Origin of the sequence: Amycolatopsis sp. NBC_00348, assembly GCF_036114655.1 — a bacterium.
Lineage (GTDB): Bacteria > Actinomycetota > Actinomycetes > Mycobacteriales > Pseudonocardiaceae > Amycolatopsis.
This window is the reverse complement of record NZ_CP107994.1, coordinates 4,477,253-4,707,938: the sequence shown is the minus strand read 5'-3', so window position 1 is coordinate 4,707,938 and position 230,686 is coordinate 4,477,253. Positions and strand designations below refer to the sequence as shown.

The following is a 230,686-nucleotide window of genomic DNA, read 5'->3' as shown; positions in this document are numbered from 1 at the left end:
ACGACGACAGCGGTTCGCTGCCGCTGTAGGTGTAGAAGGAATCGGCCGCCGGAGCCGCGGAGGCCGCCGGCGCCACGGCGACGGTCAGCGTGAGGGCCGCGGCGACGGCCAGCAAGCGGGCAGGCTTGATCATGACTCCCCTTTGAATCATGAAGTGGATCACAATGGTGAATCGGTAACCTACCAGCCAGTAGCAATGGTGTACAGGGGCGTACACCATTTCCGCCGGTCGGGTGACCAGCGACTACGGGAAGCTCAGACCAGAGCGGTGCGCGCCGCGGGGAGTGTTGCTGTGTTCAAGAGCTGTCGAGCGTGCCTCACCTGGCAGTGGGGTTTCCTGTCCTCGTTGTTCCTTCATCGATCCGGGTGACTATGTTGCCCTTCGAGTCGGCGTCATGGGCCAATCTGGCGGCGAGGCAGTCGCTGGGGCCGATGTTGGCGTCCACCGCGCTCGGGAACGACGTGGCCTCCACGGCGATCCAGTAGTCCAGCAGAACCCGAAAGTGGCGTATTTTTCCGACTTCAACAACAGTGCTCGGGGATACGTCCTGCTCAACCGCTGGTAGTCGGTCCAGATGCCGGGTGGGCGTAGGCGATGCCCCCGGCGACGAGCCAGAGCCTCTCGGCCGACACCCTCGGGAACTCAGGAGTCGACCAGCGCTTCGACGGCGACGATGTCGGTGGTCCACGCCGGGGATAGCCGATATCGGCAGACAGGCTTTCACGCTGACCGCTTCGGTGCGACTGCTGCCGGCCGGTCGCGTTCAAGGTCACTCGTAAGAGTCGAGCTGGTGTGTGGTGCGTTCGGGTACGCCTCGGTGTGGCGGTGTTGCAACATGTGCTCGCCGAGGTAGACAAGGAAGTTCGAGGATTACGGGGAAGGGTTCTCGGATGACTGGTTCTGTCGTGTTGCCCGGGAGGCGGGCTGCTGCACGGGCGTCGCGGCGGATAGCTACGCGAGTCACGGCTGAGCGCCGCGGTGTCGCCTGCGCTTGTTGGCATAGTGGGGGAGTGTGACGTGCCTGTTGACAGAATCGATGGGACGCCTGATGTGCGAGTGTCCGATGCCTCTGACGGCCGGATCTGCTCGGTAGGTGAACTGGGCGCCCAACGCGGACCGCTGGTCAGTGGGACCGAGGCCGGTGCGGCGTGGACGATCCCTCGGCAATTGCCACCGATACCGGCGCATTTCACCAGTCGCGTAGGCGAGCTGGAAGCGCTGGACCGCATCGCCGCTGCAGTAGGTGACGAACTTGGTGCTGTGGCACCGATAGCAGTGATTGTCGGACCTGGTGGTGTGGGTAAGACGGCATTGGCGGTCACTTGGGCTGTACGCAACTCGGCGCGGTTTGCCGATGGGCAACTCTACGCCGACATGCGGGGCTTCTCCGCGGACTCGGCAGCGCTGCCGGAAGAGGTGATGGCCGCGTTCCTCCGGGCTATGGGCGTGACGCCCGAGCACGTGCCGGTGCAATTGGCGGAGCAGATGACATTGTTCAGGACGGTCACGGCCGGTCGGCGGCTGCTGATCGTGGTCGACAATGCGGCGTCGGTTGCGCAGGTGCGTCCGTTTGTGCCGGCGTCGGTGGGGTGCATGGTGGTGGTCACGAGCCGGCTGCGCCTGGATGGGTTGTATTCCGAAGGTGCGCGGTCCGTGGAGATGGATCCGTTGCCGCAGGCTCAGGCGGTCGAGTTGCTGGCCCGTGCGGTCGGTCGACCGCGAGTGTCCGATCAGCAGCGGGAGGTCGTCGAGCTGGCGAGGCTGTGCGGCCGGATGCCGATCGCGTTACGGGTCGCGGCCGCGCGGCTGGCGTCGCGACCTCGCTGGTCGGTGGCGCGGGTGGTTGCCGAACTGAGTGACGAACGGTCGCGGCTGAAACGGCTTACGGCCGACGGTGACACGGTGGTGACCGCAACGTTCGATTGGTCCTACGAAGCTCTACCCGAGCACGTGGCCAGACTGTATCGGCTGATGAGTGCGCATCCGGGGCCGGACTTCGGGTCCGGTGTTGTCGCTGCGGTCGGGCAGATGACCGTTGAGCAGGCAGCTGACGGTCTGCAGGTACTGGTGGACACGAGCTTGCTGGAGGAGCTCGACAGCGATCGGTATCGCTTTCACGACCTGGTCCGCCTGCATGGTCGCGCGCAGTGGGATCAGGAGTGTGATGAGGTCCTGGTGCGGGTTGGGCAGTGGTACTTGCGGGAAATGACGCGAGCGAACCTGGTGGTGATCCCGCTGCGCTGGCGAGTCAGCCCTGTCGCAGAGCAGCTCCAGCACGAGCCGGCTCGGTTCGCCTCGGATCGAGCAGCTTTGGAGTGGCTGGCTGCGGAGCTGCCGAACGTAGTGGTGGTGCTGGAGGACGCGGTCGCGGACCGGCACGACGAGCTGGCGTGGCAGCTGTGTGAGGCGTTGTGGGAGCTGATGCTTTACCGCAAATTATACCCGGAGTGGCTGCGCTCGCACGAACTGGGCATCACCGCGGCGCAGCGTTGCGGCAACCGGGTGGCGGAGTCGCGGCTGCGTCATCAGCTGGGCCGTGCCTACCTGGATCTGGGGCGCCTGGGGCGCGCTGAGCAGGAGACGCGACGGGCAGCTGAGCTGGCGCGGGAGGTAAACGATCTGCGCAACGAGTCGGCGGCGCTGCAGCAGCTGGGGATGGTGGCGCGGGATCGCGGTGAACTGGAGTCTGCGGTAAGGCTGTTCACCGAGAGCTTGCTGTTGGAGCAGGAGCTGGGCATCGATCGCGGGGTGGCGTTGCGGCACCGCCGGATCGGGGAGACGTTGCGGCAGGCAGGTCTGGACACCGAGGCTGCGCGGCATCTGGAGGCAGCCGCGCAGTTGTTCGCTGAGATCGGGGACGACAAGAGTGAGGCGCAGGTGGCGCTGGGGCTGGCCCGGATCGATGCGCGATCCGGGCGTCCCGAGGCGGCGTTGAGCCGGCTGCGTCAGGCGCGAGGGGTGCTGAGCAGGTCAGGGTCAGCTGTGTATGAGGCGGAGGTGCTGCTGGCGCTGGCTGAGGTCTCCGACGGCGATGACCAGCGTGGCAGGGCCAGGGGTTACCTGGCCGAAGCTGTCGAGCTGCTGAGTGATGTCGGTGGCACCGCACTTGACCGCGCAACCGCGGCCTTGCGCAGGCTCGATGAGGCTGATCGAGGCGAGGGTGTGCAGCCGGTGCCCGGTGATCAGCCACAGGAAGGCGCCGACGGCGGAGACCTCGGCGGGGCCGGCGGGGATGAGGGTGATATCTCCGGTGTGATCGCCGAGCAGTAGCACTGCGGTGCCGATCGGCACCGCGACCATGGTGAGGCCGGGAAGCCGGTCGAACACAGCGGCCAGGGTTGATCGGCCGTCTGCTCGGCACGGCTGTGGCGAGGTGATGACGACGTCGGCGAGTGTCTGGCGGTTGCGCTGGTTGTCGCGGTGGGCGGTGAGGAGCGTGCCGTGATGGCGGTCTCGGCTGTATCGCCAGTGGGTCAGGCCGCAGCCGGCAGCAGTGGCGCTGGTGGGGTGGACGGTGATGATCGGTGTGTAGGAGGTCATGTTCTCACCAGCTTGGGCAAAGGGACGGGGGAGACCGGCACTTCCCGGGCAGGTTCGGGCAGGTTGAGCAGCCGGTACATGGTGCGGCGCAGGATGCGTCCGGCCTGCCCGGGGCGTGAGGTGAGCAGTTCGCGGATGGACTGCGGGAATCCGGTGGTGTCGCGGGCCTGAGCGGCGGCGCGCAGCTGCGGCTCGAGCGGCTGGTCCAGCTGCCAGTGGGGAGCGTGCCGGGCGAGGAATTCGGTCGGAGTGGCGGGCAGCAGCGGCCGGTCGGAGGTGTCGGCGAGCAGAATCGACGCGCCAATAGCCGCGCCGTAGCCGGTGACGGATCCGTAGTCGCCGATGACGTGGTCGGCGGCGACCAGTGCGGCGCGCCAGCCCTCCTCGGGCGGGACGAGGACGAGGCCGGCACGGAGTGCGTCAGCGAGCCAGGACCGTAGTTGCCACGGACTGTGGTGGGACCAGATCTGCGGGTGCACGGCGGCGACGATGCGATAGCGGTCGTGGGGGAGTTCGGCGACGACGCGGTCGAACATGTCCGGGTGGCGGCCGAACGCCGATCGTGGTGACCAGGTGGAGGTGACCAGGACGACCTGCTGGTCGTCGGCGGCGCCGAGAGCACGCCTGTACTGATGGCGGTAGGGGAGGCTGGCAGCGAGGCGGTCGAAGGCGATGTCGCCGGCGACGACGGCGGCGGGAAGCGCCGCCGGGCAGACCTGAGCGAGCAGGGCGTGCTCGCGGTCGTGGACGAGGACGATCGCGTCGGCGCGGAGGCGGCCTTCGCGCATCAGCTGATCAGGGCCGAGGTTGGTGCGCAGCTGGGGTGGCTGAGTGAAGGTGGTGCCGGGCGGGCTTCCGTTGCGGTACTGGCCGAATCCGCCGCCGTGCGGGACGAGCAGGGCCGGCGCGGCGAGCTGGTCGAGTCCAGCGACGCTGCCGGCGAGAACGAGGTCGAGGCGGCTACGGCGGGCTTGGGCCCACGGCAGCACGGCGGCGCCGTGAGCGTGGAGGAAATCGCGGGTGGCTTCCCAGTTGTCGTCGTCGTGGGGGTCGCTGAAGACGACTTGGATGCGGTGATCGGCCTCCAGCAGCGGCATCAAATCCAGCAAACGGGTACCGGCGACGATATGCGGCACCAGCACGAGTACGGATTTCGTGCCGCGGCGGGTGAGCAGGTGCTGATCGGCGTGATCGATGGGACTGCGTACCCATGTGGTGGCGCTCATCGCATATGTCTCCCTCGCATCGTGGGCTTGAACCCAGGTTGCTGGGACAGCTTGTGAAACAGCTTTCAGTCTGTGCATCGGGTCATTGACAGTTGATCAACATTGATCGTCAGTGGAGGCTTTCCGGTGCTGTGAACGGCTGGTGCGGCGTGAGTCTGAGAGCGTCGCGGCGGACTCCGGATTCGTCGGCGCAGGGTCCCTTGTGTCCGGTAATGCGATCGCGGAATAATCGGACAACGTTGCGCATCTGTGACCGCCGCTGCTGGTAAGGCTTCAGAGACGGCAGGTTCTGTCGTCATGCTGTTGAATCGTGTTCGGTGTCCGAAAAATGTCATGGACCCGGATCGAGGGGCAGAAAAGTTGTGTCGGCCTGCTGGTTTGCCGACGTGTATTCGATCAGCGGTGATCATCATTTCAGGACACTTGTGGCGATGAACTGGCTGTCCGTCTGGACAAATGCGAAAATGTTGAGGGTGGAGAGGGCTGACGGTGGGTTCGCCATGGGGAGGGGTCTGGTGGAAATCGGGTTCGGAATTCTCGGGCAAACGGTCTTGCTGCTGCACGGGAATCTGGGCGTGAAGCCCGTGCGCGGGCGTCCCGGCAAGGTACTGGCCGCATTGCTGGCCCAACCGAACCAACGAGCGTCGGTGGACACCGTCGTGCAGTGGGCGTGGGACGAGCAGGAGAACCCGCCACAGGACGGCCTGGGAACGCTGCACCAGACAGGCGCCCGGCTGCGTCAGATCTTCCAGTCCGAAGGTGTTGATCCAGGTGTCGTCAGTATCGGCAAGGGCGGATGCCGCTTGGGTGTCGATGATCAGCAGATCGATTACCTTCAGTTTCGGGCGATGATGTCGCGTGCGCGCGAGTTCCACGACCGGGGGCAACACGATCGCGCGCACGTCGAGGCGCTGGCCGCGCTGCGGCTGCGACGCGACGAGCCACTGGCGGATTTGCGGGCCGACGCAGCTGATCAGTGGCGCATCCGCTGGCAGCGCAATGAGTGGGTGCCGGCCAACGCGTTCGTGGCCGCCCAGCAACTGCTGCTCGGGCAAACCGAGTTGGCCGTGGCACGTCTGGAAGAGCTGGATGCGGCTCATCCGATGGAGTTGGGCCTGGCGAAGCTGCGGATCCGGGCGTTGATGGCCGCGGGTCGAGGGCTGGAAGCGTCCGAGTACTTCCGGCGGATCCGCCGGGAATTGCAAGAGTCCGGCGACCTGCATGCCGCTGATGACCTGCTCGCGCTCTACAACGAGGTGATCAAGCCCGGCGCCGTTTCCTTCCCTGCATCGGTGAGGCCGGTTCCGCGAGTCATGGAGACGCCGGAGGTCGAGGAGCAGGTGCTCCCGGTGGTCTGGCACGTTTCGCCCGATGTCGGCGGCGTTGTCGGGCGCGACGAGGTGATCGCGGAGCTCGATGCGTTCACCACGGACTCGGCCGGCCTGCCGCGCGACGAGGTGGTCATGCTCACCGGGGCGCCGGGGGCGGGGAAGACGACGGTTGCTCTTCGGTGGGCGCACCGGGCTGCGGGGCGTTACCCGAACGGTGTGGTCATGCTCGACCTGCGCGGCGATGGCCAGACCGCAGGGCGTACGGCGGCGGATGTGGTCGAGCTGCTCCTGGAGCTGATGGATGTCCAGGTCGATCAGATCGTGTCTCCGGTCGCGCGAGCGGCACGGCTGACCCGGTTGCTGGCGCAACGCCGGATGCTGGTGATCTTGGACAACGTGGCCCGCTCGGACCAGGTCGAGCCGCTGCTGGGTGTCCTGGCGGGATGCACGGTCGTGGTGGTCACCCGACAGCGGTTGTCGGCGCTGCTGGCCGCACGAACGTGTCCCGTGGTCACGGTGGCGCCGCTGTCGGTGGAGGCGGCACGCGAGCTGTTGGAACGGCGGATCGGGTTGCGGGCCCGGCAGGATCCAGTCGGCACGGGCGGGCTGATCCGGCTGTGTCAGGGCAACGCACTCGCGTTGACCCTGGTGGCAGTGCGCGCGGCCGCGCGCGCGGGTATGCGGTTGACGACGCTGGCCGAGGCGCTGCGCGACGCGGACATGCTGCTGGACCTGGGTAACGACGGTGACGGGCCGGGGCGGAGCCTGCGGTCGGCCTTCACTCTGTCGTTTCAAGGTTTGGGATCTGCTGAGCAGCGCACCTTTTCGATGATCGGGCTCCATCCCGGGGTGGAGGTGGCCTCGGACGCGGTCGCCGCGGCGGACGGGCGGTCGGTGTCGAACGTGCGGCGATCACTGGACGTGCTGGTCGCGGCGCATTTGATCGAGCAGCCCGGCGACCTGGACCGCTACCGGGTGCACAACCTGCTGCAGCTGTACGCGGCGTCGCTGGCCCGGAAGCTTCCTGATATCGAGCAGGCGCGGCGCCGGCTGCTCGAGTACTACCTCCTTACCGCGTACGAAGCGCACCAGGTCGTTTACCCAGGCCGAGACCGGCCGGAGATGCCGCAGATCAGTGAGGATGTCGTCGCGGCGCAGTTCACGACACCGGCAGCAGCGCGACAGTGGTTCCTGCGCGAGCGCACGACCCTCACTACGTCGGTTCAGCTCGCGGCACAGGCGCAGTTGCACGAAATCGCCTTTACTCTGCCGTCGCTCACAGCAGACGTGTTCGACCGGCACGGTCACTTCGGTGACATCATCACCGGGTTCACGGTTGCGGCGTCGTCGGCCGCGGCTGTGGGCAACGCATACGCGGAGGCGTCGAGCTTAAACGACCTCGGGCACGTCTTGCTGCTGATGGGACAGGACTCGCGCGCGGAGCCGTACTTGGAAGCCGCGTTGCGTTTGGTCGACGAACACGGCATCGGGATCGGCCGGGTGACGGTGATGCTCAACATGGCACGGCGGCACCTGCACGCCGGTCGAGTCGAGCAAGCGGTGACCATGGCCCGGGAGACGCTGGCGTCGGCGAGGGCACTGGAAGAGCCGGAGCGATGTGGCGCGGCTCTTCACCGGCTCGCGGACGCGCTTCTGGAGCAGGGCGGTCACCAGGGCGAAGCTATCGAGCTGTACCGCGAGGCACTGGCGGTGCGTGAGCACATCGACGACGGCCCGGGTCGCATTCTGACTCATATCGCGTTGGGCGACCTGCTGACCCGGATGGGGCGCCAAGAGGCAGCCGATGAGCAATGCCGAAAGGCGTCGGCGCTGGTCAGCGTGAGCCAGCATCTGCCGGCGGCGATGAAGTTGAACACCGTTCTTGCACGTCTTCGTCATGCCGAAGGTCAGGACCGTGTCGCGTTGCAGCACGCTCACCGGGCGGTCGAGCTCGCAGATCGGTCTGGGCATGCGACGGGCAGGGGGAGGGCCCTGGACACGCTGGCTCAGATCTTGCGGGATCGGGGCAACCTCGACGACGCTCGTGCGTTGTGGCTGCGAGCAGCGCAGTTGTTCCGGGATCGCGAGCGGGTCGGGCAGGCGCGGCGGATCGAGGCATTGCTGGAGGAGCTGGATTTCGCGGTGATTCCACAGGCTCGTGACGGCGACACCGTCGCGATGCCGTCTCCGCAGCTGTTGCTGTCGGGGCGTGCCCAGAGAAGGTCAGCCGGTACCAAAGACCCGATGTAGAACCAGTACTCCGAGCCAGGTGTGGAGGGCCTGGCCCCATCGTGTCGACAGCGGCGCTCACTGGATGAGCGCCGCTGTCGTGTTTTCCGAGGAGGGACACACGGACGCGTGAATGATCCTCCTGAAGGCCCTCGCGAGTACGAAGCATGGATGTGACAATCTGCGCCTATATGTCAAATGCGGGCGCCCAGGTCGGGCCTCTTGCGTCGGGTTCGCGCCACGTCGAGTCGCGCGACCTGTTGGGCGTTGCCGACTGTTACTCGTTGTGACATGAACTCGAGCGCATAGTTGACTCGTTGTGGTCGAAGCGAGGTCTGGTGCGATGATCGAGGATTACGGAGCGAAGTAGAAATTATCCCCTGGTCGGGCAGTGTGTCGGCGAGTTAAGGTTGATGATCTTCGAAATTAGCGTTGAGTGTTGCTGACGGTAGCCTGATCAGTAGGGGAGGCCACTGTTGGGTGAACATTTGTCAGCCGGTAGTGTCTCGGCGTCCAGTAAATCGTGGCTGCTGATACGCGGCCACCGGGCCCTGAGGTGGACGAGTTGAAGCTGTTCTGGCCTTCGGTCGCGGTTGCGTCCAGCGTCGTATGGGTGCTCTCGGTGACGGCTGCGTCCGCCGAGGCGTCGACTTACGGCCCTGTCGGCACTGCGGTTTCGGAGCCGACGTACATCCCTGCCCTCGCGGCGCCGTATGGCGTGAAGGAAGAGCCGCAGGCCTCCACGCTTCACTGGCGCTACTACTGACGTGCGTGGGCGTCCGGCTAGGGCCGGGCGCCCGTCGGGCGGTGCGGTGAGTCGGCCCGGTCGCCGGGGTCAGTGAAGATGGTTCGAGAAAGTTGACGCCTTCCGCGGTCGGCCCCGGCCGCGGAGCTCGACACCTGCGTCGAGCAGCATGCGTTTGGTGATATCGCGGCCCAGTCCGAAAGTTTTCCCGGTCTCCACGATCGACTTGCCGCTGTGATAGGTCTCGACCATGCCCGGGGGTGCGGGCGGCATGATCGGCCGAGGCGGCCGGAATTCGACGCCTTGATCTTCCAGTACGGCACGTAAAGTTCGAAGACTGCCATCGAAGCCGTCCATGAGGACGCTCAATGTGTCACCGTCCAGATACCGACGTCGCAGCTCTTTGGCTTCCTTGAGAGGCACGTCGGCGGCAAGTCGCTGTGGTCGCCTGAACGGTTGTCGCGTCTTTCCGGCCTCGCTCATGAGATCACCGCCGCCCCAAGTAGCCGATCCGGCATCGCTGAAGCGCGTGCGCCATCGCCACATGCGATCTGAGGTGCTTATCCAGGCAAAGGCACGTGTGACCACGTGTGCACCGCCAGACGTGTTCTACTTGTTCGCTCGTGTGAGCGACATATGAGTTTGCCGCGGTCATCGCAGATTCACTCCCTGATCTGCGAGCGTGGTCCTGGCTATGTACCGGTCGGCGGGACAACTGACCAGTATCCGGGCGTTCGGACAGCATCAGTGATCCGTCCGGCGCGGCTGCCGCTTCCACACGGTTCAGGTGTGGACGGCCAGGCCTACATGACGGCATTGCGGCGGGCTCAGGTTCGCGGAGCCACTGAGCCGTCGCGATGCTGCTCGGCATGAGAACGGTCATTCCAGGTGGAAAGTGCATGCGGACGTGTGCTGTCGATGAAGGCGGACACTTCACTGTCCCGGTCACAGTCGTTGCCTCGGCCGTTGTTGTTACGGCCGGTCGCCGGTGCGGTTCGGGCGTGTATGGCTGTGCCGGGGCGTCGGCATCGAGGGTCACCTCGGTTGTTCCGGCGCCATTTCGTGTCGGATACCCGCGACGCTGCGGGGGCGATCAGACGTGCCGCCGGCGGGATGTGTTGCTCCGGCCGGCCGGAGCAACACCATGGCCGCGGCCTTGAGTCGAGTCCTGATGTGCAGGTGGCGTCGGCCCGGACGAAGGGCGGCGGGTTGGCCGTGGCCCGCGCAGAGCACGCTGCGGGTGGTATGGATGCCGATGGCCGGCTAGGGGGACGCAGGTCGGCATGGTTAGTGGGAGACCATGACAACGCCGTTTCGTGGTGAGGCGATGAGACCAGCTGGGCTCGGTTGCAGCCGAGCGCGCAACCGAGAGGGAAGGGTCGACGGAGCGAGTACGTCGCCGGTGAAGTGGGCGCGGCCCAGCGCCTCTGTCCCGTTACATGGTCGGGCTCCGGCCAGCGCGCACTAATCGGCGGGCAACCAGGAACAGCCGGCCAGCATGTGGGGAGTAGCCGGTCGAGCGCAGCGTCGTCGGGAACAATCTCGGTGACTACAGGTTCTCGTGGCGTCCGGGTCGGGTCGAAAATGTTCGCGGTTCTGGTGACGTGGCGGAGCTGAGGCCTCGCTGCTATGTGCGAAGGATGCGGACCAACTCGAGATGCTGCTGCAGGCCATTGAGTATCGGGACACGGGAGCACAGTGCATTGACGGCTGGATCGACTCGGCACGCAAGAGCCTGAAACCGAGGCCGCGCGACGCGTCGCTGAGGCAGCGATCGCTCTGTCGCCACTGGCATGGCGAGACCGCAGACGGCAGACGCAATCGTCGCGTTGCTGGCCGTCGCCGCTGCTCAACGTGCCTATTGTGCTGGTTTCCAAAGCCTCCGAGTGCACCAAATCCCTCGGTGACACGGTCGAAGAATCAGACGGAATCGCTACCCCAGCCCTCCGCAGAGGGTGGCGATCCATCTCGGCGGATATCAAAGCGGTCTGTGTGAACTGCTTGCCCTCACCTGTTCAGACCAGAGCGGTGCGCGCCGCGGGGAGGTCGTCGGTCCACTCGTCGGTGAAGCTGCTCCGCTTCACGGCCGGGACGGCGGCGCACACCCGGAGCCACGCCTTCATCCCCTGGCGGGCCAGGACGTTGTCCGAGGTGAACCGGTCGGCGAAGGAGCGTGACGTGTTCACGGCTTCGAAGCCGTACGCCAGCATCCGGCGTTCGTACTCGCCGACCGCGTCGGTCAGGCCGGCTTCGCCGCGGTGCACGGCCTTGAGCTGGTGGGCCAGCAGGGCCGCGTCCCGGAGGGCGGTGTTGGCGCCCAAGCCCATCACCGGGGTCATGTTGTGCACGGCGTCGCCGATGAGGGTCACCGGGCCGGTCGGCCAGGGTTCGACCTGGGTGGCGGACTTGAACGCGATCGCGTGCACGCCCGCCGGGTCGGAGTCGGTGACCATGCGGCGCAGGTCCGGGTGCCAGCCGCGGATGTGCTCGGCCACGACGTTCTGCAACGCGGGCCCGGGCAGCGACTCCACGTCGGCCGGATAGCCGGCGCGTTTCGCCGCGAACGCCCAGAGCACGTAGTCCTGGACGTCGTCGAGGAGATCGGTGCCGGTCAGGCCGGACGCCGTCAGGTCGATGCCATCGTCGACCGCTTCGGCGGTGCGGGTGCGGCCGTCGAAGACCGCGGTGAACAGGAAACTGCCGCCCGGCGGCAGCACGATGTTCATCCCGCCGCGGATCCGCGACGGCAGCCAGGCGCGAGTCTCGTCGGTCAGCGCCAGCCGGCCGGCCACGCCCACCGCGCCGGTCGGCACCCGGTGCGCGTGCGGCAGGAGCTGGGCGCGCACCCGGGAGTTGGCGCCGTCCGCGCCGATCAGCAGATCGCCGGTCGCCGTGGCGCCGTCGGCGAAGTGCGCCGTCACCGTGCCGTCCGGGTCGGTCTCGTAACGCTCGAACGTCCGTCCGAAGTGGACGTTCTCGCCGAGGCCGGCCAGCAGCAGCCGCCGCAACGAGATCCGGCTGACCGCGCGGTGGTCGCCGGTCCCGCCGGTCATCAGCTCTTCCTCCACGAAGAGCAGCTCGCGCAGGCGGTGGGTCTGGAAGCTCAGGCCCGCGCCCGGATCGCCCGCGGTGGCGGCGAAAGCGTCCCACAGCGGGCCCGGCAGGCAGCGGCGCAGGGCGCGGCAGCCGAACCGGTTGAGGTGGATGCGGTAGCCCTGCAGCCAGTCGGCCGCCTCGCTGTTGCGCTCGTGGACCTGGACGTCGACGCCGGCCGCGGTGAGGGACTGGGCCATCGCGAGCCCGCCGATGCCGCCGCCGATGATCAGTGCTCTCATGTCTGTTCTCCCCGGTTGGCCAGCAGATCCGTCAGTTTGTCCAGCACCCGGTCGTGCCAGGTCACCTCGGCTTCGAGGCGGATGAGCACGTGGTCGAACCCCAGCGGCTCCAGGCCGTCGAGGTAGGGCCCCGCGTGTTCCTGAAGGTGTTTCCAGGACGCGAGTTCCGCGACGAGCGCGGCCCGACGGTCCTCGACCAGCGCCCGCAACGTCACCTCGTCGAGGTCCTCGGTGTAGGCCAGCGCCAGGTCGACCGGATCCGGGCGCAGCTTGGTGGTGGTGAGGATGGTGTGGCGCAGCACGGAAAGCTCGCGCCGGCCCTCTTCGGTGATCGTGTAGACCGTCCGTTCGGGCATGTTCCCCACGCGTTCGGTGCGCAGCGCCTCGATGACGCCCTCGTCCGCCATCCGCCGCAGCGCGCCGTAGAGCGAGCCGGGTTTGACGTCCGCCCAGAGCTCGGTGCGGTCGACCTGCGCCGCCCGCCGGATCTGGTGCCCGTGCATCGGACCGCCCCGCGCCAGGGCGCCGAGGATGAACAACCGAACTGCTCCCATGTGAGTACTCAAACACGAGTACTAGGGTCTAGTCAAACGCGAGTAGTCCGTGAGGGGTTCAGAGCGCGCCGAGCAGCCGGGCGATCTCGTCCGCCGGATACGGCGTCTTCCGGTTATCGCCGTGCAGCGCGAAGTAGAAGTCGTTGACGACGGTGGCGAGCGGGGCGTACCGGCGCAGGAGCGCGGCCGCGTCCGGCGGCAGCTCCGGGACGTCCCGCCCCGCGGCGCAGTCGCGCACGAAGTCGTTGCGGACACGCGGGTGCGGCCACGCCCGCAACGGGCGGACGATCCGGTTGACCAGGTGGGCCAGGACGTAGGCCCGGTCGTGCGTGGTGTGCTCGGCGAGGAACTCCGCCTCGGCGTCCGACAGCTCGAACCGCGACGACAGCGTGAGGCCGAAGTCGGTGAGGCACAGCCGTCCGCCGTCGGTGACGATGTTGGCGAAGTGCGCGTCGAAGTGCTGGACGTCCTGCCCGGCGAGGAAGTCCGTGAGGCGCCGGAGTTCGTCGTCGACGAACCGGACCGGCGCGTCCGGCCACTCGGCGAGCGTCCGCGGCAGGTGTTCCAGGAACAGCACGAGATCCGTGCTCGACGCGTCGAGGGCTTCGAGCCGTCGCCTTACGCCCGGGTCGTCGTGCCAGAACGCGACGTCCCGCTCCAGCTCGGCCGGCGGCAGCGGCGCGCGCGGCAGGCCGGGGCGGACGCACCAGTGGTGCAGCAGCGGGAAGTTCTCGCACGCGCCGGTGCGGACCCACTCGCTCGCGTCGCGGTGGGCCGCCAGCTCCCGCCACGCGCCGCCGCCCGCGGAGCCGACGCCGTAGTGGTACCAAGGCGGCAGGCCGTAGTGGTCGGCGGTCGACCCCTCGTGGCGCAGCTCGACGTCGGTGAGCGCGATCCGCTTCACGAAGACGGGCTCGCCCGCCACCCGCGCGAGCCAGGTCGTGCCGCCGATCCCGCTGCCCAGCGGGGTCGCCGTCGCCAGGACGTCCAAAGTGGACAGTTCCGCCGCGATCCGCTCGTGGCGGGCGAGCCGGGTGCTCGTCACGCTCGCTCCGGGCGGGCGCCCACGAGGATCTGGTGGATCGCGGGGGCGACGGTCGCGACGAGCTGCTCGGTGTCGGCGGCGACGAGCACCGGCACGCCGATGATCTGCCTGCTCGTGACGATGCCGACCAGCATCGCCGCCGCGAGACCGGCCCGCAGCATCGCGTCGTCCCCGCCCCGCCCCCGGGTGCCGTGCAGCAACCGGGACTGGATGAAGTCGCGCAGCTGCGCGCTCGCGTGGTCGTTGGTGATCGCGCCGCGCAGCATCGCCATCAGGGGTTCCGACTCGCCGGCCGCGCCCTCCCAGGCGCCGAGGTACGCGCGGACCACCCGTTCGCCCAGGTGCTCGTCGGGACCCTCGAAGGCGGTGTCGAACCGGTCGAGCGCGGACCGGGGAACGGCCATCACGGCCGCGAACAGCTCGTCCTTCGAGCCGAAGAACTGCATCACCTGCGACGCGTCCACCCCGGCGTCGGCGGCGATGCGCCGGATCGTGGTCGTGGCGAAACCGTCACGGGCGAACCGCGCCCGGGCCGCGTCGAGCACCACCTGCCGCGTGCTGCCGCTGCCGGGCCGGCGGCCACGGCGCGTCCCCGCCGCGGGGTCTTCCTGCGTGGTCATGACCCGAATGTAGCGGTCGGCCCGCCGATCTCAACGGGTGTTGAGTTCTGAGCGGAACAGACGTACGGTCGGCGTCATGAGTGAAGACCAGAGGGTGTTCGTGCCGTCCCGGCCGCTGCCGGCCGCCAGGACCGGCGTGCTGACCGGGTTCGACCCCGGCACCCGGACGCTGGCGGCGGGGTTCCGGGTCGCGCCGCAGTTCCGGGCCCTGCCCGTCGACGTCGTGTTCGAGAAGGACGTGGCGGTCCGCCTGCGGGACGGGGTGACGATCCACGTCGACCTCTTCCGCCCGGCCGGTGCGGAGCCGGTGCCGGTGATCGTGGCGTGGAGCCCGTACGGCAAGGGGCAGGGGACCTCCGCCAGCGCGATGGGCGTCTTCGGGATGGTCGGTCTCGACAACGGGATCGTGTCCGGGCTGGAGAAGTTCGAAGGCCCGGACCCCGCGTACTGGTGCGCCCGGGGCTACGCGATCTGCAATCCGGACGTCCGCGGCGTGGTCGACTCCGAGGGCGACAGCGTGCTGTGGGACCGCCAGGAAGGCCGCGACTGCCACGACGTGATCGAGTGGCTGGCGCAGCAGGCCTGGTGCTCCGGCAAGGTCGGCATGAGCGGCACCTCCTACCTCGCGGTCTCCCAGTGGTTCACCGCCGCCGAGCAGCCCCCGCACCTGGCGGCGATCAACCCGTGGGAAGGCGTCAGCGACGTCTACCGCGACCTGGTGATGCGCGGCGGCATGCCCGACACCGGGTTCGCCCGGCAGCTCCAGGAGGGCAGCTTCTTCGGGAAGAACGGCAAGGAGGACATCCTCACCGAGGTCGAGCGCCACCCGCTGGTGAACGACCTGTGGGAGAACAAGATCCCCGACTTCGGCCGGATCACCGTGCCGGCCTACGTCGTGGCCAGCTACTCCAACACGCTGCACACGGCCGGGACGTTCCGCGCGTGGCGGCGGATCGCGTCGCCCGAGAAGTGGCTGCGCGTGCACAACAGCCAGGAGTGGCCCGACTACTACGACGAAGCGAACGTGGCCGACCTGCGCCGCTTCTTCGACCACTACCTGAAGGGCGAGGACAACGGCTGGGAGCGGACGCCCCGGGTGCGCTACGCGATCCTCGACCTCCAGGGCGGTGACCAGGTCGGCGTCGCCGGGGAGGAGTTTCCCCCGGCGGACGTCACGTCGACGAAGTACTACCTCGACGGCCGCTCGCGCGCGCTGACGACCACGGCCCCCGCCGACGAGACCGCCGTGACCTACGCGGTCGACGCGAACCCGGACGCGGTGTCCTTCGTCGTGCGGTTCGACCGCGACACCGTGCTGGCCGGTTACCCGAAAGCGCACCTGTGGCTCGAAGCGCGCGGCGCCGACGACATGGACGTCTTCGTGCTCGTGCAGAAGCTCGACGCCCACGGCACGCCGCTCCAGGCGTTCACCGTCCCCAACCGGGGCGCGATCGTCCACGACGTGACCGAGCACGGCGCGACGATCCTGCGGTACAAGGGTTCCGACGGACGCCTGCGCGTCTCGGCCCGCCACCTCGACGAGGCCCTTTCGACTCCCGACGTGCCGGCCCACAGCTTCGACCGCGTGGAGCGCCTCTCGGCCGGCGAGGTCGTCGACGTCGAGATCGAGCTGCTCCCGGTCGGGCTCGCGTTCCACGCCGGCGAGCAGCTGCGGTTCGTCGTCAGCTCGCGGAACCTGCTGGGCACCATGATGCCCGGCATCCGGGAGTACACCGGCGCCAACAGCGGGCAGCACGTCGTCCACACCGGCGGCGAACACGCCTCCTACCTGCAGCTTCCCGTCCGGCAAGCGACGGCCGAACCGGCACCCTGGGTGCGCTTGGCCGGCGACGACCACGACGGGCGCGTCGAGCGGTTCGAGGTGGTGGCCGCACGGCGGGCTTTGGCGCTGCTGAAGGGAAAGCTCGGCCGCGAGCGGCTGCTCGACCTCCTGCGGGACGAGATCGCGGCCGGGAGCGCCTTCCTGCGCGAACAGGTCACGCTCTCCGCCGGGGAGGAAACGACCGGCACGACGACGTTGCGTGCCCACGGCATCACCGCGGCACAGTTCACCGAATGGCTTTCGCGAGCCTTCGGCCGGGAGGACGTCCTGCTCGCGGGCCACCCGAAGCACTACTCGATCCACGCGGCCGGCGGCCGGGTGAACATCGTCGAGACGCTCGGCGAGCACGTCTGCTCGTTCTTCATGCGCGAGTGGGACGACTCCGCGACGCCGGGAGCGGAGCCGCCGCCCGGCGGTCGCCGGTCGCGCCTGGTGCTGGAGGACGGCACCGTCGTCGGTTCCATCGCCAACGCGTTCGCCGAGGAGGAGGGCGGGTTCACCGCCCGCCTCTCGGTGACGCTGCCGGTCACCTGTAGCCCGCAGGTGATCGAGCACCACCTGCAGCACTTCGCGGTCGAGTTCCGGAACTGGATCCTGGGCGCGGCCGCCGAGCAGCCTGGTCAGGCGTCGGCGCTCAAGGCCGGATGACGGTGAGCGCGAACCGCGCCTGCTCCTTCGCCGCGTGGCCGACGGCGTCGGCGATCTCGTCGAGGCCGAACTCCGTGACGGCGAACCCGCCCAGGTCCAGCAGACCCGCGCGGGCCAGCGCGATCAGACCGGTGTTCGCCTCGCGCGGGGCCAGCCACTGCCCGCGCACGGTGATGTTGTTGCGCATCAGCCACGGGTAGGGCAGCGCGAGGTCGTCGCCGCCGAGCATGCCGACGCCGCCCATCAGCACGACCCGGCCGTACTCGCGCACCGACATGGCCGCGGTCCGCGTGACGGCCGCCCCTGCCGACGGCGGCAACAGGTCGAGGACCACGTCGATCGGGCCGGGCGCCGTGCTGCGCATCCGCGCGGTGTCGTCGTCGCCGGTGAGCCGGACGGTCCGGACGCGCGCGCCGAACCGGCGTTCCAGGTCGGCCAGCGCGTCGGCGTTGCGGCCCGGGGCGACCACGCAGGCCGCGCCCATCGCGAGGGCGACGGCCACGCCCGCGCTGCCGAAGTTGCCGGTCGCGCCGCTGACCAGCACCGTTTCGCCCGGCTGGAGCTGGGCGGCGAGCAGGCCGCCGTAGGGCACGAGACAGAGGGAGAGCGCGGCCCACCGGCCGGCGTCGGCGGCGTCGATCGGGCCGAGCGGGACGGCGTTCTCCGTCGGGACCAGCACCTGCTCGGCGTAGGCGCCGTGGCCGAAGTGGCGTTGCAGGAACAGGCCGCCTTCGCCGCGTGCGCTCAGCCCCTGCAACGTGATGTCCGGCGTGCGGGCGTCGTCACGGGAGCGGATGGTCGGGTCGCACAACACCCAGTCGCCGGGCTTGAGCCGGGTCGCGTCCGGGCCGGTCGCGCGCACCCGCCCGACCGCGCCGGCGCCGGGCACGACCGGCAGTGTGAGCAGGTAGTTCCGCTCCCCGCGGAACACTTCCCCGGCGTAGGGCAGCACCGGTGCCGCGACGACGTCGACGAGCACCTCGCCGGTGCCCAGCACCGGATCGGGCCACTCGCGCACGGACGGCATCGTGCCGAATTCTTCGAGGACAGCAGCTTTCATAAGACCAGCCTTCGCGTTCCCGGACGACCTATCCAGGCCTGGTATCATCCTGGGACTGTTGCGTGCCACCCGGAGGTCGACGATGGCGGACGTGGCCCGCGCCGGGCTGGGGGAGTTCCTGCGGTCGCGGCGGGAACGGCTGAATCCGGTCGCGCTCGGGCTGCCGGACCGGCGCCGCCGCCGGACGCCCGGGCTGCGTCGCGAGGAGGTCGCCGAGCTGGCCGGCATCGGCGTCGACTGGTACATCCGGCTGGAGCAGGGCCGCACGGTGAGCCCGTCCACGGAGACGATCGAGGCCTTGGCCGGCGCCCTGCGGCTGGACGATGCGGAGCGCGCCCACCTGCGTGAACTGGCCCGCAACCCGGCGCGGACGGCGTTCGCCCGCGAGTCCGTCCCCGACGCGACGCGGGGGCTGATCGAGAACCTGACCCAGCCCGCGTACGTCACCGGCCGCCGCTGGGACGTGCTGGCCTGGAACCGCGCGGCCGTCTCGCTGTTCACCGACTTCGGCAAGCTGCCCGAGGCGGACCGGAACGTGCTGGTGTTCCTGCTGCTCGACGAGCGGGGGCGGCGGCTGTTCGGGCCCGGCTGGGCGGCGCAGGCCGAGCACACGGTGGCGCAGTTCCACGCCGCGCACGACCTGTGGGCGCCGGACCCGGCGTTCACCGCGCTGGCCGGCCGCCTGCGCGCGGGCTGCCCCGAGTTCGCGGGCTGGTGGGAGCGCCACGACGTCGTCCACAGTGGACCCGGCCGGAAGACGCTGTACCGCCCGGAGCCGGTGGAGTACGAGTACGCGACGTTCCAGGCGAACGAGGACCCGGCGCTGCGGTTGACGCTCTACGCGCCGGCGCGGCGCCCGCGGATCAGCGGCAGGTAGACCTCGTCGACGATCTCCACGAGGACGTCGTCGTCCACTGTGGTCAGTCCACGGGTGAGGTATTCGTTGCGCAGCAAGGTGAGCGCGACGGTCGCGACGCGCGGGTGCAGCGACTCGGGCGGGGCCTCGCCGCGGGCCACGGCGCGGTCGAGGAGCGTGAGCCACGCGGTGGTGCCGCCGTCGCCGGCCTGCTCGTGCAGCTGGGCCAGCAGGTCCGGGTCGTCGCTGACGCCGGCCAGCAGGCCGCGCAGGATCTGGGCGGCGGGGGAGGAGGCGCCGCAGTTGACGGCGCGCAGCAACGCGAGCGCGTCTTCGCGCAGGTCGCCGGTGTCGGGCGGACGCAGCGTGTCCTCGGCCAGGTGCCGGTAGGCGGCGACGCCGAGCGCGGCGCGGTTCGGCCAGCGGCGGTAGATCGTGTTTTTGTTGGTGCCGGCCCGCTGGGCGACGCCTTCCATGGTCAGGCCCGGGTAGCCGGCCTCGGCCAGTTCGTCCGCGGCGGCGCGCAGGATCGCGTCTTCCAGTTCGGCGCCGCGCCGCCGGGTCTTCGTTTCGGTCATCGGTACTCACCGTACCTTGTCGATAGGGTACGGTACGTACCGTACGCTATTTCTTCTGGAGGGCACCCCTTATGCGAGCCAAGGGCATCGGTTACGACACCGGAATGGCGGTCGGCGGCACCATCCGCCGCCCGTTCGCACCTGAGCTGGTCCGGCGTGAGCTGACGATCATCCGCGACGACCTGCACTGCACGGCCGTCCGGCTGTTCGGCACCGACCTGGACCGGATCGAGTTCGCCGCGCGGGAAGCGGCCGCCCTCGGGCTGGAGGTGTGGTTCTCGCCGTTCCCCTGGGACGCGCACCCGGAGCAGATTCTCGAACAGCTCGCCGACGGCGCCGAGCGGGCCGAACGCCTCCGCGTCGCGGGTGCCGAGGTCGTGTTCGTCACCGGCGCCGAGCTGAGCCTGTTCAACCACGGCTTCCTGCCGGGCGACAGCCTCCCGGAGCGCACGGCCGGGTTGTTCGAGCGGTCCCCGGAATCACTGCGAGCACTGGCCGAACTCCCCACCCGCGTCAACGACTTCCTGGCCCGCGCGGTCGAGGCGGTCCGCGCGCGGTTCGGCGGCCGGATCACCTACGCGTCGGTCCCGCTGGAGCGCGTCGACTGGACGCCGTTCGACATCGTCTCGGTCGACGCGCACCGCTCGAAGGAGGTCGAGCACGTCTACCAGGAGGGCATCCGCACGCTGGTCGCGGCGGGCAAGCCGGTGGCCATCACGGAGTTCGGCTGCACGACCTACCGCGGCGCGGCCGACCTCGGCGCCCGCAGCGGCGAGATCCTCGAGTACGACGGCGACATCCCGGTCCGGCTGAACGGCGACTACGTCCGCGACGAAGAGGAACAGGCGGGCTACCTCCGCGAGCTGCTGAAGGTGTTCACGGAGGAGGGCGTCGACGCGGCGTTCGCGTGCACCTTCATCTGCTACGGCCTGGTGCACCGAGCGTCGCCCCGCGAGGATCTCGACATGGCGAGCTGGGGCGTGGTGAAGGTCCTGGAGGAAGGCTCGGGGGAGACGTACCCGGGCCTGCCCTGGGAACCGAAAGCCGCGTTCGGCGCGCTCGCCGCCTGCTACGCCTGAGCCTCGCCCTTCATCAGCTCCTCGATCTTGGTGATGATCTCCCGATCGGTAGCCACGCTGAGAACGGTGATGCCCTGCGGGCCGGGCGCGCGATGCAGCAGTCCGAGCTTCACGGTCAACCACGCACGCAGGTCGGCAAGCTCCTGACGCGCGGCGTCGCGCTCCGCGCGCAGGGCGTCGATGGCGGCGGTGGGATCAGGCTCCGGGGGCATGTTCCGATCCTGCCGGATCACGGCACCGGGGACAGCAACTTCGTCCTCGCGGCCGCGAGTTCACGGCCGTCGTGGCCGGTGAAACGGGGCACGAGCCGAGCGTATCCGGCCCGGCGCGGTGGCCGCCGCACGGTGTCCGGGGTGACACTGGGGGCATGACAGCCGTCGACCGACAGCGGGCACGTCCGCTGCCGGCGACCTCCCGGTACGACGCCACGCCACCCCTGCGACGCGGTGCGCTGCTGGTCACGGCGTCGCTGGCCGCCCTGAGCGGGGCGGTGACCACGGCCGCCGCGGTGCCCGCGCTCTGGCGGCTCTGGCAGCTCTACGCGATGTTGTTCGGCGTCTTCGCGGCGGTCGAAATCGTCGCCGTGGCCGCCGTGCTCGGCTGGCCCACGCGCAAGACCGCCCACTTCGCGGCCCTGACCGCCGCCGTGGCGCTCGCACTGTGGGTCGTCAGCCGGCCGCTCGGGCTGCTGGCGCGGTTCGACCCGTGGCAGCCGGCGGACACAGTCGTCGGTTTCACCGACTACGTCGTCGCCGCGCTGCAGGTCCTCGCCCTGTTCGGGCTCCTGGTCGTCGCCCGGCGGCGGGCGCACCCGCGGCCGTCCACGCTGCGGCGCGTGTCGGCGTGGATCGTGCTGTTCCCCGTGCTCCTGCTGGTCCTGGCGACCGGCACGGCCGGGGCGGTCGCCGCGGGCGACGGTGTCACCGGCACCAACGCCTCGATGCTGCTCGACAGCACATCCAGCACCGTCGAGTACTGCCGCCCGGCGGGGATCCCCCTGGCCATGGACGTCTACCAGCCCCAGCCGTCCGCGACGCCCGCGCCGGTCGTGCTCTACCTGCACGACGGCGGCCTGTTCCTCGGCAACCGCAAACCCGCCGGTCCGGGCGCGCTGCTCGACGGCCCGCGGTTCACCGCCGTCCGCGACGCGCTGACGGCCCGCGGCGTGGCGGTCGCCTCGATCGACTACCGCCTCGCCCCCGCGGCGCCGTGGCCCGCCCCGCTCACCGACGCCAAGTGCGCGGTCCGCTTCCTCGCGGCCAACGCGACGGCGTTGCACCTCGACCTGGCCCGCATCGCGGCCTGGGGCACCGGCACGGGCGGCACGCTGGCAGCCCTCCTCGGCACCGCGCCGGGTTTCGACGCCGGCCAGTACGCCGGGGTGCCGAGCACGGTCCACGCGGTGGCAGCGGTCGCCGCCCCGGCGGATTTCACGGACTTCACCGGCCTCGACGCGGTCACCCGCGCCTCGATCCTGCTCGCCCTGGGCCGCGCGCCGGCGACCCTGCGCGAGGCGAGCCCGCTGACGTACGCGGGCCCGGGCGCCCCGCCGTTCCTGCTCGCCGGCGGCGGCCGGAAGTCGGCGGAGTACGCGAACCGCCTGCGCGCGGCGGGCGACCCGGTGACCACGGGCGACGGCGGCCCGGCCGAAGTGACGGACTTCCTGGTCACCGCCCTGCGCTGATAGCTTGACGGCGTGAGCAGCGGACGCGGACTCGTGGCACCGATCTTCGGTGACCACTCCTACCGCTGCGACTTCTACGGTTGACCGGCCCCGCTCCGGGCCCCTTCACCGCGTCACGCGGTTTCTTCGTCAACCGTAAGGAAAGTCATGACTCTGCCTGCCACCGGCTGGGCGCTCAAGCACATGCCGCTGACCGCCGCCGCCGTCGGGGACCACGAGGCGCTGCTCGCCGGGCGGCGGCTCGCGATGTGCCTGCACGTCGAGCCCAAGACCGCCGCGCTCGTCACGCTCCTGGCCCGCGCCGGGGTCGACGTCACCCTCACCGGCTCACCCGGCACGACCCACGACGACGTCGCCGACGACCTGCGCGCGCTCGGCGTGAAAGTGCACACGCGCCGCGCCGACGACGACGCCGACCACGCCCGCAACGTCGCGAAGGTCCTCGAAACCGAACCGGACCTCACGCTCGACAACGGCGCCGATCTCACCCTGTCGCTGCTCGAATCCGGGACGTCCTCGGGTTACCTCGGCGGCACCGAGGAGACGACAACCGGCGGCCTCCGGCTCCGGGAGCGGCCCGGCGGCGTCACGCACCCGGTCGTCGTGATCAACGACTCGCGGCTGAAACTCCTGGTGGAGAACGAGTTCGGCGTCGGCCAGAGCGTCGTGCAGGGCTTTCTCAACGCCACCAACCTGATGGTGCCGGGGATGCGCGCCACGGTGCTCGGCTACGGGCCGTGCGGCAAGGGCGTCGCCGACACCCTCGCGCGGCTCGGCGCGCGCGTCGCCGTGTGCGACACCGACCCCATGCGCGCACTTCAGGCCATTTTGGACGGTCACCGCGTCGGCGTCGCCGAAGAAGCGCTCGAAGACGCCCAAGCCGTCTTCACCGCGACCGGCGCCCCCGGTGTCGTCGGCGCGGCCGAGCTGGCCGCGCTGCCCGACGGCGCCGTGCTCGCCGGCGTCGGCCACTTCGCCTGGGAGATCGACGCCGAGGCGCTGCGGACGGCGACCGTGCGCACGATCGAGTACGGCGACCCCGGCCGCCGCACCGGGCACGTGCTGACCGGCGGCCGCGAGATCGTCGTCCTCGACCACGGCCGGATGCTCAACCTGACCGCCGCCAACGGGAACTCCATCCAGGCCATGGATCTCGGCCTGACGCTGCAGGTCCGCAGCCTCGCGGCGGTCTGCGCGGGCGGGTTGGCCCCGGTGGTCCAGCCGGTCCCGGCGGCCGTCGAGCGGCGGATCGCCACGGACCTGGTCGAACGGCTCCGCTGAAACCCGGGACTTGCCCTGGAGCGCGCTCCAGGTCCTAACGTGACGGGTACGCCGACCGCACGTCAGGAGAAAGTTTCATGGAGCTCGGTTTTCACCTTCCCATCTTCGACATCGAAGGCGGGACGACCGCCATCGCGGGCGAGCTCGCCCGCGTGGGCACCGCGGCGGAGGAGGCCGGTGCGACCTGGTTGTCCTTCATGGACCACTACTTCCAGATCGAGCCGACCGGCCTCCCCGCCGAGTCCAACATGCTCGAGGGCTACACGACCCTCGGCTTCCTCGCCGCCCACACGTCCCGGATCGAGCTCGGCCTGCTCGTCACCGGCGTGACCTACCGCCACCCCGGCCTGCTCGCGAAGATCGTCACCACCCTCGACGTCCTCTCGGGCGGCCGGGCCGCGCTCGGGATCGGGGCCGCGTGGTTCGAGCGCGAGCACCACGGCATGGGCGTGCCGTACCCGCCGGTCGCCGAGCGCTTCGAGCGGCTGGAGGAGACCCTGCGCATCACCGCGCAGATGTGGGACCCGGAGAACAACGGGCCGTTCGAGGGCAAGCACTACCAGCTGGCCGAGACGCTCTGCTCGCCGCAGCCGATCAACCGCCCGAAGGTGCTCATCGGCGGCAGCGGGGAGCGCAAGACCCTGCGGCTGGTGGCGCAGTACGGCGACGCCTGCAACCTGTTCGCGTCCTCGCCCGAGGACGTCGCGCACAAGCTGGACGTGCTGCGCGGGCACTGCGACGCAGTCGGCCGCGACTACGACGAGATCCGCACGACGATCCTCGCCAACAACCCGCGCCCGACGCCGGACACCCGCGACGAGTTCGTCCGCAGCATGGCCGACTACGCGAAGCTCGGCATCCGGACGGCCATCATCACCCCGACCACGGGGGCGCCGGCCGCCTGGATCGACGGCATGGCCCCGGCCGTGTCTCAGCTGGCGGAGTTCTAGCCCGCCACTCGCCGGTCCGCTTCGAGGATCCGGGCGGTCACCAGCCCGGGTCGCTGGAGTGAGAGGGCATGGATCGTGCGCGGCACGACTTCGACGTCGAGCAGCGGGTCGAGCACCTTGACCCGCTGCTCGACGTCGCGCGCGGGGTGGATCACGCTGCGTTCGGCCAGGATCAGCCGGGCCGGGACGCGGAGCGCGCGCAGCGCCGGTGTCGAAGCCCACCTGATCGGCCGCGGCATGACACACGACCTGGTCGTGGTCAACGACGCCGCCGGGCGATCGCCGTCCCGAACGCCCAGTGGGGCACCTTCGACCCCGAACACCCGGCCGGGCTCGGCCGGACCGGGGCCTCGCGAAGACCAAGGTCGTGCTGACGCGGGACCGGCGGGACTCCACGATCCGGTGACCGGCGGGAACTCCGGCCCGTCGCCGCCCGTTGATCGGGTGAAGCGCAGTAACGTGACGCGCGGAAATGACCGACGACTCCTACGACGAGGGTTCAGTGACCACCGATCCGGCGGCCGAGCACGCTTCTCTGAGCGAGGCGGCCGAAGAGCTCGCCGTCGCCGGGCAGCTCCCGCGTTTCCTGCTGATGTACAAGTTCGCCATCGAAGAGCTGATGACGAAACTGCGGATCCTCAGCGAGGAGTTCGACTTCGTCCACCGGCACGACCCGATCGAGCACATCACGAGCCGGGTCAAGCGGCCGGAGGCGATCAAGGAAAAGGTGCACCGCCGCGGCCTCGGCAGCGACTGGGTCTCCGCCGCCCGCGCGCTCGACGACATCGCCGGCATCCGCGTGGTCTGCCCGTTCGTCGACGACGTCTTCGCGGTGGCCCGCATGCTCACCGCCCAGGACGACGTCGAACTGCTGCGCACCAAGGACTACATCGCCCGCCCCAAGGCCAACGGCTACCGCAGCCTGCACCTGATCGTGCGCATCCCGGTGTTCCTGTCCGACCGGGTGGAGAAGGTCAAGGTGGAGGTCCAGCTCCGCACCATCGCGATGGACTTCTGGGCGGCGGTCGAGCACAAGCTGTCGTACAAGTACCGCGACAGCGTCCCCCCGGACTTCGCGGGCGAACTGTCCGCGGCCGCCGCCACGGCAGCGGACCTGGACGCCCGGATGGCCGCGTTGCACGAACGGATCCGCTAGGCGTTACTCCTCGCCCAGCGAAGGCCGCGGCCCGGTCGGTGACGAAGATCGCCACGACGGACACCGCCCCCGGCGCCGAGGCTTCGTCGGGCGCGGACTCGCAGCAAGCGTGATCAGCCGGTGGTCACTCCCGCGCGGTCACCGGTGCCAGCAACGCACCCAGTGCGATCAGCTCCGTCAGCGCCATCCCGCGTTCCACCAGCCCCAGCGGGATCAGCGTCCACCAGCGCCCGTCCTCGGCCGCCGCCACCACGACCGCGCCCAGGATCACCGCGAACCAGCCCAGTGACGCGATCGCCAGCACCCGCGCGAGCCAGCGACGGCCCGGCGACGCCGGGAACGCCGTGCGCGAGGCGATCAGCACCGCCAGCGGCAGCGCGACGAACGCCACCACGCTCGCGACGCGGTGCAGCGTGCCGCCGAAGTCCGAGCGGGAGACCGTCGCCCAGTCCGGCTTCGGGAACGCCACGATCACCAGCAGGCCGATCGTCCACAGTGCACCCAGGATCGTCGCGGCCACCGGCAGCCGGCGCTGGTTGACCAGCACCGCGAGCCCCGCGGCCGACCCGAACGCCACCAGGACCACCGCGATGTCGAACAGCCACTTGTGGTCGGACAGGCCGTACTCGCTGATCGTGCGGCGCGTCGCGCTGATCTCGTCGGTCGGCGGGATGACCTGCAGCAACAGCACCAGCGCGGCACCCACCACGAGCGCGGCGATACCCGCCAGCGACACCGCGACGGACGTCCGTCGCGCAGGGACCGTGACCATGAACCGACAGTAGCCGACCGGTGGTTGAACTCCCGGTGAAATGTCCTTTTGCGCGGCCGTCCGTGTGAAGAACGGGTGAAGGCAGTACGACTTACGGCGGTTACCCCGGCCGGTTTTCGTCCATTACGGTCACTCGCTACCGGTACGTCCTTGCTGTGCCGGCCTCGGTCAAGGAGGTCTCTACCCGTGGGGAATTCACCAAGACGGCTGGTGCTGCTGGCTTCGGCCATCGCGCTGGCCGGCACGTTCGCCGTGCTGCCGACCGGCACCGCCGGGGCGGCGCAGAACATCCTGCGCGCCGACAAGTCAGTACCCCGCTCGTGCTTCGCGAAGCTGCAGCCCAAGGGCACTTCGGGCACCGATCGCCGGGATCTCACGTCCACTGTGGATGGTCTGGTCCAGGCCCGCCTGAAGGCGACGTCGGGCACCGAGGGCGACTGGGACGTCGCCGTGTTCGACAAGGCGACCGGGGCGGTCGTCGCCGCTTCGACGGCGTTGCGCTCCCACGAACTGGCCGAAAGCTTCGTGAAGAAGGGCCAGCAGCTCGTCGTCCAAGGCTGCCGCTACGGCGGTTCGGCCGGCCAGGTCCAGCTCGGCGTCGACTTCCTGGCGCTGACCCCGCAGGGCACGCCGACCACCGCGCAGAAGGCTCAGCTGGTCCGCGTCCAGACCCCCACCCGCGCCGACAAGTCCAAGCTCACCGGCCTCGGCCTCGACGTCACCGAGAAGGGTGACGCGACCGGCGTCGAGGTCGTGCTGGCCGACGACGCCGACCGTCAGACGCTCAAGAACAGCGGGCTCAAGTCGACGGTGGTCCAGGCCGACCTGTCGGCCAAGTCCGTCGCCGACGCGAAGACCGATCGCGAATACGCGGCCAAGACCCCCAAGTCGGTGCTGCCCTCGGGCCGGACCAGCTACCGCCACCTCTACGACTACGAGTACGAGATGAAGGAGCTGGCCCGCGCCAACCCGAACCTCGTCTCGGCGTTCACCATGCCCGAGTCGACGTGGGAAGGCCGCGACGTCATGGGGCTGGAGATCGCCACCGACGTCAAGAACCTCACCGACGGCAAGCCGGTCGACTTCACCATGGGCGTGCACCACGCGCGGGAGTGGCCGGCGGGCGAGCACGTCATGGAGTGGGCGTACGAGCTGATCAACGGCTACGCCCACGACAGTCAGATCCGCGGCATGGTCGGCAAGACGCGCAACATCATCGTGCCGATCGTGAACCCGGACGGCTTCGACATCTCCCGCGAGGCCGAGCCCAAGGGCGACTTCTCCCGGTTCGACTACGAGATGAAGCGCAAGAACTGCAACGTCGGCGACTCGCCGCCGCAGTACGCCACCGGCGTCTGCAAGGCCAACCCCGCCGGCCGGATCCGCGGCACCGACCCGAACCGCAACTACGCCGGGTTCTGGGGCGGCAACGGGGCCGAAGTGGCCTGGAGCGGCGACACCTTCCGCGGCTCGGCGCCGTTCTCCGAGCCGGAGTCGCGCAACGTCCGCTCGATCGTCTCGTCGCGGCAGGTCACCAACCTGATCACCTGGCACACCAACGCGGCCCTGGTGCTGCGCCCGCCGGGCGTGGCCGACGTGCGGCCGCCGCTGGAGGAGCCGGCCTTCAAGGCGCTCGGCGACAAGCTGGCCTCGCGCAACGGCTACACCAGCGAGCCGAGCTGGGCGCTCTACGACACGACCGGCACCACCGAGGACTGGTCGTACTGGGCCACCGGCGGCTGGGGCTTCACCATCGAGGTCGGCGGCGCCGGCTTCCACGAGGCCTACGAGACCGCCGTCGTCGCCGAGTACGCCGGGCTGGCCCCGACGACCGGGGCGGGCAAGGGCGGCAACCGCGGTGCGCTGCTCGACATGCTGGCCAACACCGCCGACCCGCAGCAGCACTCGACGCTGATCGGTTCGGCGCCCAAGGGTTACCAGCTCAAGCTGCACAAGACGTTCCAGACGCCGACGTCGCCGGTGATCCAGGCCGACGGCACCACCAAGCCGCCGATCTACGTCACCGACGACCTGAACTCGAAGCTCACCACCACCGGCGGGCGGTTCGCGTGGTCGGTCAACCCGTCGACGCGCCCCTACGTCGCCGGCCGCTACGGGCGGGACCCGCAGGGCCCGGCTCAGCAGGGTTACGCGGTGACGAACCCGGCAGGCGTGCCGCCGATCAACCAGAACTACCCGGCCGACACCGCGGGTGACTCGTTCACCTTCCACGTCGACGGCCTGCCGAAGGTGGACAACGGGAAGTTCAGCGTCAACATCAACTGGGCCAGCACTTCGACCGACTGGGACCTGTTCATCTACGACGCGGCCGGCAACCTGGTCAGCTCGTCGGCGAACGGCGGCACGACGTCCGAGCACGCCGTGCTGTTCGACCCGCCGGCCGGCGACTACAAGGCCGTGGTGGTCAACTACGACCAGGCCGACCCGAACGCCGTCGACGACTGGACCGGCGACGTCTCGTTCTCCTCGCCCGTCCCGCCGACCTACGGCACGAAGGAGGCCTACCAGCTGACCTGCACGTCGCCGAAGGGCAAGCTCGTCGGTGTGGCGGACGTCTTCGCCGACCGCGGCCAGACGGTCGACGTCGGTGAGGTCTGCACCCGGTCCGCGCACGCGCAGAAGCAGCGCGCGTCGGGCGGCGTCCGGTAGTTCCCGAAGGTCCGTGAAGGCCTCCTTACCGGCTCTTACGGCCGGTAAGGAGGCCTTCACGGCGTTACGGCCAGCGCGACGCCGAGGATGACCAGGATCGTGCCCACGACGCGGTTCAGGGCCGGTTTCGCGTGTTCGTACCAGCGTTGGGTGGCCGGGGCCGAGAACAGCAGCGCCACGGACAGGTGCCAGACGGCGGACGCGGCGACGATCAGCGCGACCGCCGCGACCTTGATCCCCGCCGGTTCGCTCGGCGGGAGCGTCGCCGTCAGGACGCTGCCGAAGAACGCCGCGGCCTTCGGGTTGGTCAGGTTGCTGACGACGCCTTGGCGGAACGCGCCGCCATGAGCCGCCGGTGGGGCGGATTCGGGCGCGCGGGCGCGCAGCCACAGCCGGATCCCCAGCCACGCCAGGTAAGCGCCGCAGACGACGCGCAACGCCGTGGCCAGCCACGGCGTGCGTGCCAGCACGGCACCCAGCCCGAAGACGGCGACCGCGGCGAGCAGTCCGCCCGCGGCGACGACGCCGAGCGCGACCGACACGGCGGTGCGCCGGGTGCCGGCCGCCGCCGTGTGCGCGATGAGGACGAAGTTGGGGCCGGGGGAGACGGCCGCGGGGAGGTAGGCCAGCAGCACCGTGCCGAGGGTGGCGGCGGGGCTCACGCCGCCCGGCCGCCCCCGCCGACGACCTGGTCGCGCACGGCTCGCAGCGCGTCGTGGTCCACAGTGGACGGTTCGGCGGCGAGCCAGTCGCCGATCTCGTGCAGGAACGTCTCCGGCGTCATCGGCGGGGCGGCGACGTCGTCCGGGTCGGCCGTGGTCAGGTCGCCGCTGCGGCTCGGGTACACGATCATCGCGCCGCGCAGCGCGACGCCGGGCAGCAGGTCGCGGTAGGCGGCGAGGCTCTCGGCGAGCCGGCTGCCGCCGCCGCGGAACGGCCGCCCGTTGCGCAGCAGCCTGCCGTCCTCGGCGGTTTCGTAGTGCCCGGGCAGCCAGATCTTCGACTCGATGAGCACCAGGCGCTTCCCGCACAGCACGGCGTGGTCGACGTCGGCGAAGACCGAGCCCGGCCAGGCGAGCCCGTGGAAGATCCGGGCGCCGGGCAGCCGGGTCAGGTAGGTCTCCAGCAGCTCGGCGGTGAGCCGTTCGGCCAGCTCGTCGCGCTCGGTGCCGGGGGCGCCGAAGACGGTGCGGCCGCCGAACTCCTCCGCGAAGGCGTCCCGGGCGCGGGACGCGCGCAGGTAGCCGCGGGCCAGCCGCTGCACCAGCAGCGCGGTGCCGGCGGTGAGGATGAGCCAGACGATCAGCACCGGCGGCGAGAACTCGACCCCGCTGACCAGCGGCAGCAGCACCAGCACCATGCCGCCCACGGCTACGACGACCGGCGTGTGCCCGGGGCCGCGGCGGCGGCCGTGCCGCATCCGGGTGTCCTCGCCCGCGAAGTGCCACCAGGTCAGGTCTTCGGCGTCGAGATCGGGTAGGTCGGGGACGAAGCCGGGCTCGTCGCCGAAGCGCCGCCGGGGCCGCGGCCGCACCGGGACCACCGGCACGACGGTGGCGCCGCCCGCGTCGTAGCGGTCGCGGCTGACGGGGTCGCTCAGGACGTCGTAGGCCTCGCGGAGCAGCCGGAACGTGCCGACCGTGCCGCCGGCGTCCGGGTGCATCGTCTTGGCGAGCCTGCGGTAGGCCGTCTTGACGTCGGACGCCGTGGCGTCGCGGCGGACGCCGAGCACCTCGTAGTAGTCGACCTCGGGCACGCTGGCGTTCACCTCCGGATGGCTGCGCGAAGACTTTATGGGGTCGGGTCGCGGGGCCGGTCACCGCCTCCGCGGCACGGCAGGGTGATGGTCCCGGGGGCCAGGTCAGGGCGGTGTCCGGAGTTTTACCGCGCGCCGCCGGTGCGGTCACCGGGGTGCCCGGCGGGGGCCGCCGGGTGCGTGACGTGGTCCCCGTCCGGGGTGCGTGTCACGTTTCCGGTGCTCCATTAGTGTCCACTGAGGACTGTTTGTCGCTCGAAAGTGGTGTAACGGCGCGGTTTTGCCGGGGCGCGTTGACTTTGCGTAGCCGGAATCCACCTGAATGGACGCGAACAGGTGTTCGATTCTCGGGTAGGTTGGAGGCATGTCCCCGGCACCCCACGAACGTGACGGGCCCACCGCCACCCCACCTCGGCAGCGGGCCCGTCACCCCGTTCACCATCCGCGTCAGCGCTCACGTCACTGCTCGCGCAGCAGGAAACGCTGCAGCTTGCCACTGGCGTTGCGCGGCAGCGCGTCCACGAACCGCACCCGGCGCGGGTACTTGTACGGCGCCGCAACGGCTTTGGCGTGCTCCTGCAGCGCGTGTGCGAGATCCGGCCCCGGCTCGGCACCCGGCCGGAGCACGACGAAGGCCGTCACGACCGACCCGCGCTCCGGGTCGGGAGTGCCGACCACAGCGCATTCGGCGACGTCCGGGTGGGTCAGCAGCACCTCTTCCACCTCGGGGGCGGCGATGTTGTAGCCGGAGGACACGATCATGTCGTCGCTGCGGGCCACGAACCGGTAGTAGCCCTCGGCGTCGCGCACATAGGTGTCGCCGGTGAGGTTCCAGCCGTCGCGGACGTAGTCGGCCTGCCGGGGGTCGCCGAGGTAGCGGCAGCCGGTGGGCCCCTGCACGGCGAGCAGGCCCGGCGTGCCGTCGAGCACCGGGTGGCCGGTTTCGTCGAGCACAGTGGCGCGGAACCCGGGCACGACGGTGCCGGTCGAGCCGGGGCGGGCCGCGTCGTCGGCGGCGGAGATGAACACGTGCAGCATCTCCGTGCTGCCGATGCCGTCGATGAGCGGCCGCCCGACGACGTCGCGGTACTGCTCGGCCACGGCGGCCGGGAGGGCCTCGCCGGCGGACACGGCGCGGCGGACGCCGGCCAGCAGCGGGCCGTCGCCGGCACCGAGGATCGCGCGGTAGGCCGTCGGCGCGGTGAAGAGCACGGTCACCGCCTGCTCGGCGACGGTCGCGGCCAGCTCCTTCGGGGTGGCGCGTTCGAGCAGGAACACGGATGCGCCGGCGTGCAACGGGAACACGAGAAGGCCACCGAGGCCGAAGGTGAACGCGAGGGGAGGGGTGCCGCAGAACAGGTCGTCCGCGGCGGGCCGCAGGACGTGCCGGGAGAACGTGTCGGCGATGGCGAGCAGGTCGCGGTGGAAGTGCATGGTCGCTTTCGGCGACCCGGTGGTGCCGGAGGTGAAGGCGAGCAACGCGACGTCGTCGGCGGCCGTCGGCACGTCGTCGAAGGTCGCCGGGTGCCGTGCGCAGCGTCCGGCGAGTTCGGTGCCGTAGGAGACCACCGGCAGGCCGGGCGGCAGCTCGTCGAGCAGGCGCTCGTCGCAGAGGGCGACGCTGGGCGCCGCGCGCTCGACGATCTTGTCGAGCTCGCCGCGGCGCAGCATCGGCATGGTCGTGACGGCGACCGCCCCGGCCTTGAGCACGCCCAGCCAGCACGCCGCGAGCCACGGGGTGTTGGTCCCGCGCAGCAGCACGCGGTTGCCGGGCACGACACCGAGGTCGGCGGTGAGCACGTGCGCGATCCGGTTGGCGCGCACGAGCACGTCCCCGTAGGTCCACATCTCGTGCGGCGACCGCAGGCACGGCCGATCCGCCCCGAGGCGCGCGAGGGTGTGGTCGAGCAGCACGGTGGCGGCGTTGAGCCGATCGGGATACCGCAGCTCCGGCAGGTCGAACACCAGCCGAGGCCACTGCGCTTCGGGCGGCAGCCGATCGCGGCAGAACGAGTCGGTGTGAGCGCTGGCAGAAAGCGGCATCACGGCTCCTCGGGTCGGAACGACCTGCACCAGGAGAAAAGTAGCACCCGTTGCGACCGTCGAGAAGACGCAATGCCGCACCCCTGACGGCGATGCCAAGAAGGCGATGCCACTGCGTTCACCTGGGACAGCACACAGTGACGACGCCTCGCGAGAGTCGATGACCGGCTGCCGAGGGCGCTCCGAAGCGCGACAGGCGGGCCCCACAGTGCGCGATGGCTCCGGGGGCGATGGTCGCGGCGCCCGCCAGGCCGCACCGCCGCAGCGGGCCACGCACGCCGCGGCCACCCCTCGCGCGGGCACTCCGGTCACGCACGGCGGGACTGTCGTTCGCACGGGCGCCCTGGTTGCGCTCGCGCGCCGGGTTCGTGCTTGTGTCGTGGCCGTGGCCCGGCCGCCGTGACCGAGGTTCGTGCTTGTGTCGTGGCCGCGGCCAGGGTGAGCGCGGGCGCAAATGCCGGACCGAAGAGCGTCTGGCGGCCGCCCGGGGTCAGATTCCCGAGTCGCGTTCCGAGGCGTGGAAGAAGGCCGCCGGGTCGTTCGACAAATCCTCCAGCACTCCGTGCCGAACCCTCGCCGAGATGGCGGCGCTGATGACCGCCCACACCGCGATCACCGCCACCACCGCCGGCGCCGACAGCACGTGGCGTAGCAGTGCGAGGTTCACCGTGGCGGCCAGCGCCGCGATCTGGAGCACGTTCACGTACCACTTCCGCGGTTGCATCGAGAACACCCGCGTCCCGGTGAGGTAGGCCGTCAGGCCGGCCGTGATGAACCACGCGGCCGAGACCGGTGGGGACTCGTGCAGTGAAAGGTCCACCCCGGCCGCGATGAGCAGCAGGGAGAACGCCGGGATCAGGTGCCCGCCCGCGTACAGGAAGTAGGCCAGCGCGGGGTTGCCGCCGGAGAGGTCGAGCATGCGCTCGTAGATCTCCGCCGCCGACGTGAAGTACACCCACCACAGCGCGCCGGCGAGGACCAGGCCGCCGATCAGGGCGAGCCAGTAGCCGAGGTCGTCGGCCGGGCGGTCGAGCGCCGCGCCACCGACCGTGATCACCAGCTCGCCGAGCAGCAGGATCATGAAGAGCCCGAAACGCTCGGACAGGTGCCCCGGATCGACCGCCCGTCCCGGGTTGCTCGACGGCGCGAGCAGCGAGCGCATCTTCGCGGCCCGCGACGGCCGGGGAGCGTCGTGGCCGCCGCGTCGCCGGTCGCTCCCGCCGTCCAGCAGCAGGAAACCCGCCTCCTGGATCAGCGCGAACGCCCACAGCACGAACACCCACGGCCGCGGGGTGAACGCCGAGATCGTGAACAGCACCGCTGACGCCGTGTAGCCCCAGGCGATCCGGCGGACCTCGGCCTTGCTCCGGCCGGACCACCGGTGGGCCGCGGCCAGGATCAGGCGGACCCCGGCCAGCGCCGCCGCGAACCCCGCCGGGTGCCCCTCGAAGACGTGGTGCGCCTGGGTGGCCGCGATCGCGCACGGCACCGTGCCGGCCAGCACGAACAGCCGGTCGACGACGCGGGTGTCGTCGCCGACGCGGTTGTAGAGCAGCGCGAAGCCGATCCACGTCCACCAGAGCGTCGCGAACAGGCCGAGCGAGGCGCCGACGTGCACCCACTTCGGCTCGGCGACGATCGCGTGCGTCACCTGGCTGACGGCGAACACGAAGATCAGGTCGAAGTACAGCTCGACCCATCCGACGCGTCTGCCGTGCCCGGCGCTGTCCTGATCTTCGGTCACAGCCGAGATTGTGCCCTGCGGCTCGGATAGGGTGCGATCGGAGAGGGGGAGGGTGATCGTGAAGCCGCAGCTGCGTTCGGTGGTGCTGGCGCGGGCCTGGCAGCGGATCCCCGGCGTGGCCGTCCTGTCCGCGCCCGACGGCGGCCCGCTGACCCGCACGGTCAAGAAGATCATCGACCCCCTGGTCGTCCGCACCGCGGCCCGCCCCCGCCTGGGCCGCCCCCTCCTGGACGAGGCATCGGCCGCGGAGGTGACGCAGCTGCTGCTCGCCGACGCACCCCGCCTGCACGCGACGGCGGAGTGGTTCACCCACTTGAAGAAGCAGCGCCGAGCACTGCGCATCACGGCCGGCAACGTCCAGGACGTGTGCTTCCCGCTGGCCTACGAGCTGGCGACGGGCTTCGGCACCCCCGGCCCGGATGCGGCGGAGACGGCGGCGGCAGCACTGCGCGACCTGCACGGCGAGCGCGCGACCGGAGCCGACGACCTGGCGGGCTACCTGGCCGACCCGCGAGTGGCGGCCGACCTGACGGAAGAGCTGCACCGCCGCTGGCACGCGGCCACCCCGGCCGATGACCTGCTCTCCGCCGAGGGCATCGCGCAGCTCGCGGAGTTCGTCGAAACCCTCGCCGACTCCGCCTGGCGCGCGCTCGCCGAATCCGGCGCCGGGCACGCGCTCGGCCTGGCCCTTCGCGGGCCCGGCGGTTCGGCCGCCGTCGCCAAGGCCGTCCAGGAGATCTCCGGCACGACCGCCCCCGATCTCGGGCTGCAGCGCGGGGACCACACCGCCGTGCCGCCGCTGAGCCGGCGGGACGAAACCGGCGCCGAACTCCTCGAACGCAGCGTCGAACGGCGGGTTCGCGCCACCCTCCGGCGAACCCCCGCCGACGACCGGGCGCCCGTCGCCGACCTCGTCGACGAAGAACTCAGCCGGGTCGCCGTCGGCTTCGGGCTCGAAAGGCCCGCCCTCGCCGGCTGCTTCGCGCTCGGCGTGGTCGTCGCGCCCGCGCTGCGGCCGCTCGACGGCGCCGCGTCCACCGCCGTGCCCGAGTTCGCGCGGCGGCTCAACGCCCAGGTCGCGCGCGAGGGGTACGTCCTGCACGCCCGCCGCGCGCTGGCCGGCGGCACCCCGCTCACCCCGCGGCCCGACCCCGGACTCGTCCGCGAGCTGCGCGAGTTCGCCAAGCAGTTCCTCGGCCGCCTCTGGATCCGGCTGCACGGCTTCGACGTCCGCGGCGAGACCCCGGCCGACGCGGCGGACGTCCGCGACCTCGTCACCGGCGTCGTCCGCTCGACCTCCCTCGACCTGCGGACGAAGGTGCGCCGCGCGCTCGTCGCCCGCCTGCCGGAGCTGGAGGCCGCGTCGTGACGCACCCACTGCACACGCCCGTCGTCGCCGCGGATGGCGCTCTCGTCCGCTTCGCCCTCGCCGATCTCCTCGGCGGCTCGGCCACGTCCATGCGGATCGAGCTCACCGACGCGAGTGCCGCGGAACCGTGGCTGACCCGGCTCGTCGGGGCCGAGGCCGCCCGAACCGCACTGGAGCAGGGGCATGCCGACGTCCCGGCCCGGCCGGAGCTCGCCACCCTCGCGCTGCTGCTCTGGGCGCGCCGCTGGTGGCCCGCCGGCCCGCGGCTCGGCGTTCCGTCGCTGGACCCGGCCCTGCTGGACCTCGAAGCCGCCGTCGCGACGGCCGCCGTCGAGGACGTCGCCGAAGGGCTGCTCGACGGCTTCGAAGCCACCCCGGCGGAACTCTTCGACGCGGCGATCGCGGGCGGCGCCCTGACCGGGCCGGCCGGCGAAGTCCGCGGCCTCTGCGCCCGGCTGGCGGCCTGGTTCGACGCGCAAGACGACGTCGAGCGCGCCGAGGCCGCGGCCGAGCCGGAAATCGCCGGCGGCCAACGCGCCTACGCACTGGCCGCGGGCACCGGCCCGGGCTCGCCCGGCGCCGGCGTGCTGGCCGAGGGCCGCGCGAGCGTCGATTGGGCGCGCGTGCCCCCGGGCGTTCTCGACGCCGCCGAAGACACCGTGACCTGGCGGATCGTCGCCGCCGGCCGGCTCGAGGTCGAGGTCGCCGGCGCGTTCGCCGACGCCGTCCTCACCGCGGTCGCGACCCACGACGGCGCGCCGTTCGCGGAAGTCCCCCTGGCCCTCGGCGCCGGGCAGTTCGCCGGGAGCGTGGCCCTCGACGCGGCCGCGACCCGGCTCGCGGCGACCCCGGACGTCCACATCGGACTCGTCGTGGGCGTGGCGGCGGAGGGCGTCACGGGCACCACGCCGGCGGACCGGGCGGCCGTGGTTTCGCTCGTGCGGGCGCGACCGCCGCGGGTGTGGACGTTGGCCGAACGCGCGGCGGCCGGGGACGCCGCCGAGGAGTTCTGACGTGCTCGCCGGCTTCCCGCCGCCGCTCACCCCGCCGGACCGGCCGCTGCCGCCCGAACTGGCCGGGTCGAGTTCGCACGGCTACAACTGTCGTTGTGTCGCAACACATTTCGGCCTGGACCCGGCGCGCTACGGCGAGGTTCCCGCGTGCTCGCTGACCGAGGCCGAGTACCACGCGCTGCTCGTCGAAGCCGTCGACGTCCAAGGCGTGGCGAAGCGGCTCGCCGCGGCGCGGGACGTCGCGGGTGCGCAGCGGCAGTACGCCCGGATGCGGCAGCTCGCGCACCGGCTCGACCGGACCGACCTCGACCTCGCCGCGGTCAGCGACCTGGCCACGGTCTGCTACTCCGCCGGCGATCTGCGCAACGCGCGGCAGTGCGCCGAAGCCGTCTTGACCGTCTTCGGCGTGATCACCAAGGCCATCGTCCACTTCGGACAGTACGTCGAGCTGCGGATGATCGAAGGTTCACGCGAGATCGCCGAGCGCGTGCTCATCTCACTGTCCACAGAGGAGGGTGACCTGCCGCGGGCGCGCGAGCTGCTCGCGGACCAGCGCCGCCGGGCGGCGTTCCGGAAGGCGGCCGAGCCGGGGCAGTTCCCGCGCGAGCAGCTCGACCCGCACGGCGCCGACGAGCTGGAGCTGCGCATCCTCGACGTGCGCGTACAGGTGGCGGCGGGCGACCCGGCCGGCGCGCGGGCCGCGCTCGAGGGGATCCTGGCGGCGCTGGCGCGCATCGCGGACGTCGACGAGGTGCGCGAGCAGGTCGTGTCGCTGCAGGCGATGGCGCGCGCCGAACGCGCCCGCGTCCGGCAGGCGGGCGGCGAGGAGGCGGACGCGTCGGCGGACCTGCTGCGCCTGAGCGCCCGGCACGGCGGCCCGACGGCGGCGAAGTTCGACGTCCAGCTGGCGGAAACCCGGGCCCTCGACGGGGATTTCCCGGGCGCGATCGCGGCGATCGTCGCGGCGCGGGACGAGCTGGCGGCGGCCGGCCTGACCGGCGACGTGGCCGAGGCGAGCCACGCGCTGGGCACGCTCCTGCTGCTCGCGGGCGATGTCGCGCAGGCCAGGGACCAGTTCGAGCACGCGGGAAAGCTGTGGACGGCCAACGGCGACACCCCGGGCGCGCGCCGGCTGGACCTCGCGCTGGCCCGCTGCGCGGCCGCCGAGGGCGATTGGCCGGCGGCGAAGGAGCACGCGGCCCGCGCCCAGCAGTCGGCGCGGGCGTCGGGGGAGTGGCTGGAGTGCCTGCGCGCGGACTTCGTGACGGCGACGATCGACCACGCGAGCGGCGACGACCCGCGGGTGGCCTTGGAGCTGCTGCTGCCGGTGGCCTTGGCCGCGCAGGAGTACCGCTTCGAGTTCGCCGCACCCGAGGCACGCACGGCGTGGGCGAGCGGCGTCGCGGGCCCGGCGACGGAACTGCTGATGGCAGTGCTGGCCCAGCTGGGCGAAACGCGGCTGACAGCGGAGCTGATCGAGCGCACGTGCGCGGTCGGGGCCTACACGGAGGACCGTTCCCTCGACCTGACCGGCACCTTGCCGACGCTGGATCCGGCGACGGCTGGTGTTTCCGCGCTCCCCGACGCACTGGCCAAGGCTCGTGGGAAGTCGCGACCCGAGGCGGTCACCGACGACCGGCTGCCCCTGGCCGCGCTCGGCGCCGTCACCTCCGGCCTGCCCCTCCGGCTCGCCCCGCCACCCGACCTGCGCTGGTCGCCTCGTCAGCCCATGGAACTGGACCGCTGGCTCGACCTCGCCGCCGAGCGGTACCACCTGCGTCGCCAGACCACCGAGACCGTCGCCACCTGGCCCGCCGCCGAGCCGGGGCGCGAGACCTTCGTCCTGCGCTTCGCCGATGCCGGGCACACCTTCCTCAGCTGGCGGACCACCGATGACCTCGACACCGTCCACACCCACCCCATCGACGCCGGACTCGTCGAGACCGTCCGCGGCTTCCTCGCGGCCGCGTCGCCGACGCCGCACGAAGGGGAGAGCGTCGCCGACGCCGTTCGAAGGTCGCTGGCCGCCGACGCTCTCGGCAGCGCCGCCGGGGAACAGCGGCTGGCTCGGGTGCTCGCCCTCAACCTGCTGCCCGCCGATCTCGTCGAACGGCTCCGGCGGGCGTCCGGGCGGCGGCCGCTGCTGCGGGTCCAGCCCTCGCCCCGCCTCGCCGACGTCCCGTGGGGGCTGCTCGCCCTGCCCGACCGGCGGCCGACCCGCGGCACGATCGAGGAGGTGGACTCCTGTTTCGACGGCGACGACCGCGTCCTCGACGTCGCCGACGTCGTGTTGCTCGCGCCCGCTGGGATCCCGCGCAAGCCGCCCGCCGCCGACGGGCCGCCCGTCTACCTGCTCGATCCGCGGATTCCGGGCCAGAGCGCTTTCGGTGAGCTGGGGTCCGTGCTCGGCAAGCAAAGTGACAGCTCGCCGCTGATCCGGCACCTGGACGCGCGGCTCGAAGCCGGTCGGGTTCAGCCGCCCGCCGTGAACGGCCTCGACCTCGTCCGGCGGACCGACACCGACCGGCGGCTGCTCGCCGAGCTGCTGGCCGGGCCGTGCTCGCGGCTGGTGTTCGTCGGGCACGTCAGCCGGGTGCGCGACGACCACGGCGCGCAGACCGCCCTGCACCTGTCGTGTGCGGCCGAGCTGCCCGGCACGGCCGCGCCGATCGGGGCGCACCGGCCGTTCACCGCCGCCGATCTCGCACTGTCGCGAGTGGACGCCATGCCGGCGCGGGTGGCGCTGATCGGCTGCGCCAGCGCGAGCGACTTCGGCCTGGCCGAACCGTTCGGCGTGCTGCTCGCCGCCGTCGCGGCCGGGGCCGGGCTGGTCGCCGCGACCGTCTGGGCGCTGCCGACGTCGGCCGCCGTGCCCGGCGCGGACCCGATGGCCGAGCTGGTCCTCGCCGTCGACACCGCGCTCGCCGGCGACGACCCCGTCACCGAGCTGTGCGAGTGGCAGCGGAACCGGCTCGCGCGGTGGCGCGAACGGCCCGAGCCGGCCCGTTCGCCGGTCTTCTGGGCGGCCCTGACCTGCCTCGACGCCGCCGCGGACGGGCAAACCTGGGTTCGGTAGCAGCGCGGCCCGCCGAAGCTGTGCACACACCGCACAGCGAAAGGCAGGGACCCGATGTTCAAGAAGATCCGCGACAAGGTCAACGAGGCCACGCAGCAGGGCGCGGCCCGCGGCGCGCAGGAGTTCCAGCAGCACGCCGAGCAGTTCCGGCGGGCGGCCGCCGCCCAGGGCTACGACATCACCCCGCAGCTGCCGACGCCGCAGGCGGCCGCGCAGGCGTTCCGGAGCCTGAACGCCGACCCGGACATGGCCGCGTTCCTGGCGCTGCCGATGGAGGAGCAGCTGCGCCAGCAGCAGGAGCTGCAGGCCTACGGCACCGAGCTGCGCCGGCTCTACGACACGTGCGAGCCGGCCACCCTGGTCGTCCGCGCATTGGAGCCGACCGGCCGGACGATCGCCGGGCAGGCCCAGTACACCGCCACACTGGAGGTCACCCGCACCGGCGGCGTCCTGTACCGGACGGTCGCGCAGCTGATCGCACCGCAGGCGACGATCCAGCAGTACGCGCCCGGCACCCGCCACGAGGCCCGCGTCGACCCGGCCGACCCGGCGAAGGTCGCCGTGTTCGGCCCGATCGTCTAGGGGGCCGGTGTGTTCGCATTCGGCCTGCCGGAGAACCCCCGGCGCACCGGCCGCCGGCTGTGGCTGCTCGGGGTGCCCACGACGCTCGCCTGGGCGGTCGCGGGCTGGTCGGGCGCCCTCGGACTGCTGGACACGTTCCGGTTGATGTCGCTGAACCGCGTCGGCGCGTGGGGGGCCGACGGGGGCCCGGCGGTGTCCCTGGTGCTGTTCTTCAGCCTCTCGGTCACGGCGGCGTCGTCCCTCGGCTTCGCGATGCTGTGGAGCGGTGGGATGTCGCTGGGCCGGATGGGCGTCGGCTTCCGGGCGAGCTCGCTGGCCGCGTCCCTCGGCATCGCGCTGGGCAGCGGCGTGGCGATTCCGTCGTGGACGCGGCCGGAGGCGGTGGGGCAGCGGCTGCCGTTCCTCGACGGCGCGCCCGAGCCCTGGTCGGACGTCGACTGGGTCGTCTACTACGAGCCGTACCTGGTGCCGGCGGTGGCCGGGCTCGTCGCGCTGGTGATGATCGTGGTGCTGCTGCGGACGTTCCTCACCACGGCGGAGGCGGACGACCGCGCGCAGGCCCTGACCCAGCGCGGCCGCCTGGTGACCGGGCAGGTCACGCACGTCGAGTTCACCAACGTCTGGGTCATGGGCAACCCGCGTTTCACGGTCCACGTCCGCTTCCCGGCGGAGACGGGCGAGCGCACGGTGGTGACGACGATGGTCACCCCGGTCATGCAGTCCCCGGCCCGCGGCACCAAGGTCCGGGTCCGCTACGACCCGCAGGACCCGGGCGCGGTACTGGTGGAACCCGACCCCGACGACCACGCGATCCGTTATCCGCCGTTTTTGTAACGCCGGATTCGGAGCCGGCGACTCCGGCATTGAGCGGTTGCGCGCACTACTACGACCCGTAGCACCATCGGCGCGGAATGTGACACCGCCGCAGAGGGGTGATCGCATGAGCACCTGGACGGATTCGTCCCCCGGTCGGCGTAACCTGGGAAGCGGTTCGAGCCTTTCTCCAGGGCGTTGTGTCATCGTTCCCGCAGAGGAATCCCGTACGCGGCGCGAAAGGGTGTGCTGACGCCATGAGCACGGATGCAGCGGCCTGCGCGCCGGAAGCCTCGCCGACGTCGAGCCCGGGTGAACCGATCATCGGCCAGTCGCCGCGGCGCAAGGTCGGGAGTTCCGTCTACGTGACCGTGCCCGGCCCGGTGCCGGTGATCAAGGCCAAGCCGCACAAGAAGAAGTAGCGCTCAGCCGAGGTCCATGGCGTGCTCCGCGGCCCGCTGGAGGCTGACGAGCAAATGGTTGTAGCGCTCGGAATCCAGTTTGCTGATGAGCGACAGGTGCTCGGGCGGCACTTCTTCGCCGTTGGCCTTGATGACGTAGGTCGAATTCAACGTGATCGCGCCGACCGAGAGGATGTCCGCGGCGTCGGGCCCGATCATTTTCTCGCTCCCGGTTCCCGAAACGAGAATGGGCGCCGCGAGAATGCCGCGCCAGATCTGCGCGATCGGTGACGGGCTGAGGTTGGCCGCCTGGAGGTTTCCGGTGAACACCGCCTGGGCCGCGGCGAAGTCGGAACCCCGGTCGATGGTGACGTGGTGCCGGAGCGACCATTCTTCGCGGTGCGTGTAGACGGAGGTGCCGACGAGGTTGATGGTGTAGCGGCGCCGGCCGTTCTCCTGCAGCCGGCTGCGCAGCCACAGGAAGAGCCCGAAGTTCTCGCCCGCGTTGCCGCCGAGGACGTGGTCGTCGTACTCGAGGGAGAGCTTTTCGAGGACGTCCAGCGGGCCGCCGGGGATGCTGAGGGCGTCGTGCAGTTTCGTGGTCAGGTCCTCCGCGGCCTGACCGGCCGGGATCTCGGCGTCCGGCTCGCAGCCGACGGCCGTGTAGCAGTCGTCCAGGGCCTTGGCGAAGCGCCGGTTGTAGACCAGGGAGTCCTCGACCTCGTTCTCCGGCCGGTACCGCTCGGGTTCCACGACGGCGAGCGCGAGGTCGGAGATCGCCTGGTTGAGCTGAGAGTACGACTTCAGGAAGATGGGTTTGAGGCCCAGCGTCTGCTCGAGGTAGCGAGCGGAGTTGATGGCGTAGGCCGCGGCGCGGGTCGTGGAGACGTTCTTCACCGCCGGCGGCACGACGAGGGAGAACCGCAGCGAATTCGTGGGCGCGCTTCCGTAGAGCGGGCCCACGAGGTTCGGGTCGGACATGCTCAACCCGATGAAGATCGTGCAGGAGTCCTTGATCGAATCGGTGAGGATCGCCCGGACTTCCGCGCCGTACTTGAGGAACTGGGATTCGGTGAGGATGATCGGTTCTTCGGGGTTGCGCGCCTGCCGGACCAGGCCGTGCAGGTGCAGTACGCCGATGTGGCCGGCTTTCTTGTTCCACGCGGCCCATTCCTTCTTTCCGCCGGGCCGGATAGAGAACGCTTTGACGTCGGCTTCGGCGAAATAGGCCAGGAGTGCTTCTTCGAGGATGATGTCGAAGTTCGTGGTGAGCAGGCGGCAGTCGGTGCGCCGGGTGTAGGCCAGCCGGGCGATCGACTGCGCCAGCAGTCCAGGGGTCACCCGCAGGTCCCGCTGGTAGAGCGCGTCCCGGATCACTTCATGGTCCTGGATGTTGCGGTTCGCGTCCTTGATGAGCTGCAGCACGATCTCGGCCTTGCGCATCAGGTCGGACCGGTCGGCCAGCGCGATCGTGCGGATGTCCTCGTCGTCGATCGCTTCGGTCATCTTCGCGATCAGCGACGGCCAGGAGGGCAGGCTCGAGTTCATCGAGACGCCCGCGCCGACCACGATCGTCAACGGGCGGGTGCGGTCGCGCACCGCTTCGAACAGCTCGGTGAGGTACGGCTGCGTTTCGAAAGAAAACGTGTCCCCTTTGTCGAACGCGCTGGCGTCGACGATTTTGGACCGGAATCTCTCTGGCATGCATGACCTCGTGCGTTCCGCGGTGACCGTGGTGTCATCTTGGCACCCGTGCTCCGGCACGGTCGGGTGCGGCACCGAATTTGTTACGCGGCCCGAAGAGATCACGCTAATGGCCGAGCGGGTGGTCACTCGGAGTTCGCGGAATGTGTCAGTCTTTTGTCAATAACGGCTACTGCGAATACGGCAGGTCGGCGCGGATGAGTTCCGCCTTCGCCATCGTGTCGTTGAGGTAGGCCGGCAGGGGGCGGCGGAAGCGGGTGGCGAGCGCGTCGGCGATGTCGGTGGTGACGCGCCAGCCCTGGCCGTCCAGCCAGGCCGCCGGGTCGCGGCGCGGCTCGGTGTTGAGCAGGCCCGCCATGCTGATGCCCAGGCGCTCGGCGGCCTGCATCGCCTCCATGCTCCGGTTCATGCCTTCGACGTCGCCGCCCGGGACCTGCTCGACGCCGAAGCGGCTGCCCGGCGCGGAACGGGCGTGGACCACCTCGAACAGCTCCTCCTCGGCCCGCGCGGGCAGGTACGGCAGGAGTCCCTCGGCGAGCCAGACCGTCGGGCGGGTGCGGTCGAAGCCCGCCTGCTCCAGTGCGGCCGGCCAGTCGTGGCGCAGGTCCGCCGCGACCGGGTGGCGGTGGCAGTGGGGCAGCGCGCCGAGGTCGTCGAGGACCTGCTGCTTGAACGCCAGGACCCGCGGCTGGTCGACCTCGAAGACGTCACGGCCGTCGAGGTCCAGCCGGTAGGCGCGGGCGTCGAGGCCGGCGGCGAGGATGACCACCTGCGGCGCGTCGGACGTGACGACCACTTCGTCGAAGAAGCGGGAGCGCAGGCCCATGTAGCTGGCCATCGCGCTCCACATCTCGTCGCCGTCCACGTCGGCCGGGCCGGTCGGCAGGGGCTTGGGCGGGTTCGCCGCGCGGACGAACTCGGCCGCGAACGGATCGTCGACGAGGCCGCCGGCCGAACCCGTCGCGATCGCCCGCGCGGACGCGACCGCGAGCGCGGTCAGGCCGACGCTGGTGACGATGTCCCACTGCTGGTGCGTCCCGCTCATCCGTGACCCTCCCGAAGATCGCTGCGTCCCCCCAGCATGACACTGCGCGACCGATCGGGTGCGTGCCGTGAGCGTTTTGCCCGGAATCAGGGCGTGTGGTGTGCGTCACCGGCTGTGATGTTCGAGAGTGTGCGACGCACTCGGGGTGCGGGCCGGAAATTAATAACGAACAATGCTCGGTGCTCTTTGTCAAATTGTGCCGATGTCGCGACTGTGTAACGGTTGTGGGTAATTCTGCCGACGCCGGAAAAGATCCCTTCGGGCACATCGTGAGCCAGCCTAAGCAAGGCGCGGAGCTGCGCGAACCTGCTTGTACGGTGTGCAAGGCGGAGTCGGCGGGACACGATGCGTGATATGTACGGGCGTGTCGGAAAGAATTCGCGCCGAGCTGTCGAAAATGTCGGTGTCGGGCTTGACAGGGGCGCCGGAGTTGATGTTCTCTGCAACCCGGCTCGGTCACGCCACGTCAATGGGAAAGCCGCAATTTCACCGGTTCGGGTGCCGGTGTCCAAGATCGTTCGAGACGGTGCGTGATCGGCCCTGGGGTGATCTCGTCCTATCCGGGTTCGACGTCAGCCGCGCGTCGGCTGGGAATCGAGCGGTTCCACCATGCTTGAACGAGGGTCCACGCCACGCCGGCCGGCCGACGCCCCGTGGTGGCCGGCGCACTGGAGCGTCCGCACCAAGATCAGCGTCGTCCTGCTGCTGCCCGTCCTGGTCGCCGTCGCGCTGGCGGTGGTCCGGATCCAGGGTGAGCTCGACCGGGCCACCACGCTCAGCGCGGCGCGCGACCGGCTGCCGGTCCTGCACGACACGATCGACCTGACGGCGTCGCTGAGCCAGGAGATGGTCGCCGCCGTCGCGGTACCGGGCGGGGCGCCGAACACGCTGACCGCCGCGGTGGACGCGAAAGTGGCCGCCATCCAGCGCGAAACCGGTTTCGCGCCGCTGCCCGCGGACACCGGCCGCTCGCTGAACACCGCGCTCGGCAAGCTCGCCGGGATCCGCGCCGCCGGCGCCGCGAACGGTGACGTGCGCACCAAGGCCGCGGGGTACAACGACATCATCGCCTCGCTCGGCGACCTCGTGCCCGCGCTCGTCCCGGCCGACGTCGGCAGCGACACCGCCGTCGCCGCGGACACCGCCCGGCTGCTGGTGCACCTGCGGGCCGAGCTGGCGACCGAGGAGACGTACGTGCGGGCGGCGCAGGCCAGCCCGGACGACGCGACCCTGCGCCCGGCGGCCGTGCTGACCGCCGCCGAGCAGACGGTGCTCGGCGAGCAGGCCGGCCGTCAGCTGACCGGCGCCCTGCGGACCCGGTTCACCGCCGCGACCAGCCCCGCCGCGAACCGGCTCGGCACGCTGCAGGACCCCGAGAGCACCGGGACGGCGGCCCTGTCGTCCTTCCTCCCGTCCATCACCGCGGAAGTCCCCGGGGTGACCGGCGTGCTGAACGACGTCGCGACGCAGCTGGCCGACAACGTGTCGTCGGCGGCCGACCGCGCCCGCGCCGACTCCCTGCGCGACACGGCGCTGGTCCTGGGCGCGCTGCTCGCCGCGCTCGCCGTCGCCCTGCTGGTCGTGCGGTCGCTCGTCGGGCCGGTGCGCCGGCTGCGCGCGGCGGCCCTGCACGCCGCCCACGAGCAGCTGCCGGAGACCGTCCGGCAGGTCCGCGACGGCAAGGAGGTCGACTGGCGCGCCGTGCCGGCCGTGCCGGTCCAGACCGAGGAGGAGATCGGGCAGCTGGCCCGTGCCTTCGACGACATGCACCGCCAGGCCGTCCGCCTCGCCGTCGAGCAGGCCGAGCTGCGCAAGCAGGTCAGCGAGATGTTCATGACGCTGTCGCGGCGCAGCCAGTCGCTGGTCGAGCAGCAGCTGTCGATCATCGAGGACCTCGAGTCGGGGGAGCAGAACCCGGCCCGCCTCGAGGAGCTGTTCCGGATCGACCACATCGCCACCCGGTTGCGCCGCAACGGCGAGAACCTGCACGTGCTCGCCGGTGGCCGGCCGGTCCGCCAGGGCCGCGAGCCGGTGCCCACGCGCGACCTCCTGCGGGCCGCGACGTCCGAGGTCAAGGACTACCGGCGGGTGGCGATGGGCAACGCGCCGCGCAGCTCGGTGCAGCCCGAGGCGGCCGCGGACGTGGTGCACATCCTCGCCGAGCTGCTGGAGAACGCGACGCGGTTCTCGCCGCCGGAGCACAAGGTGGCGCTGACCGCCGACCGCGGCGCCGACGGCGGCCTGCTCATCGAGGTCGTCGACCAGGGCCTGGGCATGACGCCCCAGGAGATCACGTCGGTCAACGAGCGGCTCGCCGCCGCGGGGTCCGTCGGTCCCGAGACGACCCGGCGGATGGGCCTGTTCGTGGTCGGCCGGCTCGCCTCGCTGCACGGCGTCACGGTGCGGCTGCGCCCGACCGGCCCGAGCGGCCGGCACCGGGGCGTCACCGCCAGCGTGCACGTGCCGGGCGCGCTGATCCTCGCCGACCTGGCCCGGCCGATCGGCGCCGGCAGGCAGGCCGAACCGGTCATGCGCCGCAACGGGTCCTCCCGGCCGGTCCTGGTGCCGCCGCAGGCGCCGACGCCGATCTTCGAACAGGTCGTCACGAGCTGGTTCACCGAGCCGATCGAACCCCTGCCCGGCCTGCCGGCCGCTCCGGTACCGCCGCCTGCTCCCGCACCGGCGCCCGCGCCGCCCCCGGCGGCCGTGACGCCGCCGCCGAAGCCGAAGCCGAAACCGGCCGCGGAGTGGGCGACCCCGGCGGCGGAGCACGCGCGTCACGCCGCGGAAGACGCTCTCGAACCGCCGGTGGCGCCGAAGCTGACCGACGCCGGGTTGCCGACCCGGCGGCCCGGTGCGCAGCTCGCGCCCGGCGCGGTCGTGCCGCGGGTGCGTGAAGATCCCGGCGGCGGGTTCCGGGACGCCTCCGCCGTCCGGAACAGCCTGTCCCGGCACTACCAGGGAATGCGCGCGGCGCGACAGCAGACCGCGACACGCGCCGAAGAATCCGGAAAGGACGAAGTGGATCCGCGATGACGGAACTGCCCGAGGTTCACCAGCGGCGCGCCCCCGGCGCCGAGGCCGCGAGCCGCACGCTGAGCGGCACCCTGGGGGTGTTCCCCGGCTCGCCGCCGCCACCCGAGCGGACGGCCACGCTGAACTGGCTGGTCAACGGGTTCGTGCAGGACGTCTCGGGCGTCGCGCACGCCGTGCTGGTGTCCGCCGACGGACTGCTCGTCGCGGCCGACGAGACGCTGCCGCGCGAACGGGCGGACCAGCTGGCGGCCATCGCGGCGGGGTTGCACAGCCTGTCGCTCGGCACCGCGGAGCTGTTCACGGCGGGGCGGGTGGTGCAGTCGGTGATCGAGATGGAGCAGGGGTTCCTGCTGCTGATGAGCGTCGGCGACGGCTCCAACCTGGTCGTGCTGGCCACGACCGGCTGCGACATCGGGCTCGTCGGTTACGAGATGACGATGCTGGTCGAGCGGGTCGGGCAGAAGGTGGACGTGCCCGCGCGTGAGATGCCGGTGGCTCAGGACCGCCTGTGACGGAGTACCCGCCGTTCGGCCCGGCCGGAGAGGAGCCGCGCCACGCCCCGTCGCTCGCGCGGCCCTACTCCTGGACCGAGGGCCGGACGGCGCCGGTGGTCGAGATCGCCGTCGAGGCGCTCGTGGAGACGACGGCCGCCGGCCGGACCGAGGCCTACCACTCGACGAGTGCGCTGGCCCAGGTCATGGAGCTGTGCGCCCGCCCCCGGTCGCTGATGGAGATCGCCGCGCTGCTGGTGCTGCCGCTCGGCGTGGTCCGCGTGCTCGTCGCGGACCTGATGGAGGACAGGCTGGTCATCGTCCGCGACACCCTTTCGGACACGTCGTCCTGGGGCGAGCGCCACGACCTGATGGAACGCGTGCTGCACGGCTTGAAGGATCTTTGACCCCGACCGTGCCCCGGAGGAAGGACTGACCCATGGACCACGCGGAGAACTTCGCGCTGGGGCGCTGGCTGCTCGTGCTCGCCTACCTCACCTCGGTGGTCGGCTGCGTGCTCGGCCTCGCCTGCGCCGTGCAGGCCCGGCACGCCGCGGACCCGCGTCACCGTCTGCGGTGGCTGGTCCTGGCGGCGGTGTCGATCGGCGGTGTCGGCATCTGGCTGATGCACTTCGTCGCCATGCTCGGCTTCAGCACGCCGGGGATGCCGGTGCGCTACGACGTCTTCCGCACCGTGCTGTCGGCGCTGCTGGCGGTCGCGGCGGTGTTCGTCGGGCTGCTGGTGGCGGGCAGCCAGGCCCGGATCGGCTGGCGGCTGCTGCTCGGCGGCCTGATCACCGGGCTCGCGGTCAACGTCATGCACTACACGGGCATGTCGGCCCTGCGCGTGAAGGGCGGCTTCACCTACGACACGCCGCTGGTGGTGCTGTCGGTGGTCATCGCCGTGGTCGCCGCGACGGCCGCGCTCTGGTTCGCGATCGTCCTGAACCGCCTGGTGCTGCGCGTGGCCGCCGGGTTCGTGATGGCCGTCGCCGTCACCGGCATGCACTACACGGGCATGGCCGCGGTGCGGATGCAGATGGACATGTCCGCCCCGGACCCGGCGGGCACCGAGGTGTTCTCGTTCCTGTTCCCGGTGTTCGTCCTCGCGGCGATCGCGATGGCGGTGCCGCTGTGCGCCGTCCTGATCGCGCCGGCCGTCGGGACCGCCGCCGAGCGGCCCGTCAAGGCGGAGGAAGCCCTGGTAGCCCGCTGACCTGCGCGTTGCAGGTCAGCGCAAGGAATCCGCACGGTCCTCGCGGCAGCCTGACCCGGCGCTCCGATCCGCGGAGCCGGGAACGGGGAGGTTTCCGATGGGCCGAGTACGAGGGATGAGCAGGGCGCCGAGCCGGGCACCGGTCCGCTGACGCGCGAGCGACGCCGCCGCGTGCGGGGGAGGACGTTGCTGCCGGCCGTTCTGGTGGTTTTCGCGCTGGACACGCCGGTGCCGGCCGAGGCGGCGACGCCGGCCTGCGCGACCGGCTGCGCGTGGTCCTGGCGCACGGTCTCGGTGCGCCGGATCGGGACCACGTGCGTCTCCGGTCCGCAGGGGTGCGTCCGGGCCGTCGTGACGACGACCGTGGTGTTCGACGTGGCTGCATTCCGATCTCCGGAGGATGCCGAACGTCGTCGTTGATCGCTATGAACGGGGTGTATAAACGGCCGACATACACACTGTGTATAGTCCTCGGCATGTCGATCGGACTGACTCTGCTCGGGCTCCTCGAAGGCGGCCCGCGCCACGGTTACGACCTGAAGCGCGCCTACGACGACCGCTTCGGGCACGACCGTCGGGTCCACTACGGGCAGGTCTATTCGACCCTCGCGCGGCTCCTCAAACAGGGGCTCGTCGAGGCCGACGGCGTCGAGGTCGACGGCGGGCCCGAGCGGAAGCGGTACGCGATCACCGAGGCCGGGGTCGCCGACGTCGCGGGCTGGCTCGCCACCGCGGAAAAGCCCGACGCGTACCTGCAGAACACGCTCTACACCAAGGTCGTGCTCGCGCTGCTGTCCGGCCGGCCCGCGTCGGAGGTCCTCGACGTCCAGCGCTCGGCGCACCTCGACGCGATGCGCGAGCTGACCCGGCGCAAGACCCGGGGCGACCTCGTCGACCAGCTGATCTGCGACCACGCGCTGTTCCACCTGGAGGCCGACCTCCGCTGGCTGGAGCTGACCGCCGCCCGGCTCGACCAGCTGGCGAAGGAGATCGCGTGACCGGCGTCCTGCTCGAAGCCACCGATCTCCGGAAGACGTACGGCCCGACGGAGGCGCTCGCGGCGGCGAGCCTGCGGGTGCGGGCCGGCGAGGTCGTCGCCCTGATGGGGCCGTCCGGATCGGGCAAGTCGACACTGCTGCACTGCCTGGCCGGGATCGTCCGGCCCGACGCCGGGGCGGTCCGCTACGAGGGCGCCGACCTGGCCGGGCTGACCGACCGCGCCCGCTCCGCCTTGCGCCGCACCGACTTCGGGTTCGTCTTCCAGTTCGGCCAGCTCGTCCCGGAGCTGACCTGCCTGGAGAACGTCTCCCTGCCACTGCGGCTGAACGGTCAGCGCGGGCGCGTCGCCGCTGAGCGCGGCCGGGAGCTGCTGGGCGAGCTCGGCCTGCTGGAGATCGCAGGGAAGCGGCCAGGGGAGGTGTCCGGCGGGCAGGGGCAGCGCGTCGCCGTGGCCCGCGCCCTGGTGACCGGCCCCCGGGTCGTCTTCGCCGACGAACCGACCGGTGCCCTCGACTCGCTCAACGGCGAGCAGGTCATGCAGCTGCTGACGTCGGCGGCCCGCGAGCGGAACGCCGCGATCGTCCTGGTGACGCACGAACCCCGCGTCGCGGCCTACTCGGATCGCGAGGTCGTCGTCCGCGACGGCCGCACCCGGCAGCTCGAGGCGACCCGATGATCCGGCGCTGGTGCGACGACCTGTGGCTCGGGATGCGGCTCGCGCTCGGTGGCGGCGGGGCCCGCACGGCCCTGACGCGGCTCGCGCTCACAGCGGCCGGGGTCGGCCTCGGCGTCGCCGTCCTGCTGACCGCGACGTCGGTGCCGCACCTGCTCGGCGCCCGGGAAGACCGGGCGGCCGCGCGGATCGGGGCCGTGGGCGCCGCGTCCGTGCCCGGAGTCGACCCGGTCTACGCCGTCAAGCTGGTGGACGAGTTCCACGGCCAGGGCCTGCAGGGCGTCCTCGTGCAGCCGACCGGGCCGCGCGCTCCCGCGTTCCCCGGGGTGGGCGAGCTGCCGAAACCCGGTGAAGTGGTGCTGTCGCCGGCGCTCGCCGACCTCCTGGCGTCGCCGGCGGGGGAGGAGCTGCGGGGGCGGTTCCCGCAGCTCGTGATCGGCACCATCGGCGACGCCGGGCTGACCGGCCCGAACGAGCTGTACTTCTACCTCGGGTCCGCGACCGCCGCCGCGCAGCCGGCCGCGGTCGCGGTGAACCGCGTCGGCGGGCCGCTCACCGGCCACCGCGACCTGACCGCGCTGGAGCTGCTGCTGGTCGTGGTCGGGGCGACGACCTGCCTCGTCCCGGTTGTCGTCTTCGTGGTCGCCAGCACCCGGCTCGCCGCGGCGTCGCGGGACCGGCGGCTCGCGGCGCTGCGCCTGGTCGGCGCCGACCGCGGCCAGGTGGTGCGGATCGCCGCGGGGGAGGCGCTGCTCGGCGCGCTCGCCGGGCTCGTGTCGGGCGGGGTGCTGTTCCTGGTGGTGCGCGCGCTCGTCCCGCTGATCACCGTGTCCGCCTTCCGCGGCGGCATTTTCGGCGAAGACGTCGTGCCCGACTGGCGGCTCGGCGTGCCGATCGCGGTGCTGCTGCCGGTGCTGGCGTGCGCGGTGGCCGCGTTCGCGCTGCGGCGGGTCGTCATCGAGCCGCTCGGCGTGGTGCGGCGCGGGATCCAGGCCCCGCGGAAGTTCTGGTGGCGCCCCCTGCCCGCGGTCGTGGGCGTGGTCCTGCTGGCGACCCGCTGGGAGCGGGTGTCGGCCGACGCCGGCGACCCGGCGGTGATCGGCGGGGTGGTCCTGCTCCTGATGACCGTCCCGCTGGTGCTGCCGTGGCTGGTCGAGCGGGTCGCGGGCCGATTGCGCGGCGGTTCGCCCGCATGGCTGCTGGCCGTCCGCCGGCTGCAGGTGGACAGCGCGACGGCGGCGCGCCTGGTGAGCGGCATCGCCGTGGTGCTGGCCGGATCGATTGCCCTGCAAGGGGTTTACGCCCGCGCCGAGAGCGACCACCTCGACCCGGGAAGCGTCCGGGTGCTGGCGAGCAACTTCGCGTCGACCCTCACCGACGTCCAGGCGTTCGCCGCCGCCGTCCAGGAGCTGCCGGGAGCGCGTGGCGTACCGGTGACGACCTCGGGCACGCTGGTGAACGCGGCCGGCGCGGAGACCCGGCTCATCCTAGGAAGCTGCGCCGAACTGCGGTCCGAAGGAGCACCGGGGGACTGCCGCGACGGCGACGTGTTCGCCGTCGGAACCCCCGAAGCAAACGCCTACCACCCGGCCCCGGGCGACCGAACCTGGTTCGCCGGCGCCCGGCGCGCCGACCCAGGCGTCCCACCACAGTGGACGGTCCCGGCGGACCGCTTCCGCACCGTATCAACAGAACACCCGGCGGCCCTGCTGGTCACCCCGGCCGCACTGGCCCCGGCGACAAGCGTCGGGCTGATCTCGAACATCACGATCCCCGCGGCCGGCCCGGACGTGGTGGAGCAGCTGCGCAACACGGTCGGGCAACTGGGCTGGAACGGCATAGTCTCCTCGGTCGGCACGGAACGAGACGGCACGTACGCACTGATCACCCGGGTGCTGTCGGTGGGGTCGATCCTGGTGCTGCTGCTGGCCGCGGGCAGCCTGATGATCGCGGCCTGGGAGCAACTGAGAGAACGGCGCCGCAGCCTGGCTGCCTTGATGGCCAACGGCGTAGGACGCGGCGTACTGGCCCGCTCACTGCTGTGGCAGATGGCAATCCCGGTCACGGTGGGCGTAGTCATCGCAGTGATCGAGGGGATCGCCCTGGACTGGCTGCTGCTGAGGTCAGTAGGACACCGCGAGCTGGCGGTCGACATCTCGGCAATCCTGTTCCTGACCGCAACGGCGGCAATAGCAGTACTGGCCGTAACAGCGGTAACCCTCCCAGCCCTCTGGCGGACGACAAGCCTGGAACAGCTAAGGGAGGAATGACCGGGGCATGGCCTCGTCGCGGCTCGTCGACTCCGGCCGACTCCACGGCAGCGTTCGGCCGCCCTCAAGACGAGCGAGAACGCACTGATCGCGGCACGAGCGGACGTTCGGCTGGTCTCGAACCGGTGGTATCCGCAGTTGTGCCTTGTGGCGGGCGAAGTGCTGAGCACCCAGGGGGGCGAGGGCCTGTACGGGTTCCGAACCGGCAAACCCGTACAGACCCGGCAGCGCCTGGTTACTGGTTTCGGCCTGCCGTGACGCCGCCGTCGACGTCCCAGATCGCGCCGGTGACCCAGCCGGCCTGGTCGGAGAGGAGGAAGGTGACCACGGCGGAGATGTCCTCGGTGGTGCCGATCCGGCCGATCGGGTGGAAGGCGTTGAATCCCGCCAGGACGGTGTCGACCTCGGCCGGTGGGATGAAGCCCTCGTAGATGGGGGTGGCGACCACGGCCGGGGAGATGGCGTTGACCCGGATCTTGTGGGCGGCCAGCTCCAGGGCGAGGTGCTGGGTCAGGGCGTGCAGGCCGGCCTTGGCCATCGAGTACGCCGATGACGGGGTCGCGGCGATGGCCTGCTTCGCCCACATGCTGCCGATGTTGACGATGGCGCCACCGCGGCCGCTGGTCACCATGTTCTGCGCCACGGTCTGGGTGATCAGGAAGGTGGCCTTGTTCAGGTCCAGGTAGGCGTCGTAGTCGGCGGGGGTGTGTTCGAGGAACGGCAGCGGCCTGAACACGCCTGCCGCGTTGACCAGCAACGTCGTGTCGGCGTGCTGGCCGGCCAGTTCCTCGCGCACCCGCGTCACCTCGGCGGGGTCGCGCAGGTCGGCGGTGATGCCCCACGCCTGTCCGTGGGCGGCCAGGTCGGCCACGGTCTTCTCGACCCGCTCGGGGCGGGAACCGATGACGACCGCGCTGCCGCCGCCGCTGACGACGTCCTCGGCGATCTGACGGCCCATGCCGCTGCTGCCGCCGACTACGACGAGCTTGCGACCGGTGAAGTCCTGTCCCATGGTGGTTCTCCTCATCTGACTACCTACTAGTTGGAAGGTTGACTGGTCATGCGAAAAGGCGTTGCGGTGGTGCGTTTTCAGAGCAGGGCGTCGACCAGGGTCGCCGCCACCGACCGGACCACATCGCGATCCCGTCCGGCGGCGCCGTCCGGTTGCCCGTGAGCGCGGGCCAGGAGCAGTGCTCCCTCCAGCGACGCCAGGTAAGCCTCGGCCGCCGCACCGGTCCGGGTGGCGGGCATGCCCGCCTCGGCCAGCACGCCGGCCACCCATTGCCGCTGATCGGCGAAGAACGCGTCCGTCGCCTGCCGTACCTGAACGGGCAGGCTCTCCGCATCCACGGCGAAGACGCCGCAGAGGCAGATGCGACCGCCTTGGGCAAAGGTCTCGGCGTACAGCCCGGCGTAACCCACCAGGCGCTGCCGCGCGCCCGCCGCGTCGTCGTCGACTTCCTTCCGCGCTACGGCGAACCGTTCCCGATAGCGCGCGATCAGCGCCTCGGCCAGTGCGGCTTTGGTGGGGAAGTGGTGGTGGATGCTCGGCTTCGTGATGGACAGCTCGGCACTGATGTCGGCGTAGGAGAAGCCGTTGTACCCCCGAACCTGCACCAGCGTCTGAGCGCTGTCCAGGATCCGATCCGCTGTCGTGGTCACGCGACTATTTCTACCTTCTAGTTGGTAGGGAGTCAAGGCGAGTCGCCAGTCGGCAGCCGGTCAGTCGATCGGGTAGCCGGTTGCGGCGACGCGATCCGCGACGGTGGCCAGGGTGGTGGCGGGGTTGAGCGCGGTCACGACGGTCGTGGTCAGCGGGTGCCCGGCGTAGATGTGGCGCACCGCGTCGAGGTCGATCGGTCTTTCGTAGTAGGCCTGCGCCCACTCCCGGAACGCCTCGGGTGTGCGGTCGGTCAGCAGGGCGAACAGCCAGTCGGCCCCGTCGTCGCCCTTGTCGGGGAACGCGATGACGCCGTGCTGCCAGACGGTGTCGCCGTGCTCACGCCACAGGCAGACCGTGACGTACGGCGTGCCGTACTCGTCGGAGAACGCCGGTTCCGCCACACACTTCCGGAACACGTCGGGCACGGCGTCGAGAACACCGGGCCACGGTTCCTCGTCGTCGGAGGCGTAGGGACTCATCGGCGACTCGTGGTCGAAACCGCGCACGTACGCCCCCGCGGCCGTGAACACGACGGAGTATTCGTTGCCCGCGCCGTCCCGCATGGACGCCAGTTCCTCACCAGGCGCCCAGGCGGTGTCGTAGAGGTGGTACCGGTCTTCGCTGCCGGGGCTCAGCACGACGTCCAACGCGGCCAGCGCACGGCACAGCGCGCGCAGGTCGGGGACGGCGGGCAGGTGACGAGCGAGGTCGTACACGGTCACACCGATAGTCAAGCAGACAGCCCGAACGTGCTGGGGCACAGACGGAAGAAGGGACAGCGCGGTTACGCGGTCAGGTTGGCGACGGCGAGGGCGGCGATCTTCTGCGCGGCACCGCAGGGATCGTGCTGCCACGGGCCGGCTTCGGGCTGGTCGGCGGTGGCGGCGCTGATGTGGACGAGGGTGCTGTTGTCGGCGGCGAGTGCGAGGGTGCAGCCGCGCGGGCCGTCGGCTTGCTTGCTGGGGACGTTCTCGTCGATGGCGACGATGACGGCCGGGTAGACGGTCTCGACGGTGATCGGCTCCCAGTGGTTGCCGGTGTCGTGGCCGAGGGCGTGCTCTTGGTACAGGATCTGCAGGCTGTCGCCCAGGTTCGAGGTGCTGACCTTGGCGACGGCGCCGAACGTGGTGACACACCGGTTGCCGTCGCGGCTGCGTTCACCGCCGGTGAAGCCGAGGGCGGTGAGCTGCTCGACCGTGACCGCGGCGCACGGATCGGTCCGGAACCGGCCGGCTCCGCTCATCCCGACCCCGGGGATCGGCGGGACCGAAACCGACGGCTCCGCCGGAACCGCCGGCCGGCCGGACGAGCAGCCGGCACTCAGCCCCGCGACCAGCAGGGCGGCGACGACAGCGCAGCGGGTGCGGCGATGGGTCATGAGTGGGTGGCTCCCGGCTTGACCTGCCAGCGGGCCGGATCGTCGATGACGTCGTTGCTGTCGCCGACGTCGGGCAAGGTGGCGAAGTTGGCTTCGATGACGGACAGCTGAAGACGGTTGCCGAGCTGCTTTCCGATGTCGGTCATCAATCCACCGAGCAGGGTCAGGCAGTCGGTCCAGAACGTCGCGAACGCGGAGTTGACCGCATCGGCGATGTCCTTGAACTCGATGACGGCTAGCGGGGGCATCGCCGTCGACACCCCGATGGCGATGCCGATCTTCCCGCCGAGCTGAGCGAGGTTGATCGCGCATTTGCCGATGGTCGTGAGCAGAGTCTTGTAGGTTTCGATGATCGTCTGGGCGATGGCGGACATCGTGTTGGTCAGGCTGATCAGCGAGTTCTGGTTCTGCCCCAGGATGGTCACGGCCTTGCCGGCGTAAGTGCCGAACTGATCGGCGGCGTCGCCGTGCCAGGCTTTCGACAAGGTCAGCTGGGCATCACTGAGCTGATTGGCCGCGTTCGACAGGGACGACTCGTTGGCGAACCTGTCGGCGAGCCGCAGGACCTTGCCGATGTCACCGGCGACGAACACGCGGAGCTTGTCCAGCAAGGTCACGATGCCGTGCGCACCGATGAACTCGGCCCAGTGGCGGATCGTCGCGTCGGAGTCGGTGGGGTAGGGCAGGCCCGCCTGAGGTGTCGTGACCGGCGCCGGCGGGCCCGTCGTCCACGGCGTGGGCATGTCGCTCACGGAAGGCCTCCTTCGAGCTTCTTGAGCCGCTCGTACTCGGCGGCGTCCTGCTGTTCGTAATAGGAGGCGGCGGTCTGCAGAGCCCGAGAAAGCTGCTGCAGCGTCTCGGCGTTCTTCGCCGAAACCCCGCGGATGGTCTCGATGGCCCGGTTGTACTGCTCGGCCGTTCCCGCGCCGTGGATGTCGGGCATGATCGTGGTCAACGTCCCGGGCAAGCCCAGATCGAACTCGCCGAGCAGGGTCCCGGCGAGATCCGTCCGGGCGAACGTGGTGACCAGGTCGGCGGCACCGGCGACGTCATCGGCGGCTTTGCGCAAGGCTTCGGGGTAGACCCGGTAGCCGCGGCCGGAGATGTCGTTGGGGTCGAAGGTCATGCCAGCCCCGTTTCGGTGACGACCGCGGCGACGGTGTCGCCGCGTTGCCGATCGGCTCGGTGTTCGGCGTCCCGGATGCCCTGCAGCAGGGTGCGGGCCAGGGCGTCGGCGGAGTACTGGTGCAGCTCGGCGACGTCGAGGGTCACCGCGGTCAGGTCGCCGGCTCCGGACACGGTCACCGAGCCCAGTTCTCCCGGCAGCCGCCACTGCAGCGGAGCTTGTTCGGCGCCGTGAGCGGTCTGCGCGACCGCGGCCACGGCGGCGTCGATCTCCCGCGCGAGGCTGTACAGCTCGTCCTGGTAGTTCACCAGCGTCCCCGTTCCTCGTTTTCGCCGCTGTCGCCGAGGAAGTCGAGGTTCTCGAAGTTCTCCTCCTCGACCTCCACCCGCCGGGGACGTGCGGACGCCGGCGAAAGGTTCGGCTGGACCGGGTCCGGTTGCGCGCGGTCGTCGCGGGCGGGGCCGACCCGGTGGTCGACGGCGACGCCGCCTGGTGGCGGGGCTGGAGCGGGCTGCCACACCTGGTCCTTGTCCAGGACCGCGCGCATCTTCGCGGTGGCCACGGTGGTGGCTTGCCGACGTGCGGCCGCCACGGCCTCCACCACGTCCGGTCCGACCGTATGCGGGTGGGCGCCGCGCATCGCCGCGGTGCTGATCTTGAGATCCAAGAGCCGGCCGTGGCCGCTCACGGCCGCGGTCACCGCGCCGTCGCGGGACTGGCCGGTGAACCGGACCCGCCTCAGTTCCTCGTCCAGTTCCGCGGCCTGTCGCCGCATTGTGTCCGCGTTGAAAACCACGTCGGTGTCGCCTCCCCACGTTCCCGACACGCACTTCCGAGGTCGACACCCGCGGCCGTCACTGGTGGTCGCGGGCCGGTCACCCCATGCGGGCCAGCGTAGCCGATCGGGACTCCTGCCGACGGCACTTTGCCCACCACCGCGCCCTGAAGATTACAGGCAGCGAGCGGCCGTCACCCGCGTAACACGGGGGCGCGGTTGCCGACTTACCGGCGACCAGGCCACTTGTCCTGTGAAGGAATCGTTGTGTCGCAGCGCGAGATCGAATTGGTCGTCGGCTCGACTTCGACCGGCTTGACCGGCCGGCGATCCCGGGTGAGCCAGGCACCCGAGCGCGCTCGGCGCGGCGTGCCGCGGATCGAGGTCAGGTTCGACATCGACGCGGACAGCACGGTGCAGGTGACCGTGAAGGACTTGGCCAGGGGCAAGGGCCAGTGCGTGCTGATCGACGCGGCCGCGGCCCGCGTGGCGGCGCAGCCGGATCCGCACGCGGCCTTGATCCCGGTCGTCGCGGATTCTGGGCCCACGGTGAAGCGCTGACGCGGGAGCCGCTGGGACGGCGGACGACGGTGTGCTCAAGGGCGGTTCGGGGCGGCCAAGGCGGTGGTGAGGAAGTCCTGGGCTACTTCGCGCAGCTTCAGGTTCTTCTCCTGTGACGCCTTGACCAGCAGGTCGAAAGCGTCGTCGGCCGGGATTTGGTGTAGGGCCATCAAGATGCCCTTCGCCTGGTCGATCACCGCGCGGGAGGTCAGTGCGGTGCGGAGCTGTTCCATCGTCTCGCGGGCCGTCTGGTGCCGTCGGGTGCTGCGCAGTGCTGCTTCGGCGGCGGTGGTGTAGAGCGCCAGCAGGGCTCCGTCGAGCGCACCGAAGCTGTTGCCGCCGGTGTCGTACAGGTTGAGTGAACCGTGGTACTCGCGGTCGATGAACAGTGGCGCGGACAGGTAGCCGAGCACCGCGGACTCGGCGGCGGCCGCGGCGAACTCGGGCCACTGCTGCGCCGCTTCGGTCACCTTGACGCGCTGGAGTTCGCCGGTCCGGGCGGCCTCCAGGCAGGGGCCTTGCCCGGCGTCGTACTGGGCCTGGTCGATGTGGTGCGCACTGTCACCGGTCGACGCCGCGGTGTAGGGGTTGCCCTCGCGCAGCAGGGTGATGCTGGCGAGTTCCGCGTCCGGCACGGCGTGCACGACCTGCTGGCACACCCGCTGCAGGACCACGGACAGCGCTTCTTCCTCCTTGAAGGTGCCGGCCAGCCGGTCCAACGCGGTGGTGACGTCGTCCACTCGCCGTGCGGCGTCCCGCTCGTCAAGCAGGTTCTCGTCCATGGGGCGCTCCTTCGGGGGCAATGCGCTCGGTCTCGGGCGTGCGGGTACGCCGAAGACTAATCGTCCGATCGGCTGATCATCGAGCCGGGAAACGGCGGCGGCGTCACGTGATCCTCACGCGGTGGTGAGCCGTCGATCCGCCGTCCGAGGGGATTCTTGCGGGTCCCGCTCTCGTCTCGGCCACTTACCGTCACCGAAACGCGGATTGTCGGGACACTGTGTGAGCGTCGGCACTTTGACGCGGTCCGCCGCGGCCCCGTTCACTTGTCTTCGTTCCGGTGGCGCATCCGGACCGCCGGGAAGGACGAAGACGACTATGGGTACGCCGGATCTGGTCAGGGAATCCGCGCTGGGCGGGCGGTTGGTGCTGTGGGAGGAGTCGGCCCGCGACGGCGCGCAGGGCAAAACCCTGATGAGCGGGGACTTCCGCGTCCGGCTGGCCCGTGAGCACGGCCGGGTCTTCGGTGGTGACGGGCCCCGGCACGTCGTGTTCGCGGCCGGATTCCCCGCGGTGTGCGCGGAAGAGTTCGCCGCCACCCGCCGGGTCGCGGTGGAGGCGGCCGGGTCCGTGAGTCCCGCCGCGGTCTGCCGGGCCACCCTCGACGACGTCCGGCAAGCGTGCGACGCGGTGCGGGGTACGCCGAACGCGCGGGTGATGATCGTGGTGCCCGCGTCCGACGTGATGGCCGACGCGATGGTCCACCGCCCCGCCGTCGACGCGCTGGCCGACGCCGTCCCGCTGGTGCGGGCCGTGCGCGACGGCGACACCGGCGTCATCCCGGACGTGTGTTTCGCCGACGCGCCGCGCGCCGACGTCGACGTGCTGGCCGGCGCGGCGAACGCGCTGACCGAGGCCGGCGCCGGCGTGATCGTCGTCGCCGACACCACCGGCGACCTGCTCACCGAGCGGTGCGCCGAGCTGTTCCAGGGGCTGCTCGAGCGGGTGGCCGACGACGTCGTCCTGGCCTCGCACCTGCACAACGACCTCGGGCTCGGCCTGGCGAACACGCTGGCGGCGGTCCGGGCCGGCGTCCGGGTGGTGTCGAGTTCCTGGCTGGGCGTCGCGGAACGCAGCGGCATGGTCGCCACCGAGCAGCTCCTGTTCCTGCTCGCCCACCGCACCGCCGAACTGCTGGGCGAGGCCGACCTCTGGCACACGGCGCCCGACCTGACCCGGATTCCCGTGATCGCCCGCGCGGTGGCGGCGGAGACGGGCCTGCCGCTGACGGTGACCACCCCGATCGTCGGCACCGGCGTCGGCACGATCTCCACCGGCACGCCGTTCGTGCGGCCGGCGACGTTCCAGCCCTTCGACCCGGCGGTGCTGGGCATCGAGCCGACCGTGGTGCTCACCCACCTGGCCAGTACCCGGGTGCTGCGCGCGGTCGGCGAACGGGCCGGCCTGGTGCTCGACCGCGCGGAGACGGCGGCGGCGCTGGCGTGGGTGAAGGCCGAAGCGTTCCGCCGCAACGAAGCGGTCGTCCCGGTCGAGAGCCTCGTCGGGTTCGTCGACGCGTTCCGCGCGACCGCCGCGGTGCCGGCGACGTGACGGCGATCCTGACGCAGCCGGCCGCGGCGGCCGAGGCGTTGCGGGCGGGCTCGGCGGTCGTGTTCCCGAACCCGTACCCGCTGACCTCGGTGGTCGCCGCGACCGCGCCCGACGTCGTCAACACCGCGAAGGGCCGCCCCGCGGACCAGGCCGTCGCGTTGTGGCTCGTCGACGACGACCCCTGGTCCGAGTTCGCCGCCGCCCTCGACCTCGACGACGCCACCCGGGCGCTCGTCCGCGAGCTCCTGGTGCGCGAACGGCTGACGCTGTTGCTGCCCGTGGTGAGCGGCCGGGCGCCGGGCTGGGCGTCACCGGCCACCCGCGACGGCCACGCGCTGGTGTTCGGCGCGTGCGGGGATCCGGTGCGCCCGATCCTCACGGACGTCGGGCACCTCCACGTCAGCAGCGCCAACCGCACCGGGCACCCACCGGCAGCGTCTGCCGCCGAGGCGCGCGCGATGTTCCCGCCGGAGGTGCACGTCCTCGAGAGCGCCGATGACTCGCCGGCGGCCGGGCGCGCGGCGACCACCACGCTGCGCGTGAGCCGGAACCACACGCTGACGCACACCCGTCTCGGCGCTCAGGACCGCGCGCACGGCGGCCCGGAGGCTTATCTCGCGCACTTGCGGGCCGGTTACGTCACCTGAGCACCCTCGGTGTTCGGCTCAGTCCCGCACGACCCGCAGGCACAGCCGGGTGAGGACGGCGCGAAGCTCGTCGTCGGGCAGTGCGTCGAGGCGGCGCGTGACCACGCCCAGGTCGCTGATCAGCGAGTAGGCCGCGATCTGGTCCGCCGTCGGCGCCGGGCCGAACAGCAGGTGCAGGGCGCGGTCGGCCAGCTCGTCGAGGGTGCGGCTGATGCCGGGGTGCCGCCGGACGATCGGGTCGGCGTGGCTCATCGGCGCCAGCGTGCGGTACGCGGTGACGACCTGGCCGACCCAGTGCGTGACGAAGGATTCGCGGCGCTCGTCGCGGTCGGCGATCTGCTCGAGCGCGTCGAGCCCGGCGGCCAGCGCGGCGACCGTGGGTTCGAGCAGGGCCTCGAGGATCGCGATCTTGGTGCGGAAGTAGTAGTAGACGTTCGCCTTCGTGACACCCATCGTGTCGGCGATCTGCTGCAGCGAAGTGGCGTCGAACCCGTGCTCCAGGAACAGCCTCCGCGCCGTGTCCAGCACCGCCTGCCTGGTCTTCTCGGCCTGCGCCGCCCGTACCGCCGCCACCTGGTCATCGTAGCGCCCGCGGCGGACCGGAGGTGGTGCTACGCTGGTTTCATTAGCCGAACGGCTAACGAAACGAGGAGGACGCGATGTCGGGTTCGGTGCTGGTGACCGGCGGGACCGGCTACGTGGCGGGCTGGTGCGTCGCCGAGCTGCTCGGCCGCGGTTACGACGTGCGGGCGACCGTGCGCGACGCGAGCCGGGGCGAGCGGGTGCGGCGGGCGGTCGCGTCCGTCTCGGACCGGACGGACCACCTGGAGTTCGCGGTGGCGGACCTGACCCGCGACGACGGCTGGGAGGAAGCCCTCGACGGCTGCGACCACGTCCTGCACGTCGCCTCGCCGCTCGGCGCGGACGGCGCGGACGCGCAGGCCTTGCTGGTCCCGGCCCGCGACGGCACGCTGCGGGTGCTGCGCGCCGCGGCCGCGGCGGGGGTCCAGCGGGTCGTCATGACGTCGGCGGCGAACACGGCCAGCCCGACGTCCTACACCGCCGACGGCGTCACCGACGAGACACTGTGGACGGACCTGGACGCGCCGAAGCTGCCCGCTTACCGGCGTTCGAAGACGGCGGCCGAGCTGGCGGCGTGGGAGTTCATGAAGTCCTGCGACGGGCCGATGACGCTCGCCACGATCCTGCCGGGCGCGGTGTTCGGGCCGGTGCTGTCGCCCGACACGCTGGGCTCGGTCCGGATCATCTCCCGGCTGCTGGCCGGCGCGATGCCCGGCACCCCGCGCATCGGCCTGGAGGTCGTCGACGTGCGGGACCTCGCCGACGTCCACGTCCGCGCCATGACCGCCCCCGCGGCGGCCGGCCAGCGGTTCCTCGCGACCGGCGAGTTCCTGTGGATGCACGACATCGCGCGCATCCTGCGCGACGGCCTCGGCGAGGACGGCCGCAAGGTCCCGACGCGCAAGCTGCCGGACCTCGCCGTCCGCGTGTCCGCGCTGTTCGACCGCTCGCTGCGGGAGATCATGCCCTCCCTCGGCCGCCGCAGCCGCCACAGCACGGCGAAGGCGAAGTCGTTGCTGGACTGGACACCGCGGCCGGCGGAGGTCGCCGTCCTCGACTGCGCCCGCAGCCTCATCGACCACGACGTTGTCGGGAAGTGACGCCCATGAGCCCCCAGAATCCCATCGAGGACACGCCGTTCGACGCCGCGTCGACGGCCGAGCAGGTCGCCGCCGGCGTCGACCTCACCGGCAAGCTCGCCGTCGTCACCGGCGGGCACTCGGGCATCGGCCGGGAGACGACCCGGGTGCTGCGCGAGCGCGGTGCCCACGTCGTCGTTCCCGTGCGCGATCCCGCCAAGGCCGCGAACATGCTCGACGGCATCGACGGCGTCGAGATCGACCGGCTCGACCTCGCCGACCCGGCGTCGGTGGACGCGTTCGCGCGGCGGTTCCTCGCGTCGGGCCGCGCGGTGGACATCCTGGTCACGAGCGCCGGGATCATGGGTGTGCCCCTGACGCGTGACGCGCGCGGCCACGAGTCGCACTTCGCGACCAACCACCTCGGGCACTTCCGGCTCACCGCAAGGCTTTCGCCGGCGTTGGCCAGGGGCGCCCGCGTGGTGTCGGTGTCCGCGGCGGCGCACCGGCTGTCGCCGGTCGTGGTCGACGACCTGGCCTTCGAGCACCGCGAGTACCACCCGATGCTCGGGTACGGCCAGTCGAAGACGGCGAACATCCTGTTCGCGCTCGAGCTGGATCGCCGTGGGGTGCAGGCGTTCTCCGTCCACCCGGGATCCATTGTGGACACCAACCTGAGCGGCTGGGCCACCCCGGAGACGCTGCGGGCGATGAAGCTCGTCGACGACGACGGCAAGCCGGTGATCGATCCGTACGCGGGCAAGAAGACGGTCCAGCAGGGCGCGTCGACCAGTGTGTGGTGCGCGGTCAGCCCCCAGCTGGCCGACGTCGGCGGGGTGTACTGCCTGGACAACAACATCGCGCCGGTGGCGCTGGAACGCACCCACGACGCGAGCCGGCACGGGACGGGCGAAGTCCCGCCGGCGGGCGTGTCCCCGCACGCGATCGACCCGGCCGCGGCCGCGCGGTTGTGGTCGGTGAGCGAGGAGCTGACGGGCGTCAGCTTCCCGGTGCGCTGACGGCGCGGTGCACGGCGTCGCCGAGCGCACCTTCAGCACGTCACCGCGGGGGGTCCGGCTCCCGCGGGCCGCGGCGGAGGTACTCGCCGACCGCGACGGCTTGGGCGGGCAGGCCGGTCAGCTCCAGGATGTCGAGCACCGCGTGGCCCGCGGCCGCGGCGAACGTCGAGAAGTACCCGTAGCGGCCCGCCAGGACGTCGGCGATCTTGCGCCGCGTGACGACGGCGCCGATCGGGTTGCCCACGCCCATCGGCTTGTCCAGCGTCACCAGGTCCGGCGTGATCCCGGAGAGAGCGAAGCGTCACAGCTGCGGCCCGCAGCCCGAGCCGGACGCAGGCCCGCTGCGCGTCACGGCGATGCCCGTAAACGGGCATGAAGGCATGCTAGCATGCGGGCATGACTCAAGCCGTCAAACGGCAGTTCAGCGTCTACCTGCCACCTGAGCTCATCAGGCGGGTCAAGCACGCGTCCGTCGACGCCGACGAGTCGCTCTCGGCGTTCGTCGAGCACGCGCTCGAGGAGTACCTGCGACGCGGTGAGGAGCGATCGTGATGCGCGTGCTGCCGATCCGCTACAGCGCGGACGTCGAGGCCCTGACGCGGTTCTACCGGGCCCTCGGCCTGGAGAGCGGGCCGGCGTCGCGCCCCGGCGGCTGGATCGAGCTGCCCGCCGACGGCGGCACGCTGGCCTTGCACCGCGGGACCGCCGAGGAGGCCGGCCGGTGCGAGCTGGCGTTCGAGGCCGACGAACCGCTGGAAGACGTCGCGGATCGCTTGCGGGCGGCCGGGTTCGAGCCCGGCCCGGTGACCGACGAAGGTTTCGGCTTCTCGCTGCGCGTTCGGGATCCCGACGGCGTGTGGGTGCAGATCAACCGATACGACCGAGAGCTGTACACGTGAGAGGTGCCCCGCCGGTGCTCGCCGCCGGGATCGTCGCGCTCGAGTTCGCGGCCGCGGTGACCGGGTTCGTCGCATCCACGCTGCTGCCCGTCGTCGCCGACGACTTGGACGCACGGGGCCGGCTCGGGCTCCTCATCGCCGGTTCGACACTGGGGTTGTTCGTCGCGCTCCCGCTGGCGAGCCGGGTACTGGGCCGGCTGGGCCCGCGGCGCACCCTGGCCGCCGGGACGCTCGCCTACCTCGGCGGGCTCGCACTGGCCGCGTCCGCTCGGGCGGCGTGGGTGTTCGCGCTGGGGCAGTTCACCAGCGGCCTGGCCGGCGGGCTCTTGGCGGTGTTCGGGATCAGCTCCGCGATCCGGCACCTCGACGAACGGCTGCGCATCCGGGTGGTCGCGGCGTCGTCGGCGATGTGGATCGTGCCCGCCCTGGCCGGCCCGGCCGCGACGCTGGGCCTGGAACACCTCGTCGGGTGGCGCTGGATCCTGCTGGTGCCGGTGCCGTTCGTCCTTTTCGGACGGCTGCTGGTCGTGCGCGCCGTCCGCGACGACCCGGCCGTCGAGGCCGCGCCGCGTCCGCTGGGCCGGACGCTGTCGGTGCCGCTGGGCGCGGCGTGCGTCGTGCTGAGCGCGGGGTGGTGGCCGCTCGCGATCGCCGGCGCGGTGCTCACGGTGGCGGGGACGGTCGCGATCCTGCCCGCGGGAACCGCGCGCCTGCGGCGGGGGACACCCGCCGCGCTCGGGGCGATGGTGCTGTTCGCGGCCGGCTACTTCGGCGCGGACAGCCTGATCACCGTGCTGCTGACGAGCGGGTTCCGGATGAGCCTCGGGCAAGCGGCGGTCGTGCTGAGTGCCGCCCCGCTGGGGTGGGCGGTGACGAGCCTCCTGGTCACGCGGTGCGCGTCGGCGTTTCCGGTCGCCGGCCTGAGCCTGACCGCGCTCGGCACCGCGGTGCCGGCGGTCGAGCTGGCCACCGGCGGCTCGTTCGGCGTCGTCCTCGGCGCGTGGACCGCGGCCGGGATCGGCGTCGGGCTCGCGTACCCCAGCCTGTACATCCGGGCGACGACCGCGGGCTCGAGCGGATTCACGGCCACGGAGCTGGCGACCGCGGTCATCACGGCCGAATGCGTCGGCCAGCTCCTCGGCCGTGCGGTCGGCGGCACCTTGAGCTCGGCCGGCACCACCGGCGGGCTGGTCGCCGCCTACGTGCTGTTCGCGCTCGCCCTGATCGCGGCCGCGGGTGCCGCGAGCCGGACATCGACCGCCGGGTAGCCGTCATTCCGGCGCGGTATCGGTGAATCCGGGCGGCGCCGACCGGACCGATTTCCCGCTCGAAACGACGTCGATTACGCGGAATGGCCCATGGCCGCGCCGCTGAACGGCTGTCATGCCTTACTTCTTCACGGCGGCGACCTTCTTGCGCGGCGTGCGCTTGCGGGCCGCGACGGGTTCGGCGACCTGTCGCTGCGCCTCGTCGTAGGCGGTGACGATCTCGGAGGAGAGGCGACCGCGCTCGGAGACCTCATAGCCGCTTTCCCCGGCCCAGGCGCGGATCGCGCGTGAGCGCTCACGGTCCGCACTACTCGCCGTCGACTGCCCGGTGGCGACGCGCACCTTGCGGCCGCCGGTCTTGCGGCTCGCGGCGATGAACCGCGCGAGTTCCCCGCGCAGGGCGGTGGCGTTGTCGTCGGAGAGGTCGATCTCGTAGCTGACGCCGTCGAGGCCGAAGGGAATGGTGTGGGTGGCGGGGCTGCCGTCGAGGTCGTCCAGCATCTCGACGAGGACCTTTTGCGCCATGGGAATTCTCCAACCGGTTGACTGTGTGTCCGTGGTGACCAGGAGCACGATATGCGGGATCCACTGTGGATCATACATACCCACCGGTATTATCGCAATTTCCCGAAAACGCGAACAAGTATCGTGAAAATGTCACAGGGCCGGGCGGACGGCGTTTATGGCCGGTGCGGGCGCCGCCGTTGACGACCGCGTTCGTTCCGCCTGATCAGCCGGGCCGCTCGGGTGAGCGGAGCAGGTCGTCGAGGCCGCCGCGGGCGTCCGCCATGACGAGCTCCTCCGCGGTGGCCGCGTCGCCGGCGCGCAGGGCGCGGACCAGCGCGCGGTGGCCGGAGTAGCGGTCGAGCCCGAACCGGTCGTCGGCCAGCACGTGCTCGACCAGGCGGCTGCGCCGCTCGGCGCGGGAGAACACCCGGCTCTGCTCCAGCAGCCGGACGAGCACCGGGTTGCCGGCGCACGCGCTCACCTCGTCGTTGAACCGCTGGAAGACGTCGAGCAGGGTGTGGACGTAGTTCTCGACGCGCTGCCCGTCGGCGTGCCGCTGGCGCATGACGATCACCAGGTCGTCGGCGGTGTCGAGGAGCGCGTCGAGCCGGACCAGGTGGCCCTTCGTCGCGTGCCGGGCCGCGAAGCGCGCGACCAGCCCGCGCAGGGCGACCTCCACCTCGGCCAGGTCCCGGATCGCGGCGTCCCCGATCATCGCGACGACCACCGTCCGCGGCCCGGCGCGTTCGATGAGGCCGTCCTGTTCCAGGCGCCGGATCGCTTCGCGGACCGGGGTGGGGCTGACGGCGAAGCGTTCGGCCAGGCCGCGTTCGGTGACCTTTTCGCCCGGGCGCAGGTCGCCCGCGGCGATGGCGTCCTGCACCGCGCGGTAGGTGCGGTCGGCGAGCGTCTCCGCCACCGGGGCGGCCGGTGACTGCTGATTCATGTCCTCACCTTAACCGAGCCATGGCATCCCGTTATGCCACCGTTGACAGTTTTGCTATAGCATCTCTAGGGTGACGACAGCGCCGACGCGACGAAGCGGCCGCGGCCCCCGGAGGACTTGCGATGACCACAGTGGACACCCCGAGGGGGCGGAAGAGCGGGCGGCGCATCACGTTCTACGTCGCGCTGGCCGTCTTCGCCCAGGAATCGACGTGGAACTTCTACGACGCGCAGGTGCCACCGCTGCTGCGCGAGCACGTCGGCAGCGCCGCCGTCATCGGGCTGCTGATGGGCATGGACAACGTGCTGGGCCTGTTCATCCAGCCCTGGATCGGCAACCGGTCGGACAACACCCGCACCCGCTGGGGCCGGCGGATCCCCTACCTGGCCGTCGGCATGCCGATCGCCGCCGTCCTGTTCGCCACGATCCCGCTCGCGTCGTCGTTGCCGGCGCTGATCGCGCTCATGTTCGCCTACGCGCTGGTGGCGAACAGCTTCAAGCCGCTGGGGGAGGCGCTGCTGCCCGACTTCATCCGCCCGGAGCGCCGCAGCCGGGCCAACGCGGCGGTGAAGATCGCGTCCAGCCTCACCATCATCGTCTCGGCGCTGATCAGCACGTTCCTCGTCGACTCGCACCCCAAGCTGGCCTTCTCGGTGCCTTCGGTCCTGATGCTCGTGTCCGCCGCGGTGCTGGTGTGGCGGGTCCGGGACAGCACTTCGCGCGCCTACCGGGAAGCCGTGGCGGAGGACCGGGAACCGGCGCGGGAGGACACGCCCAAACCGCGCATGCGCGACATCCTGCGGGACATCGCCGGTGACACCGACCGCACCCGGCTGCTGGTGATCCTGGCGATCCTGCTGTTCGGCGCCGCCTGGGCGGCGTCCCGGTCGCTGATCACCAACTACGGCATCGAGGCCCTCGGCCTGTCCCGCGGCGGCGCCGGCGGGCTCACGTTGCCCAGCGGGGTGGCGTTCCTGCTCGCGGCGTACCCGCTGGCGCTGCTGTCGGAGCGGATCGGCCGGGTCCGGGTGATGGCCATGGGCGCGACGGTCTTCGTGGTGTCCCTGACGATCGGCACGCTCCTGCACACGCCCACGGCGACGATCGTCGCCCTGTGCGTGGCCGCAATCGGCGCGGCCGGCTTCGTGATCAACGGCGCGGTGGTGCTGTGGAACCTGGCGCCGTCCAGCCGGGTCCTGGGCACGTACACCGCGCTGTACACGGTGGGCTGGGCCACGGGCGGCTTCCTGGGCCCCGCGGTGGTGGGCGGAATGGTCGACGTGACCGGCTGGCGCCTCATGCCGATCGACGCCGCATTGCTCGCGGTGTTCGCCTTGGGCGCGGTGGTCCGCATAGAACTCCTGCGGCGCCGGTCTTCGAGCGAGGCGGGGGTCGCGCTGTGAGCACGGTTCTGGTCACCACCGACTACACCCGCCCCGGCGACGAGGCTGCGGTGGCGTCGGCCGGCGCGGGCCGTGCGGTCGGTTTCGGCGGGGGTGCGGGTACTTCGGGCGCGGCTCGCGGTGTCGGCCGTCTTGCGCGCCGCGGCGCCGTGGTGCTGGTTTGTTGTCCAGCCGGTGCGCACGGCGAGGAGCCGGTCCCGGCGGAGGTGCGTGGCGCCATTGTCGCGGTGCCGATCCACCAACGAGAGGCGGCGGCGCTGTGAGCGAGATCCTGGTCACCACCGGCTACACCCGCCCCCGCGACGAGGCCGCGGTGGCGTCGGCCGGTGCGGGCCGTGAGGTCGGTTTCGGCAGGAGTGCGGGTGCTTCGGCCGCAGCTCGCGGTGCTGGCCGTCTTGCGCTTCGCGGCTTCGCGGTGCCGATCCATCGAGGAAGGGCGGCCGCGCTGTGAGCACGGTTCTGGTTACCACCGGCTACGTCCGCCCCGCCGACGAGGCTGAGGTGGCGTTGGCCGGCGCGGGCCGCGCGGTCGGTTTCGGCAGGGGTGCTGGTGCTGCGGCTGGCGGTGTCGGCCGTCTTGCGCTTCGCGGCGCCGTGGTGCCAATCCACCAACGAAAGGCGGCGTTGTGAGCACGATCCTGGTCACCACCGACTACACCCGCCCCGGCGGCGAGGCCGACACCATCCTCACCGCCGCCGGGCACGAAATCCGCTACCGCCCGGGAGCGCGTGGTGACGAACTCGCTGCGGCCCTGGGCGATGCGGTCGGTGCCATCGTCTCCACCGACCCGTTGACGGCGGACGTCCTCGCACGCGCACCACTGCTGCGGGCCGTCGTCCGCTCGGGTGTCGGGTACGACTCGGTCGACGTCGATGCCGCTGCCCGGCTCGGCATCCGGGTCAGCAACCTGCCCGGGGTCAACAGCAACGCCGTCGCCGAGTACACGCTCGCCCTGCTGCTGGCCGGCGCCCGGCGGCTGGTCGAGTCGGCCGTGGGAGTGCACGAAGGCGGGTGGCCCAGGCAGAGCGGCCGCGAGCTGCGCGGCGCCACGCTCGGGCTCGTCGGGCATGGCCCGGCCGCCCGGGCCGTCGTCCCGCTCGCGCGGGCGTTCGGGATGCGGGTCCTGTGCGCCACCGTCTACCCGGACGGCGGTGCACCCGGCGTCGAGTTCGTCGAGCTGCCGGAGTTGTTGCGCGAAGCGGACTACGTGTCGCTGCACACCGCGCTGACCGCGCGGACCCGCCACCTCCTCGACGCCGCCGCGCTGGCGCTGATGAAGCCCACGGCGATCCTCGTCAACACCGCGCGCGGGGCACTCGTCGACGAAGCCGCCTTGGCCGGGGCCGTCACCGCGGGGCGGCTCGCCGGTGCCGCCCTCGACGTCGCCCAGGCCGAACCGCTACCGGCCGACAGTCCGCTGCGCGGGGTGGCCGGCATCACCGTGTACTCGCACCTCGCCGGCCAGACCGCCGAAGCCCGGCGGGCCACCGCCATCGCGGCGGCGCACGAACTGCTCGCGTCCCTGCGCGGCGAACCCCGTACCCCCGTAACAGCTAGGAGAGATCAGTGAACGACACGGCAGTGGGCGTCCTCGTGCCCACGGGCATGATCGGCGCGGGGTTCGCCCCGGAAACGGTCGAACGCGGCCTCGCGCTCGGCGCCGACGTCATCGCCGTCGACGGCGGCTCGACCGACTCCGGGCCCCACTACCTCGGGTCCGGCACCCCGAAGACGTCCACCGCCGCGGTCGCCCGCGACATGCGCCTGCTGCTGCGCGCGGCGGCGAAGGCCCGCATCCCGCTCATCGTCGGGTCGTGCGGCACCAGCGGGGCGGACAGCGGCGTCGACTGGCTCGCCGACATCACCGCCGGGATCCTCGCCGAAGACCGGCTCGACCTGACCGTCGCCACCATCCACAGCGAGCAGGACCCCGCCTACCTCCGGCGCCGGCTCGCCGAGGGGGCGATCCACCCGCTGCCCCCGCTCGGGCCGCTCGACCGCGCGACCCTCGACGGCTGCGTGCGGGTCGTCGGGATGATGGGCCACGAACCCATCGAGGAGGCCCTGCGCGCGGGTGCTGACGTCGTGCTGGCCGGGCGGGCCACCGACACCGCCGTCGCGGCCGCTTTCGCGCTGCTGAAAGGGCTCCCGCCCGGCCCGGTCTGGCACGCGGCCAAGATCGTCGAGTGCGGCGGCCAGTGCACGACGAACCCCCGCTCCGGCGGCGTGTTCGCGCGGATCGACCAGGATGGCTTCACGATCGAGCCGCTCGACCCCGCGGCGTCGTGCACGCCGATGTCGGTCGCCGCGCACATGCTCTACGAGACCGCGAACCCGTTCCGGATGCGGGAGCCCGCCGGCACCCTCGACGTCTCACGCGCCACCTATCGCGCAGTCGACCACCGGATCGTGCGCGTGGAGGGCTCGGTGTTCGAACCCGCCGCGCAGCACACGATCAAGCTCGAAGGCGCCCGGCTCACCGGCTACGAAACCATGTCGTTCACGGCCATCCGCGACCCGCACATCCTGGCCGGCATCGAGGACTGGGCCGCGCTGCTGAAGAAAGTGCTCGTCGAGCGCGTGCACCAGACGCTCGCGCTGGGGGAGGGGGACTACGAGTTCGACGTCCGGCTCTACGGCCACAACGCGATCCTCGAAGACCTGGACCCCGCGACCACCCCGGCCCGCGAGGTCGGCGTCATGCTGCTGGTGCACGCCGCCGACCAGGCCACCGCGACCGCCGTCGCCAAGATCGCCAACCCGCTGATGCTGCACCTGCCCACGGCGGACATGCCGTACCTGCCGAGCCTCGCGTTCCCGACCTCGCCGGCCGAGACCGAGCGCGGGCCGGTGTACGAGTTCGCGCTCAACCACGTCGTCGACTCCGAGACCCCGACCACGATGTTCCGCACCACGATCCGGAAGGCCTGCGTCGATGCCTGACACCCTGCAAGACCTCGCGACCGAGGTCCGTTCGAAGAACGCGGGCCCGTTCTGGGTCACCATGGAGGTGTTCCTGCGCGACGACGCGGGTTACCTCGTCGCCGCCGACGAGGAGTTCCTGAACGAGACCGTGATCGCGCGGCTGTACGGCGTCCCGGCCGCCGGGGTGCAGATCTTCCGCATCCCGGCGCTCAACGTCGTCAAGATCTCCTTCCCCCGCCCGATTCCCCAGGGCAGCCTGCGCGACCGCGACGTCCACGCCGGGCAGCACCACGTGCCGCTGGCACTCCTGGAGCTGCCCGGCCGAGCTGCCGGAGGGTGAGGTTCAGCGCACGGCCTTGCGGCGCACGAACCCGATCACCCCGGTCGCGACGAACAGGATCGCGCCCACGATGATCAGCCAGAACAGGCCCTTGATGACGAGCCCGAGCACCACCAGCACGGCCCAGATGACCAGCAGGCCGACGATAAGTCCCATGACGCGTTCCTCTCGGTCGATGTGTCGCGTGGGTACCCCGCAGCCCGGCGATCCACTCGGCAGGAAGCATCACCGTCCGGTCGCGCCGGGGCGACGTGAGTCACCGGTGTGGGGGACGCTCGTGTGCGGGCCCGGCCGCCGGGGTAACCAGCCGGCATGACGTCCATCGGCTACTTCCTGTCCTGCGAGCAGTACGGCCCTCGCGAGCTCGTCGCCCAGGCCCGGGCGGCCGAGCGCGCCGGCTTCGAGCGGCTGTGGATCTCGGACCACTTCCACCCCTGGAACGACGCGCAGGGCCAGAGCCCGTTCGTCTGGTCGGTGATCGGTGCCCTGTCCGAGGCCGTCTCCTTGCCGATCACGACGGCGGTGACCTGCCCGACCGTCCGGCTGCACCCGGCCGTGATCGCGCAGGCCGCGGCGACCGCCGCCGTCCAGCTCGACGGCCGGTTCGTGCTCGGCGTCGGCTCGGGGGAGGCGCTCAACGAGCACATCCTCGGCGACCCCTGGCCCTCGGCCGGGCAGCGGCTGGCGATGCTGGAGGAGGCCGTCGAGGTCATCCGCCTGCTGCACGCGGCGGGCGCCCGCGGCGAGTCGATCAGCCACCACGGTGAGCACTACGACGTGGTGGACGCCCGGATCTACACCGTGCCGGCCGAGCCGGTGCCGATCTACGTGTCCGGGTTCGGGCCGCAGGCCACCGAGCTGGCCGGGCGCATCGGCGACGGCTACTGCACGGTCGTGCCGGACGCCGACCTCGTCCGCGCGTTCCGCGAGTCCGGTGGCGGCGGCAAGCCGGTGCAGGCCGGGATGAAGGTCTGCTGGGACGCCGACACCGACGCGGCGCTCGACCAGGCACACCGGCTGTGGCCCAACGACGTCCTGCCCGGCCAGCTCGCCCAGATCCTGCCGCGCCCCGAGGACTTCGAGGCCGCGACGTCGTTCGTCCCGCGCGCGGACGTCGCGGAGGCGATCGTGTGCGGCGACGACCCGAAGGCCCACGCCGAGCGGGTGCGCCAGTACGTCGACGCCGGGGTGGACGAGATCTACGTCCAGCAGGTCGGTGCCGACCACGACGGCTTCTTCCGGGGCTGGCAGGAGTACGTCCTGCCGGAGTTCCACTGAGGAATGGGCGCGTCTCTGGCAGGGTGACCTGATGGCCTGCCGCATCAGCGAAATCGTCATCGACGCCCGGGACCCGGAGACACTGGCGAAGTTCTGGGCCGCCGTGCTCGGCTACGTCGAGATCGGCCGGGAGCCCGACGGCATCGAGATCGGCCCGCCCGGCACCGGCTTCGGCGGCCCGCAGCCGACGCTCGTCCTCGGCGTCGGCGGGTCGGGGAAGGCGGCGAAGCTGCCGCTGCACCTGGACGTCAGCCCGACCGACCGGGATCAGGACGCCGAACTGCGCCGGCTGCTGGAGCTGGGCGCCAGACCGGCCGACGTCGGGCAGACCGGCGACGAGAGCTGGCACGTCCTGCAGGACCCGGAGGGCAACGAGTTCTGCCTGCTGCGGACCCGCGTCGACCCGGTGGCCTGAGCGGCAGTCCGAAGTGGACACCGCCGGACCGACGGGGTGGCCGGCCCCGCGCACTGGGCCGGAATCCCGGTCAGGCCTGGACTTCCTCGGCGTGCTCCGGCCGTAGGCGGTCGAGGGCCGGGCGGCTCAGGCGGGGCCGGCCGCCCGCGTGCTCGGTCGTCGCCGCGGCTGCCGCGACCGCGAGGCAGGCCGCCGTCTCCAGCGGACGCCTGCGGGTCAGCGCCGCCGTGAGGGTCGCGACCAGCGCGTCCCCGGCTCCGGTGGTGTCGACGACGTCGGTCTCGACGTCCGGGACGAACCAGGTGCCGTCCGGCCCGGCGAACAGGTTGCCCTGTCCGGACACCTCGAGCACGACCAGCGACGGCCCGCGCCGCCGCAGTTCGGCCGCGGCGCGGACGGCCGTCTCGAGGTCCGCCACCGGCTGCCCGGTGAGCGTCTCGGTCTCGTGGGCGCCGGCGCGCACGACGTCGGACAGGGCGAGCAGCTCGTCGGTCAGGTCCGGGTCTTCCGGCGCGCCGTCCAGCACGACGCGGGTGCCCGCGGTGTGCGCCAGCCGCGCGGCCAGCAACGCCGCCGGCGCGGGCTGCTGCAGCTGGACGATCAGGGAGCAGGCGGCCGAGATCGGCGCGGCGGCTGCGGCGACGTCGGTCTCGGTCACCAGCGTGGCGGCCGGGATGTGCTCCAGGTAGCGGCGGCGGCCGTGCTCGTCGACGACGTCGACGATCAGCGCCGTCTCGGCGCCGCGCCGGCGGACCACGTGCGTGGTGCCGATGCGGTCGGCCCGGGCCCGCGCGCGCAGCGCGTCGCCGACGAGGTCCTCGCCGACCACGCCGACGAGCGACACCGAAGTGCCCAGCTGGCTCAGGGCCACGGCCTGGTTGGCGCCCTTCCCGCCGAGCACCTCCTGCCGGTGCTGCACCTCGGCCGACGACCCCGCGTCGGGTGCGTCCGGGACTTCGACCACCAGGTCACGAGCGACCTGGCCGACGACCACGACTTCGCTGGGCATGTAGTGCCTCCTCGGCTCCGCAGGTCGGCTACCCCGCGCCGCGAGCACGGCAAACCGCTCGTTCGGGTAGGTGAGCCGGCTCAAGCGGCCTCGAGCACCCGCGCCGCGGCGTCCCGCGCGTGGGCGTAGGGGCTATCGAAACCGTGCATCCCGTCGGTGACGAGCGCCCCTTCGTGCAGCAACATGAGGGTCCGGGCGCTCGACCTCGGGTCGGCGGCGCCGGCCGCGGTGGCGATGGTCGTGAACAGTTCGAGCATCCACGCCTTCTGGTCGACGATCACCCGGTAGGCGGGGTGGGCCGGGTCGTTGATCTCGGCGTGGGCGTTGATCATGCTGCAGCCGTTGCCGCTATAGCGGGCGGCCCACCGGGCGGAGGCGTCGAACACGGCGCGGAGCCGGGCGGCGGGGTCGTCACCGGCCGCGTCCAGCAGCGGGGCGAGGAACGCGCGCCACCGGCTGTCGCGCTCGCGGAGGTACTCGACGACCAGCCGCTCCTTCGAGCCGAACCGGTCGTAGAGCGTCTTCTTCGTGACCCCGGCGCGCTCGGCGATCAGGTCGACGCCGACCGCGTGGATGCCGTGCGCGTAGAACAACTCCTCCGCCGCCGCCAGCACCGCGCGGGCCTTGGGCGTCCACTCGATCACCTCGTCCATGGCCCCGACTATACCGATCGGTGTAGTCTCGGGCCAATGACTAAACAGATCGGTATACCCGGCTCGGTGATCGGACTCGGCGCGTTGTTCGTCGCGTGCTGGTCGTCGGGCTTCATCGGCGCGAAGCTCGGGGCCGCGGACGCGCCGGTCACGACGGTCCTGATGTGGCGGTTCGTGCCCCTGGCGCTGCTGCTCGCGCCGTGGCTGGTCCGCTCGGGCGCCGGCGGGAGAGCGGGGCTCGGGCGGCAGATCCTGGTCGGGGCGCTGTCGCAGTCTGGGTACCTGCTGACCGTCTACTGCGCCATCGGCCTGGGCGTGAACACCGGGACGACGGCGTTGATCGACGGCGTCCAGCCGCTCGTCGTCGCCGCCCTCGCCGGGCCGCTGCTGGGCGTCGCGGTCAGCGGACGGCAGTGGGCCGGCCTGGGTGTCGGCGCGGCCGGGGTCGCCCTGGTGACCTGGTCGGACGCGACGTCGGGGCACGGCACGCCGCTGTGGGCCTACCTGGTGCCGTTCGCCGGGATGTGCTGCCTGGTCGCGGCGACCTTCCTCGACCGGCGCACCCGCGACCGCCCGTCGCCGGTGCGCGCGGTGGCCATCCACTGCACCACCTCGGCCGTCGTCTTCACGGCTCTGGCGGTGGCGACGGGCACCGCGCTACCACCGGCGTCGGCTCGCTTCTGGCTCGCGATGGCGTGGCTGATCGTCTTCGCCACGTTCGGCGGCTACGGGCTCTACTGGCTGCTGCTCGACCGCGTCGGCGTCACGGCCGTGAACACGCTGATGTTCCTGGTGCCGGCGGCCACCACGATCTGGGGCACGCTCATGTTCGGCGAGCCGTTCAGCGCGTGGACCGGGACCGGGCTCGCCCTGGCGCTGGCCGCCACCTGGCTGGTCTCCCGGCGGCCTCAGAGCCGCGAGCGGGCGGTGTCGGCGGCGCGCGGAGCCCCGCCGTGCCACCGCACCGGCGTGGCCGGCGTCCGGCGCGGGCGCCGTTTCGACGGCGGTTCGGCGTAGCGGTCCAGCAGGACGCTGAGCCGGTCGCCGTCGCACTGGCGGCGGATGAGCCGCTCGCCGCGCGCGGCCAGGGCGTCGAGGGTGAAGTCGGCGACCGCCCGCGGGGCCGGCCGGACCTCGCCGGGGAACGTGGCGACGACGTGCATCGAGCCGGATCTGCCCTCGGCCGCCGTCAGCTGCCAGCCGTGGCGGCGATCCCAGGTCAGGAGTTCGGGTTTCGCGGGGCCGTCGGCCGGGCGGCCCGCGAAGCGGATCTGGCCGTACAACGGTTCGGCGGGCTCGACCGCGGCGTCCTCGTTCAGCAATCCGAGTTCGGTGGCGACGGCGCGCAAATAGGGGACTAGTGCGGTTTCGTCCGAGAAGTCGGTGTTCATGGTTCACCTGCCTGATCTTCGACGATGTCCGTCTACTACCCGTTTTTCCGGCGGATACGCACGAAATCGTCGAACGATGTTCCTGATCTGACGCGTCCGTTCGTGCGATGTTGGTGCGGCCGCGTGTGAGAGGCGTCAGGCTGGGGGAATCAGAGGGTGTTCCGATCACTGCGGGGGAGCTGAGAACGTGATGCGTGAGAGCTTCGACTTCGACGTGAATCCGAGAGAAATCAGGCTCGTGCGATCGTGGGCGCGCGAGCGGCTGGCGGCGGCCGGCGATCTCCCGGACGAAACGATCACCGACATCGTGCTGATCATGAACGAACTGGCCACGAACGCCGTCCGGCACGCCGCCGGGCCGGCGCGGGTCCGGCTGCTGCGCTCCGACTCCGCGGTCTGGATCGGGGTCGAGGACGCGGGCGGCGCCGCCTGGTTCGACCCGGCCGTGCCACTGCCCACCCCGATCGGCACCGGACTGACCCTGGTCGCCGCGTGCTCGCACCGTCGCGGCCACTTCCACCGCGGCGACGGCGGCCGGACGGTGTGGGCCGAAATCCCCGTCGCGTCCTGACGTCGACCGCTCGGCGGTCCACTCAAAGGTAGGAACTCTGCGCTGTCAAGAGTGGCAGTGCATCTTGTCCTGCCTTGTCTCCTGACGTCCGGTTTCCGTGACGCAGAGCCGGTTCACGTGCGCGAACCGGTCGATCCGGGGTATCCCTTGAGGCAACGAGTCCGGCTATATTCATCAGATGTCTGCCCTCTGACTCAGCCGGAGAACCCCGATGCGAATCGCCACCGTCGTCGCGCACCTGGTCACCGCCGCAGCCGTTGTCGCGGCTGTCGGCGCCACTCCCGGAAGACCCCCGGACGTCCTCTACGCCGCCCCTGCCGGGCACGGCTCCGCCTGCAGTTCTTCCTCCCCGTGCGCCCTCCCCACCGCTCGTGACCGGGTCCGCGGCCTCGTCCAGCACGCCCGCGGGGACGTCGTGGTCGAGCTGCGCGGCGGCACCTACTCGCTGACCACGCCGTTGCGGCTGGGCGTGCAGGACTCCGGCACGCCGGGCCACCGCGTCGTCTACCGCGCGGCCCCCGGGCAGACCCCGGTCTTCAGCGGCGCGCTGAAGGTCGGAGGTTTCCGGAAGACGGACGCCGTCAAGAACATCTACCGCGCCCCGGTGCCGAAGGGGACCGCGAGCCGCGAGCTGTTCGTGAACGGCGTCCGCGCGCAGCGGGCCCGCACGGCCCAGGACCCGGGCGGGTTCTCCGTGTCCGCCACGGGTTTCACCACCGCCGACGCGACCTACACGACCTGGACGAACGCGCCCGGCGTCGAGGTCGTCGCCAACAACGGCTGGAAGCAGCTGCGCTGCCCGCTCGCCTCGATCACGCCCGGCGCCTCCGGTGGGTCGGCGCTGACCGTCGATCCCGGGTGCTGGAACAACAACCACAACTCCGTGCCCAACCCGAGCTTCCCGTTCAACGGCGCGGGCCTGCCGAGCCTCGACCGCGTGACCTGGCTCGAAAACGCCTACCAGCTGCTCGGCACGCCCGGCCAGTTCTACCTCGACGGCGACGCCGGTTACCTCTATTACGTGCCCCGGCCCGGTGAGGAGCTCGCCAAGGCCGACGTCGAACTGCCCGTCGCGCCGGAGCTGCTCGACCTCGCCGGCACCCCCGGGCACCTCGCGCCGCTCGACGACACCGACTGGCGCGCGACCTACACCGGCGCGTGGAGCTACTCGAACGGCCGGCACCTGGGCGACCTCGGCGCCGACGTCCACTACACCCAGAACGACGGCGACGCGTTCAGCTACACCTTCACCGGCACCGGACTCCAGGTCCTGACCGAGACGAACACGGACGAAGGCGACATCGACGTCTACGTCGACGGCGTCAAGAACCAGACGGTGTCGGCGAAGAGCGCCGAACGGCTCGCGCAGCAGGCCGTCGTCTCGGTCACCGGGCTGGCCAAGGGGAAGCACACGGTCCGCGTGGTCAAGGCCGGCGGCGACTACCTGCTGATCGACGGCTTCACCGTCATCCCCGACGTCGTCGCGCCGGTGCACGACATCGCCTTCGAAGGGATCACGTTCGCCTACACGACCTGGACCGCCCCGAGCACCGCGGGCTACATCGACAACCAGGCCGGCATCCTCTGGGACCCGGCGACCCGCACCCCGACGCGGATCCCCGCCGCCGTGCAGGTGCACCGCGGCGCGCGGATCGCGTTCACCGGCGTGACCGTGCAGCACACCGGGACCAGCGGCATCGACCTCGCCGACCAGACCCAGGGCTCGACGGTGTCGGGCAGCTCGATCACCGACATCGGCGGCAGCGGGGTCGCGGTGGGCGAGGTCGACGACTACTACCAGACCCAGCCCGCGCTGATGACCAGCGGCAACAGCGTCTCCGGCAACATCGTGCAGCGGCCGGGCCAGGAGTACCAGGACGCGGTCGGCGTTTGGGTCGGCCACAGCCGCGGGACCACGTTGTCCCACAACGACATCGGCTACACGCCGTATTCGGGCGTGTCGATCGGCTGGGGCTGGGGCTGGGCGTCGAGCTGCGCGCTGCAGGCCCAGCAGGGCCTGGCCGACCCGTGCCTGCACGGCACGACCTACACCGGTGACAACCATGTCATCGGCAACCACGTGCACAGCGTGATGGGCGTGCTGTTCGACGGCGGCCCGGTCTACACCCTCGGCGGGCAGGCGTCGCCGTCGGAGTTCGTCGGCAACGTGCTCGGCGAGTGCATCAACGGCTGCAACATGATCTACCACGACGAGGGCAGCTCGCTCTGGAACACCCACGACAACGTGGTGGAGTTCAGCAACGGCTCGCTGTGGCTGAACCTGTGGACGCCGACCATCCACGACGACTCGATCCACGGCAACTTCACCGACACCGACCGCTACAACAACAACGGCACGGCCATCGACCTCACGCCGTCCACGGTGGTCACCGACGGCCGCTGGCCGCCCGCCGCGCAGGCGATCATCGACGCGGCCGGGCCGGGTACCCCGCCCGGCAAGGTGCTCGACGACGACGACCTGCGGATCTCCTACACCGGGACCTGGTCCTCGAGCGGCTCGCGCACCTACGGCGACCTCGAGAACGGCGTCCACTACACCCAGCAGGACGGTGCTTCCGCGTCGATCACCTTCACCGGGACCGGCATCAGTCTCCTCACCGAGACCAATTCCGACGAAGGGGATATCGGCGTCACGCTCGACGGCGCCGACAAGGGAACCGTCAGTGCGAACACCGCCCAGCGGCAAACCCGGTTTCCCGTTTATTCGGTGACCGGGCTCGCCGCCGGGCGGCACACGCTGACCGTTTCCAAGAAGAGCGGAACCTATTTCCTGGTGGACGGCTTCCGCGTCAAATAGCGGTTCAGCGGTTCAGCAGCCGCAGGTCGACCGCGTCGGCCATGGCCTGCATGCCGGCTTCGTTCGGGTGGATGTGATCACCCGAGTCGAAGCCGGCCCGCAGCGCTCCGGGATCGGAGGGGTCTTGCGTCGCCTGGTCGAAGTCGACGACGCCGTCGAACTGCCCGCCGGTGCGGATCCAGGCGTTCGCCGCCTGGCGGATGGTCTCGCCGTGCTCGCTGTAGCCGCCGGATCCCTTGTCCGGCAGCATGGTTCCGCCGATGATCCGCACGCCGGCCGCGTGCGCCTGGCGGATCAGCTCGCGGTAGCCGTCGATCAGGTGCTGCGCGGTCAGCGGGACGCCACCGGGGCCGGCGTTGTTGCCGATGTCGTTGATGCCCTCCAAGAGGATCACGGTCCGGACACCGGGTTGCGCCAGCGCGTCGTGGGCGAACCGCTTGAGGGCGCTGACCCCCTGCCAGATGTTCGGCACGTCGGTCAGCACCCGGTTGCCGCCGATCCCGGCGTCGACCACGGCGCTCGGGTGCGGCCCGGCCAGCCGGCGGGCGAGGTCGTCCGGCCAGCGGCGGTACGCGCTCGCCGGGGTGTTGTAGCCGTCGGTGATGGAGTCGCCGAAGGCCACCACGGTGCCGCGCGCGGCAGGGGAGACGACGTCCAAACCGGACAGGTAGTACCAGGAAGTCGTTGCGGTGACGTAGTTCCCGTCTTCGGTGTCGGCGGCGAAGTTGCCCGGCTTCGAGAGGTAGGAGACGTCGAACGCGTCGGAGTGCCAGGTCGCCGAGCTGGTCGCCTGGGGCAGGTGCAGGCTCACGAGCAGGTTCTGTTCCGCTTGCACGGACAGTGGCACCGGATCGCTGACGACCTCCTGGCCCGCCGGGATCGTGAACGTCTTCGCGTGCGAGAACGTCACTGCGTGCCCGGAGCCCGCGACGGCGGTCGCCTTGCCGGCCTGCAGCGCGAGGCTCACCGCGCCGACGGCGAGGGGAGTGGTGCCGCGCAGGTTGGACAGGTGCACGCGTAGGGCGGCACCGCCGACGCTGGGGTGCACGACCATCCGCAGCGTCCGGTCGGTGAAGTTCGGGCCGCCGATCGTCATGCTCGGCGACCAGGCCGAAACCCGTTGAACTGCGGCGGAATCGGTTTCGGCAACGGCGGTGTTCGTGCTGCCCGAAATCAGCGAAACTATTGTCGCCGTGGCCAGCAGGGCCCTTTTGGTCATCACGGGAAATCACCTTCTTCGGTGGGGAGACCACAGTTTTACCGCGCGTTTTCCGAAATGGCCAGAAGTTGTTTGTGCGGGACCGGTTCGTGCCCGGCCCGGCCGGGTCGTAGAATCCGGGGGACGGCCGGCGACCGGCCCGGGTGCACCGTGAGGGAGGGGCGTACGTGGCCGGTTCCGACGACGTGTTCTTCGCCGACGGCGACGTCGGCCGCGACCTGGCCGCGGTCGACTGGGCGGCGACCCCGCTCGGCCCGCCGTCCGGCTGGCCGCAGAGCCTCCGGACCGCGGTGGACATCCTCGTGTCGTCCCGGTTCTCGATGTGGATGGCCTGGGGCCCGGACCTGACGTTCTTCTGCAACGCCGCCTACCGGCGCGACACGCTGGGCCGCAAGTACCCGTGGGCCCTCGGGCGGCCGGCGAGCGAGGTGTGGGCCGAGATCTGGGACGACATCGGCCCGCGGATCGCCACCGTGCTCGCCACCGCGCAGGCGACCTGGGACGAGGCCCTGCTGCTCTACCTGGAGCGGTCCGGCTATCCGGAGGAGTCGTACCACACGTTCTCCTACAGCCCGCTGCGCGACGACGACGGCGTCGTGGTCGGCATGCTGTGCGTGGTCCGCGAGGACACCGACCGCGTCATCGCCGACCGGCGGCTCTCGACGCTGCGCGACCTGGGCTCGGACCCGGCCGTCGTGCGCACCGAGCAGCAGACGCTGGCCTTCGCCGGCCGGCAGCTCGACCGCAACCGGCGGGACCTGCCCTTCACGCTGACCTACCTCTTCGGCGACGACGGCGTCGTCCGGCGCGCGGCCTTCACCGGCATCGCCGCGGACCACCCGGCGGCTCCCGCCACGCTCGCCGCGGACGATCCCGCCGCGGTGTGGCCCGCCCCGCCCGGCGGCGAGTCCGTGCTCGTCGACCTGGCGCCCTTCGCCGAGCTGCCCGCGGGCGACTGGCCGGAGCCGCCCACCCAGGCGCTGCTGGTCCCGCTGGCGCGACAAGGCGGCACGCCGTACGGCTTCCTGGTGGCCGGGCTGAACCGCTACCGCGCGCTGGACGAGAGCTACCGCGGGTTCGTCGAGCTGGTCGCCGGGCACCTCGCGGCCGGCATCGGCGGCGCCCGCAGCTTCCACGCCCAGCAGCGGCGGGCCGAGGAGCTGGCCGAGCTCGACCGGGCCAAGACGGCGTTCTTCTCCAACATCAGCCACGAGTTCCGCACCCCGCTCACCCTGATCATGGGCCCGCTGGACGAGCTCCGGGCCCGCGTCGGCGGCACCGACGAGCGCACCGGCCGGGAGCTGGACGTCATCCACCGCAACGGGGTGCGGCTGGGCAAGCTCGTCAACACCCTGCTGGACGTCTCCCGGCTCGAGGCCGGCCGCATGCAGGCCCGGTTCGAACCGGTGGACCTGGCCGAGGTCACCGCCGAGCTCGCCGGGGTGTTCCGCTCCGCCATCGACAAGGCCGGGCTGCGCCTGGACGTCGACGGCCCGCCGCTGGGCGAACCCGTGTACCTCGACCGCGGCCTGTGGGAGAAGGTGATCTTCAACCTGCTGTCCAACGCGCTGAAGTTCACCTTCGACGGCGCCATCACCGTCACGATGCGAGCCGACGGGGACCAGGCGGCCGTCACGGTCGCGGACACCGGGATCGGCGTCCCCGAAGGCGAGCTGCCCCGGTTGTTCCAGCGGTTCCACCGCATCGAGAACGCCCGCGCCCGCTCCACCGAAGGCAGCGGCATCGGGCTGGCGCTGGCCCAGGAGATCGTCGACCTGCACGGCGGCACGATCACCGCGAGCAGCGTCGAGGGCGCGGGCACCACCTTCACCATCCGACTGCCGTTCGGGTCCGCGCACCTGCCCGCGGAGGCGCTGATCCCGGCGGGTGGCCGCACCGAGGCCCCGGACGCCGCCGCCTACGTCCACGAAGCCCTGCGCTGGCTGCCCAGCACGCCCGACGCCGACGGCGAGACGCGGCCCCTCTCGGCCCCCGCGTCGGCGACGCGGGTGCTCGTCGCCGACGACAACGCCGACATGCGCGAGTACCTCACGCGGCTGCTGAGCGACGCCGGCTACCAGGTCGACGCGGTCACCGACGGCCAGGAAGCGCTGGAAGCGGCCCGGGCGACGGCGTTCGACCTCGTGGTCAGCGACGTCATGATGCCCCGGCTCGGCGGCCTCGAGCTGGTCGCGGCGCTGCGCGAAGACCCGCGCACCGCGTCGATGCCCGCACTGCTGCTGTCCGCCCGCGCCGGGCAGGAGGCCTCGATCGAAGGCCTGCGCGCCGGCGCCGACGACTACCTGATCAAGCCGTTCGCGGCGGCCGAGCTCCTCGCCCGGGTGCGGGCCAACGTCGAGCTCGCGCGGCTGCGCACGCACCAGGCCCGCTGGCGCACCGCGCTGGTCGATTCGCTGCAGGAGGCCTTCTTCGTCTGCGACGCCGACGGCGCGGTGATCGAGATCAACGCCGCGTTCACCGACATCCTCGGCTACAGCACCGACGGGCTGCCCTACCACCCGGTGCACCCGTGGTGGCCGAGCGCCGAGACCGATCCCGAAGGCTATCGAGCGGTCGACGAGGCGTTCGCGACCCTGCTCGGCCGGACCCACGGCACCTACACGATCCCGGTCACCCACCGCGACGGCCACCGGCTGTGGGCGCGCGCCGCGTTCGCCCAGGCCCAGGACCCGGACACCGGGCGGGCCGTCATCGTCGGCACCTTCCGCGACGTCACCGCCGAGCACTACGCGATCCAGCGCGACAGCGCCCTGGCGTCGATGAGCACCCGGCTGGCCGAGGCGACGACGCTGACGGACGCGATGGCCGGCGCGTTGAGCGAGCTGAAGGACCTCTGGCGCGCCGAAGGCGTCGTCGCCTCGGTGTTCGGCGCCGGTGACGAACCCACGCGCACTTACGCCGACCCGCCCGTCACCTGGGAAAACCTGCCCGACGACCAGCGCCGCGCGCTCGGCGAGCTGCGGCAGGGCTCGCTGCTGGCCCCGGTTTCCGGCCACACGTGGTCCGGGACCGTGCTCGAACACCCCCACGGCCGGCTGGCGCTGCTGATCGACCTGGGCGACCGCCGCCCGTTCACCGACGAGGACCGGCTGCTGCTGTCGCTGCTGGCCGGCCACATCGGGCCGAGCCTGGGCCGCGCGCACCAGATCGACCAGCAGCGCGAGACCGCGGTCGCCCTGCAGCGGGCCATCCTCGGCCCCGCCGACCTGCCCACCGGGTTCGCCGTCCGCTACGAACCCGCGACGCGGCCGCTGGAGGTCGGCGGCGACTGGTACGACACGGTCACGCTGTCCGACGGGCGCATCGGGATCGTCGTCGGCGACTGCGTCGGCCGCGGGCTGCACGCGGCCGCCGTGATGGGGCAGCTGCGCAGCGCGTGCCGCGCGCTGCTGCTGCAGGACCCGCGGCCGGCGCACACGCTGATGGCGCTGGACCAGTTCGCGGCCAAGCTCGACGGCGCGTTGTGCACCACCGTCTTCTGCGGCGTGCTCGACCCCGGGACCGGGCAGCTGACCTACAGCACGGCCGGGCACCCGCCGGGGATCCTCGCGCTCTCCGACGGCGAAACGCTGCTGCTCGAAGGCGGCCGGTCCGTGCCCCTCGGCGTCCGCCCCGGCCGCCCGCGCCCCGAAGCCGTCCACACCATCCCCGCCCGCGCGACCCTGCTGCTGTACACCGACGGTCTCGTCGAGCGGCGAAAACGGTCGCTGGACGAAGGAATCGAGCGGGCCGGGCAGGTCCTGCACGACGGCCGGGTGAACGCGGTCGAGGACCTGGCCGGCGACCTCATGCGGCGCCTGGCGCCCACCGCGGGTTACGACGACGACGTCGCCCTGCTGCTCTACCGCCACCCCGGGCCGCTGGAGGTGAGCTTCCCGGCCGAGGCGGGCGAGCTCGGCCGCGTGCGCAAGACGTTGCGCACCTGGCTCGGCCAGTGCCAGCTCGACGCCCAGCAGGCGCAGAACGTCCTGGTCGCGGCGGGCGAAGCCTGCGCCAACGCGATCGAGCACGGCCACCGCGACACCCCGGGCGACATCGTCCTGCTCCGCGCCGAAGCCTTCGCCGACAGCCTGCGCCTCACGATCGCGGACACCGGCCGCTGGAAGGCGGCGGACGCGGCCCCCGGTTCCTCCCGCGGCCACGGCATCACGTTCATGCGCGCGATGATGCAGGAGGTCACCATCAACACCACCGCCACCGGTACCACCGTCGACATGCTGACCAGGATCGTGTGATGACCACTCCGCTTTCACTTGTCCCGCAACGACGTCCCGACGGCACCACCGTCCTGGCCGCCGGCGGTGAGATCGACATGAGCAACGCCCCGGCGCTGGCCGCGGCGCTAGAGGAGACCACGGAACTGCTCGTCCTGGACCTGACGGACGTCGAGTACCTGGACAGCGCGGGCATCGCGGTGTTGTTCGACCACGCCGACCACCTGGAACTGGTGGCTTCCCCGTTGCTGTCCCCGGTGCTGACGGTATCCGGCCTGAGCGAGGTCGTGAAGGTCCACCAGCCTCGCCAGTGACCCGGAGCGTGCGTCGACCTTGCGCCGACGCACGCCCCGGGGGCCGTCAACCGACCTTCTGGATCTTCGCGTTGCGGATGAGCTGCTTGCCGGCTTCGTGGATCTGGTTGAAAGCCGTGTTGTTCAGGAGCGCGCAACTGCCGGAGGTCGACGTCACCGGGACGGTGATGGACTTGCCGTTGTCCAGGTTGGTGACCTTCAGCATGGTGCCGACGGCGAACTGGTTGCTGGACGCTGCGGGGGAACCGGCCTCACCGGAGAGGGTGACGGTGGAGCCGGCGCAGACGGTCTCAGCATTACCGGCGGCCTGGGTCTCGGTCGCCTGGTCGCCATCGGTGGCCTGGTTGCTTGCGGTGGCCGGGTCGCCCGCGGCGGTTTGGGCGCCTTCGGCGGCCTGGGCAACACAGTCGACCGCGACGGCGGCCGCCTGGTCCACGGCCTCCTGACCGGCGGCGTCCTTGGCGTTCGCCTTGGCCTTGCCCTTGTTCTTGGCTGCACCCTTCTGATCGGCTGCACCCTTCTGATCGGCCGCACCGTCCTGCTGGGCCGTGCCGTTTTGGTCAGCTGCCTCGCTCTGGTCGGCGGCCATGCCGTTCTGGTCTACCTGGGACTGGTCCGCCATGCCTTGCTGGTCGGCCATCCCGTTCTGACCGGCTGCACCGTTTTGGCCGCCTGCACCCTTCTGGCCGGCTGCACCGTTCTGGTCGGCCGCACCGTTCTGCTGGGCCATGCCGTTTTCGTCGGCCGCCCCGGCCTGGCCGGTGGCCATGCCGTTCTGGTCGGCCGCCGCGTTGGGATCGGCCTGGGCCACACAGCTCAGGACGGCCGCGCAATTCTGGAGGGCGGCCGCGTTCTGGGCTGCCGCGTCCTGCTGGCCGGCCGTGCCGTTCTGCGCCGCACCGTTTTGGTCGGCGGCCTCGTTCTGAGCTGCTGCCTGGTTCTGGCCGGCCATCCCGTTGTCGGCAGCGCCGTTGTTGTCGGTGGCCTGGTTCTGGTCAGCCATGCCCTGCTGGGCGGCCATACCGTTCTGATCGGCCGCACCGTTCTGCATACCGTTCTGGTTGCCCATGCTGTTCTGGTCTGCCGCGCCGGCTTGGCCGGTGGTCGCGTTCTGCTGGGCCATGCCGTTGGTGTCCGCGGTCGCGGCTTCCTGGGTCAGGCACTGCTGCACGACCGCGCACGCCTGGTCGGCCGCCGCGGCTTGGTCCGCTGCCGCGGCCTGGTCGGCTGCTTCGGACTGGTCCGCCTTGCCGTTCTGGTCGGCCATCCCGTTCTGCGCCGCGCCGTCTTCGGCGGCTGCGCCGTTCTGGGCAGCCATGCCGTTCTCGGCCGCGTCGTTCTTGCCGGCCGCATCCTTCTGGGCTGCGCCGTTCTCGCCCGCAGCCGCGCTGTTCTTGCCTGCTGCGCCCTTCTGGGCTGCGCCGTTCTCGCCCGCCGCGCTGTGCTTGCCCGCGGCACCGCTCTTACCTGCCGCGCCGCTCTTGCTCGCGGCACCGTTCTGGTCAGCCATGCTGTTCTGCTCGGCACCGTTGTCGCCGGCCGCGCCGTTCTTGCCCGCCATGCCGTTCTGCTCCGCACCGTTGGCCTGACCGGCCATGCCCTTCTGGTCGGCCACCGCGACCTCGTCCGCGGCTCCGGCCACCGCTGCGCAGTTGACCGCCGCCTGGGTTGCCGTTACCGCTCCCTGGCAGCCCGCGTCCTGCCTGCGTTGCTGGATCTGGTCCACCACCGCCTGGCGGTTGGCTATGCGGGCCGGGGACTGGGCGTCCGGGGTCAGCTGCTGGCTTGCTATGAAACCCAGGTTGTTCTGCAGTGCCGTGTCGAGCCCCGTGCAGTTCTCCGTCGCCGCGTTGCTTGCCGGGCTGCTCAGGGCGATCGCCGTCGCGGTCGCGGCCGCTACTCCCAGCAGGGCGACTAGTCCGATCGTCGCCGGTTTGCGGTGTCGTCCGGACGTGCGCAAGTGGGGCATCAGCCCCTCCTTTCGGGTCGCCACCTCACCACTGCACACGGCGGGGAACACCGGGCGGTTCAGCCGGGTTTGCCCCACTTCTGTCCACTGTGGACCATGTCAAACGGGTGTGATGAAAACCGGGTCTCAGCGCGAGTGCGCGGCGAAGAACCGCCACAACAGCGTGTTCGCGTCGATCTCGTGGGTGGTGTTGCCGTTCTCCGGCTTGGCCTGCGGGGAACCGGGCCAGGTGTGGCCGCCGTCGGCTACGGTGTAGAGCTGCACGTCGCAGTACGTCGTCAGCGTGACGTGCGTGCTCACCTGGGTGGTCGACGGGCCGGTGCCGCAGCCGTCGATGGACGCCCAGCGTTGCTGCGCCACCGGAACCGAGTACTGCCAGAGGTCGGTGCCGCCGCCGTCGTACGGGTTGGTGGCGTCCTGCTTGCCGTGGAACGCGATCACCGGGACCGGCACGCCCGGCCGGCAGGACGCCGGATCCGGGACGGACGTGTTCCCGGGCGTCGGCCGGCCCGCGCGCAGCCCGGCCACCGGGGCGATCGCGGCGATCCGGTCCGGCCGCGCGCACGCGAACGCCGACGTCATCCGGCCGCCGCCGGAGTACCCGGTGAGATAGGTCCGGTGGGGGTCGGCGCACAGCGTGCCGGTGAGCGTCGTGATGACCTGGTCGAGGAAGCCGACGTCGTCGCGCGCCCCGGCCGGTGGCGTGCCGACGCCGGGGACGTTCCACGAAAGGCCGCCCTGGTACGAGATCGCTCCTTCGGGGAACGCCGCGAGGTAGCCGTCGGCGGCCGCGGCCATGTTCGAGTAGCTCAGCTGGCCGGCGCCGGTGCTGCCGCTGCCGTGCAGGTTGAGCACGAGCGGTGCGGTCGCCGGGGCGTTCGCGGGAACGTAAACCGTGACGGGGTAACGCTTTCCGGCGTAGTCGACCGGGACGACGGACTGTCCGGGGGTGCGCGGGCAGGCCGGTGGCGGACCGCTGGGGAGCGTCCACCGCTGGTTCGTCTGGTTGTTGCACGTCCACAGCTGCAACGGCGTGCCGTCGGTGCTCGACTGCCCGGTGACGTCGAGGCACCCGGCCGTCGCCGGGTTGACGAGCCGGCCGGAAGTGCTGTCGTAGCTCCACTTCTGGTGCGTGTTGCCCAGGCAGCTCCACAGCTGGATCGGGGTGCCGTTCGCGGCCGAGCCGCCCTGGACGTCGAGGCACTTCCCGAGCGCGCGGATCGTGCCGTCGTCCTGGACGGTCCAGTTCTGCGCGCCGGACCCCGTGCACGTGCTCAGCCGGATCCGGGTGCCGTCGGCGGTCGCGCCGCCGGTGACCGTCGCGCACTTGCCGGCCAGGCCGGTGAGCGGGCCGGCGGTCGCCGCGTGCGCCGCGGGGGCGGCGCAGAGTGTGGCGGCCGCGATCGCGAGGACGAGGATGGGTTTGAGGTACAAGGCGAACTCCGTTCCCGAGATCAACCGCTTAAGCACCGGTCTTGTCAGTAGAACAGCGGTGTTATCGCCGGTCAATGATTGTCAATGAGCAGGACAAGCCGCGGTGGATTGTCACGGGATGTCTTGACAGGGGATACGCCGGAGCTGTCATTCTTAAGCGCTTAATACGCCCTCACCGCAGAGGAGTCAGCCTGTGTCCCCACGCTTGCGCAAGACTCGTACGATCCTCGCCGCGGCCGCGCTCGTCGCCACGGCCTTGGCCACGCCCGGCGCCGCCGTCGCCAGTCCCCGGGCCGGCGGCACCCTCAACTACCTCAAGCAGATCTCCGGCCAGTACACGATCGCCGGGCAGCACAACAAGGAACCCGCGAACCAGCCGTCGTTCTACACCGGCAAGGCGCACGACATCACCGGCCAGTACCCCGGCCTGTGGGGCGGTGACTTCTTCTTCGGCGGCTCGGACGTCGCCAACCGGCAGGCGGTGATCGACCAGGCCAAGCTCGAATGGAGCCACGGCGCGGTCGTGACCATGACCTGGCACATGTGCCCGCCCACGCAAGGCAGCTCGTGCGACTGGTCGTCCGGCGTGATGAGCAAGCTCAGCGACGCCCAGTGGAGCGAGCTGATGACGAACGGCTCGAACCTCAACAACCGTTACAAGGCACGGCTCGACGAGATCGTGCCCTACCTGCAGCAGCTGCAGAACGCGGGTGTCCAGCTGCTGTTCCGGCCGCTGCACGAGCTCAACGACAGCTGGGCGTGGTGGGGCGGGCGCCCGGGCCTGGGCGGCAGCGCCGGCCTCTACCGGATCACCCACGACTACCTGGTCGGCAAGGGGCTCACGAGCATCGTGTGGGACTGGGCGGTCAAGGACGTCAACATGGGGTCGATCGCGAGCTACTACCCGGGTGACGGCTACGTCGACGTCGCGGCGCTGGACGTCTGGATGAAGGCGAACTCGTCCTCTTCGGACTACCAGGCGATGCTGAACGTCTCGCACGGCAAGCCGATCGCGCTGGGGGAGACCGGGACGATCCCGTCGCCGGAGCTGCTGGCGTCGCAGCCGAAGTGGACGTACTTCATGGAGTGGTCGGAGTACCTGCAGGGCAGCAACTCCAACGCGGCCATCCAGCGCACGTACTTCGACGGGCGCGTGCTGGTGCTCGGCGAGATGCAGCGCGGCTGACGTCCCGGGTGCCGGGAGGCGCTCCCGGCACCCGGTTCACCGCAGCAACCGCGGGATGACTTCGGCCATCGCGCCGGCGAGCAGGTTTTCGCCGGTGACGTTGGGGTGCTGGTGGTCGCCGGCGTCGTACTCGGCCGCCATGCGCGCGGGGTCCGCGGCGGAGCGGAGTACTGCGTCGAAGTCGGCGTACTCGTGGCCCGACGTCCGGATCCAGTCGTTCACCGCACGGCGGATCAGCTCCCGGTCGTCGCCCAGCTCGGGCGCCATGGGCGTGATCGTGGCGAGCGCGACGCCGAGCCCGGCCGCGGTCGCCCGGTCGACGAGCTGCCGGTAGGCGTCGATCTGCTGCGCGGCCGTGGGCAGCTCGCCGAGCGGCGCGTGGTCTCCCGGGAGGCCGATGTCGTTGCCGGCGTGGGCGAGCACCACATGGGTGACGCCGCTGGTGCCGAGGACGTCGTCGTCGAACCTGGACAGCCCGGACCGACCCCAGGACGGGTGCGCGGACGGGGCGTCGTGCCGGATCCGGTTGCCCGGGATCCCGCGGTTCAGGACGGCGATCCGCGCCCCGGCGGGAAGCCGCGCGGCGGTGAGCTGCGGCCAGCCCATGGTGGTGATGGACGCGCCGAGGCACACGATCACCGCGGCGGCCTCCGTGCCGCTGACCTCGACGGCGCGCAGGAACGGCCCGCCGGACGGCAGGGACCACCCGGTCCCCTCGGACGCGAGTCCAGTCTCGGCCGCCGGGAACCGCCGCGAACCCACGACGTCTCCCGGGGTCGTCGAACGCTGGAACCGGAACCCGTTCGCGGTCGCGTAAGGCGTCGGTTCGGGCAGGTAGAGGTCGACTTCGACGTGGTCACCGTGGCCGACGGCCAGCTCGACCGGGTCGGTCCACCGCGACTCGCCGGCCGGGATCTTCGTGGTGCGCTGCCCGTCGAAGGTGACGTCGAGCCAGCGGCCGCCGACGCCGATCGCGCCGTGGCCGATCACGGCGGGCTCGTCCCCGAACCGGTTGCTCAGCTCCGCCCGGACGTGGTGGCCGCCGATGCTCGCGGGCACCGTCATGCGGACGGTGACGTCGGCGAAGGGCGGCTCCTCGTCTTCGCCGCGGAAGTCCGTCATCGCCTGGGTCCACGTCGGCTGCCATCGCATGCCGCCAGTCTGGAACGGCATTCCATTGCTGTCAAGATCACGAGGTGCGCTACGACCATCGCACTATCGGATGTCAGTCTTCGGTGCGATGCCGGGCCCGGGCGCCGGCTCTACCGTCAGGACATGGACATCAGGGGAGTGGTCGGGACGGTGGTTCTCTGCGGCGCGCTGGTCGGCGTCGCCGGGTGCTCGAACCCGACCGGCAAGTCGTGGGCCATCACCTACGAGGTGACCGGGCAGGACAACGGGACGCTGGCGAAGGTCGGCTACGCGAACTCGCCCGACCGCTACAAGGACGAGGTCGCGCAGCAGAGCGTGCAGGGGCCGGTCGGCGTGCCGTGGAAACAGGACGTGGTGGTGACCGCCGGCCAGAAGGCGGAGATCACCGCCACGCCGACCGGCGGCCTCACGCTCACCTGCCGCATCCTGCTCGACGCCCAGCGGGAGCTGGCCCGGGCCACCGCGCCGGGGCCCGGGCAGCCGGTGTCGTGCGCCAAGACCACCGACTCCTGACCCTCAGTCGTTGAGGCAGCGCAGCACCGGACGAGCGGTCAGCCGCGCCGGATCGAGCTGGTAGCGCGTGGTCACCCGGATCGTCGCGTGGTCCCCGGGCAGCAGCGTGAGCAGGCACTGGTCGGCTTCGGCGTCGGGAGCCAGCCGGTCGGCGAACACCGCCAGCTCGTGGACCAGGGACCGCGCGGTGACGGTGATGTCGTAGCCCGTCGCGGTCCGGGTGACGGCAGTGTCGAACCGGGGCTCGGGGTAGGCGATGTCGAGGTCGTCGGCCAGGAACCGGATCGCGCGTTCGGTGCCCGTGTCGGCGACCAGCAGTTCCTGTGCCGGGTCCCCGGCCACGCCGACGTCGCCGAACGGCAGCGTCACGGTGTCGCGCGGGGGCACCCGGACCGTCGTGCCCGTCTTGGCGAGGATCTCGCCGTCCACGGTGAGCCGGCGCAGTTCGAGGGGGGCCTCCCAAGCGGCCGCGGAGTCGTTGACCAGGATCGCGACCGGGCCGCCGTCCCGCTCCTGGATGGTGATCAGGCGGTCGGCGTAGGCCTCACGCAGCGCGTACCAGAGCGGCTTGCGCCGCTCGGCGCCGTCGATCGCGCTCCACGACGTCACCGGCCAGCAGTCGTTGAGCTGCCAGACGATCGTGCCCATGCAGTGCGGCCGGTGCCCGCGGAAGTGCTCGATCCCGGTGCGGATGGCGCGGGCCTGGGTCACCTGGGTGAGGTAGTGCCAGTCCTCTGTGGACGCCGGCGCGGCGAAGTGGTGCGCGAGCCCGCGGGCGAGCTTTCCGTTGCCGTCCTTGGCTTTCTGGTGGTGCAGGATGCCCGGCGACTCCGGCGTCAGCGGGTCGTCGTGGACGGCCGCGGTGAGCGTGGCCCAGGCGGGCGGGGCCTGCCAGCCGAACTCCGAGACGAACCGGGGGACGCGTTCGAGGTAGCCGCTGAAGTCGCGCTCGTTCCAGACGTCCCAGATGTGCACGCAGCCGTGGTCGTCGTCCTGGGTGTCGCGGGCCGGGTCGCCGGACCACGGGCTGCCGGGGATGTAGGGCCGGGTCGGGTCCAGCTCGCCGACGATGTCCGGCAGCAGGTGCTCGTAGTAGCCGGCGCCCCAGTCGCGGTCGGCGAGCTCGGTCCGCCAGCCCCAGTGGAACCAGCCCATGTAGTTCTCGTTGTTGCCGCACCACAACGCGAGTGACGGGTGCGGCGTGAGCCGGACGACGGCCTCGCGGGCTTCGGCCTCGACCTCGCCGCGCAACGGCTCGTCCTCGGGGTAGCCGGCGCAGGCGAACAGGAAGTCCTGCCACACCAGCACACCCCGCCGGTCGCAGGCCGCGTAGAAGTCGTCGCTTTCGTAGATCCCGCCGCCCCACACGCGCAGCAGGTCGATGCGGGCGCCGGTGGCCTGGTGGACGCGGCGGTCGTAGCGGGCCGCGTCGATCCGGTGCGGGAAGCAGTCGTCGGGGATCCAGTTGGCACCGCGGACGAACAGCGGGACGCCGTTGACGCGGAAGGTGAACGCGCCATCCAGGTCCTCGAGGTCGATGGTGCGGAAACCGATCTCGCGCGACCACGTGTCCACAATGGACCCGTCGGCGGCTTCGAGGGTGACGGTGAGCGGGTGCAGCGGCTGCTCGCCCAGGCTGTGCGGCCACCACAGCCGCGGCTGCTCGACGGTCAGCGACATCGCCGACCCGGTGGGACCAAACACTTCGACACCGCCCACCCGAGCCCGCAGCACGAGGTCGTCGGAGCCGTCGACGGTGGCGTGGATCTCGACGACGCCGTCGCCCGAGGGGGTGACCGACACCAGCGGCCGGACCTGACGCAGCCGGCCGACGTCCCAGACGTCGATGGCCGCGGTCTTCCACAGGCCCGCGGTGACGAGCTTCGGCCCCCAGTCCCAGCCGAAGTTGCAGGCCATCTTGCGGATGAAGTTCGACGGCTCGTCGTTGCCCAGGTTGGGCAGGTCCCCGAGGCGACGGCGTTCGGCGCGGGCGTACCGGACCGCGGAGCTGAACGTGACGGCGAGGGTGTTGCCGTCGGCGAGCAGGTCGGTCACCGGGACGCGGTAGGAGCGGTGCATGTTGACGGTGGTGGCGATGACGTGGTGGTTCAGCTCGACCTCGGCGACGGTGTCCAGGCCGTCGAAGACCAGCTCGACGACGCCGGGCGCGGCCGGGCGGTCGAACGTCGTCTCGTAGCGCCAGCCGGTGAGGCCGATCCACTGCAGTTCGTTCTCGTTGCGGTCGAGGTAGGGGTCGGGGATGAGCCCGGCGGCGAGCAGGTCGGTGTGCACCGTGCCCGGCACGGCCGCCGGGATGCCTTCGGCGAGCCGGCGGGCCAGCTCGATCGGGACGTGGGTCAGAGGTCCGCAGGCGCGCAGCGTCCAGTCGCGGGCGCCGAGGTCGATCCGCACGGGTGGGTCCCTTCTGGTGGATGGGAGGGGGGTCAGCGCCACGGGTCGGGCGCGGCGGCGGCGAGCCGGCGGGTGTAGTCGTCCGCCGGGTGGAAGATGACCTGGTCGGAGTCGCCGATCTCGACGACGCGCCCGGCGTTCAGCACCATGGTCGTGGCCGAGAAGTGCCGGGCGGTGGCGAGGTCGTGGGTGATGTAGAGGACGGCGAGATCGTTGTCCCGCTTGAGTTCCTCCAGCAGGTTCAGGATGTCCAGCCGGACCGAGACGTCCAGCATGGACACCGGCTCGTCGGCCAGCAGCACCAACGGCTGGGGCGCGAGGGCCCGCGCGATGGCGACGCGCTGGCGTTGCCCGCCGGACAGCTCGTGCGGCAGCTTGTCCGCGTACTGGTCGGCGGGCCGCAGGTGGACGCGGTCGAGCAGGTCCAGCACGGCCTTCCGGTCGCCGTCGAGCCCGTGGACGCGCAGGGGCCGCGCCAGCTGGTGGTGCACCGGCTTGACCGGGTTGAGCGAGGCGAACGGGTCCTGGAACACCAGCTGCACGTGCTTGCGGTACTCCCGCAGCGCCCGGTAGCCGGGACGGCGGGGCTCGCCGTCGATCGTGATCGTCCCGGACGTGGGCCGGTCCAGCCCGCACAGCATCCGGGCGATGGTGGACTTCCCGCTGCCGCTCGCGCCGACCAGCGCCAGGGTCTGCCCGGAGGTGACGGTGAAGCTGACGCCGTCGACCGCGCGGAACCCGGAGTAGTCGCGCACCAGGTCGTGCGCGCTCAGCTCGGTCATGCCGAGACCTCCTGGTAGAGGTGGCAGGCGACGTCGGTGCCGCCGACCGGCCGCAGCGTGACGTCGGTGGTGGTGCACTCCGGGCGGACGAACCCGCACCGGTCGGCGAACGCGCACCCGGCGATCGGCGCCGCCAGGTCCGGCGGGTGGCCGGGGATGCCGTGCCGGTCGCGCCGCTCCGAGCGCAGCGTCGGGAACGCGTTGAGCAGCCCGGCCGTGTACGGGTGCTGGGGTTTCTCCCGCAGCTTCACGCTGTCGCCGAGCTCGACGACGCGCCCGGCGTACATCACCGCGATGCGGTCGCTGATCTCCAGCAGCAGCGACAGGTCGTGGGTGATGAAGACGACCGCGAACCCGAGCCGCTGACGCAGTTCCGCGAGCGCGTCGAGGATCTCCCGCTGCACGAGGACGTCCAGCGCCGTGGTCGGCTCGTCCATCACGACGACGTCGGGGTCGAGCGCGAGGGCCATCGCGATCATCACGCGCTGCCGCATGCCGCCGGACAGCTGGTGCGGGTACGACCGGGCGACCCGCTCGGGCAGGCCGACGAGGTCGAGCAGTTCGCCCACCCGCACCCGGCGTTCGGCCTTGGTCAGCTGCGGCCGGTGCGCGTGGAAGAGGTCCTGCAGCTGCGCGCTGACCCGCTGGACCGGGTTGAGGGCGTTCATCGCGCCCTGGAACACCATCGACATCCGGTCCCAGCGGAACTTCCGCAGCGCGCCGCCGGTCAACGCCGTCACCGAGACCGGCGCGGTGTCGTGGACACCCTGGAAGGTGACGCTGCCGGCGGTCAGGTGCGCGGGGGCGCGCAGCAGCCGCGTGATCGCGTAGGCCAAAGTTGTTTTGCCGCAACCGCTTTCGCCCACGATGCCGACCAGCTCACCGCGGTGGACGTCCAGATCGACGCCGCGGACGGCGTGCACCGGCCCGGTGGCGGTCTCGTAGTCGACGTGCAGGTTGCGCACCTGGAGCACGGGCGTCATCGGATATCCCCCTGGGCGCCGCCGCGGCGCTGCACGCGCAGCCGCGGGTTGATCAGTTCGTCGACGCCGATGTTCAGCAGCGTCAGGGCCGCACCGAGCACCGCGATGCACAGGCCTGGCGGGATGAACCACCACCACGCGCCTTGGGAGAGCGCTTCGCCGTTCTGGGCGAAGAACAGCATCGTGCCCCACGTGACGGAGTTGAGGTCCCCGAGCCCGAGGAACGACAGCCCGGCCTCGCCGAGGATGGCGCCGATCATCGCGAACACGAACTGCGAAATGAGGATGGGGTAGAGGTTCGGCAGGATCTCGACGACGACGATCCGCCACCCGCGTTCGCCCGACGCGCGGACGGCGTCGACGTAGTCCCGGTGCGCCAGCGACGCCGTCTGGGCGCGCAGCACCCGCGCGGAGGCGGCCCAGCTGGTGACCGCGATCAGCAGCGCGATCACGGCGATCCCGCTGGAGTGCAGGTAGCTGGCGGCGACCACGATCAGCGGCAGGGCCGGGATGACGAGGAAGACGTTGCCGATCAGGTTGAGCACCTCGTCGGCCCAGCCACCCGCGTACCCGCCGACCACCCCGACCAGCGCGGCCAGCAGCATCGTGACCGTGCCGGCGAGCAGGCCGACCAGCAGCGACGACCGGAAGCCGACGATCAGCTGGGCGAACACGTCCTGCCCGTTGTTGGTGGTGCCGAGCAGGTGTGCCGCCGACGGCCCGGCGAGGAGGTCGTCGCCGGTCGCGTGCGGGTCGCCGACCAGCAGCGGCCCGATGACCGCGACGGCCGCGTAGACCGCCACGATGCCGGCGCCCAGTAGGAACTTCGGCCGCCGGGTCAGCGCGGAGACGCGCCCGGCGCCGCGGACGGGCGTGATCACGGCCTGGGTCATCGGGCACCCGCTTTCGCCGTCGTGCGCACGCGCGGGTCGATGACCGCGTAGAGCAGGTCGACCAGCAGGTTCGCGCCGAGCACCGCGAGGGTGATGATCAGGAAGATGCCCTGCATCAACGGGTAGTCGCTGTTGCGGACCGCCTGCAGCAGCGTGAACCCGATGCCGGGGTAGGAGAACACGGCTTCGGTGACGATCGCGCCGCCGACGACGAACCCGAGCGACACCGCGACGCCGGACACGCTCGGCAGGACGGCGTTGCGGGCGGCGTAGGTGACCATCACCCGCCGCAGGCTGAGGCCTTTCGCCTGCGCCGTGACGACGTAGTCCTCGGCGAGCGTGGACACCATCATGTTCCGCATCCCCAGCAGCCACCCGGCCAGCGAGCTGACGACGATCGTGAGCGCCGGCAGCAACGCGTGGTAGACGACGTCGCCGACGAACTCGCCCGACCAGCCGGGCTCGATCTCGACGTCGTACCCGAGGCCGAGCGGGAACCAGCCCAGGCCGGCCGAGAGGAAGTACAGCGCGGCCAGCGCGAGCCAGAAGTACGGGATGGCGGCGAGCATCGTCGACCCCGCGACGAGCGAGTCGACGACCCCGCGGCGGAACCACCCGGCCAGCGCGCCGAGCGAGATGCCGAGCGTGAACGACACGACCGTCGCCACACCGACCAGACCCAGCGTCCACGGCAGGGCCTGGCCGATGATGTCCCCGACCGGCGCCGGGAAGAACGTCACCGAGCGGCCGAGGTCGCCGGTGAAGATCTGCCCGAGGTAGGCCAGGTACTGCTGCCACAGCGGCCGATCGGTCACGCCCAGCAGCAGTTCCAGCGAGTGCCGGGCCTCCGGGGAGACCGGCGCCATCGACGACTGCCGGGCCAGCACCGCGTCCACCGGGTTGCCCGGCGCGAGGCGGGGGATGAGGAAGTTCAGCGACAGCGCCGCGAGCAGCGCGACCGCGTAGAACATCAGTTTCTTGCCGAGGAACCGCATCTACTTGACCGGCTTCAGGTTCTTGGCGACGAACCCGGTGTCGGGGAAGCTGTCCGCCCGCGACAGCGCGTAGGCGTTGTCGTCGGTCGGCCAGCCGGTGACCTTCGTGGCGAGGAACGTCGCGTTCGGGCTGTTCTGGAAGACCGGGACGTAGGGCAGCTTGTCCAGCATCACGCGGCCGATCTCCTGGGCGCGCTGCTTGAGCACGGCCTCGTCGTCGGTGCCGGCCATCGCGGCCAGCGCGGCGTCGACCTGCGGGTCGGAGAAGCGCGACCAGTTCGACGCGGCCTTCTGCCCGATCGGCGCGGTCGTCGCCGAGGCGAGCACCTGGTTGTAGAGCTGGTACGGGTCGGGCTTGCCGCCCAGGCCGTCGATGAGCAGCTGGAAGGTGCCGGTGGAGCGGTCGGAGTTGAACTGGGCGCTCGAAACCTGCTGCACGGTCAACGCGATCCCGGCTTCGGCGAGCTGCTGCTGCATCAGCTGCAACGCCTGGATGTAGTCGGTGTAGCCGGTGACGACCTTGATCGAGACGTCGAGGCGGCGGCCGCCCTTGTCGACGTAGACGCCGTCCGCGCCACGGGTGTAGCCGGCCTTCTCCAGCGCGGCCCGCGCGGCGGCGGGGTCGCGGGTGACCGGGCCGGTGATCCGGAAGCCGTCGTCGCGCGGGGTCTGCAGCAGTTCGGGGCTCGGCACCTTGGCGATGCCGAAGTAGACGGTGTCGACGATCCGTTTGCGGTCCAGCGCCAGGTTCATCGCCTGCCGCACGGCGAGGTCGTTCGTCGGCCACGCCGTCAGGTTCGGCACGAGGCTGGTCTGGTAGATCCCGGCGGACGGGACGAGGTGGGTCTTCGGGTCCTTGGCGACCCAGTTCTTCCGCGGGTCGGGCACGAAGGTGTTGCCCCAGTCGATCTTCCCGGCCAGCAGCGACTGGTTCGCGCTCGTGTTGTCGCTGAAGGAGATGAAGCGGACGCCGTCGATGGCGGGCTTGCCCTGCTCCCAGTAGTTCGGGTTCTTCTTCAGCAGGAACGTCTGCGGCGAGAACGAGTCGAGGGTGAACGGCCCGGTGCCGACCGGGTTCGGGTTCAGCTCGGTGGCGGGGTCCGCGATCTTCTCCCAGATGTGCTTCGGCACGATCAGGGTGCGGCCCGCCGCGCCCCACAGCTGGTTGAACGCGGGCCGGCCGAAGGTGATCTTCGCGGTGTGGTCGTCCGGCGCGGTCGCGGCGGCCAGCGTCAGCCCGTTCGTGTTGAGCTCGGGGTGCTTGATCATGGCGTCGAAGGTGAAGGCGACGTCCTGGGCGGTGAACGCCTGGCCGTCCTGCCACTTCACGCCGTCGCGGGTGGTGACGGTGAGCGTCCGGCCGTCGGGGGAGAAGGTCGCCGCGGTGGCCAGCTGCGGCACCGGCGGGCGGCGTTCGGCCATGTCGAAGAACAGCAGCGACTCGTAGACGGTGCCGCCGTAGCCCGCTTGGGCCTGGTTGGGCAGGAACGGGTTGAAGTTGCGGACGAACGCGCCCGACGCGCCGGTGTTGGCGGTGATGATCACGCCGTCGGCGCTGGTCGCGGTGCTGGAGCACGAACTCAGGGCGAGGCCGAGCGCGAGGACGACGGCGGCGGGGGCGAGCAGGCGGCGGTGCCTTCCGGCCTTCATGGGGACTCCAGGAGTGCTTAAGCGGTTAACTCGATGGACGGCCTCGCTGACGTCGCACTGGGAGAGCTCGGTGTCGTCAGGCGGCGATCGGGGGCGGGCCTGGGTTAAGCGCTTCACATCTTGTAACCTCGGTCACGTCATGTCAATGGACCGAAACGATGTCGGGGTAGCCTCGTGCGAGGTGAAGCGATTGAGTCAGCGAGTTATCCGAGGAGCACGATGAAGCGGCTGACCATCTCGGACATCGCGGACGCGGCCGGGGTGTCGACGGGAGCGGTGTCCTACGCGCTCAACGGGAAGCCGGGGGTGTCGGCGGCCACGCGCGAGCGCGTGCTGGAGATCGCCGACCGGATGGGCTGGCGGCCCAGCACCGCCGCCCGCGCGCTGACCCGGTCCCGGTCGGGCGCGATCGGGCTGATCGTCGACCGGCCCGCCCAGGTGCTGGGCATCGAGCCGTTCTTCATGCAGCTGGTCTCCGGCATCGAGATGGCGCTGCGCTCGGACCCCTCGACGGCGTTGATGCTCGCCGTCACCGACGACCGGGACGCCGAGATCCAGACCTACCGCCGCTGGTGGGCCGAGCGGCGCGTCGACGGCGTCATCGTGGTCGACCTGCACGAGAACGACATCCGCACCGGCGTCCTGGCCGAGATCGGGCTGCCCGCCGTCGCGCTCGGCTACCCGCAGTCGGCCGAGGTGCCGTGCGTGTGGGCCGACGACGCGGCCCCGATGGAGGAGGCGGTCGGCTACCTCGCGGCGCTCGGGCACCGGCGGATCGCCCGGGTCGCCGGGCCGGACCGGTTCGCGCACACGCTGCGCCGGGACGAGGCGTTCACCAAGGCGGCCGAGACGCACCGGCTGGAGTGGTCGAAGACCGTCCACGGCGACTACTCGGGCGACAGCGGCGCCCGGGCGGCGCGGCGCCTGCTGTCGGAGCGCGACCGCGCGACGGCGGTGATCTTCGACAACGACGTGATGGCGTTGTCGGCGATGGCCGCGGCCCAGGAGATGGGCGTCTCCGTGCCCGAGCAGCTGTCCATCGTGTCCTGGGACGATTCGGCGCTGTGCCAGCTGGTCCGCCCGGCGGTGACGGCGCTGGACCGGCACATCACCCAGCACGGCGTGCTGGCCATCGAGACGCTCAACGAGATCCTGGCCGTCGGCGCGGCCGGGCACGTCCAGGCGCCGGCCCCGATCCTGATGCCCCGGGCGAGCACCGGCCGGGCTCCGCAGGACCGCTGACGATGCCCGGAACGCGTCTCGACCTCAGCCGTATCCGGGCGGCTCGCGCGGTGATCGACCCGGTCTTCCTCGACACCCCGCTGTACCCCTGCGAGCCGCTCGGGCGGGCGCTCGGCTGCCGGGTGAGCGTCAAGCTGGAGACGGCGAACCCGGTGCGCAGCTTCAAGGGCCGCGGCACCGAGGTCGTCGTCAGCGGTCTGGGCGGCCGGGCCGCGGTGTGCGCCAGCGCGGGCAACCTCGGCCAGGCCCTCGCCTGGTCCGCGCGGGGCCGCGGGGTGGCCGTCACCGTCGTGGCGTCGCGGTCCGCGCCCGCGGTCAAGCTCGAGCGCATCCGCGCGCTGGGCGCCCGGCTGGAGCTGGTCGACGGCGACTTCGACGAGGCGCGGGAGCGGGCCGTGGCCATCGCCGGGCACGACGGGATCCGGCTGGTCGAGGACAGCCTGGACCTCGAGACGTGCGAAGGCGCGGCGACGATCGGCCTGGAGCTGCTGGACACGCCGTTCGACGCCGTCCTGATCGCGCTCGGCGGCGGCGCGATGGCCACCGGGATCGGCCACGTCCTGAAGACGCGCGCACCCGGCGTCGAGGTCGTCTGCGTCCAGCCGGCGGGCGCGCCGGCGATGACGCGGTCCTGGCGGGAACGGCGCGTCGTCACCACCGACTCGACCAGCACCATCGCCGACGGCGTCGCGGGACGGCGGCCCATCCCGGAGGTCCTCGGCGACCTGCTGCTCGTCGCCGACGACGCCGTCCTGGTGCGGGAGGAGTCGATCATCACCGGGATGCGGCTGCTGCTGGAGCACGCGGGGCTGGTCGTCGAACCGTCGGCGGCACTGGGGGTCGCGGCGGTGCTCGAGGACCGGGACCGGTTCGCCGGCCGGCACGTCGGCGTCGTCGTCTGCGGCGGCAACGTCGACCTGGCCGCCTACCACCGCTGGCTCGGCACCGGCCTCCCGTAGGCTGCCGAGTCGTGCGAGAAGGATTTCACGACGACCTGAAACGTCTGAGCGAGCTGCTGGCGACCATGTGCGACCTGGCGGCGACGGCGATCCGGCAGGCCACCGAGGCCTTGCTGAACGCCGACCTCAGAGTCGCCGAGCAGGTCATCGCCGCCGACGCCGGCCTCGACGCCCACCGCGCGCGGTGCGAAGAGGACGCCTACTCGCTGCTCGCCCTGCAGGCCCCGGTCGCCGGCGACCTGCGCCAGGTCCTGGCGGTCGTCTACTGCGCGGAGCGGATCGAGCGGATGGGCGACCTGGCCGCGCACATCGCCGACAGCGCGCGCTACGCCCACCCCGACCACGCCGTGCCCGCGGAGCTGAACCCGACGTTCCTGCGGATGGGCGAGCTGACCGCCGGCATGGCCGAGGGCGTCGCGACCCAGATCCGCACGGGTGCCGGCGGCAGCTACCGCGACCTGCGCGAAGCGGACGAAGCCGTCGACGCGCTGCACGCCGAGCTGCTGTCCGGGATGACGGGTGCCGGCTGGGGCCACGGCCACGGCGAGGCCGTCGCCGCGGCCCTGGCGACGCGGTTCTACGAACGCTTCGCCGACCAGACCGTCTCGGTGGCCAAGCGGCTGGAGTTCGCCAACACCGGAGACCTCCCCGGTTAGACCGCCGGTGGACACCGGAGTGAGTGTCTGCTTTCCACCGGAAGTCGCGCCCCGAGCCTGCGGGAGCCCGGGTGACCGGGCATGATCGCGGTGCGCTGAAGAAGGGACCCCATCCATGCGCTTCACCCCACGGGGCACGAAGTTCTTCGACCTGCTGACCGACGCGGCGAAGAACCTCGTGACCGCCACGGCGCTGCTGCGCGACCTCGTCGCCGCGGAGCCCGCCGACCGGGAGTCGATCGCGGGCCGGCTGCACGAGGTCGAACACCAGGGTGACGAGCTCATGCACACGATCATGGTCGAGCTCAACAGCTCGTTCGTCACGCCGTTCGACCGCGAGGACATCCAGGCGCTCGCCTCGAAGATCGACGACGTGCTGGACTTCATGGACACCGCCGCCGACCTGGCCGTGCTCTACCGGATCCAGGCGTTCCCGCCCGGCGTCGACCTGCTGGTGCAGGCGCTCGGCCGGTGTGCGGAGCTGACGGCGGAGGCGATGCCGGGCCTGGCGAAGGTGGGCGAGCTCGAGCCGTACTGGATCGAGGTCAACGAGCTGGAGAACGAGGCCGACCGGATCTACCGGCGGGTGCTGGCCCAGCTGTTCGAACCCGGCGCCGACGCCCTCGAAGTCCTGAAGACCAAGGAGGTCGTCGAGCAGTTCGAGCTGGCCGCCGACGCCTTCGAGCACGTGGCCGACGTGGTGCAGACCATCGCGGTCAAGGAGTCGTAGTGACCGGGACGGCCGCCCTGGTCGCCGTCATCGTGCTGACCCTGGTCTTCGACTACACCAACGGTTTCCACGACGCGGCCAACGCGATCGCGAGCGCGGTGTCGACGCGCGCGCTCACCCTGCGGGCCGCGCTCGTCCTGGCCGCGGTGATGAACCTGGCCGGCGCGCTGCTGTCCACCGGCATCGCCGCGACGGTGGCCAAGGGGATCATCGACGTCCCGGTCGGCCCGGACGCGCTCACGGTGGTCTTCGCGGCACTCGTGGGCGCGACCGTCTGGAACCTGATCACCTGGTACTTCGGGCTCCCGTCGTCGTCCTCGCACTCGCTGATCGGCGGGATGGTCGGGGCCGCGCTGGCCGCGGCGAGCACCGTGCACTGGGCCGGCATCGCCGAGAAGGTGCTGATCCCGATGGTGGCCTCGCCGCTGCTCGGGCTGGTGCTGGGCTACCTCGCGATGGTCGGCGCGCTCTGGCTGCTGCGCCGGGCGAACCCGCACCGCAGCGGCCGGGTGTTCCGGCGCTTCCAGATCGTCTCCGCGTCGGCGCTCGCGCTCGGCCACGGCCTGCAGGACGCCCAGAAGGGCATGGGCGTGATCGTGCTGGCCCTGGTGGCCGCGGGGCAGCAGAAGACGTTCGACGTCCCGCTGTGGGTGACCCTGGCCTGCGCCGCGGCGCTGTCGCTCGGGACGTACTCCGGCGGGCTGCGGATCATGCGGACGCTCGGGCGCCGCGTGTTCCCGCTCGACCCGCCGCACGGGTTCGTCGCGGAGTCGGTGGCGTCGTCGGTGCTGTACGTGACGGCGTTCGCGGTGAAGGCCCCGATCTCGACGACGCACGTGATCACCGCGGCGATCATGGGCGTCGGCGCGACCCGGCGGCTCTCGGCGGTGCGCTGGGGCATCGCCCGCGACATCGTGCTGGGCTGGGTCCTGACCTTCCCGGCGGCGGCCGCGGTGTCGGCGGCGGTGTTCTTCGGGATCAGCGCCCTCACCTGAGCGCGGGCCGTAGGTCGCGGCACTGATGGAGTGAACCCGGGGCGGCCCCTCGCAACTCGTCGCCGGCTTGCGGTTGTCCGGCTGACAACGCCGCAACTCGTCGCCGAGGTGTCGGAGGTAGTGCCGCAATCCGTGGCCGAGTTGCCCGCGAGAACGCCGCCGGTCGATCTCGGCCGGCTCGGGAAGGGTTCGGCGGCGGACCGCTACCTCGCCGCGCGGTGGCCGACCTGCTCACCCGGCGGGCCCGGCCGGAAGTCGCCGCGGGGAAGCGACTCCGGCTCAGCACCTCGGCCGGGAGCCGGCGGGTCTCAGCGCCGGGACTCCAGCCGGACCACGAGGACCGTGCAGGCGGCGTGCTGCACCAGTGCCTGGCTCGTCGAACCGAGCAGCATCCCGGCGAAGCCGCCGCGGCCGCGGTTGCCCGCCACGACCAGCTGGGCCGTCTGCGCGGCTTCGAGCAGGGCGTGGCGGGGGCGGTCGCGGCACAGGACCCGGCGGATCCCGACGTCCGGGTACTTCTCCTGCCAGCCCGCCAGGCGCTGGGCCAGCAGTCGCTCCTCGTCCTCCCGCGCCGACTCCCACTGCGGCATGATCCGCACCGCGCCGTAGAAGTCCTCGTAGGTGACGTCGCTCCAGGCGTGCACCGCGACGAGGGGCGCGCCGCGGAACGACGCCTCCTCGAACGCCGCCGCGATCGCGAGCTCGCTCGTCGCGCTCCCGTCGACCCCGACCACGACCGGGCCCGACTCCGGGACGTGCGCCGTGCCGTGGCGGCCCCGGATCACCGCCACCGGCGAGTGCGCGTGGTTCACGAGGGTGGCCGCGGTCGTGCCGAGGAGCATCCCGGTGAAGCCACCCGAGCCGGACGCGCCGACGACGACCATCCGCGCCTGGCGCGACAGCCCGACGAGCAGCGGCGCCGGGGACTCGGCCGGCGTCTTCGCCGTGACCACCAGGTCCTCGTCGATCGACGCGGCCACCTTGCGGGAGCCGGCGACGACCCGGTCACCGTCCTGGCGCACCGCGTCGAACAGGACGTCGGTGCCCGCGATGCCGCCGTCCTGACCGAGCTCGGTGGACCGCAGGCCGTGCACGATCTCGAGCTCGAGGTGGCGGGCGGACGCGACCTTCGCGGCCCACGCCACCGCCGCCATCGACGCGCCCGAGCCGTCGACGCCCACCACGACCGTCCGGTTCCTGTCCTTCATCGGGTCTCCTCGGCTCCTCGGGCGGTCGGCGTCGGGCGGTCGGCGTCGGGCAGTTCCGCGGCCTGCGGCCGGACGACCGCGACCGGGCACGGCGCGTGCGCGATCAGCGCCTGGCCGGTCGAGCCGAGCAGCATGCCGGTGAAGCCGCCGAGGCCCCGGCAGCCGACCACGAGCAGCTGCGCGTGCTCCCCGCGCTCCAGCAGCGTCCGGACCGGGCGGCCGCGCGTCACGTCGAGGTCGATCGTCAGGTCCGGGAACTTCTCCCGCCAGCCGCCCACCTGGTCGGCGAGCTTGGCCCGTTCGGCCTGGTCGATCTCGGATCCGTTGTTCTGCAACGGATGGGGCCGCAGGACGCCGTCGGCGACGATGTCGCTCCAGGTGTGCACCGCGGTGAGCGCGCAGCCGCGCAGCCGCGCCTCCTCGCACGCGAACGCGAGCGCCGCGTCGCTGTCGGCCGAGCCGTCGGCCCCGACGACGACCGGTCCCGCCGCCGGCGCCAGACCACGCACCACGACGACCGGGCAGTGCGCGTGGGCGACCACCGACACCGCCGTCGAGCCGGCGAGCATCCCGGTGAAGCCGCCGAGCCCGCGGGACCCGAGCACCACCAGCTCCGCGTTCCGCGACTCCTGGACGAGCGCCGTGACCGGGCTCCACTCCCGCGCGGCGGTCCCGATGTCGAGGCCGGGGGACTGCGCGAGCACCGCGGTCCGCGCCTCGGCGAGCCGGTTCCCGGCGCGCTCGGCCAGCCCGGCGCGCACCCGGTCGTGGGTGCCGGCGGCGATCGGGGTGTGCACCTGCGGCAGCGCGTGGACGTGCACCAGCCGCAGCGGACGCCGTCGGCGGCGCGCTTCGGCGCCGGCCCAGACCGCGGCGTGCACCGCGGCGGCCGAGCCGTCGACCCCGGCGACGACCGCGCCGTGCGGCGCGGTCACCGCGTGCTTTCGGCGACCGCCGCGACGGCCAGGATCGTGCCGATCTCGTGGCCCCAGGCCCGGATCAGCGGCCGGTCGTCCGTGCCGTCGAACACCCGGTGGTCCCGGGCCGCCAGCTGCCGCACGAGCTCGCGGGCGGGTTCGTGCCCCGCCGCCACCGGGCCGCGGGTGAACAGCCAGACGGGCAGCCACCGCAGACCGTCCGAAAAGGACTCCGCGAACGTCCGCGCCGGGGCGAGCCACTGCCCGTTCTCCACCGGGCTGCCCAGGAGCACGGCGTCGAAGCCCTCGAGCGACGGGACCAGCCCGACGTCGCGAACCTCGACATCGGCGGCCGCTCCGGCGTCGGTCATCGCGGAGCCGACCGACGTGGCGAGGTGTTCGGCGATTTCCCGGGTGGCACCGTGCCGGGTGGCCACCGCGACGAGGATTCTCATGCTTCCACCCTCACCCGGCCGCGGCCCCGGGAGCAGAGGCCAACGACCTCGCCCGGACCGGCGAAGGACCCTGCACCCGCTAGTGGACGACGGCGACCGGGCAGGCCGAGCGCGCGAGCAGGTCGTTGCCCGTCGAGCCCAGCACGGCCCCGGCGACCGGGCCGCGGCCGCGGCTGCCGACGACGATCAGCTGGGCGTCGGGCGCGACGGCCATCAGCACGCGCGCCGGCTCACGGTCCTCGACGACGCGCGTCGTGACGTCGAGATCCGGGTGCTTCTGCGCCAGGCCGGCGACGAGCTCGTCGAGTTCGGATTCGGTGCCCGGTTCGGATGGCCGGCCGGCGTGGGCCACCACCAGCGGCACCCCGCGCGCGACGGCCGCGTCGGCCGCGAACCGCAGAGCTTCCTCGCTCGCCGGCGACGAGTCCACGCCGACCACGACCGGGCCCTGCGGCCCGGCCTGGCCGCGGAAGACGACCACCGGGCAGTGCGCGCCGGCGGCGACCCGGAGGGTGACCGACCCCGTCAGGGCGCCACGCAGGCCGCCGAGGCCGTGCGAGCCGAGCACGATCAGGGGCGCGGTCCCGGACGCCGCGAGCAGCAGGTCGACCGCGAGCCCCAGCTCCACGTGGACGTCGACCTCGATGCCCGGCGCCGCGGTGCGGGCGATCTTCGCCGCGTGCCGCGTCCGCCGGGTCACGTGCTCGGGCAGTGGCTCGGCCTCGTCGCCCGGGCCGACCACGCACGCGTGGAACAACCGCAGGTCAGCGCCGCGCCGGGCCGCCTCGTGCGCGGCCCAGCGGACCGCGCGCAGCGACCCTTCCGAGGCGTCCACCCCGACGATCACCGCGGCCTGGTCGGCCATCACCGCCTCCTGACGTCCGTCGCCCGGACGGCGACTCCGGCCAGCATGTCGCCTGGCGGGCCGGCGCGTCAGAGCACGAAGACCTCTCGGCCGGGACCAATGGTCACCCGCCGGCGGCCAGGTACCGCTGCGGGTCGCCGCCCGCGCGGGCTCCGCTGCCGAGCCAGCGGGCGAACCCCTCGCGGTCCCGGCGTTCGAGTTCGTCCAGGTAGGCCCGCCGCGACCGGACCACGCGCCGGCGGGCCGGCTCGTCGGGGGCGCGCAGGAGTTCGCCGTAACTGCGCCGCCACGCCAGGCACAGCTCGGCCGTGGACAGGTCGGTCACTCCGGTGACTCCTGGGCCTCCGGAGGCTTCTGAGGGTTCCTCCACCACGACCGGTGCGGCCGGAGGGGCGCTCGGCGCCGGGCGGGGCCGGAACCGCCACACCGCCCACGCCGTCGCCGCCACGACCAGCAACGAGGCGGCCGCCATCCCGCCCGCGACGGCCACCAACCCGCCGATCGCCACGCCGGCCCCGAGCGCGCCGAGGCCGGTCACGACCCCGATCGTCACGGCGGAAGCCGCGGAACCGGCCGCCGCGAGCCGCTCGCGCACCGCGGGAAAGCCCGTCACCGCCAGCCACGCGCTGACGCCGGCCGCGAGGCCGAGCATGCCCCAGCCGACGAGCGCGCCGGCCGGCAGCACGACCAGCCCGACCGCGCCGAACGCGGTCGCGGCGGCGATCGACACGATCCTGGTGATACGAGTGAACATGAGCGCCTCAGTCCTGGTGAACGACCACCCGAGCACGACGGCGCCGGGGTCCGAGGCGTATCCCGAGTGTAGCCCCGGAACCGGTTTCCGGCAGGGACAGCTCCCGGCGACCGGCTCCGACACTGTCCTTTGTGGACCGAACGGGCGGCGCTCAGCGGAGCCGGGGCGATCACGCGAACCGGTCGTATCCCGCTTTCGCCGGCAGCGGCTCCAGCGCGTCGACGCCGAGCACGCGGGCGGCGCCGATCCCACCGGGCACGACGACGCCGACGACCTCACCGGGCCGCCCGCACCGGCCGACGGGACGCGCAGCTCCGGCGGGAAAACCCTCCGCCGGCCGCGCTTCCGCCTGCGCCAGCCGCTTCGCCGCACCACCGGCAAGCCGGTCGCGCACCGCGTCGAAGCGGGAAGCTCGCGGCGGGGTCACGTCGTGGGCGGGTCGGGGAGCTCGAGCCATTCCAGGTCCATCGGCACCAGCGTCGTCGAGAGCACCAGCTCCCGGAGGAGGTTCACCGTCAGGGTCAGGCCCACCGGTTCGCCCACCTCCTCGCGTCGCAGACCGTGCACGCCGGCGTCGGAAAGCCGTTGCCGGACACGGGAAACGATATGCTCGACGCGCTTGGCCGTCCAGCTCTCGCGCGGCCGCCGCTCGCCGAGCTCGGCGGCTGCCTGCTGGCGCGACAGGGGCAGCGGCTGCGGGTCGTAACCGAGGTAGCGCTGCCCGAGCACGGCCAGCACCAGGTGTTCCTCCGCGGTGAGCCGCCAGCGCTTCGGCGGGGCCGTCGGGTGGGTCGGCCGGGGTGCGGCGGCCGTGTCCTCCCCGTCGGAGACCAGCAGCTCCAGCACGTGCTCGCGGTCGCGCGTCCCGCGCAGGAACAACGCGGTGTAGCCGGCGGCCAGCGGCAGCGGCTCGCTGTCGCGGTGCAGCAGGACGCTGTCGGACAGCCGGATCGGCGAGCGGCCGGTGTTGCTCAGCCACCAGCGGTCCCGGTCGTGGGTCAGCAGCCCGTGGACCCGGCTGATCCGCAGGTCGTCCTCGCCGACGCAGACGTCGACCTCCAGCCGGTTGCGGCCGAAGCTCACCCGGCTGCCGGCGGCCGGGGGCACCGCGATGCCGCCGGTGACGGTGAGCGCGCTCAGCGTGCCCGGCACAGACGCGGTCACGCCGTGGCGCAGGCTGCGCTGGCGGTGCGGGTCGAGGCGTTCGGCGGGCACGGGCTGCTACCTCCGCTCGTAGGCGCCGATGTCGAAGCCCGCGCCGGCGGGCCGGGGGACACCGTCGAGGTCGAAGGCGGGGGCGAGCGCGGCGCTGCCGGTGTCGACGGCGGCCGAGCCGGGCGCGAGGTGGTAGTCACCCGGGGCCGCGAACCCGGGGTCGCCGGTGAGGTTGTGGTCGGCGGTGAACGGCCCGGCGGTCACCGGGCCGTCGCCGAAGACGTTGTTGCGCAGGGTGTTCGTCCCGGCGAACCGGTCGCCGCCGACGTGCACCGAGCCCTTCGCGTTGCCGGCGAAGGTGTTGTTGACGACCGTGAGGTCGCGCATCGTGCCGGTCGACTCGACCCACAGGTCCAGCCCGGCCTGTGCGTTGCCGGTGGAGAGGTTGTCGAAGACCCGCACGCCCGAGAGCAGCCGGGTTTCCGAGTAGTCCTCGACGGCCAGGCCGATGCCGGCCTTGCCGGCGTTGCGGGTCCCGCTCACGACGTTGGCGTAGACGTCCACAGTGGACGAAGAGTCGACGTAGATGTTCGGCCCGCGGTTGCCGGTGACGACGTTGTGGTGGATCTTCACCCGGGCGGCGTCGTCGTACTTGACGTCGATGCCTTCCTCGCCGTTGTCGTGCACGCGGCAGCCGGACACCTCGACGTCGGACGAGCCCGAGGCGATGCTGAGCGCCTCGTGGTCGGCGGAGGTGCCGCGGGCGTTGGTGCCGCGGATGTCGCAGTTCCGGATCGTGGCACGGCGGGTGGCGACGAGCACAAGCCCGCCGTCGCGGGCGCCGTCGACGCCGAACCGGTCGAACACGAGGTCGTGCGCGCCCTCGGCGTACACGCCGAAGCCGGTCGACCCGGCGACGGTCAGGCCGCGGAACTCCAGCCAGGAGTGGTTGCCGACCGCGAGCAGGCCGGCGTCGCCGCCGGTGCCGGTCAGCACGGCGGTGCCGCCCACCCCGGTGAACCGGATCGGCCGGCCCGGGCCGCCGTCGTGCCGGATGGTGAGGCCACCCGGGTAGGTCCCGGCCGCGATCGCGACGGTGTCACCCGGGCGGGCGACGTCGGCCGCGGCCTGGACGGTGGCGTACTCGCCGCCGGGCCCGACGTGGAGGGTCCGCGGACCCGCTCCGGCGGCCCCCACGGCCGTCGGAACGACCATGGCCGCCACCGTGAGCACCACGCCGGCCACACCCCGCATCGCCACCTCGTCCCCCTCCGGCCCGCCGGCGGCTCCGGCACTGGCCTGGCCCTGTGTTTAGCCGAGCCCGCCTGGGACCGGTCCCCGCTTCACGGCAGCCGTCCGGCGAGCGCGGCCGCCAGTGTCCGGGCGTCGCCGCACAGCGCGTTCCCGCCGGCCGCCCCGGCGTCTTCGAGGGTGACGACGGCGATCTCCTCCCGGTTCGGCTCGGTGCCGCGCAGCACCGGCAGCGCCGGGGTGTAGAAGCGGTGCACGACCTGCACCGCGCAGGCGGGCCGGTCGCCCGGCACCGGTGCCACGACGGCGCTGCGGGTGCCGGCACGGATCCGCTCGCCGGGCACGTCGGTGTCCGGCTCGATCGGCCACTCCCGGGTGTAGCGCACGGTGATCGTGCGGGGGTCGTCCTCCCAGGTGCAGCCCCACCCGCCGAACTCCCGGTCGGTCTGCGAGGCCCGGACCGAGACGCTCGCCGTCGCCGCGGCGTCGAGCAGGCCGCAGGCGTCGACGTGGGCGAGCGACCAGTCCGGGAACGGCCGGTCGCGCCGCGGCAGGGGTCCGTTGGCGAGCTTGGGCAGCACGTCGGAGAGCACCGAGTCGGAGATGGTGCACAGGGGCGCGTCCTGCGCGCGCGTCACCGGGCGCGAGGTGACGTCGATCCGGTTGGTGTCGGCCAGCGAGATGCTGCGCTCGCAGGCGCCGGCGCGGGCCTCGGGGCGTTCGATGTCGCCCATCCGGCCGGGCACCGGGGGCCGGGTCGGGTAGCGCAGCGGGCCGGTCAGGTCGAGGGTCGTCTGCACCTGGCCGGTGCCGTCGGCCAGGGTGGTCGTGACGACGCAGGTGCCGAAGTTCTTCAGCTCGGGGTCGATGAACGGCTGGCCGAACCGCGTGAGCGAGTCGACCGAGATCGCCGCGCACGGGTCCGTCGCGGCCGGATCGGCGCCGAGCGTGTTCGGCCCGCCCGCCGGGGTGGCCGACGGCGGCCGGCTGAGCAGGAAGCCCGCGACCAGCGCGAGCACCGCGGCCAGCGCGCCGACGGCGAGCAGCCGGCGGCGGAACCGGCGTCGCGGCCGCCGGGGCGCGGGGGTGTCCGCTTCGAGCAGGGCGACGGCCTCGGCCGCGGTGGGCCGGTCGGCGGGGTGGCGGGCCATCAGCGCGTCGAGGACCGGGCCGAGCCGGCCCGCGCGCTCGGCCGGGGCGGGCCGCCCACCGGCGGCGCGGCGCATCTGCACGAACGGGCCGTCCTCGCCCGACCCCCACGGCGACCGGCCCTCGACCGCGGCGTAGAGGGTGGCGCCCAGGGAGAAGACGTCGGATTCGGGACCGGCCTCGCCGCCGCCGGCGACCTCCGGCGCGACGTACCCGAGGGTGCCGGTGAGCTGGGCGCCGCCGGTGCGGGTGACCTCGGTCCAGCGGGCGATCCCCAGGTCGGTGAGCTTGGCGACGTCGTCCTCGGTGACCAGGACGTTGCCCGGTTTGACGTCGCGGTGGACGATGCCGCGGGCGTGCATGGCCGCGAGCGCCGCGGCGAGCTGCGCGCCGATCCGCCGGACCCGGTCTTCGGGCAGCGGGCCGCCGTCGTCGACGAGCTCTTCGAGGCTGCGCGCGGCCAGGTATTCGGTGACCAGCCAGCGCGCGTCGACGTCGTCGGTGACCGTGTCGAACACCGTGACGACGTTCGGGTGCAGCAGACCGGCCCCGATGCGCGCTTCCCGCCGGATCTGCCCGGCGTCGGCGTCGAGGGATCGTTTGAGCGACACTTGCCGGCCCAGTTCGAGGTCGAAGGCCCGCCAGACGACGCCCATGCCGCCCTGTCCGAGCTCCTCCTCCAGCCGGTACCGGTCGGCTACGACGCGACCACTGCCCACCCGCGGAGTCTACGAAACGGCCCGGCACCCCGCACACGGCACGTCACGACGGTGGCCGGGGTGGTCTCGGTGAGCGGCACCCCGTTCTTGACTTCGCAAGTAATACCAACTTACCGTCACGGTGCGAGACCACCCGGTCACCCGATTTGTCCTGACAGCCGCCACTGTCGCAGCGGATTCCTCCGCACACGATCGTAGGAGCGGCATGTTCCCGAGGTCAGGTGTCCCAGAACGACGCAAGTCCCGGCCCCGGACGGCCGCCGGGCGGGTCCTCGCCGTGGCCGTGACGGCGCTGGCCGCGGCCGGGCTGGGCGTCACCGGCGCGGCGGCGGCGGGCACGGGCGCGGTCACCGGGATCGGCGGCAAGTGCCTCGACGTCACCGGCGGTTCGGCCGCCAACGGCACCCGGGTCCAGCTGTGGACCTGCACCGGCGGGACGGCCCAGCAGTGGACCGCCGGTGACGACGGGTCGATCGCCGCGCTCGGCAAGTGCCTCGACGTGGCCGGCGCGTCCACCACGAACGGTGCCGCGGTGCAGGTCTACGACTGCAACGGCACCGGCGCCCAGCGCTGGAGCGCCGACGCGGGCCGCCTGGTCAACGCCGGGTCCGGGAAGTGCCTGGACGCCGCGGGCGTGTCCAGCGCGGACGGCACCAAGCTGCAGATCTGGACGTGTTCGACCGGGACGAACCAGCAGTGGGTGCTGCCCGGTACGACGACGGTCCCGCCCGCGAACGGTCCCTGCCCGCAGGGTCCCTTCGGGACGCCGCTGCCGTCGTCGACCCCGACCGCCACGAAGATCAAGGACGGCTTCAACTTCCTGGAGGGACCCACCTGGGACGCGGCGACCCAGACCCTGCTGCTGACGAACATGCACGACGGGGCGGGCGCCGAGAACGTCCAGCCGTCGGACGTCGTGCGGTTCACGCCGTCGACCGGCGCGTTCGCCACCGCGATCGCCGGCGCGGGCAGCAACGGGCTGGCCATCAGCCGCGACGGGAAGTCCGTGGTCGCCGCGACGCACGATCAGCGCAGCGTCTCCTCCTACGACCTGGCGACGGGCCGGCGGACGACGCTCGCGGCGAACTACCAGGGGCACCTGTTCAACTCGCCGAACGACGTGACTGTGGGTGCGGACGGGACCGTCTACTTCACCGACCCGGACTTCCAGCGCGCGAACCGGGCCGACCAGATGGCGGGCAGGACGAGCGTCTTCCGGGTGCGCGACGGTGTGGTCAGCCTGATCGACGACACCATCCGCGAGCCGAACGGCATCGAGCTGGCCCCGGACGGGAAAACGTTGTACGTCGGCGGCAACGCGACGGGCAAGATCTACAAGTACCCCGTCAACACCGACGGCAGCACGGGCGCTCGCAGCGACTTCGCGTCGGTGGCGGGCACGGACGGCGGCACGATCGACTGCGCCGGCAACGTTTACCAAGCCACCTTCGGAGACGGGAAGGTCCACGTGTTCTCCCCGGCCGGCCAGGCCCTCGGCACGATCTCGGCCGGCCGGAACACGACCAACACGGCCTTCGGCGGCCCGGACGGGAAGACCCTCTACGTCACGTCGGGGACGCCGTCCACGGGCGGCGACAACGGGAACTTCGGGCTGTACAGCATCCGGCTGAACGTGCCGGGCTGGCCGTACTAGCCGGCGGTCGTGAGTGCGTAACAGTGTTAGAACACTGTTACGCACTCACGACCGGCGAGCGGACAGGGCGAGTTCGGCCCAGACGGTCTTCCCGCCGGGACGGCGCAGCTGACCCCAGGCGACGCTCGTCTTCTCGATGATCCGCATCCCGCGCCCGCCCTTCGAGGACGGCGACGTCGGAGCGGCGGCGGTGGGGGAGCCGTCGTCGATCTCGATCCGGAGCTTCCCGCGGTTGCGGCGCAGGCGCACCCGGATCGGCGGCTTGGCGTGGCGGAGCGCGTTGGAGACGAGCTCGTCGAGCACCATCACGATGTCGGTCAGCAGCTCGGCGGTCAGGTCGGGGAGCACGGCGCGAGCCCAGCCGCGGACCCTCGCCAGCTCCTTGAGGTCGGCCTTGACGGTGGTTTCGACGGTCTCGACGGTCTCGTCGATTTCGTCCACGTCGGCGAGGACACCGGACTCGGTGGGTGTGGCGTCGAGGCTCATGATCGGTCTCCTCGGGGAAAGAGACGGCTACGGGCTACTTGACTGCCCCCATCCGGGGGAGTTCAACCGCCCTGGTGGGTCACACCGCACAACCCCGGACGCGGTCCAGCACCGCGCCGAGATCATCGGGGGAGGTCTGGCCGCGCCAGGCGACGTACCCGTCGGGCCGGACCAGGACGTACCGGGCGCCGTAAAGACCGTGCAGGTCCGGCCGGTTGAGCCGGTAGCGCTTCAAGGGCACGCCGGCCGCCGCCGCGGCCGTGTCCCATTCGGGCGCGGCCGGCGCGGCGACCTCCAGCAGCGTGAACCCGGGCCCGAACTCGTCCTGCAGCGACCGGTTCCGGTCGAGCCAGAGGTGCGGCAGCCGGTTCCCCGGGGCACCGGACGGCCGGTACTCCGTGCCGGTGGAAGCCGGGGCGGGCCCGTCGTCGGGGACCACGAGCGGCGACTCCGGGTACGCGGTGCCGAGCACAAAACCGAGGGTGTACATCTCGGCCGTCTTGGCCTGCCGGATCAGCTCCGCCGTCTTGGCTCGCACGGCCAGGCCGTCCGGTCCGTCGTCGTCCAGCCCCGGCACGGCGAGCTCACCGGTCAGCACCCGCATGTTGCGTTCGGCCTCGGCGATGGCCCGCTGCGCGATCGGACGGCGTTCGGTCCCGTAGGAGTCGAGCAGCCCGGGGCCGGCCCAGCCGCGCAGCGCGGCCGCGAGCTTCCAGCCGAGGTCGGCGGCGTCGCCGATGCCGGTGTTGGCGCCGAACCCACCCCACGGCGGGTTCTGGTGCGCGGCGTCCCCGGCCACGAAGCAGCGGCCGTCCCGGTAGCGGTCGGCCACCAGCAGCCGGGCCGTCCAGGGATCGGTCGCGGTCACGGTGACGGGCACCGAAGTGCCGATCATCCGGTGCACGGCCCGTTCGCACCACGCGGCGTCGGCGTCTTCCGGCGCGTTGATGATGATGGCCCACCACCGGTCTTCGGTGTCGAGGGTGCCCATCAGGCCGTTGACCTCGGGGTTGACCACCCAGTACTGGACGGCGCGGCCCAGCTCGTGGCGGGCGGACAGCCCGGGCGCGTCGAAGATGACCTGGATGTTGCGGATCTCGTGGCTCCGCCCGGCCAGCGGGATGCCGCACGCCCGCCGGACGGCGCTGCGGGCCCCGTCGGCGCCGACGAGGTAGCGGCCCCGCACCACGCGCTCGCGGCCCGTGTCGTCCGTCGCGGTGGCGGTGACGCCGGTGGCGTCCTGCTCGAGACCCGTCAGCGTCCAGCCCCAGCGCGCGCTGACCGTCTCCCGCCGGGTGATGGTGTCGCGCAAGGCCTCTTCGACGTGGTTCTGCGCGCACCAGAGCGCGGGTTCGGCCAGTTCCGTCCGCTGGACGTCGCTGAGGGCGAAGACGCCGTCGAAGCGTTCCAGCCGGTGCCCGGTGAGCGAGGTGCAGAAGACGGCCGAGTCGGACCAGCCGAACGGCAGGGGAGCGTTGTCCCGGACGGCGCCGGCGATGCCCAGGCGCCGGAAGAGCTCCATCGACCGGGGGTTCAGCTGCTTGCACCGCGGGGACGCCAGGCTCGGCGCCGGCCGCGGTTCGAGCAGGACGCAGCCGATGCCCCGCGCACCGAGCTCGTGGGCGAGGGTCAGGCCGACCGGGCCGCCGCCGGCGATGACGACCTCCGTGGTCTCCACCTCGGGGGGCGCGTCCGCGTAGCTCGTCATGCCGACAGTCTAAAAGCGCGGTGATCTTCCCGCGGCGGGCGTCCGTTACTCCGGATAGAGTAACGCGATCGTCGTCGATGGAGGTGTCTTGCCCGCTCGCCGCTGGCTGATCGTCGCCGCCGCTTGCCTCGTCGTGCTGATCCTGGTCTACGTCCTCGCGGTGCTGACCGTCACCGGCCAGGAGCTGGAGAACGCGGCCCTGCGCGGGGCCGACCAGGCCGCCGCGCGCGACCAGACCGCGGCCGACCAGAGCCTGTCGCGGATCACCCTCTACTCCCTGGGCGTCGCCGTCGTGCTGGTGGCCGTGATCGGCTTGCTGCGCCGGCGCCCGGCTCTCGCGGTCGCGGCGGTGGGGGTGATCGTCGCCGGCCAGGTCGTCACGCAGGGGCTCAAGCGGTTCGTGCTGCCGCGGCCGTCGCTCGTGCCGCTCACCGGGCACTACGCGGACAACAGCATGCCCAGCGGGCACACCACGATCGCCATGACGGTGCTGTTCGCCGCGCTGCTGGTCGTGCCCTACCGCTGGCGTGGCGTGACGATGGTCCTGCTGCTGTCCTGGGCGGTCGGCATCGGCGCCTACACGGTGACGGCGAAGTGGCACCGCCTCTCCGACACCCTCGCCGCGGACGCGATCGCTCTCGGGCTCGCCTGCCTGGCGTCGTGGTGGCTCGCCCGCCGCGGCGTCGTCCACCGGTACGAGGGCCGCCGCCGGATCCCGCGGGTGCTCGTCGTGGTCGTCGCTTCCCTCGCCGGGCTGGTTTTCCTGGCCCTGGGCGGGTTCCTGATCGGCGCGGCACTCAGCCAGGACGGCCTCGACGCGACCCTGCGCGACAACACCTGGGTGGTCTACCTGGCCGCGAGCTCGCTCGCCTCGGCCGGGTCGGTGGCCGCCGCGCTGGCGTTCCTGGGGACCTGGCGCCGCCTTGAGATCCCGTGACGGCCGGGGCGGGCGGCCGCGACCGCCCGCCCCGGCGTCAGCGGGCCGCCGGAACCGGCGCGAGGGCCGGGATCCGCGTCGGCAGGGTCCGCCAGATCTCCGGGGTGTAGAAGTGCCCGCCGGGCAGCTCGACGTGCTGGTACCCGTTGCGGGCCAGTGACTTCCACTGCTCGGCCGTCTCCGGCACGATCACGTCGTCGTCGGCCCCCGTGAGCACCTGCAGCGGGACGCCGACTGTCGCGCCTTCGGTGTAGCCGAACGTGTCCCGCACCCGGATGTCGGCCCGCATGAGCTCCAGGGCCATCTCGCTCAGCTCCGGGTCGTCGAGCACGTACCCCGGCAGCAGGCCGTTGGTGCGCATCCACATCACCAGCTGCTCGTCGGTGTCCTGCTGCGCGGGGAACATGTCCCGCGGGGTGAGGCCGCGGCTCGGCGCGTTCGCCGACGACACGATGAGCGTCTCCGGCAGCGGGCCGCCCCGGCGCTGCAGGCGGTCCGCGACGTCGAACGCCATCCAGCCGCCCATGCTGTGCCCGAACAGCAGGTACGGCCGGGGCGCGGCGGCCGCCGTCACGGCTTCGGTCGCGTCCTCGGCGAGCGCGTCCCAGTCCTGGGCGAAGTCGTCGAGGAAACGGCCGTCGCGGCCCGGGTAGCAGATCGTCACGAGCTCGACGTCGGGCGGCAGCACGTCGGCCCACGGCAGGTACGGCCCGGAGCCGCCACCGCAGAAGCCGAGGCACACCAACGTCTTCGTCGCGTCCGGGTTGGGCCGGGCCCGGACCACGGTGTTGGGGAGGTTGTCCATCGCCGTGCTCCTTTCAGCTCGCGCCGAGCGCCGTGACGTGCTTGGCCAGGTCGGCGAGCCGCGGGTGCCGGTAAACGTCCTTCGTGGACACCGGGACGCCGAAGTTCTTCTTCAGCCGCGCCACCACGCGCAGCGCCACCAGCGAATGCCCGCCGAGGGCGAAGAAGTCGTCGTCGGCCCCGACGCCGTCGCGGCCGAGCACCTCGGACCAGACGTCCGCGATCAGCGTCTCGACCGGCCCGCTGGGCGCCGCACCGCCTTCGGCGACCGGCGCGGGCAGGGCCGCGGTGTCCAGCTTGCCGTTGGCCGTGCGGGGCAGCGCGTCGAGCCGGACGTACGCGGTCGGGACCATGTGCTCCGGCAGCTTCGCGGCCGCCGCGACCTGCGGCTGCTCGCCGCCGACGTGGTAGGCCACCAGCTGGTCGTCGCGCAGGACCACGGCCGCGGCGGTGACGCCGGGAGCGTCGCGCAGGACGGCCTCGATCTCGCCCAGTTCGATCCGGTAGCCGCGCAGCTTCACCTGGCGGTCGCGCCGCCCGGTGAACTCCAGGGCGCCGCCGGGGGACCAGCGGACCTCGTCACCGGTCCGGTACAACCGGGTGCCGGGCTCGCCGAAGGGATCGGGGACGAACCGCTCGGCGGTGAGGCCCGGCCGGCCGAGGTACCCGGCCGTGAGCCGGGGCCCGGACAGGTACAGCTCGCCCGCCGCGGCCGGGCGCAGGGTGTCGTCGAGGACGTGGGCCCGGATCCCGGCCAGCGGCACGCCGATGTGCGGCCCGCCGGGCCCGGCGATCCAGGTCGCCGTGGCGTCCACAGTGGACTCCGTGGGGCCGTAGAGGTTGAGCGCCTCCAAGGGGCTTTCGGCCAGTTCGCGCCACATCGGTTCCGGGATCGGCTCGCCGCCGATGAACAGCCGCAGCGAGCGGCCGAGCAGGTGCTCGCGCAACGCCGTCCAGTGCGACGGCGTCAGGTCGAGGTCGGTCACGGCGCACTCGTCCAGCCAGGCGACCAGCCGGGCCGGGTCGGTCCGGTGGTCGTCGTCGAGCACGACGACGCTGTCGCCGCGGCACACCCGTGCCCACTGCTGCACCGACGCGTCGAACGACACGCTGGCGTTCCACGCGACGACCCGCGGCTCGGCCGCGTACATCCCCGCCTGCTCCAGCGCGGCGACGAGCGTGGCCACCGCGCCGTGGTGCGCCGGGACGCCCTTGGGTCGCCCGGTCGAGCCGGACGTGTAGATCACGTAGGCGGCGTCGAGGTCCGACACGGCGGTGTCGTCCGTGCGCGGGCCCTCGGCGGCGGGGTCGACGACGACGGCGTCCGCCGGGAGCCAGGCCGGGGTGGTCGTCGAGACCAGGGCCCGGATCGCCGCGTCACCGGCCATGAAGGCCAGCCGGTCGGCCGGGTAGGTGGGGTCGAGGGGGACGTACGCGGCGCCGGCCCGCCAGACGGCGAGGAGGGCCACCACCAGGTCGACCCCGCGCCCGAGGCCGACGCCGACCCGGTCGCCGCGGCCGACGCCGTGCGCGCGCAGGGCCCCGGCCAGTGCCGCGGTCCGGCGGTCGAGTTCGGCGAAGGTCAACGCGGACGCGGTGTCCCGCACGGCGATCCGCTCGGGCGCGCGGCGGACCGCGTCGCGGAAGCGGGGGAGCAGGCCGGCCATCAGAGCGCCTCGTTCGCGGCCGGGGGCACGGTCGGCGCGCAGCCGGCGACGTCGACCGGCTCACCCATCGCGACGACGATCTTGCGGTCGCCGCGGAACGGGTCACGTCCGTGCGTGGACAGGATGTTGTCGACGAGCAGCAGGTCGCCCGGCTGCCACTGCTTGCGCACGGTCGCCGAGTCGTAGGCGGCGTCGAGCGCGGCCATCTCGTCGCGCGTCAGCGGGGAGCCGTCGCCGATCGCGGTGTTGAACGGCAGGTCGTCGCGGCCGAACTCGTCGATCAGCGTCTCGCGCAGCTCCTCGTCGAGCGACCACTCGTTCCAGAAGGCCAGGTGGTTGAACCAGACCTCCTCGCCGGTGACCGGGTGGCTGATGACGCCGGGGCGGACCTGGCTGGTGCGCAGGCGGCCGTCGTCGAGCCAGCGGCACGCGATCAGGTTCTCGGCGCAGTAGCGTTCGACGTCTTCCCGGGTGGTCGCGGCGAACGCGGTCTGCCAGTCGGTGGAGATGTGCTCGGAGTAGCTGCGGTTGAGCAGCCAGCCGTGCGCGCGGACCTTCGCCACCAGCTCCGGCGGCAGCGCGCGCAGCACCTTCCGGACGTCCGCCACCGGCGTCGCCCCGCCGTCGGCCGGCGCGATCAGGCAGGAGAACATCAGCAGCCCGGGGAAGGTGAGCGTGTAGCTGTTCTCGTTGTGCATCCGGATCCGCTGCGCGGCGGGCAGGTCGGTGGACGAGAAGACGCCGTTGCCGAAGTCGCTGCGCGGCGTCGCCTTCTCGCGGTACGGCGTGCGAGCCGGCATCAGCGTGTCGCGCACGACGCCGAAGTCGTCGACGCTCGCGATCGGCAGGCCGCGCAGGTGCAGGGAGCCGTGCCGGTGCAACGCCGCCCGCAGCGACGGCGCCGCCGCGGCCAGCCACGCCACCGCGTCGTCGAGGCCGGTCAGCCCGCCGACCTCGGCACTCGCCGGCTCGCCGGGCTCGACCACCCAGTCGAGCGGCAGGAACTCTTTGACGCCCAGGGAACCCATCGTTTGTCCTTTCGCCTGACCCGCAGCGGGCGTCCACAGTGGAACCACCCGGTTCGCTCGTCCGCCGACGCTAGGCGGGTTCGCGGCCGCGCGGCGGCAGCCGGTGCGGCAGTGCGGCGGCAGTTTCCGCCCGCGCCGGGTTGTCGCCGCCGTCCTGCCGCCGCAACTGCCGGTCGGGCCCGGGTGCCGCTCCTAGGTTCGGGAGCGTGACTTCGGAACTCCGCCCGGTCGCCGTGGTCAGCAGCACGGCGTCCGACGCGCACACCTGGAACCTCGTGTACCTGCAGCTGCTGCTCGAAGAGCTCGGCTTCGCGGTGACGAACCTCGGCGCGTGCGTCCCGGACGACCTGGTGGTGCGCGAGTGCCGCCGGCTGGACCCGGACCTGGTGGTGCTCAGCACCGTCAACGGCCACGGCCACACCGACGGCCTCCGGCTGGCCCCGCGGCTGCGGGCCGTGCTGGCCGGCGCGGCGCTGGTCATCGGCGGCAAGCTCGGCGTCGACGGCACCAGCGGCCGCGAGTCCGTGCTGCGGGAGGCGGGCTTCGACCGCGTCTTCGGCGACGGCGACATCGGTGCCTTCCGCCGCTACCTGGCCGACCTGCCGGTGCGGGTGACGTCGTGAGCGTGCCGTTCGGGGCGTTCGTCGCCCGGGAGCACGCGGCGGGCCGCCTGGTCGTCCAGCCGCGGATGGGCTTCCCGGCGCCGTTGGCGATGCGGGCCGGGCTGCTGGCCACCCGCGACGCCGCGGCCACCACGGTCGGCACCCTGACGCTCGACAGCTACACCCGCGTCGGCGACCTCGTCGCGGCGGCCCGCGCGCTGGCCGGCGGCGCGCCGCTCAACGGCTTCCCGCTCGTCACCCACGGCCCCGAGGCGACCCGCGCGATGCTGGACGGCGTGCTCGGCCCGGACTTCCCGGTCCAGGTGCGGCACGGCTCGGCCCGGCCGCAGGACATCGTCGCGACGCTGGTCGCGGCCGGTCTCGACGCGACCGAGGGCGGGCCGGTCTCGTACTGCCTGCCCTACAGCCGCACTCCGCTGCGGACGGCGATGCGGCACTGGGTCGAGGCCTGCTCGCAGTTGACGGCGGCGGGCGACACCGCCCACCTGGAGACGTTCGGCGGCTGCATGCTCGGCCAGCTCTGCCCGCCGGGCATGCTGGTCGCGATCAGCGTGCTGGAGGCGATCTTCTTCGCGCAGCAAGGCATCCGCAGCGTCTCGCTGAGCTACGCGCAGCAGACCGACCCGGCACAGGACGAGGAAGCGGTGCGGGCGTTGCGCCTGCTGGCCGCGCGGTACCTGCCCGGCGTCGAGTGGCACGTCGTGCTCTACGCCTACATGGGCGTCTACCCGCGGACGCCGGCCGGCGCCGCCCGGCTGCTGACGTCCGCCGCGCGCCTCGCGGTGCGTTCCGGCGCGGCCCGGCTGATCGTGAAGACGGCCGCCGAGGCGCACCGGATCCCGACCGCCGGGGAGAACGTCGACGCGCTCGAACTCGCCGCCCGCGTCGCCGCCGCGACCGCCGCCGGGGCCGACGTCGAAGACACCGGGATCCACGCCGAAGCCGCGACGCTGGTCGAGGCCGTGCTGGACCTGGACGACGACCTCGCGGGCGCGCTGCCGGCGGCGTTCGCCCGCGGCCTGCTCGACATCCCCTACTGCCTGCACCCGGACAACGCCGGGCGGGCGCGCAGCTACCTCGACCCCGCCGGCCGGCTGCAGTGGGCGGACACCGGCGGCCTGCCGATCGGCCCGGCACCCGGTGGCGCGCGGTCGCGGCGGACCGGCTCGGCCGAGCTGCTGGCCGCGCTGTCGCACGTGGAACGGAAGTTCGACACGCCCCCGCCCGTCCGGGCCGGGGCCCGACCCGGAGGAGCGTTATGACCGACACCCACGACGGCGAACTGCCACCCGCGCTGCCCGTGCACCTCGCCTCGCCCGTCACGCAGAGCGCGTTGCGCGTGCAGCACCAGGTGCTGGTCGCCGTGCGCGAGTTCCTCGGCGGGGAGGGCTTCACCGAGTTGCTGCCGCCGGTGATCGGCCCGGTCACCGACCCCGGCGTCCGCGGCTCGAAGCAGCTGGACGTCGACTACTACGGTCACCGCTACAAGCTCATGACCAGCGGAATCCTCTACAAGCAGGCGTCGCTGCTGGGCTTTTCGAAGATCTTCTACATCGCGCCGAACGTCCGGGCCGAACCGGTCGAGACGTGCTCGACGCGCCGGCACCTCGCGGAGTTCCACCAGATCGACGTCGAGCTGGCGGGCGCGACCCGGGCGCAGGCCCAGGGCGTCGCCGAACGGCTGGTGACGCACGTCGTGAAGCACGTGCTCGCGACCGTCCCCGGCGAGCTGACCGGGCTGGGCCGCGACCTCGCGGACCTGGCCGACGTCCTCGCCGGCGCGTTCGGCCGGATGACGCACGCCGCCGCCGTCACCCGGCTGCACGAGCTCGGCCACCCGCAGAGCCCGGACGCCGAGATCGACTGGGAAGGTGAAGAACTGTTGTCCCGTAAGGCGTCGCAGCCGTTCTTCGTCGACGACTACCCCAAGGGCTCCCGCGGCTTCTACGACCGCGAAGCCACCACCGAGCCGGGCATCCTGCGCAACTTCGACCTCCTCGCGCCCGGCGGCTTCGGCGAGCTGGCCAGCGGCAGTGAACGCGAGTCGGACTACGCCAGGATCGTCACGCGGATGCGCGAGACGGGCGAGAACCCGGCGAAGTACGGCTGGTACCTCGACATGGTGCGCGAAGGCATCCCCGCGAGCGCGGGCTTCGGGCTGGGCCTGGAGCGGCTCGTCCGGTTCCTCACCGGCCTCGACGCGGTGTGGCGGGTCAATGCCTACCCGAAGGTCCCGGGCCTGGTGGCGCCGTGAAGGCGGCGGGCTTCCCCGAAGCGGCCGTCCGGGACCGGGCCGCACGAGGAGCGGCGGCGGTGTTCCCGGCGGAATCCGCGTACGGCGGCGAGGCGTTCGGCGGCGTCTCTCCCGATGGCGACGCGCTGGACCGGGCGCGGCTGGTACCGCCGGTGTTCGTGCCGCTGCGGCTGGAGAAGCTGATCGAGCTGGGCCGCGAGCCGCTGTTCTCCGACGTCGACCTGGCCACGGCGATCGGCGGCTTCGCGTCGTCGCTGCCGGTGTTCCTGTCGGCGTTCGGCTCGACGCAGCTCGGCGGCGGCGACCTGGCGGTGGCGGCGTCGCGCCAAGCCGGCCGGCTGGGCATCCCGATGGTCGTCGGCGAGAACGTCGTGCCGGTCAAGGGGTACGCGAACGCGCTGCTCACCCGCGTCCGGGCGTACACCGACGAGGTGCCGGACGGGCTGGGCGGCGTCGTGGTGCAGCAGAGCACCGAGGACGCCGACGCCGAGGTCTGGAACCTCGTGTACAGCGACCCGGCGTCCGCGCGGCTGCTGGCCACCGGCCGGCTGGGCTTCGAGCTGAAGGTGGGCCAGGGTGCGAAGCCGGGCCTGGGCGGGATGACCCTGCTGGACGCGGCCACGGCGGCCCGCGTCGACAGCCAGTACGCGCTCACGGATCTTTTCGCGGACCGCGTGTTGCGCTCCGGCAGCCCGGGGACGTTCACCGGCGAGATCCTGCGTCAGCAGATCCGCTTGATGCGCAACAACTTCCCCCGGGCCCGCGTCTGGGTGAAGCTCCCACCGGGCCGGGACATCGCGGAGGCCACGAGAGTCGCCTGGGCGGCGGGCGCGGACGCGGTCACCGTCGACGGCGCGGAAGGCGGCACGGGCTGGGCGCCCACGGCGTTCCTGGACCACGTGGGCTTGCCGCTGGCGGAATGCCTCCGCCGGATCGGCCCCCCATCGGGCTGCCTGCTGGCGGGCGGCCGCATGTGGGAGGGCACTCGGGTGGTCAAGGCCCTGGCACACGGCGTCCGCGCGGCCGCCCTGGGCCGAGCGGCCCTGCTGGCGGTCGACGAAGACCGCACGGAAGGCCTGGTACGGCTGGTGGAGGCCCTGGCACTGGAGGCAAGACTGCTGATCAGCGCCCTGGGCAAGTACCGCCCCGACGCCCTGACAGCCGACGACCTCTGGCCCGCTGCTGCCGCTGCCGCCGGGGAACTGCCGCTCGACCTGCCGGTCCGGGCCGTCCCGACGGCTTAGCTTTTCCCCAGTGGCGCGCTTCGCGCCCAGCACTCCGCAGCCCCGCGAGGCTGCCGCGGCTGGTCGTGAGTGGTAATGAGGGTTCTAACCCGAATTACCACTCACGACGGGGCAGCCGCAGTCCATGTCCGTCCTTTGTGGTCAGTTCGGGGTGAGCCCAGCATGTCGGTGCAGGACGAGAAACCGGCCGTGACGATCGACTCCTTCGACCTCGGTGAGCTGACCGGCCCGCCGGTCGCGGTGCCGGTGCGCATCGCGCGGATCGCCGCCCGGTGGCCGGGCCGCCCGGCCCTGCGCTCCGGCGACCGGGTGCTCACCTACGGCCGGCTCGACGAGCTGACCGCGGACCTCGCCGGCCGCTTGGCCGCCGCGGGCGTGCGACCGGGTGACGTCGTCGCGGTGCGCGGCACGGACCGCTTCGACCAGGTCGCCGGCCTGCTCGCGGTCTGGCGGGCCGGGGCGGTCCACCTCGCCCTCGACCCGGCGGCGCCCACCGGACGCAACGAGCGCCTCACCGCACTGGCCGGCGCACACCTCATCCTCGACGGCGGCGGCCTGCTGGACACCGAGCGGGCCGACGGCCCGCCGGACCCGGCGGCTCCCGTAAGTCGCGGCGACGGCGCGGCCACGTCGGATCGCACCGACGGCCTGCCGGACCTGGCGGCTCCCATGAATCGCGGCGAAGGCGCGGCCACGTCGGATCGCACCGACGGCCCGCCGGACCCGGCAGCGCCTACGCACCGCCGCGCCGCGCCGGACCTGCCCGTCACCGCCGACCGGCTCGCCTACCTCATCCACACCTCCGGCACCACCGGCGAACCCAAGGCCGTCGCCGTCGCGCACGGGCCGCTCGCCGCGCACGTCGAAGCCATCTCCGCCCGCTTCGGCCTCCGCGCCGACGACGTCGTCCTCCACTTCGCACGGTCCACGGTGGACGTCGCGGTCGAGCAGATCACCACCGCGCTCACCGCCGGCGCCTGCCTGGTCGTCCCCGAAGCGAAACTCCTCTCCGCAGACGAGTTCTGGCAGCTCCTCGACGCCGAGCGGGTCACCGTCGCGAACGTCGCCGCCGGGTACTTCCACGACCTCGTCGCCGCGATGAAGTCCGTGCCGAAGACGCTCCGGACCATGATCTCCGGCAGCGACCGGCTCTCCCCGGCCGCGGCCGCCGCCTGGACCGAGCGCACCGGCGTCCGGCTGCTCAACGCCTACGGCCCGACCGAAACCGTGATCACCTCGACCGTCCACGAGGTCCGGCCGGGCCGGCCGGTCACCGTCGGCACCCCGGTCGGCGACCGCGTCGCCCACCTGCTCGACGACCGCCTTCAGCCCGTCGACGAAGGCGAGCTGTACCTGGGCGGCTCCCTCCTCGCCACCGGCTACCTCGGCGACGGCGGCCGCACCGCCGAACGCTTCCTGCCCGACCCGGTCACCGGCGGCCGGATGTACCGCACCGGCGACCGCGCCCGCCGCACCGCCGACGGCGAGCTGGAGTTCCTCGGCCGCGCCGACGACCAGGTCAAGATCCGCGGCTTCCGCGTCGAGCCCGGTGAGGTCGAGAACGCCCTGGCCCGGCACCCGGCCGTCACCGCCTGCGCCGTCGTGCCCCGCGAGTCCGCGAACGGCACCCAGCTCGCCGCGTACGTCGTCACCCGGAAAACTCTCGAATACCCGGAACTGCGCGACTTCCTGGCCCAGTCCCTGCCGGACCACCTGATCCCGGCGAGCCTCACGCCCCTCGACCACCTGCCGCTCACCGCCGCGGGCAAGGTCGACCGCGCCGCCCTGCCGGAACCCGCCCGCGCCGAGACCGGCCACCGCGCCCCGCGCACCCCGGACGAGCAGCTGCTCGCCGCGATCTGGGCGGACGTCCTCGGCGTGCCGCGCGTCGGCCTCGACGACAACTTCTTCCACCTCGGCGGCGACTCGCTCACCGCCGTCCGGGTGGCCGGCCGCGTCCTCGAGGTCTTCGGACCCGTGTCGCCGTACCAGATCTTCGACGCGCCGACGCTCGCCGCGTTCGCCGCCGCGATGCACGACGGCGTCGGCGACGACCGCCCCGGCCCGGTCCGCGCCCCCGCGTCCGAAGCCCCGCTCTCGCGGTTCCAGCGCGGCCTGTGGCTCCTCGACGCCTGGCAGCCGGGCACGTCCACCTACAACGTCCCGTGGGTCTTCGACTTCACCGGCCCCCTCGACGCCGACGCCCTCCACAAGGCGCTCCAGCAGGTCGTCGACCGCCACGAGGCGCTGCGCACGACCTTCGAGGTCGCCGGAACCCTGCCCCGCCAGGTGATCCACCCGCACCTCGAGGTCCCGTTCACCATCACCGACGCTTCGGACGCGGCCGCGTTCATCGCCGCCGACGCCCGCACGCCGTTCGACCTCGAAACCGGGCCGCTGCTGAGGGCCCGCCTGGTCCGGACGTCGGCGACCACCGCGAGCCTGGTCCTCGTCTTCCACCACATCGTCTGGGACGAAGGCTCCCTCGGCGTGCTCGACCGGGAGCTGCGCGAGTACTACACCGCGCTGCTCGACGACCGTGCGCCGCGCCTGCCGGACCTCGCGATCCAGTACGCCGACTACGCGAACTGGTTGCGGGACAACGGCATCGCCGAGTCCCAGCTCGACTACTGGGCCGAGCACCTGCGCGGCGTCCCGGACCGCCCGGCCCTCGTGCCCGACCACCCGCGTCCCGTCGAACCCGCGCAGCGCTGCGGCTACCACCGCTTCGCCTTCGACGCCGACCTCGCCCAGGCCGTCCGGGAGTTCGCGCGGGACGCCGACGCCACGCCGTTCATGGTGCTGCTCGCCGGGCTCGTGCTCGCCGTGCACCGCACCGGCGGCGCGGCCGACCTCGTGGTCGGCACCCCGGTCAGCGTCCGCGAGCGCCCGGAGCTGGACGCGCTCATCGGCTACTTCATCACGCTCGTCCCGCTGCGGTTCCGGATCGAGCAGGACGTGACCCTGCGGGAGGTCCTCGAGCACGTCCGCGGCGTCGCCCTCGACGGCTACCGCCACCAGGACGTCCCCCTCGAAGACATCACCGGCCGGGTGCTGGGGGAGCGCTCCGGCGACCGGAACCCGCTGTTCCAGCTGGTCTTCGAGATGCACACCGCCGACCCGAGCCCCGAGCCGTTCGGGCCGGCCGCGGTGGAGCGCAGGCTGCACGTCAACGAGCTGTCCCGCTTCGACCTGTCGTGGTCGGTCGAGGACGACGGCACCGGCTTCACCGGCCGGATCGAGTACGACACCGACCTGTTCGACGCCGCGACCCTCGCCGCCCTCGGCGCGCAGTGGCGGACGGCGGTGGCCGACCTGGTCACCGACCCGGACGTGCCGCTCCACGAGGACGTCACCCCGGCCGGCCTCGACGTCCCGGTCCACGAGCTGTTCGAGCACCAGGCCACCCGGACCCCGGACGCCGTCGCGCTGATCTCCGGCGACGCCGAGCTGACCTACGCCGAGCTGAACGCGCGGGCCAACCGCGTCGCGAGGCGCCTGCGCACCCACGGCGTGACCGAAGGCGACGTCGTCGCCGTCCTGATCGACCGCGACGCCGACCTTGTTGTCGCGCTGCTGGGCGTGCTGAAGGCCGGTGCCGGCTACACGCTGCTGGACCCGGAACTGCCCGAGGCTCGCCGAGCGGACGCCGTCAACGCCGTCGACGCCCGGCTGGTCGTGGACCGCGAGTTCGTGGCCGCCGCCGACGGACCCGACGACGATCTCGGCCTCCCCGTCAGCGCCGACGCCGTCGCCTGCGTGATGTTCACGTCCGGGTCCACCGGCCGGCCGAAGGGCGTCGCGGCGTCGCACCGCGCCCTGGCCGGGACCTACCTGGAGCAGGACTACGCGCTCTTCGCGCCCGGCGAGGTGTGGCTGCAGTGCTCGCCGGTGTCGTGGGACGCCTTCGGCCTGGAGGTCTACGGCCCGCTGCTGTTCGGCGGCACCTGCGTGCTGCACCCCGGGCAGCGGCCGGACCCGGAGACGATGACCGCGCTCGTCGCCCGCCACGGCGTCACGCAGCTGCAGCTCTCGGCCAGCCTGTTCAACTTCCTCGTCGACGAGTTCCCCGCGATTTTCGCCGGCCTGCGCGTGGTCTTCACCGGCGGCGAGCGCGCCTCGGTGCCGCACGTGGCGCGGCTGGCCGAGCGATACCCGCACGTGCGGATCGTCAACGGCTACGGCCCGGTCGAGAGCATGGGCTTCACCACCTGCCACGTCGTCGGCCCCGCTGACCTGGCCGCGCCGGCGCTCCCCATCGGCGTCCCCTTGGCGCACAAGGACATCCGCGTGCTCGACGACCACTTCCGGCCGTCCGCCGCGGGCGAGCTGTACGCGACCGGCGCCGGGCTGGCCCTCGGGTACGCCGGGCAGCCGGGCCTCACCGCGGACCGGTTCCTGCCCGACCCGCTCGGCCCGCCGGGTTCGCGGATGTACCGCACCGGCGACGTCGGCGGCCGCACCCCGGACGGCACGCTGACCATCACCGGCCGCGCCGACGACCAGGTGAAGATCCGCGGCTTCCGCGTCGAACCCGGCGAGGTCGCCGCCGCGCTGGCCCACCACCCGGGTGTCAAGGACAGCGCCGTTGTCGCCCACGACGGCCGGCTCGCCGCCTACGTCGTCGCGCGGGACACCCCGCCCGGGTACCAGGACGTCTGCGACCACCTCGCGACGCTGCTGCCGGACTACATGATCCCCGAGAGCGTCACGGTCCTGGACGCACTTCCGTTGACCGCCAACGGAAAGCTCGACCGGGCCGCGCTTCCGGCACCGGAATCGGTCGCCTCCGAGGCGCCGGCGGAACCGGCCGTCACCGCGGCCGAGCAGCTGGTCGCGGCGGTCTGGGCCGAGGTACTCGGGCTCGACGCGGTCGGCGTCGACGACAGCTTCTTCCGGCTCGGCGGCAACTCCCTGGCCGCCGTCCGCGTGGCCCTGCGCCTGTCGACCGAGACCGGCACCCGCGTCGCACCTCGGCTGGTGTTCGCGGCCCGGACCGTCCGGGCCCTGGCGCAGCGGCTGGAGGTGCGGGCATGACCGGCCGCACCGTCCCCGTTTCCGCGCTCCAGCGCGGAATGTGGTTCCTCGACCGCTGGAACCCGGGCTCCGCCGCCTACACCGTGCCGTGGGTGTTCACCTTCGACGCGCCCGTCGACCCGGACGTCCTCGAGCGGAGCATCGCCGGGATCGTCCGGCGCCACGAAGTCCTGCGCACGACGTTCTCCTTCGGCCCGGACGGTCCACAACAGACGGTCCACGACGACGTCCGCGTCCCGCTGCACCGCGGCGACGCGGACCTGACCACCGGCTTCGACCTCGAGACCGGGCCGCTGCTGCGCGCGTCCCTGGTGGACACGACGACGCTGGTTCTCGTCGTCCACCACATCGTCTGGGACGGCTGGTCGTCCGGTATCTTCGAGCGCGAGCTGGCGGAGAGTTACACAGCCATCGTCGAAGAACGCGAACCGGTCCTACCGCGACTGTCCACTCAGTACGCCGACTGCGTCGCCGAACCGCACGACGACCAGCTGGACTACTGGCGCAAGCAGCTGCACGGCGCACCCGAACGCCTCGCGGTGCCCACCGACCGGGAGCCGCCCGCGCAGCAGGACTTCGCCGGCGACACCCGCGCGTTCGCGCTCCCGGCCGGGCTCGCCGGCCGGATCGGCGAGCTGGCCGCCGACGCGGACGCGACGCCGTTCGTCGTCCAGCTGGCCGCGTTCGCCGCGCTCCTGAACCGCTACACCGGCGCGGCCGACCTGGTCGTCGGCACCCCCATGTCGACCCGCGACCGGCCGGAGCTGGCCGACCTGATCGGCTACTTCGTCAACATCCTGCCGTTGCGGCTGCGCGTCGACCGCGCCGCGAGCTTCCGCGACCTCGTGGAGCAGGTGCGTGACACGGCGTTCGACGCGTACGCCTGCCTGGACGTCCCGTTCGACGTCGTGGTCGACGCGCTGGCCCTCGAACGCTCGGCTCGGCACGCACCGCTGGTGCAGGTCGTCTTCGGCGCGCACGCGGAAGACTCCGAGCCGCTGCGGTTCGGGCCGGTCACCGCGACCCGGCGGGTGCACCACAACGGCACCAGCAAGTTCGACCTGACCTGGTCGACGTTCGACGACGGCGAGCTGCGTGGTGAGGTCGAGTACCGGACGAGCCTGTTCGACGCGGCCACAGTGGACCGGATGACCGGTCACTGGCGCACCCTCCTGGACGTCGTGCTGTCCGAACCGGACAGTCCACTGTGGAAGATCGACCTGGAGCCGTCGTGGCCCGCCGAGGCCACGGCGTCTGCGCCGCGCTGCCTGCACGAGTCCTTCGAGGACGCCGCGGACCGGTTCCCCGATCGTCCCGCCGTCACCTTCGACGGCGTTTCCTTTAGCTATGCCGAACTGGATCGGCGCGCCAACCGGCTCGCGCACGCCCTGATCGCCGACGGCGTCCGCCCCGGCGACCGCGTCGGCCTGCTGCTGGACCGCACCGACGCGATCGTCGTCGCGATCCTCGCGGTGCTGAAGACCGGCGCCGCGTACGTGCCGGTGGATCCGGCGGCTCCGGACGATCGCGCCGCCTTCGTCTTCGGCGACACCGGCGTGCGGCTGGTCGTCACCGACCAGGCCACTTCCGGTCCGTGGCCCGTGTTCGACCTCAGCCGGGACCTCTCCGGTCTGCCGGACGATCGGCCGGGCGTCCCGGTCCGGCCCGGTGACCTGGCCTACCTGATCTTCACCTCCGGCTCGACCGGCCGTCCCAAGGGCGTCGCCGTGGCCCACGAGCACGTCGGACGGCTGATGGAGTCCGGGCGCGCGCACTTCGGGTTCACCGAGACCGACGTGTGGACGCTGTTCCACTCCTACGCCTTCGACTGGACGGTCTGGGAGCTGTGGGGACCGCTGCACCACGGGGGCCGCCTGGTCGTCGTGCCGTACCTGACGAGCCGGTCGCCGGAGGCGTTCGCCGCGCTGCTCGCGGACGAAGCCGTGACGTGCCTCTGCCAGACGCCGTCGGCGCTGCGCCAGCTCGAACTCACCCTCCGCACCGGTCCCGCGTTGCCGGCGTTGCGGCAGGTGATGCTCGGCGGCGAGGCCCTCGATCCGGCCGTCGTGCGGCGCTGGTCCGCGCTGGGGCTGACGGCGTCGCTGTGCAACCTCTACGGCATCACCGAAACCACCGTGCACGTCACCACCCACGACGTGACCCGCTTCGAGCGCAGCCTGATCGGCGCGCCGCTGCCGCACCTGAGCGCGCACGTGCTCGACGACTGGCTGCGGCCGTGCCCGACCGGCGTGCCGGGCGAGCTGTACATCGGCGGCGGCGCGCTCGCCCACGGCTACTGGGGCCGGGCCGGGCTCACCGCGCAGCGCTTCCTGCCCGACCCGTTCTCCGCGACGCCGGGCGCGCGGTTCTACCGCACCGGCGACGTCGCGCGCCGGCTCGCCGACGGCGGCCTCGAGTACGTCGGCCGGTGCGACAGCCAGGTCAAGCTCCGCGGTTTCCGCATCGAGCTCGGCGAGATCGAACACGCGCTGAGCGCGCACCCCGCGGTCGACGCCTGCGCCGTCACGGTGCGCGACGAGCGGCTCGCGGCCTACGTCACCGGAGCCGCACCGGACTACGCCGAGCTGCGCGCGTTCCTCGCGAAGTCGTTGCCGGAACACATGATCCCGGCGACGGTCACCGTGCTCGACCGGCTGCCCGTCACGGTCAACGGCAAGCTCGACCGCGCGGCGCTGCCCGCACCGGCCGCGGCGACGTCGGCGATCGCTTACACCGCCCCGAGCACGCCGGGGGAGCGGCTGCTCACCGAACTGTGGTCGGACGTCCTGGGCGTCCCGGACGCCGGGGTGCACGACAACTTCTTCCACCTCGGCGGCGACTCGATCCGCGCGGTCCACCTGGCGGGCAAGCTGCGCGACCGCGGCTGGACGCTCACCCTGCCCGACCTGTTCGCCGCGCCGACCCCGGCCGGCCTCGCGCCGCTGCTGCGGCCGTGTGCGACTGAGAAGGCGGTCGTGGAGCCGTTCGCCGGACTGTCCGAAGTGGACGTCGCGAAGCTGCCCGGCGACGTCGTCGACGCCTACCCGATGGCCGCGATGCAGCTCGGGATGATCTACCACATGGAGCTGTCCGGCGACGCCGGCGGTTACCACAACGTCAACAGCTACCGCGTCGCCGGCCGCCTCGACGAGCAGGCACTGCACGCCGCGGTGGCCGCGGTCATCACCCGGCACCCGGTGCTGCGCACGAGCCTCGACGTCATCGGCTACCGGCAGCCGATGCAGCTCGTGCACGCCGAAGTCCCGACGCCGGTGGAGACCGCCGACCTGCGTGGACAGTCCGAAGTGGAGCAACGCGCCGCCGTGACCGAGACGTTCGACGCGTTCTGCGCGATGCGCTTCGACCTCCGGACGCCGCCGCTGTTCCGGGTCGCCGCCCAGCGGCTGGCCGACGACGTCTTCCAGCTGACCATCGCCGAGCACCACTCCATTTTGGACGGCTGGAGCTTCACCTCACTGCTCACCGAGATCCTGGAACGCCACGCCGACCCGGACGCCCCGCTCGCGCCGCCGCCCGCGTCGACGTTCCGCGACTTCGTCTTCACCGAACAGGCCGCGGTGGCGTCGAAGGAAAGCGAAGAGTTCTGGCGCGATCGCCTCGACGGCGCGGACGGCGCGCTCTGGTCCGCCGAGGGCGGCTCCGAGGCCGCGACGGCGGAGATCCCGCGCACGGTCGAGCGCGTGCTGCCGGACGCCCCGGCCCAGCTCGCGGCGATCGCGTCGGCGGCCGGCGTCCCGATCAAGGCGGCCGCGCTGGCCGCGCACGTGCGGGCGTTGCACCGGATCACCGGCCGCGACCGCGTCACCACCGGCCTTTCGGTCAACGGCCGTCTCGAAGAACGCAGCGGCACCGAGGCGTACGGGCTGTTCCTCAACACCGTCCCGCTGGTGGTGGACGGCACGGCGCCGGACCTCGTCCGCGACCTGCACGAGGCCGAGGTCGCCCTGCTGCCGCACCGCCGAGTCCCGTTCGCGAAGCTGGCCCGGCTCATGGCCGGACCGCGCCTGGAGACGTGCTTCGCGTTCCTGCGGTTCCACGCGCTCGGCCGGCTGGCCGGCTCGGCCACGAGCATCGTCGACGACCGGATCGGCTGCGAGCCGGACATGCGCTACGAGCCGACCAACTTCGCACTGGGCGTCGCACTGGTGCAGGACCCGTCGTCGGACCGCATCCTGCTGGCGGTCGACCACCTGCGGTCCCTGGTCCCGGACGAGCTCGCCGACGCCTACGTCACCGCCTACACCGAAGAACTCGCCGCACTCGCGGCGCCGATCCCCGTCAGCTGACCCAGGAAGGACTCCACAATGGACGCGTTCAAGGACTTCACCGTCGTCGTCAACGACGAGGAGCAGTACTCGATCTGGCCGGCCGAGCTGCCCACCCCCGCCGGCTGGCACGCCGCCGGAAAGAGCGGCAGCCGGGAGGAGTGCGTTGCCTGGGTCGACAAGACCTGGACCGACATCCGCCCGAAGAGCCTGCGCGTCGCGCTGGGCGTCTGAGATGCTGGAGACGATAGCCGCGGTCTGGGCCGAAGAGCTGGGCGTCCCCGAAGTCCGCCCGGAGGACGGCTTCTTCGAGCTGGGCGGCCACTCACTGACGGCGTTGCGGGTGGTGTACCGGGTCCGGGACGAGTTCGCGGTGAACCTGTCGCTGAGAGACCTGATGTCCGCCAGAACCCTCACCGACTTCGTCAAGACGGTCCAGTCGGCCACCCAAACCCCAGCCCGGCCGACGGTCGCGCTGGTAGGCCGCCGGGGCACCCGATGACGCTCGCACCAAGCCCGCTACCGCCGATCGCGGGACCGGCAAGTCCCCGGCCCGCGATCGCGGGGGACTGGTGCTACCGGCCGCACCCGCTGCCGGAGGGGACTCCGCAGGCGGTGTGCTTCCCGCACGCAGGCGGCGACGTCACGGCCTTCGCGGGCCTGGCGGCGGCGCTGGCCCCTTCTCTGGAGGTCTGGGCGATCCGCCTGCCGGGCCGCGGCGGTCGCTTTGTCGACCCGATGCCGGCCACCTTCGCCGCCTTGGTCACGGCGGTGATCGACGGCCTCGCCCCGTACCTGCAGCCGGGAGCACTGTTCTACGGCCAAAGTTTCGGCGCGCTCCTGGCATTCGAGGTGGCCCGCGCGTTACCGGCGGCTTCACGGCCACGGCTCGTGATCCCGGCATGCGCGGCCCCACCGCCGGGCTGGCCGGGCTCGATCCCGCCGACCTCGGAGGGCGCAGCGGACCTCCTTGAGCGGTGCGGCCTGGCCACAGCCTTGCCGGACGACGAGACGATCCGTGAACTAGCGGTGGCGACAATCCGAACGGACCTGACGGTCTGCCGCAGCTACCGCTACCACCCGAGCCCACGGCCGGACTTCGCCATCCACGCGGTGACCGGCGCAGAGGACACGGCGCTCCGACCGACCACGCTGGCGGGCTGGGCCGAGGCAACAACGGGCCGTTTCACAGCATCCACCGAACCCGGCGGCCACCTCCTGGCCACACCCCTGTCCGCCGGCCCCGCCGACCTGCTCCGCACCCTGCACCTCGGCCGGTCGTGAGTGGTAATTCGGGTTAGAACCCGAATTACCACTCACGACCGCCAGACCGCCGCCCGCCCGAAGCCCGGCGATCGTTACCGGCGCTTGCGCTACGTCAGCGGACCCGTCAGACCAGTTGCACCCGCGCCGCGCCATCCGGACTCCTCGCAGCCGCCCCGCCCAACCCGTCCGCACCGCACCACCGGAACCGCCCCCGCAACCCACCCGGCACCACCGGAACCGCCCCGCCTGAGGAGGCACTCGTGTCCACCGCCACCGTCGATCTGACCGATCCCGGCCTCTGGGCCCGGCCCGACGTCGGCGGCATCGTCGCCGATCTGCGGGCTCAGGCTCCCGTCCACCGCACCGAAACCGCGCTCGACGGGGCCGTCTGGTCCGTGCTCGGCTACGACCTCGGCTCCCGCGTCCTCACCGACGCGGCCACCTTCAGCTCCACCGGCGGGTCGCTGCTCGGGACCGGTGGCACCCCGGCCGGCGCGGACAAGATGATGGCGCTCTCCGACGGGCCGCGGCACCGTGAACTCCGCGCGCCCGTCCTGCCGTACTTCTCGCCCAAGGGTGTGCGCGGCGCGGCTCAGAGCATCACCGAGCTGGCCAACAAGGTGATCAAAGACGCTGTCGAGCAGGGTGAAGCCGATCTCGTCGACGTCCTCGCCACCGTGCCGCTCGTCGTGATGTGCGATCTGCTCGGCATTCCCGGCGACGACCGCGATCTGGTCGTCTCCGTCTGCGACGAAGCCTTTCTCGCCCAGACGCCGGACGCGCGCCGCGCCGGGCATCAGAAGCTTCTGCCTTACCTGTTCGAGAAGGTCGTCCAGCGGCGTAAGAACCCCGCCGACGATCTGATCAGCACTCTCGCCACCCACCGCATCAACGGCCGGCGCCTGCCGATCGAGGACGTCGTGCTCAACCTCGACAACATCGTCGTCGGCGGGGTGCAGACCGTGCGGCACACCGCGGCCATGAGCGTCCACGCGCTGATGCAGCGCCCCGACCTCTGGAAAGCGCTGGCCGGCGGCGCCGACCTCGACCTCGCCACCGACGAGCTGCTGCGGTTCACCTCCGTCGGCCTGCACGTCCTGCGCACCGCCACCACCCAGGTCGAGCTCGGCGGGCACGTCATCGACGCTGGCGACAAGGTCGCCGTCTGGACGTGGTCGGCCGACCACGACCCCACGATGTTCGACCGGCCCGACGAGCTCCTGCTCGACCGGTCGCCGAACCGGCACCTCGCCCTCGGCGTCGGCGCGCACTACTGCATCGGCGCGCCGCTGGCCAAGGCCGAGCTGAAAGCGATCTACGCCGCGCTGCTGGATCAGGTCGCCGTGCTGGAACCGGCCGGCGACGCGGTGCACAACCGCTCGATCATCAACTTCGGCTTCGACCACCTCCCGGTGCGCCTGCGGGCCCGCTGAGCGCGACGGAACGGACACCAGCCATGACACAAGCACCCGTGCGAGAGACGAAGCCCGCCGCGATGTGGGGCAAGGTCGGCCTCCTGCTCACCGGCCAGGGCGTCTCCCTGATCGGCGACCAGGTGTTCTTCATCGCCGCCGTCTGGGCCGCCGCCCAGCTCGGCGGGACGGCCGCCGTCACCTGGGTGACCCTGGCCGAGTCCGTGCCGCGCGCGCTCGCGATGATCTTCGGCGGCGTCATCTGCGACGCCTTCGGGCCCCGCTCGGTCCTGCTGCGCACGACGTCGGTGCGGATCGCCGTGCTGGCCGTCTCGGTCGTGGTCGCGCTGTCCGCGCAGTCCGTGACGCTGCTGGTCGTCGTCGCGGCGCTCGAAGGCGCGATGCTCGGGCTCGGGTCGCCGTCGTTCGGCACGCTCATGCCGCGCATGGTCCCGAAAGACCGCTTGAGCACGGCGAATTCGGTCCGCACCATGGTCGCCCGGTTCGCCCCGATCCTCGGGTCGCCGTTCGGCGCGTGGCTGGTCGCGACCGGGCACCTCGGTGTCGCCCTCGCCGTGGTCTGCGGTGGCTGCGTGGTCTCGCTCGTCTGCCTCGCCCCGGCGACCAGGGCGATCGACGCGCCGCGCACCGTGTCGAGCGTCCCGCTGTGGCGCCGCTCGGGTGACGGCCTCAAGCTGCTGCGCGCCGACCGCCGCCTGCGGTTGCTGTTCCTTTCCGGGCTGTGCCTGGACTTCGCGTTCGCGTGGCCGATGAACCCCGGCCTGCCCGAGGTCGTCATCGAACGCGGCTGGGCCGTCTCCGCGGTCGGTCTCCTCATCGCCTGCTGGGCGGCCGGCGCGCTGGTGTCCGCCGGGCTCGGCGCGCTGCTCGGCGACCGCGTGCCGATCTCGGTACGGCTCGTCGGCAGCGGGATCGGCATCGCCGTCCTGTTGCTGGGCATGGTCCTGGTGCCGTCGCTGTGGGCGATGGCCGCGATGGCCGTCGCGCTGGGCGTGTGCTCCGGGCAGAACGGCCCGGCCGCGGTGACGCTCTACCAGCAGGCCGCGCCGATGGACCGCCTCGGCGTCGCCATGTCGATGGTGTCGCTGTCCGGCATCGGCTGCGCGCCGCTCGCCTACGCCGTGTCCGGCGCCATCGCCAGTTTCACCACCCCCGTCGTCGCCTGGATCTGCAGCGCCCTGCTCGCCTTCGGCGGGCCGGTGTTCGCGGCCCGGGCCCTGCGCCTGCCCCAGTGAAGGGATTTCCCGTGCGTCCGTTGTCGTTCGGCCAGCAGCGCCTGTGGTTCCTGGACCAGCTGGAAGGCCCCAGTGCGACCTACAACGTCCCGTTCCCGCTGCGCCTGCGCGGCCGCCTCGACCGCCGCGCGCTGCGGCAGGCGGTCGCCGACGTCCTCGGCCGGCACGAGGTCCTGCGCACCGTCATCCCGGTCGACGGCGGCGTTCCCGGCCAGCAAGTCCTGTCCACTGTGGACGCGATCGAACGGCTGATCTTCGACGTCCGGTCCGGCGACGATCTCGCCGAGACGATCGCCCGGCCCTTCGACCTCGCCGCGGACCTCCCGCTGCGCGTCACGCTGTTCGAACTCGGCCCGGACGAGCACATCCTGCTGCTCGTGCTGCACCACATCGCCTGCGACGGCTGGTCGCTCGGCCCGCTCGGCCGCGACCTGGCAAGCGCTTACGCGGCACGGCTCGACGGCGAGGCGCCGGACTGGGAGCCGCTCCCGGTGCAGTACCTGGACTTCGGCGAGTGGCAGCGCGAGGTGCTCGGCACCGAGGACGACCCGGACAGCCTGCTCTCGGCCCAGCTCGCCTACTGGACCGAACGGCTCGCGGGCATCCCCGAACGCATGGTCCTGCCCGCGCATCGCACCGGCGGCACGACCGGCGCCGCGGGGCTCGTCGAGATCGACATCCCCGCTGACCTGCACGCCCGGCTCGTCGCGGTGACGCGCGCCGCGCGCTGCACGCCGTTCATGGGGCTCCAGGCGGCGCTGGCCGCGGTGCTGCACCGCTGGGGCGCGGGCGACGACATCGTGCTCGGCACCCCGGTGGCCGGCCGCGGCGAGGAAGCCCTGGAAGACCTCGTCGGGTTCTTCGTCAACACCCTGGTCCTGCGCACCGACCTGAGCGGTGACCCCGGTTTCACCGAACTCCTGGCCCGGGTCCGCGACACCGGCCTCGACGCCTACGCCCACCAGGACGTCCCCTTCGACCGGCTGGTCGACCGCCTCGGCGCCGGCCGGTCCGCGCACCCGCTGTTCCAGGTCATGGTCGTCCTCCAGCACGACGACGGGACGGCGCTCACCCTGCCCGGCCTCGACGTCCAGCCGGTTCCCTTGGACCTGGCGACCGCCAAGCTCGACCTCAGCGTGGTCTTCGCCGAGCACGCGGACGGCGTCTCGTGCCAGTTCGAGTACGCCGTGGACCTGTTCGAGAAGTCCACTGTGGACGCGATGGCGGCCATGCTCGTGCGTCTGCTCGACCTCGCGCTGTCCGATCCGGACCGTCCATTAGGGACGCTCGATCTCGCGCGGGTCGACGCCGTGGCACAAGAAGCCGCCCCCGAGATCTCGCCGGTGACCTTCCGCGGCGCCCGGACCGCCCGGGAAGAGATCCTCTGCGCGCTGTTCGCCGACGTCCTCGGGCTCGACACCGTCGGCCTCGACGACGGCTTCTTCGCCCTCGGCGGCCACTCCCTGCTCGCCACCCAGCTGATCAGCCGCGTCCGCACGGCGTTGAGCGCCGAACTCGGCGTCCGCGCGCTCTTCCGCGCCCCGACCGTCGCCGGGATCCTCGCCACCCTCGACGCCCAGGCGCCCGGCCCGGTCCGCCCGGCCCTCACCCCGCGACCGCGCCCGGCCCGCGTGCCGCTGTCGTCGGCGCAGCGGCGGCTGTGGTTCCTGGCCGGGATCGAGGGCCAGGACCGCGCGTACAACATCCCGCTCACCCTCGGGCTCACCGGGCCGGTCGACGTCCTCGCGCTGGCCGCCGCCTGCCGGGACGTCGTCACCCGCCACGAAACCCTGCGCACGGTGTTCCCGGTGGAGAACGGCGAGCCGTGGCAGCACGTCCTGCCGCCCGGTGAGGTGCTCGAAGTCGTCGAGTGCGCGCCGAATGAGCCGGCCGTACTGGCCGAGGCGGCCGGGAGTGCCGCGTTCGACCTGGCCCGCGAGATCCCGCTGCGCGCGCGGCTGTTCCGCGCCGGCGACGAGTCCGTTCTCGTGCTCTGCCTGCACCACATCGCCGCCGACGGCTGGTCGACCGGCCCGTTGATGGCCGATCTCGCCACCGCGTACACCGCCCGGCTGACCGGGCAGCCGCCGACGTGGTCGCCGCTGCCGGTCCAGTACGCCGACTACGCGCTCTGGCAGGCCGACCTGCTCGGCGACGAGGCCGACCCGGACAGCCTGGCTGCTCGCCAGCTGCACTACTGGACCGAGACGCTCACCGGGCTGCCCGACGAACTCGCGCTCCCGGCCGACCGGCCCCGCCCGGCGATCCCCAGCTACCGCAAGGACGTCGTCTCCGCCGACGTCGACGCGGCCACCCACACCGCGCTCAAGGCTATGGGCCGGGACAACCAGGCCACGTTGTTCATGGTCGTCCAGGCGGCGTTCGCGCTGCTGCTGACCCGGCTCGGCGCGGGTGAGGACGTCCCGATCGGCACGCCCGTCGCCGGCCGCGGCGAGGAAGCGCTCGACGACCTCGTCGGCTTCTTCGTCAACACCCTCGTGCTGCGCACCGACACCTCGGGCGCGCCGACGTTCCGCGAGCTGCTCACCCGCGTCCGCGACGCCGACCTCGGCGCCTTCGCCCACCAGGACCTGCCGTTCGAGCGGGTCGTCGAAGAACTCAACCCGCCGCGCCTGCTGGCTCGGCACCCGCTGTTCCAGGTGCTGCTTTCCTTCCTCGGCAACGAGACCGCCGACGGCGAGTGGACCCTGCCGGGCCTGACCGTGACGGCCGGGGACACCGTGTCGGGCACCGCCAAGTTCGACCTCGGCCTGACGGTCGAGGATCGCCACGCCGGGCTCGGCTGCAGCCTCGAGTTCGCCACCGACCGGTTCGACCGCGCCACCGCGCAGGACATCGTCGACCGGCTCGTGCGTCTCCTGCAGGTGGTCGCCGCGAACCCGGAGTCGCGAGTGGACAGTGCCGACTTGTTGTCCGATGTGGACCACCGGCAGCTGGCGCAGTGGAACGACACCGCGGCGCCGGTCCCGGCCGCGACGCTGCCGGAGCTGTTCGCCCGGCAGGTGGCACGGACGCCGGACGCGACCGCCGTCGTGTTCGAGGGCGACTCGCTGACGTACGCGGAGTTCGACGTCCGGGTGGACCGGCTCGCGCGGGCCCTGAGCGGCCGGGGCGTCCGGCCCGGCGACGTCGTCGCGGTGCAGCTGCCGCGCTCGATCGACCTGGTGGTCGCGGTCTACGCCGTGCACCGCGCCGGCGCGGCGTACCTGCCGGTGGACCCCGGCTACCCGGCCGACCGGGTGGCGTTCATGCTCGCCGACGCCCGGCCCGCGCTGGTCCTCACCCCCGGCACGGACCTGGACGGCGACGGCCCGCTGCCCGCCGTCACCCCGGACCACCCGGCCTACGTGATCTACACGTCGGGCTCGACCGGCCGCCCCAAGGGCGTGCTGATGTCGCACGCCGGGATCGCCAATCACCTCGCCTGGATGCAGGCCGAACACCCGCTGACCGGCGGTGACCGGGTGCTGCAGAAGACGCCGTCCAGCTTCGACGTCTCCGTCCTCGAGTTCTTCCGCCCGCTGCTGGCCGGCGCGACCCTGGTCGTCGCACGGCCCGACGGGCACCGCGACCCCGCGTACCTCCTCGACACGATCCGCGCCGAGCGCATCACCGTGCTGTACGTGGTGCCCGGCATCCTCGACGGGATCCTCGGGCTGTCCGAAGAGGACTGCCCGGCGCTGCGGCAGGTGTTCTGCGGCGGCGAAGTCCTGACCGCCGCGCTGGCCGATAGCTGCGCGACGACGTTGACCGCCGAGCTGATCAACCTCTACGGCCCGACCGAGGTCGCCGTCGACGCCACCGCCCACGCCGTCGGCGCCGGACCGGTGACGATCGGCGCGCCGGTGTGGAACACCCGCGCGTACGTGCTGGACGGCCGGCTGAGCCCGGTGCCGCCGGGCGTGCCGGGGGAGCTGTACCTGGCCGGCGCGCAGCTCGCGGACGGCTACCTGCACCGCGGCGGCCTGACCTCCGACCGGTTCCTCGCCGACCCGTTCGGCGGGCCGGGGGCGCGGATGTACCGGACCGGCGACCTGGTCCGCTGGACCACCGGCGGCGAGCTGGACTACCTCGGCCGGACCGACGAGCAGGTGAAACTCCGCGGCCTGCGCGTCGAACCCGGCGAGATCGCGGCCGTCGCCGCGGAGTACCCGGGTGTGCGCGAGGCGGCCGTCGTCCTGCGCGAGGACCGGCCGGGTAACCAGCGCCTGGTCGCCTACGTCGTCGGTGACGCCGACCCGGACGCGCTGCGGGACCACGTCGCGGCGTTCGTCCCGCGGCACCTCGTGCCGTCGGCGTTCGTGACGCTGGCCGAGCTGCCGAGGACGCCGAACGGCAAGCTGGACCGCAACGCGCTTCCCGTGCCGGATCTCGTCACCGGAGCCGTGAGGGAACCGCGTGACGCCCGTGAAGAGATCCTTTGTGGACTCTTCGCCGACGTCCTCGGTGTCGAGCGAGTCGGGATCGACGACGGCTTCTTCGACCTCGGCGGCCACTCCCTGCTCGCCACCAAGCTCGTCAGCCGGATCCGCGCCGCGTTCGGCGCGGAGATCGGCATCGGCGACCTCTTCGACGCGCCCACCGTCGCCACGCTCGCCCCGCGACTGTCCACAGCGGACGCCGCCCGCCCGGCGCTGCGACCGCTGTCACGTCCCGAGCTGATGCCGCTTTCCCCCGCGCAGCAACGGCTGTGGTTCATCCTGCAGTTCGGCGACGACACCGGCGCCTACGACATGCCGCTCGCGCTGCGGCTGCGGGGCGAGCTGGACCGGGACGCGCTGAGCGCGGCCCTCGGCGACGTCGCCGCGCGGCACGAAGTCCTGCGCACGATCTTCCCGTCGGTCGACGGCGAGCCGCACCAGGTGGTCCTGGCCGGCTGGCGGCCGGAGCTGACGGCCCCCGAAGCACGGCCGTTCGACCTGACGTGCGAGCCGCCCTTCCGCGCGTCGCTGGTCGCCGACGCGCCGGACGACCACGTGCTCCTGCTGACGCTGCACCACATCGCCGCTGACGGCTGGTCCATGGGCCCGCTCGTCGACGACCTCACCGAGGCCTACACCGCGCGCCGGGACGGCCACGCGCCGGAATGGGCGCCGCTGCCGGTCCAGTACGGCGATTACACGCTCTGGCAACGGGATCTGCTCGGCGACGCCGACGATCCGGCGTCGTTGCTGGCCGCCCAGCTGGCCTACTGGCGGGAGCAGCTCGCCGGGATCCCGGACGAGCTGGCGCTGCCGTCCGACCGGCCGCGCCCCGCGGTGGCGTCCCACCGGGGCGACTCGGTGCCGGTGGAGATCGGCGCCGAGCTGAGCGACCGGCTGCGCGCGCTGGCCGGCTCCGCGCAGGTGACGCTGTTCATGGTGCTGCAGGCCGCGCTCGCCACCGTGCTGACCCGGTCGGGCGCGGGCGAGGACGTCCCGATCGGCACGGCCATCGCCGGCCGCACCGACGAGGCCCTCGACGGCCTCATCGGGTTCTTCGTCAACACCCTCGTCCTGCGCACCGACACCAGCGGCGCCCCGAGCTTCCGTGACCTGCTCGGCCGCGTCCGTGAGACCGACCTCGCCGCCTACGCCCGGCAGGACGTCCCGTTCGAGCGCCTGGTGCACGAGCTGAACCCGGCTCGGTCACTGGTCCGGCACCCGCTGTTCCAGGTGTTCCTGGTCCTGCAGAACACCGGCGACGCGGAGCTGAGCCTGCCGGGCCTCGACGTCACCTCCGAGGTCCTGGACTCCGACGCGGTGAAGTTCGATCTCGGCCTGAACCTTGCCGAGCACACCGGCGGGATCACGGGTTCGCTGTCCTTCGCCGCCGACCTGTTCGACCACGCCACCGCCCACGCGCTCGCCGACCGGCTGGTCCGGCTCCTCTCCGTCGTCGTCGCCGAGCCGGACACCCCGGTCGACCGGATCGATCTGCTGTCCGATGTGGACCGCCGGTCGCTCGCGGAGTGGACGGCTACCGAGGCGCCCCTTTCGTCGGAGACGTTGCCGGAACTGTTCTCCCAGCAGGTGTCGCGGACGCCGGACGTGACGGCGGTGGTCTTCGAGGGCGAGTCGCTGACCTACGCCGAACTCGACGCCCGGATCGAGAACCTGGCCAGGGCGCTGAGCGGCCACGGTGTCCGGCCCGGCGACGTCGTCGCGGTGCAGCTGCCGCGGTCGCTCGACCTGGTCGTCGCGGTCCACGCCGTCCACCGCGCCGGCGCGGCCTACCTGCCGGTCGATCCCGGCTACCCGGCCGAGCGGATCGCTTTCCTGCTCGACGACGCACGGCCGTCGCTGGTGCTCACCGAGGAGACCCGCCTGACCGGTGACGGGCCGCTGCCCGCGATCACCGCGAGCCACCCCGCGTACGTGATCTACACGTCCGGGTCGACCGGGCGGCCCAAGGGCGTGCTGATGTCGCACGCCGGGATCGTCAACCACCTGGCGTGGATGCAGGCCGACTACCCCCTCGGCCCCGGCGAGCGGGTGCTGCAGAAGACGCCGTCCGGCTTCGACGTCTCGGTGTGGGAACTGTTCTGGCCCTTGCTGACCGGCGCGACGCTGGTGATCGCGCGGCCCGACGGGCACCGCGATCCCGCGTACCTCCGGGACGTGATCCGCGCCGAACGCGTCACCTTGGCGCACTTCGTCCCGGCGATGCTGGAAGCGTTCCTCTCCGAACCCGGCTCCGGCGAAACCCCGCTGCGGCAGATCTTCTGCGGCGGTGAAGCGCTTGCCCCGGCGTTGGCCGAGCGGTGCGCGGCGACGCTGTCCGCGCGACTGTCCAATTTCTACGGACCGACCGAGTTCGCCGTCGAGGCGAGTCATCATCCCTTCACGTATGGAGAATCCACTGTCCCCATCGGACGTCCGGTGTGGAACACCCGCGCGTACGTGCTCGACGGGCGGCTCGCCCCGGTCCCGCCCGGCGTGCCCGGTGAACTCTGGCTCGCCGGGATCCAGCTCGCCGACGGCTACCTGCACCGCCCCGGCCTGACCGCCGAACGGTTCGTGCCCGACCCGAGCACGCCCGGCGCGCGGATGTACCGCACCGGCGACCTGGTGCGCTGGACCCACGCGGGCGAGCTGGAGTACCTCGGCCGCACCGACGACCAGGTCAAGCTGCGCGGGCAACGTCTGGAGCTGGGCGAAGTCGCCGGCGCGGCGGCTCGGCACCCGGGTGTCACGCAGGCCGTCGCCGTTGTGCGGGAAGACGCCCCGGGGGACCGGCGCCTCGTCCTGTACTGCACCGGTGACGCGTCCGGTGTCCGAAGCCATCTCGCGACCGTCCTGCCGGAGTTCATGGTCCCGGCCGCGGTCGTCGCGCTGACGGAGTTCCCGTTGACCCCCAACGGGAAGATCGACCGTCGCGCCTTGCCCGTGCCGGACGCGGAGGCCGGCTCGTACCGCGCGCCGCGGGACCCGGCCGAAGAGATCCTTTGTGGACTGTACGCCGAGCTGCTCGGTGCCGGCCGGGTCGGGATCGACGACGGCTTCTTCGACCTCGGCGGCCACTCCCTGCTGGCGACCCGGCTGATCAGCCGGGCCCGCACCGCGCTCGGCGTCGAGCTGGGCATCCGGGACCTGTTCCAGGCGCCGACCGTCGCCGGGCTCGCGGCCCGGATCGACCACGGCCGGCCCGTCCGGCCCGCGCTGCGCCCGCGTCCGCTGCCCGACCGGATCCCGCTGTCGCACGCCCAGCACCGGCTCTGGTTCCTCAACCAGCTGCACGGCCGTGACGCCGGGTACGCCGTCGTCTGCGCGTTGCGGCTCACCGGCCAGCTCGACCGCGGGGCCCTGGCCGGCGCGCTCGCCGACGTCACCGGCCGCCACGAGTCCCTGCGCACGATCTTCCCCGAGCTGGACGGCAGCCCGTGCCAGCAGATCCTGGACGTCTCCGAGAGTCCCCTGGACGTCCGCGCGATCGACGAGTCCGACCTTTCCGAGGCACTCGACGCGGCGGCGGCCGCGACCTTCGATCTGACGACCGACCGGCCGTTCCGGCCCGAGCTGCTCGCGCTCGGCGCGGACGACCACGTGCTGGTGCTGGTGCAGCACCACATCGTCAGTGACGGCTGGTCGATGGGCCCGCTCGTCCGCGACCTCTCGGCCGCCTACACCGCCCGGTGCGCGGGCGAGAGTCCGAAGTGGACACCGTTGCCGGTCCAGTACCGTGACTACGCCCTGTGGCAGCACGACGTCCTTGGCGATCCGGACGACGACGGCTCGATCCTCGGCGCCGAACTGGCGTACTGGCGCGAGCGCCTCGCCGGGCTCCCGGAGGAGCTGGCGCTGCCGGCCGACCGGCAACGGCCCGCCGTGGCCGAGCACCACGGCGATTCGGTGCCGGTCGAGATCGACGCCGGACTCCACAATGGACTGCGGGAGCTGGCGCGCGACGGCGGTGTCACGCTCTTCATGTTGCTGCAGGCCGCGTTCGCCGTCCTGCTGAGCCGGCTCGGCGCCGGGGACGACATCCCCATCGGCACCCCGGTCGCCGGCCGCACCGACGAAGCCCTCGACGACCTCGTCGGGTTCTTCGTCAACACCCTGGTCCTGCGCGTCGACACGGCGGGGGAGCCGACGTTCCGCGAGCTGCTCGCCCGCGTCCGCGAAACCGACCTCGGCGCGTTCGCGCACCAGGACGTCCCGTTCGAGCGGCTCGTCCACGAGCTGAACCCGGCCCGGTCGCTGGCCCGGCACCCGCTGTTCCAGGTGCTGTTCGTGCTGCAGAACGCCGACGACGCCGACCTCGAACTGCCCGGCCTGCGCGTCAGCGGCGAACCGGTCGCGGTGCGGACCGCGGCGTTCGACCTCGCGCTGTCGCTGCACGAGCTGGACCCCGGCCGGGCGTCCGGCATCGGCGGCGGGCTCACGTACCGCACCGACCTGTTCGACCGCTCGACGGTCGACGGCATCGCGGCGCGGCTGGTCCGGCTGCTGACGGCGGCGGTCGCGTCGCCGGACACCCCGATCGGCGGCCTGGAGCTGCTGGCACCGGGGGAGCGACGGCGGCTGCTGGCCGCGCCGGATCCGGTGGACTTCGGGCCGTGGCGTGCGGTGCCGGACCAGGTGGCCCGCGTCGAGGGCGTCGCGGTCGTGTGTGAGGACGGCGAACTCGGCTACGCGGAGCTGAACCGGCGCGCCAACCAGCTGGCGGGGTACCTCGGGATCGCGCGGGGCACGCTGGTCGGCGTCTGCCTGCCGCGCGGGCCGGAACTGCTCGTCGCCCAGCTCGCCGTGTTGCGGGCCGGGGGCGCGTACGTCCCGCTCGATCCGGGTTATCCGGCCGACCGGCTGGCGTACATGCTCGCCGACGCCGCCGCGCCGATCGTCATCACGACCACCGCGCTGGCCGCGCGGGTGGCCGGCACCGCCCGCGTGTTGTGCCTCGACGCGGAAGCCGCCACCATCGCGGCCCAGCCCGTCGAGGCGCCGCCGGTGTCGCTCAGCCCGCGCGACGCCGCGTACGTCATCTACACCTCCGGCTCGACCGGCAAGCCGAAGGGCGTGGTCCTCGACCACACCGGCCTGGCCCACCTTTGTGCTTGGTACCAAAGAGAATTCGGCGTCACGGCTGCCGATCGGGGCGGGCACGTGGCCGCACTCGGGTTCGACGCCGCCGTCTTCGAGACCTGGCCGCTGCTCACCGCGGGCGCGTCGGTACACCTGCCGGCGCAGCGCGTGCTCGACGACACCGGCGCCCTCGCCGAGTGGCTCGCCGGGTCCGGGATCACCGTGGCGTTCCTGCCCACGCCCCGGCTGGAACTCATGCTCGACGAACCCGGGTTCGCCGGCCCGGACCTGCGGGTCGTCGTCGCCGGGGGTGACCGGCTGCGGCGCCGTCCGTCGGCCGGAGACGGCTTCCGGCTGGTCAACGGCTACGGGCCGACCGAGTGCAGTGTGATGGCCACCGGCGGCGACGTCACGCCGGACGGCGACGGGCCGCCCGGCATCGGCGGGCCGGTGCCGAACACCCGGGTCTACGTCCTGGACCGGCGGCTGAACCCGGTGCCGGCCGGGGTACCGGGGGAGCTTTACCTGGCCGGGGCCGGGCTCGCGCGCGGTTATCTCGGCCGCCCGGGCCTGACCGCGAGCGCGTTCGTCGCGAACCCGTTCGGCGGGCCGGGGGAGCGGATGTACCGCACCGGTGACGTCGTGCGGTGGCGGCGCGACGGCGGGCTCGACTTCCTCGGCCGGGCCGACCAGCAGGTCAAGGTGCGCGGGGTGCGGATCGAGCTGGGCGAGATCGACGCCGTGCTCGGCCGCTGTCCCGGCGTCCGGCAGGCGGTGACGGTGCTGCGTGACGACCGGCTCGTCGCGTACCTGGCCGCGGATTCCGGCGTCTCGCCGAAGTCCCACGCCGAGGCGTTCCTGCCCGCGAACATGGTGCCGTCGGCGTTCGTCGTGCTGGACGACCTCCCGCTCACCCCGAACGGGAAGCTCGACCGGACGGCGCTGCCCGCGCCGGCCCGGGTCGTCGCGGCGGGCCGCGCGCCGCGGACGGCCCTGGAACGCGCGCTCTGCGGGCTGTTCACCGAGGTGCTCGACGTGCCCGAGGTGTCGGTCGACGACGGCTTCTTCGACCTCGGCGGCCACTCGCTGCTCGCCGGGCGGCTGATCAGCCTGATCCGCCGGGAACTGGGCGCGGAGCTGGGCATCCGGGTGCTGTTCGAGACCCCGACCGTCGCCGGCCTGGCGCGGCGGCTGGGTACCGGCACGGCCACCGGCACCGACCGCGACGAGCTGGCCGTCCTGCTGCCGCTGCGTGCGGACGGCGCGGGGGCGCCGCTGTTCTGCGTCCACCCGGCGGCGGGCATCGGCTGGGTGTACTCGGGCCTGCTGGCGCACGTCGACCGGCCGGTGTACGCACTGCAGTCGCGCGGCCTGACCCAGCCCGACCGCCGGCCGGGCACCGTCGACGAGCTGGTCAAGGACTACCTGGAGCAGATCCGCCGGGTGCGCCCGCACGGGCCGTACCACCTGCTGGGCTGGTCGTTCGGCGCGCAGGTCGCGCACGCGATGGCCGCGCAGCTGCAGGAGCAGGGGGAGGAGGTCGGGCTGCTGGCGATGCTGGACGGCTACCCGCCTTCGGGTGCCGCGCCGTCGGATGAGCCGCTCGCCGCGTTGCTGGGCTCACTCGGCCACGACCTCTCGGCGCGGCCGGACTCGGCGCCGCTGGAGCTGCCGGAGTTCCGGTCGATCCTGCTCGCGGAGGGCAGCCCGCTGGCCGCGCTGGCGCCGGGGGCGGTGGACGCGTTGCCGGAGGTGTTCGCGCACAACAGCACGCTCGCCCGGACGCACCGGCCGAGCGGGTTCGCCGGGGACGTCCTGTTCTTCCGCGCCACGGAAGGAAAGCACGCCGGTTCGCCGTCACCGTCGGCGTGGGAGCCGTACGTCGAGGGGCGGGTGGCGGTGCACGAGGTCGCGGCCCGCCACGGCGAGCTGATGCGGCCCGGATCGCTGGCCGGCATCGGCCCCGTGGTGGCGGCGCGGCTGGCCGAGGCAGGCTGGTCGTGAGTGGTTAGGGCGGTTCTAACCGCCCTAACCACTCACGACCGGGACAGCGCTGGTCCGCGCCAAGCAGGCCCGGCACCCCGGCCGCCGCAGGCCAACCCCGCCGCACCAGAAGTCACACGCGCCACACCGGTACCGGTCGTGAGTGTTTAGGAGGGTTCTAACCCTCCTAAACACTCACGACAAGCCGCGGCAGACCCGGCAGCCCCAGCCGGCGGAGGCTTGTCAGACCGCCAGGCGGTGGTCCAGGCCCAGGGCGTTCACCAGGTCCAGGGTGCGGAACCGGGTGCGGTCCGGGCCGGCCGGGCGGATCAGGCCGTGCTGGACCAGGCGGCGGACGAAGCGGGCGCCGGCCGCGGCCGGGATTCCCGTCAGGCCCGCCACGTCGACCACCGACCAGCCCGCGTCGAGGCCCGTCAGGCGGGCCAGGAGGGACACCTCGGCCGCGTCCAGGCCGCGGACCGCCGAGTCGAGGGTGTCACGGAGGCCCGGCAGGTGGTCCGCGGTCAGGGCGAACGGGTCGGTCCGGACGTGCTCCAGCACGGCCGCCGGCTCGTAGACCAGGAACCAGCAGGCGGCCGCCTCGAGTGCGGCCGGGATGCCGTCGAGACGGCGGCAGAGCGCGGCGACGTCCGCGGCCGTCGTGCGGTCGAGGGTGAACCCCGGCCGGACCTGGCGGACTTCGCGGACCAGCAGCCGGACCGACGGCACCGCCGCCAGCGCGACCGGGTCGTCGGTGCCGGGCTCGGGGACGGCGAGCGGCGTCAGCGGGAAGACCCGCTCGCCGGGCAGGCCGAACGGCGCCGGGGCGGTGGCCAGGACCCGCAGCCCGCGGCATTCGCGCAGCAGGACGGCCAGATCGTCCAGCCGGACGCGGTCCGGTTCGTGGCCGTCGAGGACCAGCAGGGCCGGGCGGTCGCCGATGAGCACGGCGAGGTCGCCGGGCCCGCCGGTTCTCAGCAGCGGGTTCCGCTCGGACGACCACAGCACGAGGACGCCGCCGGACTCGTGCACGCCGCCCGCGACCTCCTGGGCCAGCCGGCTCTTGCCGACGCCGCCCAGCCCGGTGATGGTCACCAGCCGGTGGCTGCCCGCGGCCAGGAGGTCGTGGACGGCGGCGACCTCTTCATCACGGCCGAGCAGCGCGTCCAGGGGCGTGGGCGGTGGTGCCGGGTCGGCGCACCGGAGCCGCAGGTCGCCGGCCGCGACGTGGTAACCCGCCGCCTCGAAGTCGGCGCGTTCGCGGCCCCGCAGGCCGAGGCCGTCGGCGATCAGCCGCACGGTGTCCCGGCGCGGCCGGTGCGCCCGCCCGGACTCGAGATCGCGGATGGCGCGAATGCTCACCGTGGACAGGTCCGCCAATTGACGCTGGGTGGCACCGCGTTTTGTGCGATGCGCCTTCAGCAGTTCACCGAATTTCCGCTGCACGAATCGTCCGTTCCTGTCAGCGCCGTTCCCGATCACGGGGCCCGGCTGTCCGGATGCGGTTTCCACCATGGGACGAGCATCGTGAGCACGGCTATCCCGGCGGTATCACGGAGCCACTGCGGGGGCGATAACCCGGACGATAACGACTGTGACACCCACGCGATAGCGGCGCGATGCCGGGCTTTCCTAACGTCGGTGGGGCAGGTAGCGCAGAAATTCATCAGCTCACGAACGAAAAGAGAGACGACGGTGCGTATTCTCCCGGCCCTCACCGCGATCGCCGCGGCGGTTCTCCTCCCGGTCCTCGCCGCCACGACGGCCCAGGCGGCGCCCGCGGACACCCCGTGGACGGCGACGGCCACCGATACGCCCTGGAGCACCGCCCCGGCCGACACCCCCTGGGCGGCACCGTCGGACACCCCGTGGACCGGCACCGGCGACACGCCCTGGACCGGCACCGCGTCCGACACCCCGTGGTGACCCGGCCGTCGCCGCCCACGCCCGTCGTGAGTGGTAATTCGGGTTAGAACCCTCATTGCCACTCACGACAACCGGCACCGCGCACAAGCCGGGCGCGACCCCGGTCACCCAGGCAGTGCCTGCAGGGCCGCGAGGTCGGCGCGTACCCCGTCATCGGGTGCGCCGCCGGTGATCCGCTCGTGCAGCTCCAGCGCCTCCACCAGCAGCCGTTCCGCCGTGTCGCGGCGGCCCAGCTGCGCGTGCACCAGGCCGAGCCGGTGCAGGATGCGCGCCTCGCCCGCGAGATCGCGGGCCGCGCGGGCCCGGGTCAGCAGCTCCGTGAGGACCTCGGCGGCCTCCTCGTGCCGGCCCTGGCGCATCATCAGCCCGCTCAGCCGGTACCGCAGCTGGACCTCGACGCGCGGTGTCCCCGTCCGGTCGCAGATCCGCAGCGCCTCGGCCAGGTACGTCCCGGCCCGGTCCTCGTCACCCGCGTCCAGCTCGGTCTGCGCGAGCCGGCCGAGCACGTACGCCTCGCCGACCGGGTCCCCGGCCACCCGGAACTCGATGAGCGCCCGCTCGAACCGCGCCTGCGGGTCCGCGCCGCGAGCCTCGTCGACCAGGGCCAGGTTGCGGTGCGCCATCGCCTTGCCGTGGGCGTCGCCGAGATCTTCGAACGTCGCCAGCGCGCGGGCGAGCGGCTCGGCCGCGGCGTCCGGGTGCGCGCGGCTCAGGTGCAGGGAACCCAGTGAGCACAGCAAAGCCGCTTCGCCACGGCGGTTGGCCGCCGCGCGGACGGCGGTCAGGGCCTGCCGGTGCGTGCGCTCCCAGTCGTCGAAGTAACACCGGTTCTCGAACAGCGCGACCATCGTGACGGCGAGATCCCAGGCGTGCTCGTCGAGCCCGGCCTCGGCGGCCAGCGCGACGATCGAGCACAGGTTGTCCTGCTCGTCCTCGAACCACACCAGCGGGTCCGCCAGGATGCGGTCGACGGCGCCGTCGGGCGGCCGCAGCCGCGGCGCCGAGCCGTGCAGCACGGTGAAGTCGCCGCCGTAGATCCGGTGGTGCGCCTCGCACGCCAGGCCCAGCCAGCCGCTCGCGACGCGGGCGAGCGCCGCGCGCCGGCCGCTCGCTTGCTCGTGCTCGTCGAGCTGCTCGCGGGCGAACAGCCGGATGAGGTCGTGGAAACGGTAGCGCGGGCTGCCGTCCCGCTCGACCGCCGAGATCTCCAGCATCTGCGCGTCGACGAGCCGTTCGAGCAGGTCGGCGGCCTGCAGCGGGTCGACCTCCAGCAGCGCCGCGGCCACCCACACCGGGAAGCTGAGCCGGTCCAGGGCGCTGAGCAGCCGCAGCAGCCGCCGGGCGTCGGCGGCCAGGCCGTCGTAGGTCAGCGCGAGGCTGGCGCGCACCATCAGCTCGCCGTGCGCGAGCTCGTCGAGCCGGCGGCGTTCGTCGGACAGCCGTTCCAGCATCCACGCGAGCGACCAGCTCGGCCGCGCGGCGAGCCGGGCGGCGACGATCCGCAGCGCCAGCGGCAGCCCACCGACGAGCCGGACCAGCGCGGCGACGGCGGCCGGTTCGGCGGCCACCCGCTCCGCCCCGATCATCATGGCGAGCATCCCGGTCGCCTGGTCCGGATCGAGCACGTCGACGTCCAGCACACCGGCTCCGGCCAGCCCGGTGAGCCGGACGCGGCTGGTCACCAGCACGACGCAGCTGGCCGTGCCCGGCAGCAGGTCGCGGACCTGGCGCTCCGACCCGGCGTCGTCGAGCACCACGAGCATCCGCTTGCCCGCCAGCCGGTGCCGGTACATCTCCGCGCGTTCGTCGACCGAGCCGGGCACCGCCGGGCCGGGGACGCCGAGGGCGCGCAGGAACCGGCCGAGCACGTCGAGCGGGTCGGCCGGGTGGGCCCGGGTCCCGCCGAGGTCGCAGTAGAGCTGGCCGTCGGGGCAGTGGTCGTCGGCGATCCGGTGCGCGATGTGCACCGCGAGCGCGGTCTTGCCGACGCCGGGCTTGCCCGCCAGCACCACCACCGGCGTCGCGCGCCGGCCCGGGTGGCCGAGCAGCAGCTGTTCGGTCTGCTCGATGAGCGCGTCACGGGCGGTGAAGTCGGCGATGTCGGTCGGCAGCTGGAACGGCACGACCGGCGGGTACGCCGGGGCCGCGGGCGCCTCGGGTGCCGGGCTCCGGCGCAGCCCGGCGTCGTCGGCCAGGATCGCGGACTCCAGCCGGCGCAGCTCGTCCCCGGGCTCGAGGCCCAGCTGGTCGACGAGCAGCTCGCGGCCGACGCGGTAGGTCTCCAGCGCCTCGGCCTGGCGCCCGGCCCGGAAGAGCGCGAGCATCAGCCGGCCGCGCAGCCGTTCCCGCAGCGGGTTCGCCGTCACCTGGCTGGCCAGCTCGCCGATCAGCTGGTGGTGCCGGCCGAGCCGCAGCCCCAGGTCGAAGTGGGCTTCGAGGGCGTTGAGGCGTTGCTCCTCGAGGTGGCTGGCCTTGGCCTCCAGCAGCCGGCTGCCGGTGCCGCTCAGCGCGGGGCCGCGCCACAGCGCGAGTGCCGCGTCGAGCAGCCGGGACGCGTCTTCGAGCGCGCCCGCGCGGGTCTGCTCGGCGGCGGCGGAGACCAGGTCGGCGAACGTCCGGGCGTCGAGCTGCCCGTCGGCCACCAGCAGCTCGTAGCCGGGGCCGCGAGTGACGAGCGTGTCGGGGCCGACGGCGTCGGCCAGCGCGCGCCGCAGCCGGGAGACGCAGATCTGGACCTGCGTCCGCGCCGTCGCCGGGGGATCGTCGTACCAGATGGCCTCGATGAGCTGGTCCAGGCTCACCACGCGGTTCGCGTCGACCAGCAGCGTGGCGAGCACGGTCTGCTGGCGGCCGGGCGGGATGCGGAGCTCGCCACCGGCGACGTCCCGGATCTCCAGGGGACCGAGGATCCGGTAGACGGGCTGCTCGCCGGAGGGCACGCTCGTCGAACTCACACTGTTCCTCAATGACTGTTCCGTGGCCGGGGAGGGCCGGGCTTCCCCGCCTCACCCGACCGCTCGTGAATTTCCCCCGGAACGGAAGTCTGTCTTCTGGGCCGTGATAAGCCCATAGTCCGAAAGCGTGAAGCTGTCGACGAAGGCGGTATTTGTACGCCCGCCGTTCGGCCCAGTCGTGGTTAAGTCGCCGACCGTCACCACCTCACCGTGCGTCACCGTCACTCTGTGCAGGGTGTGCCGCCGTCCGGGTCGGGCCGCGCGGAATCTTTCGATGGCGCAGCGACCCCGTAACGGCGCTATTCCGGGATAGTGCAAAACGGCGTCGGCGGTGAAAAGGGAACCGTATCCGTCGATGTCCCCGATATCGAGGTAGTGGTAGCTGAGCCGCACGTGGTCGATTCCGAGTGCGACGGCGCCGGCACTCGGCCGGGCGTGTTCCCCTGCTCCCGCAGGCGCCATTTCGGCGTCCCTCCACTGAGTCGTCCCGGGGTCGGCCCGCGACCGGGGCCGGCGGGTGCGCCCAGTCTGGCCGGGCCGGCTTGCGGGCCGCTATCCGCGGGCTATCCCGCCGATCGTTGCAACCGGCCCTATTGACACGTATGGCAGTCTTTTTCCAACTAGACGGACAACGTGTCAACACTCGTCTCGGGCCAGGTTCGGGCGGGTGTCTCTGGGGAGAGGAACCGTCCATGCGCACACCCCGCCGTATCCCGGTGATCCTCGCGCTCGGCGCGGTCGTCGGGGCCACGTGCCTGGCGCCCGCCGCGGCCGCGGCACCGGCCGACGACTACTACCAGGCCGCCCTCGGCAAGACCGGCGCCGAACTCAAGACCGCGTTGCACGGCATCATCAGCACCAACACGAAACTGACCTACGACGAGGTGTGGGACGGCATCAAGGCCGCCGACGAGGATCCCGCCGACCCGGCGAACGTCATCCTCATCTACAGCGGCCGTTCCCAGGCGAAGACCGCGAACGGCGGCGATCCGGACCAGTGGAACCGGGAGCACGTCTGGGCGAAGTCCCACGGCGACTTCGGCACGGCCACCGGGCCGGGCACCGACCTGCACCACCTGCGCGCCGAAGACGTCTCGGTCAACGCGGAGCGCGGCAACAAGGACTTCGACGACGGCGGCTCCCCGGTCGCCGAGGCTCCGGACAGCCGCACCGACGAGGACTCCTTCGAGCCGCGCGACGCCGTCAAGGGCGACGTGGCGCGGATGGTGCTCTACATGGCCGTCCGCTACGACGGCACCGAGGGCTATCCCGATCTGGAACCCAACGACAGCGTCGACAACGGCTCGGCGCCCAACATCGGCCGGCTCTCGGTGTTGCTGGCCTGGAACGCCCAGGACCCGCCGGACGCCGCCGAGCAGCACCGCAACCAGGTCATCTACGACCAGTTTCAGCACAACCGCAACCCGTTCATCGACCACCCGGAGTGGGCGGCCTCGATCTACGGCTAGCTCCGGACGCGGGTGACGAGGTCCCGCACCGTGGCGAGGACTTCGTCGGGGTGGTCGAGGTGCACGCTGTGCGTCGCGCCCGGCCAGCTGACGACGTCCGCGCCGAGGGCGGTGGCGAGGCGGTCGTGGGCGCGGCGGACGGCGTGGTCCGGACCGGCCGCGCCGCGCTGCTGACGGCTCTGCGGAGAGCCGAGGAAAGCGCCCGCCTGCTCGGGCACTGACCCATCGCCGGCCGGCTGCTCGACCGCGCCCGCGACGCGGGAGCCGTCCGTCCCGAACTGGCCACCGACGAGCTGGTGCCGCTGATGTGCGGCGGCTCGCACGCGGCCAAGGTCCACGGCGGCGCCCCGGCGGTGACCGACTCTCAGCCGCGTTGGCGCAGCAGCTCCGCCGCGATCGAGTACGGCGGGGCCGCCGCCTTCGAACGGGACGCGTGCTCGACGATCGCGTCCTGGAGGTACCGGTTGCCCGACGGGCGGGGGTACGCGGTGTAGACCTCCCGCAGTGAGCCGGGATCGACGTCGGCGAAGACGCCCGCGTCGGTGAAGATTCCCTTGTGGGTCAACGACGTCAGCAAGCCGCACCGGTCGGCGATGCCCAGCGACGAGTGCAGCGCGATCGCCTCCCAGACGCGGTCGACGTCGGCGGCCGCGACGCCGTGATCGGTCAGCGTCGCGGCGGCCAGGTCCGCGCCCTCCACCTCGAACCGCGCCCGGCCGCCCGCCCGGGAACCCAGGCCCAGGTCGTGCAACACGCACGCGGCGAACAGCAGGTTCTCGTCGTAGGCGGCGTCGGTCACGCTGCCTTCTCGCCGTGCCACCAGGCGGGCGAACAGGAAGCTGCGGACGCTGTGGTCGGCGATCGGGGCGCTCTCCGACTCCCGGGCCAGGCGGAGGCTCGCCTCGGCGAGCGGGCCGGTGGGCAGCGCGAGTACGTCGTTCATGACTCCGACCGTAGGAATGAGACGCGGCGCACGAAAGTGGCCCGAGTGCCAATCGGCGCTATGATCGGGCCATGACCACGGCGGACCGGCACCAGGTGGCGGTGCTCGTCCTGCCCGGCGTGCCGGCGCTCGAATTCGGCATCGCGACGCAGATCTTCGCGACGGACCCGTTCTACGAGATGACCGTCTGCACGACCGGCGGGCCCGGGCCGGTGCCGGGTGACGGCTTCACCGTCACCGCCACGGCCGGGCTCGACGCGCTGGCCGCCGCCGGCACCGTGATCGTCCCGGGCTTCGAGGGCGTCGAGACCCCACCGGCCGCCGAGGTCCTGGCCGCGCTGCGGGCGGCCCACGGCCGCGGCACCCGGCTCGTGTCCATCTGCACGGGCGCGTTCGCCCTCGCCGCGGCCGGGCTGCTCGACGGGCGCCCCGCGACCACGCACTGGAAGTACGCCGATCTCCTGCGGCGGCTGTACCCGCGCGTCGAGGTCGTGGCGAACCGGTTCTACATCGACGACGGCGACATCCTCACCTCGGCCGGCGTGACCGCGGGCGTCGACCTGTGCCTGCACCTCGTGCGCCTCGACCAGGGACCCGCGGCCGCCAACAGCCGCGCGCGGTTCCTGGTCGCCCCGCCGCGGCGCACCGGCGGCCAGACGCAGTTCGTCGAGCAGCTGCGCGCCGAGGCGACGGGTGACCGGCTCGCCCCGCTGCGGAGCTGGATGCTCGGCAACCTCGGCGAGGACCTCAGCATCGACGTCCTCGCCCGGCGCGCCCACGTGTCCCGGCGGACGCTCATCCGCCGTTTCCGCGAGGAGACCGGGACGTCGCCGATGGCCTGGCTGGCCGACGCGCGCATCGACCGCGCGCGCGAGCTGCTGGAGACGACGACGCTGTCCGTCGAACGCATCGGCCGCCGCACCGGGCTCGGCGCGCCGTCGTCGGTCCGGGCGGCCTTCCACCGCCACATCGGCACGTCGCCGCAGGAGTACCGGACGCTCTTCCACCACAGCGGCACCCAGCCGGACCCCTGAGCATCAGGCGAGGGCGAGGACGATCCGCTCGGTCGGCGGCGCCTGGCCGGCCGCCCGGCGTTGCAGCAGGGTGACGCCGGCGGCGATCTCGTGGAACGCGGCCCCGAGCTCAGCCTGGTCGTGCGCCCGCATCTCCGCCGCGAGGCACAACGCCGCGAGCCGCAGGGCGGTGGCCGAGTTCGAGGTGAGCGGCCGTTCCCGCGCGAAGACGGGCCGCGCCTCCAGCTCCAGCTTCGCGGCGACCTGGCGGGCCCACGACGACCCCGTCGTGTGCTCCCGCGCCCGGGACACCTTGCCCGCCAACGTCTCCGGGGACTGTGGTGCGGTGGCGGCCGCGGCCCCCGCCTCCTCGGTCAAGGCCGCGGCGAGGTTCTTCGCCCAGGCGGTGGCGGGGGTGGCGGACCGCAGCAGGCCGGCCTGGGCGTGGGCCAGGGCCCGGCCCAGCACCTGGTCGAGGCTGAGCATCCGGATCCGCGCGAGCTCGGGGGTGAGGACGCGGATCAGCGTGCTGTCGAGATCCCGGTCCACGTGCAGGTCGAGCTCGTCCGCCAGATCGAGGACGGCGTCGTGTTCCACCGCGAGGTCGTGGGCCAGCTTCCGGAGCCCGGCCGGCGGCAGGGTGTGGCCGATCGAGCGGACGCGGTCGTTCGGGATCAGCTTGAGCAGCAGTGGCCGCAGCAGGGACGGGGTGGACCGGGTGATGTCGTCGCGCACGTAGTCGACGAGCGTTCGCGCGGGGACGAGGTGGGGGTGGCCGGTCCCGGGGGACAGCCATAGGTCGAGGTCCGCCAGCCAGGCGCAGGGCGCGACCGAGCGGCCCCGGGCCGGGTCGTCGAGCTCCGCGCGCCGGGGCAGGCGGTAGACGGCCTCGCCGACGAGGACGTGGTTGACCCAGCGGACGAAGGCGGCGGCGTCGCTGCCCCGCACGCCGGTGACCGCGGCGTCCGGGGGCGCCGGGGGCCCGTCCGGTGCGGGTGCCCCGGTGTCCAGCCGGTAGAGGTCGTAGAGACCGCCGGTGACCGGCCGCGCGCAGACCCGGCCGCCGTCGCCCACCTGGACCTGCGGACGCAGCTGCCGGGTCAGCAGCACGGCCGCCCGCAGCCGGCGGTGCCCGGCGTCCTCGCCGGGCCGGGCCGCGGGTTCGAGGAACTCGTCGAGCCGGCTGCGCAGCTCCGGGGCCAGTTCGCTGTTCTGCTCCGCGCAGTCGACGGCGAGGGACAGGGCCGTGACGCCGCCGACGCGCAGGCAGGCGCGGACGATCGGGTCGGCGTCGGACTGCGCGGCGTACAGCAGGGTCGATTCGCGCCACCACAGGTCGTCGACCGCGCCGGTCAGGACGTCGACCAGGCCCTTGTCCCGGGTGTGGACGGCGGCGAGGTACTCCTGGAACGTGTGGTGGGCGAAGGAATACAGGCCGCTTTCCCGCTCGACGAGCAGCCCGTTGGAGCCGACGTCGGCGAGGAACGCCTCCGCGGTGAGGTCGCGGGACACCCGCCGCAGCGCCTTCCCGACCTCGGTGAGGACGTCGGCGCGGGCCAAGTCGCGCACCCGGTCCCGCATCATCGAGTACGCCAGGCTGCGCAGCACCATCTCCTTCTTGTCGCCGCCCAGCTCGATCGGGAGCTTCTTGGCTTCCTGGCGGCGCCAGAGCATGACCTGGCAGATTTCGCAGTAGAGGTCGGCGCGGCTGCCGGGCAGGGCGCCGCGGTACCGGTGCACGTTGGCGATCATCGTCAGCAGCAACGGGTTCGCGGTCAGGTCGCGCAGCGCGACCGCCTCGCCGAGCCGTTCGAGCAGGTCCTCGGTGGCGGCCGCGGCCCGGGTCCGCACCTCGTCGGCGCGGTCGCCGGTGCTGTACCGCTCGACCGCCGAGTACCAACCCTCGACGAAGCGCTTCACCTGGTCGTCGGTGAAACTGCGGACCTGCAGCACGGTCGCGCCGCCGATGCCCGTGGTCCGGTAGCCGTGCGGGCGCGAGGTGATCACGAAGTCGTTCTTCAGGTGGTGCTGGATCTGGCGCTCGACCCAGTCCGCGACCTTGCGGCGGTCCTCCTGCCGGGCGACCTCGTCCAGCCCGTCGAGGAGCACCACGCAGTGGCCGTCGCGCAGCCGCTGCTCGAACCAGCCGGGCGGTTCCTCACCGCAGTTCCGCCCGGCGACGCCGCGCACGAGGTCCGCCAGGCCGGTGTCCGGCGCCGACAGCACCGCGTCGACGTGGTCACGCAGGTGCAGCAGGATCGGCACCCGCCGGTGCCGGCCGCGGCGGGCGAGGCAGATCCGCCGCGCGGTGTGCCGCAGCAGGGTGGTTTTCCCGCTGCCGGGCGCGCCGACGAGGGCCAGCACGACCGGCCGCGGCCGGTCGAGGAAGTCCTGCAGCGACTGCCGGTCGGTGGCGTTCGCCCGGAGGTCGGGCAGCAGGCTGTCGGCGACGTCCTGCGGCGGCCGGAACGTGAGGCTGACGTCGACGAACACCTCGTCCAGCTCCGGCGTGTGGAAGCCGATGGTCGCGAGGCCCTTGAGGTCGATGAACCGCAGGCTGCCGAGCACGAACTCCCGGTACCGCCGGCCGAACAGGGACAACCGCCGGACCAGCCAGCGGTCGACGCGGTCCACGATCCGCGCCCGCCACCGCTCGCGCAGCTCCCGCGCGATCTCCCCGGTGACCGTCAGCAGCCCGACGACCAGCGCGTACGCGGCCAGCAGCACGCCCGACAGCACCGGGTGGCCGGCCCAGACCGCCACGACCGCGGGTGCGGCCCCCGCCACCACCAGCGCGAACTTGCCCACAGCTCCGGCACGACTCCCCATGGTGACCAGACGATACGGGGTGTTTCGCCGTTTCGGTGACGTTCGCGGGCGATCCGTCAGCTGGTGCGGCGCGGCACGTTGAGCCCCTCCACCACGAACCGCGGGCGGCCCGACGCGAGGGCGTGGGACGGCCACGACACCGTCACCGCGGCCGTCTCGCCGGGGAGCAGCCACAGGTAGTTCTCGCTGCAGCGCAAGGGAAGGACCCGTGCGTCGGTGCGCGCGTCGCGGGCCGAGACCCGGGCGCCCGCGGTGACGACGCGGCCGGTGTTGCGCAGCGTCACCACAGCCTCGCTGCGGTCGTCGTTACGCCGGACGGGGCCGGCGTGCAGGGAGACGTCGGCCGGGGTCTTGGTCAGCTCGCGCGCGTCCGCCGGAGTGCGGTAGCGCCAGTAGACGTTGCGCGACAGCTCGGCGCCGTCCCGCCCGACCAGCCGCAGGCGCAGCAGGTGCAAGGCCGGCAGCGCGGCGGTGAACGGCACGGCGAAGGCCGCTTTCACCGACGACGCCGGTACCGACACCGGCGCGGTCACCGGCGTGCCGAGCGAGCGTCCGCGCAGGTCGAGCAGCTCCGCGTGCACCGTGGCGCCGCCGAGGGTCCGCGCGGTCTGGTTGACCGCGTGCACCTGCCAGTCCGACAGCCGCGCCTGCACGTGGAGCGGCTCGCAGCCCTTGCGCGCGCCGTGGAAGCTGCCGTTGGTGTCGAGGTCGTAGTCGTAGGTCTGCCAGACCGTGCTGTGGTGCGCCGGGTGCGACATCCACAGCAGCACGCCCGACGCGTCGTCCCACAGGGCCGCGTTGTAGGCCTCGAAGATCGCCCGCATGCTCTCGTAGTTGACGAGCTGGGCCTTCGCGCAGAAGTCGTCGAGCGAGGTCCCCGGCCCGAAGCGGTCCTCGATCGCGCCGCGGTAGGTGTCCGGGTTCTGGCCGCCGCGGGTGCACCAGTCGTGGTGGAACCAGACGTCGCCGATCGGCCACGACGGCTGGTCGCCGGCCAGCCGTCGCATGCTCTCCGCGACGGGCACGGTCGGCAGGCCGATCTCGCTGTGGAACCCGTAGCTGCCGATCGAGTAGGTGTCGCCGTCGAAGTAGCGCGCGGGGTCGATCCACGAGTACGGCCCGTGCCCGGTGACGACGCCGCCGGCCGAGTTGCCCTGGTACCACAGCTCCGGCTGCTGCGCCGCGAGCATCTTCCGCAGCCCGGCGTCCATCGCGGCGGGCGGGTCGCTCTCGTTGGTGGCGCACCAGACCACAATGGACGGATGGTGCCGGTACCGCACGACCGTGTCCGTCGCGATGGTGAGGAAGACGTCGTTGTCCGGCGGGAAGATCGCGTCGCCGGCCCAGAAGTCGTTCCACACCAGGATGCCGTTCTCGTCGCAGGCGGCGAAGAACTCCTCGCGGTTGCTGGACCCGACCCAGTTGCGGATCATCGTGAAGTTCATGTCGCGGTGCAGCGCGACGGCGTCGGCCATCCGGTGGGGGAGCACCCGGCGCAGCAGCTCGTCGAAGCCCCAGTTGCCGCCCTTGGCCAGCACGCGCACGCCGTTGACGCTGATCTGCAGCGGCGTGCCGGAGTTGCTGACCTTCTTGACATCGCGCCAGGTCGCACCGTCGTCGGAGACCTGCACGGTGAACGTCAGCGCGTACGCGGTCTCCCAGGTGAGCACCACGCGGTCGAACGCCACCGCGGCACCGAGGTCCAGCTGGAGCCACTGGTTGTCGGAGTAGCCGGACGACCAGCGTGTGTCGTCACGGCCGTCCACCGCGTTGCCGGCCTTGTCGTTCGCGTTGTCCTCAGAGGACGCCGTCGCGGTTTTGCCCTGCGCGAGGTCCGGTCCGGTACCGTCCACAACGGACAGCGTCCACAGCGAGATGCCGTAACCGGTGGCGCGCTTCCCACCCTGGATCCGGAGGTACCGGGCGGTGGTCCGGTCGAACTCCACCGTCTGCGGCGGCGAGTGGTCGGTGGCCGGGTCGATCACGATCGGCTGAGTCGCGGTGTAGCCGAACTGCCGCAGTCCTGCTTGGACGGTCCGGCGGTCGCTGACCTGGCTGCCGACGCTTGCCGTGGTCGTCAACGGGTGCAACGTCGGATCGCCGTACCCGTTGGGCCACCACAGTTCCGGGCGCCGCAGCCGCAGCGCCGGGTCGGTCGCCGGGGTGAACGTGACGTCGCCCGCCGCGCCCGCCGCGAGGGTGACGCGGCGGCTGACCCGGGCGCCCGCCAGCTCGGCGGCGACCGTCACGGTCCGGGCCGTCGCGGCGGCGTTGCGCACGGGCACGACCAGCGTCACCTCGGCGACCGACGTGTCCGGCAGGTTCGGCAGCCGCGTGTCGACGCGCGGTTCGCCGAGCACGGCGTCGCCGGTCGAGCGCAGCCGGACGTGGTTCCAGATGCCCGCGCCGCGGTCGCGGACGCCGGGCATCCAGTCCCAGCCGCTGATCGAGATGTACCCGGGCAGGTCCTGCTGCTCGGCGTTGGAGTTCAACGTCGAGACGCCGTCCGGGCCCTTGTCGCCGGGGTTGCCCGGGTGCGGCATCGGGTCGATCCGCACGGCCAGCGCGTGCGCGTCCTTCCCCCGCAACGCCGTGGTGACGTCGAAGGCGGCGCGCGCCACCGGGTGGGTGAGCGAGCCGACGGCGGTGCCGTCGACCCAGACCTCGGCGTGGTGGTCGATCCCGTCGAACTCCAGCCAGACGCGGCGGCCGGCGTCGAACCCGCGGGGCAGCGTGAACTCGCGGCGGTACCACCAGCTGTGCCGCGAAAGCGCTTCCGGGGCGCGCATGTTGCCGAACCCGGACGTCGGCTCGGGCAGCTTGCCCTGCTCGACCAGTGCCGTGTGGACGGTGCCGGGCACGGTCGCGGGCAGCCACGTCGACGTGTCGACACCGGCGCGGGCGAGCGCGGCGCCGTCGGCCGACGGCAGCCGCGAGTCCATGGTCAACGTCCAGCCGGACTCCAGCGCGACCGTGCCGTCCGCCGCGGTGACCAGGCCGGGCGGCCGGGTGGTGTGGCGGCCCCAGTCGGTCCAGCCGGTGGCGTCCGGCCGCGGGTGGTCGGACCGGCCGTAGACCTCGAAAGCGTTGACGCCCAAGGGGTTCGCGTTCGCCTGCTGCTTCGCGGTGAGCCGTACCCAGCGGGCCGTGGCCGGCTTCGCCAGCGTGACTTCGACGCGGCCGCCGGGGGAGCCGGTGGCGGTGTGGACGGTCTGCCAGGTGCGGCCGTCGGCCGAGACGTCGAGGGTGAACGCGACCGCGCAGCTGGACAGCACCTCCCAGCCGGTGGTGTTCAGGAACGGGTTGATCCCGGACGCCGGGGTGAACACCGGGTCCGCGGCGGTCGCCTCGAACACCAGGACCACCGACTCGATCCGGCAGGCGGCCTGCAGGTCCACGGCGATCCACTGTGGATCGCCCGCGCCCGCCCGCCAGCCCGAGCCCTTCACGCCGGTCTCGGCCAGGCCGTCGACGGCGAACCACGCCGGCGTCGGCGCGTACGCCGTGGAGGACACCGTCACCGGCCGGTAGCGCGCCAGGTCGGTCGACGCTTGGGCCTCGGCCGCGGCGGGGAGCGCGGCGGGCACGCCGAGCGCGGCGAGCAGCACGGCGTTGGACTGCAGGAACGTACGACGGGACAAACCGCTCACGGTCCGGGCTCCTATCGGGAGAGCTTGAGATCGACGAACCGCGGGCGGTTGTTGTCGATGTTCGCGTAGAGGTCGGCCAGCTTCTCGCTGTTGGTGTTGTAGGAGATGACGAGCTCCCCGGGCCGGCTGATCTCGGGGTGCGCCGCGACGTTGTAGGTGTAGCGCCCGTTCCCGGCCTCGGGCGCGGTGTAGATCGTCTCGCCACCGGTGAACGGCCCGGCCGGGCTGGTCGCGTGGTAGGCGTGGATGGTGCTTTCCAGGCCCGAGCCGAACGTCGTCAGCAGGTATTCGCCGCCCACCGGCGTGACGCCGAAGGAGCTGCCGACGTTGCCGAGCAGCCGTGCCGACGCCGCCGGGTCGGCCGACCAGCCGTCCGCGGTCCGGAACTGCCACGGCCCGTCGAGCCGGCCGATCGGCGCGCGGGCGACGTGGAGGTACTTCGTGAAGCCTTCGCCCTCGACGCCGTAGATGTAGGTCCACGCGCCGTCGCGCGTCAGCTCGGTGCCCCACTGGACGTTGCCGACCGACGCCACGTCGGTGAGCTTCTCCAGCCGGAACGTGTACGGGTCGAGCGTCGCGAGCTTGGTCTTCGTCCAGGCGAAGTTGAACGGCGGCGGGTCGTCGGTCGGCGCCTGCTCGAACTCGATGACCCGCAGCTTCCCGCCGTCGACGATGCCGTCGCCGTTCCAGTACCAGTAGTCGTTCGGCTCACCCGGGCTGTTCGGTGTGGGACCCACCAAGGACTTCGGGTGCCCCGGCGGTCCGGGCGCGATGGTGGTGAGCAGGTGCTTCGCGTCCGGTGTGGACAGTACGGCCGAGTTGTGCGTGAACGGCGAGGACTCCGGCAGGCTGTCGTCGGCGCGCACGGGCCCGAAGAAGGTGTCGTTGTACAGCCAGACGTCCAAACCGGACGGCAGCCGCGTCGAGTAGGTGCCGTCGGCCGCGGCCCAGCCGACGCCGGGGCGCCTGCCGAAGTCCTGCCAGCGCTGGGTGAGCGCGGTGTCGGCGGTGGCACCGAGAATCCGAAGTGGACGGTTCGTCGCGGCGGCGGGTCCGGCGATGGCGAGGGACGCCGTGACGGCGGCGGACAGCGCCAGGGTGCGGCGGAACTTCATGAGTCGCTCCTTAGGTGGTCAGCGGTGACCGAGCAGTTCGACTTCGGCGACGGACGTCTCGGCCGCGCCGGGCGCGGCGGCGAGGTCGAGCTTGAAGTACTTGTAGGTGCCGCTTTGGGCGGGTGTGAAGACCCGCGTTTCCTGACGCCACGGGAACGTCTGGGCCTGACGCCGGTCGGGCGTGGTCTTCGCGGGGGTCTCGGGCGTGTTCTCCCAGGTCGGGGCGGGGTCGGTGGTCTCGAAGGACGTCCGGAACGATGACGGCGCGGCGCTGGCGGCCGGGGCCGCGATCATCGCGGCGGCCACCGCGAGGACGGCGGCGAACGGGACCGGGCGGCGATGGAAGACGGCCACGGAGGGCTCCCTCGAAGATCGGACGTGCCGATTGACAACGTTGGCAACGCGGCCCAGTCTCGGACGGCGTTGTCAGCGTTGTCAATGGCCAGAACTGGACAGAACCGCTGTCCGGTGCGGGTTTTGCCGCCGGGCCGAGCGCGCCGGCGACGCGTTGTGACGTGGTTCCGGGCAGCCGCTCAGTGCTCGGCCGAGCGCAACGCGACACCCCGGCCCTCGCCGGATCCACGCTGTACGAGCGTCGTCGGCAGGACCACGCGCCGCGGGCGTGATCGGTCGCCGTCCAGGCGGGCGAACAGCAGCTCGGCCGCCCTCCTGCCCAGCTCGCGGGGGTCCTGGGCCACCACCGTCACGCCCAGCACCTGGGCCAGCTCCGAATCGTCGAACGCGACCAGTGCCGTCCGTGGCGCGCGCGACTCCGCGATGGCCCGGGCCACCCCGCCGACGAGACGCGGGTTGTCGGCGAACAACGCCGTCGGGGCGTCGGGTGCGGCCAGCAGCTCGGCGGCGGCTCGGTGGGCGGCCGGGGCATCGACGGCGTCCGTGCGGACCGCGTGGGGTTCGAGACCGGCCTCGGCCAGCGCCGCGCGGAAGCCGCGCAGCCGCTCCCGCGCGGTGTGGATCACGGGGGAGTGGCCGACGTAGGCGATCGCGCGGTGGCCCTGCCCGAGCAGGTGCGTGACGGCTTGGCCGGCGCCCTCGGCGTGCGCGGCCAGCACGCAGTCCACCGGCAGCCGCTGCGGCGGGCGGTCGGCGAACACGATCCGCGTGCCGACGTCCAGCTCCGGGCGCAGGTGATCGTGCCGGCGGTCGGCCGAGACCACGATGAGCCCGTCGAGACGGCGCTCGACGAACGTGCCGAGCAGCCCGCGTTCGCGCGCGGGATCCTCGTCGGAGCTGGCGACGAGGGTGGTGAACGACCGCGCCGTGCTGACCTGTTCGATCGCGCTGAGCATCCCGGCGTAGAACGGGTCGGCCAGGTCCGCGGCGAGCACGCCGATGCCGCCGGCGGGCCGGTCGGTCCGCCGCAGGCCGACGGCGTTGCTGTTGGGCCGGAACCCGAGCCGGCGGATCTCGGCCTGGACGCGCCCGCGCACGTCGTCGCTGATGAACGGGTAGTTGTGCACCACCCGCGACACCGTCTTGACGCTCACCGACGCGGCCGAAGCGACATCACGCATGGTGGGCCGCCCGGTGGGCGCCGGTCCACGCCGACCGGCGCCCGGCCGCTCCGCATCCGAGGCTCGCGTCACGGCGGCGACCCTACCTCAGCCGGGAGTCTTTGCCGGGCAACAGGATTCACCCGGGAACGCCGCACCGCCGAGGCGGACCGATCGTGCGTTCCGCGGCGCGAACCCGGCGGTGCCCGGCGAGCGGTGCGATGCTGGCGTGATGAGCGATCCGCGGCGCGAACTCGAACGGGCCCGGGACGGTGGCGGCCCCGGTGCGGACCAGGCCCGGGTCGCCCTGACCGCCGACGTGCCGGACGAACAGCTGCGCGCCGCCATGCTCGGGCTGGCCATCGGGCGTGGTGCGGGCAGCAGCACCTGTCCGTCCGACGCCGCCCGGGCCGTCGCCGACGATTGGCGGCCGTTGCTGCCGCGGGCTCGGGAGCTGGCGCGTGAACTCGCCCGGGCCGGCGAGGTGCGGCTCACCCAGGGCGGCCGGTCGCTCGATCCGGACGGCGAGTGGCGGGGACCGATCCGGATCCGGCACGTCGATGGCTGAGCCGGAGCGCACGCCGGACGGGCGCTTCATCGTCGTCGACGGACGGCGGTGGCGGGCCACCGATCCGGAGATCCCGGAGGAGGACGCGGCCCGGTTGCGCAGCCTGCTGATGCGGGCGCGCCGGGACGTCGGGACGGCCCGCCGCGGCCAGGACATCGACGCCGAACGCGAGGCCCGGTCTCGCGTGCACACCGCCAAGGTCGCGCTCGGCGAGCGTGGCACGCCCTGGTGGGAGCAGGATTCCGCGCAGCGGCGGCAACGCTGGCAGGACGGCCTGGACGCGCTGGGCTGATCCGCTCAGGCCGGCTCCTCCTCGCAGCGGTGCTGCGGGCCCAGCACGCGCAGCACGTCCAGGGCGTCGGTGCCGCCGGGCGGTGGGGTGAAGACCCGCAGCCGCTGGTCCGCCGCGGGCGTCGCCAGCAGCTCGCAGTCGAACTCGATGGCGCCGAGCTCGGGGTGGCGCAGCCGGTACCGGTGGGCGCGGCGCACCGCGACCTCGTGCCGGTCCCACAACGCCGTGAATTCGCCGCTGGCCGCGCGCAGCCGGGCGACCAGCGCGCGCGACGCCTCGTCGTCGCCGCGGCGGGCGACGGCGGCGCGCAGGTCGGCGACCAGCTCCCGGCCGTGCTCCTCGTGCTCTTCGGCCATGAAGTGATCGCGGACGGCCGGCTCGGTGAACCAGCGCAGGACGACGTTGCGATCCTCCCGGGCCACCGTGCACACGCACCCGAACAACGCCAGCGCGAGATCGTTCTGCGCCAGCAGGTCGCCCAGGTCGCTCAGCACCTGGACCGGGACGCCGTCCAGCCGGTCGAGCAGGTACAGCAGGCTCGGCCGCAGGTACTCCCCGGCCCGCGCGCCCTCCGGCGGCCGGTGCCCGGCGAGCAGGTAGAGGTGGTCCCGCTCGTCGGTGGTCAGCCGCAGCGCCCGCGTCAGCGCGCCCAGCAGCTGGTCCGACGGCTGCGGGCTGCGGGCCTGCTCGAGCCGCATGTAGTAGTCGGCCGACATCCCGGCGAGCACCGCGACCTCCTCGCGGCGCAGTCCCGGCGTCCGCCGCCGCGGCCCCTCGACCAGCCCGACGTCGCGCGGGGTCAGCCGCTCCCGGGACCGGCGCAGGAAGTCGGCGAGCTCGCCGCGGTGCATTCCCATGCGTCCATGGATAGCACCGTTCGCCGGCCGCATCATCGGACCGCCGGTCCTAGGTGGACCGCTCCGTTCCCGGATCGCCGGAACCGGAGCACGGTCGTGGGGTGAGCGGAACGAGGGAGCAGACGATGAAAGCGGTGCGGTTCCACGCCTACGGCGGGGTCGACGTCCTGCGGGTGGACGACGTGGCGCGCCCGGTGCCCGGCCCCGGCCAGGTGCTGGTCGAGGTCCGCGCGGCCGGGATCCAGCCCGGCGAGGTGATGATCCGGGAAGGCGCGCGGCACGGGCGCTGGCCGGCGACGTTCCCCTCCGGGCAGGGCAGCGACCTGGCCGGGGTCGTCGTGCAGGCCGGGCCGGAGGTGCGCGGGTTCGCGGTGGGCGACGAGGTCCTCGGCTTCACCCACGACCGGGCGAGCCACGCGGAGTACGTCGCCGTCGACGACGTGCGGCTGACCCCGCGGCCGACGGGTCTGCCCTGGGACGTCGCCGGGTCGCTGTACGTGGCGGGCACGACCGCCTACGCCACGGTGTTCACCGTCGACCCCGGACCGGCCGACACGGTCGTCGTGTCCGGCGCGGCGGGCGGGGTCGGGTCCCTGGCCGTGCAGCTCGCGCGCCGCCGCGGCGCCACCGTGATCGGGCTGGCGAGCGCGCCGAACCACGCCTGGCTGAGCGGCCACGGCGTCATCCCGGTCGCGTACGGCGACGGCGTGGCCGACCGGATCCGGCAGGCCGCCGACGGAAAGGTCGACGCGTTCATCGACACGGTCGGCGACGGCTACGTCGACCTGGCGGTCGAGCTGGGCGTGCGGCCCGAGCGGATCGACACGATCCGCGACTGGCCGGCCGCGGCCCGGGTCGGCGCGCGGACCGCCGGGGAGGGCGCGGCGGCCTGCGCGGTCGTCGTCGGCGAACTGGCCCGGCTCGCCGCCCGCGGCGAGCTCGAGGTGACGATCGCCCGGACCTACCCCCTGGAGCGGGTCCGGGACGCCTTCCGCGAGCTGGAACGGGGGCACACCCACGGCAAGATCGTGCTGCGGCCGTGAGCCTCAGCCGGCCGCGAGGGTGCGGTGCAGGAGCGGGAGCAGACGGTCCCAGTGGCGTTGCAGCGCCACCGGGTTGAAGGCGTCGGTGTCCGACATCGTGTAGCCGTGGACGCTGCCGGGGTAGATCTCGGTGGAGTAGCCGACGCCGGTGGCGGCCAAAGCCTTGTTGAGCTCGTCGACGGCCTCGGGGCGCATGTCGTTCTCGGACAGCCCGAGGTGGACCTCGGCGGTGAGGTCCGAGAGCAGGCGGTGCGGGCTGTCGGGCGCGTCGGTGACGAGGAAGCCCGGGTGGAACCCGGCGACCGCGGCCACCCGGTCGTGGAACGCCGCCGCGGTCCGCAGCGCCAGGGCGCCACCGATGCAGTAGCCCAGCACCGCGGCCGGACCGGCGGCGACTTCGGGCTGAGCGGCGAGGAACCCGAGGTAGGCGTCGGCGTCACGCAGGATCCGCTCGGTGGTGTGCTCCTCGAGCAGCGGCATCAGCCGGGTGATGATCGCGGGCCGGACCTCTTCGCCGATGTGCTCGGGCAGAGCGATCACCGGCGCCGGGCCGTGGCGGTAGTAGAGGTGGGGGACGAGCACGTAGTACCCGTGCCCGGCCAGCTCGCGGGCCTTGCTCTCCAGCTCGGGCCGCAGGCCGAAGGCGTCGGTGTAGAGCAGCACACCCGGGTGCCGCTCGCCGTCGCCGGGGAAGGCGGCGAAGGCGTCGGCCTGGCCGTCCGGGGTGGGAATCCGCAGGGTGGTGCTGGGCATGGCTTCTCCTGTCGTGGTCGATGGGTGGAGCTGGTGATCGACCCGACGGGGGCGGCGCCCGCGCGGCGCTCAGAAGAGCACCGGGTAACCGTTCCGTGTGTGGCGCGAGGCCGTCCCGGTAGTCATGGCCCCCACTCTAGCCTGCCGGACAATTCGGACGTAACTCGGACGAGTGACGGCGTACCGGCGTCCAGGTGACGGTAAACGAAACGGTCATCGCCGGAGCGGGTGTCCACCATTTCGCCGCGGTCACGAATTGCGCCGAAGGAGTCGGCCCGGTCGGCGCCCGGGTGTCGTCCCTTCAACGGTTTCCCCGCGCGGCATACGATTTTCCTCCGGCTCGGAAAATCGGAAAAGAATCGAGGAACGTTCATGCGAAGACGCATGCGTGCGCGCCGCCTGGGGGCGGCAACCCTGCCCCTCGTGCTCATGGCCGCCGCCTTCCCCTCGCCCGCGGCGGCGGCCCCCGCCGCCCCGCCTCTTTCGGGACTGACCAAATCGGTGCAGGGCACCGGATCCCCGGCGGACCACGGCGCCACCGCGAACTGGGTCGTCGGCTACGACGACCGCGCGAGCACCACCGGCCCCGCGACCATCACCGACGCCGTCGCCGCGGGACAGGCCTACCAGAGCGGCTCCCTGCACGCGCCGCCCGGCTGGACGCCGTCGTGGTCCACCGACGGAAGCGCTTTCACGGCCACCGAACCCGCCTCCGGCGTGACGGCCGTGCGCGCGACGAACCCGCGCTCCGGTGCGGACGCGACCGCGTTGTCCGGCAACCTCACCCCGCCCGTGCAGACGATCGCGACGGCGACCGGCGGTGACGGTTTCACCCCGCTGCTGAACCGCACCTCCGACGGCACGCTCCAGGCGTGGAACGTCTTCCACCACGTCAACCCCGCCAACGCGAAGCTCGTGTGCACCGACGCCGGCACCGGCCAGCGCTGCCCGGGCGGCCCGTGGCCGAAGCCGCTCAACACCGCGCCCGGCCCGCTCGGCACCGGCAACACCGGCGACATCGCCAGCACCCTGACCCCGCAGTACTTCCGCAACCCGGCCGCGCCCGCGCAGGTCTACTACCCGGCCCTCACCGCCGCCTCCGTCGGGGTCGGCTGCCTCGACCTGGCCGCCGCGGCGAACTGCGGGTACTGGCCGCTGACCGCGACCGGCGGGTCCCCGTCCGCCGTCAACAGCATCGCGGGCCTCGTGGAAAGCGGCGGCAACCTGTACGGCGTCGTGAGCACCGGCGCGGTCGTCTGCTGGACCATCGCCACGAAGAGCGCCTGCGGCGGCCAGCCGTACGCGCCGATCGTGCCGCCCAGCAACAACCAGCCGGGGAACACCCTCGCCCACATCTACGGCTCGATGAGCGTCGTGGCGGGCAAGGTGTTCGCGTCGTCCTCCGTCCCCGGCGTCGGCCGGCCCGCGCTGGGCTGCTTCGACCCCGCGACGGCGACGGCGTGCGCCGGCTGGGCGGCGTCGAAACCGACCGGCCCGCCCGGGAACTACACCTACAACGCCTACACGTTCTTCAGCACGGCGGGTGCCCCGGTGGGCGCGTGCTCGACGACGAACGGCGCCACGGAAGTCACCACCTGCTTCGCGCTGGACGGCTCGGCGCTCCCGGCGCCGCCGGTCGCGGCGGCCCTCCCGGCCGGGGTGTGGGTCTTCAACCCGGAGGTCGTCACCGACCCGGCCGGCCACCTGCGCAGCTATCTCGCGCTCTGGAACGGCGGATTCGCCGGGGCGGCACTGTGCCACGACTGGACGACCGGCGCCGCGTGCGCGGGCCTGCCCGGCCCGATCACGCACCCGGCGGCGAACGGCGGCAACACGCGGGACTACGGCTACACCTACGACCCGCCCACGGGCTGCCTCATCGGCCTGGGCGACGCGGGTGTGCTGTTCTCGATGGACCCGGCGACCGGCGCCACGCCGTGCGTCCGGTCCGGCGGTCAGGTGACGCTGAAGCCGGGTGACTTCTACTGCGACGGCGGCACCGGGCACGTCCAGGGGTACACGGCCGCGCGGCTGACCGGCATCACACCGTCCAATGTGGACCTGGCCGCGTCGCGGGTCACGGTCGTCGACCAGAGCGGCACGGTCGTCCCGACATCCGGCTTCGCCCCGGACGGCTCCGTCGACCTCACCGGCGTCTCGGCCGCCGCGCACCCGTCGATCACGGTCACGACGTCGCTGGTGCTCACCAGCGCGGCCGACTTCGGCGGCGGCAACCAGCCGCAGCTGGTCGTCGACTACGAGGGTGACGCGCCGCAGCTGTGCTTCTCGACGACGATCGCGGCGGACTGCGCGGTGACGTCGGTGGCGAACACGGCCACCGGCACCGACACGACGGGCGCGTTCACCTCCAACACGGTGACGCTCCCGGTCGCGCCGGGCGCCGCGTGCACGCCGAAGGTGGTGGTGCAGAAGGAGATCTGCGCCTCGGCGACGGCGTCGAAGTGCGGACCCGGCGGGGCAGGACCGTGGGCCAAGCAGGCCCCGGTCGGTCTCCTGGGCCTGCTGAACGCGACGGCGTACTGGCGGATCACGGTGACGAACCAGGGCCCGGTCGGCATCACGGCCGGCCAGGTGGTGGACAGCGTGGAGCCGTCGTGCCAGACAGGTCCGTTCACGCTGGCGGCCGGAACGTCCAAGCAGGTGTACTGCTCGACGTACGCGCTGCTGAGCCTGTTCCCGCTCACCAACCGCGCGAAGGCGAGCTACGTGCCGGTGAACGTCCCGTCCGGGACGCCGCCGACACAATCGGAGTGGTCCTCGGCGACGGCGTGTTCGTTGCTCTGCATCCTCTGATGGGCTCAATGGAGCAAGGTGCTGACCCGTCGCCTTGAGTGACGGTTTCGAAAATCGGGATGCCGCCCGTGGTCGTGGTTCGTTTCCACGATCTCGCGGGCGGCATTTCGGCTCTTCACGGCAAGGGGCCGGGAGTTTGAAACCACCGGTCAACCGTGCGCGTGATCAATCGACGACAATCGATCCGATCGAATCGCCGTTGTTACGAAACCGGCGGTCGATTCACTCGATCGTGTAGCTCTCGTCGGGGTCTTCCGGAGTCGATAGGCGAAAAGTGGTGCCGACGGTATGGTCTGCCGTCGGAAGAGCGATCCGAATGGCTGATCGCCCGGATCTTCTGCCATTTCCGGAAGAAAGAACTCACTGTGGACTTCGACGCGTTGGCCGGCGAACTGCGGAACTTGCGCGAAAACGTCGCCGGGGTGACCGACACCGTGCTGGCCGCGGTCGACGGGATACCGATTCTCGCCGACGCGGCCGACACCGTCGACCCGGCGAAGATCTCCGCCCTCGCGGCCGCCGACCTCGGGATCGCACGCCAGGCCGCGCAGATCACCGGGCAGGGCACGCTGCACCAGACCGTGGTGTTCAGCAGCGAGGGCTACATGGCCGTCTACGCCATCGGCCGGCTGGCGCTGATGGTCGTGCTGGGGGACAAGGGACTCAACGTCGGGCGGCTCCTGTTCGAGTGCCGGCCCGTCATCGAGCGGATCAGCTCGATCCTGGCCGCATGAAGCACGGCGCCCACCGGGACCGCGAGGCCGTCGACCACCATTTCACAGAAGGAAGTGACGTCATGACGAACATCGACACCGCACTGAAGGAAGCCATGTCGATCGCCGGCGCCGTCGGCGTCGCGCTGGTCGACTACGAAAGCGGGATGTCGCTCGGCACGAGCGGCAGCGGCGAATGGCTGGACCTGGAGGTCGCCGCGGCCGGCAACACCGAGGTCGTGCGGGCGAAGCTGCGGGTGATGTCCTCGCTCGCGCTCAACGACAACATCGAGGACATCCTGATCACGCTGCACCGCCAGTACCACCTGATCCGGCTGCTGAACACCGTGTCGTCGCGGGAATCCCTGTTCCTGTACCTGGTGCTGGACCGGGAGCGGGCGAACCTGGCGCTGGCCCGGCACTACCTCAAGCGCATCGAAGCGGACCTGCAGGTATAGGCGGCCACGCGGCCACCGGGGGAGGAGGCGGCGTTGACCGGCGGTTCCAGCGCCGCACTCGTCATCGGCTCGGCGTTCATGGACGACCTCGGGCCCCTGTTCCCGGTGCGGATGAGCCTCGCCGGCGAAGACCTGGAGTTCACGTTCGTGCTGTCGGAACACCCACCCGGCGGCGTGACGCAGTGGGTGCGGACGTGGTCCGGCACCGGGGTGGCCGGCCGGGTGCCGCGGTTCTTCGCCGACGCGGGTGGCCGCCGGATCCGCGTCGAGCTGGCCGGGACGGCGGTCCGGGCGGTGATCGTCGTGCCGGCGGGCGAGCCGGCCGCCCCGCACCCCGGCCGGTGGCAGGACCAGGTGCCCACGGCGCTGAAGATCACGCTGGAGGAGATCGCGCGGATGCTCTCGCGGTGCCACCACCACGCCGGCGGCGCCGAGCCGCTGATCGACCTGGAGCTCGGCTACCGCCCGGCGGCCGGCTACGAGACCCGGCTCGCCGCGGCCCACGAGTCGGCGCGGGGCTGGGTCCCGCCGGTCCGCCCGGCGCTGACCATGCGCTGGCGCGCGGCGACCGCGGCCCAGCGCAAGGCGTTCGCCGACGAACTGCCCGAGACGACGACCGCCCGCCGCTGGATCCGCCGTCGGCGCACCGCCCGGATCATGGGCCTCGAGGTGGAACTGCCTTCATGAATGTCACGGCGGTGTTGTGACGCGGTGACACTGCCGTCCGGCCGCGAGGACAGCTGGAATCGAGGCATGACTTCGACGGCCAAGAAGCTCGGACGGCGCTTTCAGCTCGGCAGGGTGCGGCCCGGGGACGGGAGCGCACTTCGCGACTACCGTCCCTGGCAGCTCTTCTCCCGTTCGCTGTTCTTCCTCGACCTCGCGGACAGCCACGCGTACGCGGTCGACGTCCGGTACCTCGCCGATGCGAAGAGCCGGCGGCAGCACGAACGGGGCGCCGGGAAGAGCCCGGCCGCGCTGTACCGGGACGGCGTCCAGGTCGCGCGTTCCAACCTGCCGGCGACCTTCCCGGTGCCCGGCGGGGTGATCGAGGTCGCCACCAGCGCGTTCGGCCTGAAGCGCCTGCGGTTCGTGGCCGGCGACGGCTCCGAGCACGCGCTGCGGCCGCACCGCCGATCCCAGGAAGGGCTGCGGGCGCGGTTCGGGCAGCGGTACCCCCGCGCCAGTGCCGTCGTCGGGGCCGTGTCCCTCGTCGTCCTCCTGGTCGCGCTCGCCGTCAGCCTGCTCCACGGCGCGGAGGCCCTCACCCGGATCCCGCTCGTCGCCGCGCACGTCGGCACGTTCACCTCGCCGATCCACCTGCCCACGTGGGCGAAGATCGCGATGGGCGGCGCCGGGATCCTCGCCGGGGTCGAACGCGCTTCGCGGCTGCGGTTCAACCGGCTGATCGACTCCGTCGCCTCCTGAACGTCACGACGGCCGGTGGTGGGCGCCACCCCCAGTGCCACGCCCACCACCGGGTCGCCCCGGCAGCCCCCTCGGTCGCCGGGCCTCCAGGGTTCCGGACGCCGTCCTCGTTTCGTCCTCGCGCCGGCATCCCGCGCGCCACCAGGGCGTTTCGAGGTCCGGACGCCGGGCGCTAGCCTGGAGGACGAGGGGGGAAACGATGAGGTTCCGGGTTCTCGGAACGCTGGAAGCGCGGGTGCACGGGGATCGGGTCACGTTGGCGAGCCCGCGCGAGCAGCGCGCGCTCGCCACCCTTCTGCTCAACCCCAACGCCGTCGTCCCGGTGGAGCGCCTGATCGACGCGCTCTGGGAGGACGAGCCGCCGGCGACGGCCGTGAAGCAGGTGCGCAACTGCGTCTCCGCGCTGCGCGGCCGGCTCGGCGAGACCGGCGGGATGATCGTCACCGACGGCCCCGGCTACCGCCTGCAGACCGGGATCGACGATCTCGACTCCCTCCGCTTCCGCCGTCACGTCACGGTGGCCCGGGGGCTCGCCGGGCAGGCGAAGCTCGCCGACGCCGTCAAGGAGATCCGCGACGCGCTCGCCCTGTGGCGGGGCCCGGCGCTCGACGGGCTGCGGACGTCCGCGCTGGCCGGCCGGGCCGCGGTGCTCGACGAACAGCGCTTCGATGCCGTGGAGCTGTGTGCCGATTGGCAGCTGCGGCTCGGCGAGACGGGCGAGGTCGTCCGCGAGCTGACCGAGTTCTGCGGCGAGCACCCGATGCGCGAGCTGTCCCACCTGCTGCTGATGCGCGCCCTTGCGAAGGAGGGCCGCTACGCCGAAGCCTCGACGTTGTTCCACGGCCTGCGCCGGCGGCTGGCCGACGAGCTGGGCGTCGACCCGAACCCCGGCCTGCGACGGCTCCACGAGCAGATCCTCACCGAAGCCACGCCCAGCGCGCCGGCCGACGTCGCCCCCGAGGCGGCGGCCACGCCGGATCGCCACCTCGGCCGGGCGGTCACCGAGCTGGCCGAAGCCGTCACGTGGCAGTGGCGCGCGGAAGCCGAACTGCGATCGCTGCACCGGCCGCAGCCGATCGCCCTGCGCTGGTCGGCCGCCGCCCGGCCGGGAAAGCCGGCACTGCGGGGCGACCTCGACGACATCGCCGGGACGTACACCGCGTTGCCGGTGCCGCAGCTGGTCGTGCTCGGCGATCCCGGTTCCGGCAAGTCCGTGCTCGCCCTGATGCTGACGCTGGAGCTGCTGCGTACCCGCGCCCCGGGTGCCCCGGTTCCGGTCCTGCTGTCGCTGGCCTCCTGGGACCCGCGGCGGGAACACCTCGACCTCTGGCTGGCCGATCGGCTCACCGACAACCACCCGGCCCTGCTCACCGCCCGGGAGTACGGGCCCGGCGCGCCCACCCGGCTCGTCCTCGGCGGCCACGTCGTGCCGGTCCTCGACGGCCTCGACGAGATGCCGCCCGACCTGCGCGTCGCGGCGCTCGACGCGCTGGACCAGACCGTGGCCCTGGGCCGCTCGCTGGTGCTGACCTGCCGCGCGGCCGAGTACGAGCAGGTCACCCGCGAGTCCGGCACGGTCCTGGGTGCTGCCACCGTCGTGCGGCTCGAACCCGTGGCCCGGCAGGAGGCGATCACCTACCTCTCCGCGCGGGAGGGCGCCGATCACGACCGTTGGCGCCCGGTGGCCGACCGGCTGCGCCGGGAGCCGGACGCGGCACTGGCCCGGGTGCTGCGGACGCCGTTGATGGTCGACCTCGCGCGGATCGGCTACGGCCGGCCCGGCGCGGATCCCGCCGAGCTGCTCGACGCCGGAGACGCGGCCGCCCTCGAAGGGCAGCTGCTCGACTCGTTCGTCCCCAACGCCTACGCCCGGGTGCCGCAGCCGCCGGGGCGCAACCCGAAGACCAGCCCGTCCGGGCGGTACACCGCGGCGCAGGCGGCGCGCTGGCTGGGGTTCCTGGCCCGGCACCTCGAGCAGACGCGCAGCCGCGACCTGGCCTGGTGGCGGCTGTACCGGGCGGTGCCCGCCGGGACGCGGTCGGGCCTGGTCGGGCTGCTGATCGCGGTGTTGTTCGTCGTCACCGGCTGGGTCGACGACGGCCCGGCGCTGGCGGCGATCTACGCCCTGTCCTTCGGTGGCGCCGGTTACCTGACCCACCGCTTCGCGCGTCCGCCGGAACCGCTACGCACCGAACTGCGCTTCGCCGGGGCCACCCGGAAGTTCGCCGGGCGGTTCGCGATCGGGGCCGTCGTGGGTGTCCTGCTCGGGCTGGGCTGGTCGCTGGCCACCGGCCTGGTCGTCTTCCTGGCGCTCGTGTTCGGGCTGGTGTTCGCGGTGCACGTGTGGCTCGCGAAACCGGTCGACGCCAGCCGCGTGTCGAGCCCGCGGACGATCCTGCGCAACGAGCGGACCGGCGCGATCGCGTTGTCCGTCTCGTTCCTGGTGTCGCTGGGGCTGTTCGACGGGATGGCGTTCGCGTTCACCGCGCAGACGCGGTTCCTGCCGGTGCTGGGTGGCCGCTACGACGTGGCGCTGGGCATCGCCGGCGGGCTGGCGGGCGCGTTGTTCGGCTGGTTCATGGCCCGCGGCGTCGCGGCCGTGTGCTACGGCCTCGCGGGCGCGATCGCCGGCGGCCAGGTGTTCCCGGCGGCGACGAACCCGGTCCTGCCGTTCGTGGTCGGCGTGTGCTTCGGCGGCGGCATCGGCCTGGCCGTCCTGGTGACCCGAGCGTGGGGCAACTACTTCGTCCACCACGCCTGGCTCGCCGCGACCGGCCGTCTCCCGTGGCGCCTGATGCACTTCCTCGACGACGCCCACCGCCGCGGCGTCCTCCGGCAGGCGGGCGGGGTCTACCAGTTCCGCCACGCCCGCGTCCAGGAGCGGCTGGCCGAGGCCAGACTCGGCGAGCGGTAGCGCCACTGTCCGATGTGGACACGATGATCCGTGCCGCGGGCGGACCTGCGGCACCGGGTCATTGTGACACTTTCGATCGCGTCGCCCAACCCTTTCGGCATTCGCCGGAGACTAAGAGGCAAGCCCGGCGGTAACCGTGGGCAGCGCGGGCGCGACGTGGATCACCCTGCGCTAACGTCGAAATCATCGACATTACGCAAATTCCGGGCATATCACGGCACCGGAATCGGGGAAAGGAATCGCCATGACGAACAACTGGAAGAGAATCGCCGCGACGGCCGCGGCCGCGACGACGGCCGCGGTGGTGAGTGCCGCTCCGGCGGGTGCGGCCGACGCCGCCCGGCACTGCGTGCTGAACTCGGAAACCGGTACGCAGCAGTGCTTTGCCGACTACCAGCAGGTGATTTCCTTTGCCTCGCAAGGCACGATCACCACGGCGCCGGCCGACGCGCATGCGGCGGCACGTGATCTGACGCTGCGCTCGGAACTCGCCGCGCAGCCGAAGGGCGACGTCATCCAGGGCACGTTCTTCGACGGCGCGGACTACACCGGCGATTCGCTGACGATCACCGGACCCGAGCTGTGCAAGAAGGACGGCTGGGTGAACTGGCAGTTCGACCTCGGTGACGACTGGAAGAACCGGATCACGTCCGTGCAGCCGTGGGGTGACTGCTGGCTCTGGCTCTACCCGGAACCGAATCTCAGCGGTGACCGGGACGGCCCGTTCAAGGAGAACAACGGCAACATCGGGTCCTACATGGACAACCGCACCCAGTCCATCGGTTTCAGCTGATCCCCCCGACGAAAGGAATGCCGACCATGACCGGCAAGCGCACGGCACTGACTGCGGCGGGCATCGGCCTGCTGACCGCCGCCGGACTCTTCGTCACCGCCCCGGGGGCGTCGGCCGAGGGCCAGCCCACCCCGCGGGAACTGCTCGACAAGTGCGACAACGGCACCGACTCCTGCGTGTTCCACCCGGCCGGGCCGCCGGAGGGGCACACCGGCGACGGCCACCAGGTCGGCGAGGCGGCCTACAACTGCACGCAGGACCTGCAGCGCAGCACGGTGAACTGGTCGGACACGACCGGCGAGTCGAACAGCTTCGGGGTTTCGCTCTCGGCCGAGTACGGCTTCTCGGAAGTGTTCAAGGTGTCCATCGAGACGTCGTACCAGCACACCTGGGAGTCGTCGCACACCGAGGGGCAGGCGACCAACGTCGACGTCCGGCCGGGCGAGAAGGGCTGGGTGGAGCGCGCGCCGAAGCTGCAGCGGGTGCACGGCACCTACGAGATGCACTTCGGTGACCGGTTCTACGACCACTACATCTGGTACCAGGACTTCGACGCGGACGGCCCGGTGCCCGGCTCCACCGGCGACATCACGCAGCACACGGCGGCGATGACCGACCAGGAGCGCGCCGAACACTGCGGCTGAGGCCACGAAACCGGCCGCTGCCCGGCAAACCGGGCGGCGGCCGGCGGGCCTAGGGCGCGTCTGACAATGTCTTGGTCCAATCGAGTCGAACGCGGGCGGGGTCCGCCGCGGGAACCGCGGCGTGTGCGGTACCCGATCCGATCAGCCGGCTCGGGGATCGCCGCGACAGTGCCGCGACCGCGCAGATGCCGCATCAGGTGCGGGAACATCGGTGCGTCTCCGGCCTGACCGGGACCGACCAGAGCCACCAGCGGCTGGCCGCTGCCGTCGACCAGGTGGTGCACCTTGGTGCTCCACCCGCCGCGGGAACGGCCGATCGCATGGTCAGGCGGCTCGGTCGGCAGACCCGTGTAGTTCGACCCAGCCCCTGCGGGACGAGTGATGTTGGTGGCGTGCCGATGCGCTTGTGCGATCGTCGAGCCCAGCGACACCGCCCCGTCCACCAGGCCGGCCGCGTCGGCCTCGGTGAGCAGGCGTTGCAGCACGGTGTCCCAGGTTCCGTCGCCGGCCATCCGGCGGTGCCAGGTCCAGATCGTCTGCCACGGACCGGACACTGTCGGCACGGACCGGCAATACGTCTTCGATCAACACCCGTTGATCGTCTGGGAGCAACTGAAACCGCGACACGACCGGCAGTGTCTCAGTCACCAGCCGAAACCTTTGTCAGACACGTCCTAGCGGGTCCGGACCGCGCGCAGGACGTACGCGTCCAGCGCCAGCGGGCGGACGTCGGCCAGCTCGAAGCCCGCACCGGCCAGCAGCGCGCGGTAGTGGGACTCGCTGCGTTCGCGGCCGCCGACGTTGCACAGCATGTGGATGTCCCACGGCACCGCCAGCGACGCCGTCCCGCTCTCCTCGGGCAGCAGGCGCTCGACGATCAGCAGTTCGGCGCCTGCGGGCATGCCGGCGGCGCAGGTCGTGAGGATGGTGTGGCACCGCTCGTCGTCCCAGTCGTGCAGCACACGGGACAGCAGGTAGACGTCGCCGTCGCCGGGAACGGCTTTCGTGAAGTCGCCGGGCACGAGGGTGCAGCGCGTCGCGTGCTTCGCCAGCGCCGGGCCGGCGACGGCCAGGGCTTCCGGGCGGTCCATCAGGACACCGGTGACCGCCGGGTGGGCGTCGAGCACGCGGGACAGCAGTGCGCCGTTGCCGCCGGCCACGTCGACGACGACGCCGGCGGCCGAGAGGTCGACGACGCGGGTGAGCTCGGCGAACATCGCGTTGCTGGCCGCCATCGAGCGGTGGAACAGGTCCGCCAGCTCGGGATTCGCGGCCAGGTGGGCGAAGTGGTGCGCGCCGAAGACCTTCGCGAACGACTCTTCGCCGGTGCGGACGGCGTCGGTCAGCGCGGCGAAGGAGCGGTAGAACGGGCCGCCGTACATCAGGGCGATCGCGCTCATGCCCCCTTCGACGTCCGTCCGCAGCAGCGCACCGACGTCGGTGAGCACGTACCCCGCGGCCGTCGCGCGGACGACGCCGAGGGTGGCCAGGTACCGCAGGAGCCGGCCGAGGCTCTCGCGGTCGGTGCCGGTCGCGGTGGCCAGCGCGTCGAGGCCGGCGGTCGTGGCCAGGTGGTCCGGCAGGCGCAGCTCGACGGCCGTGGCGACGGCTTGGGTGGCCCAGGCGCCGGTCAGCAGCCCGAGCAGTTCCGTGCCGGGCTCGGACGCGCGCTGGTGCGCGGCGAGCACCCGCGGGAACTCGCCCGCGCACAGGAGTTCCAGCCGCCGGTAGGCCGGCGCGGGGTGGTGTGCGTCGCGGAAGTAGAGCACGGTGGCGTCTTCGTGGCCGTTGTAACCCCCGCCGTCCGGGCGCAGCTGGCCGGCGATCGCCGCGCACAGTCCATTGAGGACGATCGGGTCGGCCCGGGGCACCGCGAGCGCGAAGTGGTCTTCCCGGCCGTGACGGCGTTCATCGGCGGCGATGTGGGCCAGGTCCGGCGGCGTGACGAGGACGAAGATCTCCAGCGCGCACGGCCGGCCGTCGCGGTCGGTCACCGGGGCGCGCAGGATGCCGACCGTCAGGTCGTCGGCGGGCAGGCCGTAGCGGCGGGCGAGCCGCTCCCGGACGACGACGCTGTGGCTCATCAGCCCGGTTTCGAGGCCGTGGCGGGCCAGTTCCGCGCCGAGCCCGTCCAGTGTGGCCGGGAAGACGAGCAGCCCGACGTGGGAGAAGGGCGCGTGTGCCGCCAGCGCGGCGCGCTCGGCGGCGGGCAGCGAAGGCAGGGCCGCCGCGAGCACCGAGGCGGTGTCGCCGGCCCGGACGAGGTCCCGCGCCGCGGTGAGGCGGGCGAGGTCCTCCGGGGCGAGCGTGGGGACGAGCGTCGCGGTCATGGGCACTCCTGGTGGTCAGATGCCGACGTAGTTCTCGGCGAAGAAGTCTTGGTGCGCGCGGGATTCACGCAGGTTGTCGAGCCGGGTCCGGCGGAGAGCGGAGCCGAAGGACCCGGCGCCCGCCTGGTCGTGGAGGAGGCCGATCATCCAGTGGGAGAACTCCTGCGCCCGCCAGATGCGGGGCAGGCAGGTGCGGGAGTAGGCGGCCAGGGCCTGCTCGTCGTCGCGCAGCAGCGCGTCGGTGAGCGCGGCGGCCAGCACCTCGGCCGCCATGATCGCCAGGTTGGCGCCCTTGGCGGCCGACGGGCTGATCAGGCTGGCCGCGTCGCCGACGAGGAACAGCCGGCCGTGCCGCAGCGGGTCGACGACGTCGGAACGCAGGCGCACGATCCGGCGCTCGGTGACCGGTCCCTGGCGCAGCGCGCCGAACTCCCCGGTGCGCATGCGGACGGCCAGCTCGGTCCAGATCCGCTCGTCGGTCCAGGCCGCGGCATCGTCGCCGGGCGGCACCTGGAGGTAGTAGCGCGTCACCGTGGGGCTGCGCGCCATGTGCCCGGCGAACCCGCGCTCGTGCAGGGCGTAGGTGACCGCCGGCATGCTCTGGGGCGCCTCGGCGAGCACGGCCAGCCAGGAGATGCCGTGGTCGCGCGCGCAGTGCGCCGGCGCCGGGACGGCCTTGCGGGTGGCGCCGTTGCTGCCGTCGCAGCCCGCGAGGAACCGGGCGCTCACCTGCCCGGTTTTCCCGTGCTCGTCGCGGAACCCGACGGTCGCGGTCTCGGCGTCGACGTCCGTGACGGTCACGCCGAAGCGCAGTTCGCCGCCACGGGCGAGGTACTCCTCGACGAGGTCGGTGACGAGCCGGTGCTGCGGGTAGACGGTGTGCCGCTCGCCGCTGCCGAGCCGGTCGTACCGCAGCTCGAACTCGCCGCCTTCGTCGCGGAAGGCGCACGTGCCGTGGGTGCTGCCGTCACGCAGCATCCCGGTGCCGAGGCCGTGCTCGGTCAGCACCCGCGCTGTTCGCGCCGAGGAACCCGGCCCGCGCCCGGGCCTGCACCTGGTCCCGGCCGCCGCGTTCGAGGACGAGCGTGTCGATCCCGGCGGCGCGCAGCAGGTTGCCCAGCACCAGCCCGGCCGGCCCCGCGCCGCCGATGAGCACCGATGTCCGATCGGCCATGAGTTCCCGGCCCGTTCCCTTCCCGGAGAAGGGCGGCCCGCCCGGGCCGCCCGGGGCCAGACCTAACCAGGCCCGCGCCCGCCGACCCCGCGTGTCGGCCCTCGTGGCGCGATTGATCACCCATACGGGATCGTCCGTCCGAAGAGGACCGCCCGGGTGGGTCAGCCCGGCGTCCACGGCCGTAGCGCGGCCCACGCCGCCGGCGACGCGGTCGAGGGCTCGCCGAGGCGGCCGGGTGCGGTGCCCGGGAGGGGGCGGCGAGCACGGGCGGCTTCCGCCACAGGACCGCCGGGGTCGGGAACGGCGAGGTCGAGCCGGGTTCCCTTACAGGCTTTCGCCGAGGACGCCGGAGCGGTCGGGCATGCCGACCGCCGCGCGCATGCGGGCGAACTCCGCCGCGAGGGCCACGGGCGGGTAGTGCGCGTTGAGGCCGCTCGGGTTGGGGACGATCCAGACGCGGGCGCCGCCGATCGGCTCCGGCTGCGGGCCGAGCTGGGCTTTCGGCGCGCCGAAGGCCGCCCGGTAGCCCGTCACGCCCAGCATCGCCAGCCACTGCGGGCGGATCGCCGCGATCCGCTCGGCCAGGTCCTGCCCGCCGGCGACGAATTCCTCTCGGGACAGCTGCGAGGCGCGGGCCGTGGGGCGGCGCACGATGCTCGTGATGCCCATGCCCCAGCCCAGCAGGAGCCGTTCCTCCTCCGCGCGCAGCAGCCTCGGCGTGAACCCGGCGCGGTACAGGGCGGGCCAGAACCGGTTGCCCGCGCTGTGAAAACTGTGCCCGGCCGCCACCGAGCCGCCACCGGGGTTGATGCCGACGAACACCACCCGCAGGCCGTCGGCGAGCACGTCCGGGAGGAGGGCGGCGGGCGGATCGGCGTCGGGCACGGCTTCGGACTCTACGCAGGGCGCTCGCGGCGGACGGCGGTGGGTGACGTGTCATGTAATCTGCGGGCGTGACGGATGACCGCTGGCTCGACCGGGAGCAGAGCCGCGCGTGGCTGGCTTTCGTTCGGCTCCAGCTGCGCCTCACCTACGAGATCAACCGGCAGCTGCAGGCGGACAACGACCTCTCGCTCGCCGACTACGACGTCCTCACCGCACTGGGCAACGCGCCCGATGCCCGGATGCCGATCACCGCGCTGGCCGCGCTGCTCGGCTGGGAGCGCAGCCGGCTCTCCCACCAGGCCAAGCGGATGGGGAACCGCGGCCTGGTCGACAGCGGCGCGAGTCCCGGCGACCGGCGCGTGACCGAGGTCTTCCTGACGTCGCGGGGGCGGGACGCGCTGGCGGCCGCGGCGCCCGGGCACGTCGACCTCGTCAAGCGGCTGTTCTTCGGCGGCCTGCCCGAGCACCTGCTGGCGCCGCTCACCGAAGCGCTGGAACAGGTCTACGACAACGTCCTCGACCACGGGACCCTGCCGGACCCGCGGACGCTGGGGGAATAGTCGCGGCCCTTCCCCGCTTGCATGACATGTCACGTAATGCGGTGGAAGGAGCGGACATGTCGAACGCGGTGGTCATGACCGGATTCGGGGGGCCCGAGGTGCTGCGCTGGTCGCCGGTGGCGACGCCGGAGCCGGGCCCGGGACAGATCCGGATCAAGGTGGCGGCGGCCGGGATCAGCCCGACGGACCTGCCGCTGCGCTCGGGCCTGCTCAAGGCGTTCGCGCTGCCGGCGGTCCCGGTGCTGGGCTTCGAGGTGGCCGGGACGGTCGACGCGCTCGGGCCGGGGACGACCGGCGTGGCCATCGGCGACGAGGTGGCGGCCTTCCTGCTCGAACTGGGTGGCTACGCCGAGCACGTCCTCGCATCGATCTGGACGCCTAAGCCCGCGTCGGTCTCGTGGGCCGACGCGGCGGCGCTGCCCAGCTCGGCCGAAGCCGCCGTCCGCACACTGAACGAGCTGGCCGTGTCCGCCGGCGGCACGCTGCTGGTGTTCGGCGGCGGTGGCGCGGTCGGCGTCGTCGCCACGCAGCTGGCCGTGGCCCGCGGGATCAAGGTGCTCAGCGTGGTCGGCGCCCACGACGAAGCCCTGGCCCTGGAGCTGGGCGCGACGCCGGTCCGGTACGGCCCCGGCGTCACCGAGCGGGTGCGGGAGCTGGGTGACGTCGACGCCGTCCTGGACGCGGCGGGCAAGGGCGTGCTGGCCGACGCGGTCGAGCTGACGGGCGACCCGGGCCGGGTCGTCACCCTCTCCGACCCGGCCGCCGGCGACTTCGGCGTCCGCCTTTCGGGCCCGGACGCGGCGAAGGCGCCGGCGGCGCTCGGAGAGGTGATGACGTTGCTGGCCAAGGGAAAGCTGCGCTTGCGTGCGCACCGCGAGCTGCCGATGGCGGACGCGGCCGAGGCGCACCGCCTGCTGGAGGTGGGTGGGGTGCGCGAGCGGCTGGTGCTGATGGCCGGCTGACGTCCCGGCGTCCCGGCGCGGCGGCCGCGCCGGGACTACCAGGGCAGTGGGCCGTTTTCGTCCGAGAAGGTGCCGGTCGGGCCGGCCGCGTCGAGGGTGGCCAGGCGCACGACGGCCCGGGCGCTCTCCGCCGGCGACCGGCCGATCCCGAAGTCCGCGGTCATGTCGGTGGCCGTGGTGCCGGGCTCGACGGCGTTGAACTTGATGCCGGGCTGGGCTTTCGCGTACTGGACCGTCAGCATGGTCGCCGCCGTCTTGGACGCCGAGTACAGCGCCAGCGGCAGGTGGAACTCGGGCCGGTCGGGGTTGGTCACCGCCCAGAACGATCCCGCGCTGCTCGACACGGTGACCACCGTGGGGTTCGAAGACCTGCGCAGCAAGGGAAGCGCCGCTTCCGTGACGCGCACGATCCCCACGGCGTTGGTGTCGAACACCTTCAGGGCCGCAGGGCCGTCGAGGGGTTCGTTCCCGAGGACGCCCGCGTTGTGCACCAGGACGTCGAGCCGCCCTTCGGCCGCGCCGATCGTCGCCAGCGCGGCGCGCACCGAGGCGTCATCGGTCACGTCGAGCTGCACGAACCGGGCGCCGAGGTCGGCGGCGGCCTTCTCGCCGCGCTCGCTGTCGCGCGCGCCGACGTAGACGGTGTGCCCCAGGGCCAGGAGCTGTCGGGCGGTCTCGAAACCGATGCCCTTGTTGGCCCCGGTGATCAGTGTGACGGTCATGAGTTTCCCTTCGAGGTGAGCTGACGGCGGAGTTCACCGGCGTCGTGCAGCGCCGTCATGTGGACGAACCGCCCGTCGCGCACCTGGTAGATCGCGTACTCGGTGATCTCGAACGAGGCGCCGGTGGGGGCCACGCCGAGCCACTCCTGCGCCGGCGTGCCCGTGTTGACCAGCCGCGCGGCGAGCCGATCGCCGTCGAAGAGCAGTTCTTGCAGCTCCCAGTGCAGGTCAGGGACCGCGGCGACGTCGGCCCGCTGCACGGCGAGGAGGTCGTCCCGGGTGGCGGGTTCGCCGTTCAGCGTGGTCCGGTCGTTGATGAACCCGTCCATCCGCTCGAACCGGTGGGCGTTGAGTTCGGCGAGGTAGCGCAGGTAGAACGCGCGCAGAGCGCTGTCGGACATCGAACGTCCCCTTCTGCATCGATTGATACAGAATTCACCGTAGCACGTTCCGCATCGATCACTGCAGAAATGGGTGGACGCTCAGAGAGGCGGCCACGCGCGCAAAGCGGCGTCGGCCATGTCCTGCAGTTCGGCGCGGCCGACGCCGCTAGAGGCCTGCACGGCGATGCCGTAGGCCAAGGCCGTGACGTAGCGGGCGAGCACGCCCGGGTCGGCGTCCGGCGGGAGGTCGCCGTCGTCGACGGCTCGGTCGAACCGGTCGCGGATGTGGGTGTAGCCGTTGTCACGCCACTCGACGAGGAGGTCGCGCGCGCCGCGGCCGGCGTCGCCGGTGGCCAAGGCCCCCTGGACGCCCAGGCAGCCGTGGGGGCCTGCGGGGCGGGTGGTGGTCCGGATGGTGCCGGCGAAGATCGCGGTGACGACGCCGAGGGCGGTCGGCTCGTCGAGGGCGCGGGCCAGGTAGGCGCTCGGGCCCTCGGTGTAGCGCTCCAGGGCCTTGCGGAACAGTTCTTCCTTGTTGCCGAAGGCCGCATACATGCTGGTGGTGGAGATGCCCATGGCGTCGGTCAGGGTGGCCAGGCTGGCGCCCTCGTAACCCTGCTCCCAGAAGACCAGCAGGGCGCGCTCGAGCGCTTCGTCGGCGTCGAATCCCCGCGGCCGGCCGCTCGGGCGGCGCTGTCTGGTGTCCACAATCCCAGCCTACGCTTTTCCGCATCGATTGATGCGGAACCGTGGTGGCCCCAACACGCGAGGGCCACCACGGTCGTCACCAGGTCAGCCCTGGTGCCACTTCTGGTTCGCTCCGCCGGTGCAGTCCCACAGCGCGAGGGCCGCTCCGTCGTTGCCGTTCCAGGCTTGGATGTCCACGCACTTGTTGGCCTGCGGGTTGACGAGGTCGCCCGCCGCGCTCAGGACGAACTGCTGGGCGGCGTTGCCGCTGCACGTGGCGATCTGGATGACCGCCCCGTTCGCCGTGGAGCCCCAGGCGACGTCCATGCACATGTTGTTCTGCGTCTTCAGCGTGCCGCCGGAGAACGTCCAGTTCTGGGCCACGGTGTTGTTGCACCCCCAGGTCTGGAGGTGGACGCCGTCGGCGAAGTTCTGGCTCGGCACGTCGATGCACTTGCCGTTCCAGTCGCTGATGAGCCGGTTGCCCGACGTCGGGGGCGGGGTCGTCCCGCCGCCGCCGGTGAAGCTGTTCAGCGTGATGCCCGCGGCCCGCGGGCTGCCGTCGTTGACCAGGGACTCGAAGTTGCCGACGTCGTCGAAGGCGAACGCGTAGGCCTTGCCGTCGGCCATGTTCGCGTGCACCAGCCGCGCGTACTGGTTGGTCGGGCTGTTCTTGTAGAAGTCCCCGGCGTTGCTGCTGGGCTGGGTGTCGATCGTGCCCAGCGTGCCGCGGTTGAGCGCGGCGCACAGCGTCCGGGAGATCGGGCCGACGACCTGGTCGTTCGGGGCGGCCAGCGCGCCGTCGCAACCCCAGACGTTGGCCGAGGACGGCTTCTGGAACGACGCCACCTGCTGCCCGGCGCTGTTCGTGAAGTTCATGACGTTGCCGGAGGTGCGGCCGAAGTACTTGGTGTTCGGCTGGTCCCCGAACGGCACGACGGTCAGCGTCTTGCCGGTGTAGGCGTTCCACGCGGAGTTGATGTACGGGTCGAGGTAGGTGCTGCTGAGCTGACCCGCGTCGGCCGCCTTGCCGGGGGCGAGGACGCGCAGGACCGTGCCGTCGGAGCGGGTGTAGACGGAACCGCCCCAGCCGGACTGGCCCTTGATGCCGTTGATGACGTTGTCCCGGCCGTTCGCGACGAGCGTGCCGGTCGAGTTCACCGCGCCGGCCCCGGTCGTGACGCTCACCGTGTGCGGGATGGCGAACATGTCCACTTGGGAGCTGTTCAGCCAGAGACCGGCGTCGTTGTAGGTGAACTCGCTCCAGTCGAACAGGATGTCGCGGTTCGAGTCGCCGCCGGCCCACGGCGCCGGCTGGACCAGGCCGTCGGGCGTGAGGTAGAAGTTCAGGCGCTGGCCCATCGAGAAGTACACGCGGCCGGAGATGTTGCGCGGCACCTGGATCGTCGTGCTGCCGCCGTTGCCCGGGCCGGCGATGGAGACGTCGGGTGCCGGGGTCGGGGGGTTGCCGCCGGGGCTCCACGCGGTGAAGGTGCCGCCGGCGTTGACGTACCCGAGCCGGCCGGTGCTGAGGTTGACGCCGAGCACGTACAGGTAGACGGCGTCGCCGCGGCCGGTGTTGTTGGTGATGGACAACGGCAGGAGCGCGGGACCGGAGGCGGCGGCGGGGGTGACGCCGCCCCATACGGCCGTCGCCGCGACCGCCGCGAGCGCGGCGATGATCGCGGTCAGCTTTCTTCGAGTTCGCATCGGCGACTCCTTTGTCCGGGGTGGGGTGACTCCGATCGGAAAACGCGAAAGCGGAACGCGACAACGTTGTCAGCGCGCGCCGTCGCGAAGGGCGCGGACACTTCGGACAGGAACGGCTGAACTCGTTTTCACGGGCCGACGATCGTCGACGGAGTAGCGCGACGGTAGGCCTGTGCCACTCACCGGGTCAATGGTCTAGACGTATTGAGAGCTTCTCGTGCAGCGCCGTTGCCCTGGCGGCCGTTGACAGGGTGGACCCGGCCGGCGTCGGGCTCGCTCAACGCGGCCGCGAACTGGACGACCACGGCCTTCCGGGCCGCGGCGTCGGACCCCGCTGCCGGCGCGCGGTCTTCGGCCGCCGAGGGGCGTGTTGAAACGTCACAACTCACGCTGTCAGGCTGCGAAGTGGTGTTGTGCCGGTTCATTGACTTCGCCTTCGGGTGCGTTGTAGCGTCACCGCGTCGAGTTTGTGAAACCTTTCAATGCGGAGGGCGCGATGGTGCGGCGGCCGGGGCTGAACGTCGCCGTCATGGTCACCTGCGTCAACGACTCGCTGTTCCCCGACACCGGCAAGTCGGTGTTCCGGCTGCTGCGCCGCCTCGGCGTCGACGCGGACTTCCCGGCCGGGCAGACCTGCTGCGCGCAGCCGATGGTCAACACCGGCTACCTCGACGAGGCCGTGCCGGTGGTGCGGACGTTCGTCGACGCCTTCGCGGGCTACGACGCGATCGTCACGCCGTCCGGCTCGTGCGCGGGGTCGATCCGCCACCAGCACTCGATCGTCGCGCGCCGCGCGGGGGACGAGCGGCTCGCGTCGGCGGCGCCGAAGGTGTACGAGCTGAGCGAGTTCCTCGTCGACGTGCTCGGCGTGACCGACGTGGGCGCCTACTTCCCGCACCGCGTCACCTACCACCCGACCTGCCACTCGCTGCGGCTGCTCGGCGTCGGCGACAAGCCGCTGCGGTTGCTGCGCGAGGTGCGCGGGCTGGACCTCGTCGAGCTGCCCGCGGCCGGCGAGTGCTGCGGTTTCGGCGGCACGTTCGCGGTGAAGAACGCCGAGACGTCGACGGCGATGGGCGCGGACAAGGCCCGGCACGTCCGCGGCACCGGCGCCGAGGTGCTGGTGGCGGGGGACAACTCGTGCCTGCTGCACATCGGCGGCCTGCTCTCGCGCGAACGCAGCGGCGTGCGCGTGATGCATCTCGCCGACGTGCTCGCTTCGACCGAGGAGGATGCGTGAGCGCGACGTTCGTCGGCATGCCGGCCTTTCCCGAGGCGGCCCGGAAAGCGCTTGCCGACACCCAGCTGCGCCGCAACCTCGCGCACGCCACCGGCACCATCCGCGCCAAGCGCGCGGCCGTCGTGGGCGAGGTCGAGGAGTGGGAGGAGCTGCGGCTGGCCGGCGCGGCGATCAAGGACAACACCCTGCGCCGCCTCGACGAGTACCTGCTGCAGTTGGAAGCGTCCCTGCAGGCACGCGGCGCGACCGTCCACTGGGCGCGCGACGCCGCGGAGGCGTGCGCGATCGTCGCGAAGATCGCGCACACGCACGGCGTCGACGAGGTCGTGAAGGTCAAGTCGATGGCCACGCAGGAGATCGGGCTCAACGAGGCGCTCGCCGAGCAGGGCGTCACCGCGTGGGAGACCGACCTCGCGGAGCTGATCGTGCAACTCGGCGACGACCTGCCGAGCCACATCCTGGTGCCCGCCATCCACCGCAACCGCGCGGAGATCCGCGAGATCTTCCGCCGGAACATGGCCGACGCGCCACCGGGCCTGTCGGACGAGCCCGCCGAGCTGGCCGCCGCCGCGCGCTCGCACCTGCGGGAGAAGTTCCTGCGGGCGCGGATGGCCGTGTCCGGCGCGAACTTCGCGGTCGCCGACAGCGGCACCCTGGTGGTCGTCGAGTCCGAGGGCAACGGCCGGATGTGCCTGACGCTGCCCGAGGTGCTCGTCTCCGTCGTCGGCATCGAGAAGATCGTGCCGACCTGGTCCGACCTGGACGTCTTCCTGCAGCTGCTGCCACGCTCCAGCACGGGGGAGCGGATGAACCCGTACACCTCGACGTGGTCGGGCGTCACGCCCGGCGACGGGCCGCGGGAGATGCACGTGGTGCTGCTGGACAACGGGAGAACGCGTGCACTGGCCGACGAGGTCGGCCGCCAGGCGCTGCGCTGCATCCGCTGCTCGGCGTGCTTGAACGTCTGCCCGGTGTACGAGCGGACGGGCGGCCACGCGTACGGCTCGGTCTACCCGGGCCCGATCGGCGCCATCCTGAACCCGCTGCTGAAGGGCGTGGGCGTCGACGAGCAGACGGACTCACTACCGTACGCCTCCAGCCTGTGCGGCGCGTGTTTCGAGGCCTGCCCGGTGCGCATCGACATCCCCGAGGTCCTGGTCCACCTGCGCGCGAAGGTCGTCGACGCCCACCGCGAGGGCACCCCGAAACCCGAGGCGCTGGCGATGAAGTCGGCATCCTGGCTGCTGTCGGACGCGAGACGCCTGGGCGTCGCGGAACGCGGCCTGAGCATCGCCAGCCGAGCATTGACCCGCTTCGGCAAGCGAGTGCTCCCGGGCGGCCGCCGAGCGGTGAGCCGCCTCCCGTGGCCGGGTTCCCTGTGGACGAACGCCCGAGACCTGCCGGCCCCACCACGAGAGTCGTTCCGGACGTGGTGGCGCAGGGAAGGCCGCCCATGACCGCGCGCGAAGAGATCCTGGCCGCCGTCCGAGGCGCGCTGCACAATGCGGACCGCACGGAGACGCCGGTACCACGGGGCTACCGAACGGTGACACCACCGGACACAGTGGACCTGTTCGCCGAGCGAGTGGTCGACTACCGAGCGGCGCTGACCCGCTGCACACCGGCCGAGCTACCCGAAGCCATCCGAAAAGCCCTGGGCAACGCGCGGAAAGTCCTGGTACCAAAGGGTTTCCCGATCACCTTGAACGGAACCTCCGACGCGCCGGACCTGACCACGTTCGACGCGGTGGTCACCACGGCAACACTGGGCATCGCCACCACGGGCACCCTGGTACTGGACCACGGCCCCGGCCAGGGCCGCAGAGCACTGACCCTGGTCCCGGACGTCCACGTGTGCGTACTGCGAGAGCGCGACATCGTCCCAGGCGTCCCTCAGGCGGTGGCAGCACTGGACCCGACGAGCCCGCAGACGTGGATCAGCGGCCCAAGCGCAACGAGCGACATAGAGCTGACGAGGGTGGAGGGCGTACACGGCCCAAGAACCCTGCACGTCATCATCGTCGCAGAGTGAGGGTCAGCGCACCAAAGCCCGAGAGCGCCCAGCCCCCGCCCAGCACCCCGATCCGAAGCCACAACACGGCAGCCGAGCACGTGTCAAGGCACGCTTTCCCGCCTTGACACGTGATCCGCTGCCGTAGTCACAATCAGACTTCGGGGTGCCAGGCAAACCACGCCAGTCACAACCGCCCGCCGGGGCGCGCATCACCGCCGTCGCGTCCTGGTGGGACGCGATGCACTTCACCGGCGCCGAACGGGTCGCCTTCGCGCTGGCGGAAGCCGTCTTCACCGCCAGCCCGCACGGCGAACGCGTCCCTGGCGAGCTGTACGCGCAGGCGTGCGCGCACTACGACGAGAAGGCGATCGCCTCCCTCGCCGTCGCGCTCGGGCAGGTCGGCTTCTTCATCCCGCTCGCCCTCATCGGCAAGCCGCTCCCCGGCGTCCCACCCGCGAAGCAGTGGCGGGACTGAGACCTGGACACCGTCCACGTCCGGCGCCTCATGCGACGGCCAAGGCGAACACGTGCAGCCGGGTGCCGGCCTGGTCGCCGGTGACCGTGGTCGGCAGGGTCACGTACGCGACCGTCTTGCCCGCGGTCAGCGGCACCGGCGTCGCGTAGACGCTCACCGCGGTCTCCGCCGGGTACGGGCTGCCCGCGGGCCGGTTCCACCGGGGCGCGGTGGCGACGAGTTCGTTGCCGGGCAGGGGAGTGCTCGGCGTCCAGTTGGTCAGCCCGAGCGTGAACGGCGCGGCGCTGCCGTCGGTGTAGGTGATCGTCCCGGCGCCCGACCCGCTCCCGTTGTTCGCCGAGCCGAGGAACCACAGCTGCGACCCGCTCTTGCCGACGGCGACGTGCTGGCCCGCCGCGACGACGTTGTCGGGCGCCCCCGACGGCCAAGTGAAGGTGACGGGCCCGTGCGTGACGGGCTTGCCGGCCACGAGACCGGCGCCGGCGAGGGCCTGGGCGGAGTAGCTGTAGCCCGAGCCGTCGAAGTTCGCGCTCTGCGGTGCCGCATCGGCGCTGACGGCGGTGTTGTCGTACGCGTCGGCGAGCGACCCGAACAACAACGGCAGGGCGAGAGAACTGCCCTGCAACGGCCGGTCACGTCCCGACGAGCTGACGGTGCCGGACAGATCCAGGGACGCGGACTTCGCGCCGCTGCCGACCGCGACGGTCAGCGCCGTGGTCGACGTCGACCGCGGGCGTAGCACCACCGGCACCTGCGCGGGCGTGACGGTCACCCCGGCCGGAGCGTCGATGCGCGCCGCCACCGTGACGGGTGCGTCGGTCGTGTTGCGCAAGGTCAGGGTGGCGCCGAAACTCGTGCCCGGCTGGGCCATCTTGGTCGCCGACGTGAACTGCGCCGACACCAGCGGGCCCACGGTGACCTGGAGCCCGGACGTCGAGCGGAAGCCCCCGTTCGCCGTCGCGGAGGCGGTCAGCCGCCACAACCGGCTCTGCGCGTCGGCCGGCGGAGTCACCAGCCACGACGTCTGCAACCGGGCGCCCGGCGTGGCGAGAGGGAACGTCGCCGGGGTCAGCGGCTTCGCCTGCCAGCCGCTCGGCAGGTCGAGGCCGAGCTGGACGTGGGTCAGCAGCTGAGTACCGCCGGGGGTGAGCGTCGTGGTGACGACGGTGCCGTGCGCGGGATCGAGCGTCGGGGGCGCGGCCGCCGTGACGGTCCGCGCGCCGGTCGACTGCAGCAGCGTGTAGGACGACGTCAGCGGCAGGTTCCGGGACGAGTCGCCGACGAACAGCCGGTACGTGCCCGGGTTCGTCGTCCAAGTGTGGGCTTTGCTGTCCCACGTCTGCAGGTCCGACGGCGCGAGCGTGAAGGTGACGCGCTGGGACCGGCCCGGCTGGAGCGTGACGCGCTGGAACCCCTTGAGCTGCTTGGGCGGTTCGCCGGCGCTGGCCGGGTCGCCGACGTAGAGCTGCGCGACCTCGGACGCCGTGCGCGTGCCGGTGTTCTTCACCGTCGCCGTGACCTTCACCGGGCCCGCGGTGACGGCGAGACGCGGTGAGACGTCGAGGTCGCTGAAGGCGAACGACGAGTACGTCAGGCCGAATCCGAACGGGAACAACGGCGTCAGGTTGTGGGCGTCGTACCAGCGGTAGCCGACGTCCAGGCCTTCGCTGTAGTGGAAGGCGGTCGTGTTGGTCGCGACGTCGACGACGCCGGGGTAACGCGCCGGGTCGGCGGTCGGCAGCTGCGCCATGCTCGCGGGCCACGTCTGCGGCAGCTTGCCCGACGGGTTGACGTCGCCGAACAGGACGGACGCGAGCGCGGCGCCGTTCTGCTGGCCGCCGTACCAGGACTCGAGCACGCCGCTCACCGAGTCGAGCCACGGCATGAGCACCGGCGCGCCGGTGTTGAGCACGACGATCGTGTGCGGGTTGGCCGCGGCGACGGCGGCGACCAAGTCGTCCTGCGCGCCGGGCAGGGTGAGGTTCTGCCGGTCGCCGTCCTCGCTCTCGTCGTCGTTGACCACGACGACGGCGACGCTGTCCTGCTTGGCCAGCGCCGCGGCGGCCGCGATCGCGGCGACGTCGGGGACCTGCCAGCCGAGGGTGACGGACCCGTTGCCGGGCGGGCTGGTCGGCGTCCCGGCCACCGGCCCGGCCGGGCCGTTCACCGGCTGGTAGTTCTCGACGGTGATGGGCGTCTTGACGCCGCCCTGCAGGCGGATCGCGGAGACGCCGGGGCCGTACTGCGCCCAGTCCTGGAAGACCGGCTGGCCGCCGACCGTCATCCGGATGCCGCCGGTGTTGGCCATCGAGAAGGTGTACGTGCCGGTGACGGGGGCGGTGAGGAAACCCCGCCACCGCACGGAGAACCCGGCCGGGTTGACGCCGGGCCCCGGGGCTTGGGTGTAGTGGTCGTCGACGTTCGGCTCGACGCGCGTCAGCGCCGGTTTGCCCGACAGGTCGAGGTTGTTGAAGTACTCGGTGGTCAGGCCCGGCTGCCCGCTCGCCGTGCTGAACTGCGCCGACGGGACGGTCGGCAGCTTGTCGGTCACGCCCGGCACGGTGAGCCCGTTGTGCGCCAAGGGGATGCCGTTCGCGGATACGGTGAGTTCGGTGATCGACCACCAACTGGAAGCCGTTCCCGTCTGCGTGACCTTGACGTAGCGCGCCTGCTGGACCGGGAACGTCGCCGTGATCAGCTGGCCGGTGCCCGCACCGGACGCGACCGGCGCGCCCCACGACGTCCCGTCGGTGGAGAGGGAGACCTCGTACCCGCGGGCGTAGTCGGTGCCGTTGCCCGCGTCGATCGTGACCTGGTCGATCGGGTGGAGCGCGCCGGTGTCGACCGAAACCCATTGCCCGGGCGCCATCGGGACGCCGCTGGACCACCGGGTCGCCGGGTTGCCGTCGACCATGTTGCGCGGCTGGTCACCCGCGCTCGCCGAGGACGACGCGCTCGCGGCCCACGAGCCGGCGTAGTCGACCCGGCCCGCGGTGCCCAGCCGGGCGGCGATGCCGTCGGCGACGGTGACGACCGCCGCCGGGTCGACCGGGACGTGCGAACTGCCGCCACCGCCGGTGATCGGCGCGTCCTTCGCGGCCGCCCCGAGCACCGCGACCGACGGCGTCGCCGAGGGGTTCAGCGGGAGCACGTTGCCCTGGTTCTTCATCAGGACGGTGCCCGCCGCCGCGATGTCGCGGGCCGTGGCGACGTGTTCGGGGGTGGTGGCCGTCGCGGCCGGCGATCCGGCGACGGTGTCGAAGAGGCCGTAGGCGAACTCCTCGGTCAGCAGCCGGGCGACCTTGTCGTTGAGCACGGCCATGCTGACCGCTCCGGAGCGGACGGCGTCGGCCAGGGGCTGCCCGAAGTTGCCGGGGGTGGGCATGGTCAGGTCGAGTTCGGCGTTCGCGGCTTGGACGGTGCTGCGGGCGCCGTCCCAGTCGGTGACGACGAAGCCGTCGAAGCCCCAGTCCTGCTTGGCGGTGTCTTTGAGCAGGCTGGCGTTTTCGTTGGCGTGCACGCCGTTCACGAGACTGGTGGCGGCCATGATGGACGCGGCGTTGCCCTGCCGCACCGCCTGTTTGAACGCCGGGTAGTAGATCTCGTTGAGGGTGCGCTCGTCGATGATCGCGTCGGCGTTGTTGCGGTTCTGCTCGGTGTCGTTGGCCACCAGGTGCTTGAGGTCGGTCATCACGGAGTGGGACTGCACACCCTGGACGTACTGCGTCGCCATCGCGCCGGCCAGGTAGGGGTCCTCGCCCGCCATCTCGAAGACGCGCCCGCCGCGCGGGTCGCGCACGAGGTTGACGTCGGGCCCGAGGTTGACGCCGACGCCCTTCGTCTTGGCCTCGGTGCCGACGACCTTGCCGTAGGCCAGCTCGGCGGCCGGGTCCCAGCTCGCCGCGGCGGCCACCGGGGCCGGCAGCGCCGTCGTCCCGCCCATGACCACGCCGGCGCCGCCGTCGTTGAGGTTCAGCGCGGGCACGCACAGCCGGGGGATCGGCGCGACCACACCGGCGTACCCGGGGAGCTGGGAGCCGTGCGTCATCGACAGCTTCTCGTCAGTGGTCATCTGCGCGAGCACCTGCGCGGCCCGCTCGGCCGGTGCGGCCTTCGAGCCGAGCCACGGGCAGGCCGCCTGGGGTGATTCCGCCGCGGCCGCGGGTACGGCCGGGGTGAGGAGCAGCGCCGCCAGCACCCCGGCGGTCCAACGTCGCCGTGAACGGCCGGGCCGGTGCTCGCCGGTGAGCAGGGGCATGCGTGATCCTCTCGGACTTCTGCGCGCGACGAATCCGCGTCCAGAACCGGACTTATAACGTTTCAATCGAAGTCCGCTGAGCCTACGACCCGGATCCGCGCAGGGTCAAGACGTGCTGATCGCCAGGCTTTTGTCAGGTACCGGACAGTCACCGGCGGCTCGTTACGGCGCGGGCCGGGTGGGTAGTCCGTCAGGGCGGCAGCGCGCCGTTTCGCGGGAGAGGAGCACGCGTGTTCAGTGGCTTCACGCTGGAGACCGTCGACGTCGGACTGGTGCGGTTGCGGGTGCGGCACGGCGGGTCGGGCCCGCCGGTCGTCCTGGTCCACGGCCACCCCCGGACCCACACCACCTGGCACCGGGTCGCGCCGGAGCTGGCCGACGACCACTTCGTCGTCTGCCCCGACCTGCGCGGCTACGGGCAGTCGACGCTGCCGCCGGACGAGCCCGGGCACACGCAGTCGGCCAAGCGGGCGATGGCCGGCGACATCGTGGCCCTGATGCGCCACCTCGGGCACGAGCGGTTCTCGATCGCCGGCCACGACCGCGGTTCGCTCGTCGCCTTCCGGGCCGCGATGGACCACCCGGGCACCATCGACCGGCTCGTCGTGATGGACGGCCTGCCCGTCACCGAGCACCTCGAACGGCTCAACGAGGACTTCGTCCGCGCGTGGTGGCACTGGTGGTTCCTCGCCCAGACCGACAAACCCGCCGAGCGGGTCATCAACGCCGACCCCGGCGCCTGGTACCGCACACCGCTGCCGTACGAGATGGGCGAGGACAACCACGCCGACGTCTGGGCGGCGCTGCGAGACCCCGCCGTCGTCCACGGCATGTGCGAGGACTACCGCGCCGGCCTGCGGGTCGACCGCGAGCACGAGGAGGCCGACCGCGCGGCCGGGCGCCAGGTGCGCTGCCCGACCCTGCTGCTGGCCGCGACCGAGGACGACATCGACATCCACGGCGACCCCCTCGAGATCTGGCGCCCCTGGATCGCCGGCGAACTCCGCGGTGTGGCCGTCCATTCCGGACACCACCAGGCCGAACAGGCACCGGGTGAGGTGGTCCGGGCCATCCGTGAGTTCCTTCGTGAACAGTGAAGAATTGCCGAGACCGTAGATCAGGGGCTCTCGGCGGGCTGGGTCGCGTTCCTCTCGCGGCGCGCCTTGGTTACTGCGGTGCGGCCCGGCCGGCGTCGAGGCATTGCGGGTTCGCCCCGGTGCCTCGGCAGGCGCTCGTGGAGGTGCGGATCAGCGGGCTTCGACCGTGCTGGCTGTACTTCCTACACGATCGACGCGTCGCCCGACGTTCCGGTCGTCGTCGGCTGAAACCCTGTCGTCACTGGGATCCCGTGGCCACCAGCCGCGCGGTGATGGGTTCCAGCTCGGTGATCAGCTCGTCGAGTTCGGCGGGGGACAGGGCTTCGTACGGCGGGACGGCGAGAGCGTCGGTCAGGGCTTCGATGCGGTACTTGGTCTCGCGGCCCGCGTCGGTGAACCGGCCCTCGGCGTCGACCAGCCCGCGCTTGCGCAAGCCCGCCATGACCTCGGCCAGCCGCTCCTTCGGCAGGTGGTGGATGCGCCCGAACGACTCCGCCGGGTGGATGTCCATGTCCAGCGCGCTGAGCACGTGCGACTCCGTGCCGCCGATGCCCGCGCCGACCAGCGCGGCGATGTGCCCGTCACCGCGGTGCTCGCGCAGCATGGTCGCGGAGTGCCACAGCCGGGCGACCGGGTCGCCCGGCACCGCGACGGTGCGCATCCCGGCGTACATCACCCGGCCCGCGGTGGGCGCGCTCGTCGCGGCCTTGGTCGTCAGGTCGGCGGCGCGGACCAGGCCCGGGGAGCCGGCCAGCTCGTCGCCGAGGATCCGCCGCAGGGACGCCGCGCTGCCCCTTTCCCGCGCGGCGAGCGACGCCTCGGGCGGGATCGTCTCCCACGCGCTCGGGATGTGCCGCGCGGCCTCGCCGTCGGCGAAGTTGTAGAACGCCGCGTGCACGACCTGCGCCGGCACCTGCCCCAGCGGCGCGGCGCGGCCGGCGAAGTAGCCGTCCCAGTAGGTGCGGTGGCCGAGCGCGGCCTGCTCCTCGTTGCTCTCGTCGGCGGCGAAGGTGACCATGCAGATCGGCTCGAGGAGCTCGAACATGCGACGAGCGAGGTGAGTCATGTGCTTCCTTACGGTCTTGCCCGGGTCGCGCACCGCGCGGTGGATCGATCGGCAGGTTGTATCCCGCCGCTGCGGGGACCGGTCCCCGCAGCGGCGGCCGGTCAGCTCGTGCCGCGCACGACCAGGCGGTGCGGCGCGACGATCGACCGCGGTGGTTCCGCCGCGCCCGCCCGCCGGGTGAGGCGGTCCAGGGCCAGCTCGGCGATGCGGTCCTTGTCCGGGGCCACCGTCGTGAGCGACGGGACGCTGTAGCGGCCGTCCTCGATGTCGTCGAATCCCACCAGCGCCAGGGAATCCGGCACCGCGACGCCCCGGTCGGCCGCCGCGCGCAGGGCGCCCAGCGCCAGTTCGTCGGTGAAGCAGAACACCGCGTCCGGGGGTTGCGGCAAGTCCAGCAGTCGCAGCATCGCGCGGTGGCCGTCGGCGCGGTGCAGACGCGGGACCGGCACCTCCAGCTCCGGGTCGGCCGGCAAACCCGAGCCGGCCAGCGCGGCCCGGTAGCCCGCGAGCCGCTGGCGGGCGGTCGCGTTCAGGGACTCCGGCTGGATGCCGACCGCCGCGACGCGCCGGCGGCCCGACGCCAGCAGGTGCCCGGTCGCCTCGCGCGCGGCCGCGACGTTGTCGATCGCGACGTGGTTGACGCCCGCCGTGCCGTCGTGCTCGCCCAGCAGCACCAGGGGGACCGTGTCGGTGCGGGCGGCCAGCTCCGCGGGCGCCACCGCCCACGGGCTGAACAGCACGCCGTCGACGAGCTGGCTGCGCTTGCCGTGCAGCAGCTGCTTCTCGCGCTCGGCGTCGCCGTCGGTCTGGTCGATGAGCACCGTCAGCCCCCGGGCGCCGGCGATGCGCACGGTCCGCGCGGCCAGCTCGGCGAAGTACGGCGAGTCGATCTCGGGGATCACCAGCGCCACCAGGCCGGTCCGGCCGCGGCGCAGCGTCCGGGCGGCCAGGTTGGGCAGGTAGCCGAGCGAGTCGATGCTCGCCTGCACCCGCTCCCGGGTCGCCGGGGCGACGTACCGGAACCCGTTGACGACGTTGGACACCGTCCGCACCGACACCCCGGCGTGCTCGGCCACGTCACGCAGCTTCGGGCTCATCTTCGTACCCTAACCCTTGCAACGTGGCATGCCACGTTGCAAACTGGCTGCCACGCCGTCAGGAGGTCCGCCGATGACCCGAGTGACCCCGTTCACCGCCGCCGAAGTCGAGTCCCACACCGAGCGCCTGCACGATGACGGCATCATCGGCCTCCCGGGCGCCTTCACCCGCGACTGGGTGACGCGGCTCGGCGAGGACATCGACACCGCGTTCGCCGAGGCCCGCGCCCGTCCGGACGGTGCCGTCGGCCGCGGTCCGAACCGCTTCTACGTCGAGATCCACCCGGAGCAGCTGCGCGGGTTCACCGACCTGGCCACCCACCCGTGGATCACCGCGATCGCCGAAGCGGTGCTGGGCCCGGAGTACCGGATCGTCGAGGTCGGCTTCGACGTCCCGCTGGCCGGCGCGGCCGACCAGCCGTGGCACCGCGACTTCCCGGCTCCGGAGGGGACCGCGTTGACGTCGCTCGCGGTCAACGTCACCGCCGTCGACACCGAACCCGACATGGGGCCGTTCGAGATCGCCCCCGGCACGCACCGGGACGACGGCGGCGCGTTCGAGCACGGCATGTTCCCGGCGCGCGAGACCTACCCGCGCTACCGGGAGCGCGCGACGCGCAAGTTCCCGAAGATGGGGGACATCTCGATCCGGTCGGCGCTGACCGTGCACCGCGGCACCGCGAACCGGTCGAGGAAGGCCCGCCCGGTCCTCGTGCTGGGCCTCGACGCGCCGGGCGCGGGCCACGACGCCCACCACGACACCGCCGTGACGCGCGGGTACTGGGCGTCGCTGCCGGCGTCCCTGCGAGCCCACCTGCGCTGCCCGATCGTCGGCACCCTGACGCCCATCACCCAGAAGCACACGATCGAAGGCCTGGTGATGGGCGAGTGACGCGACCCCGGGCCGTGGGTCAGGACTGTTCCGGCGGTTCCGGCGGCTGCGGTGCGGCGAACCCGCCCGGTCCGGCCGCGGCCGAGTAGGGCGCGACGGGTGGCGTCGCGGCCGGTGCCACGGGCGGCGCCGAGGGCGGCGGCGCGGCCGAGTAAGGCGCCACGGGCGGAACCGGCTCGCGAGCTTCGTTCTCCGCCGCTTCCGGCGTCGGGGGCGACCCGCTGTCTCGCTGCGGCGACTGGTCGCGGTCTTGGGTCATGCGAACCTCCGGGGGTAGAGGCAGATCCGTGCCTCGGCGGTACCGACGCGGACATCGGCCTGTAGTGCGATCGGCTACCCGGACGGCTCCCCGATAAACGAGATCGGAGAGGCGCGGCACAGCGTGATCTTGTTTAGCGCGACCCGCGTCCGGGAATCCGGCGCGGGTAGACAAGTGGTGGCCCCAGTCCTCGGCGCCGCAGGACTGGGAAGGAAACACATGACTACGTCTCCGATGAGCGCCGAGGCGGGCGCGCGCGCGACGTCGCGCAACGACTTCGGTGATCTCGGCCGCCTGGTGCGCAGCGAAGGGCTGCTCGACCGGCGTTACGGTTACTACGCGGTGAAAATCAGCCTCACGCTGCTCGCCCTGGTCGGCGGCTGCGTGGCGTTCGTGCTGCTGGGCGACTCGTGGTGGCAGCTGGCGACCGCGGTGTTCTTCGCCGTGATGTTCGCCCAGATCGCGTTCCTCGGCCACGACGCGGGGCACAACCAGATCTTCCGCACCGGCCGGGCCAACGACCGGCTGGGTTACGCCCTCGGCGGGATCGTCGGCATGAGCTACGGCTGGTGGATGGGCAAGCACACCCGTCACCACGCCGGCCCCAACCACGAGGACGACGACCCCGACATCGACATCCCGCTGCTCGCCTTCACCCGCGGGCAGACGGGTGACAAGCGCGGGCTCGTGCGCTGGACGTCGAAGTACCAGGCGTTCCTGTTCTTCCCGTTGCTGCTGCTGGAAGGGCTGAGCCTGCACTGGGCCGGCATCCAGGCCGTGCGCGACGACGAGGTCAAGCACCGCCGGCTCGAAGCGGTGCTGCTCTTCGCCCACATCGGTGTCTACCTCGGCGCGGTGTTCGTGGTGCTGTCCCCGCCGGTGGCGCTGGCGTTCATCGCCGTGCACCAGGGGCTGTGGGGCGTGTACATGGGCTGCTCGTTCGCGCCGGGCCACAAGGGGATGCCCACCTACACCGACAAGACGAAGCTCGACTTCCTGCGCAAGCAGGTGCTCACCAGCCGCAACGTCCGCGGCGGCCCGTGGGTGGACTTCACCCTCGGCGGGCTGAACTACCAGATCGAGCACCACCTGTTCCCGAGCATGCCGCGGGTCAACCTGCGCCGCGCGCAGCCGCTGGTGCGGAAGTTCTGCGACGACCACGGGATCGACTACGCCCAGTGCGGGTTGTTCAAAACGTACTACTACGTCCTGCGTTACCTGCACGACGTCAGCGCACCGCTCCGCGTGGCGCATTAGTCCACTTCGGACAGTTGCCGGAGGGCGGCCGGGACCGGCCGGCGCATCACCGTAGGGTCACGGGCGTCAGCCGACCGGGCGAACCGTGTCGGCCGCACGGGTTGACCTGGCGCTCACCCGTCGTCAGCGTTTGTGACGCGCCGTCGCGGGCATTACGGTGGCGGGAGAGTGAAGGTCGGCGCCCAGGCCCCGCGCGGACGGTCCTGTCCACGCCTCCGGGAGACCGCGCCATGATTCCTGCACAGCCATTCCCTGGAACACCTGCCAGTCGGGAGCCGCGCCGGTCCGCCGGGCCGCGGCTGCTGGTGCGCCAGAGCGAAGCCGGGGCCGGGGTGCTGGTGGTCGCCGCGGCCGGCATCCTCGACGGGACCACGGCGTGGCTGCTGCAGCGCGCTCTCTGGCGGGACCTGCCCGCGACGACGGTGGTCGACCTGTCGGACGTGCCGGTCCTGGGCATCGCCGGCGTGCGCGTCCTCGAAGGTGCCGCGGCCCGCGCCCGGGCCGAGCAGCGCCGGATCGCCCTCGTGACGCGCTCGTTCTCCGTCAACCGGGTGCTGCGCCTGTTCGCCCTCGACGTGCGTGTCCCCGTCTACGCGCGGCTGGCGGACGCGGTCGGCGGCACGCGGGGGCTGCACACCGCAGCCGGGCCCAGCGTCTCGCACTCGAGGCAACGCCACCAGTGACGTCACGTCACGCCCACTGGTGATGCCTTCGCACTGTTCGGTGAGCCCGGTCCGCGATGGGATTCGACCATCGCCTGGCGCCGAGGGGGCGCCACGAGAAGGGACACCGATGAAGAAGTTCTTGCTGGCCGCGGCGATCGCCGCGGTCGCCGCGACGGCCCTGGTGCCGAGCGCGTCCGCCGCGCCGTCGCCGCCGGACACCCTGAAGTGGGGAACCTGTCCGGCCACCACGTTCCCCACCCCGGACCTGCAGTGCACGACGCTGAAGGTGCCGCTGGACTACCGGGACCCGGGCGGGCGCGAGATCGACCTCCTGGTTTCGAAGATGCCGAGCAAGAACCCGGAAAAGCGGCGCGGGGTGCTGTTGACGAACCCGGGCGGTCCCGGCGTCGGGGGCTGGGACTACCCGCAGCTGATGACGCTCAAGGGGTTGCCGGCCCCGCTGCCGCAGGGCGTGCGCGACGCGTACGACGTGATCGGGTTCGACCCGCGCGGCGTCGGGCACAGCACGCCGGTGACCTGCGACCTGACGCCGGAGCAGCAGGCGATCGGCAACCTGCCCTACGCGAAGGACGCGGCCGACGTCGTGAAGCAGGCGGAGGTCGCGAAGGCGGAAGCCAAGCAGTGCGCGACCTCGAAGACCGGGTGGATGCTGCCGCACGTGACCACGGCGAACACCGCGCGGGACATGGACCGCATCCGCGAGGCGCTGGGCGAGACCCAGGTTTCCTACCTGGGCGGCTCGTACGGCACGTACCTGGGCGCGGTGTACACGACGATGTTCCCGCGGCGCAGCGACCGGATCGTGCTGGACAGCAACCTCGGGCCGGACGGCTACGACGTCGACGCGATGCGTGCCTTCGGCCGGGGCCTGGAAGACCGGTTCCCGGACTTCGCGAAGTTCGCCGCGGCGCACCCGGAGTACGGGCTGGGCACCACGCCCGCCCAGTTGACCGCGAAGTTCTACGACCTGGCCGCCCGCCTGGACAAGAAGCCGGTCGGCGCGTTCACCGGCGGGATCTTCCGCGGGCTGAACTTCAGCTTCACCTACGGCGACACCTCGTTCCCCATGCTGGCGGCCGCGTGGCAGTCGCTGGACCAGGGCAAGGTGCCGACGCTGGCCGGGGAGGCCGCCACGGAGAACGCCTTCGCCGCCCGGTTCGCCGTCATCTGCACCGACTCGGTCTGGCCGAAGTCGGTGGCGGGCTACCAGCGTGACGTCGCGGTCGACCGCGTCCGGTACCCGATGCTCGGCGCGGCTTCGGCGAACATCTCGGCGTGCGCGTACTGGCAGGCCCCGGCGGCGGAGCCGAAGGTGCGGATCACCGGGAACGGCCCGTCGAACGTCCTGCTGGTGCAGAACCGGCGCGACCCGGGCACCCCGCTGGTGAACGCCCGCAAGCTGCGCGCGGCCTTCGGTGACCGGGCCCGGATGGTCACCATCGACCAGGGTGGCCACGGCGCCTACGTGGTCGCGCCGAACAAGTGCGGCAACAACGCGGTGACCGACTTCCTGGTCACGGGCGAGCGCCCGGCGCACGACACGTCCTGCGCGGCGGAAACCTCCTGATCGACGCGGTTGCGGGCCCGGCCGGCGTGAAACCGGCTGGGCCCGCAAACGTTTACGTCACCCGGTCGTGGACGAGTCCTTCGCCGGGGCGGGCACGTCCAGGCTGGTGCGCAGCACAACCGGCTTGAGCAGGACCGCCGCGAGCACGCCCAGCAGCGCGACGCCCGCGGAGATGGCGAAGATGTGCCCGGTGGCGGCCCCGTACGCGGCCGGCGCCGGGACACCTTCGGCTGTGCTGCCGGCGACCTGGTGGGCGAGGATCGCGCCGAGCACGGCGACGCCGATCGTGCCGCCCAGCGACCGGAAGAACGACACGGTGGCGCTCGCCGCGCCGATGTCCTGCAGCGGCACGACGTTCTGCACGACGAGGACGAAGTTCTGCAACGTCATGCCGACACCGGCGCCGATCAGGAGCATGGCGACGCCGATCAGGACCAGCGGCGTGTGCTCGTCGATGAGCCCCAGCCCGGCGAACCCGGCGGCGAGGCTGACGGCGCCGGTGACGAGGAACGGCTTCAGCCGGCCGGTGCGGCTGATCCGGCGGCCGGCGACGATCGAGAAGACCAGGATGCCCGCCATCATCGGGATGGTCAGCAGCCCGGCCTCGGTGGGGGAGTGCCCGCGGCTGACCTGGAAGTACTGGCTGAGGAAGACGGCGGCGCCGTACATCGCGGTGCCGGCGGCGAGGCTGCCGAGCACGGCCAGCGCGGTGGTGCGCTGCCGGATGATGCGCGGCGGCACCACGGGTTCGGCGGCCCGCAGCTCGACCCGGACGGTCAGCGCGAGCAGCACCAGGGTGCCGCCGACCATGACGGCACTCTGCCACGAGACCCAGGCGAACGAGTCGCCGGCGAACGACACCCAGATCAGCAGCAGGCTCACCCCGCCGGTGATCAGGGTGGCGCCCCAGTAGTCGATGCGGACGTTGTCACGGCGCACGACGGGCAGGCGCAAGGTCAGCTGCAGCAGGATCATGGCGACGACCGCGAAGGGCACGCCGATGAAGAAGCACCAGCGCCAGCCCAGCCACGACGTGTCGACGAGGTAGCCGCCCAGCAGCGGCCCGCCGATCGTGGACAACGCCGTGACGCTGCTCTGGTAACCGGCGTACCGGCCGCGTTCGCGGGGCGGGATCATCGTGGCGATGGCGATCTGCACCAGCGACTGCAGGCCGCCGACGCCGATGCCCTGCAGCGCGCGGGCGCCGATCAGCTGCCCCGCGTCCTGGGCCAGGCCGGCGGCGATCGAGCCGGCGATGAACACGCCGGCGGTGAGCTGGATGAGGGACTTCTTGCTGTAGAGGTCGGCGAGCTTGCCCCAGATCGGCGTCGCGGCGGTGGCGGCGAGCAGGGTCGCGGTGACGACCCAGGCGTACTGGGTGGGCGAGCCGTGCAGGTCGCGCAGCATCCGGGGCAGCGCGGTGGCGACGACGGTGCTGCTCAGCGTCGAGACGAACAGGGCCAGCAGCAGGCCGGTGAGCGCCTGGAGGATCTGCCGGCGTCCCGGCGCGGTCACGGCGTTTCCGCGGGGGTGAGGTGCAGGAGGACGCCGTCGGCGGCGAGGTAGAGGCTGTGGTCGGCCGCCGCGGCGAGGCCGGCGAACGGCCGCGGCACGCCCGGCATACCGTGGGTGAACAGCGCCGGCTGATCCCTTGTGGACGGTCCGACCCCGGGAAGGTCCGCCGCGGTCCGGCTTTCCCCGGTCGACAGGTCGACCTCGATGACCTGGTGGAGTCCGGTTTCGGCGACGAACAGCCGGCCGTCGCTCACGACGATCCCTTGTGGACGGTCGAGCCCGTCGGCGAGCACGGTCGGCGTCTCCCCGTCGAGCCGGTACACCGCGCCGCGGTCCTCGTCGCTGACGTACCAGCGCCCGTCATCGGCCACCGCGACGTCGACCGGGCGGCCGAGTCCCTCGGCCAGCACGCCGACGGTGTCGTCGGCGTCGATGGTGCGCACCCTTCCGGCCCCGGCTTCGGCGACCACGAGCACGCCGTCCTGGCGCAGCGCGATCCCCAGCGGCTGGTCCAGCCCGGACGCCCGGGTGCGCACGGCCCGCGTCGTCCGGTCGTACGTCCGGACCTGGCCGTACTGCGAGGTGAGGTGGAGCAGGTCGCCGTCGGCGGTGATGCCGTGCGCGAAGGTGAGCAGCCCGGTGGTGGCGACGTCGTCGTCCGGCGTCCGCGGGCGGGCGACGCGGTAGTGGTCGGCGGTGTGCACGCCGCCGCCGAGGTCGATCGTCACGCCGAACGGGCCGGCGAGGCCGCGGGGCGTGATCTCGCGGGTGCGCCCGTCGGGGTGCAGTTCGGTGATGCCGCCGCCGGTGTAGCTGGAGACGTACATCCGGTTCCCGTCGTCGAAGGCGGCGTTGTCGAGCCCGGGAATCCCGCTGGTGACGAGGGATTCGGTGCCGGAGCCGTGGAGGTCGACACGGGTGACGATGCCGGCGACGCCGCGGGAGAGCACGAGCAGCACACCGGCCTGGTCGAAGCGGACGGCGACGGGCTCGTGCACGTTCGCGGCGACGAGCTCCGGTTCGCCGCCGTCGGGCGGGATGCGGAAGACCTCGCCGGTCATCATGTGCGGGTAGTAGAGGTGGCCGTCGGGGCCGAGCTGCATGGCGTTGCCCATGGCGAGCCCGCCGGTGAGCACCACGGGCCCGTCGTCACGCAGCTCCAGCAGGCGCCCGCCCGGGATCATCTCGTTGACGAACAGCCGGTCGCCGACGCAGGCGATCCCGTTGGGCAGCCGCACCTGGTCGGTGACCAGGCTGAACGCGCCGTCGGGCCGGCGTCGCCAGACCCGGCCGGGGACCAGGTCGGTGACGTACATCAAGCCGTCCGCGCCGAAGGCGAGATCGTCCGGCGCCTGCACCGGCCCGCCGGCCGGCACGATCACCTCGACGTCACCGGAGGCGACGTCGACGGCGCTGATCTGCCCGGCCAGGAACTGCGCCGCGTACAGCCGCCCGTCCGGCCCGAAGGCGATGCCGTTCGACCCCCGCAGGGGCGCGGGCCGGGTCAGCCGCCGAGCCCGGAAGCCGGTCATGGGTCCCCTTCCGGTGTTTAAAGCAACTGCTTGATTCACGATACAGGTGGATCTTCGGGGGTGCGTCCGGGGCTAGGCGCTCCTCCCGGCGGCAGCACCCCGCCGCCGTGGAACTGGCGGCTGGTGCACGTTCGCCCACCGGCTGGGCCACCATTACCCGGTTGGCCGGCCACAGAGAGGAAGTCGTCATGGACGGGCTCACCGAAGAGGAAGTGGCGATCGTCGCCCTGGTGGGGGAGTTCGTCGACCGCGAAGTGCGGCCCGTGGCGCGGGAGCTCGACCACGGCGACGTCTACCCGGAGCAGCTCATCGAGCAGATGAAGGCGATGGGCATCTTCGGCCTAGCGATCCCCGGACCGTGGGGCGAGGCGCACGTGTCCGCGCGGTGCTACGCCGCCGTCACCGAGGAGCTGGCCCGCGGCTGGATGAGCCTGGCCGGCGCGATGGGCGGGCACACCGTCGTGGCGAAGCTGCTGCTCGACCACGGCACGCCGGAGCAGCGGGACGCCTACCTGCCGAAGATGGCGACCGGCGAGATCCGCGCGACGATGGCCCTGACCGAACCCGGCGGCGGCTCCGACCTGCAGGCCCTGCGCACCACCGCCCGCCGCGACGGCGACGCCTACGTCGTCAACGGCTCCAAGACGTGGATCACGAACGCCCGCCGCTCCCAGCTCATCGCCCTGTTGTGCAAGACCGATCCCGCCGCGGACCCGGCGCACAGCGGCATCAGCATCCTGCTCGCCGAGCACGGCCCCGGCTTCCACGTCTCGCGCGACCTGCCGAAGCTGGGCTACAAGGGCGTCGAGAGCTGCGAACTGGCCTTCGACGACTTCCGCATCCCGGCGACAGCACTGCTCGGCGGGACGGAAGGCCGCGGGTTCACGCAGATGATGCGCGGGCTGGAGATCGGCCGCATCCAGGTCGCCTGCCGGGCGCTGGGTGTCGGGCGCGCCGCACTCGAAGACTCGCTGCGCTACGCCCAGGAGCGCGAGAGTTTCGGCAAGCCGATCTGGCAGCACCAGTCCGTCGGCAACCTCCTGGCGGACATGGCCACCAAGCTCGAGGCCGCGCGGCAGCTGGTGCACCACGCCGCCCGCCGGTACGACTCCGGCGAGCGCGCCGACCTGGAAGCCGGGATGGCGAAGCTGTTCGCGTCGGAGACGGCCATGGAGATCGCCCTCGACGCGGTGCGGATCCACGGCGGGTACGGCTATTCCACCGAGTTCGACGTCGAACGGTACTTCCGCGACGCGCCGCTGATGATCGTCGGCGAGGGCACCAACGAGATCCAGCGGAACGTCATCGCGCGCCAGCTCGTCAAGCGGCACCCGATCCCGTCCTGACCCTCGCGCGGAAGGAGACACATGGACCGCACGGAGCTGATCCAGCCCGAGCCGGCCGAGGCGCTCGCCGCGTTGCTCGGGGTGCCGCTGCCGGACGTCGAGGCCGGGCTTCCGTTGCTGTGGCACTGGTTGTACCTGCTGGAGCGGCCCGCGCAGGCGGACCTCGGCCCGGACGGCCACCCGCTGCGCGGCGGGGTCCTCGCCCCGCCGGGCCCGGGGCGACGTCGCATGTGGGCGGGCGGCCGGGTCCGGACGTCCGGGGCGCTGCGCTGCGGCGAACCCGCGACCCGGCACTCGGAAGTCCTGTCCAAGACGGAGAAACACGGCCGGTCCGGCGCGCTGACGTTCGTCGTCGTCGCGCACCGGATCTCGCAGCGCGGGCAGGTCGTGGTCGACGAGCGGCAGGACGTCGTCTACCGCGAAGCCGGCCTACCGAGCCTGCCCGAAGACGGTCCGGTGGTCCCGCCCGCAGCCGGCGACCGGGCGCTCGACGTGACGCCGACGCTGCTGTTCCGCTTCTCCGCCCTGACCTACAACGCCCACCGCATCCACTACGACCGCGACTACAGTCGCGACGTCGAGGGCTATCCCGGCCTGCTCACCCACGGCCCGCTCCAGGCCCTGGCCATGGCGGAAGCCGCCCGCGCGGCCGGGTGCGACGGCGACCAGACCTTCGACTACCGGCTCGTCTCACCGCTGTTCGACCACCAAGGCCTGATCGCCCGCGCCGACATCGCGGCGGACGGCGTCACGACGGCCGTCCGCGACCGTCACGGCCGGCAGACCGCCACCGGCACGCTGCGCTGAGCCTGGGAGTACCACGGCCTGGTTGCGCCAGGGGAGACCGGCGACGCTGGAAGCATGGACAACGAACACGCCCCCGTCACCGGGATGTGGGTGACCGCCGACGGGCACATCCGCCAGGAACTGCGGCCGGACGGCCGATACGACGAAGCCCGCGGCACCAGGAAGAGCGCCTACACCGGCAGCTACACCGTGGCCGGCAACCACATCGACTACGTCGACGACACGGGCTTCACCGCAACCGGCGACATCCGCGACGGTGTGCTGTACCACGAGCACCTGGTCCTCTACCGCGAAGCCGACTGAGCCACACGCTCCACAGTGGACCAGCGGTGTCGTCGGTGACTCCAACCCACGTGACCAAGCCCATCACCCACGTGATCGAAGCCGTAACCCACGTGACTGAGGCCAGAACTCGCGTGATCGAAGCCGGAACTCGCGACTTCCGGGCCCAATCACGCGAGTCACGGCTCTGATCACGCGAGTTCGGGCTCGGATCACGTCGGTGACGGGCTGGGTCACGCGGGTGACGGGTCAGCTGTCCCGTCACCCGGCCGATCCTCACAAGGTCGAGCGGAAGACGTAGTCGCCCGAGCCGACCCGGTAGGTGACGTAACCGTTCTGCGCCCCCGCGAACCGGGCGCCCGGGGATGCCTGGACGGCGCGGGCGTCGCGGGTCGGCACCGAGATCTCGGCCGTCGCTCCTACCGGCACTCCGGCGCGCAGGGTGAAACGGCCGTGGTCTCGGGTCCACGCCGAGCTCACCTGGCCGAGCGGGGACTCGACGTGGGCCGACGCGGTCGTGAGGTCGCCGACCGGGTGGGGCTGGATCTTGACCGCCGTGTAGCCGGGCGCCGCCGGCTCGATCCCGGCGACGCGCTGGTAGAGCCAATCGTCGACGGTGCCGAGGAAGGCGTGGTCGTGCGAGCGCGACGTGGCGGCCCACTCCTCCCACATCGTGGTGGCACCGAGACCGGTGAACCAGTAGCCCCAGCCGGGGTACGTCGGGTTCGTCGCCACTTGGTAGGCGAGGTCGCCGTACCCGGCGTCGGTGAGCGCCGGGAGGATGATCTTCGTGCCCAGCGCCCCGGTGTTGAGGTGGACGCCGCGCGTCTTGACGTCGTTGACGAGGTTCGCGACCACGGCCGGGCGGTTCTGCGCCGGGACGATGCCGAGGCTCAGCGGCAGCAGGTTCGACGTCTGGCGGTAGCCTGCCGCGCGGTCGTCGTAGTACGCCCCGGACGCCTTGTCGAGGAACGTCGTGTTGAGCGCGTTCGCGACCGTGCCCGCGAAGGCGTCGAAGTGCTTGGCGTCGGCTTCGTGGCCCAAAGCGCGGGCGATCTTGGCCATGGTCGTGGCCGTCTTGTCGATGTAGGCCGTGCCGGAGAGCCGGGTGCCCTCGGGCGGGTTCGCGGCGCCGGGCGCGAGCCAGTCGCCGTAGCTGAAGCCGGTGTAGATGTTCCCGGTCTTCGCGATGTCCTGCTCGTAGAAGGCGAGCCACGCCTTCATCGCGTCGTAGTTCTCGGCGAGGGCGCGGGTGTCGCCGTAGTACCAGTAGAGGTCCCACGTGATCAGGACGAAGCTCGCCGACCAGACCGGGTCCTTGACCTGCTTGCCGCCGACCGTCGCGGGCACGGTCTGGCCGATCGACCCGTCCGGGTTCTGGTCGTCGCGGTGCTCGCGCATCCAGTTCTCGTAGAAGTCCTGCATGTCGAAGTGGGCGATCGCGGAGTCGGCCGACAGGTGCGCGTCCGCGGTGTAAGGCCGCTTCTCGTACATCGGGGTGTCGGTCGGGACGGAGTGCAGGTTGTTCAGGATCGTGTTCGCTTCGGCGTCGTCGTAGCGGTTGAGCAGCGGGCTGGAGCTGGTGAAATCGCCGGTGGTGGCGACGGCCGTGTGGACGCGTTCGGCGTCGACCGACGCGACGGTGACCCCCGCCGGCGCGGCGACCTGGACGTAGCGGAAGCCCGCGTAGCTGTAGCTGGGCTGGTAGCTCTCCAAGCCGTCGCCCTTGAGGATGTAGGTATAGGACTGCAGTTGCATGCCGAACCCGCCGACGTTGTCGACCGTGCCGTCCGGGTTCAGCTTCTCGCCGTAGGTGATCGTCACCTGGGCGCCGGCGGGCCCGCGCAGGCCCACCCGCGCCCAGCCCGCGGTCGGACCGGCGACGTCGTAGACGTGCACGCCGTCGCGGGGCGCGGTGACCGCGGTGATCGGCAGGTCGTCGGTCACCTTGATGGGCGGGAACGCCTCCGCGCGCAGCGTCCCGGCGGGGCCGGTCACCGGCAGTGCGGGCCGCCAGCCGGTGGCGTCGAACCCGGTGGTGGTCCAGCCGGGCCGCTCCAGCCGCGCGTCGTAGGTCTCGCCGAACCAGAGCGACTCCGTGCGGGTGGGCCCGTCGGCGACCTTCCAGGTGTTGTCGCTGGTGACCCGCTTGCTGCTGCCGTCCTGGTAGGTGACGTCGAGCTCGAGCTTCAGCTTGGGCTCGCTGTGCCACGGCGAAGCGACCCACTCGTCGGGGTTCGTCATCGCGTAGTACCCGCGGCCCAGGCTCACGCCCACCGCGTTGCCGCCCGCGCGCAGGGCCGCGGTGACGTCGTAGGTCGTGTACAGCGCGGTCTTGTCGTAAACGGTGAACCCGGGGTCGAGCTCGTGGTCCCCGACCTTGGCGCCGTTGAGGTAGAGCTTGTAGTAGCCGAGACCGGCGATGTACACCCGAGCGGACTTGATCGGCTTGTTCAGGGTGAACTCGTTGCGCAGCAACGGTTCCGGCGGGGGAGGAGTGCTGACGGAGCTGCCCCACGGACCGGACCCGTACGCGGCGGCCACCAGCGCCTGCGGCCAGGCCGCGTCGTCGAAGTCCGGTTGCTGCCAGCCGGTCGCGGCGGTGTTCGCGGACTTCCAGGTCGCGTCGGTGACGAGTTCGAAGGGGGCGCCCGAGCTTTCGACCCGGAGCTTGCCGAGGAAGCCGGCCGGCCCGGGCTGGGCGTTGGTCGCCTCGGCCGCGATCACGTTGCGGCCGGGACGCAGCGCCGTCGAGACGTCGACGACGGTCGCCGTCCGCCAGGAGTCGCCGACGTGCGGCGAGGCGGCGACCTGCTGTCCGTTGACGGACACGGTGAAGCTGTCGTCGGCCGTGAGCTCGAGCTGGGCCGACGTGATCCGGTCGCCGGCGGGCAGGTCGAACGCGCGCCGGAAGTACCGCGTGCCGACGGGTGCCGAGTCGGCCGGATTCCCTTCGGGGTACCAGATCCAGCTCGCGCCGGTCAGCGACGGCGGCGTCGCGGTCGTCTGCGCGCCGATCCAGTCACCCTGGAACTCGCCCGGCGCCAGGAACGCCGTCTCGAACGACGCCGGTGCACTCCACCGCGAAGCGTGCCGGGCGGCGTCCCAGACCTGGACGCGCCAGAAGTAGCGGTTCCGCGCCTTCAGGGCGTGGCCGGCGTAGGTGACGTCGAAGGACTGCGACGACCGCACTTCGCCGCTGTCCCAGACGTTCGCGGGCCCGCCGGCCTCGGTGGAGACCACGATCCGGTACGCCGACTGACGCGCGGTGTCCTTCGCGGTCAGCGCCCAGCCGAACCGCGGCCGGGCGACGTCGACCCCGAGCGGGTCGGTCTGGTGCTCGACCTGCAGGCCGCCGGCCTGGACGTCGCCGAGCGCGGGAAACGCCTCGACGGGCGCCACCCCCAGGACCAGGAAGGTCAGCAGGGCCAACGAAGCCGTCATCAGGCGCGAAGACATCGCGTTCCTCTCTCCGTTGACAGGGCGGCGGTCGATCCCCGACGAAATGAATCGTTTCAACCCGCGTGACGAGGATGATGGTAGGCAGAACTCCGACCCGGTGACAAGAGGCCGGCGGTCGCCTCCGTGGCGACCGCCGGCCGGCTCCGGCCGCGTCAGGCCCGCGCCGGGCGAGGACCGCGGCCGAGCAACACGAGCGCGACAACGGCTTGCACGACCAGGACGATCGCCTGCGCCGCCGGCGCGTTGACGGTCAGCAGCGCGACGGTCGTGTTGACGCCGAAATGGACCGCGATCGACGCCGGAACACCACCGCGTTCGTAGGCGAAAACGGTCAGCAGCCCCATCGGGATGACACCGAGAATGAACAGCAGACCGCTCAAGCTGAACAGGCCGAAAGAAGCCTGGATCGTGCCGGTGATGAAGAACAACGGCAGGTGCCACACGGCCCAGATGACACCCAGCAGCAAACCGGCCTGCAGCCGCGTCATCGACGCGCGCAGGCGCGGATAAGCTGTGCCGCGCCAGCCGGGCTCCTCGGCCAGCGGACCGCCGATCAGCATGCTGATCACGAACGCAACGGGTCCGCCGGCGGTCGTGACCAGGTGCTGTCCCGCCGTCAGGCTCAGCGGGGGACCGCCGAGGACGTCCGCGAGCAGCACGGCGGCGACGACGGTCGCGGATGCCAGTACCAACAAGGGAAGTATCCAGAACCACCGCACGCCCGGCCGGGAGCCGACCGCGTGCGCCGGGGCGGGTTCACCGCGGCGGGCGCGCCGCACCCGGACGGCGATCGCGCCGAACACCGGGCCGAAGCCGCCGAGCAGGTAGGGGACGACGGTGGGGGAGCTCGTCGGCGGTCCGCCGAGCAGGATCGCGACGAGCCAGAACGCCCAGCTCGTCGTGAACGTGACGGTCCAGAAAAGGGTCAGCCCGCTTTTCCGCCGAACCGGGGAAATGGTGGTCACGCGAATGCCTTTCGTTCGAAAATGGGCAGCATCGAGCCCGGGAACAATTCGTTTTCTGAGTTACTTGAGTCGGTTTGCGAGCCAGCCGGACACCTGGGCGAGCAGGTCGGCGTCGACGGGACGGCGCAGCTGCCGGCGGTAGGACCGCACCGACGCGCGGCCGGCGTCGCGGCGCAACAGGTGGGTGAGGTCGGGGATCCGGTGGACCTCGGCCTCGCCGGGCACCAGCCGGCGGATCTCGGCCAGGTCCGCGGCGTCGACCTGGACGTCCTTCCCGCCGGTGATCGCCAGCACGGGCACCCGGATGTCCGCGAGGTCCGGGCGCGGGTCGTGGGCGAGCAGTTCGCGCGTCCACCGGGCGTTGACCGGGAACCCGGCGACCCGGGTGGCGTCCGTGGTCTTGATCCGGGCCAGCTGTCGCCGGGCGAAGGCCCGCAGCGCGGGTCGCACGAACGCGGGGAGGTCGCGGACGATCATCCCGGCTTGCCACCGCAGAGCGTCCTCGCCGAGGCGGGCGAACCCGGCCAGCAGCACCACCGCGGCGACGTCGGCGTGCGCGCCGAGGGCCATGGCGTGGACGGCGCCTTCGCTGTGCCCGACCACGCCGACGGCGTCGGCCCGGACGTCCGGCCGGGCGGCCAGGGCGCGCACGGCGGCGGCCGCGTCGCGCCGGTTGTCGGCGAACCCGGCCGCGAGCCAGTCGCCGGGGTTGGCGCCGACGCCGCGCCGGTCGTAACGCAGCGAGGCGATCCCTTGGCGCGCAAGGGCTTCGGCCAGCGCGGGCCCGGCCCCCGTGCGGAGCCGGCGCGTGCCGGCGTCCCGGTCCAGCCGTCCGGATCCGTGCAGCAGCAGGACGGCCGGGTGCGGGCCGGCGCCCGCGGGCAGGGTCAGGGTGCCGGCCAGCGGCAGTCCGTCGTCCGCGGTGACCGTCGTGTCGACGTCCCGCATGAGTCGTCCCCCATCATTCTCGATCGTGCAAATGTTCTCGACTGTGAGAACAGTATCGTATGTGAGAACATTGGTCCATGGCGACCGCCGATCTCCTCCTGCACCCCGTCCGGATGCGCATCCTGCAAGCGCTGTTCGACGCCGATCCGCTGACCACCGCGCAGTTGCGCGAGCGCATCCCCGATGTGGCGCCGGCCACGATGTACCGGCAGATCGCGGTGCTGGCCGAGGCCGGGGTGCTGGAGGTGGCCCAGGAGCGGCGGGTGCGCGGCACGATCGAGCGCAGCTACCGGGTGCGCAAGGAGGAGGCGGTGGTCGACCCCGAGGCGCGCGCGGCGATGTCGAAGGAGGACCACCTGCGGTCGTACACGACGTTCGCGGCGTCGCTGCTGGGGGACTTCGACCGCTACCTGGCCCACCCGGACGCCGACCCGCACGCGGACGGCGTCGTCTACCGGCAGGCGGCGGTGTGGCTGACGGAAGAAGAGTTCGCCGTGATGGTCGAGGAGATCGAGAAGGCGGTCGTCTCGCGGTTCGAGAACGTCCGCGAGGGCCGCATCCGGCGCGTCGTCAGCCTGGTCGTGGTCCCGGACGAACCTCAGGCAAGCGCCGGGTAAGACCGGCCGCGCACCTCGCCGAGGCCTACATGAGCGCGCCTGGAATTTACTAAGGCAGGTTGATAAGGTAGCCTTAGTACATGACCGTTGATCCGGATCCCGGCGAGGTTGCCGCTGTCCTGCTGGCGAGTGTCAGCGTGCTGGTGCGACGGGTGCGGCAGGTGCCCGCCGAGGGGGGCCTCACGATGCCCGAGCGCACCGCGCTGGCGCTGCTGGATCGCTCGGGTCCCACCACTTCCTCGGCGCTCGCCCGGGAAGTGCAGATCACCGCGCAGGCGATGGGGGCGACGCTCGGCGCGTTGCGGGATCGCGGCCTCGTCGAACGCCGGCCGGACCCGGACGACGGCCGGCGCGCGGTGCTGCTGGTCACCGACGCCGGGCGGCAGGCCTTGCGGGACAAGCGGAACGCGCGGGCCGAGCTCATCGCGCGGGCTCTGACCGGCGGCGAGTTCACCCCGGCGGAGCTGGCGCGGCTCGCGGCGGCCGCGCCCTTGCTGGACCGGCTGGCCCAGCACCTCTGACACGCGAAACCACGAGGGAGCGAGCCGATGACCGAGACGCGCGCGGCCGGCGACCGGTACAAGTGGACGGCGCTGACCAACACGACCGCCGCCGTCTTCATGTCCGCGCTGGACGGTTCCATCGTGCTGATCGCCCTGCCCGCGATCTTCACGGGCGTGCACCTGGATCCGTTGGCCCCGGGGAACATCGCCTACCTGCTGTGGATGATCATGGGGTACCGGCTGGTCCAGGCCGTCCTCGTGGTCACCGTCGGGCGCCTGGGCGACATGTACGGCCGGGTCCGGATCTACAACGCCGGCTTCGCGGTCTTCACCTTCGCCTCGATCCTGCTGTCCTTCGACCCCTTCGACGGCGGTCACGGCGCTCTGTGGCTGATCGCCTGGCGGGTGCTGCAGGCCGTCGGCGGGTCGATGCTGACCGCGAACTCCGCCGCGATCCTGACCGACGCCTTCCCGGCGGAGCAGCGCGGGTTCGCCCTGGGCATCAACCAGGTGGCGGGCCTCGGCGGGATGTTCATCGGCCTGGTCGCGGGCGGGCTGCTCGCGGCCTGGGACTGGCGCGCGGTGTTCTGGGTGAACGTGCCCATCGGCGTGTTCTTCACGGTGTGGGCCTACCGCACCCTGCGCGAGACCGGAAAGCGCGGCGGCGGCCGGATCGACTGGTGGGGCAACGTCACCTTCGCGGTCGGCCTGAGCGCGGTCCTGATCGGGATCACCGCGGGGTTGCAGCCCCACGGCGGCCACACCATGGGCTGGAGCAACCCGCTCGTCCAGATCCTGATCGCCGGGGGACTGGTGCTGCTGGCCGCCTTCGTCGTCATCGAGAACCGCGTCAAAGCCCCGATGATCCAGCTGAGCCTCTTCCGCTTGCGCGCCTTCACCTTCGGCAACCTGGCGGGCCTGGCCATCTCGATCGGCCGCGGCGGTCTGCAGTTCGTGCTGATCATCTGGCTGCAGGGGATCTGGCTGCCCCTGCACGGTTACGACTACGAGAGCACCCCGTTGTGGGCCGGCATCTTCATGCTGCCGCTGACGGCCGGTTTCCTCGCGGCCGGACCGATCTCCGGCTACCTGTCCGACCGGTTCGGCTCCCGGGGCCTGGCCACCGGCGGCGCGGCGCTGTTCGGCGCCAGCTTCCTGGGCCTGATGCTCCTGCCGATCGACTTCGGCTACGGGGTGTTCGCGCTGCTGATCGCGCTCAACGGGATCGCCAGCGGCATGTTCGCTTCGCCCAACTCGTCGTCGATCATGGGCAGCGTGCCCGCGGACCTGCGCGGCGTGGCCTCGGGCATGCGCGCCACCTTCCAGAACTCCGGCACCGCCGTCTCCATCGGCGTGTTCTTCTCGCTGATGATCGCCGGACTGGCGAGCAACCTCCCGCACACGCTCACCGCCGGCCTGCAGCAGCAGGGCGTGCCGGCCGGTGTCGCCGGCCAGATCGGCGCGCTGCCGCCGGTGTCGTCGCTGTTCGCCGCCCAGCTGGGCGTCAACCCGATCCAGCACCTGCTCGAACCCGGCGGCACCCTGGCCGGTCTCACCGCGGCCCAGCGGCAGACCCTGACCGGCCGCGAGTTCTTCCCGAACCTGATCTCCGGGCCCTTCCACTCGGGTCTGGTCATCGTGTTCGCCTTCGGTGCCGCCCTCGCCTTCCTCGCCGCGATCGCGTCCCTGCTGCGCGGCGCCACCAGCCGATCCTCACAGGAGAAACCACCGTGCCGCTGACCACCATCGACCCCAGGTCCGCGCTCGTCGTCATCGATCTGCAACAGGGAATCGTCGACGCCCACCGCGATCCCGCCGTCACCGCGGCCGTCAAGCAGGCGGCCTACCTGGCCGCCGAGTTCCGGCGGCACGAGCTGCCCGTGGTCCTGGTCAACGTCACCGGCCGCGCGCCGGGACGCACCGACGCCGGCGGGGCCGCGAGCAGCGCCCCGCCGCCGGCCGGCTGGGCCGACCTCGTCGACGACCTCGACGTCCGGCCGACCGACCACCTGATCACCAAGCGGCGGCGCAGCGCGTTCCACGACACCGGCCTCGACACGCTCCTGCGGGACCTGGGCGTCACCCAGATCGTGCTCGCCGGCATCTCGACCAGCTCCGGCGTCGAGTCGACCGCGCGCTCGGGCGCCGACCACGGCTACCACGTCGTCCTGGCCACCGACGCCATGACCGACCCCGACGCCGTCGCCCACCGGCACAGCGTCGAACGCGTCTTCCCCAAGCTCGGCGAAACCGCCACCACCGCCGAGGTCATCGGCATGGTCGAGGCGACCCGATGACGCTGCTCGGCCGGCTCCTGCGCAACCGCCGGGCCGGCGACACCCACCTGGCCTGGAACCTGCCCAACCTCCAGGGTCCCGACCAGCTGACGCTCACCAGCCGGGACTTCGACGACGGCGGCCCGCTGCCGCTGGCGCAGTGCGCCAAGCACATCGGCGGCGCCGACCGGTCTCCCCAGCTGGCCTGGACGGCGCTGCCGCCCGCCACCGCCCAGCTCCTCGTGGTCGTCGAAGACGTCGACGTCCCGCTGGGCAAGCCCGCCGTGCACTGCGTCGCGCTGGCCGATCCGTCGGGCGGACCGCTGGAAACCGGTGCCCTGACGGCGAAAGAGCCTGGTCCCGGCGTCCGGGTGCTGCGGTCCACCATCGGCCGGGGCTACCACGGTCCCGCGCCGGTCAAGGGGCACGGGCCGCACCACTACGTCTTCCAGCTCTTCGCGCTGTCCGCGCCGGTTCCCGACTCACCGTCACCGGAGCGGGCGCGGCCCCGCACGTTGCTGCCCGTGATCACCGGCCCCGTTCTCGCCCGCGGCCGGCTGACCGGCGTTTTCGAACGCTGAGCCCGTTGCCCGCGGATTAATCGGCAAGCCGGCGCGGACGTGGCAAACGATACGGGAAGTCCGGGGCGATTCATCGAAATCATCGAACGAGCCGCTCCGGGACACGGAACGGCCGCAGCCGGGAATTGATCCGGCTGCGGCCGTCGGGTCGGGGTGACCGAGTTGTAACCCATTCTGTGGCCGGGGAGGTCGGGGAGACCTAGTTGTAACCCATTTCGTCGGTCGAAACGCGGTTGTACCCCATTTCGTCCGGAACGGCCGTGCTCACGGGGGCCGATGTCACGTTCTCGTCACGGGCAGCAGCCGTGGGGGAAGTACCCAGGACGGCCAGGGCCAAAACGTTCAGGGCAACTGCGGCGCCGACGGCGACCGCTCGGTGAACCCGCATCGATTCCTCCGGTGGTCAATTGTACGTGACTGATCTGTTCGGGCCTCGATGGACCATCGCAGAGCCGGGGCAACCGGTGGTCAACGGGCGGTTAATGACCCCCCAACGACAAGTGGCGGAATGGAGCTTAACCGGAAAGCCGATCAATTGCCGAATTGTTATTATCCCGTGAGGAGGGTTCGGCAACCCCGGCCGACGTTCCGGCAACCACAGTGTACATCTTGTTGGGTAACAGTTTCCCTCCTATTATCTCCCCTGTGCGACCGCTCACGGAGGGTGCCGAGCTCCTGATCGGCCGGGACGACGAGGTCTCCCGGCTGGTCGGCTGGGTGCGTGAGGTGGTCGCGGGCCGTGGTCGCGCCGTGCTCGTGGACGGCGAACCGGGCATCGGCAAGTCCGCGCTGGTGCGCGCCGGTGGCGGTGCCGCGACCGGGATGGGCTGCCAGGTCTACTGGGGCGCCGGCGACGAGCTGGGCCAGGCCCTGCCGCTGCTGCCGCTGCTGGACGCGTTGCACATCACGCCGTCCGCGAAGGATTCCCGCCGTAGCGCCATCTCCGGGCTGCTGCACGGGAGTGCGGTCGCGGGCAAGGGCGCCGACCTTGCCGCCGCGGCCGCCGAGCAGCTGCTCGCGCTGGTGGACGAGCTCTGCCAGGACGGACCGGTGGTGCTCGTCGTCGACGACCTGCAGTGGGCCGACCGCACGACGGTGGCCGTGTGGGGCCGGCTCGCCCGCTCGGTCCGGCAGCTTCCGCTGCTGCTGATCGGCGTGCTGCGCCCGGTCCCGCGCCGCGACGACCTGCGCTCGCTGTACCGGATCGTCGGCCCGGCCGAGCGGTTACGACTGGGCCGGCTGGCCGAACCGGCGGTGATCGAGCTGGTGACCGCGCTGGCCGGCGGCAGACCGGGGGCCGAGCTGGAGCGGCTGGCCGACGACGCCGCCGGGAACCCGTTGTACCTCACCGAACTGCTCGACGCCCTGACCAGGGGCTCGTGCCTGGACGTCGACGACGCGGGTGTCGCCCAGCTCGCCGAGGGGGACACCCCGGACTCCCTGCCGGAGGCGATCGCGGACCGGCTGGGCTTCCTGCCGGAGCCGACGCGGGCCGTGCTGCGGGCGGCGGCGTTGCTCGGGGTCGGCTTCTCGGTCGGGGACCTCGTGACCGTGACGGGCTCCCCGCTTCCCGGCCTGCTGCCCGCCCTCGACGAGGCCCGGACCGCCGGGGTGCTGGTGGCGGCCGGCGACGACCTGGCGTTCCGGCACCCGTTGATCCGCAAGGCCTTGTACGACGAGATGCCGACGTCGGTCCGGGTCGCCTGGCACCAGGGTGCCGCGCGGTCCCTGGCCGAGGCGGGCGCGCCGGTCGAGCGGGTCGCGCTGCACCTGCTGCCGATGGTGTCGACCACCGACAGCCGGGTGCCGGTGCCGGCCTGGGCCGTGCAGTGGCTGCTGGAGGTGGCCGCGCCGTTGATCGGCCAGGCGCCCGCGGTCGCCGTCGCGCTCCTGCGCCGCGCGGTGCGGGACGCGCGGCCCGGTGACGCCGTGACCGCCGCGCTGACCTGCCGGCTGGCCGACGCGCACTACCGGCTGGGCAACTTCGGCCAGGCCGAGCGGATCGCGTGCCGCGCCCTGGAACACCTCGACGACCCCGACCTGCTCGTCGACCTGCACACGACGGTCACCCAGTGCCGCGGGATGACCGGCCGCTCCGCCGAATCCCTGGCGGCGCTGAACGACGCGGTGGCCCGGCCGGGCCTGCAACCCCGGCACCGGGCCCGGTTGCTCGTGCTCATCGCGCGCACGCACCGCGACCTCGGCCAGGTCGTCACCGCCAGCCGGGTGGCCACCGAGGCGCTGGAGGAGGCCGGGCAGGTCGAGGACCGCTGGGCCACCGGGTGGGCGTTGCACGTGCTGAGCCTGGTGGCGATGATGCGGGGCGAGTGGACCGCGGCGTTGCCGCTGTTCGAGCGCGCGATGGCCAAGGCGCAGGGCGATCCCGCGCTGACCGACCTCGGCCTGCTGCTGCGCATCAACCAGTCGGTCACCTTCGGGGCGCTCGACCGCTACACCGACGCGCTCGCCGCCGCCACGCGCGCCCGCGAGCTGGCCGACCGCACCGGCAGCGTCGTGCGCCTGACCCAGGCCCAGAGCGCGCTCGGGCAGCTGCTGCTGGGCACCGGCCGCTGGGACGACGCGCTGGCCGAGGTGGACGTCGTCCCGGACGACCTCAAGGACCCGAGCGTGGCGTGCTGCGACCACGGGGTCGCCGCGATCATCCACTTCCACCGCGGCGACGGCCCCGCGGCCCGCAAGCACCTCGACGTGGCGTCGCCGTATTCGGAACGCATCGGCGGCCGGGTCGTGGAGTCCCTGGCCCGGGCCCGCAGCCTCGCCTTCGAGCACGACGGCTTGCCCGAGCGGGCGCTCGCCGCGCTCACCGACGCGCTGGCCGGCGAAGACGAGGGTGAGGACCTGCTCGCCGACGCCGCCCGGCTGGCCGCGGCGACCGGCGACACGCGGACCGCGGTGGAGATCGACGCCCGGGTCCGCAAGATCGCCGCCGGTTCCACCGTGCCGCACCGCCTCGCGCTGGCCTCGTACTGCCACGGCCTGCTCGAGCTGGACGCGGCGACGCTGCTGCAGGCCGCCGACGGCTACCGCGACGCGGGCCGCCCGCTCTCGCGGGCCAAGGCCCTGGAAGCCGCCGCGATCGCCTTCGCCGAAACCCGGTCCGACGACCGCGGCTCGGCGCGGGCCGCTTTCACCTACGCCCTCGACCTCTACGCCGAGCTGGGCGCGCACTGGGACGTGGCCAGGCTGCGCGCGCGGTTCCGGGCGTTCGGCATCCGGCGCGGCCCGACGGTGAAGCACCGCCAGATCACCCACGGCTGGGACAGCCTGACCCCGACGGAAGGCAAGATCGCCGCGCTCGTCGTGGAAGGCCTGTCGAACCCGCAGATCGCGGCCCGCCTGTACCTGTCGCCGCGGACGGTCGGCACGCATGTGTCGCACATCCTGACCAAGCTCGATGTCCACTCGCGTATCGACATCGCGCGGGAAGCCGCTCGGCACCGGTCTGCTTCGGGCTGACATGGCGCGGCGGAAACGCTCGAACCACCGGCGCACGGTCGCCATCAACGGGCCGAGGGTGCTCGGCCGATCCATGGGACCACGCGTGGTTGTCGTCACGCCCTCCACGTTATCGAACTGATGAGCGAGCGCCATCGCTGAAACGGGTGAACTCCGGGCGCACCCCGACCAGGGGTGCACCCGGAGCGGGCCGGGAACATCAGGCCGCGGCCTCGGGCGCGTCCTGCTGGTGCACCGGGAGCAGGACGTGCGGGGCCGGCGTCGGTGCCGGCTCCGGAGCCGGTTCCGGCTTGGGCGCCGGTTCGGGTTCCGGTTCCGCCGGAACCCGCTGGGACACCGTGATGTGCCCGCTGGCCACCTGGCCGAGCAGGATCACCAGCACCAGTACCAGCGGAATCTGCCAGCCGCCGGTGTGCGTGTGCAGCCAGCCGCAGGCCAGCACGCCGAAGCCGGCGATGACGTACCCCACGCCCTGGACCACGGCGGACAGCGCCAGGGAACTGTCCTTGCTGCGCAACGAGATCGTCGTCAGGACGAACGCCAGCGACCCCATGCCCGCGCCGGTGGCCGCGGCCCACAGCCAGGGCGCCGCCGCCGGTGCGATGAGCAGCCCGGCCACGCCGACGACGTTGGGTGCGGCCAGGACGACCACGAGCAGGGTCTGGTTGCGCCACCGGCGCGTCCAGCCGGGCACCAGCCACATCATGGGCAGCCCCATGGCCATCGACAGCGCGAGGTACGCGCCGGCACTCGCCGGCGGCACACCCGCGCTGCGCAGGATTCCCGGGAGCCAGCCCATGACCAGGAAGGTGACCGTCGAGATGAGTCCGAAGTGGAGGGTCAGGGCGCGGGCCCGCACCGGTCCGGTCGCGACCTTCGGTGCCAGGAACTCGACGTGCGTGCGCCGCCACACCCGCTGGGCCAGCAGGGCCGTGAGCGCCCACACGCCCAGGCCGACCCGCCACGACGACGACAGCACCGCCAGGGGCGTGATCAGCGCCCCCGCCGTGCTGCCCAGCCCGAGCCCGAGGGTGAACGCGGCCGACCCCTTGGCCAGCATCGGCAGCACGGTGCCGAGCGCGGCGATGGCCAGGCACGCCAGCGCCGTCCCGGCCAGCAGCGGCACCGGGCCGCCGAGGACCCGTGCGAACAGCGACGCCGCCAGCCCGAGGAGGGACACGGTGACGATCCGGTGCGTCCCGATCCGGGCGCACAGCCAGGGCGACGCCCAGCCGCCGAGGCCGATCGCCCACAGGGGCAGCGCGACGAGCACGGCGGCGACCAGGCTCCCGGCGACCGAGATGTCCGGCAGGGCCGCGCCCAGGCTCGTCACGGCCGGGCGCAGATTGAGGGCCAAGATGAAGATCACGACGGTCGAAACAGGGGTAGCACGGGACATCGCTCCTCCTCGGTATCGAGGCCGGAGCGTGGAGCCCCGTGAAGCAATGCTTCGCGATCGGACCACAACAGACATCCGTCACCTGACGGATCTATGAAGTTCCGTTGCAGCTCAAGGGAGTGCGGTGTCCCGGACGCCCGCGAACGGGCGTGCATCGGCACGGCCGGACGGGGGTGCGCCGACCGCGCCCAGCAGGTCGGTGTGCCGGGGCGCCCACCCCAGCTCCCGGCGGCTGCGCGGGGCGCGGCACCGGCTCGACGCGGCGAGGATCAGGGCGTCGAAGGCACCCCAGACGGTCGTGGCCTCCGCCACGGTGAGGCTTCGCGTGGCGCACCCCCGCTCCCGGGCCACGGCTTCGGCGATCCACCGGGTCGGGGTCTCGCCCGCGACCGCGTGGTACAGCGCACCGGCGGTGCCCCGGGCCAGCGCGAGCCCGAAGAGCCGGGCGACGTCGTCGAGGTGCACGTGGGAGTAGGTGTTGAGGCCTTCGCCGACGTAGCACGCGGCGCCGGTCCGCTCGGCCGACCGGCGGATCAGCGGCACGTGGCCGTGGTCGCCCGGACCCCAGACCATGCCGGGCCGCACGACGATCGCGCGCACGTCCCGGCCGGCCGCGGCCCGCACCAGCTGCTCGACCGCCAGCCGGCGCGCGGCCAGCGGTTCGACCGTGAACGGGTCGTCCTCGGCGAAGCTGTCTTCGCTCCAGGCACCGCCGGTGCGCTGGAGGAGGACCCCGCTGCCGGAGGTGAACAGGAACGTCTTCCCGGAGCCGGCGAGCGCGTCGAGCAGGCGCGTGACGACGCGCTCCTCGGCCTCGGCGTCGAGCTGGGCGGCGAAGACGACCGCGCCGGACGCCGTCGCGGCCGCGACGACCTCGGCGAGGCCGTCGTCGACGTCCCCGCGCAACGGCGTGATGCCTTGGCGCGTCAGGCGTTCGGCCGCGTCGGCGGAGCGGGCCAGGCCGGTGACGTCGTGGTCCGCTCCGGCGAGGTGCCGCGCGACGCCGCCGCCGACGAAGCCCGTCGCGCCGATGACGAGGACCCTCACGGCCGGGCTCCCGCGAGGTACTCGCGCAGGGTGCGCACGAACCACTCCGGGGCTTCTTCGGCGACGAAATGGCCGGTGGGGGCGATGAAGCCGGTGAGGTCCTTGGCGTACGGGCGCAGGGCTTCCGTGGTCTGCCCGCCCACCGAATCCCGGCCGCCGACGGACAGGACCGGCACGCTCACCCCGCGTTCGGCGAGGACGCCCCGGTTCTCCACGCCGTCGTCGAGCAGGGTCCGGTAGTGCCCGAAACCGCCGCGCAGCCGGTCCCGGCCGCGGTAGGCGCGCGCGTAGAAGTCGAGTTCCTCACTGGTGAACGTCGAGGGCGTGCTCCGGGCGGTGAAGGTCGCCTCGACGAACTCCCGCTCGTGGCCGTCCAGGAGCATCTCGGGGAACACCGGCGCCATGAAGAACCCGAAGTGCCACGAGCCCCCGGTGACGACGTTCATCGACTCCTCGAGGTCGACCCCCGGCAGGAAGGCGTCGAGCAGCACGACGGCGGCGACGTCCGCGGGCCGGTGCAGCGCCCAGGCGAAGGCGACCATGCTGCCGATGTCGTGCCCGACGACCACCGCGGGCCCGGTCAGGCCGAGTGCGGTGAGCAGGCCGCGCACGTCGTCGGCCTGGTTGACCTTCGTGTAGCCGCCGGCGGGCCGTTCGCTGGCCCCGGTGCCGCGCAGGTCGGGGACGACCACCGTGTGGTCCTCGGCGAGGGCGGGCATCACCCGGGCCCAGGCGCGGCCGGTCTGGGGCCAGCCGTGCAGCAGCACCAGCAGCGGACCGTGGCCGCCCACCGCGGCCGAGAGCCGGACGCCGTTCGTGTCGGCCGTGCGGACGTCGAAGCCCTCGGGCAGCCATTCGTAGGTGCTCATGCGGGCAGCCCGCTCGGCTCGCCGCCGTTGGCGACGACGACAGTGCCGTTGATGTAGCTGCTGTCGGAGTCCACGAGGAACCGGACCACCCGGGCGATCTCCTCGGGTTCGCCGATGCGCTCGCGGAGGTTGGCCCGGCCCAGGACGTCGACGTTGCCGCCGAGCATGGCGGTGGTGCCCGCGGTGCGGACCGGGCCGGGGGAGACGCCGTTGACCCGGACGCCGCGGCCGCCGAACTCCGTGGCCCACGAGCGCGTCAGCAGTTCGACGGCCGCCTTGGACGCGCCGTAGGCGCCGCCGATCGGTGCCGGCGAGGTCGCCGCGGTCGAGGTGATGTTGACGATCGTGCCGTGCCCCCGCTCGGCCATGGCCGGCGCCAGCGCGCCGACCAGCAGGAACGGCGCGCGGGTGTTGAGCGCGAACTGCCGGTCGAAGCTGTCCGCGGTCGTGTCCGGCGTGCTGGTGAACGCGTAGCTGCCGGCGTTGTTGACCAGGATGTCCACGTCACCGGCTTCGGCGGCGAGCGCGACAACCTCGCCGGGGTCGGTCAGGTCCGCGCCGACGAAGCGCGCGGTGCCGCCTTCCGCGGTGATCTCCTTGACGAGCTGGGCGCCTCGCTCGGGGTCGCGGCCGTGGGCGATCACGTCGATGCCGTGGGCGGCGAGGTCGAGCGCGACGGCCCGGCCGATGCCGGCGGTGGCGCCGGTCACGAGGGCGGTGCGGGTGGGGGACATGGGGTCGGCCTCACTTTCTGGGTTGTCCTGTCCAGAACAGTAGGGACGGTTTCTGGATTGCGCAACCCAGTCTTGCGGTAGGCTGACGATGTGACCGAAGCGCCGAAACCGCGTCGCCTGACCCCGAAGGGCCGCGCCACCCGGGACCGCATCATCGAAGCCGCGACCGAGCTCATCGCCCGCCACGGCGTGGCCGGCACCGGGATCGAGGACGTGCGGGCCGCGGCCGGCGTGAGCGGATCGCAGCTCTACCACTACTTCGACGGCAAGCAGGCGCTGATCCGGGCCGTCATCACCCGGCAGGCCGACTCGGGTCTGCCGCGGATCTCGGCGCTCGACAGCTTCGAGGCGCTGCGGGCCTGGGCCGACGCCGGGATCGAGCGGCAGCGGGAGAACGGCTGCCGCAGCGACTGCAACCTCGGTGCGCTGGCCGGCGAGCTGAGCGTCAGCGACGAGGAGTCCCGGACCGACCTGGCCGACGGCTTTCTCCGCTGGAAGGACCTCCTGCTGGAGGGCCTGCGCGCGATGCGCGACCGCGGCGAGCTGCGGGCCGGCGCCGACCTCGACGAGCTCGCGTTCTCGCTGCTCGCCGCCCTGCAGGGCGGGGTCCTGCTCTCGCAGACCATGCTTGACGTGCGGCCGCTCGAAGCGTCGATGAACGCCGCGCTGGCCTACATCCACTCGTTCGCCGCGAGCGCCCGATGAGCCTCCGGCAGTACGAGTACGCCCTCGCCGTGGCCGACGAGGGCTCGGTGACGGCGGCGGCGGAACGGCTGCGCGTCGCCCAGCCCTCGGTGTCGCAGCAGATCCGCGGCTTGGAGCGGGAGCTCGGCGTGCAGTTGTTCGCCCGCACGCCGTCCGGCCTGGTGCCCACGGTGGTCGGCCGCGCGTTCCTGCGGGAGGCGCAGGTCGCGGTGAACGCGTCGCGGCGGGCGCGGGCGACGGCCCGGGCCGGGGCCGACGAGCTGGTGGGCGAGCTGACGGTCGCGGTGCAGCTGGGTTTCGGCACCCGGCAGCTGCCGGGCGCGCTGGGCGCGTTGCGCCGCCGCTTCCCGCGGCTGGAGGTCACCGTCTTCGAGGAGCCGAGCTCCGCCGAGCTGGACCGGCTGGGCCGCCGGGGTGTGCTGGACCTCGCCCTGATGGCGGCGTGTGAGCAGACCCCGGATGACGCCCACCACCTCGGCGACGAGGAGTTCGTCGTGGTGCTGGGCGCCGGGCACCCGCGGCTCGCCGCGGACCGGGTCGAGCTGAGCGGGCTGGCGGGGGAGCCGTGGGTGCGCTTCGACCGGGACGGCGCGCTCGACGCCGTGCTGCTGAACGTGTTGCGGGACAACG

Annotated in this window: 192 protein-coding genes and 3 pseudogenes (2 of these 195 cut by a window edge); 104 read left to right on the top strand and 91 right to left on the bottom strand. The window is 72.3% G+C overall.

Annotation, left to right across the window (positions count from 1 at the left end; translation table 11 throughout):
* Positions 1-133, bottom strand: partial view of a lipase family protein gene (locus OHS58_RS20495; RefSeq protein ID WP_328649470.1) — the 5' end (the start) only. The gene continues 1,175 nt to the left of window position 1, outside the view; 133 of the gene's 1,308 nt are visible here — the first part of the coding sequence; it begins with the start codon at positions 131-133; its stop codon lies beyond the left edge, outside the window.
* An 885-nt stretch (positions 134-1,018) separates the two neighbouring features.
* Between OHS58_RS20495 and OHS58_RS20490 the strand changes: the two genes are divergently transcribed.
* Entirely contained in the window at positions 1,019-3,271 is a 2,253-nt protein-coding gene (locus tag OHS58_RS20490) for an ATP-binding protein (protein WP_326954445.1), read from the top strand.
* A gap of 266 nt (positions 3,272-3,537) precedes the next feature.
* Here OHS58_RS20490 and OHS58_RS20485 read toward each other — a convergent pair whose 3' ends face one another.
* Entirely contained in the window at positions 3,538-4,767 is a 1,230-nt protein-coding gene (locus OHS58_RS20485) for a hypothetical protein (RefSeq protein WP_326954444.1), read from the bottom strand.
* Positions 4,768-5,282: 515 nt separating this feature from the next.
* Here OHS58_RS20485 and OHS58_RS20480 point away from each other — a divergent pair.
* Positions 5,283-8,348, top strand: coding sequence for an AfsR/SARP family transcriptional regulator (locus OHS58_RS20480; protein ID WP_328649469.1), 3,066 nt, complete (start codon positions 5,283-5,285; stop codon positions 8,346-8,348).
* 544 nt (positions 8,349-8,892) lie between these two features.
* Positions 8,893-9,093 (top strand): hypothetical protein, encoded by a 201-nt coding sequence (locus tag OHS58_RS20475; RefSeq protein ID WP_326954442.1) that lies wholly within the window; start codon positions 8,893-8,895, stop codon positions 9,091-9,093.
* A 69-nt stretch (positions 9,094-9,162) separates the two neighbouring features.
* Here OHS58_RS20475 and OHS58_RS20470 read toward each other — a convergent pair whose 3' ends face one another.
* Positions 9,163-9,555, bottom strand: coding sequence for a hypothetical protein (locus OHS58_RS20470; RefSeq protein WP_328649468.1), 393 nt, complete (start codon positions 9,553-9,555; stop codon positions 9,163-9,165).
* Between the two features lie 1,144 nt (positions 9,556-10,699).
* On the opposite strand from OHS58_RS20470, the pseudogene OHS58_RS20465 reads away from it, so the two are divergent.
* Positions 10,700-10,878 (top strand): annotated as a pseudogene (locus tag OHS58_RS20465) (HD domain-containing protein); the annotation flags it as partial.
* 209 nt (positions 10,879-11,087) lie between these two features.
* On the opposite strand, the gene OHS58_RS20460 reads toward OHS58_RS20465, so the two are convergent.
* From OHS58_RS20460 to OHS58_RS20445, 4 genes are read right to left on the bottom strand one after another with little or no spacing between them, the layout of a single operon-like run.
* On the bottom strand, positions 11,088-12,407 hold the full coding sequence (locus OHS58_RS20460; RefSeq protein ID WP_328649467.1) for an FAD-dependent oxidoreductase: 1,320 nt from the start codon (positions 12,405-12,407) through the stop codon (positions 11,088-11,090).
* Positions 12,404-12,961, bottom strand: a complete 558-nt coding sequence (locus OHS58_RS20455) for a PadR family transcriptional regulator (protein WP_328649466.1) — start codon at positions 12,959-12,961, stop codon at positions 12,404-12,406. The genes OHS58_RS20460 and OHS58_RS20455 overlap by 4 nt, the downstream gene beginning before the upstream one ends.
* Positions 12,962-13,019: 58 nt before the next feature.
* A complete protein-coding gene (locus OHS58_RS20450) occupies positions 13,020-14,006 on the bottom strand; it encodes a hypothetical protein (protein WP_328649465.1) in 987 nt (328 codons plus the stop codon).
* On the bottom strand, positions 14,003-14,626 hold the full coding sequence (locus OHS58_RS20445) for a TetR/AcrR family transcriptional regulator (protein ID WP_326948188.1): 624 nt from the start codon (positions 14,624-14,626) through the stop codon (positions 14,003-14,005). The genes OHS58_RS20450 and OHS58_RS20445 overlap by 4 nt, the downstream gene beginning before the upstream one ends.
* Before the next feature lie 76 nt (positions 14,627-14,702).
* On the opposite strand from OHS58_RS20445, the gene OHS58_RS20440 reads away from it, so the two are divergent.
* Positions 14,703-17,117 (top strand): CocE/NonD family hydrolase, encoded by a 2,415-nt coding sequence (locus OHS58_RS20440; protein ID WP_328649464.1) that lies wholly within the window; start codon positions 14,703-14,705, stop codon positions 17,115-17,117.
* Here the strand turns inward: OHS58_RS20440 and OHS58_RS20435 are convergent.
* Positions 17,104-18,177 (bottom strand): zinc-binding alcohol dehydrogenase family protein, encoded by a 1,074-nt coding sequence (locus tag OHS58_RS20435; protein ID WP_328649463.1) that lies wholly within the window; start codon positions 18,175-18,177, stop codon positions 17,104-17,106. The two genes, OHS58_RS20440 and OHS58_RS20435, sit on opposite strands and share 14 nt — an antisense overlap.
* An 82-nt stretch (positions 18,178-18,259) precedes the next feature.
* Between OHS58_RS20435 and OHS58_RS20430 the strand changes: the two genes are divergently transcribed.
* Positions 18,260-19,054 carry a helix-turn-helix transcriptional regulator gene (locus OHS58_RS20430; RefSeq protein WP_326948192.1) on the top strand — a complete coding sequence of 265 codons (795 nt, stop codon included), beginning with the start codon at positions 18,260-18,262 and terminating at the stop codon, positions 19,052-19,054.
* Here the strand turns inward: OHS58_RS20430 and OHS58_RS20425 are convergent.
* A complete protein-coding gene (locus tag OHS58_RS20425) occupies positions 19,015-19,611 on the bottom strand; it encodes a TetR/AcrR family transcriptional regulator (RefSeq protein ID WP_328649462.1) in 597 nt (198 codons plus the stop codon). The two genes, OHS58_RS20430 and OHS58_RS20425, sit on opposite strands and share 40 nt — an antisense overlap.
* 71 nt (positions 19,612-19,682) lie before the next feature.
* Here OHS58_RS20425 and OHS58_RS20420 point away from each other — a divergent pair, with 71 nt between their 5' ends.
* Positions 19,683-20,690 (top strand): hypothetical protein, encoded by a 1,008-nt coding sequence (locus tag OHS58_RS20420; RefSeq protein ID WP_328649461.1) that lies wholly within the window; start codon positions 19,683-19,685, stop codon positions 20,688-20,690.
* Here OHS58_RS20420 and OHS58_RS20415 read toward each other — a convergent pair.
* Positions 20,681-20,902, bottom strand: a complete 222-nt coding sequence (locus OHS58_RS20415; protein ID WP_328649460.1) for a hypothetical protein — start codon at positions 20,900-20,902, stop codon at positions 20,681-20,683. The genes OHS58_RS20420 and OHS58_RS20415 overlap by 10 nt on opposite strands.
* A 155-nt stretch (positions 20,903-21,057) precedes the next feature.
* Here OHS58_RS20415 and OHS58_RS20410 point away from each other — a divergent pair, with 155 nt between their 5' ends.
* The 3 genes from OHS58_RS20410 (at position 21,058) to OHS58_RS20400 (ending at position 24,605) form a co-directional block, all read left to right on the top strand.
* Complete coding sequence (locus OHS58_RS20410; protein ID WP_328649459.1) at positions 21,058-22,374, top strand: alpha/beta hydrolase; 1,317 nt, start codon at positions 21,058-21,060, stop codon at positions 22,372-22,374.
* A gap of 147 nt (positions 22,375-22,521) precedes the next feature.
* A complete protein-coding gene (locus OHS58_RS20405) occupies positions 22,522-23,655 on the top strand; it encodes an adenosylhomocysteinase (protein ID WP_328649458.1) in 1,134 nt (377 codons plus the stop codon).
* A gap of 77 nt (positions 23,656-23,732) precedes the next feature.
* Positions 23,733-24,605: an LLM class F420-dependent oxidoreductase gene (locus OHS58_RS20400; RefSeq protein WP_247049773.1), complete on the top strand. Its 873-nt coding sequence runs from the start codon at positions 23,733-23,735 to the stop codon at positions 24,603-24,605.
* On the opposite strand, the gene OHS58_RS20395 is transcribed toward OHS58_RS20400, so the two are convergent.
* Entirely contained in the window at positions 24,602-24,844 is a 243-nt protein-coding gene (locus tag OHS58_RS20395; RefSeq protein WP_328649457.1) for an alpha/beta fold hydrolase, read from the bottom strand. The two genes, OHS58_RS20400 and OHS58_RS20395, sit on opposite strands and share 4 nt — an antisense overlap.
* 263 nt (positions 24,845-25,107) lie before the next feature.
* On the opposite strand from OHS58_RS20395, the gene OHS58_RS20390 reads away from it, so the two are divergent.
* Entirely contained in the window at positions 25,108-25,761 is a 654-nt protein-coding gene (locus OHS58_RS20390) for a GTP pyrophosphokinase (protein WP_326951492.1), read from the top strand.
* 124 nt (positions 25,762-25,885) lie between these two features.
* On the opposite strand, the gene OHS58_RS20385 is transcribed toward OHS58_RS20390, so the two are convergent.
* Positions 25,886-26,533, bottom strand: a complete 648-nt coding sequence (locus OHS58_RS20385; protein ID WP_326948202.1) for a DUF998 domain-containing protein — start codon at positions 26,531-26,533, stop codon at positions 25,886-25,888.
* A 210-nt stretch (positions 26,534-26,743) separates the two neighbouring features.
* Here OHS58_RS20385 and OHS58_RS20380 point away from each other — a divergent pair, with 210 nt between their 5' ends.
* Entirely contained in the window at positions 26,744-29,203 is a 2,460-nt protein-coding gene (locus OHS58_RS20380; RefSeq protein WP_328649838.1) for a M14 family zinc carboxypeptidase, read from the top strand.
* A 56-nt stretch (positions 29,204-29,259) separates the two neighbouring features.
* Here OHS58_RS20380 and OHS58_RS20375 read toward each other — a convergent pair whose 3' ends face one another.
* The 4 genes from OHS58_RS20375 to OHS58_RS20360 all read right to left on the bottom strand — a co-directional run bounded on the left by OHS58_RS20375 (position 29,260) and on the right by OHS58_RS20360 (position 34,746).
* Complete coding sequence (locus OHS58_RS20375; protein WP_328649456.1) at positions 29,260-29,865, bottom strand: LysE family translocator; 606 nt, start codon at positions 29,863-29,865, stop codon at positions 29,260-29,262.
* Positions 29,862-30,959 carry a J domain-containing protein gene (locus tag OHS58_RS20370; protein WP_247049780.1) on the bottom strand — a complete coding sequence of 366 codons (1,098 nt, stop codon included), beginning with the start codon at positions 30,957-30,959 and terminating at the stop codon, positions 29,862-29,864. Before OHS58_RS20370 ends, OHS58_RS20375 begins: the two co-directional genes overlap by 4 nt.
* A 459-nt stretch (positions 30,960-31,418) precedes the next feature.
* Positions 31,419-33,002 (bottom strand): AMP-binding protein, encoded by a 1,584-nt coding sequence (locus tag OHS58_RS20365; protein WP_328649455.1) that lies wholly within the window; start codon positions 33,000-33,002, stop codon positions 31,419-31,421.
* Positions 33,003-33,492: 490 nt separating this feature from the next.
* Positions 33,493-34,746, bottom strand: coding sequence for a low temperature requirement protein A (locus tag OHS58_RS20360; RefSeq protein WP_328649454.1), 1,254 nt, complete (start codon positions 34,744-34,746; stop codon positions 33,493-33,495).
* Positions 34,747-34,804: 58 nt separating this feature from the next.
* Between OHS58_RS20360 and OHS58_RS20355 the strand changes: the two genes are divergently transcribed.
* From OHS58_RS20355 to OHS58_RS20330, 6 genes are all read left to right on the top strand, one after another.
* Complete coding sequence (locus OHS58_RS20355; protein ID WP_328649453.1) at positions 34,805-36,115, top strand: hypothetical protein; 1,311 nt, start codon at positions 34,805-34,807, stop codon at positions 36,113-36,115.
* Positions 36,112-37,128, top strand: a complete 1,017-nt coding sequence (locus tag OHS58_RS20350; protein ID WP_328649452.1) for a hypothetical protein — start codon at positions 36,112-36,114, stop codon at positions 37,126-37,128. The genes OHS58_RS20355 and OHS58_RS20350 overlap by 4 nt, the downstream gene beginning before the upstream one ends.
* A 1-nt stretch (position 37,129) precedes the next feature.
* Positions 37,130-40,204, top strand: coding sequence for a hypothetical protein (locus OHS58_RS20345; RefSeq protein ID WP_328649451.1), 3,075 nt, complete (start codon positions 37,130-37,132; stop codon positions 40,202-40,204).
* A 54-nt stretch (positions 40,205-40,258) separates the two neighbouring features.
* Complete coding sequence (locus tag OHS58_RS20340; RefSeq protein WP_328649450.1) at positions 40,259-40,786, top strand: hypothetical protein; 528 nt, start codon at positions 40,259-40,261, stop codon at positions 40,784-40,786.
* A gap of 9 nt (positions 40,787-40,795) precedes the next feature.
* Positions 40,796-41,620, top strand: coding sequence for a DUF3592 domain-containing protein (locus OHS58_RS20335; protein ID WP_328649449.1), 825 nt, complete (start codon positions 40,796-40,798; stop codon positions 41,618-41,620).
* Between the two features lie 236 nt (positions 41,621-41,856).
* Entirely contained in the window at positions 41,857-42,021 is a 165-nt protein-coding gene (locus tag OHS58_RS20330) for a hypothetical protein (protein ID WP_247049795.1), read from the top strand.
* A gap of 3 nt (positions 42,022-42,024) precedes the next feature.
* Here the strand turns inward: OHS58_RS20330 and OHS58_RS20325 are convergent, their stop codons facing one another.
* On the bottom strand, positions 42,025-43,704 hold the full coding sequence (locus OHS58_RS20325; protein ID WP_326954421.1) for an SIR2 family protein: 1,680 nt from the start codon (positions 43,702-43,704) through the stop codon (positions 42,025-42,027).
* A gap of 169 nt (positions 43,705-43,873) precedes the next feature.
* Positions 43,874-44,749, bottom strand: a complete 876-nt coding sequence (locus tag OHS58_RS20320; RefSeq protein ID WP_328649448.1) for an SAM-dependent methyltransferase — start codon at positions 44,747-44,749, stop codon at positions 43,874-43,876.
* A 609-nt stretch (positions 44,750-45,358) separates the two neighbouring features.
* Here OHS58_RS20320 and OHS58_RS20315 point away from each other — a divergent pair.
* The 7 genes from OHS58_RS20315 (at position 45,359) to OHS58_RS20285 (ending at position 53,434) form a co-directional block, all read left to right on the top strand.
* Positions 45,359-47,785 (top strand): sensor histidine kinase, encoded by a 2,427-nt coding sequence (locus tag OHS58_RS20315; RefSeq protein ID WP_328649447.1) that lies wholly within the window; start codon positions 45,359-45,361, stop codon positions 47,783-47,785.
* Between the two features lie 5 nt (positions 47,786-47,790).
* Positions 47,791-48,297, top strand: a complete 507-nt coding sequence (locus tag OHS58_RS20310) for a roadblock/LC7 domain-containing protein (RefSeq protein ID WP_326951494.1) — start codon at positions 47,791-47,793, stop codon at positions 48,295-48,297.
* Positions 48,294-48,683, top strand: coding sequence for a DUF742 domain-containing protein (locus OHS58_RS20305; RefSeq protein WP_326948217.1), 390 nt, complete (start codon positions 48,294-48,296; stop codon positions 48,681-48,683). The genes OHS58_RS20310 and OHS58_RS20305 overlap by 4 nt, the downstream gene beginning before the upstream one ends.
* A gap of 32 nt (positions 48,684-48,715) precedes the next feature.
* A complete protein-coding gene (locus OHS58_RS20300; protein WP_326948218.1) occupies positions 48,716-49,492 on the top strand; it encodes an MHYT domain-containing protein in 777 nt (258 codons plus the stop codon).
* A 476-nt stretch (positions 49,493-49,968) separates the two neighbouring features.
* The gene (locus tag OHS58_RS20295) at positions 49,969-50,490 is read left to right on the top strand and encodes a PadR family transcriptional regulator (protein ID WP_328649446.1); all 522 of its coding nucleotides are present in this window, start codon (positions 49,969-49,971) and stop codon (positions 50,488-50,490) included.
* Positions 50,487-51,167, top strand: coding sequence for an ABC transporter ATP-binding protein (locus OHS58_RS20290; protein ID WP_328649445.1), 681 nt, complete (start codon positions 50,487-50,489; stop codon positions 51,165-51,167). The genes OHS58_RS20295 and OHS58_RS20290 overlap by 4 nt, the downstream gene beginning before the upstream one ends.
* Positions 51,164-53,434, top strand: a complete 2,271-nt coding sequence (locus OHS58_RS20285; protein WP_328649444.1) for an FtsX-like permease family protein — start codon at positions 51,164-51,166, stop codon at positions 53,432-53,434. The genes OHS58_RS20290 and OHS58_RS20285 overlap by 4 nt, the downstream gene beginning before the upstream one ends.
* Positions 53,435-53,669: 235 nt before the next feature.
* Here OHS58_RS20285 and OHS58_RS20280 read toward each other — a convergent pair whose 3' ends face one another.
* The 8 genes from OHS58_RS20280 to OHS58_RS20245 all read right to left on the bottom strand — a co-directional run bounded on the left by OHS58_RS20280 (position 53,670) and on the right by OHS58_RS20245 (position 58,376).
* Positions 53,670-54,446 (bottom strand): SDR family NAD(P)-dependent oxidoreductase, encoded by a 777-nt coding sequence (locus tag OHS58_RS20280; RefSeq protein ID WP_328649443.1) that lies wholly within the window; start codon positions 54,444-54,446, stop codon positions 53,670-53,672.
* Between the two features lie 77 nt (positions 54,447-54,523).
* The gene (locus OHS58_RS20275) at positions 54,524-55,096 is read right to left on the bottom strand and encodes a TetR/AcrR family transcriptional regulator (protein WP_328649442.1); all 573 of its coding nucleotides are present in this window, start codon (positions 55,094-55,096) and stop codon (positions 54,524-54,526) included.
* Positions 55,097-55,156: 60 nt separating this feature from the next.
* Complete coding sequence (locus OHS58_RS20270; RefSeq protein ID WP_328649441.1) at positions 55,157-55,819, bottom strand: hypothetical protein; 663 nt, start codon at positions 55,817-55,819, stop codon at positions 55,157-55,159.
* Positions 55,820-55,881: 62 nt separating this feature from the next.
* Positions 55,882-56,475: a DUF3558 family protein gene (locus OHS58_RS20265; protein WP_328649440.1), complete on the bottom strand. Its 594-nt coding sequence runs from the start codon at positions 56,473-56,475 to the stop codon at positions 55,882-55,884.
* Entirely contained in the window at positions 56,472-57,218 is a 747-nt protein-coding gene (locus OHS58_RS20260; RefSeq protein WP_328649837.1) for a WXG100 family type VII secretion target, read from the bottom strand. Before OHS58_RS20260 ends, OHS58_RS20265 begins: the two co-directional genes overlap by 4 nt.
* A 5-nt stretch (positions 57,219-57,223) precedes the next feature.
* Entirely contained in the window at positions 57,224-57,601 is a 378-nt protein-coding gene (locus OHS58_RS20255; protein ID WP_326948228.1) for a hypothetical protein, read from the bottom strand.
* Positions 57,598-57,909: a hypothetical protein gene (locus OHS58_RS20250; protein ID WP_328649439.1), complete on the bottom strand. Its 312-nt coding sequence runs from the start codon at positions 57,907-57,909 to the stop codon at positions 57,598-57,600. Before OHS58_RS20250 ends, OHS58_RS20255 begins: the two co-directional genes overlap by 4 nt.
* Positions 57,906-58,376 carry a YbaB/EbfC family nucleoid-associated protein gene (locus OHS58_RS20245; protein WP_328649438.1) on the bottom strand — a complete coding sequence of 157 codons (471 nt, stop codon included), beginning with the start codon at positions 58,374-58,376 and terminating at the stop codon, positions 57,906-57,908. Before OHS58_RS20245 ends, OHS58_RS20250 begins: the two co-directional genes overlap by 4 nt.
* A 267-nt stretch (positions 58,377-58,643) precedes the next feature.
* Between OHS58_RS20245 and OHS58_RS20240 the strand changes: the two genes are divergently transcribed.
* Complete coding sequence (locus OHS58_RS20240; protein WP_328649437.1) at positions 58,644-58,937, top strand: hypothetical protein; 294 nt, start codon at positions 58,644-58,646, stop codon at positions 58,935-58,937.
* 35 nt (positions 58,938-58,972) lie between these two features.
* Here OHS58_RS20240 and OHS58_RS20235 read toward each other — a convergent pair whose 3' ends face one another.
* Positions 58,973-59,719, bottom strand: coding sequence for a GAF and ANTAR domain-containing protein (locus OHS58_RS20235; RefSeq protein ID WP_247049827.1), 747 nt, complete (start codon positions 59,717-59,719; stop codon positions 58,973-58,975).
* 316 nt (positions 59,720-60,035) lie between these two features.
* Between OHS58_RS20235 and OHS58_RS20230 the strand changes: the two genes are divergently transcribed.
* Both OHS58_RS20230 and OHS58_RS20225 read left to right on the top strand, forming a co-directional pair.
* Complete coding sequence (locus OHS58_RS20230; RefSeq protein ID WP_328649436.1) at positions 60,036-61,268, top strand: 2-isopropylmalate synthase; 1,233 nt, start codon at positions 60,036-60,038, stop codon at positions 61,266-61,268.
* Positions 61,265-61,915 (top strand): hypothetical protein, encoded by a 651-nt coding sequence (locus OHS58_RS20225; RefSeq protein ID WP_328649435.1) that lies wholly within the window; start codon positions 61,265-61,267, stop codon positions 61,913-61,915. Before OHS58_RS20230 ends, OHS58_RS20225 begins: the two co-directional genes overlap by 4 nt.
* Before the next feature lie 18 nt (positions 61,916-61,933).
* On the opposite strand, the gene OHS58_RS20220 is transcribed toward OHS58_RS20225, so the two are convergent.
* On the bottom strand, positions 61,934-62,488 hold the full coding sequence (locus OHS58_RS20220; RefSeq protein WP_326954406.1) for a TetR/AcrR family transcriptional regulator: 555 nt from the start codon (positions 62,486-62,488) through the stop codon (positions 61,934-61,936).
* Between the two features lie 86 nt (positions 62,489-62,574).
* Between OHS58_RS20220 and OHS58_RS20215 the strand changes: the two genes are divergently transcribed.
* Both OHS58_RS20215 and OHS58_RS20210 read left to right on the top strand, forming a co-directional pair.
* Complete coding sequence (locus OHS58_RS20215; RefSeq protein ID WP_328649434.1) at positions 62,575-63,597, top strand: NAD-dependent epimerase/dehydratase family protein; 1,023 nt, start codon at positions 62,575-62,577, stop codon at positions 63,595-63,597.
* A 5-nt stretch (positions 63,598-63,602) separates the two neighbouring features.
* Positions 63,603-64,595: an SDR family NAD(P)-dependent oxidoreductase gene (locus tag OHS58_RS20210; protein ID WP_328649433.1), complete on the top strand. Its 993-nt coding sequence runs from the start codon at positions 63,603-63,605 to the stop codon at positions 64,593-64,595.
* Between the two features lie 40 nt (positions 64,596-64,635).
* Here the strand turns inward: OHS58_RS20210 and OHS58_RS20205 are convergent, their stop codons facing one another.
* Positions 64,636-64,863, bottom strand: a complete 228-nt coding sequence (locus tag OHS58_RS20205; RefSeq protein ID WP_328649432.1) for a hypothetical protein — start codon at positions 64,861-64,863, stop codon at positions 64,636-64,638.
* Between the two features lie 128 nt (positions 64,864-64,991).
* Between OHS58_RS20205 and OHS58_RS20200 the strand changes: the two genes are divergently transcribed.
* Genes OHS58_RS20200 through OHS58_RS20190 form a run of 3 tightly spaced genes read left to right on the top strand, consistent with a single transcriptional unit; the run spans position 64,992 to position 66,762 of the window.
* A complete protein-coding gene (locus OHS58_RS20200; protein WP_247049876.1) occupies positions 64,992-65,147 on the top strand; it encodes a CopG family transcriptional regulator in 156 nt (51 codons plus the stop codon).
* Positions 65,147-65,494, top strand: coding sequence for a VOC family protein (locus OHS58_RS20195; RefSeq protein ID WP_326954403.1), 348 nt, complete (start codon positions 65,147-65,149; stop codon positions 65,492-65,494). Before OHS58_RS20200 ends, OHS58_RS20195 begins: the two co-directional genes overlap by 1 nt.
* Positions 65,491-66,762: an MFS transporter gene (locus OHS58_RS20190; protein ID WP_328649431.1), complete on the top strand. Its 1,272-nt coding sequence runs from the start codon at positions 65,491-65,493 to the stop codon at positions 66,760-66,762. The genes OHS58_RS20195 and OHS58_RS20190 overlap by 4 nt, the downstream gene beginning before the upstream one ends.
* 120 nt (positions 66,763-66,882) lie before the next feature.
* On the opposite strand, the gene OHS58_RS20185 is transcribed toward OHS58_RS20190, so the two are convergent.
* On the bottom strand, positions 66,883-67,287 hold the full coding sequence (locus tag OHS58_RS20185; protein ID WP_328649430.1) for a histone-like nucleoid-structuring protein Lsr2: 405 nt from the start codon (positions 67,285-67,287) through the stop codon (positions 66,883-66,885).
* A 205-nt stretch (positions 67,288-67,492) separates the two neighbouring features.
* Entirely contained in the window at positions 67,493-68,215 is a 723-nt protein-coding gene (locus OHS58_RS20180; RefSeq protein ID WP_326954401.1) for a GntR family transcriptional regulator, read from the bottom strand.
* 122 nt (positions 68,216-68,337) lie between these two features.
* Between OHS58_RS20180 and OHS58_RS20175 the strand changes: the two genes are divergently transcribed.
* The 6 genes from OHS58_RS20175 (at position 68,338) to OHS58_RS20150 (ending at position 72,884) form a co-directional block, all read left to right on the top strand.
* The gene (locus OHS58_RS20175) at positions 68,338-69,618 is read left to right on the top strand and encodes an MFS transporter (protein ID WP_328649429.1); all 1,281 of its coding nucleotides are present in this window, start codon (positions 68,338-68,340) and stop codon (positions 69,616-69,618) included.
* A complete protein-coding gene (locus OHS58_RS20170) occupies positions 69,615-69,881 on the top strand; it encodes a hypothetical protein (RefSeq protein ID WP_328649428.1) in 267 nt (88 codons plus the stop codon). Before OHS58_RS20175 ends, OHS58_RS20170 begins: the two co-directional genes overlap by 4 nt.
* Positions 69,878-70,069, top strand: a complete 192-nt coding sequence (locus OHS58_RS20165; protein WP_328649427.1) for a hypothetical protein — start codon at positions 69,878-69,880, stop codon at positions 70,067-70,069. The genes OHS58_RS20170 and OHS58_RS20165 overlap by 4 nt, the downstream gene beginning before the upstream one ends.
* Positions 70,070-70,244: 175 nt before the next feature.
* Positions 70,245-71,189 (top strand): NAD(P)-dependent oxidoreductase, encoded by a 945-nt coding sequence (locus OHS58_RS20160; protein ID WP_328649426.1) that lies wholly within the window; start codon positions 70,245-70,247, stop codon positions 71,187-71,189.
* On the top strand, positions 71,186-72,562 hold the full coding sequence (locus tag OHS58_RS20155) for an acyclic terpene utilization AtuA family protein (RefSeq protein ID WP_328649425.1): 1,377 nt from the start codon (positions 71,186-71,188) through the stop codon (positions 72,560-72,562). Before OHS58_RS20160 ends, OHS58_RS20155 begins: the two co-directional genes overlap by 4 nt.
* The gene (locus tag OHS58_RS20150; protein WP_326948245.1) at positions 72,555-72,884 is read left to right on the top strand and encodes a DUF4387 domain-containing protein; all 330 of its coding nucleotides are present in this window, start codon (positions 72,555-72,557) and stop codon (positions 72,882-72,884) included. Before OHS58_RS20155 ends, OHS58_RS20150 begins: the two co-directional genes overlap by 8 nt.
* 3 nt (positions 72,885-72,887) lie before the next feature.
* Here the strand turns inward: OHS58_RS20150 and OHS58_RS20145 are convergent, their stop codons facing one another.
* Complete coding sequence (locus tag OHS58_RS20145; RefSeq protein ID WP_326948246.1) at positions 72,888-73,040, bottom strand: hypothetical protein; 153 nt, start codon at positions 73,038-73,040, stop codon at positions 72,888-72,890.
* A 156-nt stretch (positions 73,041-73,196) separates the two neighbouring features.
* On the opposite strand from OHS58_RS20145, the gene OHS58_RS20140 reads away from it, so the two are divergent.
* Positions 73,197-74,162 carry a TIGR03557 family F420-dependent LLM class oxidoreductase gene (locus OHS58_RS20140; protein WP_328649424.1) on the top strand — a complete coding sequence of 322 codons (966 nt, stop codon included), beginning with the start codon at positions 73,197-73,199 and terminating at the stop codon, positions 74,160-74,162.
* A 31-nt stretch (positions 74,163-74,193) separates the two neighbouring features.
* Positions 74,194-74,577: a VOC family protein gene (locus OHS58_RS20135; protein WP_247049894.1), complete on the top strand. Its 384-nt coding sequence runs from the start codon at positions 74,194-74,196 to the stop codon at positions 74,575-74,577.
* Between the two features lie 70 nt (positions 74,578-74,647).
* Here OHS58_RS20135 and OHS58_RS20130 read toward each other — a convergent pair whose 3' ends face one another.
* Together OHS58_RS20130 and OHS58_RS20125 are read right to left on the bottom strand one after the other, a co-directional pair.
* Positions 74,648-75,586, bottom strand: coding sequence for a PfkB family carbohydrate kinase (locus OHS58_RS20130; protein ID WP_326954394.1), 939 nt, complete (start codon positions 75,584-75,586; stop codon positions 74,648-74,650).
* 80 nt (positions 75,587-75,666) lie between these two features.
* Positions 75,667-76,239 carry a TetR/AcrR family transcriptional regulator gene (locus OHS58_RS20125; RefSeq protein ID WP_328649423.1) on the bottom strand — a complete coding sequence of 191 codons (573 nt, stop codon included), beginning with the start codon at positions 76,237-76,239 and terminating at the stop codon, positions 75,667-75,669.
* Positions 76,240-76,305: 66 nt separating this feature from the next.
* Between OHS58_RS20125 and OHS58_RS20120 the strand changes: the two genes are divergently transcribed.
* The gene (locus OHS58_RS20120) at positions 76,306-77,256 is read left to right on the top strand and encodes a DMT family transporter (protein ID WP_328649422.1); all 951 of its coding nucleotides are present in this window, start codon (positions 76,306-76,308) and stop codon (positions 77,254-77,256) included.
* Here OHS58_RS20120 and OHS58_RS20115 read toward each other — a convergent pair.
* Positions 77,148-77,630 (bottom strand): DUF6292 family protein, encoded by a 483-nt coding sequence (locus tag OHS58_RS20115; protein ID WP_326948252.1) that lies wholly within the window; start codon positions 77,628-77,630, stop codon positions 77,148-77,150. The two genes, OHS58_RS20120 and OHS58_RS20115, sit on opposite strands and share 109 nt — an antisense overlap.
* 190 nt (positions 77,631-77,820) lie before the next feature.
* Here OHS58_RS20115 and OHS58_RS20110 point away from each other — a divergent pair, with 190 nt between their 5' ends.
* Positions 77,821-78,201 carry an ATP-binding protein gene (locus OHS58_RS20110; protein ID WP_326948253.1) on the top strand — a complete coding sequence of 127 codons (381 nt, stop codon included), beginning with the start codon at positions 77,821-77,823 and terminating at the stop codon, positions 78,199-78,201.
* Between the two features lie 211 nt (positions 78,202-78,412).
* On the top strand, positions 78,413-81,019 hold the full coding sequence (locus OHS58_RS20105; RefSeq protein WP_328649421.1) for a hypothetical protein: 2,607 nt from the start codon (positions 78,413-78,415) through the stop codon (positions 81,017-81,019).
* A gap of 4 nt (positions 81,020-81,023) precedes the next feature.
* On the opposite strand, the gene OHS58_RS20100 is transcribed toward OHS58_RS20105, so the two are convergent.
* Positions 81,024-82,238 (bottom strand): SGNH/GDSL hydrolase family protein, encoded by a 1,215-nt coding sequence (locus OHS58_RS20100; RefSeq protein WP_328649420.1) that lies wholly within the window; start codon positions 82,236-82,238, stop codon positions 81,024-81,026.
* Between the two features lie 167 nt (positions 82,239-82,405).
* On the opposite strand from OHS58_RS20100, the gene OHS58_RS20095 reads away from it, so the two are divergent.
* Positions 82,406-86,494, top strand: a complete 4,089-nt coding sequence (locus tag OHS58_RS20095) for a SpoIIE family protein phosphatase (RefSeq protein ID WP_328649419.1) — start codon at positions 82,406-82,408, stop codon at positions 86,492-86,494.
* Positions 86,494-86,787: an STAS domain-containing protein gene (locus tag OHS58_RS20090; protein WP_247049910.1), complete on the top strand. Its 294-nt coding sequence runs from the start codon at positions 86,494-86,496 to the stop codon at positions 86,785-86,787. Before OHS58_RS20095 ends, OHS58_RS20090 begins: the two co-directional genes overlap by 1 nt.
* A gap of 46 nt (positions 86,788-86,833) precedes the next feature.
* On the opposite strand, the gene OHS58_RS20085 is transcribed toward OHS58_RS20090, so the two are convergent.
* A complete protein-coding gene (locus tag OHS58_RS20085; RefSeq protein ID WP_328649418.1) occupies positions 86,834-88,756 on the bottom strand; it encodes a hypothetical protein in 1,923 nt (640 codons plus the stop codon).
* Between the two features lie 126 nt (positions 88,757-88,882).
* Positions 88,883-90,190 carry an extracellular catalytic domain type 1 short-chain-length polyhydroxyalkanoate depolymerase gene (locus tag OHS58_RS20080; protein WP_328649417.1) on the bottom strand — a complete coding sequence of 436 codons (1,308 nt, stop codon included), beginning with the start codon at positions 90,188-90,190 and terminating at the stop codon, positions 88,883-88,885.
* 193 nt (positions 90,191-90,383) lie between these two features.
* On the opposite strand from OHS58_RS20080, the gene OHS58_RS20075 reads away from it, so the two are divergent.
* Entirely contained in the window at positions 90,384-91,376 is a 993-nt protein-coding gene (locus OHS58_RS20075) for a glycoside hydrolase family 26 protein (protein ID WP_328649416.1), read from the top strand.
* 36 nt (positions 91,377-91,412) lie between these two features.
* On the opposite strand, the gene OHS58_RS20070 is transcribed toward OHS58_RS20075, so the two are convergent.
* A complete protein-coding gene (locus OHS58_RS20070; RefSeq protein WP_328649415.1) occupies positions 91,413-92,528 on the bottom strand; it encodes a GDSL-type esterase/lipase family protein in 1,116 nt (371 codons plus the stop codon).
* A gap of 123 nt (positions 92,529-92,651) precedes the next feature.
* On the opposite strand from OHS58_RS20070, the gene OHS58_RS20065 reads away from it, so the two are divergent.
* Positions 92,652-93,041, top strand: a complete 390-nt coding sequence (locus tag OHS58_RS20065) for a hypothetical protein (RefSeq protein ID WP_326948261.1) — start codon at positions 92,652-92,654, stop codon at positions 93,039-93,041.
* A 3-nt stretch (positions 93,042-93,044) separates the two neighbouring features.
* On the opposite strand, the gene OHS58_RS20060 is transcribed toward OHS58_RS20065, so the two are convergent.
* Genes OHS58_RS20060 through OHS58_RS20035 form a run of 6 tightly spaced genes read right to left on the bottom strand, consistent with a single transcriptional unit; the run spans position 93,045 to position 100,756 of the window.
* Entirely contained in the window at positions 93,045-95,453 is a 2,409-nt protein-coding gene (locus OHS58_RS20060) for a glycoside hydrolase family 2 protein (protein WP_328649414.1), read from the bottom strand.
* A gap of 32 nt (positions 95,454-95,485) precedes the next feature.
* The gene (locus tag OHS58_RS20055) at positions 95,486-96,235 is read right to left on the bottom strand and encodes an ABC transporter ATP-binding protein (RefSeq protein ID WP_328649413.1); all 750 of its coding nucleotides are present in this window, start codon (positions 96,233-96,235) and stop codon (positions 95,486-95,488) included.
* On the bottom strand, positions 96,232-97,218 hold the full coding sequence (locus tag OHS58_RS20050; protein WP_328649412.1) for an ABC transporter ATP-binding protein: 987 nt from the start codon (positions 97,216-97,218) through the stop codon (positions 96,232-96,234). Before OHS58_RS20050 ends, OHS58_RS20055 begins: the two co-directional genes overlap by 4 nt.
* Positions 97,215-98,111, bottom strand: a complete 897-nt coding sequence (locus OHS58_RS20045) for an ABC transporter permease (protein ID WP_328649411.1) — start codon at positions 98,109-98,111, stop codon at positions 97,215-97,217. Before OHS58_RS20045 ends, OHS58_RS20050 begins: the two co-directional genes overlap by 4 nt.
* Positions 98,108-99,106, bottom strand: coding sequence for an ABC transporter permease (locus OHS58_RS20040; protein ID WP_326954382.1), 999 nt, complete (start codon positions 99,104-99,106; stop codon positions 98,108-98,110). Before OHS58_RS20040 ends, OHS58_RS20045 begins: the two co-directional genes overlap by 4 nt.
* Entirely contained in the window at positions 99,107-100,756 is a 1,650-nt protein-coding gene (locus OHS58_RS20035) for an ABC transporter substrate-binding protein (RefSeq protein WP_328649410.1), read from the bottom strand.
* A 219-nt stretch (positions 100,757-100,975) separates the two neighbouring features.
* Between OHS58_RS20035 and OHS58_RS20030 the strand changes: the two genes are divergently transcribed.
* The 5 genes from OHS58_RS20030 to OHS58_RS20010 all read left to right on the top strand — a co-directional run bounded on the left by OHS58_RS20030 (position 100,976) and on the right by OHS58_RS20010 (position 105,338).
* Positions 100,976-101,998, top strand: coding sequence for a LacI family DNA-binding transcriptional regulator (locus tag OHS58_RS20030; protein ID WP_326948268.1), 1,023 nt, complete (start codon positions 100,976-100,978; stop codon positions 101,996-101,998).
* Positions 101,999-102,000: 2 nt separating this feature from the next.
* Complete coding sequence (locus tag OHS58_RS20025; RefSeq protein ID WP_328649409.1) at positions 102,001-102,957, top strand: threonine ammonia-lyase; 957 nt, start codon at positions 102,001-102,003, stop codon at positions 102,955-102,957.
* An 11-nt stretch (positions 102,958-102,968) separates the two neighbouring features.
* A complete protein-coding gene (locus tag OHS58_RS20020) occupies positions 102,969-103,613 on the top strand; it encodes a phosphate signaling complex PhoU family protein (RefSeq protein WP_326948270.1) in 645 nt (214 codons plus the stop codon).
* 115 nt (positions 103,614-103,728) lie between these two features.
* Positions 103,729-104,343, top strand: a complete 615-nt coding sequence (locus tag OHS58_RS20015) for a DUF47 domain-containing protein (RefSeq protein ID WP_326948271.1) — start codon at positions 103,729-103,731, stop codon at positions 104,341-104,343.
* A complete protein-coding gene (locus OHS58_RS20010) occupies positions 104,343-105,338 on the top strand; it encodes an inorganic phosphate transporter (protein ID WP_247049941.1) in 996 nt (331 codons plus the stop codon). The genes OHS58_RS20015 and OHS58_RS20010 overlap by 1 nt, the downstream gene beginning before the upstream one ends.
* Positions 105,339-105,646: 308 nt before the next feature.
* Here the strand turns inward: OHS58_RS20010 and OHS58_RS20005 are convergent, their stop codons facing one another.
* The 9 genes from OHS58_RS20005 to OHS58_RS19965 all read right to left on the bottom strand — a co-directional run bounded on the left by OHS58_RS20005 (position 105,647) and on the right by OHS58_RS19965 (position 113,811).
* Positions 105,647-106,546 carry a universal stress protein gene (locus OHS58_RS20005; RefSeq protein WP_326948272.1) on the bottom strand — a complete coding sequence of 300 codons (900 nt, stop codon included), beginning with the start codon at positions 106,544-106,546 and terminating at the stop codon, positions 105,647-105,649.
* Positions 106,543-107,481 carry a universal stress protein gene (locus tag OHS58_RS20000; protein ID WP_328649408.1) on the bottom strand — a complete coding sequence of 313 codons (939 nt, stop codon included), beginning with the start codon at positions 107,479-107,481 and terminating at the stop codon, positions 106,543-106,545. Before OHS58_RS20000 ends, OHS58_RS20005 begins: the two co-directional genes overlap by 4 nt.
* A complete protein-coding gene (locus tag OHS58_RS19995) occupies positions 107,478-107,918 on the bottom strand; it encodes a flavodoxin domain-containing protein (protein WP_328649407.1) in 441 nt (146 codons plus the stop codon). Before OHS58_RS19995 ends, OHS58_RS20000 begins: the two co-directional genes overlap by 4 nt.
* A gap of 79 nt (positions 107,919-107,997) precedes the next feature.
* Positions 107,998-108,783 (bottom strand): universal stress protein, encoded by a 786-nt coding sequence (locus OHS58_RS19990; RefSeq protein ID WP_326954376.1) that lies wholly within the window; start codon positions 108,781-108,783, stop codon positions 107,998-108,000.
* 103 nt (positions 108,784-108,886) lie between these two features.
* On the bottom strand, positions 108,887-109,537 hold the full coding sequence (locus OHS58_RS19985) for a hypothetical protein (RefSeq protein WP_328649406.1): 651 nt from the start codon (positions 109,535-109,537) through the stop codon (positions 108,887-108,889).
* Positions 109,538-109,706: 169 nt separating this feature from the next.
* Positions 109,707-109,964, bottom strand: coding sequence for a hypothetical protein (locus OHS58_RS19980; RefSeq protein WP_328649405.1), 258 nt, complete (start codon positions 109,962-109,964; stop codon positions 109,707-109,709).
* Positions 109,961-110,752: an FHA domain-containing protein gene (locus OHS58_RS19975; RefSeq protein ID WP_328649404.1), complete on the bottom strand. Its 792-nt coding sequence runs from the start codon at positions 110,750-110,752 to the stop codon at positions 109,961-109,963. The genes OHS58_RS19980 and OHS58_RS19975 overlap by 4 nt, the downstream gene beginning before the upstream one ends.
* Before the next feature lie 6 nt (positions 110,753-110,758).
* Entirely contained in the window at positions 110,759-111,946 is a 1,188-nt protein-coding gene (locus tag OHS58_RS19970; protein ID WP_328649403.1) for a right-handed parallel beta-helix repeat-containing protein, read from the bottom strand.
* 89 nt (positions 111,947-112,035) lie between these two features.
* Complete coding sequence (locus tag OHS58_RS19965) at positions 112,036-113,811, bottom strand: serine/threonine-protein kinase (RefSeq protein ID WP_328649402.1); 1,776 nt, start codon at positions 113,809-113,811, stop codon at positions 112,036-112,038.
* A 277-nt stretch (positions 113,812-114,088) separates the two neighbouring features.
* Between OHS58_RS19965 and OHS58_RS19960 the strand changes: the two genes are divergently transcribed.
* The gene (locus OHS58_RS19960) at positions 114,089-115,465 is read left to right on the top strand and encodes an SMP-30/gluconolactonase/LRE family protein (protein WP_328649401.1); all 1,377 of its coding nucleotides are present in this window, start codon (positions 114,089-114,091) and stop codon (positions 115,463-115,465) included.
* Between the two features lie 45 nt (positions 115,466-115,510).
* Here the strand turns inward: OHS58_RS19960 and OHS58_RS19955 are convergent, their stop codons facing one another.
* Positions 115,511-115,951, bottom strand: coding sequence for an ATP-binding protein (locus tag OHS58_RS19955; RefSeq protein ID WP_328649400.1), 441 nt, complete (start codon positions 115,949-115,951; stop codon positions 115,511-115,513).
* Between the two features lie 79 nt (positions 115,952-116,030).
* The gene (locus OHS58_RS19950; protein ID WP_328649399.1) at positions 116,031-117,659 is read right to left on the bottom strand and encodes an FAD-dependent monooxygenase; all 1,629 of its coding nucleotides are present in this window, start codon (positions 117,657-117,659) and stop codon (positions 116,031-116,033) included.
* Between the two features lie 88 nt (positions 117,660-117,747).
* Between OHS58_RS19950 and OHS58_RS19945 the strand changes: the two genes are divergently transcribed.
* Complete coding sequence (locus tag OHS58_RS19945) at positions 117,748-118,596, top strand: phosphatase PAP2 family protein (RefSeq protein WP_328649398.1); 849 nt, start codon at positions 117,748-117,750, stop codon at positions 118,594-118,596.
* Positions 118,597-118,633: 37 nt separating this feature from the next.
* On the opposite strand, the gene OHS58_RS19940 is transcribed toward OHS58_RS19945, so the two are convergent.
* The 3 genes from OHS58_RS19940 to OHS58_RS19930 are packed head-to-tail and all read right to left on the bottom strand — an operon-like array spanning position 118,634 to position 122,095.
* Complete coding sequence (locus OHS58_RS19940; RefSeq protein ID WP_328649397.1) at positions 118,634-119,401, bottom strand: thioesterase II family protein; 768 nt, start codon at positions 119,399-119,401, stop codon at positions 118,634-118,636.
* A gap of 13 nt (positions 119,402-119,414) precedes the next feature.
* Positions 119,415-121,067, bottom strand: a complete 1,653-nt coding sequence (locus tag OHS58_RS19935) for a non-ribosomal peptide synthetase (RefSeq protein WP_328649396.1) — start codon at positions 121,065-121,067, stop codon at positions 119,415-119,417.
* Positions 121,067-122,095 carry a TauD/TfdA family dioxygenase gene (locus OHS58_RS19930; RefSeq protein WP_328649395.1) on the bottom strand — a complete coding sequence of 343 codons (1,029 nt, stop codon included), beginning with the start codon at positions 122,093-122,095 and terminating at the stop codon, positions 121,067-121,069. Before OHS58_RS19930 ends, OHS58_RS19935 begins: the two co-directional genes overlap by 1 nt.
* 206 nt (positions 122,096-122,301) lie before the next feature.
* Between OHS58_RS19930 and OHS58_RS19925 the strand changes: the two genes are divergently transcribed.
* The 12 genes and pseudogenes from OHS58_RS19925 to OHS58_RS19870 all read left to right on the top strand — a co-directional run.
* Complete coding sequence (locus tag OHS58_RS19925; protein ID WP_326948289.1) at positions 122,302-122,718, top strand: cobalamin B12-binding domain-containing protein; 417 nt, start codon at positions 122,302-122,304, stop codon at positions 122,716-122,718.
* On the top strand, positions 122,715-123,980 hold the full coding sequence (locus OHS58_RS19920) for a methylaspartate mutase (protein ID WP_328649394.1): 1,266 nt from the start codon (positions 122,715-122,717) through the stop codon (positions 123,978-123,980). Before OHS58_RS19925 ends, OHS58_RS19920 begins: the two co-directional genes overlap by 4 nt.
* Positions 123,977-124,972 (top strand): asparagine synthetase A, encoded by a 996-nt coding sequence (locus OHS58_RS19915; protein WP_328649393.1) that lies wholly within the window; start codon positions 123,977-123,979, stop codon positions 124,970-124,972. Before OHS58_RS19920 ends, OHS58_RS19915 begins: the two co-directional genes overlap by 4 nt.
* A complete protein-coding gene (locus OHS58_RS19910) occupies positions 124,969-126,216 on the top strand; it encodes a glutamate synthase-related protein (protein WP_328649392.1) in 1,248 nt (415 codons plus the stop codon). The genes OHS58_RS19915 and OHS58_RS19910 overlap by 4 nt, the downstream gene beginning before the upstream one ends.
* A 162-nt stretch (positions 126,217-126,378) precedes the next feature.
* A complete protein-coding gene (locus tag OHS58_RS19905; RefSeq protein ID WP_328649391.1) occupies positions 126,379-131,253 on the top strand; it encodes a non-ribosomal peptide synthetase in 4,875 nt (1,624 codons plus the stop codon).
* Complete coding sequence (locus OHS58_RS19900; RefSeq protein ID WP_328649390.1) at positions 131,250-135,560, top strand: amino acid adenylation domain-containing protein; 4,311 nt, start codon at positions 131,250-131,252, stop codon at positions 135,558-135,560. The genes OHS58_RS19905 and OHS58_RS19900 overlap by 4 nt, the downstream gene beginning before the upstream one ends.
* Before the next feature lie 18 nt (positions 135,561-135,578).
* On the top strand, positions 135,579-135,773 hold the full coding sequence (locus OHS58_RS19895) for an MbtH family protein (protein WP_326948295.1): 195 nt from the start codon (positions 135,579-135,581) through the stop codon (positions 135,771-135,773).
* Position 135,774: 1 nt separating this feature from the next.
* Positions 135,775-136,041 (top strand): phosphopantetheine-binding protein, encoded by a 267-nt coding sequence (locus OHS58_RS19890; protein ID WP_326948296.1) that lies wholly within the window; start codon positions 135,775-135,777, stop codon positions 136,039-136,041.
* 113 nt (positions 136,042-136,154) lie between these two features.
* Positions 136,155-136,823: a thioesterase II family protein gene (locus tag OHS58_RS19885; RefSeq protein ID WP_328649389.1), complete on the top strand. Its 669-nt coding sequence runs from the start codon at positions 136,155-136,157 to the stop codon at positions 136,821-136,823.
* A 242-nt stretch (positions 136,824-137,065) separates the two neighbouring features.
* On the top strand, positions 137,066-138,238 hold the full coding sequence (locus OHS58_RS19880; RefSeq protein WP_328649388.1) for a cytochrome P450: 1,173 nt from the start codon (positions 137,066-137,068) through the stop codon (positions 138,236-138,238).
* A 23-nt stretch (positions 138,239-138,261) separates the two neighbouring features.
* On the top strand, positions 138,262-139,473 hold the full coding sequence (locus OHS58_RS19875) for an MFS transporter (protein WP_326948299.1): 1,212 nt from the start codon (positions 138,262-138,264) through the stop codon (positions 139,471-139,473).
* An 11-nt stretch (positions 139,474-139,484) separates the two neighbouring features.
* Positions 139,485-151,001, top strand: a pseudogene (locus OHS58_RS19870) (amino acid adenylation domain-containing protein); the annotation flags it as partial.
* A gap of 222 nt (positions 151,002-151,223) precedes the next feature.
* On the opposite strand, the gene OHS58_RS19865 reads toward OHS58_RS19870, so the two are convergent.
* On the bottom strand, positions 151,224-152,495 hold the full coding sequence (locus tag OHS58_RS19865) for a helix-turn-helix domain-containing protein (protein WP_442875548.1): 1,272 nt from the start codon (positions 152,493-152,495) through the stop codon (positions 151,224-151,226).
* A gap of 180 nt (positions 152,496-152,675) precedes the next feature.
* Here OHS58_RS19865 and OHS58_RS19860 point away from each other — a divergent pair, with 180 nt between their 5' ends.
* Positions 152,676-152,906 carry a hypothetical protein gene (locus OHS58_RS19860; RefSeq protein WP_326954352.1) on the top strand — a complete coding sequence of 77 codons (231 nt, stop codon included), beginning with the start codon at positions 152,676-152,678 and terminating at the stop codon, positions 152,904-152,906.
* Positions 152,907-153,010: 104 nt separating this feature from the next.
* Here OHS58_RS19860 and OHS58_RS19855 read toward each other — a convergent pair whose 3' ends face one another.
* Both OHS58_RS19855 and OHS58_RS48800 read right to left on the bottom strand, forming a co-directional pair.
* Positions 153,011-155,860: an AfsR/SARP family transcriptional regulator gene (locus OHS58_RS19855; RefSeq protein ID WP_328649386.1), complete on the bottom strand. Its 2,850-nt coding sequence runs from the start codon at positions 155,858-155,860 to the stop codon at positions 153,011-153,013.
* A gap of 51 nt (positions 155,861-155,911) precedes the next feature.
* Positions 155,912-156,322: a nuclear transport factor 2 family protein gene (locus tag OHS58_RS48800; RefSeq protein ID WP_442788228.1), complete on the bottom strand. Its 411-nt coding sequence runs from the start codon at positions 156,320-156,322 to the stop codon at positions 155,912-155,914.
* 230 nt (positions 156,323-156,552) lie between these two features.
* Between OHS58_RS48800 and OHS58_RS19850 the strand changes: the two genes are divergently transcribed.
* Positions 156,553-157,329 (top strand): endonuclease I family protein, encoded by a 777-nt coding sequence (locus OHS58_RS19850; RefSeq protein ID WP_328649385.1) that lies wholly within the window; start codon positions 156,553-156,555, stop codon positions 157,327-157,329.
* Positions 157,330-157,553: 224 nt separating this feature from the next.
* Positions 157,554-157,631, top strand: a pseudogene (locus OHS58_RS48795) (hypothetical protein); the annotation flags it as partial.
* 62 nt (positions 157,632-157,693) lie between these two features.
* On the opposite strand, the gene OHS58_RS19840 reads toward OHS58_RS48795, so the two are convergent.
* Positions 157,694-158,272 (bottom strand): HD domain-containing protein, encoded by a 579-nt coding sequence (locus OHS58_RS19840; protein ID WP_328649383.1) that lies wholly within the window; start codon positions 158,270-158,272, stop codon positions 157,694-157,696.
* 71 nt (positions 158,273-158,343) lie between these two features.
* Here OHS58_RS19840 and OHS58_RS19835 point away from each other — a divergent pair, with 71 nt between their 5' ends.
* Positions 158,344-159,306, top strand: a complete 963-nt coding sequence (locus OHS58_RS19835; protein ID WP_328649382.1) for a GlxA family transcriptional regulator — start codon at positions 158,344-158,346, stop codon at positions 159,304-159,306.
* A gap of 3 nt (positions 159,307-159,309) precedes the next feature.
* Here OHS58_RS19835 and OHS58_RS19830 read toward each other — a convergent pair whose 3' ends face one another.
* The 5 genes from OHS58_RS19830 to OHS58_RS19810 all read right to left on the bottom strand — a co-directional run bounded on the left by OHS58_RS19830 (position 159,310) and on the right by OHS58_RS19810 (position 168,414).
* Positions 159,310-162,114, bottom strand: a complete 2,805-nt coding sequence (locus OHS58_RS19830) for an NACHT domain-containing protein (RefSeq protein ID WP_328649381.1) — start codon at positions 162,112-162,114, stop codon at positions 159,310-159,312.
* A 56-nt stretch (positions 162,115-162,170) separates the two neighbouring features.
* Positions 162,171-165,764 (bottom strand): discoidin domain-containing protein, encoded by a 3,594-nt coding sequence (locus OHS58_RS19825; protein WP_328649380.1) that lies wholly within the window; start codon positions 165,762-165,764, stop codon positions 162,171-162,173.
* An 11-nt stretch (positions 165,765-165,775) separates the two neighbouring features.
* Complete coding sequence (locus tag OHS58_RS19820) at positions 165,776-166,879, bottom strand: DUF5005 domain-containing protein (RefSeq protein WP_328649379.1); 1,104 nt, start codon at positions 166,877-166,879, stop codon at positions 165,776-165,778.
* A gap of 18 nt (positions 166,880-166,897) precedes the next feature.
* Positions 166,898-167,233 carry a hypothetical protein gene (locus OHS58_RS19815; RefSeq protein ID WP_328649378.1) on the bottom strand — a complete coding sequence of 112 codons (336 nt, stop codon included), beginning with the start codon at positions 167,231-167,233 and terminating at the stop codon, positions 166,898-166,900.
* A 179-nt stretch (positions 167,234-167,412) separates the two neighbouring features.
* Positions 167,413-168,414 carry a LacI family DNA-binding transcriptional regulator gene (locus tag OHS58_RS19810; protein ID WP_328649377.1) on the bottom strand — a complete coding sequence of 334 codons (1,002 nt, stop codon included), beginning with the start codon at positions 168,412-168,414 and terminating at the stop codon, positions 167,413-167,415.
* 211 nt (positions 168,415-168,625) lie between these two features.
* Here OHS58_RS19810 and OHS58_RS19805 point away from each other — a divergent pair, with 211 nt between their 5' ends.
* Both OHS58_RS19805 and OHS58_RS19800 read left to right on the top strand, forming a co-directional pair.
* Entirely contained in the window at positions 168,626-168,961 is a 336-nt protein-coding gene (locus OHS58_RS19805) for a DUF3253 domain-containing protein (RefSeq protein ID WP_326948316.1), read from the top strand.
* Positions 168,954-169,253, top strand: coding sequence for a hypothetical protein (locus tag OHS58_RS19800; protein WP_326948317.1), 300 nt, complete (start codon positions 168,954-168,956; stop codon positions 169,251-169,253). Before OHS58_RS19805 ends, OHS58_RS19800 begins: the two co-directional genes overlap by 8 nt.
* 5 nt (positions 169,254-169,258) lie before the next feature.
* On the opposite strand, the gene OHS58_RS19795 is transcribed toward OHS58_RS19800, so the two are convergent.
* Positions 169,259-170,110: a helix-turn-helix transcriptional regulator gene (locus tag OHS58_RS19795; protein WP_328649376.1), complete on the bottom strand. Its 852-nt coding sequence runs from the start codon at positions 170,108-170,110 to the stop codon at positions 169,259-169,261.
* Positions 170,111-170,235: 125 nt separating this feature from the next.
* Here OHS58_RS19795 and OHS58_RS19790 point away from each other — a divergent pair, with 125 nt between their 5' ends.
* A complete protein-coding gene (locus tag OHS58_RS19790) occupies positions 170,236-171,153 on the top strand; it encodes an NADP-dependent oxidoreductase (RefSeq protein WP_328649375.1) in 918 nt (305 codons plus the stop codon).
* 3 nt (positions 171,154-171,156) lie between these two features.
* Here OHS58_RS19790 and OHS58_RS19785 read toward each other — a convergent pair whose 3' ends face one another.
* The gene (locus tag OHS58_RS19785; protein WP_328649374.1) at positions 171,157-171,906 is read right to left on the bottom strand and encodes a dienelactone hydrolase family protein; all 750 of its coding nucleotides are present in this window, start codon (positions 171,904-171,906) and stop codon (positions 171,157-171,159) included.
* A 372-nt stretch (positions 171,907-172,278) separates the two neighbouring features.
* Here OHS58_RS19785 and OHS58_RS19780 point away from each other — a divergent pair, with 372 nt between their 5' ends.
* The 8 genes from OHS58_RS19780 to OHS58_RS19745 all read left to right on the top strand — a co-directional run bounded on the left by OHS58_RS19780 (position 172,279) and on the right by OHS58_RS19745 (position 181,670).
* Complete coding sequence (locus tag OHS58_RS19780; RefSeq protein WP_328649373.1) at positions 172,279-174,720, top strand: DUF7617 domain-containing protein; 2,442 nt, start codon at positions 172,279-172,281, stop codon at positions 174,718-174,720.
* Between the two features lie 365 nt (positions 174,721-175,085).
* Entirely contained in the window at positions 175,086-175,454 is a 369-nt protein-coding gene (locus tag OHS58_RS19775; protein WP_326948322.1) for a roadblock/LC7 domain-containing protein, read from the top strand.
* A 62-nt stretch (positions 175,455-175,516) separates the two neighbouring features.
* Positions 175,517-175,891, top strand: a complete 375-nt coding sequence (locus OHS58_RS19770; RefSeq protein WP_247050018.1) for a hypothetical protein — start codon at positions 175,517-175,519, stop codon at positions 175,889-175,891.
* A 33-nt stretch (positions 175,892-175,924) separates the two neighbouring features.
* A complete protein-coding gene (locus OHS58_RS19765; RefSeq protein ID WP_326954337.1) occupies positions 175,925-176,578 on the top strand; it encodes a hypothetical protein in 654 nt (217 codons plus the stop codon).
* Between the two features lie 66 nt (positions 176,579-176,644).
* Positions 176,645-177,319 (top strand): hypothetical protein, encoded by a 675-nt coding sequence (locus OHS58_RS19760; protein ID WP_328649372.1) that lies wholly within the window; start codon positions 176,645-176,647, stop codon positions 177,317-177,319.
* 199 nt (positions 177,320-177,518) lie between these two features.
* Positions 177,519-180,233, top strand: a complete 2,715-nt coding sequence (locus OHS58_RS19755) for a BTAD domain-containing putative transcriptional regulator (RefSeq protein ID WP_328649371.1) — start codon at positions 177,519-177,521, stop codon at positions 180,231-180,233.
* Positions 180,234-180,477: 244 nt separating this feature from the next.
* Positions 180,478-181,026 (top strand): hypothetical protein, encoded by a 549-nt coding sequence (locus OHS58_RS19750; protein WP_328649370.1) that lies wholly within the window; start codon positions 180,478-180,480, stop codon positions 181,024-181,026.
* Between the two features lie 26 nt (positions 181,027-181,052).
* Positions 181,053-181,670: a hypothetical protein gene (locus tag OHS58_RS19745; RefSeq protein WP_328649369.1), complete on the top strand. Its 618-nt coding sequence runs from the start codon at positions 181,053-181,055 to the stop codon at positions 181,668-181,670.
* 674 nt (positions 181,671-182,344) lie between these two features.
* Here the strand turns inward: OHS58_RS19745 and OHS58_RS19740 are convergent.
* The 4 genes from OHS58_RS19740 to mug form a co-directional block, all read right to left on the bottom strand.
* Positions 182,345-184,000, bottom strand: a complete 1,656-nt coding sequence (locus OHS58_RS19740; protein WP_328649368.1) for a methyltransferase — start codon at positions 183,998-184,000, stop codon at positions 182,345-182,347.
* 15 nt (positions 184,001-184,015) lie between these two features.
* On the bottom strand, positions 184,016-185,008 hold the full coding sequence (locus OHS58_RS19735; RefSeq protein ID WP_328649367.1) for an FAD-dependent monooxygenase: 993 nt from the start codon (positions 185,006-185,008) through the stop codon (positions 184,016-184,018).
* On the bottom strand, positions 184,968-185,174 hold the full coding sequence (locus OHS58_RS19730) for an FAD-dependent monooxygenase (protein WP_328649366.1): 207 nt from the start codon (positions 185,172-185,174) through the stop codon (positions 184,968-184,970). Before OHS58_RS19730 ends, OHS58_RS19735 begins: the two co-directional genes overlap by 41 nt.
* A 324-nt stretch (positions 185,175-185,498) precedes the next feature.
* Complete coding sequence (gene mug, locus OHS58_RS19725; RefSeq protein WP_328649365.1) at positions 185,499-186,059, bottom strand: G/U mismatch-specific DNA glycosylase; 561 nt, start codon at positions 186,057-186,059, stop codon at positions 185,499-185,501.
* Positions 186,060-186,127: 68 nt separating this feature from the next.
* Here mug and OHS58_RS19720 point away from each other — a divergent pair, with 68 nt between their 5' ends.
* Both OHS58_RS19720 and OHS58_RS19715 read left to right on the top strand, forming a co-directional pair.
* Positions 186,128-186,619 carry a MarR family winged helix-turn-helix transcriptional regulator gene (locus tag OHS58_RS19720; RefSeq protein ID WP_326954329.1) on the top strand — a complete coding sequence of 164 codons (492 nt, stop codon included), beginning with the start codon at positions 186,128-186,130 and terminating at the stop codon, positions 186,617-186,619.
* A gap of 56 nt (positions 186,620-186,675) precedes the next feature.
* A complete protein-coding gene (locus OHS58_RS19715; RefSeq protein ID WP_328649364.1) occupies positions 186,676-187,581 on the top strand; it encodes an NADP-dependent oxidoreductase in 906 nt (301 codons plus the stop codon).
* Positions 187,582-187,616: 35 nt separating this feature from the next.
* Here OHS58_RS19715 and OHS58_RS19710 read toward each other — a convergent pair whose 3' ends face one another.
* From OHS58_RS19710 to OHS58_RS19695, 4 genes are all read right to left on the bottom strand, one after another.
* A complete protein-coding gene (locus tag OHS58_RS19710) occupies positions 187,617-188,303 on the bottom strand; it encodes an SDR family NAD(P)-dependent oxidoreductase (protein ID WP_328649363.1) in 687 nt (228 codons plus the stop codon).
* Positions 188,300-188,704 carry an ester cyclase gene (locus tag OHS58_RS19705; RefSeq protein WP_328649362.1) on the bottom strand — a complete coding sequence of 135 codons (405 nt, stop codon included), beginning with the start codon at positions 188,702-188,704 and terminating at the stop codon, positions 188,300-188,302. Before OHS58_RS19705 ends, OHS58_RS19710 begins: the two co-directional genes overlap by 4 nt.
* 81 nt (positions 188,705-188,785) lie before the next feature.
* Complete coding sequence (locus OHS58_RS19700) at positions 188,786-189,394, bottom strand: TetR/AcrR family transcriptional regulator (protein ID WP_328649361.1); 609 nt, start codon at positions 189,392-189,394, stop codon at positions 188,786-188,788.
* Positions 189,395-189,478: 84 nt separating this feature from the next.
* Positions 189,479-191,083 (bottom strand): beta-1,3-glucanase family protein, encoded by a 1,605-nt coding sequence (locus OHS58_RS19695; protein ID WP_328649360.1) that lies wholly within the window; start codon positions 191,081-191,083, stop codon positions 189,479-189,481.
* A 514-nt stretch (positions 191,084-191,597) separates the two neighbouring features.
* Here OHS58_RS19695 and OHS58_RS19690 point away from each other — a divergent pair.
* The 4 genes from OHS58_RS19690 to OHS58_RS19675 all read left to right on the top strand — a co-directional run bounded on the left by OHS58_RS19690 (position 191,598) and on the right by OHS58_RS19675 (position 194,812).
* Positions 191,598-192,323 carry a (Fe-S)-binding protein gene (locus OHS58_RS19690; protein WP_328649836.1) on the top strand — a complete coding sequence of 242 codons (726 nt, stop codon included), beginning with the start codon at positions 191,598-191,600 and terminating at the stop codon, positions 192,321-192,323.
* Between the two features lie 17 nt (positions 192,324-192,340).
* Entirely contained in the window at positions 192,341-193,780 is a 1,440-nt protein-coding gene (locus OHS58_RS19685; RefSeq protein ID WP_328649835.1) for a lactate utilization protein B, read from the top strand.
* Positions 193,777-194,355, top strand: a complete 579-nt coding sequence (locus OHS58_RS19680) for a LutC/YkgG family protein (protein WP_328649359.1) — start codon at positions 193,777-193,779, stop codon at positions 194,353-194,355. The genes OHS58_RS19685 and OHS58_RS19680 overlap by 4 nt, the downstream gene beginning before the upstream one ends.
* A gap of 145 nt (positions 194,356-194,500) precedes the next feature.
* On the top strand, positions 194,501-194,812 hold the full coding sequence (locus tag OHS58_RS19675; protein ID WP_328649358.1) for a hypothetical protein: 312 nt from the start codon (positions 194,501-194,503) through the stop codon (positions 194,810-194,812).
* 28 nt (positions 194,813-194,840) lie between these two features.
* Here OHS58_RS19675 and OHS58_RS19670 read toward each other — a convergent pair whose 3' ends face one another.
* Positions 194,841-199,070 (bottom strand): glycoside hydrolase family 3 C-terminal domain-containing protein, encoded by a 4,230-nt coding sequence (locus OHS58_RS19670; RefSeq protein WP_328649357.1) that lies wholly within the window; start codon positions 199,068-199,070, stop codon positions 194,841-194,843.
* A gap of 230 nt (positions 199,071-199,300) precedes the next feature.
* On the opposite strand from OHS58_RS19670, the gene OHS58_RS19665 reads away from it, so the two are divergent.
* The gene (locus OHS58_RS19665; protein ID WP_328649356.1) at positions 199,301-200,167 is read left to right on the top strand and encodes an alpha/beta fold hydrolase; all 867 of its coding nucleotides are present in this window, start codon (positions 199,301-199,303) and stop codon (positions 200,165-200,167) included.
* A 238-nt stretch (positions 200,168-200,405) separates the two neighbouring features.
* On the opposite strand, the gene OHS58_RS19660 is transcribed toward OHS58_RS19665, so the two are convergent.
* Positions 200,406-201,233, bottom strand: coding sequence for an SCO6745 family protein (locus tag OHS58_RS19660; RefSeq protein ID WP_442875547.1), 828 nt, complete (start codon positions 201,231-201,233; stop codon positions 200,406-200,408).
* 101 nt (positions 201,234-201,334) lie between these two features.
* Positions 201,335-202,330: a LacI family DNA-binding transcriptional regulator gene (locus OHS58_RS19655; RefSeq protein ID WP_328649354.1), complete on the bottom strand. Its 996-nt coding sequence runs from the start codon at positions 202,328-202,330 to the stop codon at positions 201,335-201,337.
* Positions 202,331-202,403: 73 nt separating this feature from the next.
* Here OHS58_RS19655 and OHS58_RS19650 point away from each other — a divergent pair, with 73 nt between their 5' ends.
* Entirely contained in the window at positions 202,404-203,222 is an 819-nt protein-coding gene (locus tag OHS58_RS19650; RefSeq protein ID WP_328649353.1) for a phytanoyl-CoA dioxygenase family protein, read from the top strand.
* A 19-nt stretch (positions 203,223-203,241) separates the two neighbouring features.
* Here OHS58_RS19650 and OHS58_RS19645 read toward each other — a convergent pair whose 3' ends face one another.
* Entirely contained in the window at positions 203,242-203,481 is a 240-nt protein-coding gene (locus OHS58_RS19645; RefSeq protein WP_326954316.1) for a hypothetical protein, read from the bottom strand.
* Positions 203,482-203,700: 219 nt separating this feature from the next.
* Here OHS58_RS19645 and OHS58_RS19640 point away from each other — a divergent pair, with 219 nt between their 5' ends.
* The 3 genes from OHS58_RS19640 to OHS58_RS19630 all read left to right on the top strand — a co-directional run bounded on the left by OHS58_RS19640 (position 203,701) and on the right by OHS58_RS19630 (position 206,991).
* The gene (locus tag OHS58_RS19640; protein WP_328649352.1) at positions 203,701-204,738 is read left to right on the top strand and encodes a fatty acid desaturase family protein; all 1,038 of its coding nucleotides are present in this window, start codon (positions 203,701-203,703) and stop codon (positions 204,736-204,738) included.
* A 305-nt stretch (positions 204,739-205,043) separates the two neighbouring features.
* The gene (locus OHS58_RS19635) at positions 205,044-205,421 is read left to right on the top strand and encodes an STAS domain-containing protein (RefSeq protein ID WP_328649351.1); all 378 of its coding nucleotides are present in this window, start codon (positions 205,044-205,046) and stop codon (positions 205,419-205,421) included.
* A gap of 109 nt (positions 205,422-205,530) precedes the next feature.
* Positions 205,531-206,991: an alpha/beta hydrolase gene (locus OHS58_RS19630; protein ID WP_328649350.1), complete on the top strand. Its 1,461-nt coding sequence runs from the start codon at positions 205,531-205,533 to the stop codon at positions 206,989-206,991.
* A 57-nt stretch (positions 206,992-207,048) separates the two neighbouring features.
* On the opposite strand, the gene OHS58_RS19625 is transcribed toward OHS58_RS19630, so the two are convergent.
* Both OHS58_RS19625 and OHS58_RS19620 read right to left on the bottom strand, forming a co-directional pair.
* Entirely contained in the window at positions 207,049-208,506 is a 1,458-nt protein-coding gene (locus tag OHS58_RS19625) for an MDR family MFS transporter (RefSeq protein WP_328649349.1), read from the bottom strand.
* Complete coding sequence (locus tag OHS58_RS19620; RefSeq protein WP_328649348.1) at positions 208,503-210,038, bottom strand: hypothetical protein; 1,536 nt, start codon at positions 210,036-210,038, stop codon at positions 208,503-208,505. The genes OHS58_RS19625 and OHS58_RS19620 overlap by 4 nt, the downstream gene beginning before the upstream one ends.
* A gap of 188 nt (positions 210,039-210,226) precedes the next feature.
* On the opposite strand from OHS58_RS19620, the gene OHS58_RS19615 reads away from it, so the two are divergent.
* The 3 genes from OHS58_RS19615 to OHS58_RS19605 are packed head-to-tail and all read left to right on the top strand — an operon-like array spanning position 210,227 to position 212,494.
* Positions 210,227-211,384: an acyl-CoA dehydrogenase family protein gene (locus OHS58_RS19615; protein WP_328649347.1), complete on the top strand. Its 1,158-nt coding sequence runs from the start codon at positions 210,227-210,229 to the stop codon at positions 211,382-211,384.
* A 21-nt stretch (positions 211,385-211,405) separates the two neighbouring features.
* Complete coding sequence (locus tag OHS58_RS19610) at positions 211,406-212,191, top strand: FAS1-like dehydratase domain-containing protein (protein ID WP_328649346.1); 786 nt, start codon at positions 211,406-211,408, stop codon at positions 212,189-212,191.
* A gap of 54 nt (positions 212,192-212,245) precedes the next feature.
* Positions 212,246-212,494 carry an Atu4866 domain-containing protein gene (locus OHS58_RS19605; RefSeq protein ID WP_326954308.1) on the top strand — a complete coding sequence of 83 codons (249 nt, stop codon included), beginning with the start codon at positions 212,246-212,248 and terminating at the stop codon, positions 212,492-212,494.
* A 255-nt stretch (positions 212,495-212,749) separates the two neighbouring features.
* On the opposite strand, the gene OHS58_RS19600 is transcribed toward OHS58_RS19605, so the two are convergent.
* The 3 genes from OHS58_RS19600 to OHS58_RS19590 form a co-directional block, all read right to left on the bottom strand.
* Positions 212,750-215,917, bottom strand: a complete 3,168-nt coding sequence (locus OHS58_RS19600) for a family 78 glycoside hydrolase catalytic domain (protein ID WP_328649345.1) — start codon at positions 215,915-215,917, stop codon at positions 212,750-212,752.
* Positions 215,918-216,087: 170 nt separating this feature from the next.
* On the bottom strand, positions 216,088-216,900 hold the full coding sequence (locus tag OHS58_RS19595) for a CPBP family intramembrane glutamic endopeptidase (RefSeq protein WP_328649344.1): 813 nt from the start codon (positions 216,898-216,900) through the stop codon (positions 216,088-216,090).
* A gap of 60 nt (positions 216,901-216,960) precedes the next feature.
* Positions 216,961-217,848 carry an alpha/beta hydrolase family protein gene (locus tag OHS58_RS19590; RefSeq protein WP_328649343.1) on the bottom strand — a complete coding sequence of 296 codons (888 nt, stop codon included), beginning with the start codon at positions 217,846-217,848 and terminating at the stop codon, positions 216,961-216,963.
* A 77-nt stretch (positions 217,849-217,925) separates the two neighbouring features.
* Here OHS58_RS19590 and OHS58_RS19585 point away from each other — a divergent pair, with 77 nt between their 5' ends.
* From OHS58_RS19585 to OHS58_RS19560, 6 genes are all read left to right on the top strand, one after another.
* Complete coding sequence (locus OHS58_RS19585; protein ID WP_326954304.1) at positions 217,926-218,465, top strand: helix-turn-helix domain-containing protein; 540 nt, start codon at positions 217,926-217,928, stop codon at positions 218,463-218,465.
* An 80-nt stretch (positions 218,466-218,545) separates the two neighbouring features.
* The gene (locus OHS58_RS19580) at positions 218,546-218,986 is read left to right on the top strand and encodes a MarR family winged helix-turn-helix transcriptional regulator (RefSeq protein ID WP_328649342.1); all 441 of its coding nucleotides are present in this window, start codon (positions 218,546-218,548) and stop codon (positions 218,984-218,986) included.
* Positions 218,987-219,013: 27 nt separating this feature from the next.
* Positions 219,014-220,708, top strand: coding sequence for an MFS transporter (locus OHS58_RS19575; RefSeq protein ID WP_328649341.1), 1,695 nt, complete (start codon positions 219,014-219,016; stop codon positions 220,706-220,708).
* Positions 220,699-221,265: an isochorismatase family protein gene (locus OHS58_RS19570; RefSeq protein WP_328649340.1), complete on the top strand. Its 567-nt coding sequence runs from the start codon at positions 220,699-220,701 to the stop codon at positions 221,263-221,265. The genes OHS58_RS19575 and OHS58_RS19570 overlap by 10 nt, the downstream gene beginning before the upstream one ends.
* Positions 221,262-221,825 (top strand): YbhB/YbcL family Raf kinase inhibitor-like protein, encoded by a 564-nt coding sequence (locus OHS58_RS19565; RefSeq protein WP_328649339.1) that lies wholly within the window; start codon positions 221,262-221,264, stop codon positions 221,823-221,825. The genes OHS58_RS19570 and OHS58_RS19565 overlap by 4 nt, the downstream gene beginning before the upstream one ends.
* A 645-nt stretch (positions 221,826-222,470) precedes the next feature.
* Positions 222,471-225,302 carry a helix-turn-helix transcriptional regulator gene (locus tag OHS58_RS19560; protein WP_326948363.1) on the top strand — a complete coding sequence of 944 codons (2,832 nt, stop codon included), beginning with the start codon at positions 222,471-222,473 and terminating at the stop codon, positions 225,300-225,302.
* 199 nt (positions 225,303-225,501) lie between these two features.
* On the opposite strand, the gene OHS58_RS19555 is transcribed toward OHS58_RS19560, so the two are convergent.
* The 4 genes from OHS58_RS19555 to OHS58_RS19540 all read right to left on the bottom strand — a co-directional run bounded on the left by OHS58_RS19555 (position 225,502) and on the right by OHS58_RS19540 (position 229,351).
* On the bottom strand, positions 225,502-226,701 hold the full coding sequence (locus OHS58_RS19555; RefSeq protein WP_326954300.1) for an MFS transporter: 1,200 nt from the start codon (positions 226,699-226,701) through the stop codon (positions 225,502-225,504).
* A gap of 111 nt (positions 226,702-226,812) precedes the next feature.
* Positions 226,813-227,748: an NAD-dependent epimerase/dehydratase family protein gene (locus OHS58_RS19550; RefSeq protein ID WP_328649338.1), complete on the bottom strand. Its 936-nt coding sequence runs from the start codon at positions 227,746-227,748 to the stop codon at positions 226,813-226,815.
* Entirely contained in the window at positions 227,745-228,617 is an 873-nt protein-coding gene (locus OHS58_RS19545) for an alpha/beta fold hydrolase (RefSeq protein WP_328649337.1), read from the bottom strand. Before OHS58_RS19545 ends, OHS58_RS19550 begins: the two co-directional genes overlap by 4 nt.
* Positions 228,614-229,351: an SDR family NAD(P)-dependent oxidoreductase gene (locus tag OHS58_RS19540; protein ID WP_328649336.1), complete on the bottom strand. Its 738-nt coding sequence runs from the start codon at positions 229,349-229,351 to the stop codon at positions 228,614-228,616. The genes OHS58_RS19545 and OHS58_RS19540 overlap by 4 nt, the downstream gene beginning before the upstream one ends.
* 90 nt (positions 229,352-229,441) lie before the next feature.
* On the opposite strand from OHS58_RS19540, the gene OHS58_RS19535 reads away from it, so the two are divergent.
* On the top strand, positions 229,442-230,056 hold the full coding sequence (locus OHS58_RS19535; RefSeq protein ID WP_326948368.1) for a TetR/AcrR family transcriptional regulator: 615 nt from the start codon (positions 229,442-229,444) through the stop codon (positions 230,054-230,056).
* A protein-coding gene (locus tag OHS58_RS19530; protein WP_328649335.1) for a LysR family transcriptional regulator crosses the window boundary here: on the top strand, positions 230,053-230,686 show its 5' portion. It continues 257 nt past the right edge of the window; the window shows 634 of its 891 coding nt (coding positions 1-634); its start codon is at positions 230,053-230,055; the stop codon falls past the right edge of the window. Before OHS58_RS19535 ends, OHS58_RS19530 begins: the two co-directional genes overlap by 4 nt.

What these genes read in the sequence shown, in the direction of transcription:
- OHS58_RS19645 (WP_326954316.1), bottom strand. Translation starts at nt 203,481, where the DNA reads ATGACCCAAGACCGCGACCAGTCGCCGCAGCGAGACAGCGGGTCGCCC.
- OHS58_RS20430 (WP_326948192.1), top strand. Translation starts at nt 18,260, where the DNA reads ATGGCGGACGTGGCCCGCGCCGGGCTGGGGGAGTTCCTGCGGTCGCGG.
- OHS58_RS19930 (WP_328649395.1), bottom strand. Translation starts at nt 122,095, where the DNA reads ATGGGTTCCCTGGGCGTCAAAGAGTTCCTGCCGCTCGACTGGGTGGTC.
- OHS58_RS19565 (WP_328649339.1), top strand. Translation starts at nt 221,262, where the DNA reads ATGACGCTGCTCGGCCGGCTCCTGCGCAACCGCCGGGCCGGCGACACC.
- OHS58_RS19590 (WP_328649343.1), bottom strand. Translation starts at nt 217,848, where the DNA reads ATGCGGGACGTCGACACGACGGTCACCGCGGACGACGGACTGCCGCTG.
- OHS58_RS20425 (WP_328649462.1), bottom strand. Translation starts at nt 19,611, where the DNA reads ATGACCGAAACGAAGACCCGGCGGCGCGGCGCCGAACTGGAAGACGCG.
- OHS58_RS20030 (WP_326948268.1), top strand. Translation starts at nt 100,976, where the DNA reads ATGAAGCGGCTGACCATCTCGGACATCGCGGACGCGGCCGGGGTGTCG.
- OHS58_RS20230 (WP_328649436.1), top strand. Translation starts at nt 60,036, where the DNA reads ATGGGTACGCCGGATCTGGTCAGGGAATCCGCGCTGGGCGGGCGGTTG.
- OHS58_RS19805 (WP_326948316.1), top strand. Translation starts at nt 168,626, where the DNA reads ATGAGCGATCCGCGGCGCGAACTCGAACGGGCCCGGGACGGTGGCGGC.
- OHS58_RS20005 (WP_326948272.1), bottom strand. Translation starts at nt 106,546, where the DNA reads ATGAAGGACAGGAACCGGACGGTCGTGGTGGGCGTCGACGGCTCGGGC.
- OHS58_RS20035 (WP_328649410.1), bottom strand. Translation starts at nt 100,756, where the DNA reads ATGAAGGCCGGAAGGCACCGCCGCCTGCTCGCCCCCGCCGCCGTCGTC.
- OHS58_RS19895 (WP_326948295.1), top strand. Translation starts at nt 135,579, where the DNA reads ATGGACGCGTTCAAGGACTTCACCGTCGTCGTCAACGACGAGGAGCAG.
- OHS58_RS19890 (WP_326948296.1), top strand. Translation starts at nt 135,775, where the DNA reads ATGCTGGAGACGATAGCCGCGGTCTGGGCCGAAGAGCTGGGCGTCCCC.
- OHS58_RS20045 (WP_328649411.1), bottom strand. Translation starts at nt 98,111, where the DNA reads ATGACCCAGGCCGTGATCACGCCCGTCCGCGGCGCCGGGCGCGTCTCC.
- OHS58_RS20330 (WP_247049795.1), top strand. Translation starts at nt 41,857, where the DNA reads ATGAGCACGGATGCAGCGGCCTGCGCGCCGGAAGCCTCGCCGACGTCG.
- OHS58_RS20090 (WP_247049910.1), top strand. Translation starts at nt 86,494, where the DNA reads ATGACCACTCCGCTTTCACTTGTCCCGCAACGACGTCCCGACGGCACC.
- OHS58_RS20455 (WP_328649466.1), bottom strand. Translation starts at nt 12,961, where the DNA reads ATGGGAGCAGTTCGGTTGTTCATCCTCGGCGCCCTGGCGCGGGGCGGT.
- OHS58_RS19740 (WP_328649368.1), bottom strand. Translation starts at nt 184,000, where the DNA reads ATGACCGCGACGCTCGTCCCCACGCTCGCCCCGGAGGACCTCGCCCGC.
- OHS58_RS19685 (WP_328649835.1), top strand. Translation starts at nt 192,341, where the DNA reads ATGCCGGCCTTTCCCGAGGCGGCCCGGAAAGCGCTTGCCGACACCCAG.
- OHS58_RS48800 (WP_442788228.1), bottom strand. Translation starts at nt 156,322, where the DNA reads ATGGCGCCTGCGGGAGCAGGGGAACACGCCCGGCCGAGTGCCGGCGCC.
- OHS58_RS20320 (WP_328649448.1), bottom strand. Translation starts at nt 44,749, where the DNA reads ATGAGCGGGACGCACCAGCAGTGGGACATCGTCACCAGCGTCGGCCTG.
- OHS58_RS20400 (WP_247049773.1), top strand. Translation starts at nt 23,733, where the DNA reads ATGGAGCTCGGTTTTCACCTTCCCATCTTCGACATCGAAGGCGGGACG.
- OHS58_RS20435 (WP_328649463.1), bottom strand. Translation starts at nt 18,177, where the DNA reads ATGAAAGCTGCTGTCCTCGAAGAATTCGGCACGATGCCGTCCGTGCGC.
- OHS58_RS20280 (WP_328649443.1), bottom strand. Translation starts at nt 54,446, where the DNA reads ATGGGACAGGACTTCACCGGTCGCAAGCTCGTCGTAGTCGGCGGCAGC.
- OHS58_RS20085 (WP_328649418.1), bottom strand. Translation starts at nt 88,756, where the DNA reads ATGCCCCACTTGCGCACGTCCGGACGACACCGCAAACCGGCGACGATC.
- OHS58_RS20460 (WP_328649467.1), bottom strand. Translation starts at nt 12,407, where the DNA reads ATGAGAGCACTGATCATCGGCGGCGGCATCGGCGGGCTCGCGATGGCC.
- OHS58_RS19640 (WP_328649352.1), top strand. Translation starts at nt 203,701, where the DNA reads ATGACTACGTCTCCGATGAGCGCCGAGGCGGGCGCGCGCGCGACGTCG.
- OHS58_RS20445 (WP_326948188.1), bottom strand. Translation starts at nt 14,626, where the DNA reads ATGACCACGCAGGAAGACCCCGCGGCGGGGACGCGCCGTGGCCGCCGG.
- OHS58_RS20195 (WP_326954403.1), top strand. Translation starts at nt 65,147, where the DNA reads ATGCGCGTGCTGCCGATCCGCTACAGCGCGGACGTCGAGGCCCTGACG.
- OHS58_RS20245 (WP_328649438.1), bottom strand. Translation starts at nt 58,376, where the DNA reads ATGCGGCGACAGGCCGCGGAACTGGACGAGGAACTGAGGCGGGTCCGG.
- OHS58_RS20175 (WP_328649429.1), top strand. Translation starts at nt 68,338, where the DNA reads ATGACCACAGTGGACACCCCGAGGGGGCGGAAGAGCGGGCGGCGCATC.
- OHS58_RS19650 (WP_328649353.1), top strand. Translation starts at nt 202,404, where the DNA reads ATGACCCGAGTGACCCCGTTCACCGCCGCCGAAGTCGAGTCCCACACC.
- OHS58_RS20300 (WP_326948218.1), top strand. Translation starts at nt 48,716, where the DNA reads ATGGACCACGCGGAGAACTTCGCGCTGGGGCGCTGGCTGCTCGTGCTC.
- OHS58_RS20135 (WP_247049894.1), top strand. Translation starts at nt 74,194, where the DNA reads ATGGCCTGCCGCATCAGCGAAATCGTCATCGACGCCCGGGACCCGGAG.
- OHS58_RS20315 (WP_328649447.1), top strand. Translation starts at nt 45,359, where the DNA reads ATGCTTGAACGAGGGTCCACGCCACGCCGGCCGGCCGACGCCCCGTGG.
- OHS58_RS19820 (WP_328649379.1), bottom strand. Translation starts at nt 166,879, where the DNA reads ATGAAGTTCCGCCGCACCCTGGCGCTGTCCGCCGCCGTCACGGCGTCC.
- OHS58_RS19575 (WP_328649341.1), top strand. Translation starts at nt 219,014, where the DNA reads ATGACCGAGACGCGCGCGGCCGGCGACCGGTACAAGTGGACGGCGCTG.
- OHS58_RS20210 (WP_328649433.1), top strand. Translation starts at nt 63,603, where the DNA reads ATGAGCCCCCAGAATCCCATCGAGGACACGCCGTTCGACGCCGCGTCG.
- OHS58_RS19840 (WP_328649383.1), bottom strand. Translation starts at nt 158,272, where the DNA reads ATGAACGACGTACTCGCGCTGCCCACCGGCCCGCTCGCCGAGGCGAGC.
- OHS58_RS19615 (WP_328649347.1), top strand. Translation starts at nt 210,227, where the DNA reads ATGGACGGGCTCACCGAAGAGGAAGTGGCGATCGTCGCCCTGGTGGGG.
- OHS58_RS19755 (WP_328649371.1), top strand. Translation starts at nt 177,519, where the DNA reads ATGAGGTTCCGGGTTCTCGGAACGCTGGAAGCGCGGGTGCACGGGGAT.
- OHS58_RS19990 (WP_326954376.1), bottom strand. Translation starts at nt 108,783, where the DNA reads ATGGCCGACCAGGCCGCGGTGATCGTCGGGGTGGACGCCTCGGAAGGG.
- OHS58_RS20420 (WP_328649461.1), top strand. Translation starts at nt 19,683, where the DNA reads ATGCGAGCCAAGGGCATCGGTTACGACACCGGAATGGCGGTCGGCGGC.
- OHS58_RS19940 (WP_328649397.1), bottom strand. Translation starts at nt 119,401, where the DNA reads ATGGACAACCTCCCCAACACCGTGGTCCGGGCCCGGCCCAACCCGGAC.
- OHS58_RS20110 (WP_326948253.1), top strand. Translation starts at nt 77,821, where the DNA reads ATGCGTGAGAGCTTCGACTTCGACGTGAATCCGAGAGAAATCAGGCTC.
- OHS58_RS19610 (WP_328649346.1), top strand. Translation starts at nt 211,406, where the DNA reads ATGGACCGCACGGAGCTGATCCAGCCCGAGCCGGCCGAGGCGCTCGCC.
- OHS58_RS19605 (WP_326954308.1), top strand. Translation starts at nt 212,246, where the DNA reads ATGGACAACGAACACGCCCCCGTCACCGGGATGTGGGTGACCGCCGAC.
- OHS58_RS19985 (WP_328649406.1), bottom strand. Translation starts at nt 109,537, where the DNA reads ATGTTCACTCGTATCACCAGGATCGTGTCGATCGCCGCCGCGACCGCG.
- OHS58_RS20065 (WP_326948261.1), top strand. Translation starts at nt 92,652, where the DNA reads ATGGACATCAGGGGAGTGGTCGGGACGGTGGTTCTCTGCGGCGCGCTG.
- OHS58_RS19715 (WP_328649364.1), top strand. Translation starts at nt 186,676, where the DNA reads ATGTCGAACGCGGTGGTCATGACCGGATTCGGGGGGCCCGAGGTGCTG.
- OHS58_RS20145 (WP_326948246.1), bottom strand. Translation starts at nt 73,040, where the DNA reads ATGGGACTTATCGTCGGCCTGCTGGTCATCTGGGCCGTGCTGGTGGTG.
- OHS58_RS19865 (WP_442875548.1), bottom strand. Translation starts at nt 152,495, where the DNA reads ATGGTGGAAACCGCATCCGGACAGCCGGGCCCCGTGATCGGGAACGGC.
- OHS58_RS19915 (WP_328649393.1), top strand. Translation starts at nt 123,977, where the DNA reads ATGACCGACACCCACGACGGCGAACTGCCACCCGCGCTGCCCGTGCAC.
- OHS58_RS20410 (WP_328649459.1), top strand. Translation starts at nt 21,058, where the DNA reads ATGACAGCCGTCGACCGACAGCGGGCACGTCCGCTGCCGGCGACCTCC.
- OHS58_RS20180 (WP_326954401.1), bottom strand. Translation starts at nt 68,215, where the DNA reads ATGAATCAGCAGTCACCGGCCGCCCCGGTGGCGGAGACGCTCGCCGAC.
- OHS58_RS20025 (WP_328649409.1), top strand. Translation starts at nt 102,001, where the DNA reads ATGCCCGGAACGCGTCTCGACCTCAGCCGTATCCGGGCGGCTCGCGCG.
- OHS58_RS20295 (WP_328649446.1), top strand. Translation starts at nt 49,969, where the DNA reads ATGTCGATCGGACTGACTCTGCTCGGGCTCCTCGAAGGCGGCCCGCGC.
- OHS58_RS20340 (WP_328649450.1), top strand. Translation starts at nt 40,259, where the DNA reads ATGTTCAAGAAGATCCGCGACAAGGTCAACGAGGCCACGCAGCAGGGC.
- OHS58_RS20255 (WP_326948228.1), bottom strand. Translation starts at nt 57,601, where the DNA reads ATGACCTTCGACCCCAACGACATCTCCGGCCGCGGCTACCGGGTCTAC.
- OHS58_RS20365 (WP_328649455.1), bottom strand. Translation starts at nt 33,002, where the DNA reads ATGCCGCTTTCTGCCAGCGCTCACACCGACTCGTTCTGCCGCGATCGG.
- OHS58_RS19600 (WP_328649345.1), bottom strand. Translation starts at nt 215,917, where the DNA reads ATGACGGCTTCGTTGGCCCTGCTGACCTTCCTGGTCCTGGGGGTGGCG.
- OHS58_RS19670 (WP_328649357.1), bottom strand. Translation starts at nt 199,070, where the DNA reads ATGCCCCTGCTCACCGGCGAGCACCGGCCCGGCCGTTCACGGCGACGT.
- OHS58_RS20050 (WP_328649412.1), bottom strand. Translation starts at nt 97,218, where the DNA reads ATGACGCCCGTGCTCCAGGTGCGCAACCTGCACGTCGACTACGAGACC.
- OHS58_RS19950 (WP_328649399.1), bottom strand. Translation starts at nt 117,659, where the DNA reads ATGACGAGCTACGCGGACGCGCCCCCCGAGGTGGAGACCACGGAGGTC.
- OHS58_RS19785 (WP_328649374.1), bottom strand. Translation starts at nt 171,906, where the DNA reads ATGCCCAGCACCACCCTGCGGATTCCCACCCCGGACGGCCAGGCCGAC.
- OHS58_RS19705 (WP_328649362.1), bottom strand. Translation starts at nt 188,704, where the DNA reads ATGTCCGACAGCGCTCTGCGCGCGTTCTACCTGCGCTACCTCGCCGAA.
- OHS58_RS19935 (WP_328649396.1), bottom strand. Translation starts at nt 121,067, where the DNA reads ATGGCCGGCCTGCTCCCCCGCTTCCGCGACGCGGTCCGCCGCGCGCCC.
- OHS58_RS20115 (WP_326948252.1), bottom strand. Translation starts at nt 77,630, where the DNA reads ATGAACACCGACTTCTCGGACGAAACCGCACTAGTCCCCTATTTGCGC.
- OHS58_RS20100 (WP_328649420.1), bottom strand. Translation starts at nt 82,238, where the DNA reads ATGACCAAAAGGGCCCTGCTGGCCACGGCGACAATAGTTTCGCTGATT.
- OHS58_RS19660 (WP_442875547.1), bottom strand. Translation starts at nt 201,233, where the DNA reads ATGACTCACCTCGCTCGTCGCATGTTCGAGCTCCTCGAGCCGATCTGC.
- OHS58_RS20260 (WP_328649837.1), bottom strand. Translation starts at nt 57,218, where the DNA reads ATGCCCACGCCGTGGACGACGGGCCCGCCGGCGCCGGTCACGACACCT.
- OHS58_RS19620 (WP_328649348.1), bottom strand. Translation starts at nt 210,038, where the DNA reads ATGACCGGCTTCCGGGCTCGGCGGCTGACCCGGCCCGCGCCCCTGCGG.
- OHS58_RS19905 (WP_328649391.1), top strand. Translation starts at nt 126,379, where the DNA reads ATGTCGGTGCAGGACGAGAAACCGGCCGTGACGATCGACTCCTTCGAC.
- OHS58_RS19875 (WP_326948299.1), top strand. Translation starts at nt 138,262, where the DNA reads ATGACACAAGCACCCGTGCGAGAGACGAAGCCCGCCGCGATGTGGGGC.
- OHS58_RS20040 (WP_326954382.1), bottom strand. Translation starts at nt 99,106, where the DNA reads ATGCGGTTCCTCGGCAAGAAACTGATGTTCTACGCGGTCGCGCTGCTC.
- OHS58_RS19995 (WP_328649407.1), bottom strand. Translation starts at nt 107,918, where the DNA reads ATGAGAATCCTCGTCGCGGTGGCCACCCGGCACGGTGCCACCCGGGAA.
- OHS58_RS19580 (WP_328649342.1), top strand. Translation starts at nt 218,546, where the DNA reads ATGACCGTTGATCCGGATCCCGGCGAGGTTGCCGCTGTCCTGCTGGCG.
- OHS58_RS20325 (WP_326954421.1), bottom strand. Translation starts at nt 43,704, where the DNA reads ATGCCAGAGAGATTCCGGTCCAAAATCGTCGACGCCAGCGCGTTCGAC.
- OHS58_RS20125 (WP_328649423.1), bottom strand. Translation starts at nt 76,239, where the DNA reads ATGGACGAGGTGATCGAGTGGACGCCCAAGGCCCGCGCGGTGCTGGCG.
- OHS58_RS20215 (WP_328649434.1), top strand. Translation starts at nt 62,575, where the DNA reads ATGTCGGGTTCGGTGCTGGTGACCGGCGGGACCGGCTACGTGGCGGGC.
- OHS58_RS20185 (WP_328649430.1), bottom strand. Translation starts at nt 67,287, where the DNA reads ATGGCGCAAAAGGTCCTCGTCGAGATGCTGGACGACCTCGACGGCAGC.
- OHS58_RS19695 (WP_328649360.1), bottom strand. Translation starts at nt 191,083, where the DNA reads ATGCGAACTCGAAGAAAGCTGACCGCGATCATCGCCGCGCTCGCGGCG.
- OHS58_RS20130 (WP_326954394.1), bottom strand. Translation starts at nt 75,586, where the DNA reads ATGCCCAGCGAAGTCGTGGTCGTCGGCCAGGTCGCTCGTGACCTGGTG.
- OHS58_RS20440 (WP_328649464.1), top strand. Translation starts at nt 14,703, where the DNA reads ATGAGTGAAGACCAGAGGGTGTTCGTGCCGTCCCGGCCGCTGCCGGCC.
- OHS58_RS20150 (WP_326948245.1), top strand. Translation starts at nt 72,555, where the DNA reads ATGCCTGACACCCTGCAAGACCTCGCGACCGAGGTCCGTTCGAAGAAC.
- OHS58_RS20415 (WP_328649460.1), bottom strand. Translation starts at nt 20,902, where the DNA reads ATGCCCCCGGAGCCTGATCCCACCGCCGCCATCGACGCCCTGCGCGCG.
- OHS58_RS20105 (WP_328649421.1), top strand. Translation starts at nt 78,413, where the DNA reads ATGCGAATCGCCACCGTCGTCGCGCACCTGGTCACCGCCGCAGCCGTT.
- OHS58_RS20070 (WP_328649415.1), bottom strand. Translation starts at nt 92,528, where the DNA reads ATGCGATGGCAGCCGACGTGGACCCAGGCGATGACGGACTTCCGCGGC.
- OHS58_RS20285 (WP_328649444.1), top strand. Translation starts at nt 51,164, where the DNA reads ATGATCCGGCGCTGGTGCGACGACCTGTGGCTCGGGATGCGGCTCGCG.
- OHS58_RS19810 (WP_328649377.1), bottom strand. Translation starts at nt 168,414, where the DNA reads ATGCGTGATGTCGCTTCGGCCGCGTCGGTGAGCGTCAAGACGGTGTCG.
- OHS58_RS20395 (WP_328649457.1), bottom strand. Translation starts at nt 24,844, where the DNA reads ATGCCGCGGCCGATCAGGTGGGCTTCGACACCGGCGCTGCGCGCGCTC.
- OHS58_RS19800 (WP_326948317.1), top strand. Translation starts at nt 168,954, where the DNA reads ATGGCTGAGCCGGAGCGCACGCCGGACGGGCGCTTCATCGTCGTCGAC.
- OHS58_RS20485 (WP_326954444.1), bottom strand. Translation starts at nt 4,767, where the DNA reads ATGAGCGCCACCACATGGGTACGCAGTCCCATCGATCACGCCGATCAG.
- OHS58_RS19830 (WP_328649381.1), bottom strand. Translation starts at nt 162,114, where the DNA reads ATGGGGAGTCGTGCCGGAGCTGTGGGCAAGTTCGCGCTGGTGGTGGCG.
- OHS58_RS19540 (WP_328649336.1), bottom strand. Translation starts at nt 229,351, where the DNA reads ATGTCCCCCACCCGCACCGCCCTCGTGACCGGCGCCACCGCCGGCATC.
- OHS58_RS19835 (WP_328649382.1), top strand. Translation starts at nt 158,344, where the DNA reads ATGACCACGGCGGACCGGCACCAGGTGGCGGTGCTCGTCCTGCCCGGC.
- OHS58_RS19900 (WP_328649390.1), top strand. Translation starts at nt 131,250, where the DNA reads ATGACCGGCCGCACCGTCCCCGTTTCCGCGCTCCAGCGCGGAATGTGG.
- OHS58_RS19630 (WP_328649350.1), top strand. Translation starts at nt 205,531, where the DNA reads ATGAAGAAGTTCTTGCTGGCCGCGGCGATCGCCGCGGTCGCCGCGACG.
- OHS58_RS19760 (WP_328649372.1), top strand. Translation starts at nt 176,645, where the DNA reads ATGACTTCGACGGCCAAGAAGCTCGGACGGCGCTTTCAGCTCGGCAGG.
- OHS58_RS19545 (WP_328649337.1), bottom strand. Translation starts at nt 228,617, where the DNA reads ATGAGCACCTACGAATGGCTGCCCGAGGGCTTCGACGTCCGCACGGCC.
- OHS58_RS20015 (WP_326948271.1), top strand. Translation starts at nt 103,729, where the DNA reads ATGCGCTTCACCCCACGGGGCACGAAGTTCTTCGACCTGCTGACCGAC.
- OHS58_RS20200 (WP_247049876.1), top strand. Translation starts at nt 64,992, where the DNA reads ATGACTCAAGCCGTCAAACGGCAGTTCAGCGTCTACCTGCCACCTGAG.
- OHS58_RS19710 (WP_328649363.1), bottom strand. Translation starts at nt 188,303, where the DNA reads ATGACCGTCACACTGATCACCGGGGCCAACAAGGGCATCGGTTTCGAG.
- OHS58_RS19555 (WP_326954300.1), bottom strand. Translation starts at nt 226,701, where the DNA reads ATGTCCCGTGCTACCCCTGTTTCGACCGTCGTGATCTTCATCTTGGCC.
- OHS58_RS20055 (WP_328649413.1), bottom strand. Translation starts at nt 96,235, where the DNA reads ATGACCGAGCTGAGCGCGCACGACCTGGTGCGCGACTACTCCGGGTTC.
- OHS58_RS19970 (WP_328649403.1), bottom strand. Translation starts at nt 111,946, where the DNA reads ATGCGGGGTGTGGCCGGCGTGGTGCTCACGGTGGCGGCCATGGTCGTT.
- OHS58_RS19750 (WP_328649370.1), top strand. Translation starts at nt 180,478, where the DNA reads ATGACGAACAACTGGAAGAGAATCGCCGCGACGGCCGCGGCCGCGACG.
- OHS58_RS19955 (WP_328649400.1), bottom strand. Translation starts at nt 115,951, where the DNA reads ATGAGCCTCGACGCCACACCCACCGAGTCCGGTGTCCTCGCCGACGTG.
- OHS58_RS20405 (WP_328649458.1), top strand. Translation starts at nt 22,522, where the DNA reads ATGACTCTGCCTGCCACCGGCTGGGCGCTCAAGCACATGCCGCTGACC.
- OHS58_RS20385 (WP_326948202.1), bottom strand. Translation starts at nt 26,533, where the DNA reads ATGGTCACGGTCCCTGCGCGACGGACGTCCGTCGCGGTGTCGCTGGCG.
- OHS58_RS19585 (WP_326954304.1), top strand. Translation starts at nt 217,926, where the DNA reads ATGGCGACCGCCGATCTCCTCCTGCACCCCGTCCGGATGCGCATCCTG.
- OHS58_RS20140 (WP_328649424.1), top strand. Translation starts at nt 73,197, where the DNA reads ATGACGTCCATCGGCTACTTCCTGTCCTGCGAGCAGTACGGCCCTCGC.
- OHS58_RS19770 (WP_247050018.1), top strand. Translation starts at nt 175,517, where the DNA reads ATGACGAACATCGACACCGCACTGAAGGAAGCCATGTCGATCGCCGGC.
- OHS58_RS19730 (WP_328649366.1), bottom strand. Translation starts at nt 185,174, where the DNA reads ATGGCCGATCGGACATCGGTGCTCATCGGCGGCGCGGGGCCGGCCGGG.
- OHS58_RS19790 (WP_328649375.1), top strand. Translation starts at nt 170,236, where the DNA reads ATGAAAGCGGTGCGGTTCCACGCCTACGGCGGGGTCGACGTCCTGCGG.
- OHS58_RS20235 (WP_247049827.1), bottom strand. Translation starts at nt 59,719, where the DNA reads ATGGACGAGAACCTGCTTGACGAGCGGGACGCCGCACGGCGAGTGGAC.
- OHS58_RS19795 (WP_328649376.1), bottom strand. Translation starts at nt 170,110, where the DNA reads ATGGGAATGCACCGCGGCGAGCTCGCCGACTTCCTGCGCCGGTCCCGG.
- OHS58_RS19780 (WP_328649373.1), top strand. Translation starts at nt 172,279, where the DNA reads ATGCGAAGACGCATGCGTGCGCGCCGCCTGGGGGCGGCAACCCTGCCC.
- OHS58_RS19655 (WP_328649354.1), bottom strand. Translation starts at nt 202,330, where the DNA reads ATGAGCCCGAAGCTGCGTGACGTGGCCGAGCACGCCGGGGTGTCGGTG.
- OHS58_RS19850 (WP_328649385.1), top strand. Translation starts at nt 156,553, where the DNA reads ATGCGCACACCCCGCCGTATCCCGGTGATCCTCGCGCTCGGCGCGGTC.
- OHS58_RS19745 (WP_328649369.1), top strand. Translation starts at nt 181,053, where the DNA reads ATGACCGGCAAGCGCACGGCACTGACTGCGGCGGGCATCGGCCTGCTG.
- OHS58_RS19680 (WP_328649359.1), top strand. Translation starts at nt 193,777, where the DNA reads ATGACCGCGCGCGAAGAGATCCTGGCCGCCGTCCGAGGCGCGCTGCAC.
- OHS58_RS20265 (WP_328649440.1), bottom strand. Translation starts at nt 56,475, where the DNA reads ATGACCCATCGCCGCACCCGCTGCGCTGTCGTCGCCGCCCTGCTGGTC.
- OHS58_RS20470 (WP_328649468.1), bottom strand. Translation starts at nt 9,555, where the DNA reads ATGAGCGAGGCCGGAAAGACGCGACAACCGTTCAGGCGACCACAGCGA.